Source organism: Paenibacillus sp. DRB1-1 (assembly GCF_052119485.1).
In the GTDB taxonomy this organism is placed as follows: Bacteria; Bacillota; Bacilli; order Paenibacillales; family Paenibacillaceae; genus Paenibacillus; species Paenibacillus polymyxa_B.
The window spans coordinates 115343-346028 of sequence record NZ_JBODQH010000002.1 but is presented as its reverse complement, the minus strand read 5'-3'; the positions used below and the strand labels follow the sequence as shown (position 1 = coordinate 346028).

153 protein-coding genes, 3 rRNA genes and 14 pseudogenes (2 of these 170 cut by a window edge) are annotated in these 230686 nt (G+C 42.6%); 116 read left to right on the top strand and 54 right to left on the bottom strand.

What is annotated here, in order from left to right:
• The 3 genes from ACQW03_RS25940 to ACQW03_RS25930 form a co-directional block, all read left to right on the top strand.
• On the top strand, window positions 1–10197 hold the 3' portion of the coding sequence (locus ACQW03_RS25940; RefSeq protein WP_441952770.1) for an amino acid adenylation domain-containing protein. Its footprint begins 1017 nt before the window's first position; the window shows 10197 of its 11214 coding nt (coding positions 1018–11214); its start codon lies off the left edge, out of view; the stop codon is at window positions 10195–10197.
• Between the two features lie 265 nt (window positions 10198–10462).
• Window positions 10463–12364, top strand: a complete 1902-nt coding sequence (locus ACQW03_RS25935) for a serine hydrolase domain-containing protein (protein WP_441952768.1) — start codon at window positions 10463–10465, stop codon at window positions 12362–12364.
• A gap of 99 nt (window positions 12365–12463) precedes the next feature.
• Complete coding sequence (locus ACQW03_RS25930) at window positions 12464–15499, top strand: endonuclease (RefSeq protein ID WP_441952766.1); 3036 nt, start codon at window positions 12464–12466, stop codon at window positions 15497–15499.
• A 311-nt stretch (window positions 15500–15810) separates the two neighbouring features.
• Here ACQW03_RS25930 and ACQW03_RS25925 read toward each other — a convergent pair whose 3' ends face one another.
• Window positions 15811–16158, bottom strand: coding sequence for a hypothetical protein (locus ACQW03_RS25925; RefSeq protein ID WP_023988452.1), 348 nt, complete (start codon window positions 16156–16158; stop codon window positions 15811–15813).
• A gap of 366 nt (window positions 16159–16524) precedes the next feature.
• On the opposite strand from ACQW03_RS25925, the gene greA reads away from it, so the two are divergent.
• A complete protein-coding gene (greA, locus tag ACQW03_RS25920; protein ID WP_013310174.1) occupies window positions 16525–17004 on the top strand; it encodes a transcription elongation factor GreA in 480 nt (159 codons plus the stop codon).
• Window positions 17005–17136: 132 nt separating this feature from the next.
• Here the strand turns inward: greA and ACQW03_RS25915 are convergent, their stop codons facing one another.
• Window positions 17137–17676, bottom strand: coding sequence for a transcription repressor NadR (locus ACQW03_RS25915; protein ID WP_028541390.1), 540 nt, complete (start codon window positions 17674–17676; stop codon window positions 17137–17139).
• Window positions 17673–18827: an IscS subfamily cysteine desulfurase gene (locus ACQW03_RS25910; RefSeq protein ID WP_441952763.1), complete on the bottom strand. Its 1155-nt coding sequence runs from the start codon at window positions 18825–18827 to the stop codon at window positions 17673–17675. Before ACQW03_RS25910 ends, ACQW03_RS25915 begins: the two co-directional genes overlap by 4 nt.
• A 166-nt stretch (window positions 18828–18993) precedes the next feature.
• Here ACQW03_RS25910 and nadA point away from each other — a divergent pair, with 166 nt between their 5' ends.
• Window positions 18994–20100, top strand: a complete 1107-nt coding sequence (nadA, locus tag ACQW03_RS25905; RefSeq protein ID WP_441952761.1) for a quinolinate synthase NadA — start codon at window positions 18994–18996, stop codon at window positions 20098–20100.
• 42 nt (window positions 20101–20142) lie between these two features.
• Here the strand turns inward: nadA and ACQW03_RS25900 are convergent, their stop codons facing one another.
• Window positions 20143–21498 (bottom strand): outer membrane protein assembly factor BamB family protein, encoded by a 1356-nt coding sequence (locus ACQW03_RS25900; RefSeq protein ID WP_441952759.1) that lies wholly within the window; start codon window positions 21496–21498, stop codon window positions 20143–20145.
• Window positions 21499–21728: 230 nt separating this feature from the next.
• On the opposite strand from ACQW03_RS25900, the gene ACQW03_RS25895 reads away from it, so the two are divergent.
• The 3 genes from ACQW03_RS25895 (at window position 21729) to ACQW03_RS25885 (ending at window position 24009) form a co-directional block, all read left to right on the top strand.
• The gene (locus tag ACQW03_RS25895) at window positions 21729–22049 is read left to right on the top strand and encodes a hypothetical protein (protein ID WP_013310179.1); all 321 of its coding nucleotides are present in this window, start codon (window positions 21729–21731) and stop codon (window positions 22047–22049) included.
• Window positions 22015–22848, top strand: a complete 834-nt coding sequence (gene yidC, locus ACQW03_RS25890; RefSeq protein ID WP_025721137.1) for a membrane protein insertase YidC — start codon at window positions 22015–22017, stop codon at window positions 22846–22848. The genes ACQW03_RS25895 and yidC overlap by 35 nt, the downstream gene beginning before the upstream one ends.
• Window positions 22849–23334: 486 nt before the next feature.
• Window positions 23335–24009 carry a phosphatase PAP2 family protein gene (locus ACQW03_RS25885; RefSeq protein WP_258297965.1) on the top strand — a complete coding sequence of 225 codons (675 nt, stop codon included), beginning with the start codon at window positions 23335–23337 and terminating at the stop codon, window positions 24007–24009.
• 41 nt (window positions 24010–24050) lie between these two features.
• Here the strand turns inward: ACQW03_RS25885 and ACQW03_RS25880 are convergent, their stop codons facing one another.
• Window positions 24051–24701, bottom strand: coding sequence for an undecaprenyl-diphosphatase (locus tag ACQW03_RS25880; protein ID WP_441952756.1), 651 nt, complete (start codon window positions 24699–24701; stop codon window positions 24051–24053).
• A 147-nt stretch (window positions 24702–24848) separates the two neighbouring features.
• On the opposite strand from ACQW03_RS25880, the gene ACQW03_RS25875 reads away from it, so the two are divergent.
• Window positions 24849–25562 (top strand): response regulator transcription factor, encoded by a 714-nt coding sequence (locus tag ACQW03_RS25875; RefSeq protein ID WP_441952754.1) that lies wholly within the window; start codon window positions 24849–24851, stop codon window positions 25560–25562.
• Window positions 25559–26935, top strand: a complete 1377-nt coding sequence (locus tag ACQW03_RS25870; RefSeq protein ID WP_441952752.1) for a sensor histidine kinase — start codon at window positions 25559–25561, stop codon at window positions 26933–26935. The genes ACQW03_RS25875 and ACQW03_RS25870 overlap by 4 nt, the downstream gene beginning before the upstream one ends.
• An 82-nt stretch (window positions 26936–27017) precedes the next feature.
• Here the strand turns inward: ACQW03_RS25870 and ACQW03_RS25865 are convergent, their stop codons facing one another.
• Entirely contained in the window at window positions 27018–27491 is a 474-nt protein-coding gene (locus ACQW03_RS25865; protein WP_220027803.1) for a C40 family peptidase, read from the bottom strand.
• Between the two features lie 353 nt (window positions 27492–27844).
• On the opposite strand from ACQW03_RS25865, the gene ACQW03_RS25860 reads away from it, so the two are divergent.
• Together ACQW03_RS25860 and ACQW03_RS25855 are read left to right on the top strand one after the other, a co-directional pair.
• Window positions 27845–28879: a glycosyltransferase family 4 protein gene (locus ACQW03_RS25860; protein ID WP_441952750.1), complete on the top strand. Its 1035-nt coding sequence runs from the start codon at window positions 27845–27847 to the stop codon at window positions 28877–28879.
• Between the two features lie 5 nt (window positions 28880–28884).
• Window positions 28885–29610, top strand: coding sequence for a succinylglutamate desuccinylase/aspartoacylase family protein (locus ACQW03_RS25855; RefSeq protein WP_441952747.1), 726 nt, complete (start codon window positions 28885–28887; stop codon window positions 29608–29610).
• 146 nt (window positions 29611–29756) lie between these two features.
• On the opposite strand, the gene ACQW03_RS25850 is transcribed toward ACQW03_RS25855, so the two are convergent.
• Window positions 29757–31100, bottom strand: coding sequence for a sugar phosphate nucleotidyltransferase (locus ACQW03_RS25850; RefSeq protein ID WP_441952745.1), 1344 nt, complete (start codon window positions 31098–31100; stop codon window positions 29757–29759).
• Window positions 31101–31161: 61 nt separating this feature from the next.
• Window positions 31162–31998, bottom strand: coding sequence for a DUF6492 family protein (locus tag ACQW03_RS25845; RefSeq protein ID WP_441952743.1), 837 nt, complete (start codon window positions 31996–31998; stop codon window positions 31162–31164).
• 207 nt (window positions 31999–32205) lie between these two features.
• Between ACQW03_RS25845 and ACQW03_RS25840 the strand changes: the two genes are divergently transcribed.
• Window positions 32206–33069 (top strand): YheC/YheD family protein, encoded by an 864-nt coding sequence (locus ACQW03_RS25840; RefSeq protein ID WP_441952741.1) that lies wholly within the window; start codon window positions 32206–32208, stop codon window positions 33067–33069.
• An 87-nt stretch (window positions 33070–33156) separates the two neighbouring features.
• Here ACQW03_RS25840 and ACQW03_RS25835 read toward each other — a convergent pair whose 3' ends face one another.
• The gene (locus ACQW03_RS25835) at window positions 33157–33639 is read right to left on the bottom strand and encodes a DinB family protein (RefSeq protein ID WP_441952739.1); all 483 of its coding nucleotides are present in this window, start codon (window positions 33637–33639) and stop codon (window positions 33157–33159) included.
• Window positions 33640–33777: 138 nt separating this feature from the next.
• Between ACQW03_RS25835 and ACQW03_RS25830 the strand changes: the two genes are divergently transcribed.
• Together ACQW03_RS25830 and ACQW03_RS25825 are read left to right on the top strand one after the other, a co-directional pair.
• Window positions 33778–34326, top strand: a complete 549-nt coding sequence (locus ACQW03_RS25830; protein WP_076294601.1) for a CGNR zinc finger domain-containing protein — start codon at window positions 33778–33780, stop codon at window positions 34324–34326.
• Between the two features lie 195 nt (window positions 34327–34521).
• Window positions 34522–35301 carry an ABC transporter ATP-binding protein gene (locus tag ACQW03_RS25825; protein ID WP_023988473.1) on the top strand — a complete coding sequence of 260 codons (780 nt, stop codon included), beginning with the start codon at window positions 34522–34524 and terminating at the stop codon, window positions 35299–35301.
• 17 nt (window positions 35302–35318) lie between these two features.
• Here ACQW03_RS25825 and ACQW03_RS25820 read toward each other — a convergent pair whose 3' ends face one another.
• Both ACQW03_RS25820 and trhO read right to left on the bottom strand, forming a co-directional pair.
• On the bottom strand, window positions 35319–36245 hold the full coding sequence (locus tag ACQW03_RS25820; protein ID WP_076294600.1) for an AEC family transporter: 927 nt from the start codon (window positions 36243–36245) through the stop codon (window positions 35319–35321).
• Window positions 36246–36454: 209 nt separating this feature from the next.
• Window positions 36455–37348: an oxygen-dependent tRNA uridine(34) hydroxylase TrhO gene (gene trhO / locus ACQW03_RS25815; protein WP_220031306.1), complete on the bottom strand. Its 894-nt coding sequence runs from the start codon at window positions 37346–37348 to the stop codon at window positions 36455–36457.
• Between the two features lie 210 nt (window positions 37349–37558).
• On the opposite strand from trhO, the gene ACQW03_RS25810 reads away from it, so the two are divergent.
• The 4 genes from ACQW03_RS25810 (at window position 37559) to ACQW03_RS25795 (ending at window position 43000) form a co-directional block, all read left to right on the top strand.
• A complete protein-coding gene (locus tag ACQW03_RS25810; protein ID WP_441952735.1) occupies window positions 37559–38848 on the top strand; it encodes a glycoside hydrolase family 27 protein in 1290 nt (429 codons plus the stop codon).
• Window positions 38849–39102: 254 nt separating this feature from the next.
• Window positions 39103–40146, top strand: a complete 1044-nt coding sequence (locus ACQW03_RS25805; RefSeq protein WP_220031465.1) for a carbohydrate kinase family protein — start codon at window positions 39103–39105, stop codon at window positions 40144–40146.
• A 97-nt stretch (window positions 40147–40243) separates the two neighbouring features.
• On the top strand, window positions 40244–40939 hold the full coding sequence (locus ACQW03_RS25800) for an adenylate kinase (RefSeq protein WP_441952733.1): 696 nt from the start codon (window positions 40244–40246) through the stop codon (window positions 40937–40939).
• Between the two features lie 321 nt (window positions 40940–41260).
• Complete coding sequence (locus tag ACQW03_RS25795) at window positions 41261–43000, top strand: proline--tRNA ligase (protein WP_441952732.1); 1740 nt, start codon at window positions 41261–41263, stop codon at window positions 42998–43000.
• On the opposite strand, the gene ACQW03_RS25790 is transcribed toward ACQW03_RS25795, so the two are convergent.
• Both ACQW03_RS25790 and ACQW03_RS25785 read right to left on the bottom strand, forming a co-directional pair.
• Entirely contained in the window at window positions 42997–43761 is a 765-nt protein-coding gene (locus ACQW03_RS25790) for a spermidine synthase (RefSeq protein WP_441952730.1), read from the bottom strand. The two genes, ACQW03_RS25795 and ACQW03_RS25790, sit on opposite strands and share 4 nt — an antisense overlap.
• A 27-nt stretch (window positions 43762–43788) precedes the next feature.
• Window positions 43789–44712 carry an alkaline phosphatase family protein gene (locus ACQW03_RS25785; RefSeq protein ID WP_441952789.1) on the bottom strand — a complete coding sequence of 308 codons (924 nt, stop codon included), beginning with the start codon at window positions 44710–44712 and terminating at the stop codon, window positions 43789–43791.
• A 201-nt stretch (window positions 44713–44913) separates the two neighbouring features.
• Here ACQW03_RS25785 and ACQW03_RS25780 point away from each other — a divergent pair, with 201 nt between their 5' ends.
• Both ACQW03_RS25780 and ACQW03_RS25775 read left to right on the top strand, forming a co-directional pair.
• On the top strand, window positions 44914–45582 hold the full coding sequence (locus tag ACQW03_RS25780; protein WP_013310211.1) for a response regulator transcription factor: 669 nt from the start codon (window positions 44914–44916) through the stop codon (window positions 45580–45582).
• Complete coding sequence (locus tag ACQW03_RS25775; RefSeq protein WP_441952727.1) at window positions 45582–47003, top strand: HAMP domain-containing sensor histidine kinase; 1422 nt, start codon at window positions 45582–45584, stop codon at window positions 47001–47003. The genes ACQW03_RS25780 and ACQW03_RS25775 overlap by 1 nt, the downstream gene beginning before the upstream one ends.
• 48 nt (window positions 47004–47051) lie before the next feature.
• Here ACQW03_RS25775 and ACQW03_RS25770 read toward each other — a convergent pair whose 3' ends face one another.
• Window positions 47052–47663, bottom strand: a complete 612-nt coding sequence (locus ACQW03_RS25770; protein WP_441952725.1) for an undecaprenyl-diphosphatase — start codon at window positions 47661–47663, stop codon at window positions 47052–47054.
• Window positions 47664–47880: 217 nt separating this feature from the next.
• On the opposite strand from ACQW03_RS25770, the gene ACQW03_RS25765 reads away from it, so the two are divergent.
• From ACQW03_RS25765 to ACQW03_RS25755, 3 genes and pseudogenes are all read left to right on the top strand, one after another.
• Entirely contained in the window at window positions 47881–48600 is a 720-nt protein-coding gene (locus ACQW03_RS25765) for a YebC/PmpR family DNA-binding transcriptional regulator (protein ID WP_441952723.1), read from the top strand.
• 155 nt (window positions 48601–48755) lie between these two features.
• A pseudogene (locus tag ACQW03_RS25760) lies at window positions 48756–50116 on the top strand (IS1182 family transposase).
• A 219-nt stretch (window positions 50117–50335) separates the two neighbouring features.
• Window positions 50336–50494: a hypothetical protein gene (locus ACQW03_RS25755; RefSeq protein ID WP_441952721.1), complete on the top strand. Its 159-nt coding sequence runs from the start codon at window positions 50336–50338 to the stop codon at window positions 50492–50494.
• 115 nt (window positions 50495–50609) lie between these two features.
• Here the strand turns inward: ACQW03_RS25755 and ACQW03_RS25750 are convergent, their stop codons facing one another.
• The 6 genes from ACQW03_RS25750 to ACQW03_RS25725 form a co-directional block, all read right to left on the bottom strand.
• Window positions 50610–51578, bottom strand: coding sequence for an NlpC/P60 family protein (locus tag ACQW03_RS25750; protein WP_441952719.1), 969 nt, complete (start codon window positions 51576–51578; stop codon window positions 50610–50612).
• A gap of 103 nt (window positions 51579–51681) precedes the next feature.
• A complete protein-coding gene (locus ACQW03_RS25745) occupies window positions 51682–52458 on the bottom strand; it encodes a COG4705 family protein (RefSeq protein WP_441952717.1) in 777 nt (258 codons plus the stop codon).
• Between the two features lie 228 nt (window positions 52459–52686).
• Window positions 52687–53442, bottom strand: a complete 756-nt coding sequence (locus tag ACQW03_RS25740; protein WP_441952715.1) for a COG4705 family protein — start codon at window positions 53440–53442, stop codon at window positions 52687–52689.
• 165 nt (window positions 53443–53607) lie between these two features.
• A complete protein-coding gene (locus tag ACQW03_RS25735; RefSeq protein WP_441952787.1) occupies window positions 53608–54801 on the bottom strand; it encodes an oxalate decarboxylase family bicupin in 1194 nt (397 codons plus the stop codon).
• An 88-nt stretch (window positions 54802–54889) separates the two neighbouring features.
• A complete protein-coding gene (gene ybaK / locus ACQW03_RS25730) occupies window positions 54890–55369 on the bottom strand; it encodes a Cys-tRNA(Pro) deacylase (protein WP_258297975.1) in 480 nt (159 codons plus the stop codon).
• A 17-nt stretch (window positions 55370–55386) separates the two neighbouring features.
• Window positions 55387–55752, bottom strand: a complete 366-nt coding sequence (locus tag ACQW03_RS25725) for a ribosomal protein L7/L12 (protein ID WP_441952712.1) — start codon at window positions 55750–55752, stop codon at window positions 55387–55389.
• A gap of 282 nt (window positions 55753–56034) precedes the next feature.
• Between ACQW03_RS25725 and ACQW03_RS25720 the strand changes: the two genes are divergently transcribed.
• The 11 genes from ACQW03_RS25720 to ACQW03_RS25670 all read left to right on the top strand — a co-directional run bounded on the left by ACQW03_RS25720 (window position 56035) and on the right by ACQW03_RS25670 (window position 67413).
• On the top strand, window positions 56035–56943 hold the full coding sequence (locus tag ACQW03_RS25720; protein WP_441952710.1) for an ROK family protein: 909 nt from the start codon (window positions 56035–56037) through the stop codon (window positions 56941–56943).
• 36 nt (window positions 56944–56979) lie between these two features.
• The gene (locus ACQW03_RS25715) at window positions 56980–57588 is read left to right on the top strand and encodes a DUF1349 domain-containing protein (protein WP_013310225.1); all 609 of its coding nucleotides are present in this window, start codon (window positions 56980–56982) and stop codon (window positions 57586–57588) included.
• 211 nt (window positions 57589–57799) lie between these two features.
• Window positions 57800–59215, top strand: a complete 1416-nt coding sequence (locus ACQW03_RS25710; protein ID WP_076294619.1) for a glycoside hydrolase family 1 protein — start codon at window positions 57800–57802, stop codon at window positions 59213–59215.
• A 283-nt stretch (window positions 59216–59498) separates the two neighbouring features.
• Window positions 59499–59879, top strand: coding sequence for a VOC family protein (locus ACQW03_RS25705; protein ID WP_076294588.1), 381 nt, complete (start codon window positions 59499–59501; stop codon window positions 59877–59879).
• A gap of 99 nt (window positions 59880–59978) precedes the next feature.
• Window positions 59979–60566, top strand: coding sequence for a sugar O-acetyltransferase (locus ACQW03_RS25700; protein ID WP_441952707.1), 588 nt, complete (start codon window positions 59979–59981; stop codon window positions 60564–60566).
• 154 nt (window positions 60567–60720) lie between these two features.
• Window positions 60721–61272, top strand: a complete 552-nt coding sequence (yfcE, locus tag ACQW03_RS25695; protein ID WP_441952705.1) for a phosphodiesterase — start codon at window positions 60721–60723, stop codon at window positions 61270–61272.
• A gap of 118 nt (window positions 61273–61390) precedes the next feature.
• Window positions 61391–62422, top strand: coding sequence for an agmatine deiminase family protein (locus tag ACQW03_RS25690; protein WP_441952703.1), 1032 nt, complete (start codon window positions 61391–61393; stop codon window positions 62420–62422).
• 29 nt (window positions 62423–62451) lie between these two features.
• Entirely contained in the window at window positions 62452–63327 is an 876-nt protein-coding gene (gene aguB / locus ACQW03_RS25685) for an N-carbamoylputrescine amidase (RefSeq protein ID WP_025721082.1), read from the top strand.
• A 135-nt stretch (window positions 63328–63462) separates the two neighbouring features.
• Complete coding sequence (locus ACQW03_RS25680; protein WP_441952701.1) at window positions 63463–63999, top strand: hypothetical protein; 537 nt, start codon at window positions 63463–63465, stop codon at window positions 63997–63999.
• 281 nt (window positions 64000–64280) lie between these two features.
• Complete coding sequence (locus ACQW03_RS25675) at window positions 64281–66302, top strand: NAD(P)/FAD-dependent oxidoreductase (RefSeq protein ID WP_025721079.1); 2022 nt, start codon at window positions 64281–64283, stop codon at window positions 66300–66302.
• A gap of 190 nt (window positions 66303–66492) precedes the next feature.
• Complete coding sequence (locus tag ACQW03_RS25670; protein WP_076294583.1) at window positions 66493–67413, top strand: aminoglycoside phosphotransferase family protein; 921 nt, start codon at window positions 66493–66495, stop codon at window positions 67411–67413.
• A 50-nt stretch (window positions 67414–67463) separates the two neighbouring features.
• On the opposite strand, the gene ACQW03_RS25665 is transcribed toward ACQW03_RS25670, so the two are convergent.
• Complete coding sequence (locus tag ACQW03_RS25665) at window positions 67464–67895, bottom strand: hypothetical protein (protein ID WP_104495716.1); 432 nt, start codon at window positions 67893–67895, stop codon at window positions 67464–67466.
• A gap of 179 nt (window positions 67896–68074) precedes the next feature.
• Between ACQW03_RS25665 and ACQW03_RS25660 the strand changes: the two genes are divergently transcribed.
• The 4 genes from ACQW03_RS25660 to ACQW03_RS25645 all read left to right on the top strand — a co-directional run bounded on the left by ACQW03_RS25660 (window position 68075) and on the right by ACQW03_RS25645 (window position 71704).
• On the top strand, window positions 68075–68524 hold the full coding sequence (locus tag ACQW03_RS25660; protein ID WP_025721071.1) for an Imm63 family immunity protein: 450 nt from the start codon (window positions 68075–68077) through the stop codon (window positions 68522–68524).
• A gap of 133 nt (window positions 68525–68657) precedes the next feature.
• Window positions 68658–69641 (top strand): ABC transporter substrate-binding protein, encoded by a 984-nt coding sequence (locus tag ACQW03_RS25655; protein ID WP_104495717.1) that lies wholly within the window; start codon window positions 68658–68660, stop codon window positions 69639–69641.
• A gap of 33 nt (window positions 69642–69674) precedes the next feature.
• Entirely contained in the window at window positions 69675–70700 is a 1026-nt protein-coding gene (locus ACQW03_RS25650; RefSeq protein ID WP_441952697.1) for a FecCD family ABC transporter permease, read from the top strand.
• Window positions 70697–71704 (top strand): FecCD family ABC transporter permease, encoded by a 1008-nt coding sequence (locus tag ACQW03_RS25645; protein WP_023988496.1) that lies wholly within the window; start codon window positions 70697–70699, stop codon window positions 71702–71704. Before ACQW03_RS25650 ends, ACQW03_RS25645 begins: the two co-directional genes overlap by 4 nt.
• Before the next feature lie 62 nt (window positions 71705–71766).
• On the opposite strand, the gene ACQW03_RS25640 is transcribed toward ACQW03_RS25645, so the two are convergent.
• The 3 genes from ACQW03_RS25640 to ACQW03_RS25630 all read right to left on the bottom strand — a co-directional run bounded on the left by ACQW03_RS25640 (window position 71767) and on the right by ACQW03_RS25630 (window position 74335).
• Window positions 71767–72201, bottom strand: coding sequence for a VOC family protein (locus ACQW03_RS25640; RefSeq protein WP_023988497.1), 435 nt, complete (start codon window positions 72199–72201; stop codon window positions 71767–71769).
• A gap of 177 nt (window positions 72202–72378) precedes the next feature.
• The gene (locus tag ACQW03_RS25635) at window positions 72379–73791 is read right to left on the bottom strand and encodes a hypothetical protein (RefSeq protein ID WP_076294579.1); all 1413 of its coding nucleotides are present in this window, start codon (window positions 73789–73791) and stop codon (window positions 72379–72381) included.
• Window positions 73792–73834: 43 nt separating this feature from the next.
• Window positions 73835–74335 (bottom strand): histidine phosphatase family protein, encoded by a 501-nt coding sequence (locus ACQW03_RS25630; protein WP_076294578.1) that lies wholly within the window; start codon window positions 74333–74335, stop codon window positions 73835–73837.
• A 219-nt stretch (window positions 74336–74554) separates the two neighbouring features.
• Between ACQW03_RS25630 and ACQW03_RS25625 the strand changes: the two genes are divergently transcribed.
• The gene (locus ACQW03_RS25625) at window positions 74555–74752 is read left to right on the top strand and encodes a DUF3934 family protein (protein ID WP_013310240.1); all 198 of its coding nucleotides are present in this window, start codon (window positions 74555–74557) and stop codon (window positions 74750–74752) included.
• Window positions 74753–74867: 115 nt separating this feature from the next.
• Entirely contained in the window at window positions 74868–75560 is a 693-nt protein-coding gene (locus tag ACQW03_RS25620; protein ID WP_076294577.1) for a pseudouridine synthase, read from the top strand.
• Between the two features lie 107 nt (window positions 75561–75667).
• Here the strand turns inward: ACQW03_RS25620 and ACQW03_RS25615 are convergent, their stop codons facing one another.
• Genes ACQW03_RS25615 through ACQW03_RS25600 form a run of 4 tightly spaced genes read right to left on the bottom strand, consistent with a single transcriptional unit; the run spans window position 75668 to window position 79667 of the window.
• Window positions 75668–76768 carry a GerAB/ArcD/ProY family transporter gene (locus ACQW03_RS25615; protein WP_441952693.1) on the bottom strand — a complete coding sequence of 367 codons (1101 nt, stop codon included), beginning with the start codon at window positions 76766–76768 and terminating at the stop codon, window positions 75668–75670.
• Between the two features lie 12 nt (window positions 76769–76780).
• Window positions 76781–77008 (bottom strand): hypothetical protein, encoded by a 228-nt coding sequence (locus ACQW03_RS25610; RefSeq protein WP_441952691.1) that lies wholly within the window; start codon window positions 77006–77008, stop codon window positions 76781–76783.
• Between the two features lie 5 nt (window positions 77009–77013).
• The gene (locus tag ACQW03_RS25605) at window positions 77014–78222 is read right to left on the bottom strand and encodes a Ger(x)C family spore germination protein (protein WP_441952689.1); all 1209 of its coding nucleotides are present in this window, start codon (window positions 78220–78222) and stop codon (window positions 77014–77016) included.
• 14 nt (window positions 78223–78236) lie between these two features.
• Entirely contained in the window at window positions 78237–79667 is a 1431-nt protein-coding gene (locus tag ACQW03_RS25600; RefSeq protein ID WP_441952687.1) for a spore germination protein, read from the bottom strand.
• Between the two features lie 307 nt (window positions 79668–79974).
• Between ACQW03_RS25600 and ACQW03_RS25595 the strand changes: the two genes are divergently transcribed.
• The 3 genes from ACQW03_RS25595 to panB are packed head-to-tail and all read left to right on the top strand — an operon-like array spanning window position 79975 to window position 82227.
• Entirely contained in the window at window positions 79975–80550 is a 576-nt protein-coding gene (locus ACQW03_RS25595) for a LysE family translocator (protein WP_441952685.1), read from the top strand.
• Window positions 80551–80574: 24 nt separating this feature from the next.
• Window positions 80575–81351 (top strand): helix-turn-helix domain-containing protein, encoded by a 777-nt coding sequence (locus ACQW03_RS25590; protein ID WP_441952683.1) that lies wholly within the window; start codon window positions 80575–80577, stop codon window positions 81349–81351.
• Window positions 81352–81366: 15 nt separating this feature from the next.
• Window positions 81367–82227, top strand: coding sequence for a 3-methyl-2-oxobutanoate hydroxymethyltransferase (gene panB, locus ACQW03_RS25585; RefSeq protein WP_441952681.1), 861 nt, complete (start codon window positions 81367–81369; stop codon window positions 82225–82227).
• Between the two features lie 235 nt (window positions 82228–82462).
• On the opposite strand, the gene ACQW03_RS25580 is transcribed toward panB, so the two are convergent.
• The gene (locus ACQW03_RS25580; protein ID WP_441952679.1) at window positions 82463–83248 is read right to left on the bottom strand and encodes a helix-turn-helix transcriptional regulator; all 786 of its coding nucleotides are present in this window, start codon (window positions 83246–83248) and stop codon (window positions 82463–82465) included.
• Window positions 83249–84142: 894 nt separating this feature from the next.
• On the opposite strand from ACQW03_RS25580, the gene ACQW03_RS25575 reads away from it, so the two are divergent.
• From ACQW03_RS25575 to ACQW03_RS25530, 10 genes and pseudogenes are all read left to right on the top strand, one after another.
• Entirely contained in the window at window positions 84143–102262 is an 18120-nt protein-coding gene (locus ACQW03_RS25575; protein ID WP_441952677.1) for a non-ribosomal peptide synthase/polyketide synthase, read from the top strand.
• A gap of 115 nt (window positions 102263–102377) precedes the next feature.
• Window positions 102378–106265: pseudogene (locus tag ACQW03_RS25570) on the top strand (amino acid adenylation domain-containing protein); the annotation flags it as partial.
• Window positions 106266–106331: 66 nt separating this feature from the next.
• Window positions 106332–110798, top strand: coding sequence for an amino acid adenylation domain-containing protein (locus tag ACQW03_RS25565; protein WP_441952785.1), 4467 nt, complete (start codon window positions 106332–106334; stop codon window positions 110796–110798).
• 45 nt (window positions 110799–110843) lie between these two features.
• A complete protein-coding gene (locus tag ACQW03_RS25560) occupies window positions 110844–119264 on the top strand; it encodes an amino acid adenylation domain-containing protein (protein WP_441952675.1) in 8421 nt (2806 codons plus the stop codon).
• A gap of 91 nt (window positions 119265–119355) precedes the next feature.
• Window positions 119356–128829: an amino acid adenylation domain-containing protein gene (locus ACQW03_RS25555; protein WP_441952673.1), complete on the top strand. Its 9474-nt coding sequence runs from the start codon at window positions 119356–119358 to the stop codon at window positions 128827–128829.
• 79 nt (window positions 128830–128908) lie between these two features.
• A complete protein-coding gene (locus ACQW03_RS25550) occupies window positions 128909–129643 on the top strand; it encodes a response regulator (protein WP_441952671.1) in 735 nt (244 codons plus the stop codon).
• Entirely contained in the window at window positions 129633–130700 is a 1068-nt protein-coding gene (locus tag ACQW03_RS25545; RefSeq protein WP_441952669.1) for a sensor histidine kinase, read from the top strand. The genes ACQW03_RS25550 and ACQW03_RS25545 overlap by 11 nt, the downstream gene beginning before the upstream one ends.
• Window positions 130701–130820: 120 nt before the next feature.
• Window positions 130821–131597, top strand: coding sequence for an ABC transporter ATP-binding protein (locus ACQW03_RS25540; RefSeq protein WP_322175206.1), 777 nt, complete (start codon window positions 130821–130823; stop codon window positions 131595–131597).
• Window positions 131572–134103, top strand: coding sequence for a serine hydrolase (locus ACQW03_RS25535; protein WP_441952666.1), 2532 nt, complete (start codon window positions 131572–131574; stop codon window positions 134101–134103). The genes ACQW03_RS25540 and ACQW03_RS25535 overlap by 26 nt, the downstream gene beginning before the upstream one ends.
• Window positions 134104–134990: 887 nt before the next feature.
• A pseudogene (locus ACQW03_RS25530) lies at window positions 134991–135834 on the top strand (alpha/beta fold hydrolase).
• A 220-nt stretch (window positions 135835–136054) separates the two neighbouring features.
• Here the strand turns inward: ACQW03_RS25530 and ACQW03_RS25525 are convergent.
• Complete coding sequence (locus tag ACQW03_RS25525; protein ID WP_441952664.1) at window positions 136055–136876, bottom strand: NAD(P)H-binding protein; 822 nt, start codon at window positions 136874–136876, stop codon at window positions 136055–136057.
• A 131-nt stretch (window positions 136877–137007) separates the two neighbouring features.
• Here ACQW03_RS25525 and ACQW03_RS25520 point away from each other — a divergent pair, with 131 nt between their 5' ends.
• The gene (locus tag ACQW03_RS25520) at window positions 137008–137832 is read left to right on the top strand and encodes a MerR family transcriptional regulator (RefSeq protein WP_441952662.1); all 825 of its coding nucleotides are present in this window, start codon (window positions 137008–137010) and stop codon (window positions 137830–137832) included.
• 251 nt (window positions 137833–138083) lie between these two features.
• On the opposite strand, the gene ACQW03_RS25515 is transcribed toward ACQW03_RS25520, so the two are convergent.
• Window positions 138084–138686 (bottom strand): TetR/AcrR family transcriptional regulator, encoded by a 603-nt coding sequence (locus ACQW03_RS25515; protein ID WP_441952660.1) that lies wholly within the window; start codon window positions 138684–138686, stop codon window positions 138084–138086.
• A gap of 187 nt (window positions 138687–138873) precedes the next feature.
• Between ACQW03_RS25515 and ACQW03_RS25510 the strand changes: the two genes are divergently transcribed.
• The 6 genes and pseudogenes from ACQW03_RS25510 (at window position 138874) to ACQW03_RS25485 (ending at window position 144222) form a co-directional block, all read left to right on the top strand.
• Complete coding sequence (locus ACQW03_RS25510) at window positions 138874–140079, top strand: MFS transporter (protein ID WP_441952658.1); 1206 nt, start codon at window positions 138874–138876, stop codon at window positions 140077–140079.
• Between the two features lie 383 nt (window positions 140080–140462).
• Window positions 140463–140735 carry a DUF6809 family protein gene (locus ACQW03_RS25505; protein ID WP_441952656.1) on the top strand — a complete coding sequence of 91 codons (273 nt, stop codon included), beginning with the start codon at window positions 140463–140465 and terminating at the stop codon, window positions 140733–140735.
• Between the two features lie 97 nt (window positions 140736–140832).
• Window positions 140833–141180 (top strand): annotated as a pseudogene (locus ACQW03_RS25500) (hypothetical protein); the annotation flags it as partial.
• A 207-nt stretch (window positions 141181–141387) separates the two neighbouring features.
• Window positions 141388–141810 (top strand): hypothetical protein, encoded by a 423-nt coding sequence (locus ACQW03_RS25495; RefSeq protein WP_441952654.1) that lies wholly within the window; start codon window positions 141388–141390, stop codon window positions 141808–141810.
• A 513-nt stretch (window positions 141811–142323) separates the two neighbouring features.
• Complete coding sequence (locus ACQW03_RS25490) at window positions 142324–142887, top strand: MarR family winged helix-turn-helix transcriptional regulator (RefSeq protein ID WP_441952652.1); 564 nt, start codon at window positions 142324–142326, stop codon at window positions 142885–142887.
• 60 nt (window positions 142888–142947) lie between these two features.
• Window positions 142948–144222, top strand: a complete 1275-nt coding sequence (locus ACQW03_RS25485; RefSeq protein WP_441952650.1) for an acyl-CoA thioester hydrolase/BAAT C-terminal domain-containing protein — start codon at window positions 142948–142950, stop codon at window positions 144220–144222.
• Window positions 144223–144527: 305 nt separating this feature from the next.
• On the opposite strand, the gene ACQW03_RS25480 is transcribed toward ACQW03_RS25485, so the two are convergent.
• Complete coding sequence (locus tag ACQW03_RS25480) at window positions 144528–145277, bottom strand: class I SAM-dependent methyltransferase (protein WP_076294561.1); 750 nt, start codon at window positions 145275–145277, stop codon at window positions 144528–144530.
• Between the two features lie 309 nt (window positions 145278–145586).
• On the opposite strand from ACQW03_RS25480, the gene ACQW03_RS25475 reads away from it, so the two are divergent.
• Complete coding sequence (locus tag ACQW03_RS25475; protein WP_441952647.1) at window positions 145587–145778, top strand: hypothetical protein; 192 nt, start codon at window positions 145587–145589, stop codon at window positions 145776–145778.
• A 128-nt stretch (window positions 145779–145906) separates the two neighbouring features.
• Here ACQW03_RS25475 and ACQW03_RS25470 read toward each other — a convergent pair whose 3' ends face one another.
• A complete protein-coding gene (locus tag ACQW03_RS25470; RefSeq protein WP_441952645.1) occupies window positions 145907–147019 on the bottom strand; it encodes an alpha/beta fold hydrolase in 1113 nt (370 codons plus the stop codon).
• Between the two features lie 146 nt (window positions 147020–147165).
• On the opposite strand from ACQW03_RS25470, the gene ACQW03_RS25465 reads away from it, so the two are divergent.
• Entirely contained in the window at window positions 147166–147741 is a 576-nt protein-coding gene (locus ACQW03_RS25465; RefSeq protein WP_025718951.1) for a TetR/AcrR family transcriptional regulator, read from the top strand.
• Between the two features lie 166 nt (window positions 147742–147907).
• Here the strand turns inward: ACQW03_RS25465 and ACQW03_RS25460 are convergent.
• Window positions 147908–148420 (bottom strand): annotated as a pseudogene (locus tag ACQW03_RS25460) (MBL fold metallo-hydrolase); the annotation flags it as partial.
• 424 nt (window positions 148421–148844) lie between these two features.
• Here ACQW03_RS25460 and ACQW03_RS25455 point away from each other — a divergent pair.
• A pseudogene (locus ACQW03_RS25455) lies at window positions 148845–150345 on the top strand (alpha/beta hydrolase family protein).
• A 345-nt stretch (window positions 150346–150690) separates the two neighbouring features.
• Here ACQW03_RS25455 and ACQW03_RS25450 read toward each other — a convergent pair.
• Window positions 150691–150795: pseudogene (locus tag ACQW03_RS25450) on the bottom strand (transposase domain-containing protein); the annotation flags it as partial.
• A gap of 378 nt (window positions 150796–151173) precedes the next feature.
• Between ACQW03_RS25450 and ACQW03_RS25445 the strand changes: the two are divergent.
• Window positions 151174–151953 (top strand): annotated as a pseudogene (locus ACQW03_RS25445) (glycoside hydrolase family 16 protein); the annotation flags it as partial.
• 53 nt (window positions 151954–152006) lie between these two features.
• Here the strand turns inward: ACQW03_RS25445 and ACQW03_RS25440 are convergent.
• From ACQW03_RS25440 to clpP, 3 genes and pseudogenes are all read right to left on the bottom strand, one after another.
• Window positions 152007–152702, bottom strand: coding sequence for an MBL fold metallo-hydrolase (locus tag ACQW03_RS25440; RefSeq protein WP_441952643.1), 696 nt, complete (start codon window positions 152700–152702; stop codon window positions 152007–152009).
• 48 nt (window positions 152703–152750) lie between these two features.
• Window positions 152751–152957, bottom strand: coding sequence for a hypothetical protein (locus tag ACQW03_RS25435; protein WP_076294779.1), 207 nt, complete (start codon window positions 152955–152957; stop codon window positions 152751–152753).
• Between the two features lie 59 nt (window positions 152958–153016).
• Window positions 153017–153600 (bottom strand): annotated as a pseudogene (clpP, locus tag ACQW03_RS25430) (ATP-dependent Clp endopeptidase proteolytic subunit ClpP).
• Between the two features lie 200 nt (window positions 153601–153800).
• On the opposite strand from clpP, the gene ACQW03_RS25425 reads away from it, so the two are divergent.
• Entirely contained in the window at window positions 153801–154526 is a 726-nt protein-coding gene (locus tag ACQW03_RS25425) for an RNA polymerase sigma factor (protein ID WP_441952640.1), read from the top strand.
• Between the two features lie 78 nt (window positions 154527–154604).
• The gene (locus ACQW03_RS25420) at window positions 154605–154844 is read left to right on the top strand and encodes a hypothetical protein (protein WP_441952638.1); all 240 of its coding nucleotides are present in this window, start codon (window positions 154605–154607) and stop codon (window positions 154842–154844) included.
• Between the two features lie 125 nt (window positions 154845–154969).
• Here ACQW03_RS25420 and ACQW03_RS25415 read toward each other — a convergent pair whose 3' ends face one another.
• Window positions 154970–155500, bottom strand: a complete 531-nt coding sequence (locus ACQW03_RS25415; RefSeq protein ID WP_441952636.1) for a DUF4303 domain-containing protein — start codon at window positions 155498–155500, stop codon at window positions 154970–154972.
• 298 nt (window positions 155501–155798) lie between these two features.
• On the opposite strand from ACQW03_RS25415, the pseudogene ACQW03_RS25410 reads away from it, so the two are divergent.
• A pseudogene (locus tag ACQW03_RS25410) lies at window positions 155799–156196 on the top strand (hypothetical protein).
• 232 nt (window positions 156197–156428) lie between these two features.
• Here ACQW03_RS25410 and map read toward each other — a convergent pair.
• Both map and ACQW03_RS25400 read right to left on the bottom strand, forming a co-directional pair.
• Window positions 156429–157175, bottom strand: a complete 747-nt coding sequence (gene map / locus ACQW03_RS25405) for a type I methionyl aminopeptidase (RefSeq protein WP_023988527.1) — start codon at window positions 157173–157175, stop codon at window positions 156429–156431.
• 26 nt (window positions 157176–157201) lie between these two features.
• Window positions 157202–157924 (bottom strand): TetR/AcrR family transcriptional regulator, encoded by a 723-nt coding sequence (locus ACQW03_RS25400; protein WP_441952634.1) that lies wholly within the window; start codon window positions 157922–157924, stop codon window positions 157202–157204.
• A gap of 400 nt (window positions 157925–158324) precedes the next feature.
• Between ACQW03_RS25400 and ACQW03_RS25395 the strand changes: the two genes are divergently transcribed.
• The gene (locus ACQW03_RS25395; protein WP_441952783.1) at window positions 158325–158597 is read left to right on the top strand and encodes a CD3324 family protein; all 273 of its coding nucleotides are present in this window, start codon (window positions 158325–158327) and stop codon (window positions 158595–158597) included.
• A 499-nt stretch (window positions 158598–159096) separates the two neighbouring features.
• Window positions 159097–159264 (top strand): annotated as a pseudogene (locus ACQW03_RS25390) (DUF255 domain-containing protein); the annotation flags it as partial.
• Between the two features lie 282 nt (window positions 159265–159546).
• Here the strand turns inward: ACQW03_RS25390 and ACQW03_RS25385 are convergent.
• Window positions 159547–159768 carry a helix-turn-helix domain-containing protein gene (locus tag ACQW03_RS25385; protein WP_441952632.1) on the bottom strand — a complete coding sequence of 74 codons (222 nt, stop codon included), beginning with the start codon at window positions 159766–159768 and terminating at the stop codon, window positions 159547–159549.
• A 112-nt stretch (window positions 159769–159880) separates the two neighbouring features.
• Here ACQW03_RS25385 and ACQW03_RS25380 point away from each other — a divergent pair, with 112 nt between their 5' ends.
• Window positions 159881–160177 carry a DUF6809 family protein gene (locus ACQW03_RS25380; RefSeq protein WP_441952630.1) on the top strand — a complete coding sequence of 99 codons (297 nt, stop codon included), beginning with the start codon at window positions 159881–159883 and terminating at the stop codon, window positions 160175–160177.
• Between the two features lie 409 nt (window positions 160178–160586).
• Here the strand turns inward: ACQW03_RS25380 and ACQW03_RS25375 are convergent, their stop codons facing one another.
• Window positions 160587–161141, bottom strand: coding sequence for a hypothetical protein (locus ACQW03_RS25375; RefSeq protein ID WP_441952628.1), 555 nt, complete (start codon window positions 161139–161141; stop codon window positions 160587–160589).
• Window positions 161142–161613: 472 nt separating this feature from the next.
• Between ACQW03_RS25375 and ACQW03_RS25370 the strand changes: the two genes are divergently transcribed.
• Window positions 161614–162873, top strand: a complete 1260-nt coding sequence (locus ACQW03_RS25370; protein WP_441952626.1) for a M24 family metallopeptidase — start codon at window positions 161614–161616, stop codon at window positions 162871–162873.
• Window positions 162874–162929: 56 nt separating this feature from the next.
• Here ACQW03_RS25370 and ACQW03_RS25365 read toward each other — a convergent pair whose 3' ends face one another.
• Window positions 162930–163604 (bottom strand): CerR family C-terminal domain-containing protein, encoded by a 675-nt coding sequence (locus ACQW03_RS25365; RefSeq protein WP_441952624.1) that lies wholly within the window; start codon window positions 163602–163604, stop codon window positions 162930–162932.
• Between the two features lie 220 nt (window positions 163605–163824).
• On the opposite strand from ACQW03_RS25365, the gene ACQW03_RS25360 reads away from it, so the two are divergent.
• From ACQW03_RS25360 to ACQW03_RS25345, 4 genes and pseudogenes are all read left to right on the top strand, one after another.
• Window positions 163825–164055 (top strand): hypothetical protein, encoded by a 231-nt coding sequence (locus ACQW03_RS25360; RefSeq protein WP_441952622.1) that lies wholly within the window; start codon window positions 163825–163827, stop codon window positions 164053–164055.
• Window positions 164030–164968, top strand: a pseudogene (locus ACQW03_RS25355) (thioredoxin domain-containing protein); the annotation flags it as partial. The gene ACQW03_RS25360 and the pseudogene ACQW03_RS25355, both read left to right, overlap by 26 nt.
• Window positions 164969–165368: 400 nt before the next feature.
• The gene (locus ACQW03_RS25350; RefSeq protein ID WP_441952620.1) at window positions 165369–167369 is read left to right on the top strand and encodes a methyl-accepting chemotaxis protein; all 2001 of its coding nucleotides are present in this window, start codon (window positions 165369–165371) and stop codon (window positions 167367–167369) included.
• A gap of 146 nt (window positions 167370–167515) precedes the next feature.
• Complete coding sequence (locus ACQW03_RS25345) at window positions 167516–170077, top strand: response regulator (protein ID WP_441952618.1); 2562 nt, start codon at window positions 167516–167518, stop codon at window positions 170075–170077.
• 5 nt (window positions 170078–170082) lie between these two features.
• Here the strand turns inward: ACQW03_RS25345 and ACQW03_RS25340 are convergent, their stop codons facing one another.
• Window positions 170083–170769: a response regulator transcription factor gene (locus ACQW03_RS25340; RefSeq protein WP_076294767.1), complete on the bottom strand. Its 687-nt coding sequence runs from the start codon at window positions 170767–170769 to the stop codon at window positions 170083–170085.
• A gap of 594 nt (window positions 170770–171363) precedes the next feature.
• Between ACQW03_RS25340 and ectB the strand changes: the two genes are divergently transcribed.
• Window positions 171364–172626, top strand: coding sequence for a diaminobutyrate--2-oxoglutarate transaminase (ectB, locus tag ACQW03_RS25335; protein ID WP_441952615.1), 1263 nt, complete (start codon window positions 171364–171366; stop codon window positions 172624–172626).
• An 88-nt stretch (window positions 172627–172714) separates the two neighbouring features.
• On the opposite strand, the gene ACQW03_RS25330 is transcribed toward ectB, so the two are convergent.
• From ACQW03_RS25330 to ACQW03_RS25320, 3 genes are all read right to left on the bottom strand, one after another.
• Window positions 172715–173233 carry an NAD(P)H-dependent oxidoreductase gene (locus ACQW03_RS25330; RefSeq protein ID WP_028541334.1) on the bottom strand — a complete coding sequence of 173 codons (519 nt, stop codon included), beginning with the start codon at window positions 173231–173233 and terminating at the stop codon, window positions 172715–172717.
• 170 nt (window positions 173234–173403) lie between these two features.
• Complete coding sequence (locus ACQW03_RS25325) at window positions 173404–174528, bottom strand: GGDEF domain-containing protein (RefSeq protein WP_441952613.1); 1125 nt, start codon at window positions 174526–174528, stop codon at window positions 173404–173406.
• 95 nt (window positions 174529–174623) lie between these two features.
• On the bottom strand, window positions 174624–177059 hold the full coding sequence (locus tag ACQW03_RS25320) for a GH36-type glycosyl hydrolase domain-containing protein (RefSeq protein WP_441952611.1): 2436 nt from the start codon (window positions 177057–177059) through the stop codon (window positions 174624–174626).
• Between the two features lie 224 nt (window positions 177060–177283).
• Between ACQW03_RS25320 and ACQW03_RS25315 the strand changes: the two genes are divergently transcribed.
• On the top strand, window positions 177284–178018 hold the full coding sequence (locus ACQW03_RS25315; RefSeq protein WP_441952609.1) for a thioesterase II family protein: 735 nt from the start codon (window positions 177284–177286) through the stop codon (window positions 178016–178018).
• A gap of 19 nt (window positions 178019–178037) precedes the next feature.
• Window positions 178038–178892 (top strand): sugar phosphate isomerase/epimerase family protein, encoded by an 855-nt coding sequence (locus ACQW03_RS25310; protein ID WP_220027861.1) that lies wholly within the window; start codon window positions 178038–178040, stop codon window positions 178890–178892.
• An 83-nt stretch (window positions 178893–178975) separates the two neighbouring features.
• On the opposite strand, the gene ACQW03_RS25305 is transcribed toward ACQW03_RS25310, so the two are convergent.
• Window positions 178976–179344 carry a DUF423 domain-containing protein gene (locus tag ACQW03_RS25305; RefSeq protein ID WP_076294761.1) on the bottom strand — a complete coding sequence of 123 codons (369 nt, stop codon included), beginning with the start codon at window positions 179342–179344 and terminating at the stop codon, window positions 178976–178978.
• Window positions 179345–179663: 319 nt separating this feature from the next.
• On the opposite strand from ACQW03_RS25305, the gene ACQW03_RS25300 reads away from it, so the two are divergent.
• From ACQW03_RS25300 to ACQW03_RS25225, 16 genes and pseudogenes are all read left to right on the top strand, one after another.
• Complete coding sequence (locus ACQW03_RS25300; protein ID WP_441952781.1) at window positions 179664–182612, top strand: glycoside hydrolase family 48 protein; 2949 nt, start codon at window positions 179664–179666, stop codon at window positions 182610–182612.
• A gap of 134 nt (window positions 182613–182746) precedes the next feature.
• Window positions 182747–183250, top strand: coding sequence for a ferritin (locus ACQW03_RS25295; RefSeq protein WP_013310291.1), 504 nt, complete (start codon window positions 182747–182749; stop codon window positions 183248–183250).
• Between the two features lie 287 nt (window positions 183251–183537).
• Window positions 183538–184086 carry a GNAT family N-acetyltransferase gene (locus ACQW03_RS25290; protein WP_076294759.1) on the top strand — a complete coding sequence of 183 codons (549 nt, stop codon included), beginning with the start codon at window positions 183538–183540 and terminating at the stop codon, window positions 184084–184086.
• A 57-nt stretch (window positions 184087–184143) separates the two neighbouring features.
• Entirely contained in the window at window positions 184144–185262 is a 1119-nt protein-coding gene (locus ACQW03_RS25285; protein ID WP_076294758.1) for an LLM class flavin-dependent oxidoreductase, read from the top strand.
• 216 nt (window positions 185263–185478) lie between these two features.
• Window positions 185479–187507: pseudogene (locus tag ACQW03_RS25280) on the top strand (S9 family peptidase).
• A 112-nt stretch (window positions 187508–187619) separates the two neighbouring features.
• Window positions 187620–188723, top strand: a complete 1104-nt coding sequence (locus ACQW03_RS25275; RefSeq protein ID WP_441952605.1) for a hypothetical protein — start codon at window positions 187620–187622, stop codon at window positions 188721–188723.
• A 177-nt stretch (window positions 188724–188900) separates the two neighbouring features.
• On the top strand, window positions 188901–190490 hold the full coding sequence (locus ACQW03_RS25270; protein ID WP_441952603.1) for an acyl-CoA synthetase: 1590 nt from the start codon (window positions 188901–188903) through the stop codon (window positions 190488–190490).
• A gap of 47 nt (window positions 190491–190537) precedes the next feature.
• Window positions 190538–191770 (top strand): aminopeptidase, encoded by a 1233-nt coding sequence (locus ACQW03_RS25265; RefSeq protein ID WP_441952601.1) that lies wholly within the window; start codon window positions 190538–190540, stop codon window positions 191768–191770.
• A gap of 228 nt (window positions 191771–191998) precedes the next feature.
• On the top strand, window positions 191999–192589 hold the full coding sequence (locus ACQW03_RS25260) for a TetR/AcrR family transcriptional regulator (RefSeq protein ID WP_023988547.1): 591 nt from the start codon (window positions 191999–192001) through the stop codon (window positions 192587–192589).
• A gap of 18 nt (window positions 192590–192607) precedes the next feature.
• Entirely contained in the window at window positions 192608–193234 is a 627-nt protein-coding gene (locus tag ACQW03_RS25255) for an HXXEE domain-containing protein (RefSeq protein WP_441952598.1), read from the top strand.
• 120 nt (window positions 193235–193354) lie between these two features.
• Window positions 193355–194026, top strand: coding sequence for a DUF4309 domain-containing protein (locus ACQW03_RS25250; protein ID WP_441952596.1), 672 nt, complete (start codon window positions 193355–193357; stop codon window positions 194024–194026).
• Between the two features lie 150 nt (window positions 194027–194176).
• Complete coding sequence (locus ACQW03_RS25245) at window positions 194177–194704, top strand: TetR/AcrR family transcriptional regulator (RefSeq protein WP_441952594.1); 528 nt, start codon at window positions 194177–194179, stop codon at window positions 194702–194704.
• A 213-nt stretch (window positions 194705–194917) separates the two neighbouring features.
• Window positions 194918–195508, top strand: coding sequence for a sulfurtransferase TusA family protein (locus ACQW03_RS25240; RefSeq protein ID WP_076294799.1), 591 nt, complete (start codon window positions 194918–194920; stop codon window positions 195506–195508).
• Complete coding sequence (locus ACQW03_RS25235) at window positions 195505–196020, top strand: DsrE/DsrF/DrsH-like family protein (RefSeq protein WP_441952591.1); 516 nt, start codon at window positions 195505–195507, stop codon at window positions 196018–196020. The genes ACQW03_RS25240 and ACQW03_RS25235 overlap by 4 nt, the downstream gene beginning before the upstream one ends.
• Before the next feature lie 76 nt (window positions 196021–196096).
• A complete protein-coding gene (locus ACQW03_RS25230) occupies window positions 196097–196363 on the top strand; it encodes a metal-sensitive transcriptional regulator (protein WP_013310304.1) in 267 nt (88 codons plus the stop codon).
• A gap of 200 nt (window positions 196364–196563) precedes the next feature.
• Window positions 196564–197259, top strand: a complete 696-nt coding sequence (locus ACQW03_RS25225; RefSeq protein WP_441952589.1) for a YetF domain-containing protein — start codon at window positions 196564–196566, stop codon at window positions 197257–197259.
• A 110-nt stretch (window positions 197260–197369) separates the two neighbouring features.
• Here ACQW03_RS25225 and ACQW03_RS25220 read toward each other — a convergent pair whose 3' ends face one another.
• From ACQW03_RS25220 to ACQW03_RS25210, 3 genes and pseudogenes are all read right to left on the bottom strand, one after another.
• Window positions 197370–198476, bottom strand: coding sequence for a GerAB/ArcD/ProY family transporter (locus tag ACQW03_RS25220; RefSeq protein ID WP_441952587.1), 1107 nt, complete (start codon window positions 198474–198476; stop codon window positions 197370–197372).
• 28 nt (window positions 198477–198504) lie between these two features.
• The gene (locus ACQW03_RS25215; RefSeq protein WP_441952585.1) at window positions 198505–199707 is read right to left on the bottom strand and encodes a Ger(x)C family spore germination protein; all 1203 of its coding nucleotides are present in this window, start codon (window positions 199705–199707) and stop codon (window positions 198505–198507) included.
• Between the two features lie 9 nt (window positions 199708–199716).
• A pseudogene (locus ACQW03_RS25210) lies at window positions 199717–200928 on the bottom strand (spore germination protein); the annotation flags it as partial.
• A gap of 160 nt (window positions 200929–201088) precedes the next feature.
• Between ACQW03_RS25210 and ACQW03_RS25205 the strand changes: the two are divergent.
• The 7 genes from ACQW03_RS25205 (at window position 201089) to ACQW03_RS25175 (ending at window position 210528) form a co-directional block, all read left to right on the top strand.
• Window positions 201089–202285: a trans-sulfuration enzyme family protein gene (locus ACQW03_RS25205; protein ID WP_441952583.1), complete on the top strand. Its 1197-nt coding sequence runs from the start codon at window positions 201089–201091 to the stop codon at window positions 202283–202285.
• Between the two features lie 416 nt (window positions 202286–202701).
• A 16S ribosomal RNA gene (locus ACQW03_RS25200) occupies window positions 202702–204257 on the top strand.
• Between the two features lie 400 nt (window positions 204258–204657).
• Window positions 204658–207587, top strand: a 23S ribosomal RNA gene (locus ACQW03_RS25195).
• Between the two features lie 151 nt (window positions 207588–207738).
• Window positions 207739–207855 (top strand): 5S ribosomal RNA (rrf, locus tag ACQW03_RS25190).
• The 16S, 23S and 5S rRNA genes sit together here, the layout of an rRNA operon.
• Before the next feature lie 277 nt (window positions 207856–208132).
• A complete protein-coding gene (locus tag ACQW03_RS25185; protein ID WP_441952581.1) occupies window positions 208133–208984 on the top strand; it encodes an alpha/beta fold hydrolase in 852 nt (283 codons plus the stop codon).
• Window positions 208985–209260: 276 nt separating this feature from the next.
• On the top strand, window positions 209261–209986 hold the full coding sequence (locus tag ACQW03_RS25180; protein WP_104494942.1) for a YjjG family noncanonical pyrimidine nucleotidase: 726 nt from the start codon (window positions 209261–209263) through the stop codon (window positions 209984–209986).
• Window positions 209983–210528: a GNAT family N-acetyltransferase gene (locus ACQW03_RS25175; protein WP_441952579.1), complete on the top strand. Its 546-nt coding sequence runs from the start codon at window positions 209983–209985 to the stop codon at window positions 210526–210528. The genes ACQW03_RS25180 and ACQW03_RS25175 overlap by 4 nt, the downstream gene beginning before the upstream one ends.
• Window positions 210529–210650: 122 nt before the next feature.
• Here the strand turns inward: ACQW03_RS25175 and ACQW03_RS25170 are convergent, their stop codons facing one another.
• Both ACQW03_RS25170 and ACQW03_RS25165 read right to left on the bottom strand, forming a co-directional pair.
• A complete protein-coding gene (locus tag ACQW03_RS25170) occupies window positions 210651–212927 on the bottom strand; it encodes an alpha-galactosidase (RefSeq protein WP_441952577.1) in 2277 nt (758 codons plus the stop codon).
• An 82-nt stretch (window positions 212928–213009) separates the two neighbouring features.
• Window positions 213010–213996 (bottom strand): LacI family DNA-binding transcriptional regulator, encoded by a 987-nt coding sequence (locus ACQW03_RS25165; RefSeq protein WP_220031354.1) that lies wholly within the window; start codon window positions 213994–213996, stop codon window positions 213010–213012.
• Window positions 213997–214173: 177 nt separating this feature from the next.
• On the opposite strand from ACQW03_RS25165, the gene ACQW03_RS25160 reads away from it, so the two are divergent.
• From ACQW03_RS25160 to ACQW03_RS25095, 14 genes are all read left to right on the top strand, one after another.
• Window positions 214174–215982 carry a cache domain-containing sensor histidine kinase gene (locus tag ACQW03_RS25160; protein ID WP_441952575.1) on the top strand — a complete coding sequence of 603 codons (1809 nt, stop codon included), beginning with the start codon at window positions 214174–214176 and terminating at the stop codon, window positions 215980–215982.
• Entirely contained in the window at window positions 215975–217081 is a 1107-nt protein-coding gene (locus ACQW03_RS25155) for a response regulator transcription factor (protein ID WP_076294689.1), read from the top strand. The genes ACQW03_RS25160 and ACQW03_RS25155 overlap by 8 nt, the downstream gene beginning before the upstream one ends.
• A 197-nt stretch (window positions 217082–217278) precedes the next feature.
• Entirely contained in the window at window positions 217279–218580 is a 1302-nt protein-coding gene (locus ACQW03_RS25150; protein ID WP_441952573.1) for an ABC transporter substrate-binding protein, read from the top strand.
• Between the two features lie 77 nt (window positions 218581–218657).
• On the top strand, window positions 218658–219536 hold the full coding sequence (locus tag ACQW03_RS25145) for a carbohydrate ABC transporter permease (protein ID WP_441952571.1): 879 nt from the start codon (window positions 218658–218660) through the stop codon (window positions 219534–219536).
• 28 nt (window positions 219537–219564) lie between these two features.
• Window positions 219565–220407, top strand: a complete 843-nt coding sequence (locus tag ACQW03_RS25140) for a carbohydrate ABC transporter permease (RefSeq protein ID WP_025723644.1) — start codon at window positions 219565–219567, stop codon at window positions 220405–220407.
• 489 nt (window positions 220408–220896) lie between these two features.
• The gene (locus ACQW03_RS25135) at window positions 220897–221598 is read left to right on the top strand and encodes a response regulator transcription factor (protein WP_220031356.1); all 702 of its coding nucleotides are present in this window, start codon (window positions 220897–220899) and stop codon (window positions 221596–221598) included.
• Window positions 221595–222581, top strand: a complete 987-nt coding sequence (locus ACQW03_RS25130) for a sensor histidine kinase (protein WP_220031357.1) — start codon at window positions 221595–221597, stop codon at window positions 222579–222581. Before ACQW03_RS25135 ends, ACQW03_RS25130 begins: the two co-directional genes overlap by 4 nt.
• A gap of 101 nt (window positions 222582–222682) precedes the next feature.
• Window positions 222683–223462 carry an ABC transporter ATP-binding protein gene (locus tag ACQW03_RS25125; RefSeq protein ID WP_441952567.1) on the top strand — a complete coding sequence of 260 codons (780 nt, stop codon included), beginning with the start codon at window positions 222683–222685 and terminating at the stop codon, window positions 223460–223462.
• Window positions 223428–225440, top strand: coding sequence for an ABC transporter permease (locus tag ACQW03_RS25120; protein WP_441952565.1), 2013 nt, complete (start codon window positions 223428–223430; stop codon window positions 225438–225440). The genes ACQW03_RS25125 and ACQW03_RS25120 overlap by 35 nt, the downstream gene beginning before the upstream one ends.
• A gap of 208 nt (window positions 225441–225648) precedes the next feature.
• The gene (locus tag ACQW03_RS25115) at window positions 225649–226752 is read left to right on the top strand and encodes a TolC family protein (RefSeq protein WP_441952563.1); all 1104 of its coding nucleotides are present in this window, start codon (window positions 225649–225651) and stop codon (window positions 226750–226752) included.
• Between the two features lie 35 nt (window positions 226753–226787).
• Window positions 226788–228254, top strand: coding sequence for an efflux RND transporter periplasmic adaptor subunit (locus ACQW03_RS25110; RefSeq protein WP_076294697.1), 1467 nt, complete (start codon window positions 226788–226790; stop codon window positions 228252–228254).
• Window positions 228254–228991 carry an ABC transporter ATP-binding protein gene (locus ACQW03_RS25105; protein ID WP_076294698.1) on the top strand — a complete coding sequence of 246 codons (738 nt, stop codon included), beginning with the start codon at window positions 228254–228256 and terminating at the stop codon, window positions 228989–228991. The genes ACQW03_RS25110 and ACQW03_RS25105 overlap by 1 nt, the downstream gene beginning before the upstream one ends.
• Complete coding sequence (locus ACQW03_RS25100) at window positions 228988–230202, top strand: ABC transporter permease (RefSeq protein ID WP_441952560.1); 1215 nt, start codon at window positions 228988–228990, stop codon at window positions 230200–230202. The genes ACQW03_RS25105 and ACQW03_RS25100 overlap by 4 nt, the downstream gene beginning before the upstream one ends.
• Before the next feature lie 67 nt (window positions 230203–230269).
• Window positions 230270–230686, top strand: partial view of a polysaccharide deacetylase family protein gene (locus tag ACQW03_RS25095; RefSeq protein WP_441952558.1) — the beginning only. Its footprint extends 525 nt past the window's final position; the window shows 417 of its 942 coding nt (coding positions 1–417); its start codon is at window positions 230270–230272; its stop codon lies off the right edge, out of view.

The window sequence follows — 230686 nt, the reverse complement described above, 5'->3', positions numbered from 1 at the left end:
TATGTACCCATTGATTCTGATTACCCGGATGAGCGTGTACGCTATTTGCTGAAGGATTCCGGTGCGGACATACTGCTCGTGCAGCGAATGGAACATCGGCCCACTGATTTTAAGGGAATGGTGCTTGACCTTAGCGATGCTGCAATTTATGGAACGGATGATGCTAATCGTTACGATCCAATTTTGCCGAATGATCACGGGACGAATACTGATCCGGGATACGTGGACTGCCTAGATCCTTTCTACTCCATTTCCGCCAGTCCCGAACTTGCTTCTACGACAACCATACAACCAGAAATCATGCAACCCAAAGCTACGCAATCAGAACAAGCAGAACAAATACAGCAGGCTTATGCAGCTGGAGAACAACCGAAGGCGAGCGCAGCTGGTCGCTTGGCCTATATTATGTACACCTCAGGGACTACAGGCCAGCCCAAAGGGGTTATGGTGGAGCACCGTAATGTCGTGCGTTTGGTGACAAACACAAATTATGCACGCTTGAATGCCGACACGCGCATTTTGCAGACTGGGTCTGTTGTCTTTGACGCGTCGACCTTCGAAATTTGGGGTGCGCTATTGAACGGTGGACAGCTGGTGCTGGTGAGTCAGGATATTATTTTGGACGCACCCAAGCTCAAGGAAGTTGTCCGCAATCACGGCATTACCACGATGTGGCTGACCGCACCACTCTTTAATCAGCTATCCCAGCAGGACTTGGAACTATTTGAGGGGATGCGGGAGCTGTTGGTTGGTGGTGATGTGCTGTCCGTACCGCATATTAACCGGGTATTGGAGGCCCATCCGAATCTACATATCATTAACGGCTATGGTCCGACGGAAAATACGACCTTTTCCACCACACATGCCATTACCGGCGTTCAATCGGCATCTGTGCCCATTGGCAGCCCAATCCATAACTCGACGGCATATGTCGTGGACGGTTCGATGCAGCTCCAGCCTGTTGGAGCGTGGGGAGAACTGATCGTCGGCGGTGACGGGGTGGCTCGCGGATACCGCAACCGCCCAGACCTGACGACCGAAAAGTTTATTGACAGCCCATTCCGTGGCGGCGAACGCTGCTATCGTACAGGGGACCTGGTGCGTTGGAATGCGGACGGGACGCTGGAATATAAGGGACGGATCGACGCGCAGGTAAAAATCCGGGGCTACCGGATCGAGCTGGGCGAGGTGGAAGCACAGCTGTTGAAGCTGGAGGCAGTCCGAGAAGCTGTTGTAATTGCACATGAAGATGAACAGGGGCAAAAGCTGCTCTGCGCATATGTGGTCACCCATGCGGAAGTAGCGACAAGTGAGCTGCGTAGCGCTTTGAGTCAGGAGCTGCCGGGCTACATGGTACCGTCGTATTTTGTGCAGCTGGAGCAGTTGCCACTGACGCCCAACGGCAAGGTGGATCGCCGAGCGTTGCCACAGCCAGAGGGAGGTGTAAGCTCAGGCGCAGAATATGTACCTCCTCAAAATCAATTACAAGCACAACTGGCTAGCATCTGGAAAGATGTGCTGGAGCTTGAGCGCATTGGGATTAAGGATAACTTTTTTGAGGCAGGAGGACATTCCCTGCGGGCGACACATGTCATATCACTCATCTATAAGGAATTGCATAAAAATGTGCAGCTAAAGGATCTGTTTCAGCATCCGACAATCGAACAGCTGGCGCAGGTTATTGAAGCACTGGAGCAAACCACTTATGAATCCATCCCTGTTACGGAGAATAAGCCATTTTATGCGGTCTCATCGGCTCAAAAACGGATGTATATCCTCAATCAGCTTGATGGCGCGGGAATTAGCTATAACATACCTGGTGCCCTGACTCTGACCGGTTCACTTGATCACAAGGCACTGGATAACGCGTTCCGTCAGCTTATTGAACGCCATGAAACATTGCGCACAAGTTTTGAGACCATGAACGGTGAACCTGTCCAGCGAGTACATGACGAGGTTCCTTTTCGCATGGAATTGACCTATGCTCACGGAGCTGCCCCAAAGGAAACGGATGAGCTGGTACGTAACTTTGTTCAGCCGTTCGATCTGGAGCAGGCTCCGTTATTCCGAGTTGGTTTGATTGAAACAGACCCAGAGCATCATATTTTGCTCATGGATATGCATCATATCATTTCGGACGGTACCTCTATAAATGTACTGATTCAGGACTTCATTCGTTTATATACAGGCGACACGCTGCCATCGCTGCGCATTCAGTATAAAGACTACGCCGCTTGGCAACAGAAGCAGCAGCAAAGTGAACACTACCGGGAACAAGAAAACTACTGGCTCAATACCTTCGCAGGAGAGCTACCTGTGCCAGATCTACCGACTGATTATCCACGCCCGGCGGTGAGAAGCTTTGAAGGAGATGTGCTGGAATTTACGCTTGACCAACGACAAAGCGAAGGCTTAAAAAGCATTGCGGTGCAGACGGAATCGACATTATATATGGTGTTGTTGGCTGCCTATTCGGCTTTGCTTAGCCACTATAGCGGGCAGGAGGATATTATTGTCGGTTCGCCAATTGCAGGGCGGCCCCATGCAGATCTTGGCAGTCTGATCGGGATGTTCGTGAATACACTGGCAATCCGTAATTATCCAGAAGGCGGGAAAACGTTCCGCAATTATGTGTTGGAGGTCAAGGAAAACGCGTTAAAGGCTTTTGAACATCAGGATTATCCGTTTGAAGAGCTGGTGGAGAAGCTGGGCGTGGATCGAGATTTAAGCCGTAATCCGTTATTTGATACCATGTTTGCACTGCAAAACCTAGAGCAAAAAGAGCAGCAGCTGGCAGGGCTGCAATTGGCATCCTATCCAAGTGAACAAACGACGGCCAAATTTGATTTGAGTCTGTTCGCAGTGGAGGATGGAGAACAAATTTCCTGTGCTCTTCAATACGGAACTCGGCTGTACAAACGGGAAACCATTGAACGACTGACTGAACATTTGCAGCAGCTTATCAATGCGGTTATAGAACAGCCGGATATCGTTCTTTCGGCTATTGAAATGGTTTCGGCCCAAGAAAAAGAGCTGCTTGTGCAGAGATTCAATGATACGGTAGCAGACTATCCGTATCCACGAGATCAAGCACTGCATGTGCTGTTCGAGGAACAGGTAGCGCAATCACCAGATCGGCTGGCCGTCACCTTTGCGGACACGAAGCTTACCTACCGCGAGCTGAATGAACGTGCCGACCGTCTGGCACACATACTCGCTTCCCATGGGATACGGCGCGGGTCCAAGCCAGAGACACAGCGAGTAGGGATTATGGCTGAACGCTCCATTGAAATGGTCGTCGGTATGCTGGCAATTTTGAAGGTCGGAGGGGCTTACGTTCCCATTGATCCCGATTATCCTGAGGAGCGTATCCGTTATTTACTGGAGGATTCCAGTGCGGGGCTGTTACTGTTACAGCGACGTGAACAGATGCCTTTTGAACCCGGCATTCCGGTCATCGATTTGAGTGATGAACAACGATGGAATAGCAAATCTGAAGGTGACGCTCATACGGATGGAACAATTGCGATGACAACAGGGGGATCTTCCTCAGATCTTGCGTATGTGATTTACACCTCTGGCACGACAGGCAAGCCGAAGGGCGTGATGATTGAGCACCGTAATGTCGTGCGACTAGTGAAGAACAAAAGCTATGCCATGCTTGATGAAAATACACGTATGCTGCAATTGGGCGCAGTTGTGTTCGATGCCTCCACTTTTGAAATCTGGGGAACGCTGCTGAACGGGGGACAACTGTATGTGGTAAGTCATGACACTATTCTGGATGCCTCCAAGCTCAAGCAGGCGATTGACAAGTATCGTGTTAACACGATGTTCATGACCACGGCTTTATTCAATCAGTATTCGCAGCAAGAAATCGGAGTGTTTGCGTCCTTGAAGGAGTTGCTCGTGGGTGGTGATGTGTTGTCTGTACCACACGTCAATCGTGTGATGAAGGAGTACCCGCAGCTTCGCCTGGCCAATATTTATGGGCCGACGGAGAACACCACCTTTTCCACCATCTATGATATTACAGAACCGCAAACCCAGGCTATTCCCATTGGACGTCCAATTGATCACTCGACCGCTTATGTGGTCAATCGTTCGTTGAAGCTGCAACCTATCGGAGCCTGGGGAGAGCTGATCGTCGGTGGCGACGGTGTTGGGCGAGGATATCTGAATCGGCCCGAGCTTACAGCGGAAAAATTTATTGAAAGTCCATTCCGGTCTGGAGAATATTGCTATCGTACAGGGGACTTAGTGCGTTGGCGTGCTGATGGTGTACTGGAGTACAAGGGAAGAATGGATGAACAGGTCAAAATTCGCGGCTACCGCATTGAACTGGGTGAAATTGAGACCCGTTTGTCCACGATTCCAGGTGTGAAGGAATCGGTTGTTACCGTGCGGCAGGACGATAACGGACAAAAACAGCTGTGTGCCTATTTTGCAACAGACAGTGAATTGAGCGCCAGCGACTTACGTAACATTTTGTCGCAGGATCTGCCTGGCTATATGGTGCCGTCCTACTTTGTGCAGCTCTCCAGACTGCCTTTGACGCTGAATGGCAAAGTAGACCGCAGGACACTGCCTGCACCTGAGCACAATCTCGATACAGGTATGGATTATGTGGCACCCGAGACGGATGTTCAACAAGCACTGGCTACGGCTTGGGGAGCCATTCTTGGTATCCCGAAAGTCGGAATACAGGATAACTTTTTCCATTTGGGTGGTGATTCCATCAAGGCCATCCAAGTATCGTCCCGCTTGTTTCAGGCTGGATACAAGCTGGAAATGAAGGACTTGTTCAAATACCCGACAATTGCGGGACTAAGCACATATATTCAGCCTGTTAACCGGATAGCCGAGCAGGGCGAGGTTACAGGAAATGTAGTGCTTACACCGATTCAGCGCTGGTTTTTTGAACAGCCAACGGGAGAACCACACTACTTTAACCAATCTGTCATGCTCTATCGTCAGGAAGGCTATGACGAACAGGCACTACGGCGGGCGCTCCATCAGATTACATCGCACCATGATGCATTGCGTATGGTTTTTAGTTTGTCGGAGAACGGATGTACAGCATGGAACCGCAGTGTAGAGGAAGGCGAACCGTACCATCTGGAGTGCTTTGACTATAATGACAGCGATGTAAACAAGCAAGATTTGGCGAAGATAATTGAAGCGAAATGCAATGAAATTCAATCTGGTATTTCCCTAAGCGAAGGTCCGTTGATGAGACTGGGGCTGTTCCGTTGCCCGAATGGAGATCATCTGCTGGTCGTGATTCATCATTTGGCGGTGGACGGGGTATCCTGGCGCATTTTATTCGAGGATTTGGCGACTGCCTATGATCAAGCCTCCAAGGGTGAACAGGTGATTCAGCTGCCTCATAAAACAGATTCGTTCCAAACGTGGGCCGAGCAGCTGCACGCTTATGCCAACAGTCCAGCTATGGAACGTGAGCGAGCGTATTGGGGGAAACTTGCACAAGCGGAACGGGCTCCTTTGCCGCAGGATTACGGGCATAACGAGCACGAAAAGCCATTGATTGGCGATAGTGAGTCGGTTACTGCTTTGTGGACACATGCAGAGACAGACCAGCTGCTCAAGCAGGCCAATCGTGCCTACCGTACAGAAATTAATGACCTGTTGTTGACGGCGGTAGGAATGGCATTGCAAGCATGGAGCGGACATGAGCGTTTCCTGATTAATCTGGAGGGACATGGACGTGAAGCCATTTTACCAGAGGTGGACATTACCCGAACGATAGGGTGGTTTACAAGCCAATATCCTGTTTTGCTCGATATGCCGGAAGAATTGGCACTTTCGCAACGGATTAAGCGTGTGAAGGAAGGACTGCGCGGTATCCCGCAAAAAGGGATTGGCTACGGTGTACTGAAATATTTAGCCGACCGTCAGACACAGGCACCGGAGGCATCTCCAGCCATATTTACGACAGATCCCGAAATCAGCTTTAACTATTTGGGACAGTTCGATCAGGATATGAAAGGGAACGACTTGCAATCATCCTCATATGAGGGTGGGATGCCGCTGAGCCCGACCATGGCTCGAACGTATACACTGGATTTTGGCGGCATCATTTCGGGAGGCCAACTGGGTCTGACAATTAGTTATAGCCGTACCAGCTATAGACCGGAGACGATCGAGCGATTGGCAAAATTACTGGAATCGAGCCTGCGTGAAATTTTGGCGCATTGCATCCATAAAGAACACCCGGAGCTTACCCCAAGTGACATTTCCTATAAAGGAATGAGTGTGGAGGGCTTGGACAGCCTCTTATCTGAAATGGGTGCTGCGGGTGAGATCGACAATGTATATGCACTGACCCCAATGCAGAAAGGGATGCTGTTTCACAGCCAGCTAGATAGTCAAGCAGCCGCGAATGACGCGTATTTTGAGCAGGTTTCTTATGATATGCGAGGTCAGATGGACATTCGGGCTTTTGCAGAAAGCCTGAATATTCTGGTTCGGCGACATGAGGCGCTGCGTACACATTTTTATTTTGGCAGGGATACGGAACCGTTGCAGGTGGTGTATCGAAATCGGGATTGCGGCTTTCAATATGAAGATTTACACCATCTAGATGAGGATGCAAAAGGTACCTGGGTGAAAAATTTCAAGCTACAAGATAAAGCACGGGGCTTTGATCTGCGTCGGGATGTCCTGCTGCGTGTAGCGATTTTACGTACCGGAGAAGACAGCTATCATTTTGTATGGAGCTTTCATCATATCGTCATGGACGGCTGGTGTCTGTCCCTTATAAATAAAGAAGTCTTTGAAAGCTATGCAGCACTTCAGGAGGGCAGAGTACCAGAGCTGGAACCGGCAGTGCCGTACAGCCGCTTTATTGAATGGCTGGAAGCACAGGATCGCAAGGCGGCAACCGACTACTGGAGCAGCTATTTATCCGGGTATGAGCAGCAAACAGCATTACCAGCTGTAAAATCCGGTCGCAAGAGTGAAGGCAACACGGCTAGTGATTGGGTGACGGTTTTGGAACGTGATTTGACCCTCCGGGTGGAGGAGACGGCTAAGCGATATCAAGTGACCATGAATACGTTATTACAAACCGCATGGGGGATTGTGCTGCAAAAATATAACAACCACAGTGATGTCGTATTTGGCAGTGTCGTCTCAGGTCGTCCATCAGATATTATCGGGGTAGAGGATATTATCGGCTTGTTCATTAATACCATTCCCGTTCGCATTCTTAGTGAGGCAGGGGAATCTTTTGCAGAAGTTATGAAGAAAACGCAGGAGCATGCGCTGGCTTCTCATGCATATGATACGTATCCACTGTTTGAGATCCAGGCATTGACCGACCAGAAACAGGATTTAATTAACCATATTATGGTGTTTGAAAATTATCCAGTAGATGAGCAGGTCGAGGAACTGGGAAGTGACGGGCAGGATACATTCCCGATTTCCAACGTGGTGGCTGCAGAGCAGACTAACTATGATCTGAGCTTAGTCGTTATGCCTGGAGAATGCATCAAGATTCGTTTTATGTATAACGCGTTAAGTTATGAACAAACAGGCATTGAGCGTCTGCATGGACATTTTGTGAACCTGTTGGAGCAAGTTTTGCTTAACCCGAATGTTTGCGTAGAAGAGCTGGAACTGGTTACAGCGGCGGAAAAACAACAAATTACAGGAGAGTTTAATGACACTGCCTCTGCATATCCAAGCAATCACACGATCCAAAAACTGTTTGAGGAGCAGGCAGAGCGCACGCCGGATCATATTGCCGTAGCTTTGGGTCATCAATCATTGACCTATCGGGAACTCAATGAGATGGCCAACCGTTTAGCGCATACGCTGCGTGATGCAGGAGTGAAATCCGATGAACCTGTGGGTATTTTGACGGAGCGCTCACTGGATATGATTACGGGAACACTCGCTATTTTGAAGGCTGGTGGCGCGTATGTGCCGGTAGACCCTCAATATCCGGAGGACCGTATCCGTTATATGCTGGAGGACTCGGGAGCTAAGCTGCTGCTGGCTCAGCAGGATTTACTAGATCGTTGCTATTTTGACGGACAGATTGTCAATCTGAATGAGGATACGTCCTACAGTGCAGATGCTTCCAATCTGGGTATAGATGGAGCGGGTAATCATGCTGCTTATGTCATTTATACCTCAGGTTCAACAGGTAAGCCTAAGGGTGTCGTTGTTGAGCATCAAAGTGTCGTGCGCCTTGTCCGCAATACGGATTATGTGCCATTTGATGAATCGACCCGAATGCTGCAGACTTGCGCGTTTGTATTTGATGTATCTACGTTTGAAATTTGGGGCGCGCTGCTGAACGGCGGTCAGCTTGTTCTTGTGCATAAGGATGATCTACTGGACGCGGCCAAGCTTAAAGAGACGATACGGGATCATCGCGTCACCATGATGTGGCTGACCACTCCGTTATTTAATCAGCTTTCACAGCAGGATAGTAAACTTTTCGGCGATGTGAAGTATTTGCTGGTTGGTGGTGATGTTTTGTCTGCACCCCATATTAACCGGGTCCTGCGCGATAATCCGGACATCAACATCATTAACGGCTATGGGCCAACGGAAAATACAACCTTTTCGACGACGTATCACATTACGGAAGAACAGCTGGATTCTGTGCCAATCGGACGCCCCATCCGTAATTCGACGGCGTATGTTGTGGATTCGTCATTTAACCTGCAACCGGTTGGAGCTTGGGGTGAGCTGGTTGTCGGCGGAGACGGAGTTGCACGTGGTTATCTGAACCGCTCTGAGCTTACGGCTGAGAGATTTCTTGCTAACCCGTGGGTGGACGGAGATCGTCTGTACTGTACGGGAGACCTTGTTCGTTGGCGTGAAGACGGCATACTGGAATACGCTGGACGGATTGATCAACAGGTTAAAATTCGCGGTTACCGGATTGAGCTGGGCGAGGTGGAGGCGCGGCTGGCAAGTGTACCGTCCGTGCGGGATAGCGTTGTTATCGCTTTGCGGGATGGATCGGGTCAGCAGCAATTATGTGCTTACTTCACTGCCGATGAACAGCTGACCATCCGTGAGATTCGAGCTGCGATGTCGGCCAGTCTGCCGAGTTATATGATTCCATCCGCATTTGTACAGCTGGATCGGTTTCCGCTGACGACAAACGGCAAAATCGACCGCAAAGCTTTACCTGTGCCGGACAAAGGGCTGCACACGGGTATAGAATATGTCGCACCGCGAACCGATGTGGAACAGTTGCTGGCAGCCATTTGGCAGGAAGTACTTGAAATTCCACAAGTGGGTATCCACGATGACTTTTTCACGTTGGGTGGACATTCCTTGAAAGTACTGGAGCTAATACGCAAAGTTCACCTTGCTACAGATATTGAGCTTCCCATCCGTAGTGTTCTGGACTTCCCGACTATAGAAGCGCAGGCGCTCACATTATTGAAAGCCGATCTGGAATACAAGGCCGATAGTCCAATCATTCGGTTGAATGAACACGGTCCGATCTCCATCTTCTGCTTTCCTCCTATGCTTGGATACGGGCTGTCGTTCGCGGAGCTTGCGAAACAACTGGATCAGGACGCAGTCGTGTATGGGTTGGAGTTCGTGGATGATGCTGCGGATGAGCAGGCAATGCTGGCACGTTACGTTGATTTGATCGTCAACACGCAAGCGCAAGGTCCGTATGTGCTGCTTGGTTATTCCATAGGTGGTAATCTGGCGCATAAGGTTGCTGACACACTGGAACGTCAAGGTCATACTGTATCCGATATTTTTATGCTCGATTCGGTCAAAAGGGCGGAAGCTCTGCCCTTCACAGTTGAAGAAACAGAGCATGAAATTCATGACATGCTAGAACAGGTTCCCGACTCCTACCGTGAGCTATTGAATGAAACGTACCAACGTAAAATGATCGCTTACGCGGTATATGGCAACCAGCTTGTGAATACAGAGAGCGTTCAGGCGAATATTCACGGCTTTGTCGCCGTTGGATCGGAAACGGTCAAGGGTACAGGAGATAATCGACTTTTATGGAAAGACGTTACACGAGGTAGCTATGAAGAGCATAGCTTGATTGGCAATCATTATGAACTGCTGGAACCCGGATTTATCGAGGAAAATGTAAAAAGTATCCGTGCCACCATACAAAAGATAACTCGGAACACGGACAAAGACATGACACAAGACTTGGCACATCATAAATCTTGAAAATCTACGGTCGATGATGTAACGAACTGAATCACTGATTTTTAATCTGTAACACATGAATCCTGATCGACAGGTAAGAAGCCTTATGCTTACGCGACTCGATCAGGATTCGCTTTATTATGTGCACTCCCGCGATGGGAAGTGCGATGATTCCATAGCGCCATGCTGATGGCCTCCATATGGAGTATAAATATCTGCTCGCTATGCAATCACCGCACGGTTCAAATCATTAAATCAACTTCATACGTAAGGATGGTACTTCAATATGAAGAATAAAGGCATTTGCTACCTATCCGCTTTTTTAGCAGCGTTATTTCTCTCGAACCTGCTCATTGCTTCGGCATGGGCAACAGACAGCATAACACCTGATTCATTGGAAAAAACAGTGGACAATATCATGAGTACAGAATTGGAAAAATTGCATATTCCGGGGGCTGCAGTCGTCGTGACTCAGGAAAACCAAATCCTTTTTAGTAAAGGTTATGGATATGCAGATCTGGAGCGGAAAGCGGCATTCGATCCAGCAAAGACCATTGTTCGTGTCGGCTCTCTAACCAAATCATTTAGTGCAAGCGCCACGATGCAGCTGGTTGAGCAAAACAAGCTTGATTTGAATGAAGACGTGAACAGCTATCTCCACAGCTATAAAGCTACGCAATACCAAAACCAGCCTTTCAATTTGCATCAGCTTTTGACACATACCTCGGGATTGGATGAAGCGCTGTACAACATTAACAGCTCGACTCGGGCAGGCGTTTTGCCCACAGAGCAGTATCTCAGCACGTATTTTCAAAATCAGCCTCCCATCCGCAAACCTGGAATTCAGTATGATTACAGCAATGTCGCCTACGGTCTGATCGGTAATATCGTGGAGCAAGTAAGCGGTCAGGGACTGAATGATTACCTCCGTACACATCTGTTTCAGCCGATGAATATGCCCAGCGCGACACTGGAATTGCCGTTAAATCATCCTGCACTGGCCCAGTCGTATCAGTTGAAGGATGGAACGTATTTGAAACAGCCTTTGTCGTATATCAATCTGCCGGGAGCAGGAGCGTTGAACGTCACACCCAACGAGTTTTCCCATTATCTGATCACTCATTTAAACCAAGGCAAGTATGAGGGCAAAGTGGTGCTCCAGCCACATACGGTAAAAGTGATGCATGCGCAGCAATTTGCTGTCGATGAACGCCTAGATGGCGTAGGCTACGGATTTTTCCGTGGTCATTTGGAGACGGGAGTACCTATGCTGTGGGCTACCGGGGAAATTGATGATTTTATTTCCGAAATGGTATTGATTCCGTCCCAAAAGATCGGTATTTTTGTGATCATTAATTCAGCTGACACGGACACCCTGCTTCATGGAAAAGTCATCAATGCGATAGCCCAAATGCTGCCCTCAGAGCCACAGGCCGTTTCGCAGTCACTAGCTCGCTCTTCCACACAAGTGAAACTTTCGCCAGAGATCGAGGGCGTATATCAGGTGGATTCTAATCCTGTTCATGGTTGGGGGAAATGGATTCGGATACTGGGAAGCATTACATACACCGTGCGAATTCAAAATGATCATACGTTAATTGTTAGAGGAAAACACCCAAATGAGAATGAAGCAACAGACAAAGTTTTTCAAGCAGCAGGTGATGGATTGTTTGTGGAAAAGGGGGGCCAGCTTAAAATTTTGCTGTATCAGGAAAACGGTACTTGGATGATGGTTGCCCCAGATAGTAAGACCATGAAGCAGACGACACTTTGGCACCGTACCTGGACTCTGCTTGTCAGCTACGCTGCCGCCTCCTTATTTTTTATCACAACCTTGCTGATTTGGATCGTAAGATATGTGATCAGAGATATCCGTAAAACGAATAATCACATTTCGTCCAACCTTGCATTCATTGCGTCACTAAATTCGATTTTTCTCGGAGTGCAGGTCATCTATGGTAACAATCAGATAGTGTATGGCTATTCCGCCTGGTATATCTGGGGAATTTGCACGTTACCGCTCATTTCAGCTCTCATTGCTGTATGGGTATTGATCGTGAATGGCGCAAAGATGATTACAGGGGAAAGGAGACCCCGGACTGCTGGGAAAATCCTATTTGCGGTACTCACATTGCTGCATACGGTGTATCTCTTTTATTGGAATTTACTTCCTATTCATTATTCCTAAAGATTTACAAAACAATGCATATTCGAACATAAATGAATGCTAAAATTTGTATCTGATGCCCCCCAGAGGGGCTTTAAACCAACAAACAGGAGGAAAAGAATGGGAATCTTTCGTCGTTTTACATCCCGTAGCTTCAAATACGCAACTGCTATGGTTTTCACTTTATCGTTGTACGCTGGTGTTGCGGGCAGCATACAACCGGTACGGGCAGAAGGTCCGGCGGACCCAGCTCCCTTCATTGCTGCGAAAGTGGTCAATGAGAACGCTGGTAAAAAAGTGCTGTTTGATAATACACATGGACAGACAGCTGGCGCAGCAGATTGGGTGATTGATGGTGGATTTTCAGACTTCGGCCAAGCCCTCGCGAGCAATGGCTATGATGTACACGAGCTACGCCAATCTACGCCTATTACTTACAATGATCTAAAGAATTATGATGTATTTGTTACGGCAGAGCCAAATATTCCTTTTAAGCAGAGCGAACAGGCTGCAATGGAGCAGTATGTAAAAGCAGGCAATAGTATTTTTTTCATTGGAGATCATTATAACGCGGACCGCAACAAGAATCGCTGGGACGGATCGGAGAGCATTAATGGCTACCGTCGTGGTGCATGGGAAGACCCTGCGAAGGGAATGAGTGCGGAAGAAAAAAGCTCAACAGCGATGCAGGGCGTAGTCAGCTCAGATTGGCTGGGCAGCCAGTTTGGTGTGCGCTTTCGCTACAATGCATTAGGCGATATCACGGCCAATCAGATTGTCGAGCCAGCGCAGGCGTTCGGCATTACAGCTGGAGTGAGTAATGTGGCAATGCATGCAGGATCAACACTCGCGATTATCGACCCAGCGAAAGCCAAGGGAATCGTATATCTTCCTAAAACCAATCAGGCTTGGGGCAACGCGGTAGATCAGGGCGTTTATAACGGAGGCGGCATTCCAGAAGGACCTTATGCAGCTGTATCGAAAGTAGGACTAGGCAAAGCTGCTTTCATTGGGGACTCGTCTCCTGTCGAAGATGCAACGCCAAAATATTTGCGCGAAGAGACAGGAACCAAGAAGACAACGTATGACGGCTTTAAGGAGCAGGATGACGCTGTGTTACTGGTCAATATCGTAGACTGGTTGTCCAACAAGGAGGAGTATACCAGCCTGACGGAAGTGAACAGCTTACAACTGGACCAGCCGACGGCGTTACTGCCTTTTGAAGAGCCGCAAGCTTCCACGGAACCACAAGCCGAGCCGTGGTCCGCTCCCGCAGCCGGCTACAAATGGTGGGATCAGCAAACATTCAAAGCAGGGTCCTATGGCGGACCTACAGCCAGCGCGCAACCAGTGTACAGCATCGTTCGTCAAGAGGAGCTGCCCAATGCACAGCCTTTTCAAATTCGAGTTACTGCCGACCAACTGGCTCCCAACAGCACGATTAGCGGATTCAGCACAGGTATTTACGTAGCGGGCGGCAATCAAGTAGCCCAGATTCAAAATCCGGATGGAAGCTGGCCAACCACATACGGCTATAGCGGAACATTTAGTCTGGAGTCCAACGGCAAAGGGCATGCCTATAAGGACTTGACGGTGCGGATCAAGCCGGGAACCAGTGGTTCAGCTAATCTTAGACTGAAGCAAAACGGCAGCAATCTGCTGACCCAATCCGTCGTGCTGGCTGATGTCCCGGCCCAGCCGTTGCCCGAGGAAGGCAATACGGTTCCAGCTCGTATCAGTGTCGCAGAAGCACGGAGCCTCCCGGCTGGCAAAGTCGTGACCTTAGAGGGCGTTGTGACGACAGAACCAGGTGCATTCGGTGGTCAAGCCTTTTACATGCAGGATGAAAGTGGTGGGATTTATGTATATCAGAACCAAAGTGGCTTTCACCGAGGTGATCGAGTAAAGCTTATAGCAAGCTTGGCACTGTATAATAGTGAGCTAGAGTTAACCGATCCAGTGGTAATTGAAAAAAAGGGAGAAGGACAACTTCCAGAAGCTGTACAAGTCACCGAGCTCAGTGATGGGAACCAAGGACAGTTGGTCGAGCTTCCAACGGCAATTATTCGTAATGTGATAGACGCGACTCCCGTAGGTTCGTTTGAATTTGATGCAGTATCTGGTGAAGTAAGTCACCATGTGCGCGTCGATGCACGTACAGGCGTAACACGGACATCTTTTCCATATCAAGAAGGACAGCAAGTGAAACTAAAGGGAATTTCGGCGATTTTCAAAGGGGATTATCAATTAAAACCGCGTGGACTGGATGATTTTTCAGCTCAGGCAGGCGCAGCTTTGCAGGAAGTAGAGCTTTCACTGGATCAAACGACCCTCAACATTGGGGATACGGCAGCGACACATCTCAAGGGTACGCTGACAGATGGCAGCGAAGCTGATTTAAGCCGCGCTTCTGTTCAGTATATCAGCAGTCATGAATCCGTTTCGCTGGATACGTATGGAGAACTTAAGGCCCTAAAAGAGGGGAGCGCGGAGATTACAGCCAGCGTCACCTTGAACGGTCAAACAGTGGTATCCAATCCTGTAACCGTTAGAGTCGAAAAGACTGCTGTAGGTGAAGTGCCGGGAAAACCTGTACTGTCGCATGATAACGGGCAGGATACTGGACTAAAGGATGGCAACTACAACATCACCATGAATCTGTGGTGGGGTACGAATGGTGATGAACTCAAGTTGTATGAAAACGACAAGCTGATTGGCACCCAATCGTTGCAAGCCGCTTCCCCTGGAGCACAGCATGCAGTCATTCCTGTTACAGGCAAGACCAATGGTACCTACACGTATACTGCAGAACTGATCAACGCTTCTGGTAAAACGACCAGCGACTCGTTAACTGTCGAAGTGACCGATGCTTCCCCTGGCATTCCAGTGCTGTCTGATGACAATTGGGATGGTGACGGTACCTACACCCTTACAATGAACATGTGGTGGGGCACGAATGCGACAAAATACAACTTATATGAAAATGGAGAACTGATCGACGCCCAGGATCTGCCAAGCAAAAGCCCGCAGGCCCAAAGCGCAATCACCAACATCCAAAATCAAAAGCCGGGTACATACGAGTATCGGGCCGAGCTAGTCAATGCTTCAGGAGAAGTTAGTAGTCAAACGATAAGCGTGGAAGTGAAGGAACGTTAAGCGAAAATGATGGATCGTTAAAAAGCAAGAGCATCTATTGACCTTCGGGAGTCTATAGATGCTCTATTTTATTTTTACGATATGTCTGCCACTATGGTATTCTGTCGAGCTGTATTATATATAAGAGAGAAGCATGAAAAAAGTACCCGCAGCGGGTACTATCATTTTAGGATTGTGTTGGTTTAGCAGACAGTCCCTCTATATCTGAGGAGCCATAGAAGAACAAGGCAACTAGTATCACAATAATGACAACCTCTGCAAAATATTCTCCATCAAACTCACTCACCACAAATATCTCCTTTCGCCACTTGTTAATTGTTTACTTTCTGTGAAAAGGCTTGTATCACCTGGTCCAGTGTCATATTTCCATTATCATTTAAAAATTTCACCATATTATCGACATTGGATGGAGTGGATGCTAATGTTTTGTATTTTCCTGTGAGGCCTAAAAACAATGTTGCTTGTCTGTATAAAGTCACGGAATCGACGTTTAGTTTTCCCGTTAGTAGGAGGGCTGCCACTAAGACCTCCACATTTTTCCCTTGAAGAGCAGAAAAGATAGCCGAATTACTGTTTAATCCATTTTTCTTTTGACCGTTGGGGGGGGATTTGGATTTACGATTCCCATTCCCATTGCCATTCTTTCCTAAGGAAGCCATCGAATCTTCCTCCCGCCATATACTGTTCTTGCCTGTCTTTATGAAAATTCGGAACAAGGACAGTGGCACTACACGTGCTCATCAATATACATTATGATCATACGATATGCGAATAAGAGAGCATTGGTTACTATAAGAATCACCCTGGTTGAAGGTAGCTGGCTACTATTATTCAGTAATTTATTTCGCATGTTGGTCCGATTTAGAGTAAACTACAATAAAGCAAGCCAAATGAGCAATTTGCATACATCCCAAGAGCGTTTCCAATCAGCAATGTTTAGAACGAAACGGTTTAGTTCGTTTATTGGATTTTTGAGCTTTGAATTGGAATTAAGCAAATGCTGAAATAGGAGTTGTAGAAAAAATATGTCGAATGAAGAAGTATTGTTAACTAAAGAGGGATTGGCCAAGCTGGAGGATGAGCTTAAGGAACTGAAGACCGTAAAACGTAAGGAGCTAGCCGAACGGCTTAAGTTGGCTATCAGCTACGGCGATTTGAAGGAAAATAGTGAGTATCACTCAGCCAAGGATGACCAAGCATTTATGGAAACCCGCATTCTCATATTGGAGAAGATGCTGACCAAAGCCCGGGTCGTGGACGAGAGTAATTTAGACCTTAGAACCGTTAGTATCGGATCGACTGTCATTCTGAATGACATCGAATTTTCGGAGAAGATGGAATACAAAATTGTAAGTCCTGCTGAGGCGGATGTTCTGGATAACAAAATTTCCTATGAGAGTCCTTTAGGCAAGGCACTTTTGGGGAAAGAAGTGGGCAGTATCATTCATGTGGATGCACCCATGGCTGTAATCAAATATGAGTTGCTTGAAATTAAGCTCACATAGTTCATTCCCGATTCCCTTAATGAGGGGGCCGGGATTTTTTTATTTCTCGCTACTTACATACCGTCCATGTGGAGCACAGTTGCACTCCACATACTGGACAGGATTTTCTTTACTCCGCTATAGCGCACTAAGTTAGTCCGTCATTAGGAAGCCTGCTTGCTCCAATGCAGCGCAGGCATCGTTAATTTTATCTTCATCCGAGGCATTCAAGGTATGCAGGTGGATGCCTCCCGTCAGCTGGGACAAATAAGTGGCCTGGGTGGAACTGATTTTACGGATAAAATCATCCACTTCCTTGCGAGTTCCAACCCGTATCGGAGCAGTCAGATCCCCGTATACCGGATGCTCAACAATAACATCCTGCACACTTACACCGTAGTCCACAATCAGCTTTAGTTCCTCTTCTGTCTGTTCAGGTCGATGTTTACACACAATAATTCGTGAGGCTAAGGGGGCTGTCTGACCCGCAGGCTCCATATAAATGTATCCTTGACTCGTTGCAAGGATAGGCTCTTGGCTTGCTTTTAACAGGGAAATATCCTGTACAATTACTTGTCTGGAAACGGATGATCTGCGTGCCAGTTCGCTCCCGGTCAGCGGTGATTCGCTCTTCAGCCACAACAGCAGCTGTTCGCGGCGATCCGTACCTGACCGCTTTAAAGATTCAGTCAACGGGATAAGCTCCTTTCTTGTCGATGCGTCAGGTCTGTCAAAATATCTACCAGTACATTCAATTCCTCGATGGTGGTTGCCCTTCCGAAAGAAATACGGATAAATTGTAATGCTTCACGGCCGGATGCTCCAAGCGCTTGTAAGGCAGGCGAAGGATCGTGGTGTCCGGCAGCACATGCGCTTCCGGTTGATATACAGACACCTCTGCGATTACATTCCAGCATAACATATTGTCCCTCGTAACCGTGAAAAAAACATCCTACTATATGATGAAGCACTGCTTTATTCTCGCTTTCCTGTACGACCCAACGTAACGGAATGGATCTTTCCTGAATTTTCGTAATAAAGTGTCTTCTCAGGTTAGCATATCGCTCCTGATGCGACTCCATCTGTTCGGTCATCATTTCTGCCGCCGCGACAAAGGCTGCAATCCCAGGAACATTAACCGTTCCAGGACGAAATCCGTTTTCATGTAGCGTATCAGGGTACACGGGACGCCACGGGGTTCCGGGTTTGAGATATGCAGCACCGACACCTTTGGGGCCATACACTTTATGGCTCGATACAGAGAGTGCATCTACTCCCATGGCTTCTACATCTACGAGAATATTCCCAAATGTCTGTACCGCATCACTGTGCAGCAAAATACCCCGTTCGCGTAGCAGGGGAGATAAGGCAGCAAGGTCCTGAACCAGTCCCGTTTCCGAATTGGCGTGTTGTACAGATACAAGTCCGGTGTTTTCTCTCAGGTGAGGTAAAAGAGCTTCGCGAGTCATTCTTCCTTCCCGATCCGGTTGCACAATAGTCAGTTCATAGCCCTGCCGTTCCAGCAAAGTAGCAAGGTTGTACATCGAGTGATGTTCCAAAGCGCTCATGATCCAATGCTTTTTATGCTGCGGCAACCCGTTCAGGATCGATTGCACAATCAACATATTGGATTCTGTTCCCCCGGTTGTAAAATAGATGCCTTCCTTTTGCCCGCCAATCATATTTGCTATTCGTTGCCTGCTGTAATCCAGCGTGTAGGCTGCTTGACCGCCCGCATCATGGAGGCTGCTGGCATTTCCGAACATTTCCTTATTTAATACGTTATACATATTTAAAGCTTCGTCACACATAGGTGTGGAAGCGGCATAGTCCAGATAAATCACAGCAATTCCTCCCTGCTTAAAAATAATTCCATTCAAAAACTCTTGAGATTATTGTAGGCATGTGTAAATATAAGTGTCAAGACACTTGTAAACATGTATGTACACAAAGCGGTTATCTGTTCGTGAGAGCGGGAACGATCAGCCGCATCGATATGGAGGGATTCTAATGTCTATGCTTGACGTTTTACAAGGAAATCGAGGGCTTATGCCAGAGCATTATAAGACACTGACGGTTGCTGACATGGAGCAGCGAGTGGCCGAGCTGAAACAAAAATGGGGACCCAAGCTGCTCATACCGGGCCATCACTATCAGAAGGACGAGGTTATTCAGTTTGCTGATATAACAGGAGATTCTCTACAGCTTGCTCAAATGGCTGCACAAAATCAGGAAGCGGAGTTTATTGTATTTTGTGGGGTTCATTTTATGGCGGAGACAGCGGATATGCTGACTACTGATCGACAAACCGTTGTACTGCCGGATATGCGCGCAGGCTGCTCAATGGCAGATATGGCGAACATGGAGCAGACAGAACGAGCGTGGAAACATTTACAGGAGTTGGTAGGAGATACGATCATTCCGTTAACGTATGTAAACTCCACAGCAGAGATCAAAGCCTTTGTAGGACGGCATGGCGGGGCTACCGTGACCTCTTCGAATGCCAAACAAGTGCTGGAATGGGCGCTGAAGCAAAAGGAACGTATTTTGTTTTTGCCGGATCAGCATTTGGGCCGCAATACAGCTTACGATCTTGGAATTCCGCTGGATGAAATGGCCGTGTGGAATCCCATGACCGATCAGCTGGAGACTGAACAGGACCCGGCAACCGTAAAAATTATTTTATGGAAAGGGCACTGTTCAGTACATGAAAAATTCACGGTAGATCATATTCACAACGTCCGTGAGCGTGATAAGAACATCCGGGTCATCGTTCACCCCGAATGCTCTTATGAAGTCGTGCAGCTCGCAGATTGCGCTGGCTCCACAAAATTTATCATCGACACAATTCGCGCGGCAGAGCCGGGGACCCAATGGGCCGTCGGCACAGAGATGAATCTCGTGCAACGAATCAAGCAGCAGTACCCTGAACAGCAGATTAAATCGCTCAATCCTGATATGTGTCCCTGCTTGACCATGAATCGGATCGATCTTCCGCATTTGCTATGGGCAATGGAGCAGATTGATCGGGGAGAGCCTGTGGGTGTGATTCGTGTGGATGCTCAGGTCAGACAGAATGCTGTACTGGCACTGAATCGTATGCTTGCTATCCGTTAAGCTTTTGCCTTTTCTGAGAGATTGCTGCTTGAATTTTTGGCCTTATTTTAAAGCAGCAGGGAGCTTAACAGCATGTATACGGTTTCCACTTTGAATAAATATCATTCCGCCGGATTTGAGCGTTGAACCGAAGGAGCGTGAGCCTGTGTTGACAGTAAACACGGGCTTCAAGGTCATCAGGTCATAGCCATGGAATACACCATCCGATTGCCCGACATAGACTCCTTTGCCAAATACGTCAGCTTGAACGGTCGGATTATCGCCGTCGTAATGAATGAATTGACCTGAGGACAGCTTCATAGCAGTCAGTCTGGATGTACTAAAATCTTGATAGAATATGCGACCTTCATGGATGGAAGATAAAGAAGAGAGTTGTTCATAGCTATCTTGCGACCACTTGCGAGCAGGTTTGCTGTCTGGTTTATAGTTCCAAAAGTCATAGGAAGCTAGTATCTTTCCCTGAAAGACATAAAGGTCTTTACCGTACAAAAAAGCAGAACCGTATATGCCTCCAGATTGGAAAGTGCCATCTTTATTTTCAGCCTCAGTCCATCGGTACTGACGATCTCCTTTGGATTCACCTGTTTTGAGGTCATACTGTGCTATCGTAACTTTTCGATTTACCGGGTCATCATCAATCATAAACGTATTGGCAACAGAGTAGACAATCCCGTCTTTAACGGCCAGTGGAAAAGAACTTCTGAAGCTGTCCCAAAGCTTTTTGCCGGTTTTAGCGTCATAGGCATTAATCTGTTCAAAGGTCAGGCTGCCCTGTACATTATAGTTGCGGATAAGCACACCGTCAGTTTCCATTATTTCGCCCAAACCACTGTATGAGTCCTTATCCTCACTGATTTTCCACTTCACCTTGCCACTGACAGCATCAATGGCAGCCGTTTGCACCGATTGCATAATATATATAGTTGAACCAATGCGCTGAATACCATATGCTTCAGTAAATCCAAGCGGAGTGGACCACACTTTCTTGCCAGCTTCTGTAACGGCATAGATAGAACCGCTTCGTGTCATTCCGTAGATGATACCTTTGTTGTACGTTAAAACAGGGGTAAGCTGATCACCATATTGCCACAATTTCCGACCCGAACTGGCCTCAAGGGCAACCAGTCTATGGTTCGAGTCAACCGCGAATACCTTACCGTTTTTCGCTATTGCTACCGCCTGATCCGGATATCGGTTTCTATCGATTGGGATAACGGGAAAAGACCAGGAAGGTTTGATCACAGGTGCCTGGATTGTGGTGCTATAAGCGGCGTTACTCATGGAGACTGCAGATTGCTCTGCACTTGCCTTTTCAGTGAATCCATCGATGATTAAGGGCAACCCAATGCTGGCTAACGCCAATCCTGTAAACAATGTGCTGTGTATCATTTTTCTCATACGCGCTGGCTCCTTTAATGGTTAATAGGGGGTAAGGTTTTACAGAAAGTCACCTTTGATTAGACTGTAAATAAATCCAAAAGTTTCATGTTGTGTTTTCGTTTCGATTGTTTAGCATACATACTTTAATTCAGTTGCTTGTGTTCTAACTTGTATCTCTAATTAAAGATTAGTCGCTTGTTCGGTTTTCGTGCTATAATTGTAACAACAAACCAAAGGAGGTGAATCTCTTGTTTGAGCTCCAGGACCTACTCCCTTATTTATTTACAATCGGCTTGCTGTGCACAGTGACTTATACATATCTCGCTCATTTGCACGGCAATGTACCCGAATGCTGGGTCGAAGGCGGGCCCGTAAGGTCTCATGCTTCTCCACAGATGCCGATGTCTGCCCGTGGACAGGACATGCCTGTCCGGCTGGCCCGACATATCCGGCGTAAGGAAGCGCCGGATGAAGATGCATCCGATTGTTCTCCCTCGTTGAACGATGGCACAGCCAATCAACGAGGAGGAACATATGAAACGATTCAAGGGATTCACCTTTTGGGGTAAAAAAGAACGGATATTTGGATTAATGGTAGCGTTGGCGGTGGTCATGCTGCTGTCTGGTTGTGGTGCGAATGCTGCGGAGATAAATGCACAGACACCCGGATTTTTTAATCATTACGTGGTGTTCCCGCTTTCTTGGCTTATTCAGCAATTGGCGCAATGGTTTGGTGGAAGCTTTGGGCTGGCGATTATGACTTTGACATTCATTGTCCGGCTGGCCTTACTGCCTCTTATGATGCGTCAAACGCGTGCCCAGCAGGGGATGAAGCGTAAGATGAGTGCCATGCAGCCCGACTTGGACCGAATTAAGAAGAAGTATGAAAACAAGAAAGATACCACCAGCCAGCAGAGTATGCAGCAGGAAATGATGTCGCTTTATAAAGAGCATCAATTCAATCCGCTTAATATCGGTTGTCTGCCTATTCTCATTCAGCTCCCGATCTTGAGCGGTATGTACACTGCAATCCGCTTAACCCCGGAGCTGGCGTCTCACTCCTTCCTATGGTTCCGGCTCGGACAGCCGGACTGGATTTTGGCAATCGTCGTCGCAGTTGTATACTTGGCACAGGCCAAGCTTTCTCAGCTTCAGATGACGCCTGACCAGCGCAAGCAATTTGCGATCATGGGCTATCTTTCACCGATTATGATGGCGGTCTTTTCCTTTAATGCCCCTTCTGCCATGCCATTATATTGGACAGTAAGCGGCACCTTTTTGCTGCTTCAGTCGCTGTGGTTCCGCAGACGCTATCCAATAGAGGAAGCAGAGAGTAAGGTTAAACTTGGAGAAGTCACACCAACCTAAATAGAAGATGATATTTGTTTAACTTGGGATTTGCGCTTGTAGTATGCCATGTGTAATCATAGGATGTCATTCGAGCCGTTTATAAGGCTTAGAATGGCGTCCTTTTTTGATGCTGCTCTTTCGCTACATTCCGCTTGTGATTTTGTAGTCAATATGAAATCCTTATATTATAAAATGATTCTTAAAGTTGGGAGAGGCTATATGAGAACTCCAACCACGTCCATAGAATGGTATGATCATCAAATAAAGGAGGACGGATGCTATTGCATGAGAAGCGTGCAAAAAGCCCCCGGCTATATACTTACAGGGATGCCTCATGGGCGCCTGATCCCGACCTTTTCTAAAAAATGGGTTTCAACATGTGGAGGATGCACCTAGTCTTCGAATGAAAGGATAACAGAAAAATGGGTAAAGTAATATATATACGAAAGCTAATGCTGGACTTTGTTTTATCACGCGATGAATGTTATGGAGGAACTATAGAAAATGAAGCAAACACCAACAAAGCTGCCCATTTCCTTAGCACTGCTCACATGTATAGTATGTGCGCTCGGTTTTGGCTTAATCGCATTATGGGTGAGCGACCATCAAATACGGTATTTTGACCAGAAAATTATTACGGCTATTGGACAGCTGGAGTCGCCCGCTATGACCCGTCTAATGAAATTTTTCACCATGATCGGCAGCGGGATTCCAGTTCTGATCATCATTTTAATTGCCATGTTCGTGCTCTATAGAGTATTGGGACACCGCAGAGAACTGCTTTTTTTGGCGGCTGGTGTGTTGGGATCGGTAATGCTGAATACGATACTGAAATTGCTTTTTCAGCGTGCGAGACCGGAGATTAACCGTATTATTGAAGAGAATGGATACAGCTTTCCGAGCGGACATTCCATGACAGCTTTCAGCATGTACGCTGCGCTGACATTTTTAGTGTGGAAGCATGTTCCTTCTAGGCTGGGGCGTATCCTTCTTATTGTGCTCAGCAGCCTGCTGATTGTAGCAATCGGAACCAGCCGCATTTATTTGGGCGTACATTATCCGAGCGACGTTGTGGGTGGCTATTTTATGAGTGGCTGCTGGATGGCGGCTTGTATTTGGTTTTATCAGCGGTACGAAGAACGACGAATGCTGCCACTTCGCTCCAAATCGACAGCATAACAGGTAGCATAAATAATGAAGCATATAAAAAAGCAGACGCTTTAGCGTCTGCTTTTCATTTGGACAGAGGAAGTGTGTTCAGTCATCTTAGTTCTGGCCTGTTTACCAGGCTTGAGTCCCAGCTTCTGCTCCCATTTTTCATAAAATATAATAGCCGCCTGCATGAAGATGCCAGGAAGCTTCCGGCTTCGAATGAATTGATGAACGCCGACGGCACAACCTGCACCAATAAGCGCAACTGCCAAAATATCCGAGGGATAATGCACTCCGGTCCACACGCGGGATACTGCGATGAGTACAGCCAAGATAACCCAGAGAACACGAAATTTTTGATGATGAAGCCATAAAATGGCAGCCAGAGCAAACGCTCCAAGTGCATGGTTACTCGGGAATGAAGCATTGGGATCATGATGAATAAGTTGAATGACTGAATGTCCGACAAAAGGCCGATCTCTGTAAAACAAATGTCCAAGGCCCCAACTAATTACAAAGCCGATACAAACCGTTATAACGGCTTCTAAAACCATCATCCGATGCGGCATTTTAAAAGTGAACCAGTAAATCAGCAAAGCCACTCCGAATAAATATGGTGCATATTGCGCCAAGAAACGCATGGTTTCATTCAAAAAGGCGAGGGAATTAGCCAGTTCATTGATCCAGTGAAATAAAGCATAGTCTACATTAATTAACATGAATAAATTACTCCTTAACATCAAAAAATTGAATAACAAAGTTATATTATAGAGCGACTACACGGATAAAAGCTTAAAATCAAATAAAAAATGAATGTCATTTCCATTACTCATTTGTTTTTTCTATAGAAAATAGGTGGTTTTGCGATGGAAAAGTCGGTGCTGGTCATTGATGATGAAGAGAAGATATCTAGATTGCTTCAGTTGGAGTTATCCCATGAAGGATATGCAGTTGAAATCGCACAGACGGGCAGAGAAGGATTGGAAAAAGCTCTAGCACGTACATGGGATATCATCATTTTGGATGTAATGCTGCCGGAGATGAACGGGGTCGAGGTACTGAAGCAGATTCGAAAAGTGGACAATCATACACCAGTAATTATGGTCACTGCACGTAACACGACTCCTGATAAGGTTTCAGGTCTGGATGAAGGTGCCAATGATTACATTACGAAGCCTTTTGAGATCGAGGAGTTATTAGCGCGGATGCGAGCCAGTATGAGGTATCAAATGGAGCCAACAGCTACCGCTTTACAAAAAGAGGATGAGCCGCCGTCTAGGCTCCAAGTAGATAGTTTGGTGTTGGAACGCAAAACTAGGTCAGTGATGCGGGAAGGAAACCGAATCGAACTGACGCCCAAAGAATTTGATCTGCTTCTCTATCTGATGGAACACAAAAATCAGGTATTGCAGAGGGATCAAATGATTCAGAACGTGTGGGGGTTTGATTTTGTCGGTGATACGAATGTCGTAGATGTGTATATCCGATATGTTCGCAAAAAAATTGATCATGGATACAAAAAGAAATTGATTAAAACCGTACGTGGTGTGGGGTACTGCATCAGGGAGGAAGAACATTGAAGCTGCGGACCAAAATCACCCTGCTCAGTTCTATTTTAGTGATGTCAATACTTCTGTTTGTGGATGTCACGGTTCATCTATTGTTCGTCAAAATCGCTACGAGAAATGAAAGAGAAGTGCTGCAAAATAAGTGGACTGAAATTATTGCCGAAACCGGACCTACCATGATTCTAAAGAATGCATGGAGTCCCAAACTGAAAGATGAGCTTTCCGGAGACACCACTCTGAGGGTGTTTGATCAGCAATCCCGACTTTTGTATGAAGTAAGTCGCCAGTCCCGCTTTAAGCTGGGCGATATACGTTTTAACACTTCTCAAAGCTCTCAACTGACAGATATACAGGGTCATAAAATTCTGGTAATCCATCTCCCTGTGCTTTCTCCGGAGGGCAATCAGAAGGGAACGCTGGAGATCGTGGAAAAATGGGAAGCACTCGAAACCAATCTCGATATTTTAAATACGATTCTCATCACATCGACTTTAGGGGCTATGTTGCTAAGTTTGGTAGGGAGTACAATTTTGGCGAATGCGATATTGCTGCCGATTTCCAGTAGTATTCAAACGATGCAGGAAATTGAAAGAAGCTTGAAATTCAAAAAAATCCCCGTTGGTGGTCACAATCAAGATGAATTGTCCCAAATGACCACTACTTTTAACCGAATGATGGAGAGATTAGAAGAAAGCTTTCAGAGTCAGCAGCAGTTTGTTTCAGATGCCTCACATGAGCTGAATACGACACTTATGATTATTGAGGGCTATGCCAACATGCTGCGGCGGTGGGGCACGCGTGACGAGGACATTCGTAAGGAATCCATTGAATCGATCTATGAAGAAACTCAGCGAATGCGTACGATGACACAGCAGTTGCTGACTCTTGCCTCCTCACAGCAGAAAGACCCTGAGCCGCATGAGCGGATCGAAATGATCGGTTGTTGTCAACAGGTAGTAGCGCATCTCAAGCCTGTACATGATCGTCAAATTTCTATTTTAACAGAAGAGAAAGAAATTTGGCTGGATGCCAACCTGACGAAAATGAAGCAGTTGATAGTAATCCTGCTGGATAATGCATTAAAATACAGCTCGGATGAGATCGAAATAGGGTTATCTACAGATGAAAAGGATGTCTATATCCAGGTTAAGGATTATGGGATCGGAATACCTGAGGGCGAGATCAAGCGGGTCTTTGAACGATTTTATCGGGTAGATAGCTCCAGACATCGTAAAACCGGAGGAACCGGGCTGGGGTTGCCAATTGCCAAGGCAATTACAGATGCCCATCAGGGTACGATACGCATGGAGAGCGTAGAAGGAGAAGGAACAGTAGTCAAAGTCACGCTGCCCCAAAGACAACAGGAAAGGCTGTCCCGCGAGTAGTAATATCTACTCGCGGAACAGCCCTTTTTATTGTTACTTGTAAGTTAAGCTTTCGGTGGATGGGAATCATCTAAAATTTATGCTAAAGAACACGACGTGCTGTTGTGTAATTGCGACTCCACCATCCCGAATTTAGATCTGTAACCGTTACGCCGCCTTTACCATACGTATGCAGAATTTTGCCGTTTCCCATGTAAATGGCTACATGATGAATTGGTGCATAGAAAAAGACCAAATCGCCTTTTTTCAGCTGACTACGTGGTACGAAAGTGCCAACGGTTGATTGCTGTCTGGACGAACGTGGAAGCTTGATACCATTTTGTCCAAATACATATTGAGTGAATGAAGAGCAGTCAAAAGAGCTTGTATTGCCAGCTGGGGCTCCATGCTCATAACGCACGCCCATAAACTGGGAGCCTGTAGAAATAATCTGATCAGCTTTACTTGCCGAAGCAGCATGAGTGGTGGCTGGTCCAACGACGAAGCTCCCTGCGCTCAATGCCAAAGTCATAGTAAAGCAAATACCCATCCACAATTTTTTAGAAGTATGTTTCATATATAAATTCCTCCGTTATTCGTATTGTGTTGATGTCCTGAAATGACAATAACACAAATAAAATATCCGGAATTTACCACTCATGGTTACAAACCTGTTACCTCAACGCTTTGTCCTCATTTATTAGAAAACGATGAGAATTTTCTCCTTAATTTTGGCTTGACAAATTGTATAGACTCCACTTATAGATAGGCTCGTATGACAAAAAGCGACTTGCAGACGATTGGCACAAGCAATCACGCAAAATATACATACCTATATACTACAATATATAACTTGTACGGGAGTATGCTCTGAATCCCGTTGACATTGTAGGGATCACACCGTATTTCCGGTCAGGAAGGGGAATTCGTATGGCTTCAAAGCAGAATAAAGCACTCAAAAAACGGCGTCTAACCATTGTTCAGGTCATTTCCAACTATCCAGATGCACAGCCGGTACCCTCCAACAAGGGCGGAACGGAAAAGGTCGTTCATGAATTAACTGAGGAATTGGTGAGACGAGGGCATTATGTATCTCTTTTTGCCGCCCTTGGGAGCAGGAGCAGTGCGCGGTTGATTTCCTATCCCAAGGGTTTGAAACATAGTCAGATTCCCCAATATGTACTCCGGCATATGCCTTCCGACACACATATCATTCATGACCATACCTTTCGTTCTGCTGTAGGGCGTAGGAAGCTGCCTTGTCCATCAGTATGCACCGTTCATCTTCCAGTGAAGAGACACGGTAAAAACCCGGTATATGTCAGTAAACGAGCACGTCAGCTGATGGGCAGGGGCAAAGGGTTTTATATCTATAACGGTATCAACACACATGAATACGAGTTCAGCAGTGAGAAGCGCGGCTACTTGCTGTTCATGGGCAGAATTATACGAAATAAAGGTGTATTGCAGGCCATTCAGGTTGCAGAACGAACAGGAAAAAAACTGCTTATTGCAGGTCCTATCAAAGCACCAGAATTTTTCCGTAAAGAAATTCAGAAACGAATTCAGCGCAATCCGAATATACGCTATGTGGGGGCAGTTGGAGGCGAACAGAAACAGAAATTGCTGAAACATGCAGAGTGTCTGTTGTTCCCGACACTGTGGGAAGAGCCATTTGGACTCGTTATGGTTGAGGCCATGGCTTGTGGAACACCGGTGCTGGCATTAAAAAACGGCTCCGTTCCCGAGGTGCTATCGGGCTTTCCACAGTTGATTTGCAAATCGGTTAGCCAAATGGCACGAAAAGCACAGCAAAAAAACTACCCGTCACCAGCGAAGCTGCGTTTGTATGTGACTCAAAGATTTACCAACAAACAGATGACCAGTAACTACTTAAGACTATACCGTGAAATCATCCGTCGGCGAGAACAAAAGAGAGGACAACGGCAGTCTATACGGAGGTGAAGGGGATGCAGGTCAAACGATATATGCTCGGAAAGGGCTCTTGGGCAACTCCTTATTATATAGCTACAGGGGGACAGAATGGTCCGTGTGTGATGGTGGTGGCGGGGATACATGGTAAAGAAATAGCAAGCATACGAGCTGCTGAGAAACTAGTAAAGCTTTTGAATCAGCAAAAACTGCGATTTAGCCAGGGTAAGCTTATAATTGTACCGATTGTAAATCAAGAGGCTTACCGCAAACGGATTAGAGGAATACCTGATCTTAATCGAACCTTTCCGCGCAAAAAAAATCAGCTGGCAACACAACCACTTTCCGCTGCTCTATTCAAATTAACACAAAAGCATCAACCTGAATGGTATCTCGACTTGCATGAGGCTAACGGATTGTCACAAAAGGATGCCAAGGTGCTTGGTCAAACGCTAATCACCAACAAGGCCAATCCGGTGGTTCCTACGGTTCGTCGGATTATTAAGCGAATGAATCGCTCCATCCAGCTGAGCGACCGACATTTCAATATTCGGCTGCATGAGCTTCCGGGTTCCTCCCGCACTGCAGCAGCCCGTATTTTAGGTGCACGTGCGGTTACGGTGGAAACGGGTTGGAGCCTGCCCAAAAAAGTACGCATACACTATCAGTTGGAGATCGTCCGGCATTTTTTAAAAGAAGCCGGAATAGTCAAGACCAACGAGGTATATTTATCTGCTAAGGTTAGAGCTGTTACCTTAAGATAATATAGCATTACAAAATAAAATCGCTTCTGGAGCAAGGATTTTTTCACCTTGCTCAGGAGCGATTTTTTATGTGCGACCTTCGTTTAGAATTCGTAGCGTGCTGATGTTATATCTGAGAATTTTGCAAAATCCTGATCTACGTGTTGTCAGGCCTCGGATTTATAGAAGGCGTTCACCAAGCTGTTCCCCAGACGTACCTCAATCAGCTCCAGTGGTGTATCCAGATCGGCACGGATTGTGTGATACGTATCAACCGGAATGCTAAATACAGAACCGCTTGCGGCAGCAAAACGTTCTCCGTTCAGCATGACCTCTCCCCGACCGGACACAATCGTCCATACTTTAAGTCCGCTGCCGTGAATACGGCCATTCAAGCGGTGATCTGGCAGTACCGTCAGCCGTATGGCCAGTATATCGTTCAGACTCCGATGATCAAATTCGTCCAGCACCCGGTAACTACCCCAAGAGGTTTCACCATGCATGGGGTGAAGTTGAAGTTTACCTAGCTGCTCCTTGATTACGTGGGCATGGCTCTTGGACGCAATGAGAATGCCGTCGGGACTCGCAGCAGCAATAATATCTTCCACGCCAATGACATGAATTGGATAGGGTAGCTCATTGACGATGTGCGTGCCATGAGTCTGCCCACTAATCTGTCCATGCCCGATCACTTGGCTGCTTAGCTGCTCTGTTAGAGCCTGCCAGTTGCCGATGTCATGCCATTCGCCATCGTAGGGCAGGACGATGGCATGTTCGGCACGCTCTGCAATCTCCTCGTCGAAACTGCGAACCGGGAGGCTATCATACATTGCGCATAATGCTTTATCGTTCAGCGGCAAAAAACTTCGCTCCATACAGGACAGCATATACCGTAATGTAAAAGCGTAAACACCACAGTTCCACAGCGCGCCCTGATGAATAAGCTGTTGTGCCCCGGAGAGATCCGGCTTTTCTGTAAAGCGAGCAACTTGCGCATAAGAAGTTTTCCCTTCCCGTATCATTTGCAGACCCGGAACGACATAGCCGTATTGGTCGGAAGGATGAGTAGGCCTTGTCCCAAGCATAGCCAAATCGGCTCCGCTCTCAAGCAATAAGCCGGAGAGCCCTGCTATGCTATGGAAGAAATCATCCCCTGCAAACATGTCCGCTGGAGCAATGCAGAGAACTTCATCCAGCCCCGTGCCTCTGGTGTGAAAATAAGCAGCCGCCAGTGCAGCAGCGGTGAAGGTTCCCCGTTTGGCAGGCTCGCCTAGAACGGGCAGACGACCTTCTGTATGGCGAAAGGCTAGATTTACCTGACTCCGATGAGCCAGAAGCAGGGCTGAGGAATCCAGCCCGGCTAAGGTGAGCTGACGGTACACCCGGCTGAGCATAGATTCCTTTCGCCCGTCAGGAGCGGACAACAACCGGAGAAACAGCTTCGACCGGATTTCGTTGGATAGTGGCCATAGCCGTTTTCCGGCACCACCGCATAACAATACGATGCGCACGGACGTTTCCTCCTTCAATGCAGATCCATTTGGACTGCATCATTTTGCAGGATTTTAAGAACTATTTTAGCGATGATTCAATCTTTGTTTTTGAAGTAAGCTGGTACACCTTGCGTTGATGAAAAGATAAGGAACGATAGCTCTTGGCCAAGACATCCAATTGTTTTTGCGACAGGGAAGCAGCCCGACTATGAAGCGCTTTATTCAATGACTTGCGCAAAATCATCCGAGAGGGTTGATTGCTGTATAAATAGTTGGCATACGTTTCATATTCGGAAAACCCAAACTGTTTTGTCCGGTCTATACTGTGGATAATTGCGTTGTACCAAGGTTTTCCATGCCGGGCCTCGATAACTTGCTTGAGCTGGGTAAGCCGCGCTTTTTCAAAAAGCATATAGTGAGTAACAAAGGACTTTGGTGAGGGCGCTTTAACGCCCATCAACTTGTGATGGGTACGAAAATACTCAGGCTGGCTCCAGCTGCGGTAGTAAAAAATCGTTTTTCCGTCTTTACGGAACGTATGTGGACGAATCAAAATCGTGTCCGCGTCAATGACGAGAAAAAAAGAGGCTTTACTGATTTTGTCGCCATTCATTTTGAGCAATTGTTGATACAGCCAGCCTGATCGGTCCCAGCGCGTTGTTCCGTAATGAATGTGTTTTTTGGTGATGGGCAGCACCGTTTTTTCGTCTATAAATGTACATTTCTTGTTTACGCACAGACGGCGAATCCCGGTGCTTTGCGGTGAGACGATATAAATAGTTCCAATTCGGTGCTGCACGTGACGGCGCAGACTATCAATCACCAGCGGTAGTGTGGCAATATCTTTTTCAATTGCGGGAATCAGAACGTCGATTGTAAGGGAACCCTCTCGTGGCCCATCCGATTGCGCTGACATGTTATTCACTCCCTATATGTGCAAATATACGCTCCCAGCGTCTCCAATATCGTATGCTTGGACAGGCGTTTTCGACCGGGCAAGGTCAAACGTCCATTTCTATGCAGGACAGGGCTGATGAAGCTTCGAATGGGGAGTTAGCGCATACGATAGATTGATCTTTTTTAACAGGAGCGTTTTACCTGAGAGTAGAGAGGAGCGGGGTAAGTGAATTCTTCACAAGCGCAGGCGTTGCGCAGCAAATGGCATAAAACCCAATTGTTGCTCCAGCATGGCAGCATCAAACCTTATGTACCAGAAACTCGCAAATATAACAAAGCAAATTTGAAGTCAATGCTGGAGAAATACGGTATGGTCTATGTAAAACCCGAGCGAGGTACCTTTGGTAAAGGTGTAATGAGAGTAGAGCAGGAGGCCGGCCAGCGTTTCGCCTATCAATATGAGGAAACGCGTCAAGAATTTAAACATTTGGATGCACTATATACCAGCCTATCGAAACATACGGGGAAGAAAAGTTATCTCATTCAAAAGGGGATCCATTTACTACGCCATCAAATGCGTTATTTTGATATTCGGGTCATGGTGCAGCGTAATGAAAAAGGGCTATGGGAGTCTACCGGAATTATTGGACGTCTTGGTCATCCCCGTAAAATCGTGACTAACTATCATAGTGGTGGTAAGCCGATGGCCTTGGAGCAGTTACTAAAATCCCATTTATCGCAAAGCAAACAGGCGGAACTGGTCAAGAAACTAAATGAACTTGGTCTTACCATCGCCAAACAACTACAAAAAACATATCCGAATTTCCGGCAAATTGGTGTGGATATTGGACTGGATCATCGCTTTATCCCGTGGATTATTGAGGTGAATACGAAGCCGGACCCATATATTTTTAACCAATTAACAGATAAGTCCATGTACCGTAAAGTGTTAAGCTATTGGCGACTGGCTAATGAAAAAAGGAAAGTCTCCGTCCCAAGCAAAGATACAAATAAAGACAAGAATAGAGATAAGAGTAAAGATAAAAATAAGAATGAAATTAAAGATTCAAAAAAAGAAAAAATATCTTGACCAGTAGATTGCTTCATTGCCAGCAGCTAATACAGAAAAAAGGATGAATATTTCATAATTCATCCTTTTTAATTAGGATATTTATTTTTAAACGCGCCAAGTACCCAGTTGTTTACGTATAAGTACGATTTGTCCACTATGATATGCATCGTGCAGCGTCCACCGCGATAATTCTGCACTGAGAGTTTCGGAACCGAAAGGCTTATCCAGATCAGCATCAGTCAAAGCAGTAATGGCGACAAGCAGTTGGTTTACAAGAGCTTCTGCTTCTTTCAGTGTCTTCTGCCATCCTACATGGTCCTCAGCATTCCCCACCGGACCGAATGTCTCATCGTTGCTTATTCCAGTTGAGCTTACAGGCCGGTCAGTTAAACGTCTCAAAATACGCTCATTGTAATAATTAATGTGACGAACCGTTTGCCAAATCGTGTTTCCTCCACCTGGTGGTGTCCAAGTGGCTTCCTGTGTATTCACACCGTGAAGTGCTGCGGCAAGAGGAACAATCCATTCTTCCTTATCCCATGAATTTTCTCTTTGCAATACCAGCATATTTACTCGATCTCGGCTCACCCAACCCAACTCCTTTTGTAGGGATGTAACTAGCTAAATGTAGAATAAATCGTTACAATTAATAATGTAGCATGACAAAATAAGATTTGCAACCAGTTAAAATGATTTTAGTGGTTACAGGCGGTAGGGGGAACTCTTTTGAATACACTTTGGACTGATTTTGTAAATAGCGAATGGCATGACTGGAGAGGTAGCGGGCGTTCAGAAGATCGGTTGTTGAAGCCGGAATGGCAAAATGACTTTCTCATACAGTGGCAATTTTCTGCTCCGGTCCCAGCCAGTGCAGAAGATATCGAAGAAATGCAAATTCTCCGGCGGGAATTGCGCAGTTTCGCTGAGCACCTGTCATCCGGCGGACAAATGACGTCTGATCTAGTGGATAAGATTAACCGGAAGATGATGGAAGGGGGGCCGGTTACTCGCTTATTAAAGCAACAGGATGAGCATTTCAAGATTGTGCTGGAACCCGTGGCAATTGGTTGGAAAAAAGTGCTGGCAGAGGTGGTAGCCGATTTTGCCCAGGCATTCGTCAATAGCGGCGGCTCCAGAATTCGTATTTGCGATAATAAAGATTGCCGATGGGTATTTTACGATGATACCCGAAATCGGTCAAAGCGGTTTTGCGACGATAAAATGTGTGGTAATTTGATGAAAGTACGCCGTTTTCGCGAACGTAAGAAAAAGTAGGTGAAGCGAGAGAATTTACATGTGCAGTACATGTTGAGCCCACTCCTATATGAACAATGGAGTGGGTTATTTAAAATTGAACAACCTGTTGCCCTGTGCTATGCTTACATGAAAGAGAAGCTAGACGTACTAACGATGATCTTTACTATGCGTATAAACATCTGATGATACGACGAATAGAAAGGATGTACAGCCATGAATTCTGTCATTGAACTTAACAATGTAAGCTGGAAGAGAGATAACCGCACCATACTGGACCAAATCAATTGGCAGGTAGCTGAGGGAGAGCACTGGGCTGTACTCGGCTTGAATGGGTCAGGTAAAACAACGATGCTCAATATGATTAACGGTTACATATGGCCAACCACAGGTAGTGTCGGTGTATTGGGCCATACCTTTGGAGATGTAGATCTGAGGGAACTGCGCAAATCTATCGGTTGGGTCAGTTCCTCTTTACAGGAAAGAATTAATGGGAGTCAGCGTACGCAGGATGTTGTCATTAGTGGCAAATTTGCCTCCATTGGACTTTATGATCAGACGACGGATACAGATTATGAACAGGCCGTTCAGCTTATGACCCAACTGGGGTGTGCTCATCTCGTGGATCGGTTGTATCAGGGATGCTCACAGGGAGAAAAGCAAAAAGTGCTTATCGCCCGCGCATTAATGGCCTCGCCCAAACTACTGATTTTGGACGAGGCGTGTAATGGTTTGGACTTTTTCTCCCGGGAAGCATTGCTGGATAGCGTTCGCCAGTTATCGGAGTCGCCGGCTTCGCCGAATTTACTGTATGTTACACATCATATCGAAGAAATTCTACCGATGTACACGCATACGATTTTAATCCGCCGGGGCACGGTATTTGCCAAAGGTAAAACGACTGATATTCTAAGCAGTGAAACGCTTAGTGCTTTTTTTGAAACGCCTGTGCAAGTAGAATGGAGACAGAATCGCGCATGGCTCTCTATGGTGTAGAGAGTCTTTTTTTCTCGCTAACCTGCTACCAACATAATCAGAATAGGCAAAATCAGGAATGAGGCAAGCGTGCTCCACAGGATGCAGGTGGAAACCAATTTTGGCGATGCATTAAATTTTTCTGCTAAAATGACAGCATTCACAGCAACCGGCATCGAGGCCAGAATGAAGAGAACGGAGAACAAAAGGCCTGAAATTCCGAGTATCAGCATAGCAAGACAAGCCGCAAGCGGGGAGATCAGTAGCCGAATTGTTAGTCCAGCGTAGCTGGCTTTTTTAATAGACGACTCCAGCTTTAATATTTTCACATAAGCCATCTGGGTACCAAGGATCGCCAGCACGACCGGAGAATAGGCAGCAGCAATCATCGAGACGCCTGACTGAATCCCTGAGGGAAGATGCCAGTCCAGCAACCGCAATCCCATGGCAAGTAGAGCTGCATAGATCGCAGGAAGTGAAAACACCGACTTAACAGCACTTTGAACAGAAAATTCAGAGCGAGCTGCAAAGTAAACGCCAATGGTATTGACCATAATCATCTGGATGACGACATACACGGAGGCTTTATCCAGACCGAGCTGTCCAAAGGCAAGTAAAATAAGGGGCAGACCATAATTTGCACTATTGGTCAGCGTGGAGATTAAGGTAAGTCCAGCCGTTTCCGGGGTGCTCAGTCTAAAGATTTTCCCCGCTAATTGTGCAATTCCCCACAACAGCAGTAGGTTCAATATTGAAAAAGCGGCAGTCTGCGCCACATCATGCCAGGAAAGCTGTGCTTTGAGTAGCGTGTCCAGAATCATTGCGGGGCTTAAAAAATATAAATACAAAGTCGAGAGCGGTTTCGTTTCCAGCTTCATGAATTTGCCGAGTAAAAATCCGACGATCACCGGAATGGACAGCGGAACGATAACGGATAATAGAGTTGAAAGTACGATTTGAATCATGAATTCCACCCATCCTTTCTGTAATGACATTTTCCATTATAAGACGCTACTTTCGAGCCCGTCCAAGATCAAAATACAATCAAGGTCATAGGTATATACTATGAAGCTTTCGACACTTATTGTGAAAACAACAAAAGGGATGCCCACAGCCATGAAGAACGGCTAATAGGGCATCCCCTTTATTATAATAAACCAATGATGCTGCTGATTTATGCAGTAGCCACGGTTTCCGCTTTGGTTCGGCAATCGTCAGAGCAATAGTGCTGATGCTGTTCTTCGCAATCCGGACATACGATATGCTGGAGATTGCACACCGGGCAGTTGATATAATGATCGTTCGGCGTTTCACAATGGAAGCACTTGCCGACAATGACGTCCTCATCCGTATGATTGATCGGAATCGAGATTCGTTCGTCAAACACGTAGCATTTACCGTCAAACAGACGTCCTTGTACTTCCGGGTCCTTGCTGTAAGTCACAATGCCGCCATCCAACTGGCCTACATCGTTAAATCCTTCTTTGATCAGAAGACCGGACAACTTTTCGCAACGGATACCTCCGGTGCAGTACGTCAGGATTTTCTTGTCTTTGAACTGAGTCATATTGTCGCGAATCCATTGTGGAAATTCACGGAACGATTCGACTTCGGGGCGAATAGCCCCACGGAAATGACCGATGTCATATTCATAGTCATTACGCCCGTCCAGAACAACTACATCTTCATCTTGAAGCTGTTCATAAAACTCCTTTGGTGACAGACGCTTACCGCTAATTTCATTAGGGTCCAGCTCATCTTCATGACGCAGCGTAACAAGCTCCTGACGATGGCGTACAAATATTTTCTTGAACGCATGACCGTCAGACTCATCTATTTTAATAACGATATCGTGGAATTTCGGATTGGCGCGCAAATCACGCATATATTGCTCCGTTTGCTCTACTGTACCAGACAGTGTTCCGTTGATTCCTTCCGCAGCAATCAAGATTCTTCCCTTGACGCCCAGCTCCTTGCAGTAAGCTAGATGCTCTGCCGTAAAGGTGGCAGGATCTTCAATGTTGACATATTTGTAAAACAACAAAATTCGATAAGCATGTTCACACACGTAAAATCACCCTCTGATTCAAGTCAAAGTTTTTTAACAAGCAATTTTAAATGTACCACATTCTTTAAGTTAGTCAACTTAAATGTATAAAAAGTGGAAATGGAAAAGATGACGAGCGACAAAAGTAAGGGTTTACATTATAATAGTAACGTAGTGATGAGGGGATTTTTAGTAGCAGGATGAGTTCTACTAGATGAAAGGATGAATGAAATGAAACATCATTTGACAGCGCATACACCACCTATGGGGTGGAATAGCTGGGATTGCTACGGTGCAGCAGTACGGGAAGAGGAAGTACGTGGAAATGCTCAATATATGGCGGAGCACCTGAAGGAATATGGTTGGGAATATGTCGTGGTGGATATTCAGTGGTATGAGTCAGGAGCAGTATCTTCACAGTATCGCCCGTTTGTCCCATTGGAAATGGATTCATTTTCACGTCTTATTCCAGCAGTGAATCGTTTTCCTTCGGCAGCAGATGGACGAGGCTTCCAAGCTCTTGCGGAATATGTACACGGACTGGGATTGAAATTTGGTATACATATTATGAGAGGCATCTCCCGTCAGGCGGTGCACCAGGATACCCCGATTTTGGGAACCACAGTTACGGCGAGACAAATTGCGCATCCCAACTCTATTTGTCCTTGGAACACAGATATGTATGGGGTAGATGCATCCAAGGAGGGCGCACAGGAGTACTATAATTCGTTGTTTGACCTGTATGCAGAATGGGGTGTAGATTTTGTCAAAGTAGATGACATTGCTGCATCACGTCTCTATGGTATTCATTTGGCGGAAATTGAATTGATTAGGCGAGCTATCGCCCAATGCGGACGTCCGATGGTGTTGAGTCTATCGCCTGGTCCGGCACCGCTGGAGCATGCATCCGATTTAATCGCAAACGCGAATATGTGGCGTATGACTGATGACTTCTGGGATGTATGGCCTTTACTGTATGGTATGTTTGAGCGCTGCGAAAAATGGGCGGAACATGTAGGTCCAGGTCACTGGCCGGATTGCGACATGCTACCACTGGGTCATCTGGGTATTCGTTCGGTAGATTCGGTAGATTCCGGCAGCCATGACCGATGGACACGCTTTACGAAGGATGAGCAGCTAACGATGATGACCTTGTGGAGCATTTTCCGATCTCCACTGATGTTCGGGGGGGAACTACGGGATAATGATGCATGGACCCTTTCCTTGCTAACTAATGAAGAAGTGTTAAATGCTCATCGCAACGGTTTGAATGCGCGGCAGGTGTATAGAAAGGATGAACATATCGTTTGGACTTCACATAACGAGGAAGGTCATGTATATGTAGCTTTGTTTAATGCTGGAGATGAAGCTTCAAAGGTGCGTGTATCCTTAAAAGACCTTGGTATTGAAGGGCAGCCAAATGCTAGAGATTTATGGAACCATGTAGATTTAGGTGTTTTAGCACAAGAACTGTCCGCAGATTTACCTCCTCACGGAGCAGCTCTATTTATTTTGAAATAAAGGATTTTGCAAAATCCTGAATAACATAATGTAAGGAAGAACTATGCGCAGTTCCAACCCAAGCACCTTATCGTAAAAGTGGAAGGCATCTTTACGATAGGGTGTTTTTTTGCATGTGTAACTTTAGGATATTTTAACGAACTCGACATTATTCTTGGGAATATGACATTTGGAACGTGTTAATTTTATATAGTGCCTATTTCTGTATAAATTTAAATCATTCTAACGAATAGACTCGAGAAAGGAGTCAAATGATGAAATTAAAAAAAATCCACAAAAATGAACGGGACGAGCCTTGGCCCTCTAGCAAACCAATACTATGTATCGGGGGGGCCAATCTGGATCGTAAAATCATGATTAAAGGTACATTTCAGCTTCATACTTCCAATCCGAGCAGTACAAGGCTGCAATCTTGCGGTGGGGTAGCACGAAATGTAGCCGAAAATTTAGGGAGGTTGAGCCAGCGGGTCAGCCTGCTAACTGCGGTTGGGGACGATGCGGAAGGTGAATTTATTATCGAACAGTCCAGCCGTTACATGCACGTGGTTCCTCTGCAAGTCAAAGGTGAACCGTCAACTGGGGTTTATACTGCCTTGCTGAACGAGCGTGGTGAACTGATTGTAGCGACAGCAGAAATGGAGATTTATGATCAGATTCGTCCTTCAGTAATTTTTGAAAATGCTCCTTTAATCGCCTCGTCCCGACTGGTTCTGCTGGACACTAATTTCTCTATGAACGTAATTGCGGCCACCATACATGTCTGCCATGAGCATCGGGTTCCGATTGTCGTTTCTTCGGTATCAGCCTCCAAGATGAGAAATCTTCCCCGAAATTTGCATGGGGTGGAATGGCTGGTATGTAAACCCGTGGAGGCTGAAGCCTATTTGGGGCTAGAACTTACAGATGATCAGCATATGTTGGATGCCACTCGAATTTTTCACAAACTTGGGGTTCAAAATGTCATTTTTATCTGCGGTGCTGATCGTGTTTTGTACGCCTCTCAGGATGGAACTCATGGACAAATTCCCATGCATCCCGTTCAAGAGGTCATTGATGTTACAGGCGCAGATGATGCTTTTATTGCCGGGATGATTTATGGAATTACCCAAGGTTATCCTATGGAGCAAGTGTGCCAATTTGGAATTAGCTGTGTAGACTTGACCCTGCAAACGGATCGGACGGTTTCAGAGACCCTTTCTATGAATAAACTCCATTCTAGGTTTCAGGAGTTGTATGGCACACATTCGCAAAATTTTGTGTTTTTCAAGGGCGTGTATTTTAAAAAGAAAGATACATAAGTAACCAAGAGAACTCTACCCAACAACAGCGTGTATTTGGAGCTTCACGTACGTAATGGCCTCAATTATTGAATTTGTAAAAGGAGCATGTTGTCTCATGGACAGTGTGAAATACGGAATTGTTTTTCTGCCACTTTGCCTCCTTTATTTGCTTTTAAAGGGAGGTTCTTTGGTAGTAGGTTTACTCTATCGACTGATCTATTCCATGTGGCCCTTAAAGGCAGGACAGGGGAACGAGTTTCTTGCTGTGCAGCATGCTAAACGTATTATCGTGATCGGCTCTCCGGGAAGCGGAAAGACTTTTTTGGCCAAACGTCTTTCCATGTGGACTCAATTGCCGTATATCTCTTTGGATGATTTGTATTGGGGGCCGGAGTGGAAGCGGAGCACAGACGAGCAATTTCTCAGACAGCTGGGTGAAGTGCTCCAAAGGGAAGAGTGGATCATCGAAGGGAATTTTCATGAACGTTATTTTACCGAGCGACTCCAGCGCGCCGATACGATCATTATGATGGATGTTAGTACGCTTGAAGCGATAACAGGTGTTATCACACGTTCGCTTAACCGTTTTTTATTTTCCAGGGAGCTACCCAAAGGAGTAAAGGAGGAAGCAGTTCGTATTTGGGATATTTCGCCTCGCTTTGTCCGCTTTGTTCTGGGTTTTCGCAGGCGTATTCGTCCTAAAATCTGGCCGCTCATTATGGAATATGGTAACCAACGAAATTTGATTATCTTGAAATCAAAATATCGTTCATGTCCCTGGACAGCTCAAGATAGACGATTATCTCCTTGACTAGAACTTACGTTTCGTGTAAAGTGGTGAAAATTGTAATATATAGGAATAGTGTAGACCAAGGATCAAAGGTTCAATACCCGCTGTACAGAGAAGAAACTCATGGGCTGAAAGGTTTCTTGCCGCGAATGAACGTTTCCCTGCCTTGCGAGCTGTAGCGGTTTGTAAGATAAACTGTTACCGGCTAGACGCCGTTATCTGATGAAGGACCGTTCCGTGTATGGTTACGGTCAAATTAAGGGTGGTACCACGACACATTCGTCCCTGACGGATGTGTCTTTTTGCGTACATTTTATCGTCCATACAAGGAGGTAGCTACACATGCGCCAAAGCCAATTATTACTGACAACCTTGCGTGAAGCACCCGCAGAGGCCGAAGTGATCAGTCATCAGCTTATGCTGCGGGGAGGATTTATCCGCCAACTGGCGGCTGGAATGTACACCTACATGCCATTGGGCAGACGGGTGCTCAGAAAAGTAGAGCAAATTGTACGGGATGAAATGGATCGTGCAGGGGCTGGAGAACTGCTGATGCCTGTATTGCAGCCAACGGAGCTGTGGCAAGAATCAGGGAGATACGATGTTTACGGTCCTGAGCTGATGCGTTTGCAAGATCGGCATGATCGGGAGTTTGCTTTGGGGCCTACACATGAAGAGGTCATTACGTCTTTAATACGAAATGAAGTGAATTCTTATCGCAAATTGCCTGTAACGCTGTATCAAATTCAAACCAAATTTCGGGATGAACGACGTCCTCGATTTGGCCTGCTTCGCAGCAGAGAATTCTTAATGAAAGATGCCTATTCGTTTGATGCACATTGGGAAGGACTAGATCATACCTATTGGACCATGTTCCAGGCATATCATCGTATTTTCACCCGCTGTGGCCTGAATTTTCGTGCTGTAGAAGCAGATGCGGGTGCCATTGGTGGCGAAGGTGAAACCCATGAATTTATGGCTCTAGCTGATATTGGAGAGGACACAATTGTAGCATGTACCTGCTGTGAATATGCAGCTAATCTTGAAAAAGCCGTGGCGCGGTTGATGGGGAAAATAGAAATAGCTCCAGTCTCAGATGAAAATGAACATGTCAGCCATCCTTCTTTCGCTACAGCTAAAATGGAAAAATTCCATACTCCAGATCTGCGCACAATAGATCAACTGGTTGAATCGCTTCACATAGAGCCTGAAGAAATCATCAAAACACTGATTTATATGGCTGACGATCAACCTATTGCTGTAGTTGTCAGGGGTGATCATGAGGTCAACGAAGTGAAAGTTAAACATATTTTAGGTAGTGAAAAATTCGAAATAGCAAGTGCAGACATCGTATCAAAGGCGACTGGAACCCCCTGGGGGTTCATAGGCCCATGCGGATTGAAGATCCCTATGTGGGTAGATTATGCCGTTGTCCAAATGTCCAGCGGTATCGCGGGCGCGAACGAGCTGGATTATCATTATCGACATGTGAATCCAAGGCGCGATATAGATCTTCGGCATGTAGCTGACTTGCGGAATGTCATAGAAGGGGATAGATGTCCTCGATGTGAAGAAGGGGAATTGAAACTTTATCGCGGGATTGAGATCGGACACGTATTTAAACTAGGCACCAAATATAGTGAGAAGCTGGGTGCGACTTTTCTGGATGCTTCCGGAACTGAGCAAGCGATGATTATGGGCTGCTATGGCATTGGCGTATCCCGGATCCTTTCTGCCATTGTAGAGCAAAATCACGATCAGAACGGAATGATATGGCCTTATGCGCTGGCCCCATTTCAAGTTCATATTATTCCGATTTCTGTGAAAGACAGGCTTCAGATGCAAATAGCCGAGAAATTATACAACCAGCTGCAGGATCGTGGTGTCGAGGTGCTGCTGGATGATCGGGAGGAACGGCCCGGGGTTAAATTCAAAGACTCCGATTTAGTAGGTATTCCCGTGCGCATCGTCGTTGGTAAAGATGCCGAACACGGGAAAGTAGAGTTAGTGGAACGAAAAAGCTGCAACAAAGAGACGATTCGTATCGAAGATGTAGAGAGACGAATATTGGAACTACACTAAGCATCTGTATCCCGTAGAATATGACCTTCTCCAAGTGTAATCTCATGAAAGTCCGCCATCTGACGTGCCTGAAACCGGATGGGCTTGTCCCGACCAATCATAATGATATTTTGAATGTCGGCAGCGCCTTCCGAGGGGAGCGAGAAAGTTGTGACATAGGCGAATTCTTCATGCAACGTTGTATGAATCGCATTGATCAGGTGGTCGTGTTCACTTTTGCCCATTAAATTCATGATCAGGGAGCCTTCGGAATCCAGCTTTTCTTTGGTCATCTTGAAAAATTCCCAGGATATTAAATGCAAGGGTGTACCCTGCTCCGTGAAGGCGTCCAAAATAATATAGTCATAAGCATCCGGCGCTTCCTTCTCCAGAATGCGTCGTCCATCGCCAACAGTCACATTATCCTGATCGTATCCAAAGAATGTTCGGCTGAACTCTACGACTTGTGCATCCAGCTCGGCAATCTTAAAGCGTTTATCTGTAAAATGACCCGCTATTGTGCCTATACCGTGCCCAATAACAAATACATCTTCAAATGACGGATCGTTCAGCTCCATGAGATGGATGATTGCTCTCGGATATTCGAACACAATGCGTTGCGGATGGTTCAAGTCCACTGCGCCTTGGACGGCGGTATTTGAAAACTGCATCACCCGAAATAATCCCTTTTCACCATATAGCTCGGTGGTATCGTATACTGTGATTTCATGATTATAGCTCAACTTTTTGTACAAGACATCCAAGTGAATGATCTCCTTCAAGTCATACTTCATCCTCATATTAGAATTTTATGAGCCTGATGTCCATATATTAAGCGGCGGGGCCGTTCTGCTCTTGCCGAGCAAATCCAATCCGTATAATTGTTCAATCATGCGCAGCATAGAAAAATGATTGCTTTTCTCATTATAGGGGCCATTTTTCAAACGAGCGCCTATGATTACAGTCGGAATTTTGTTTTTGCTGCTCATATCATCTTCATCCCATGTTAAAACCAAAAGGCTGTTATGCTGCGGTGCCCAACGAGCATAAGAGGATAAGTGGGCCTGCAGCCATTGATCTGCTTCTCGAATCGTGCCGTCGTGCATATCGTGGTTCAGATTGGGAATGACAAAAGAGACCGTCGGCAACTGATTGAAGTTTTGTGGAAAGCTGGTCATAGGCATATTGATTGAAGCAGGCAGATTGTTGAAATTCACCCACGGGTTATGTTTACGCGCATACAGGGTTTTCAAATCATATGGACCGGTAAATCCGGTTCGAGGCAGCCCCTCCGAATAACCCCCAAACGTATATCCATGCTGTATAAGTTGCAAAGCCAGATTGCTGGTGTTCATTTTATTTGGAGTCAAATCATTGTGGACGCCCTGATTAGAACCTGAAAATAGATCCAGGTAGTTCGGTTGACTTGGATGCTCAATTGCATAATGATTCATCAGATTGACACCTTTTTTCATCAAGTTGTTTATAAATGGGGCAGAGGGATTGCCTGAAATTTTTTTCGACGAATGATTTTCTTCTACCACAATGACGATATGGTCAATACGTTGCGGGGATTTAACAGCACCGGGCTGAGATGCTTTAACTTTTACAGAGGAGCCAGCCCAGGCTGTGGATTGAACGGCCTTAGCATCAAAGCGGACAGTAAACCAGCCGACGTGAGACAATATACAGAAAGCTGCCGATAGAGTGAGTGCGGTTATCAGTGTTTTCATTTTCAAGAATACAACCTTCTTTCATGCTGAATGGCTAACAGAGCCATGTTCATAGAATCATGATCCAGCTTACACAGGACACATTAAAATATCATGAGAAAAATAAATTGAAAAGATCATTATTTTTTAATGTACATAGAGTAAACTGATGTCTATATCTAGCGTTTAGAAAAAGACGCTCTGCGCCTGGAAAGGAAAGCTATGAAAAAGATACTCCTGATTGAGGATGAGAAAAACTTGGCTCGTTTCATTGAGCTTGAACTAAAGCATGAATCTTACGAGGTGACTGTCGAGTACGAGGGGCGGAAAGGGCTGGAGTCTGCGTTAAGCGAGGAATGGGACATCATTCTGCTGGATTTAATGCTGCCAGGCATCAATGGAATTGAAGTGTGCCGGCGGATTCGCAAAACAAAGCAAACCCCGATCATTATGCTAACTGCAAGGGACGGTGTGATGGATAAAGTGATGGGATTGGACAGTGGAGCTGATGATTATATCCCAAAGCCTTTTGCCATTGAGGAACTTCTGGCCCGGATGCGTTCTTTGCTCCGGCGCAGTGGATTCGTTGAAGATTCCAAGCAAATTACTTACAACGGGCTGGTGCTGGATAGCGAGGCGCGTATTTTGACAAAGGACCAACAGATTATTGAATTGACGAAGCGTGAATTTGATCTGCTGTCCATATTGATGCATAACATCGGACGCGTCATGACTAGGGAGAGACTGCTGGAGCTTATATGGGGCTATGATTCGGAGGTCGAAACGAATGTCGTCGACGTGTATATTCGTTACTTGCGTAGCAAAATCGACGAGCCTGGAGAAGCAAGCTTTATACAGACATTACGCGGATTAGGCTATGTGATTCGATAATGGCAGCGCTAAGATCCCTATTCTCTCGGCTACCCATCCGTTGGAAATTGGCGGTGTGGTCTTCGTTGCTGTTATGTATTTTGTTTGTTTTGTACAATGGTGTCCAATATTTTACGATTAACCAGTGGATGGTCAGTGAGGGAAAAGTGAGTATCCGCAAAAGCATGAACGAACTCCAAACCCTTCTGCAGGAAAAACACTTGTCTGCTCAGGAAATAGTGAACAGTCGACGTTTGTTTGAGAATTTGAATGATCGGCATCAAATGATCCGCATTTTGAATCAGCAGGGAGTTCCACTGCTCAGCGTCAGCAACGAGTTGCCTGAGGATTGGTTCCTGCCGCAAGCAGCACGTAGCACCCAGATTATGACTGCCTGGCATCTGGAGGATCAGGTCTTGATTATGCGAAGTCCGTTGAATTCAGATCACTTTACTGGAACCATTGAAATTATAAACAACATGGAAAATATAGAGAAGATTAGCGACAAAATAAAAGCTGTCATGATTGCAGGCGGTATAGGAGCGATTATATTAAGCGCCTTGGGAGGGGTTTTTCTTTCACGCCAATTGATGCGGCCAATTCAGTCCATGACGGATACGATGATCAGAATTCGCAAAAAAGGGTTACATGAGGAACGTGTGCAAGTTTCCGATAACAATGACGAGCTGTCGAATCTGGGGAAAGTATTTAATGAGTTGATCGATCAGTTGGAGCGTTCCTTCCTTCAACAAAAACAGTTTGTTGAGGATGCCTCTCATGAATTGCGCACCCCAATTTCCATTATTGAAGGTCATATCTCCTTATTGAACCGTTGGGGCAAGCACGATCCGGCCATATTGGACGAGTCGCTTCGTGTTTCTGTTCAGGAGCTTGAGCGATTGAAGGGTATTGTAAACGATCTTCTGGAGTTGACGCGAGCTGAATCCAAAAATCTGGAACAGGATGTGCCTGCGATAGATATCAGCCATACCATTCAATATACGCTCACCAATTTTAAAATGCTGCATCCTGATATGATATTCCGGGGGGAACTTACTCTCCTCGAACAGGTACAGGTTCATATCACGCCGCAGCATCTGGAACAGTTATTGCTGATCGTGCTGGATAACGCCGTTAAATATTCTGGCTCTTCAAAAGAAATCCTTGTAATCGGGACGCTGGAACGAAACGAGGTTTGTATTCATATTACCGATTACGGAATCGGAATTCCGACAGAGGACTTGCCTTATTTATTTAACCGATTTTATCGGGTGGATAAGGCGAGAAGCCGTGAACAGGGCGGAACAGGCCTGGGCCTTGCTATAGCCAAGCAGCTTGTCAAGCGATATAACGGTGACGTCAAAGTAAGCAGTATTGAACATATAGGGACAACCGTAACACTTTATTTTCCAAAGCCAGAGCTAGATATGTTGGATAAATGAAAGAAGCTCCGTAAACCATGGATATGGTTTACGGAGCTTCTTTCACACTCAAGCATCGTCAGATTGTGGTTTGGTCGGTTTACTCCAAATTTTATGTTCTGCTTTTTCGTACAGCTCCAGACATAAGTCTGTCAGCTGCTGAGGACGTTTGAAATGCAGAAGCAGATAGCGGGTACCAACCGCACATAAGGCACCGACCAGCGCACCAGCCGCAACATCCGACGGATAATGGACGCCTGTCCAAATACGGGAAAAACCGATAAGAAGAGCAGCGGCGAGCCAGAACGTTCTAAACCTCTTGCCGTATAGGCAGAACGTGACCGCCAGTGCAAAAGCTCCAATGGAGTGGTCGCTCGGGAAGGAGGCATTGGCCGGGTGCTTGATTAGCTGAATAACGGTGTGGGTGACGAATGGACGATCCCGGTACATGAGATGTCCGATGATAAAGCTGATCCCCATGCCCAGACATATGGATACGACCGCCGAGATGATCATTTTCCGATTATGCGTATTTCTTGAAAACCAATACAGCAATAAGGCAAGGACGAATACATATTGGGCATCTTCAGCGAAAAAACGCATAAGTCCATTCAAAGCAGAAAAGCTGTTCACTTGTTCATTGATGAGATGAAAAATTTGATAGTCCAAGTTGGATAACATACAGGGATACTCCTTTTCTAATGTGATTCGAAAGTAGTATGATTTTAACTCTTCAACATGGGAACATCTTTAGATGAAAATTAGAATTTCATGAGAAATCGTTTTCTTAATATGGCGAAATGGTTTGAACTTGTCCATATGTCCTTTAAAAGATATAATGTATAAGGATATCATAAAGTTCGTTGTGTATATTTATATAGGAAGAGAGCGGGATATTATGGGACGTAAGTGGAATAACATTAAAGAAAAGAAGGCATCGAAAGATGCTAATACGAGTCGCATATATGCTAAATTCGGCGTAGAAATCTATGTAGCAGCCAAGCAGGGCGAGCCTGATCCAGAATCCAATCGGCAGCTGAAAGTCGTACTGGAACGTGCAAAAACGTATAATGTACCGAAAGTGATCATTGACCGTGCTATTGAAAAAGCAAAAGGGGCCGGCGATGAAAACTACGTAGAGCTTCGTTATGAAGGCTTCGGACCCAACGGTTCCATGGTTATTGTAGATGCACTGACGAATAACGTAAATCGCACAGCATCGGATGTGCGTTCTGCTTTTACCAAAAATGGCGGCAGTCTGGGGGTAAGCGGATCAGTAGCTTACATGTTTGATTCAACAGCAGTTATTGGTTTGGTAGGCAAAACTGCTGATGAAGTGCTGGAGCTGCTGATGGAGGCAGATGTAGAGGTGCGTGACATCATCGAAGAAGATGAAGCCATTATCGTCTATGCAGAGCCTGACCAATTCCATGCTGTACAGGAAGCTTTCAAACAGGAAGGAGTGACTGAGTTTACTGTGGCTGAGCTCACCATGCTTGCCCAAAATGACATCTCACTACCAGAGGATGCACAGGTGCAATTTGATAAATTGATTGATGCATTAGAAGATCTGGAGGATGTTCAACAGGTTTACCACAACGTAGATTCTGAGGAATAGTTTTTGTTGGACAGATTATAAAAACATCGTATTTCGATACGGTCAGGCTGTCGAGAAAGTCTCGACAGCTTCTTTTATGTGAATTTTATTTAAGACGACACCGCGTTAATGTTGTATAATATAGGTAACTATTGTATAGAACGGACGGTGTTGATATGCTGCGATCTCATCGAGACAGACAACAATCCTTTGAATTGGTTTCCCTGGAAGAACTGGTGCCCCAAGATCATTTGCTTCGCAAAGTCGATACCTATATAGACTTCTCCTTTATTCATGAGAAGGTAAGCCCGCTGTATTGTGCGGACAACGGGCGTCCTGCCATTGATCCTACCGTATTGTTTAAAATGATCTTTCTCGGTTATTTCTAAGGCATTCGCTCAGAACGGCAACTCGAGCGAGAAATTCATACGAACCTAGCTTATCGTTGGTTTCTGGGGCTAGGCTTAACCGATAAAGTTCCGGACCATACGACGATTAGCTGGAATCGTCGCACTCGCTTTAAAGACACCACGATCTTTCAAGATATCTTCAATGAAATTGTGCTGCAGGCGATCTCTCACCGAATGGTGGGTGGGCGTGTTCTCGTCACCGATTCCACACACGTCAAAGCCAATGCTAACAGGCACCAGTACACCAAAGAACAAGTGTTGCACAATACCAAAGACTATATGGACGAGCTTAACGAAGCGGTGAAGGATGACCGGAAAAACCACGGAAAAAAGCCTTAAAATCCCGAGAGGAAGTGAACGAAGAAAAAGAAAGTAAAGTGAGCAAAACAGACCCGGACAGCGGCTATATGATCCGTGAAGGCAAGCCCGAAGGCTTCTTCTATCTGGACCACCGCACGGTGGATATGAAGTACAATCTGATTACGGATGTGCATGTGACGCCAGGAAATGTACATGATTCTGTCCCCTATTTGTCCCGTTTGGATCGCCAAAGAGAACGTTTCGGTTTTCAAGTAGAAGCTGTTGCACTAGATTCAGGTTATTTAACAACGCCGATTTGCCGAGGTTTGCAGAACCGAAAGATTTTTGCCGTGATTGCTCACCGAAGATTCCATCCCAGACAAGGACTGTTTCCGAAATGGAAGTTTGAATACGATGCCAAACGCAATGTGTGTAGATGCCCAGCCCAACAGGAACTGCCCTACCGAACGACGGACCGTAAGGGATACCGGCAGTATGCCTCTGACCTAGCTCAGTGCCAGCATTGCCCACTGCTAAGTCAGTGTACCCAGTCTCGAAACCACCGCAAAGTGGTGACTCGGCATGTCTGGGAAGACAGCAAAGAGTGGGTACGGAGCAACCGGCTGAGCCCATCCGGTAAAAAGTTGTACCGCAAACGAAAAGAGACGATTGAGCGAAGCTTCGCGGATGCCAAAGAGCTCCATGGGTTTCGCTATTGCCGTTTGCGCGGTCTTCCAAACGTCAGGGAACAAGCCCTTATGACGGCAGCCGTGCAGAACATGAAGAAGATGGCGATCCACCTAGATCGCCTGGAGAAGCAGGGGTAACCCTCCTGCTTCTCCAGAGACCAGAGCATTATGATGTAAAAAAGAAACCCACGTCTCAAAATGACGGGGTTTCTCGACAATCTGATCGTATTTCGATACGGTGTTTTTTTGTTAGACAGTTTTTCTCGACTGATCAGAGCCCTTATAGACGTGTAGCCCCATAATACAGCTCATGTCATTACAGGGACTCAGTCGTTGACATAGCAAGAGGTGGGTAGTATGGTCGGAAAAGCTATCGGGCGTGCGATCCAGCATATCTCATTGTCTGATGAAGAACTGAAAGCAGGGATGGTGCAGGCAGGAATGCCTGAAGACTATGCAGATATGTTGCCGAATTGGATCAAAAGATACTTGAAGACGGAAGTGAAGATCGAGTAACCGATACGGTGGAGCGTGTTACTGGACGCCTCCCGATCTCATTCGAGCAGTTTGTGCAAAACCACGCAGACATCTGGAGATACATGTACAGCGGATTTATAAAATTTATTACCGTTTATAAGACTTCTCTTGCAGTGACGTACCGGGTTAACCAATAAGGATCTTTCCAAAAGGTAACAGTAACACCCGGTGGAGACTTGTACGTATTAAGCATTTGGCCGTTTCCGATATCCAGGCCGACATGGCCAATACGGTTATCAGAGTAACGGTCTCTTCTAAAAAAGATGAGATCGCCGGACTCGATCTGGTTTTGATTAATGCTTCTGCCTGCTCCTGCCTGGGCACGGCTTGTTCTTGGAAGCGCTACACCGTTTCTTCCAAAAATATATTGTATATATGAAGAGCAATCGAATTTTTTACTTCTTGGATAGGGACCAGCACCGAACATATATGGTGTTCCCCTCAGTTGTCTACCCAAAGCAATGATGGCGGGTGCCAGTTCCTGATTCTGTTTGATCTTCACCTTTTTTTTACGTGATGCTTGGAAAGAGGGAGCTTTATTAAAGCGGATGGTAGGTATCCTTACTTTGGTTCCGGGCATAATGGGTTCTTTCAGATTCTTGTTGACGGATAAGAGCTGCTTGACTGTTGTATTCAACAATCTGGCGAGCAGCTTGAGGGTATCCCCTTTGGCTGTAATTAAAAAGCGCCCTGGCTGGCGTATAGTTACCTGTTTAGATTTCATGCTCAAATCAAGATCGACGTTGAATAAGCGGTTGATCGACGAGAAGCTTAGATAACGCTGTTTGTTTACGATAAGGAAAGGGTCAATTTCAAAGGAGACACCTTCCCTTCGAGCTATAGGACCTTGTTTTGGGATGGTAAGGAATTGGGAACCGTCTGTAACCGACAGATCTTTCCGATTTGACCTTAAAATATCATACTCCAGAATCTCCAGTACACTGCTAAAGAGAAGGTAGTTAATCTTATTTTGGTTTATCAAGCGTACACGGTTGAACACTCTTCTTTTTCGTACAAAATAATCTCTCTGAAACAAGACGAGTTTGATATCAAACTGCTTCACATGCCTAGCCCCTCTACAGAAATTTTCTACACTATATGTTGAGGCATGTAAATAAGTCCGTTCCAGTAATGAGGATACAAAAAGATAGGCTACATTGTGTTGATTATGATGGTTGGGTTTGACCTTTTTCAGATTTCGTTAAGTAAATCACCAAGGTTAAAATAATTACAAGAAAAATCATGCTGGTTCCAGCCGTACCTAGACCAAGTCCGCCATCGGTGTGAGATTGTGACAGATAATCCCCAAGTGAGGCACCGAGAGGCCGGGTCACGATGTATGCCATCCAGAATGACCACACAGCATTAAATTTAAACTGATAGCGGACAAACGCTAAAATACCAATCAGTGACGCGAACATAAGCGCTGACCTCCAATAACCTAAGTCAAGACCCTCTGATATGAGATCACCAGCTGCTGTACCCAAGGCAAAAGTAAAGAATATCGTTGCCCAGTAGAATATTTCCCGTTTGGTTGTGTAAATAGAATGAATGGATAATGTTTTCTCACTCCCATACCATAGCGTGAAAGTCACCAGAAGAGCTAGTGCAAAGACGGTTGTGGTTACTTGCAGCGAGATCCCAATATGATCCACAAGGTTATCTGAAACGAGCGTGCCCACTACGCTGATGAGAGTCACCACGAGCCAGTAGATTCCGGGTATATATTTGCGTGACCTAAACTGAAATAGAAGTGTGACAAGTAACAGAACAACCATGATCAAAGTTGTACGAGTCAACCCCCAGTGCAAATTAAAGTTAAGAAAGTCAGCGGCTGTTTCTCCCACGGTAGTCGTCATAATCTTAATGATCCAAAAGAAAATGGTGATCACCGGCACCTTGTTCAGCATTTGCAAACTAATGAATGAGTTCTCTTTTTTCATTTCTAATCCTCCTCATGAACTAAGGAACCTTATTAAATGCTTGTTCCTACTGAGCAGTGTACATAAAGAACATGAATCGATAGTGAGAACTACATGTGAAAAAACCTAGATAATTTAAATCTAGATTAGAGACTGATGAGGAATAGTGATACGAATTACTATATTGTGAACAGACAATGCTAAAAAAGATATAGGCTCGGCTAAAGTCGAGGGCCTATATCTTAATGATTAACTTGCGTTTAACTCCGGTGATTGTTTCATTTTAGAAGCATTTAGAGTAGTGTAGATAATTAAAGCTATAAGAATTGTAACCAGTACCAGCGAAGATCCCATCGTACCTAAATCCAATCCTCTCTTTGCGTGTGATTTGGTAAGAAGGTCTCCAAATGTCGCTCCAAAAGGACGTGTTAATACAAAAGCTAGCCAGAAGAGAAATACTCGTGAGACATTTGTAAAATAAGTTAATAATAGAATAATCCCCAGCAAGCTCCCTATTAAAACTGCTCCTCCTACAAATCCGAGGCCGGAACTATCCGCCAAAAAATCACCTAAAGCAGTACCTAAAGTGTTTGAGAACAAGATGGCAATCCAATAGATTACTTCAACTTTCCGTGTAGTAATATTATTGACGTTCAATGATCGCTCACTAAAATACCAAAATGAAAAAATGGCTAACAATATACATACTAAAATGAATGATCCCGTTGCATAACCCAACCCTAGGCTACGATCCATGTAGTCTGACATGGTCGTGCCAGCAGTGCTCGTTGTAAGAATTACAGTCCAATAAAGAAATGGATGGTACTTCTTAGAAGAAAGTTGAAAAATAAGACTAATTAAAAAAACACTAAACAAAATCATGGAACTAATGGCATAGCCTACATTAAGGGTTTGTGACAATAAGTCACCCGCAGTTTCACCCAGCGTAGTAGCGCAAATCTTCATAATCCAAAAAAAAGCCGTGATTTGTGCAATTTTTTGCATCTTTCATTTCTCACTCCCCGAATTATAACAGTAATTTTTTTGAAAAAAGCATTTGCTTCAATATACCCGGAGATAATTAAATTCACATTAGAAAGCCGTGAGAAATGAATGAGGATATGCTTTTTTTTCTGAGAGCACGAACAAGACGCACGCTCACCCAGTTCTTCAGAGATTACCCTTTGGGTAAAAAGAATAGCCTGGATACTTGACGACGGGCCATTTTACCTTTCGTAAATTAGAGATCACATCAGTACCTACATGTAAATTACTCTGAACCAGTTCTGTTGGCGTGAGAGCCATCCATTGATTCAAGGAAACATCCGCAAAACGGTCACTTTTAAACATTTCAAGAAACCATAGTGAGCTAGAGCCAGTATTTTGAATGTAATGACCATAAGCAAAAGGCACATATCCGACATCACCGGCTCTAAAATCAAATGTGCGGGCCGCGCCATTACCACCAAAGACAGTCATCCGTCCTTGCCCTGTCAGATAGTATTGCCATTCGTCATTATTGGGGTGCCAGTGCATTTCTCGCATGGCTCCGGGCTCAATCTCAACAAGGGCAGCTGCGATGGTTTTGGAAATCGGAAAATTGGAGGAGTCAACGATTCGTACGCTTCCGCCCGGCGTTTTGATTGGGGGCTGGGCTAGTAATTCATGCTTGAAGGATTGGGGCAATGTCCCGTAAGGAGAGGGAACCGCTTGGCTTTGAATTGAACCGGGAACGGAATCCTGATAGATGTATACTTGATCTTGAGGAATCGCTGCAAAATCAGCTTCTGGTACACCAAAATTTGCAGAAAGTACGTCTTTGGGAGTATGTGCGAACCAATCCGAGATGGATAGGGTGTTCAGATCGGAGAAACTGCCATCATCAAAAACCAGCAAAAATTCGCACCCATCCTCAAGCCCCTGTATAGAGTGCGGAATGCCAGGAGGAAAATACCAGAGATCCCCAGGACCCACATCAGCAATAAAATTACGTCCATTTTGGTCAACTGCCGTAATGCGAGCACTTCCCAACAGCATATATGACCATTCCGCCTGCTGATGCCAGTGAAGCTCACGTACACCACCCGGTGTCAAACTCATATTCACCCCTGCAAGGGTAGTAGCAATAGGTAATTCCCTTACCGTTACTTCTCTTGACCACCCACCATGATTAAGCTGCATATGAGCATCAGAAAAAGAAAATCTCATATTTGGAATGAGACCATTGTCCGTTACAGGGGGAACCAGCATATCGGGATTCTGTAGATCCCTCATCACATCACGTGGACCCTTGTCGATACCCCCAGCACCATCACTTCTGATGGGTTGGGGGATTCTTGCATTTTTCGGGCAATCATTATGCATCATTAGATCTTCCTCTCCAGGTTGAAGCTTGATGAAGCATGGGATAAGAGAAAATACGCATAAAGATTTTATGATCATGTGGTGAGTTTTATGCTGTATGCGTCAGATCTGTAAACTGTGCCTGAATGATTTGAGCTAAATCGTGTGGACTCAACTCCAGTTGGGTCCCAATTTTCCCACCGCTCACAACGATGGCTTCCAGTTCCAATGCAGGCTGGTCGATAAAAGTAGGGTAGAGCTTTTTCATTCCTATGGGGGAGCAGCCACCGCGAATATATCCCGTATACTTTTGCAAATCCTTAACTGGAAGCATTTCAATTTTTTTCTCTCCGGCGGATTTGGCTGCTTTTTTGAGATCAAGCTCTTTATGTACAGGAATTACAAAAACAAACAGATTTTGTTTGCTGTGTGCAACCAAAGTTTTGAAAACCATTTCCGGGGCTCTCTCGATTTTCTCAGCCACATTCATCCCGTCTATTTTTCCATCTTGATGATCATAACTCAAAATATTGTATTGTATATGTTGCCCGTCCAATATGCGCATGGCGTTTGTTTTGCTGGCACTCATCTTATTTCTTCCTTTCTTTAGAGTTTTTCCAAGTGATCGACATAATCCTTTGCATCCTTAAGGGAAAGATTCTTAGCGGTTCTCAGCTCTTTTATGGCTTGAATCTTTTTTCCTTCCCTAATTAGCAGGAGCAACCTTTCATTGATATCTTCTGAAGCTCCTGCATCTAGAATATGTGGAGGAGTGGCAGCGATGGTACCTGACAGCGATGTGCCTTGTATTCCTGAACGATTTTCAAGACGCTCCACGTCGGATTTCAAGTCATTAAGCCGAGATTGAAGGCTGTAGACCTTAATTAAAAGTATGACGGAGAGGAGCAACGCGATTATTGCTATATACTCAATAGCAGACAACAGAATCCCCCCAATTTCACTTAGTTTCATCGCAAAGATGCGCACTAAAAATTTGATTCTTATTTCTAGTATAGCATGATGATCGAAGAGAAGAGGAAGACGTGTACAAATTGACTTTTTGCAGGCAGAGCGTTATATTACAACTTATTATAAACCTTTTAATAAATACTGGAAAAGGAGTGTATTCAAATACAACCAGTCTCCAATAATACCATTCGGGTTAAACAAATTAATGTAGAGTTAGTTAAAAACACACTGAAATCCAAGGAATATGCAACCAAGTCATCCATAGCCAGTATCACAGGTCTTAGTGTGGCAACCTGCGGAAATATTCTGAATGAGCTTCTTCAAACCGGGGAAGTATTAGAGACGGAATTGGAAGAGTCGAATGGCGGACGTCCGGCTAGACGTTACAAATATAACGCTGACTATTCTTATATTATCTGTTTAAATGTGAAAACGGAAGGCGGTATACATTCTCTTACTTATGCTGTTGCCAATTTGCTTGGTGATATCATCATCGAGAATACTTCCAATGTGCCTCATATTGATTATGAGGTCATAGAAACCCAAATTGGAGAGCTGATTAATAACTATGGAAACGTCAAAGCCATTGGGATTGGTATCCCCGGGGTTGTTCATCAAGGGATTATCGATGTTTGTGATCTCGACCTGCTCATAGGAGTCCCTGTAGGTCCTCGGCTTCAAGATAAATACGGATTAGAAGTTACCATTGAAAATGATATGCATTTGACAGTTTACGGATTTTATAACATGCAGAATTATGATGAGGATAAAACCTTTGCTATTGTTACGTTTCCCAAAGACAATTTCCCCGGCGCGGGTTTTATTGTCGATGGACATTTGTTAAAAGGAAATACCAAATTTGCGGGGGAGGTTTCCTTCTTACCCTTTGATTTAACAAGAGAGGAACAGCTTAAACAGTTAAATAGCACAGAGGGATTTGTTCCTTTGGCGATCAAAACGATAACTTCCATTATTGCGATTATAGATCCTGTATCTATCGCTTTGACTGGAGAGTTATCCAAGTCGACTCTGTTGGACGATATTTATAACGGCTGTCTAAAAGATGTACCTAAAGAACATATGCCCGAGATTTTTGTGAAAAACGATACGCATGATGAATACATGCGTGGGTTGATTTCGGTGACCCTTGAAAGTCTGACGTACAATCTGCAATTGGTGGAGAAAAGGAAGTAGGGCATTGTTCAAATAAAGAATGAGAGGATGAGATTAATGACTCAAAAATCGATTGCATGGACTACAGGGACATGGACTAATCACCCTGTATCATCCATAGAAGAAGACCAGTTCCTTAAAGTTGAAACCAGAGAAGGAAGCGACTACTGGGAAAAAACTTTGTATGGATTTGAACGCAGTAGCGGACATTCCCTGCTTACAGACTGGGAAGAAGGCTCTGCCATCGAAGTCACGTTTCAATTAGGCTCATTTACGGAGCTCTACGATCAGGCCGGTATAATGCTGTATCAAGGACAGCAAAAGTGGATTAAAGCTGGGATCGAATTAAATGATGGAATTCCTCAACTGGCAGTCGTAGTCACAGATGGCTATTCCGATTGGTCATTAGCTCCTGTACCTGATTGGGTAGGGAAAAATGTGACGATTCGTGCTTCACAGCTACAGGATGCAGTTATCATTAGAGCCCGAACCGAAAATCAAAGCTGGCGCACCGTACGTGTAGCACGTTTTCCTTATGAAACGGGACAACAGGCGGGTCCTTTTGCCTGCGCGCCGACTCGAGCCGGCTTTCAGGTTATCTTTACACGCTGGGTAAGCACTGAACCCGATAGAGATATTCATGTAGATCCGCCATTTGAAGAATAGTCATTTTACTCAATAATAGAAGAGTTATAAATATGGGAGTAATTATTGGAGATAATACAATTATAAGCTTTGGAAGTTTTTAAAATAATACTTGACATGAAACGCGTTACAAACCTTAAGATCCAATTAGAAGTTATTTATAACACATTAGCATAGAGGTAACGTATTTCTATCCTAGTTAATGAAAAACATCAGCAAAGGCGGAGAAAATATGAGTACACAGTTTCCAAAAGATTTCCTGTGGGGCGGAGCAGTTGCTGCTAATCAGCTCGAAGGTGCTTATCAAGAAGATGGAAAAGGCTGGTCCATTCAGGATGTAACTCCTCGTGGTGGTTGGGGGCCCGTAACGGATGTACCAACAGAAGATAACATGAAATTGATCGGTATTGATTTTTATCATCATTATAAAGAAGATATCAAACTTTTTGCGGAAATGGGCTTCAAAGTGTTCCGTACTTCTATCGCATGGTCACGTATTTTCCCTAAAGGTGACGAACTGGAGCCTAACGAAAAAGGCTTGCAATTTTATGATGATTTGTTTGATGAACTTCACAAATATGGAATTGAGCCACTCGTTACATTATCTCACTATGAAACACCTTTACATTTGTCCAGAGAATACGATGGTTGGGTAAACCGTAAGCTTGTTGATTTTTATGAGCGCTATGCTACAACTGTATTTAATCGATACAAAGATAAAGTTAAATACTGGTTGACTTTCAATGAAATCAACTCCATTCTTGAAGCACCATTCATGAGTGGAGGAATTAGCACACCAAAAGATCAACTTAGTGAGCAAGATCTTTATCAAGCTATTCACCATGAGCTTGTAGCGAGTGCAAGAGCGGTAAAAATCGGTCATCAGATCAACCCTAATTTCAAAATTGGCTGTATGGTGCTGAGTATGCCTACTTATCCGCTGACACCTAATCCGGACGATGTGATTGCTGCGATGGAATTTGATCACAGAAACATGGCATTTGCCGATATTCATGCAAGAGGTCAATACCCAGGTTACATGAAACGTTTCTTTAAAGAAAACGGAATTTCTATTCACTTTGAACCAGGTGATGCCGAAGATTTGAAGCATACCGTTGATTTTATCTCGTTCAGCTATTATATGAGTACTTGTGAGACAGCTGACGAAGCTAAAAAAGTCAAAGGTGAAGGTAACATCCTTGGTGGTGTCATCAATCCGCATCTCGAGGCAAGTGAGTGGGGCTGGCAAATTGATCCGCAAGGTCTGCGTTATGTCTTGAATACGTTCTATGATCGCTTCCAAAAACCACTATTCATCGTTGAAAATGGCCTGGGCGCCGTTGATGAACTGATCACGAATGAAAAAGGCGAAAAAACGGTTGAAGATGACTACCGGATCAACTACCTGAATGATCATTTGGTTCAAGTTGGAGAAGCTATTGAGGACGGAGTAGAGGTTTTGGGCTATACGTCTTGGGGATGTATTGACCTTGTCAGCGCATCGACCGCTCAGCTTAAAAAACGTTATGGCTACATTTACGTAGACCGTCATGATGATGGCAGCGGTACACTTGAAAGATATCCGAAGAAATCGTTCCATTGGTACAAAGAAGTTATTGCTACGAACGGTGAAAGCTTGAAACGTTAATTTATAAAAACAAGTGATTAAGTTTTAATTATATAATGAAGGTTTGTTTTACGTAGCGACCGCTTCTACTCTTTTACGAGAAAGCGGTCGCTAATTTTTTAGAGGTATTAGTCATGATGATTCGTAAGTGATATTTATGAGTATTTGATAAATTGAGTGGACAAAAATGAATTACTGAGATATATTATGACTTATTAAAACGTTAATAATAACTATGCTAAAAATTGAGCCCAGCATAAATTAAATGTTTTTTCATGATGAAGGCTTCAGAAGGAGGGAAATAATGAAGATTGAGCATGTAGCGATCTGGGTGAAAGACATAGAGAAGATGAAGAGCTTTTACGAGCAATATTTTGATGGAAAATCTAACGATAAATATTATAACGCTACAAAGGGATTTGAGTCCTATTTTATCACCTTTGAGGATGGAGCAAGGTTAGAGGTTATGCGTAAAACGGGAGTGGATCATACCCCACAGATCAATATTACGGGCTGGGCTCATGTGGCATTTTCCGTAGGAAGTAAAGTACTCGTGAATGAAAAGACAGAGCAGCTCATGCATGCAGGATACGAAGTAGTAGGCTACCCAAGATTGACAGGTGACGGCTATTATGAAAGCGTAATTAAAGATCCAGAAGGTAATTTAATAGAAATATGCATGTAAATAGTTTCTCAGCTTTGAAGATTAAGCATGTGAAACCCTACAATGAAGCTCTAAAAGAAATATGAATTCAGTATCTAAATAAGCAAAGCGAGGATGGACATGACAGAAAAAGAAAAATCACAACTTGGACTCCTATACAATGCTAATTATGATGAAGAGTTAATTGAAGAACGTTTGCACGCTAAAGTTCTCTGCCACGAATATAATCAGCTCCATCCTAAAAATATCGAAGAACGAGAAACACTCATCAAAACTTTACTCGGGAAAACAACTGATAGATTCTTGATTGAGCAACCTTTCGTATGTGACTATGGCTATAACATTGAAATCGGTGAAGATTTCTATAGTAACCATAATCTAGTTATGCTTGATGGGGCAAAAATCGTTTTTGGTGATCATGTGTTCGTTGCTCCTAACTGCGGATTTTATACTGCGGGTCATGCTCTTGATGTAGAACAACGTAATGAGGGATTGGAGATTGCATTTCCAATTACAGTCGGCAATAATGTGTGGATCGGTGGTAATGTCAGCGTTCTGCCTGGTGTTACTATAGGCGATAACTCCATTATCGGTGCAGGAAGTGTCGTTACCAAAGATATCCCTTCTGGTGTGATTGCTGCTGGAAACCCTTGCACGGTAATCCGTAAAATCACCGAAGATGATAAGTACAAGTATAAAAGGAACTAACAATAAACTACAGCTCACTCGGAGCTGTAGTTTATTTTCTTAAAAGAGTATTATCAAACGAGAGAAAATTTTTGCACAGATTTGTTCAGGTAATAATGCAATAATGTACTTAAGTGGAATGTTTTTTAGCCTATTCAGAAAGGAAAGAACAATCATGAAATTGATGTTTATTTCAGATATTCACGGCTCGCTGCACTGGTTGCAATTGGCACTGGAAAAGTTCAGGGAGGAGAAAGCCGATCGTCTTGTCTTGCTCGGAGATTATATGTACCACGGACCACGTAATCCGTTACCAGAAGGGTATAATCCGGCAGAAGTGGCCGCTCTGCTGAATAAGTACAAGTCCCATATTGCGGTTTCTGTGCGCGGGAATTGCGATGCAGAGGTGGATCAGATGCTACTTGAGTTTCCTATGATGGGTGATTATGCTTTGTTGCACCATGAAGGACGGAGAATCTATGTCACGCACGGACATGGCTTTAGTATCGGAAATTTACCACCACTGGAAGCGGGAGATGTGTTCATCCAGGGACATACTCATATTCCGGTAGCGGATGTGGAAAATGGGGTCTTTATACTGAACCCCGGTTCGATCTCGCTGCCAAAAGAAAACTATCCATCCTCTTACGGTGTACTGGATGGAGCACATTTCACTGTGAAGGATTTTGATGGGAATACGGTGAAAGCAATCGCGTTTTCGAAGTAATTTTCTCAAATGTAAATGTAAATGATTAAAACTTTTCCGCTTCGATTGAGACAAAGATCATATTATTGTATGATAGGAGCGGAGTCTACATTATGAAAAAGAAAGAGAGCTTCAATACATGCAAATTAAGGATTCACATTATAAGATGCCGCCTGAATGGGCGCCACATGAACGCACGTATATTTCTTGGCCTGTAAAATCTTCAATGGTTTACCCGAATATGCATGCTGATGTATGCAAGGGCTATGCTGGAATTGTACGCGCCATGGCGGAATTTGAACCAGTTACTGTGGTCGTAAATCCGGATGATCTGGAGAGCGTTAAGGCGCTTGAACTTGGGGAACGTGTAGAACTGCTGCCGATTGAACACAGCGATGCGTGGCTGCGTGACAATGGCCCTACTTTTCTCACAGACGAGCGTGGTCAGCTGGCAGGTGTAAACTGGAAGTTTAACGCCTGGGGTGGTAAATACGCTCCATGGGACCTGGATGACCAGGTTGCGCCGCAAATTTTGGACAAACTTGGAGTTCCACGGTTTGATGCACCGCTTGTGATGGAAGGCGGCTCACTGCACGTAGATGGCGAAGGCACACTGATTACAACCGAAGAGTGTTTGCTCAATTCCAACCGAAATCCGGAATTAAGCAGAAAAGAAATTGAACGGTATGTATGTGAGTATACAGGTGTAGAGAAAATAATTTGGCTAAAACGTGGTCTTAGTGGCGACGAAACAGATGGCCATGTGGACAATATTGCTTGCTTTGCAGCTCCTGGCAAGGTCATTATGCAAGTATGTGATGATCCTGAGGATGAAAATTACGAAATCACGCAGGAAAATCTGCGTATTCTGGAGCAAGCAACGGATGCCCAAGGCCGTAAGCTGGAAGTGATTCGGATCGGTCAGCCGCCGCGTGTGGATTATGAAGACAGCCGATTGACACTGAGCTATATTAACTTCTACTTTGTGAATGGCGGTATCATTTTGCCAGTGTTTGGCGGCACTGCCGCTAAGAGCGATCTTGCAGCTGAGCAAGTGCTGGCAAATGTATTTCAAGATCGTACCATTCGTACTGTAGACGGTATGGCGGTCATCCGTGAAGGCGGTAACGTACACTGTACGACCCAGCAGATGCCTGCTGTAAAGCGTTGAACGATATAACATCTAAAAGGAGGACTAAAGTGAGAAAAGTAAAAGTGGCAGCGACTCAAATGAGCTGCTCTACCAATATCGAAGAAAATATAAGCAAAGCAGAGAAGCTAGTTCGTGAAGCGGCTGCGCAGGGCGCACAAATTATTTTGCTGCAGGAGTTGTTCGAGACTCCATATTTCTGTCAGAAGGAAAAGTCTGATTATTATTCATATGCAACTGAGCTGGAGCACAACAAGGCGGTTAACCATTTTAAAAAGATCGCCAAAGAATTACAGGTTGTGCTGCCAATCAGTTTTTATGAAAAGAAAAACTACGCACGCTACAATAGTCTTGCTGTAATTGATGCAGATGGTGAAGTGCTGGGTAAATACCGCAAAAGTCATATCCCAGACGGTCCTGGGTATGAGGAAAAATTTTATTTTAATCCGGGCGATACCGGTTTTAAAGTATGGAATACACGTTATGCTAAAATTGGGGTAGGCGTGTGCTGGGATCAATGGTATCCTGAGGCGGCCCGCTGTATGGCGCTTATGGGCGCAGAACTTTTGTTCTATCCGACAGCTATTGGCTCGGAACCGCAGGATTCTGCCATTGATTCCAAAGATCACTGGCAGACTTGCATGCTGGGTCATGCTGCTTCCAATCTGATCCCAGTCATTGCTTCCAATCGGATCGGAACTGAAACAGACGAAGACTCCAGTATTACATTCTACGGTTCATCCTTTATTGCCGGGCATCAAGGTAACAAGATCGCAGAAGCGGGTCGTACCGATGAGGAAGTGCTTACTGCTGAATTTGACCTGGATGAGCTGGAAGTAGGACGGATTGAATGGGGCATTTTCCGTGACCGTCGTCCTGAACTGTACAATATGATTGCCACCTATGATGGCGATCTAAAAGTATAATCTTTATACGGATAGACAAGTCTCCCTTGACGTCAAGCTGAGGTGTTTCCTTTCATTGGACTCACCCGGCTTTTCGGGCAGGGGATTTTTGGTTTCTGAATGGAATACTTTTAGTGATGGATAGGAGGAAGGAAAATGGCAATGAGGCGTAAGGCTATAGACCCATCGCTCGCACAGTTCACAACTTCGACAGAAGAAGACCAAGAGTGGGAATACTCGCGTGAAAGAGATATGGCTATTCTGGGATTGTGGGACGAATACACATTATCTGCTCAGCGTTTATGTGAACGAATGGCTATCGAAACCCACCAAATCAGACCTTCTGAGTATGATCCGTTCCCAACTCAGTTTGAATGGCTGAAACAGGAAGAAACAGACTTGATTATTGATGGAATATGGTCAGCTGATTTGCATGGTGATCATTGTCTGTTTATGAATATTGGGGAGCATCACCCAGAACGGCATACATCTATTGAGGCTTATATTTACGATACCCGGGTGATCGACGAAGGATTTTTTCTTAAATATCTGAACACCTCTCCTAAAGCCACAGCCTACGTACCTTTATTCAGAAAAAATGGATATGCCACAATGTGTGGGTTGCTGGACAGATATGTTAGGGAAGGGATTTTAGAGCGTGTACCCAACGGTTTCAAAAAAACGGATCGGTAGATGGTCCGGAATATAAGCATGATTTTTTCACACAAAAGGAACATTCCTCACAGGATTGTTCCTTTTGTGTGTCTACATCCAGTTAATCTATAGACTGAAACTATGATTCGATACATAAAATAGCATTAGAATTTATGGATTAGATGATATAAAATCAAGTCATAAGGAATGATCGTACTCAATAACATCTCGATATTCCCAAAAGTGAAAAAAATCACATATGAGAATGCTTTAACGGAAGCTTGAACATGAAATTTGTAAACTCGCAAGGAGGAAGAACAATGAACCACTATCCTGCTATCTTTGAACCTCTAACCATACGACGCATGACCTTGAAAAATCGGATTGTTATGCCCCCGATGGGAACTAACTTTGCTGCCATGGACGGAAGCTTTGTTCAGGATCATATTGACTATTACGTGCAACGGGCCAAAGGTGGTACCGGCTTGATAACAGTAGAAAATGTTTGTCTGGATTTCCCGATGGGTACAAACGGAACAACCCAGTTGCGTATGGATAACGATCAGTTTATTCCCGGACTGTTTAGATTAACAGAAGCCCTGCACTCTTATGGAGCCTGTGTTTCTGTACAAATTAACCATGCGGGTGCTTCGGCTTATGCGGGACGACTGAACGGAGTTCAGCCTGTATCTTCTTCGAATATTCCTTCTAAAAAGGGCGGAGCCATTCCAAGACCTCTGCAAAAAGAAGAAATTTACGCCATTGTGCGCAAATACGGAGAAGCAGCGGGAAGAGCGCAACGAGCAGGATTTGACTGTGTTGAAATTCATGCGGGACACTCCTACTTGCTGAGTCAGTTTCTTTCACCGATGTATAATAAACGCACGGATGAATTTGGCGGAAGCGCAGAAAACCGTACTCGTTTTGCCAGATTAGTCATTGATGAAATTCGTTCAGTGGTGGGCCCATTTTTCCCTATTTGCTTACGTTTTAGCGCGGAAGAGTTCACAGAAGGTGGGAACACACTGGAAGATACACTTGAGTTATTGGAGTACCTTAATGATGAGGTAGATATTCTGAACGTTTCTGCTGCTTTGAATGATTCCATCCAGTTCCAGATTGACGGGATGAACCTGCCGGATGGTTGGCGCTCATATATGGCTAAAGCGGTAAAAGAAAAATTCGGGAAGGTCACGATGACCTCAGGTAATATTCGGAGCCCACAGGCTGCGCAGGATATTTTGGAGAGAGGTGATGCTGATCTTCTGGCTATGGGTAGAGGGTTGATTGCAGAACCGAACTGGGTGCTTAAAGTGCAAAACGGCTACGAACATTTGCTTAGAAAATGTATCTCTTGCAACATTGGTTGTGCCGATCATCGTATCTCCAAAAGTAAACCGATTTGCTGTACGGTAAATCCGGATCTGTTCAAGGAAGCTGAATACCGGAAACAACGTGTTAAAAATAATGTTCAGGTTGTTGTTATTGGTGGGGGCACTGCTGGCATGGAAGCAGCATGTACGGCAGCCGAAGTAGGCTGCAAAGTAACCCTCTTTGAGGAGAAACCAGAGTTGGGCGGCTTGGCTCGTGATATTGCCCGCTTGCCGGACAAAACACGCATCAATGATTTCCCTGATTATCTGATTCAACGCACCAAGCAGTTAACCAATCTGAACATTGTTACTGGGACCCGAGCTGATTTAGCGATGATTAGTGCTCTGAATCCTGATATTATTGTCAATGCGACGGGGGCCACACCACTTCTTCCGCCAATTGCAGGTTTACATGAGCAACTGGGCAAACCGGGCACAAAAGTGTTCTCCATCTTTGATCTTTTGCACAACATGGAAAAATTCCAGGAGTTTGAAGGTAAACGCATTGCAGTAGTTGGTGGCGGAGCTGTGGGACTGGATGTCGTCGAATATTACGCAGAACGTGGAGCACAAGAGGTTTCCATCATTGAGATGATGCCGCTACTGGGTAAAGACCTGGATATGATTACTCGCATTTCCATGATGAAAATGGTAGAGGAGCGGGAAGTGAACGTCCATACGGAAACAGCTTTGACAGAAGTGTGTAGCGACCGCTTCAAAGTAAAGCATGGAGAACAGGAGTTTGAGATTCCTTTTGATCTTGGATTCGTATGCTTGGGTATGCGTTCATACAGTCCGCTGATGGACAGCTTGCTCGAATATGGTAAAGAACATCAAGTAGAAGTTATTAATATCGGGGATAGTAAACAAGCTCGTCGTATTATTGATGGCACACGTGAAGGTCGCAATATTCTGAAAACCATTCAACGGGTAGACGAATTTAAACATGAGTTTTCTTATTCTTACTGATTTGACAATACTAGTGATGGGTGTTCACGATGGCAACTCAGTGAATATTGAGGTTGAAGAGACGACTTGTCTTTTCAGCCTTTTTTATTTGAGTTTTTCCTGGAAGAAGATTGATTCCTCTGTCATTTCAAAGGTAAACTATGGAAAGCATATGTAGTAAGTAAGGCTATCTTAACGTGGGGGGATGAGCGTGAATCAACTCTTTAGTGAAATACCGGGTGCCAGCACGTGGAGCAGTGTGGAAGAGATTCATAAAGGCTGGTCCAGTGATAAAAAATATTATATTCAAACTACTGACAGTAGGGACTTGCTGCTAAGAATGGCGAATATGGTTCATTATGATAAAAAGAAACGCGAGTTTGAAGCTGTAACAAAGCTGAATCACGTGGAGAATCTGTTAATGTCCCGGCCGCTTGAATTTGGGATTTGTCATGATGGTCAATCTGTGTATTCTCTGTTCACCTGGATCGAAGGGAAAGATGCTGAAGAGATTATCCCCACGTTTACCGCAGCACAACAGTATCAACTCGGAGTTCAGGCAGGAGATGCACTAAAAAAAATGCATGAGATTCATGCGGAGCAAGATCGAGTCCCATGGGCTGAACATTATAATGCCAAAATCAACAGATATATTACAAACTATAAGTCATGTGGTATTCCCCTAAAGGGAGCAGATCAAGCCATAAGCTTTATTGAGAAAAACCGCCATCTATTAGAAAATCGTCCCCAGACTTTTCAGCATGGGGATTATCATGTGGGCAATATGGTGGTTACCCCATCTGGTGAACTGGGTATCATCGATTTTAATAGAATGGATTATGGTGATCCTTGGGAGGAATTCAATAGAATTACCTGGTGTGCAGCATTAAGTCCTTTATTCGCTTCGGGCCGTATCCACGGTTATTTTAATAACCATGTACCTGATTTATTTTTTAGATTAATGGCTCTGTATATTGCAAGCAATCAGCTTTCATCGATTCACTGGGCCATTCCATTTGGCAAAGAAGAGGTAGACGATATGGTGCAACGAGCTGAAGAGGTTTTGGAAGCGTATAATTACTTTCAAACCTATATACCGAAATGGTATGTGCCCAGTTACAGCGACTTGTAAAAGCGAATACCGCCGCTCCTGGGGAGTGACGGTCTTTTTTTAGCATTCTATTATTGTTTCTTAATCTTATACGTAAATTCCCAAACGGCTTGATGACCTGAATAACGTCCACGGTTTTCAGTAACCGTCACTCTTAACTTAACGGTAGAACCTTTGGCAGAAACCGAGGAGACCTTTACATTCTTGGTGGCTTCGCCTTCATCAGGAATTTTGTCTTGTTCCTCAGCGTACGCATACAGCTTTATGCTGCCACCCGATTTGACCTTCACCTTTACACTGTTACCTTCACTAATGGATTGACCTGCCACCTTGGCAGCAATGGCCCATTCGTTGCCTACGTGATCGTTGGATACCAAGGTTGCTTGTTGAAACATAACGATATACGTTGATGTTGCTGAAGCTGCGAGCGCGTACGTTCCGTTGAACATCAGGGATACCACTACCAATAGAATAGCCGATGCTTTCGTCCATACTCTATTCATTTGCCTGTCTCCTTCAGTTGGATATATTGAGGGAATTCCCTCTATTCTAATTATCGTTTGCATCAAACAGAATTGTTAATGGTTGGTAAAAAAAGAGTTTGACTTCTTATTGCATCACTTGTGATCTAACATGATTACGACTTGAATTTATTTAGTAGAGAAAGGGAAGGGAAAATCTGATGAAAAAAATATATAGCGAACAAGAACTCATAGATATGACTATTAAACTGCTTGAACAAACTTCAATATATGAAGAGCAGTATGAGCAATATGTAAGACGACCTTTCCGTACGGATTTTTATGATGATCTGAGCCCGTATGTGCAAGTGGGCAAGCGGGGTTATACGCTCCAGATGTATGAAAGAGGCATACAGATGCTGAACAAGCTTACGAAAGAGGAAGAGGATGTGATTTATTGGATCATCGAAGATACAATTCACATCATTGCTCATCTGAATCTGCTTCGCAAATATAAAGTGGATAACATAAATACTCATTTAAAATATACCAAGGAGATCACGAAGGAACTGACAACTGCAATGAACAAAGCATTTTATGAAATTGGAGGAATCTATCAGGAATGGCATGAAGCGAATCGAAGGGGAGCACTGGAGAACCCATTAAAGTAAAACAAAAAAAATAAAGAAACAGTTGACAATCACTAATATAAAATTTACACTTTTATATTAGTGATAATGATTATCAATATCACTAATTTTAAGGATGTTCTGCACTTACTATATTTCAAAGGAGTTTTACAACATGCATCGTATGATGAACAAGAAGTTTCACATGATTTTATGTGCATTATTCGTAGTGATTTTCGTTATTTCAGGTTGTGGGAATGCTGGCAGTTCCTCTGATTCATCTGCTAAACCCGCGTCGTCCACGAAGGAAGAGGTAAGTAGTGATTCTGATACGCGTACAGTCTCTACGGTAAAAGGAGATGTGAAGGTACCCGCTAATCCTCAACGGGTAGTAGTGAACTGGTATGTTGGCGATGTATTTACATTAGGAATTAAACCGGCCGCAGTAATGGGGTGGAAACAAGAAACGATGCCTTTTTACGATAAGTTTAACGACATCCCCAATATTGAAAAGTGGGAAACTGAGGAAATTATGAAGTATGATCCTGATCTCATCATTACATATGATACAAAGGACTATGATAAGCTCTCTAAAATTGCGCCTGTTCTTGTGATACCTGAGGATAAAATGACCTCCCTAGAACGTTTGAAATTTCTTGGTCAGGCCACAGGACATGAAGCAGAAGCAGACAAAGTGATTTCACTGTTTGAAAGCAAGCTGAGTCAGGCCAAAGAAAAACTAAATTCCGACATATTCAAGGACAAAACGTTTAGCATTTTCGAGGACTGGGGCAGTGGCTCTTACGGAATATATTATGAAACAGGCTCACGTGGAGGAACGTTGCTTTACAATTATCTGGGGCTTCACAAACCGGAAAAGCTCAACACATTGGTTAAAAATTCCGGAGAGAGTCGAGGTTCTTTATCCTACGAGGTAGCTGCTGAATACTTTGGAGATTATGTCCTTTGGTTTAAGCAGGAAGGCAAGGAATCCGAATATGCGAAGACAAAAATCTGGAGCAGTATTCCAGCCGTTAAAAACGGACATATCATCGAAATTCCAGCGAAATATGCAGGACTGTTCTATTATTCGGACGTTGCTAGTATGACGGGGCAACTAGATTATATTATTAGCAAATTGCTGGAACAGACTAAGTAACGATGCATAATTGACCAACTAAGGGTGTAATCGATGTCTACTCACAAAGAACCAAATAAAAAAGGAATATTTCATTTTATAGGCTACATGATCATGGGCGTGTTCCTACTCCTGGTGGTTACCGCAGCATCTATTACCTTTGGTGCTGCGGAAATGAGCCTGAAGCTGGCGTGGGGAGCTATATTTCAGTTTGATCCCAACATTACGGAACATCAGATTATTTACACCTTGCGTTTTCCACGCACCGTGGCAGATATCATAGTAGGGTGCAGCTTGGCTGTGTGTGGGGCAATTATGCAGGGAACCACTCGTAATCCACTAGCGGATTCGGGACTCATTGGCATAAGTTCAGGCTCGACATTTGCTATTGCGTTATGTATGGCCTTTTTGCCTGGTCGCACCTACGGAGAAACCATGCTGTATTCTTGCTTAGGTGCAGCAATCACTACAGGCATTACGTATTACATCGCATCTATAGGCAAGCGAGGAATGACGCCTCAGCGACTGGTGCTGGCAGGAATGTCCATCTCCATGCTTTTTGGTGCGTTTAGTACATTTATCGCTATTAAGTACGAGATTGGCCAAGCCCTTGATTACTGGTCTGCTGGTGGTACAGCCAGTGCCAAGTGGGGCGAATTAGCTTTCATAGCGCCACTGTTTGTAGTGGGTTTGATCTGTGCCATCGCTCTTTCTCCCTCGATTACGATTTTGAGCTTCGGGGAGGATGTGGCATCTGGCTTGGGTATTCGTGCGAATAGGATTAAGCTGTTTTCAACCTTAATTGTATTAATTTTAACAGGGTTATCGGTTATTGTAGTTGGCCCTGTTGGCTTCGTTGGTTTGATCGTGCCACACATTATGCGCCATCTGGTCGGAACGGATTATCGGTATATTATCCCGGCCTCAGCTTTGTATGGAGCAGTCTTTCTGTTGGCGGCGGATTTACTCGGACGACTGATCAATCGCCCTCACGAAACACCCCTTGGCATTATTTTTGCCTTGGTGGGCGTACCCTATTTTCTCTACCTTGTGCGCAAGCAGAGGAGGGAGTTTAGTTGAAACTGTCCCGTAATACCAGGGGGATCAGCATTATTTTACTGTTAGTAGTGCTGACGCTGCTAGTGGCTGTACTCAGTATGAATGTTGGGAAAATGAACCTTTCTCCACTCGAAGTTTTCAAGGTCATCATTGGCGAAGGAACGAGCAAACAGAACCTGATCGTGTTTGACTTTCGACTGCCACGTATTGTGCTTTCTATATTGGTAGGTATTGGCATGGGGATATCAGGCTGTATTATGCAAAGCTTGCTCAAAAACGACATGGCCAGCCCGGGGACACTCGGCATCAGCTCAGGTTCAGGGTTATTTGTACTTATGTATATTACGTTGTTCGCTAGTGAAGGATTGCTATCACCTATTCTTCTTCCAGGACTGGCTTTTGCAGGCGGCCTTACGGCAGCATTTTTGATTTTTATGTTTGCTTTCAGGCGGGGAAGAGACATCTCGCCTACAGGCTTAATTTTAACCGGTGTCGCTATGGGTAGTGGCTACAGTGCATTATCTCTGATGTTGACACTCCGGCTGGACAAGCAACAGTATGACTTTGCTCTGAGATGGCAGGCTGGAGACCTGTGGGGGGACGACTGGAGCTATATTATGGTGCTGCTCCCGTGGGTGCTTATCATTTGCTTTTACGTTTTTTACAGGTCGAACACACTCAATACGTTGAACTTGGGGAATCAGACAGCATCGGGGCTCGGCGTAGCAATTAAAAGGGAGTTTATCGGCTTGACGATTGCTGCCGTTGCGCTCGCTTCTGGTAGCGTGGCACTTGGCGGAAATTTCTTTTTTGTAGGTATGGTCAGTCCCCATCTAGCACGCAAGCTAGTAGGACCCAATCATAAGCTATTGTTACCTACGACGGCATTAGTTGGTGCACTCGTCATTTTGATTGCTGACACACTTACTCGGACGATTAGTTTTGGTGCGGATATTCCAACCGGAATTATTATCACCATACTGGTTACCCCTTATTTCCTTTACTTGCTGTCGAAAGCCAGTTAAATGCATAATGAAAAGACGCTAACCCATGTCCATGCAAAATATGGCTGGGTTAACGTCTATTTTTATTGTTCTTTGGGCGATTCTTCATTGTCATAACTCAATTGCCATTCAATTCCAAACTTATCTTTAAGGCTACCGTAGCATTTGCTCCAGAATGTTTCCTGAAGCTCCATGTTTACGGTCCCTCCTTCTTTTAACTTATGAAAGTACGATCGAATTTTCTCTTCGTCCTTATTGACGATGGCGAGGCTGATGTTGTTTCCGGCTACGAAAGGCATCCCAGGAAAAACGTCTGAAAACATGACATTACTACCATCAATTTGAAGCCGCGTGTGCATGACCAAATTTTTGGCTTCTTCTGGTAGAGGATAATCGGGATTGGGCGGTGCTTCACCGAACGTCATGATATGTGGTTTCTCAGTCCCAAATGCCTCTGCGTAAAACTCCGCTGCTTCACGACAATTCCCATTAAAGTTAAGATAAACATCAACAGACATGTATTTCACTCCTATTGGCTGATTTTTTTACTTGCAAATTCTCACCTATCATTATTAGCCAGTACAGAAGCAAAAATACTAAGTGTTCATAGACTTACCGACGTGTAGCCGTTAATAACCCGCAAAAAGACTGCTTGCCCTTAAGCAAACTATTTTGCGGGTTATTATATGGCTTGTTTAGAGGGAAATCAGGTTTGGAGTGACAGGGTGATAGAGCAGATGACGTGAAATATCGCCGGGATGCTGTACGAAAAGTGGTCCCCAAGCAGGATTGGTATCGTGCATCAGCTTTAAGAGGGACAGCATCCGATTAAATATAACCTGCAGATCCGCTTCGCGGGAAAGTCCCTCGGTAATAGCAGCAGCTACCACATGCGCGGCGTAGAAGCCAGAGCGGTGCTCGTCGGTAAGGGAACCTGTAGTTTGCAGCAAGGTACGTAAAATTGTGGCGACGCTCTCATCCTCGTTTCTCCAGTTTTGGATTTCATCCAGACTGTGATTTTCAAGGCCTGCAAGTTTAGTCTTCATAATGGCTTCAGCTACAATTCGTGCAGAACGTTTTGCTGTATTAGCGTCGATGGCTCTGCCGTTAAGCTTAATATTTGACAGATCCTTGTCGGTTTCCGATTCAATGACTTCTGCCCATGCTCCAGCTTGGTCGAATTCCAAAAGTGCAGTGGCGTAGGCACCCAAATATCCACGTAAAATATCTGCAGCATGTGGATCACGGGTAGGTCCTTCATTTCGAAGTTGAGCTCTTCCCGAAAAGGCGGCATTCATACCCCGGAAATAACCGATTAAGCCAATGGCAGCTGTTGGTCCCAGATTAAGGACACCCAATATATCCGACGCGGTTTCATCGATGCGGGAAGCCCAGTAGTCCGGTAGTCCTTGTCCGATGTTTTCGCTGTTTAATCTGTTTCTAACGACATTGGCCAACTCTTGAAGTAAGCCCAGATCAGCATGCAAAATGTCATGACCACATACTTCATGCGGGATACTGGACCAAGCCAGCAGTCCATTTGTTGCATGCGCAGGAGGAAGACTGACAATCGCTGCTTGCACTTTAAATACTGCTGTGGCATCAGCGGGCCATGTGTACGGGCCATTTTCTGGCTCTCCCCATTTAACAAGTGCTGGAATAATACTGAGATCCGGTTCTTTTATTCCTTCACGATCTTCTGCGCTAAGAAAACCGTCATAGAGGTCACTCACAATCTCCTGAAAAGCATCGATCGCAAGTGCATTGTAGCCTTCTCCGTTTTGCAAAATGCTCTGAGCGATATCCAGCATGAGTCCGGCTGCTCTAGTTCTGCTTGGGTCCTGAATCAAAATTTCAGTGAAGCCCTGTTGCCCAAGATTGTCCAATTCCTTAATAAACGGAATCGCGACCGTTTCCTGATATATTTTTGGCAGTTTGGCTTTTGCCGCATGGAGTCTTCCCATCAATTGGTGATAATCCGTAGGGGCTGCTGGCCCCTGAAGATTGGAGAGCACTGCCTTTTTCACATTTTCAATACAAACAGACATGTTGGATACGTCGGGTTTGGTAACAGCGGTGATGCGATTTCTTTCCAACATTCCTTGCATAATTAGATGACCTCCCAGTTTTTTTGAATTAAAATACAACAGTCTACTCTGTACTCCACAAATGCTTTGCCTGACATTTTCCATCACTAAACGTTAAAAGATAAAGATCCGGATTCGTGATTTCCTCCAGAATAAAATCTGGAGCATAATGATGCAGCATGAGTGTTATAATCAAGCGATGGGTGACTAACAGAAAGGTGTGTCGACCGCTCTGCAGCAATTCTTCCGTTAAGGCAGTGACCCGGGTGTTAACCATTTCTTCAGACTCTTCATCCGTAACTTCGGGCACCCCTCGTTCTCTAAGACGATCTTCAGGTGGATCAAGTTTGATGTTTAATCGTTCTTCAATGATTTCCGCTGTCTGCCAAGCTCGTTTATACGGACTGGTAATCAAACGGTCTACATGCAAGCCATCCATATGCAGCAGAAAATCCGCCAACTGCTCGGCTTGCTGGAAGCCCTCTGGAACTCTGAGCGGAGCATCCGGCTCATTACCAGTCCCAATACCGTGACGAACCACAAACAGCCTTACGTCATTATTCATCCTGCATCCTTCTTTTCTAGAGAAAATTTAGCCATTTAAGTGGGAGAAAAGAAAGCTTTTTTCGCGGCCTACAATAACATGTGTGAGCTTTCACATGATTATGTGCTCCTTTATTTGGCACAGTTTATGCTTCGATTTTTTAAAACAAATGGGCATTATGATCAAAGTAATGGTATGATAGCTTAGTTAAATCTGAACGACTAGTAATGGAGTGATCATATGGGTGGAAAAAGCAAGGGCGGCGGGACCGGCAGAGGTACAGGTAGTAAGGGTTGGACACGCTGGAACAAAACTGCGAAGCCAGTAAGGACAAAAAGCGCTTCTACAAGCGCACCGGGAAGCAAAGCGGCAGGTGGCACAAAAGGCGGCACTGCCAAACCAACAAGGAATAAAAGCGGCGGCAACAGTAGCAAATAAGCCGGGAAAGTATAAGTTGTCGTAAACGGCGAACATCTGATTAAGCAAGAACAATCAGGTGTTTTTTTAATTATTTTACTTATACTCGCATACTATAATCAGAAGCAGGTGAATCGTGAGAATTAACAAGTACATAAGTGAGACAGGATTTTGCTCACGTCGGGAAACCAACAGGCTGATTGCAGCAGGACGAATTACGATTAATGGCAATGTTTGTGAAGCAGGCGCGGAAGTAGAGCCACAGGATATCGTGCTGATTGATGGAGAAACTATTCCGCCTAATTCCAGTGAACCAGTATATTTGGCTCTGAATAAGCCTATAGGCATTGTTTGTACCGCAGCGGAGCAGGTGGCTGGTAATATTATTAGTTATGTCAATTATCCTTCACGTATTTTTGCCATTGGCAGGCTGGATAAAGCGTCAGAGGGACTCATTCTATTAACCAACGATGGAAGCATTGTCAATCAAATGATGCGTTCCGAGCATGGTCATGAGAAGGAATATATAGTGACTGTAGACAAACCTGTTACAAATGAGTTTACGCAGGCCATGTCTCGTGGCGTTGAAATATTGAACGTCATTACCAAACCGTGCAAAATTGATCGTACGAGCGAATACGAGTTCCGCATTATTTTGACACAGGGTCTGAACTTGCAAATTCGCAGAATGTGCAAGGCCTTGGGGTACAGGGTGCTAAAGTTGGAACGTATTCGAATTATGAATATTACCTTGGATCATCTGAAACGTGGGCAATGGAGACATCTGGAGAGGGAGGAACTGGAGTTACTTCTTGCTAAATTGCAATAATGATTACAACAAGAGCAAGTCCCCTAGCCGAATAGGCGTCATCTGTGTTCTTTCGACGTGGTGGAGAGGCTGGAATTGGACAGTATGTTCATACGGCCAACGCAACTTTAGTGATACTTTTTACGTAATTTCAACGAGCCGCCTACCTTACCTACCAGCCAGAGCACAATAGGAAACACGATACCGAAAATCATGGCGTAAAAAGGCCATACTGAAAAAAACTTGATTAAAAATTGCATATTTGGCCAAATAGAATGAACCATTGCCAATGCAATTAGAATCAGAGGAACTAAAAGAGAGTTAGCGCTTCGAAGACGAAAAGCATCTGCAAGCCCTTGCGCTGAAACATATAAAAGCAGTGCGAGTCGGAAAAAAATGGTGACAAACCAGAACACTGCAACAAGAATTTCAAACCGTTGAAGAAACTCCCCGTTACTGATTGTTCGGCTAATAAAATAAGTAGGAAACGTCAAATTAGATACAACACCTTCACTCATCACAGCGATTATTTGTAGAACCATGAAAAAATACATGCCGCCGCTAATCAAAGCACTTGTAATCACTGTCTTTCTCCACTTCTTTGGATCGGGGATGTACTGTGCAAAAAAAAGATACAGAATTGCTTCAAGGTAGGGAAAGGCAAACAAATTGAACGAAGCGAGAACGATAGGGTTCAAACCATACTCGAAAATAGGGAGCACATTATCTATGTTGGTATCAGGAAGAAGGGTAATCCTGACCAAAAGATACAGAACAAGTAGGAAAAAAAACAGGATCTCCGCACAACGGCCAATTACAGCAGGGCCTGATCGAACGGCGAAATAAATGACTATAAGCATGATAAAATATATCGCGTCGGAGGGAGTTTCCGGCATAATAGCTATCGTGATAAAGTCGCCCAGATTTCGAAGCGTCATGATGAACACAAGAAAAGGAAAGAAAAAAATGAAAACGAAGCTAATCGTCCCGCCCAAGGGACCGAAGAGGCAACGGAGATGCTCTACGAAAGATTTCCCTTGCATTTGCCTAGCGATGGAGACATATAAAGGTATCAATAACAGATGGAAACCTAAGGAGACTGGAATGGAGAGCCAGGCATCTTGTTTAGCGACAGCGGTAATTACCGCTGGGAGCACCAGATATGCGCTTCCTATTTGATACAATGCAAACCACAAAATAGTTTGTCTAACCGTCAAATTAGAATTCATTCCAATACCCCCTTAAGATAACATTTCTGTAAGTAGCCTACTAATCGGTTGAAATAGGATTTGAATGCCCGTCAGTGGAGTCGGCAGTTTAATGTTGGCGATCCGTAGGATAATCAATATAACGCCTATAATCAACAATATCGAGCTGAATACAACTTCACGCACATATTGTTTCTCCTTAAATTTTTTAAACTCATACAACGATGTTAAAATGGAAGTTACGAGAATCACATAAAGCATTGCATTCACTCCTGATTGTGTATTCCCATATCGATTGGACTGGTAATGTCTCCGAACCGGACTAAACGATAATTGAGCTGAATATCCACTTTAAGCGTTTGAAATTTTTGTGGCCAATTCTCTTTCCATTTATGCCATTCACGTGGGAACTTGCGGTGAAAAGCTTCTCCAAACCCGAATATATCGGAACCGATTTGTTGTGCGTACGAAATGCCTTCCTTCAAAGACTGTTCCAGATGCTCTTTAGCTGATTCTTGAAGATCTCTAAATGTCTTTTCATTCTTAAGGTTGGCATTGCACGAGACCGTTCCGATATTGGATTCTATATCCACAATAAGAGAAATGTGCGGCTCATGGCCTAATATTTCTGGATGCATCTTTACTTTGGAACGGATTACTTCAACAACAAATTTTCCTTTGGAATTCGGACAATCGATGGAAGCTACAGTGCTGGAAACACGGTTGGATATATAGGTAAAGGCTTTACTTTGTGAATCATCCATCCAATTGATAAGTCGATCGCCCTTGAAAACACCAATTCCAGTGAAAAAATATTTAACATGTTGGGGCGACTTTGTCACATTATCAATAGTTAGACCTTTTTCTAGGTTTGTCAGTCGAATACCGGTGAGAACTGGTTCAATGCCATCCTCTGTAAATTTCTGCAAAATGTCTTTCGCATTGACCGCAGAAGTTGGAGCCCATGCTTTTTCAGAAAGCCTTAATGCCTTATACATATCCATTGCAGGCAAGACCTCCGTTGGAGCTACAAAAGTAACGGCCTCCTTTGCCGAGTTTCCTCTGACAACGGCCAAATAGAAATCAGGTCGAACTTCATGATCACGTAACAGAAAGTCCAGAGGCTCCTTGATTCCTTTTTTTGCCGTTTTCTCATCAAAAATGACAAACTTTAAGTGAGACATATACATTTTTCGTGAGGATTCCGTTGTTAATTTTCGAATAGCTTCAAATATGGTATCGGCGCGTTTGGAAAAAACGATCGTTGGCGTCCGTTCCATGGGGGAATTCCGAGACATTTGCGATGGGTCAACCACTTGTAGACTGACTTCATATTGGTCATCAACTGCATCAATACCCATAGCCATCACGACAGAAATCGCGCTCAATTCCTTATTATTCCAGCAACCCGTAAGAAATACCATTAGCCAGGTGCACATTAACAGTAACAAAATGGTGGATCGGTACGGGTTCATGATGGTCTACTCCTTTAGTTTTTGCGATGTTTTTTTTTAGTTCTATATGGAAAACGCAATATGGCGTCCCTCTGCTCCGACGATTTGTAATTGGCAAAGGGGCTCAAATACGGTACACCGAATGAATGAAGCCCACTCAGATGCACAAAGAGCATGAGGATACCAACAGTCAATCCGTACACACCAAACATAGCGGCTATGCCTATAAAAGCGAAACGTAATATCCGGATTGGAATGGCAAAGGTGTACGAGGGAATGACAAAGCTCGAAATGGCAGTTATTGCAACAACAATTACCATAACAGCCGAAACGATGTTTGCTTCTACAGCTGCCTGGCCGATCACGATTGACCCGACAATAGAAACGGCTTGACCGACCGTCCGTGGCATACGAAGACCTGCCTCCCTCAGAATTTCAAAAACCACCTCCATGATCATCGCCTCAATAAATGCTGGAAACGGTACTCCTTCACGTTGCGCGGATAAGCTTAATAACAAAACTGTTGGAATCATATCCTGATGGAATGTCGTTAATGCGACATAAATGGCCGGAGCCAACATACAGATTGCCAGGCAGATGTACCTTAATATTCGAATGATACTACTGTAAACAAAGGATTGATAATAATCTTCTGCGGATTGAAGGAAATCTGCAAGCACTGCCGGTGCAAGGATGGCGAAGGGAGATCCATCCACAAATATCGCAATTTTCCCCTCCATAATTCCTGCAGCAATAGAGTCTGGGCGATCAGAATTATAAAAGAGCGGAAATATCGTGAGTTGTTTATCTTCATGGAGACATTCTTCTAAATATTCGCTTTCAAGCACACCTTCTACATGCATGTTCTTTAACTTGGATATCATGTCCTGCACCTTTTTTGGGTCAGCGACCCCATGTAAATACATGACAGATATATCGGTCTTGGTTTTTTCACCAATTTTTAAGGTAGTTAGACGTACTCTTGTATCCTTCACCCTTCGACGAACCATAGTCGTATTCGTGCGTAAAGTTTCTGTAAACGACTCTTGCGGACCTCTGACCACAGGCTGCGTCTTCGAGTCCGTAATGCTGCGTTCTTCCCATCCAGGCAAAGAAATGACCAATCCTTCATCCGTATCGTTCAGTAGTAAGAGAAGACCACCTGAGAGGATCTGTTCCAAGGCATCTTCAAAGTTTTGAGTAAAGCTTGCTTCACCAATGTCCAAAATTGCGTTTTTCAATAACGGTAAAGTGATCTCGTCAGAGGAAACACGATCATGCAACGGACGGATCACGTTGTCCTGTACCTTTTGCATGTCAGTCATTCCGTCCAAATAAAAAAGAGCGGCGTGTTTATGGCCAGTCGTGATCTCACGAACAATAAAATCCGAACTGTTCCCCATGAAGTCACAAATAAGATCGATATTCCGGCATAACTGTCTAGAAAACTGGGTATGTAACTTCATTTTCACCCTCCTCAGATATGTAGTATTAACAATAATTCAAATTAATACCACAATAAGCCATAATTGTGTTCGTTGTCGGTAAGTCATTGACATCTTCAACGGTGGAGGATTCGCGCTAAGTAATTTTTGAAGACAGATACGGCAACAAGGAACTGAAGATGCAACTATTGGATAAGGGAAATTTTGATATAGCAAACAGCGTAGCAGAAGGGTGACTACGAAGGGTACAATACCTGCAATAATATACTATATGCCATTTATCTTAAGCTGTATTATTTCATGAGAATACGTTAAAGGAGTTTTCCTCATGAATATTACATCTGTTTTAATTTACTGCTTTATTGCCACTTTTACACCAGGTCCTACCAATATCGTTATATTATCTACAGTCCATAATTTTGGGGCAAAAAAAGCAATGAAATATACGTATGGAGCAACTCTAGCTTTTGGTTTATTACTTGTTATTTCTGCTATATTGAATACGATGCTTATAACGATCATACCGAAAATTTTAATTGTTATGCAGATCATCGGAAGCTGTTATATGTTCTATCTCGCCTATCAAGTTTACAAAATGGATACATCCAATCCAACCGTAAACCAATCAGCTACCTTTATGTCAGGCTTCCTTATGCAGTTTCTAAATCCAAAGGTATTACTATTTACAATGACTGTAATTCCTAGTTTTATTATGCCCCACTATATCGCAATACCTGCGGTGACGATAAGTATTGTCGCTATAACGCTTATTGGATTTTTAGCATTTATAACATGGGTTCTTTTCGGTGCAATCTTCAAGGAGTTCTTACAGAAGCATAAAAAGACTGTTAATGTAATGATGGCCTTATTTTTAGCTTATGCGGCCATAATGATATGGATGTAGGTAAGCTTGTTAGGGGTGATTGAAATGGACAAATTTATCTATAAGAAATCAGCAGGTATTACTGCATTATCAGCAAGTCTTTCTGAATTTAAGTATAAGAAGCACTCTCACATGGAGTATGCAATAGGCGTAACATTGCGTGGAATTCAAGAGTATACCTTGGATGGCAGCTTACAGTTATCCTACCAAAACGGTGTGATGCTTTTTAATCCAGAACAGGCGCATGACGGAATGGCACATAATGAGGTGGGGCTTGATTATGTCATGCTATATATTGAGCCACAATTGCTTTTAGAGATTATTGAGCACAAGGATATCGTACGGTTTTCAACGCCAATTGTGTATGACTATAGTCTTGAACAAAAAATATTAAGTCTTTCTAATGCTATCTTAAGCGAAAAAGATGAGGCTTTGTGTAGCGAATTACTTTTATCCTTGACGGATAGCCTTTTTCAAACCAATCTTTCTACAGACAATAAGAAAGAGAACGTGTTAATTCGAATAGCGAAGGATATGATTCATACCAACTTAGAACATGTACTTAAACTTGACGAGATATGTAAAGAGCTTAATTTATCGAAATTTCAGTTTATCCGATTATTCAATGCTCATACTGGAATTTCACCATACCAATACTTTCTTAACTGCAAGATCGAACGTGCAAAGCAGTTAATAGAAAAAAATAGAGATATTTATTCAGCAGTAGCTGAATGTGGTTTTGTTGATTTAACCCATTTAAATAAACACTTTAAAAGTGTATATGGAACAACAGCATTTGAATATATGTCACATTTAAATTGAGGAGGAGGGGATACGTTGAAACAAACTACAGATTTGTTGAAAATGAAGCAAAACAATGAAAAGATTGTCATGTTAACAGCCTATGACTATCCTTCTGCAAAGCTTGCAGAACAAGGGGGCGTTGACGTCATATTGGTTGGTGATTCGCTTGGAATGGTTGTTCTGGGTTACGATTCAACAATTCCAGTTACAATCGAAGACATGATTCACCACACGAAAGCTGTTAAACGAGGAGCGAAGGATACATTTATCATTACGGATATGCCGTTTTTAACCTATCATTTGTCTGTTAGAGATACATTAATCAATGCTGGGGAATTAGTTCAAGATGCCGGTGCCCATGCGGTGAAGCTGGAAGGTGCCGATGAAGTCGTCGAACATATCGCCGCCCTGACAAGAGCAGGAATTCCTGTCTGCTCCCACCTGGGGCTGACTCCGCAAACTGTTGGAGTTTTAGGCGGATATAAGGTGCAGGGAAAAGATGCATTAGCCGCTAAAAAATTGCTGGAAGATGCTAAGAAATGTGAAGCAGCTGGAGCATTTGCTCTTCTTTTGGAATGTGTTCCAAGACAACTTGCAGGAGAAGTAAGCAAAGCCCTTTCGATTCCGGTGATTGGAATTGGTGCTGGATTGGATGTGGATGCCCAGGTTCTCGTATATCATGATATTTTAGGCTATGGTGTTGAACGGGTTCCTAAGTTTGTGAAACAATACCATTCGCTGAATCCGTTTATATTGGAGTCCATTCAAGCTTATACTGCTGATGTGAAGAATAAACGGTTTCCTGAAGAAAAACATACTTTTACAAAGGTAGTCGTCTTACAAAGTAAACGTTATAGCAAGGTTAAGCTGCATACAATGTTCGGATATACATAGTAACTGTACTTTAATAGTGAATACAACAAAATAGATGACAACGTAGTTACCATTATAAAAATATCTTTATTAAACTTTATGTTTGTCAATCCATTATTAACCGAACAAAATTTTCTGAATTAAGATGATTTTACGAAATATCAATAGACTTTAAAGCATTCAGACACTAATGGCTTGTTTAATATTTACTACAGTCAAAGAAATGTTAAACTTCTTCTTAACTGCACTTATAAGTTTAAGGATTATTGTCAATTAACTTCGATTTTTTTCTGAATAACAATGGTGTGATGCCAAAATGCCGTTTGAATAGATTGGTAAATTGTGAAGCTGAAATATAGCCTAACCGCTGGGCAACTTCACTAATGTACATATCAGTGTAACAAAGTAGTTTCTTTGCTTTTTCCATCTTCATAGTTTGTAGGTGCTTGATTGGAGATATATGAAATACTTTAGAGTACCTATTACTCAAATAAACAGGATTACATTGGATTAGATCGGCCAAGTTGTGTAAGGTAATATTTTCTTCACAGTGTGTTATTAAATACTGATTTATCTTTATTAGCCTCGGATCTATTTTGTTGTTGCTCAAGAGAAACATTTCTTCACTATCAGATTGTATATGCTTAAAACCTCTATCAAACAGACCATCTGCCAATTCCTCAATTTTTTCAATTAACGACTGATCATGAAATAATGGAGAGAAAAGATTCTTCAGTAAACCTGCTTCCAAAGGCTGTAATGGGGAAATAATAGGTACAAGACGACGAACTATTTCTGGTTCAACATGCAGCCTTATTGCTCGTATGCAAGCAACATTATGATTAGAATTACAAAGGGTTAAGTTTTGTCCGAGCGCACAATCATTAGGTCCTAAAATTGCATTTGAAATATCACAACCTACCTGGACAGAATCAAGCGCTTCCATATAAACAAATTCAACATCTAATGTAGACCAGATAACCGTTTTATTAGCCGGTATATACTCATTAGTGATGATGGAAGTAATTCGAATCAATGGCATTCGTTCCTTCCTATATATTATTGTTTTATAAACTTATTTACTTTTTTATTAATAACATATAAAGCTTTTACATTGCAATACAATTAACAGCATTTAATTGAATTTATTGAAAAATAATTCTTCTCACGCTTTTCCGTAAGTATGGCCTCGGTATATATGTTTGAAAATAATAAATCTATTGAAACTAGATAAGCCCAATGAATGAGTAATCTCCTCTTAAAAATCCTCTCTGCAATTTAGATGATCGAAAAATACTATGGATTATACATTGATCTGTTTTATCAACTTTTACAGATGTTTTCCTCTAAATTTACAGATTTAAACAAATCATATTGAAAATCGAAAAAACCAAGTATAAGATTTAGAGAAGTAGTAATTCAGCTTTCATATTGTAGAATTGGGTATGTAATATCGTGGGTTTAATGACTTTTCAAAATAATGTACAAGATAACACTTGGTATGAACGGACCTAAGGAGAAAAACTTAATTAGATTTATATTACCTTACAAATTGTTCGATATGAATCTGGGAAAATTAAAATACATAGATATACGAACCAAAATCAAATATTAATTTACTGGAAAGTGAAATAAATACATTACTTGTCTCTCGGTTATTACTAGGAACTTTTAATCTTCAGTAAAATATTACTAACTATCTAAGCTCCTTTTAGTCATATTTGTATTTTTTACTTTTTTAGTTTTTATTCCCTTAAAAATTAATAATATCTTTTAATGTATCTTGTGTAAAAAGTTGATGCTTCTCATTTTTTGTGGTATCTTGGTTGCAAGTTCCTATTTTGGTGTTCGTTATCATTTTTGGTAGATGAAATATTTTGCTTATTAGTTTTATTTCTATGTTAATGTAAATGATATCCAGTTTAATTACTTCATAATGAAAAAGGATGGATGCGTTATGAATAAAAACGGTCTTCAGATGTATCATTTAACTCAGGCACAGCAAAGGGTCGTTTATACTGAACTTCAATATCCAAATACTGCAGCATCAACGATATCTGGGACAATTAAGTTATCTAAGCATGTTGATCTAAAAATATTAGAAATAGCCATTCAAAATGTGCTTCAAGCAAATGATGCTTTTCATATCAGAATAACTGAAGTAGATGGGGTTATAAAACAATACGTAGCGCCTTACAAATATAAAAAAATTCAGTTCATCGATTTTGATGATGATAATTCAAATAATATAATATATGATGAATGGTTGGAAAAAAATAACAAAATACCTATAAATATGTATGACACCAATTTAACCCAAATCATACTATTTAAAAATAATGAGGAATATGGATATAATTTAAAAATTCATCATGCAATAGCGGATGGTATTTCTTTGGGAATAACTATCAATGAAATCACTAAACAGTATAATGACTTAATTAGTAAAAATACTTCAAACTATACAAAACAACATTCTTATATTGATTATATCGCTGATGAAGAAGAATATTTAAAATCTTTGCGTTTTGAAAAAGATAAAGCATATTGGATTGATAAATTCAAAGAGTTTCCTAGTTTTATGGAAATCAAGACACATAATCCAAAAATAACAAGTACTATAGCATCAAGAAAAAAAATTTTAGTTTATAATAAACAATACAAAGATATCCAAAAGTTTTGTACTCAACAAAGAATTAGTGTCTTTACATTTTTCTTAGGTGTCTTGTACCTCTATTTGAACAAGATTACTAATGAGAGTGATATTGTTATTGGTACAAATTATGCAAACCGTATTTCAAAAGAAGAGAAAGAAACTTTAGGAATGTTCGTTAGTACGGTTGCATTCAGAAATGAAATAAAGAAAGATCAGTGTTTTATAGAAATATTCCATAATATTTCAAAAGAACAAATGAAAATATTACGGCATCAAAAATATCCATATAATCGTCTTGTACAAGATTTCAGAGTACTACATGATGCCAATGACATCGGCAGATTATTTGGTATAGCTTTAGAATATCGTCCATTAAAATGGATGAAAATGGATGGACAGGTGGTTAAAGCAGAACATGACTTCTGTGGTCACGAAATAAATGATATTTTGTTAAGAATAGTAGAAATGATAGACGAAGAGGCATTGGAATTACATATCGATTATCGTGTTAATTTGTTTAATGAAAAAGAGATTGAGGCTCTTATTAAAAGTCTGTTAAAAATTAGTCAATACGCTATAACCTATCCTTATATGACAATTGAAGATTTATCACTAATTGAAGAACCAGAAAAAAAGCTGTTGCTTGAGGACTTCAATAATACAGCAACTGATTATCCGAAAGACACACCTGTATATCGGCTGTTTGAGGAGCAAGTGAAGCGAACGCCAACGCACCCAGCTGTCATGTTTAGGGCTCAGCAATGGACGTATCAAGAACTGAATGAACGGGCGAATCAATTGGCTCATACTCTACAGGCTCAAGGGGTCCAACCCGACCAGTTAGTCGGCATTATTGCACGTCACAGTATTGAGTTAGTGGTTGCTATTTTGGCCGTTCACAAAGCAGGAGGTGCCTATGTCCCTATCGATCCTGAATACCCAGCAGAACGGATTCGGTATATGCTGGATGACTCAGGAGCACAGTGGGTCTTAACCGAGGATGCCAGCTTACTTTCTGAAGCTTACCAGGGTCATGTTCTGCTCCTTCAAGAAGAGACTTCGTATCAGGAGCAAAAAGACAACCTGGCAGAAACCAGTGATTCTCACAATCTGGCCTATGTGATCTATACTTCTGGATCAACAGGCCGCCCTAAAGGGGTGTTGATTGAACACCAAGGATTAACTAACTATATCTGCTGGGCTAGTGATGTGTATGTTCAAGGTGAGAAGACAAACTTTGCTTTGTATTCATCGATTTCGTTTGATTTAACTGTCACCTCGATCTTTACGCCACTAGTAACAGGCAACACGATGGTGATTTACGATGGAGCCGATAAAGCCGCCTTGATTCCAAACATTATGAAAGATCGTCGAGTAGATTTGATCAAGCTGACGCCTGCTCACTTGCATATTGTCAATGAGCTAAACCTGGGAGCTCAGAGCGCTATTAGCAAAATGATTGTAGGTGGCGAAAGTCTGAGCAGTCAGCTGGCTCAGCAAATTACGAAGCAGTTCCAGGGTAAAGTAACTATTTACAATGAGTACGGACCCACAGAGACAGTGGTGGGCTGTGCGATCTATGAATATAACCCTGCAGAACAGGAACGAGAGGCCGTTCCGATTGGAACACCTGCGGCCAACACTGAAATCTATATTTTGGACGATCGGTTGAAGCTAGTTCCGATGGGAGCCGTTGGACAGATCTATATTGCGGGAGATGGAGTAGCACGGGGCTACTTGAATCGTCCAGAACTTACAGCAGATCGCTTTGTCGATCATCCGTTCCAGCCGGGAAGAAAGATGTATAAAGCTGGCGACCTAGCTCGGTGGTTGCCGGATAGCAATCTTGAATACCTGGGTCGAACGGATGACCAGGTGAAGATACGCGGATACCGCATTGAGCTTGGAGAAATCGAGCTGCGGATATTGAAAGTAGCTGCTGTACAAGAAGCGACGGTCATCGTACGCGAGAAAGATGGCTTGAAGCAGCTTTGTGCCTACTATGTAGCCAAAGAACAGCTGACGGTTCGTCAGCTACGTGAAGCACTGGCTCGTGAGTTACCAGAGTACATGATTCCTTCCTACTTTGTGCAGCTGGAGCGGATGCCACTGACTGCAAACGGGAAAATAGATCGGAAGAACTTACCGGCACCGGAAGAGCAGCTAGTGACCGGCACGATGTATGTGGCTCCTCGAACAGAAGCTGAACACGTACTGGCGGAGGTTTGGCAAAGTGTGCTGGGTATCAACCAAGTGGGCATGGAAGATAACTTCTTTGAGCTGGGTGGTGACTCCATCAAAGCGATTCAGGTTTCTTCCCGTCTCTTCCAAGCGGGCTATAAAGTGGAAATGAAACATCTGTTTGCTTATCCAACCGTAGCTGCGCTGAGTCCTTATATGGAGAAGGTGACTCGTCAAGCTGAACAAGGAGCCATTCAAGGTGAAGTTACGTTAACTCCGATTCAGCGTTGGTTTTTTGATCGTAAAGTATCAGAAGTGCGTCACTTTAACCAGGCGCTGACCTTTTATCGCGTTGAACGTTTTGAGGAACATTTTTTACGTCAAACTATGCATAAGCTAGTCGAACACCATGATGCTTTGCGGATGGTCTTCCTTCCAGCAGAACAGGCAGCTGGATACCAAGCTTGGAACCAGACGATCGAAGACAGTGCCCTGTATCACTTGGAGCATCATGATTTCCGTGAGTGTGCCGATCCTTCTGCAGCTGTTGAGACTGCTGCTACCCAGATTCAAAGCAGCATGTCACTAGAGAATGGCCCGCTCGTTCGACTCGGATGGTTCCAGTGTGCTGATGGAGATCACCTGCTTATTGCTATCCATCACTTGGTAGTCGATGGAGTCTCATGGCGCATTCTACTCGAAGACTTTGCCAGTGCCTACGAGCAAGCGGTTGCTGGAAAAGAGATCGAACTCCCCCAGAAGACAGACTCTTTTCAGCTGTGGGCCGATCAGCTCTCGACCTATGCGAAAAGCGAAGCTCTAAGCCAAGAGAAAGCTTACTGGGTAGAGGTCGAGTCACGCGAAACCGGACGGCTGCCAAAAGACCGGGAAGCCGCGGAGCATCTGCTGCAAGATAGTGAAGTGGTGAGTGTAGTATGGAGCGAGGCAGAAACCGAACAGCTGCTCAAGCAGACCCACCAGGCGTACCGGACCGAGATCAATGATCTCTTACTTACTGCGCTGGGCATGACGGTACATGAGTGGACCGGGATGGAAGCGATCCGAATCAATCTGGAAGGACATGGCCGTGAGCAGATACTGGAGGACGTGGATATTAGCCGAACCGTAGGCTGGTTTACCAGTCAGTTTCCGGTTGTCTTACCCATGGCTCCTGGGAACACCCTCGGTCGACGCATCAAACAGGTGAAAGAAGAACTCCGCCAGATTCCCAATAAGGGAATGGGCTATGGGTTGCTACGCTACCTGGGGGATCAGGAAGACGTATGGTGGAAAGAAAGCCCAGAGGTTAGCTTTAACTACCTCGGACAGTTTGATCGAGACTTAGAGAACAGCGGGCTTTCTTCCTCTAGCTACTCAAGTGGAGAGAGTGAAAGTCAGCGTCACGAACGGAGCTATGTACTTGATATCAATGGGATGATTGCCGATGGCTGTTTGACACTCGAGATCAGTTATAGCCGGAAGCAGTATGAACCAGAGACGATCGAGCAGCTGGGAGAGCGATTGAAGCAGCACCTAAGCACCTTGATTGCTCACTGTGTCAGTCAAGAGAGCAGGGAGCTGACGCCAAGCGATGTGACCTTACAAGGGATTGGGATTGAGGAGCTGGAGGCACTGGTTGAGCAAACCGCAGATCAGGGAGAGATTGAAGAGGTTTATCCGCTGACCCCGATGCAAAAAGGGATGCTGTTTCATAGCTTGCTGGATCCGGAATCGGGAGCTTATTTTGAGCAGGCGACCTTTGAGGTGGAAGGTGAGCTGCATCTGGAAGCCTTCCAAAGCAGTCTCAATCAACTGGTACAGCGGCATGCCATTTTCCGGACTAGCTTTGTAAGCACAGCCAAAGATGAGCTGGTACAAGTGGTCTTTAGCCAACGGCCGTGGAAGATCCATTTTGAAGATCTCCGGCATTTAGGAAGCGAAGAGCAACAGAGATGGATCAATGGCTACTCTCAACAAGAACAGAAGCAGGGCTTTCAGCTAGAAGAAGACATGCTTATGCGGATGGGGATATTCCAGCGAGAAGAGGAGCAGTTCTCCGTGGTTTGGAGTTTCCATCACATCCTAATGGACGGTTGGTGTCTGCCACTGGTAACCCAGGAGGTCTTCGAACGATATGATGCCATTCAGCAAGGAAAAACACTGACCTTCCAAGAAGTGACGCCATACAAAGAATATATCAACTGGTTAGAAAACCAAGATAAGCAGATGGCAAGTGCTTATTGGGAAGAGTATTTACATGGATACGAAGGCCAAACTGTTTTACCAATTCTTCCGGAAGAGACCGTGGTAGTGCAACACTCCAATCAATCTCAAACCACTAAAATGGTATACAGCCTAGGAAAAGAGCTGAGTACTCAGCTTAAAGAGCTGGCGAAAAAACATCAAGTTACTTTACATACAGTAATGCAAGCGGCCTGGGGAATTATGCTTCAAAAATATAATGGAAGCCAAGACGTTGTGTTCGGAAGTGTAGTGGCGGGACGACCTGAAGAAATTCCTTCGGTAGAAAGCATGATTGGATTATTTATAAATACGATCCCTGTACGAGTAAAAAATGAGAAGAGAACTGGCTTTAATGAAGTTATGAAAATGATACAAGAGCAAGCTTTGCAATCGCACGACTATGCAACGTATCCATTGTATGAAATCCAAGCAAAAACAGATCAAAAGCAAGATCTGATCTCACATATTATGATCTTTGAGAATTATCCAGTAATGAAGAGAGATACTGGAACAATTACTAAGATTCTTAATATAAACATGAGAGAAGAAACGAATTATGATTTTAATGTTATTGTTATGCCTGGAGAAGAGATAGAACTACAATTACATTACAACCAAAATAAGTTTGTTCTCAACCAGATTAGTCGAATTAAGTCTCACTTTTTACACGTTTTAAGCCAGATAATAGAAAATCCTTATTCTTTAACAAATGAAATACAATTAATAACAAGTGAGGAATTAATTTTTATTCAAGAAAACTTCAACAAAACTTTGAATAATTCTTTTACTTCACACACAATGCATGGATTATTTGAAAAGCAAGTAACAAAAACACCAAATAATATAGCTATAACATTTAATAACGAAAAAATAACTTATAAAGAGTTAAATGAGAAATCTAATCAATTAGCTCGTTTACTCAAACAAAAAAATGTTTCTTCTCAACAACTAATTGGTATCATGACAGAACGTTCTATAAACATGGTAGTTGGTATATTGGCTATTCTAAAAATCGGAGCAGTGTATGTGCCTATCGATCCAGAATATCCTGAGGATAGAATCAACTATATTATTAATGATTCAGGGATCAAAACATTATTAATTTCAAACGAGGATTCTACTTCATTAAACTTCATAGATCAGTTAATTTCTTTATCTGATAACAATATTAGTTTACAAGAAAAATCAAACATAGACTGTATTGTTGATGCTACTGATCTGGCATATATAATTTATACTTCTGGTACTACTGGTAACCCTAAAGGAGTTATGCTAGAGCATCGTAATATTTGTAACTTGAAATTATTCTTTGGAAGTAACACTTTAATCAATGAAAGTGATAGAATTTTGCAATTTGCAAGTATGTCATTTGATGCGTCTATATGGGAGATATTTAGTGCCTTTTTCTTTGGTGCTTCTGTTCATATTCCTACGAAGGAGATTATTCTAGATCAAGCTTTGATGACAGAATTCATGCAGATAAATAAAATTACTATGGCGACCTTCCCGCCAGCTTATGCCAACTATTTAGAACCTAAACATTTACCACATTTGAAAAAGTTGATAACAGCAGGTTCTTCTCCTACAAAAGATTTAATGAAAAAATGGATGAATCGCGTTCAATATATTAATGCATATGGACCTACAGAAGATGCGATTTGTACAACTGCATGGATAGCTTCAGAGAATAGTAACGTATCCAATCCTTTAGTAATTGGCTCAGCTTTACCGAATCATCAAGTGTATATTATGAACGAAGAAAGTCACATACTTCCTATGGGTATAGTGGGAGAGTTATGTATTGCAGGATATGGTTTGGCAAGGGGTTACCTTAATCGCCCTGATTTAACTAAAGAAAAATTCCAAGAAAATCAGCAAGTATTAGGGAAAAGAATTTATAAAACAGGGGATTTGGCAAGATATTTACCTGATGGCAATATCGAATATTTAGGAAGAATTGATCATCAAGTTAAAATTCGCGGATATAGAATTGAACTTGGAGAAATTGAGTCACAGCTACTCAATATTGATGCTATTGAAGAAGTTTGTTTAGTAGCTTGCAAAGACAATGAAGATACAGAGCTTTGTGCATATTTTGTTGCCAATCATAAGTTAGAAACAAAGACACTAAAGCAAATGTTGGCACGCACTTTACCAAGTTACATGATACCTGCATTCTGGGTTCAGTTGGAAATGATGCCTTTAACACCGAACGGAAAGGTAGATCGCAAAGCGCTTCCTTCACCTAAACAAAGCGTTATACATGATAAAAAATATATGGCCCCAAGAACAAATGAAGAAATGATCCTAAACAATGTCTGGATCGAAGTTCTGGGAATACAGAAAATTGGAATTGATGATAACTTCTTTGAGCTAGGAGGAGACTCCATTAAATCTATCCAGGTATCCTCTAGATTGTTACGCAAGGGATATCAGTTAGAAATAAAGCGTTTATTTGAGTCTCCTACAATAAGAGAGCTAGCCAATTTTATCAAGTCAACAGTAAGGAATATAGAGCAAGGTCAAATTCAAGGGAAAGTGGAAATTACAGCAATTCAACAATGGTTTTTTGAGCATCAAACCACTGAATCTAGCATCTTTAATCAGTCCTTTATGTTATATAACAAGGAAGAATTTAGCGAGTCAGCACTTCATAGTGTTTGGCATAAGCTAGTCGAACACCATGATGCTTTGCGGATGGTCTTCCTTCCAGCAGAACAGGCAGCTGGATACCAAGCTTGGAACCAGACGATCGAAGACAGTGCCCTGTATCACTTGGAGCATCATGATTTCCGTGAGTGTGCCGATCCTTCTGCAGCTGTTGAGACTGCTGCTACCCAGATTCAAAGCAGCATGTCACTAGAGAATGGCCCGCTCGTTCGACTCGGATGGTTCCAGTGTGCTGATGGAGATCACCTGCTTATTGCTATCCATCACTTGGTAGTCGATGGAGTCTCATGGCGCATTCTACTCGAAGACTTTGCCAGTGCCTACGAGCAAGCGGTTGCTGGAAAAGAGATCGAACTCCCCCAGAAGACAGACTCTTTTCAGCTGTGGGCCGATCAGCTCTCGACCTATGCGAAAAGCGAAGCTCTAAGCCAAGAGAAAGCTTACTGGGTAGAGGTCGAGTCACGCGAAACCGGACGGCTGCCAAAAGACCGGGAAGCCGCGGAGCATCTGCTGCAAGATAGTGAAGTGGTGAGTGTAGTATGGAGCGAGGCAGAAACCGAGCAGCTGCTCAAGCAGACCCACCAGGCGTACCGGACCGAGATCAATGATCTCTTACTTACTGCGCTGGGCATGACGGTACATGAGTGGACCGGGATGGAAGCGATCCGAATCAATCTGGAAGGACATGGCCGTGAGCAGATACTGGAGGACGTGGATATTAGCCGAACCGTAGGCTGGTTTACCAGTCAGTTTCCGGTTGTCTTGCCCATGGCTCCTGGGAACACCCTCGGTCGACGCATCAAACAGGTGAAAGAAGAACTCCGCCAGATTCCCAATAAGGGAATGGGCTATGGGTTGCTACGCTACCTGGGGAATCAGGAAGACGTATGGTGGAAAGAAAGTCCAGAGGTTAGCTTTAACTACCTAGGACAGTTTGATCAAGATTTGAAGAATAACAATTTAAATATATCTTACTATTCTAAAGGAGAAGAAATAAGCAAAGATCAGAGATCACCTTACCTGCTTATTATGAATAGCATCATTAATGATGGAAAACTTTCATTAATTATAAATTACAGCCGGAAGCAGTATGAACCAGAGACGATCGAGCAGCTGGGAGAGCGATTCCAGCAGCACCTAAGCACCTTGATTGCCCACTGTGTCAGTCAAGAGAACAGGGAGCTGACGCCAAGCGACGTGACCTTACAAGGGATTGGGATTGAGGAGCTGGAGGCACTGGTTGAGCAAACCGCAGATCAGGGAGAGATTGAAGAGGTTTATCCGCTGACCCCGATGCAAAAAGGGATGCTGTTTCATAGCTTGCTGGATCCGGAATCGGGAGCTTATTTTGAGCAAGCGACCTTTGAGGTGGAAGGCGAGCTGAATTTGGAAGCCTTCCAAAGCAGTCTCAATCAGCTGGTACAGCGGCATGAAATCTTTAGAACTAATTTTTATAGTAGATTATTATCATGTCCAGTACAGGTAGTTTTCTGTAATAAAAATGTTAGTATCGAATATACAAATTTAGAAAACCTTCTGTTCAATGAACAAGATAACTTTATCCATTCTTATGTAATGAAAGATAAAGAACAGAGTTTCCAGCTCGATTTTGACTCACTAATGAGGATGCACGTAATACAAAAAAGCCAAAAAGATTTTTATATTATCTGGAGTTTTCATCATATTTTGTTAGACGGATGGAGTTTGCCTTTACTGTTTGAAGAGTTATTCACTCTGTACTATGGAATTTTAAAAAATGATGCTGCTGTTAGTTTACCACAGCGACCTTCCTATAAAAATTATATCAAGTGGGTTCAGGAGCAAGAAAATGAACTAGGGTTTGATTACTGGGGAGCTTATTTAGAAGGGTATGAAGGTACAACTTTATTGCCTACTCTTAATGAAGAAATTAATTCCATGGAATACAAATCTAAGGAATTAAGTTGGCATTTGGGAGAAGACTTAGCACAGAAATTAAGAGAGCTTGCTTCACAGAATAACGTTACATTAAATGTAGTACTTCAAGTAATTTGGGGAGTATTATTACAAAAGTACAACAATACTGAAGATGTAGTATTTGGTAGTGTGGTTTCGGGGAGACCTACTTCAATTGCTAATATTGAACGAATGATTGGATTATTTATTAATACAATTCCAGTTAGAATAAAATCTAGCGAAAATGAAAATTTCATTAATCTAATCAGAAAAAATCAGAAGAATGCTATAAAAGCTAATTCTTTTGAGATAAGCCCATTATACGAGATTCAAGCTCGGACTGATCAGAAAGCAAATCTGGTGTCTCACATTATGATATTTGAAAATTATCCTTTGGGTGATTCATTACAATACATTGAAGATAAATCACCGGATAAATTATTGATTAAAAATCCTATAATCAGAGAACAAACGAATTACGATTTCAATATTATTGTAATTCCTGGAAATAATATTGAAATTCAACTACGTTACAATGCAAGTGTTTATAATGAACTTGTAATAAAAAATATGAAGAATCATTTTAATCATTTATTACAACAAATAATCAAAAAACCTGAAATATCAGTTGCCGATCTTCAACTCATTAGTTATGAAGAAAATCGCGTGATTGCAAAATATTTAAAAGAAAACCAAGCAGACTATCCAAGAAGCAAAACTATTCATGCCTTGTTTGAGGAACAAGTGATCTGTACTCCCAACCTCATTGCTGTGGTTTGTGAAGATCAAAGTCTAACTTATCTGGAGTTAAATCATCGAGCTAATCAGTTGGCACGTACGCTTCAGCAACAGAATGTTTCGTCCGATCGGCTGATAGGTCTCCTTGCAGATCGTTCCTTACATTCCGTCGTTGGTATGCTCGCCATCTTGAAAGCCGGAGGCGCCTATGTCCCTATTGATCCAGAATATCCAGCTGAACGTATTGCTTATATTTTGGAAGACTCCGGCATAGACTTATTGCTCGCCTCTCAAACCATGACAGTCCCAGAGTCTTTCACTGGAACAGTCATTAATTTAGATCTTCCAGGTGTTTATCAAGAAGATGTAACAAACTTGAATCTAGCCTCTTCACCTGCTGATCTTGCTTATGTCATTTATACATCAGGGACTACAGGTAAACCAAAGGGAACACTGATTGAACACAAAAATATTGTTCGCTTGTTCTTTAACAGTGAAAACTTGTTTGACTTCCATGAGCATGATACATGGACATTGTTTCATTCCTTCTGCTTTGATTTTTCAGTATGGGAGATGTATGGTGCCCTGCTTTACGGAGGAAAGTTAGTTATTGTTCCTTCGTTAACAGCTAAGAATCCACAACAGTTCTTACAATTGCTTCGTCACGAGGGTGTGACTATTTTAAATCAAACTCCAACATACTTTTATCAAGTAATTCAGCAAGAATTACTTGATAAGCAGCATAATCTGAAGTTGAGAAAAATTATTTTTGGTGGAGAAGCGCTTAGTCCATTGCTGTTAAAAGAATGGAAAGACATCTATCCAAAGACACAGCTTATCAACATGTATGGAATTACGGAAACGACCGTCCATGTGACATACAAGGAAATTACAGAAGTAGAAATGATGGAAGGGCGTAGCAATATCGGGAAACCTATTCCTACCTTGCAGGCGTATATCTTAAACGATCAGCTTCAACTTCAACCAGCCTTGGTTTCTGGAGAACTTTATATCGCTGGGGAGGGACTAGCACGTGGATATCTCCATCGTCCAGAGCTTACAGCAGAGCGATTCATCACTCACCCTTTTATTGAAGGAGAGCGGTTATATAAGACTGGGGACTTAGCGCGCATGTTACCTGATGGAAACTTGGAGTATTTAGGAAGAGCAGACCATCAAGTGAAAATCCGTGGATACCGAATTGAGCTAGGCGAAGTGGAGCTGCAGCTTTTGAAAGTGCCAGCAGTTCAGGAAGGGATTGTCATGGTTCATGAAGACACAGAAGGACAAAAGCAGCTATGTGCTTATTTTGTAGCAAGCCAGCAGTTGACCGTCCACCAACTTAGAGAAGCCTTGGCCAAAGAATTACCGACCTACATGATTCCTTCCTACTTTGTGCAGCTGGAGCGGATGCCACTAACCGCAAACGGGAAAGTGGATCGGAAGAGCCTGCCAGCACCGGAAGAGCAGCTAGTGACTGGCACGATGTATGTGGCCCCTCGAACAGAAGCTGAACACGTACTGGCGGAGGTTTGGCAAAGTGTGCTGGGTATCAACCAAGTGGGCATGGAAGATAACTTCTTTGAGCTGGGTGGTGACTCCATCAAAGCGATTCAGGTTTCTTCCCGTCTCTTCCAAGCGGGCTATAAAGTGGAAATGAAACATCTGTTTGCTTATCCAACCGTAGCTGCGCTGAGTCCTTATATGGAGAAGGTGACTCGTCAAGCTGAACAAGGAGCCATTCAAGGTGAAGTTACGTTAACTCCGATTCAGCGTTGGTTTTTTGATCGTAAAGTATCAGAAGTGCGTCACTTTAACCAGGCGCTGACCTTTTATCGCGTTGAACGTTTTGAGGAACATTTTTTACGTCAAACTATGCATAAGCTAGTCGAACACCATGATGCTTTGCGGATGGTCTTCCTTCCAGCAGAACAGGCAGCTGGATACCAAGCTTGGAACCAGACGATCGAAGACAGTGCCCTGTATCACTTGGAGCATCATGATTTCCGTGAGTGTGCCGATCCTTCTGCAGCTGTTGAGACTGCTGCTACCCAGATTCAAAGCAGCATGTCACTAGAGAATGGCCCGCTCGTTCGACTCGGATGGTTCCAGTGTGCTGATGGAGACCACCTGCTTATTGCTATCCATCACTTGGTAGTCGATGGAGTCTCATGGCGCATTCTACTCGAAGACTTTGCCAGTGCCTACGAGCAAGCGGTTGCTGGAAAAGAGATCGAACTCCCCCAGAAGACAGACTCTTTTCAGCTGTGGGCCGATCAGCTCTCGACCTATGCGAAAAGCGAAGCTCTAAGCCAAGAGAAAGCTTACTGGGTAGAGGTCGAGTCACGCGAAACCGGACGGCTGCCAAAAGACCGGGAAGCCGCGGAGCATCTGCTGCAAGATAGTGAAGTGGTGAGTGTAGTATGGAGCGAGGCAGAAACCGAACAGCTGCTCAAGCAGACCCACCAGGCGTACCGGACCGAGATCAATGATCTCTTACTTACTGCGCTGGGCATGACGGTACATGAGTGGACCGGGATGGAAGCGATCCGAATCAATCTGGAAGGACATGGCCGTGAGCAGATACTGGAGGACGTGGATATTAGCCGAACCGTAGGCTGGTTTACCAGTCAGTTTCCGGTTGTCTTACCCATGGCTCCTGGGAACACCCTCGGTCGACGCATCAAACAGGTGAAAGAAGAACTCCGCCAGATTCCCAATAAGGGAATGGGCTATGGGTTGCTACGCTACCTGGGGGATCAGGAAGACGTATGGTGGAAAGAAAGCCCAGAGGTTAGCTTTAACTACCTCGGACAGTTTGATCGAGACTTAGAGAACAGCGGGCTTTCTTCCTCTAGCTACTCAAGTGGAGAGAGTGAAAGTCAGCGTCACGAACGGAGCTATGTACTTGATATCAATGGGATGATTGCCGATGGCTGTTTGACACTCGGGATCAGTTATAGCCGGAAGCAGTATGAACCAGAGACGATCGAGCAGCTGGGAGAGCGATTGAAGCAGCACCTAAGCACCTTGATTGCTCACTGTGTCAGTCAAGAGAGCAGGGAGCTGACGCCAAGCGATGTGACCTTACAAGGAATTGGGATTGAGGAGCTGGAGGCACTGGTTGAGCAAACCGCAGATCAGGGAGAGATTGAAGAGGTTTATCCGCTGACCCCGATGCAAAAAGGGATGCTGTTTCATAGCTTGCTGGATCCAGAATCGGGAGCTTATTTTGAGCAGGCGACCTTTGAGGTGGAAGGTGAGCTGCATCTGGAAGCCTTCCAAAGCAGTCTCAATCAACTGGTACAGCGGCATGCCATTTTCCGGACTAGCTTTGTAAGCACAGCCAAAGATGAGCTGGTACAAGTGGTCTTTAGCCAACGGCCGTGGAAGATCCATTTTGAAGATCTCCGGCATTTAGGAAGCGAAGAGCAACAGGGATGGATCAATGGCTACTCTCAACAAGAACAGAAGCAGGGCTTTCAGCTAGAAGAAGACATGCTTATGCGGATGGGGATATTCCAGCGAGAAGAGGAGCAGTTCTCCGTGGTTTGGAGTTTCCATCACATCCTAATGGACGGTTGGTGTCTACCACTGGTAACCCAGGAGGTCTTCGAACGATATGATGCCATTCAGCAAGGAAAAACACTGACCTTCCAAGAAGTGACGCCATATAAAGAATATATCAACTGGTTAGAAAACCAAGATAAACAGATGGCAAGAGCTTATTGGGAAGAGTATTTACACGGATATGAAGGTCAAACTGTTTTGCCTACTTCTCAAAGAAAAAGTGATACTCACAAACCAAGAATTTCTGAAAAACTGTCATATACTTTGGGAGCAGAGCTGAGCCAGCTCATCAGGGATTTTGCGAAACAACACCATGTAACCGTCAATACATTTTTTCAAACTGTATGGGGAATATTATTACAACGTTATAGTAATAATGATGATGTAGTATTCGGCGGTGTCGTTTCAGGTAGACCATCACATATACATGGCATTGAAAGTATGATTGGATTATTTATTAATTTAATCCCTGTACGTGTGAATGGAAACGCAGACAGCCTATTTATAAATCTGCTTGCAAAAAATCAGAAAAGTTCGATTAATTCTAATGATTTCTCTACATTTCCATTGTATGAAATTCAAGCTAATACTACGCAAAAGCAAGATTTAATCACGCATATCATGATTTTTGAAAACTATCCATTAAATCAGCAAATGGAGAATGAAGCAGGCGATATAAATAAGGCACTTAGTCTTAAGAATGTAAGTGTTACTGAGCAAACTAATTATGATCTAAACGTTATTGTGGTTCCAGAAATAGATGAAGAAGTTACATTCTATTTTGAGTACAATTCTAATGTTTATAATCACATTATTTTGGAAAAAATATGGACTAACTTTGTGCATGTGATCAATCAAGTAACTTCTAATTCAAACCTATTAATTCAAGATATAGAGCTGTTAAGCGAAATGGAAAAGCAGTTCATACAGTCTGTCTCTAAAGGGCAATCAACTGATTATCCGAAAGACACACCTGTGTATCGGCTGTTTGAGGAGCAAGTGAAGCGGACGCCAACGCACCCAGCTGTCATGTTCGGGGCTCAGCAATGGACGTATCAAGAACTGAATGAACGGGCGAATCAATTGGCTCATACTCTACAGGCTCAAGGAGTGCAACCCGACCAGTTAGTCGGCATTATTGCACGTCACAGTATTGAGTTAGTGGTTGCTATTTTGGCCGTTCACAAAGCAGGAGGTGCCTATGTCCCTATCGATCCTGAGTACCCAGCAGAACGGATTCGGTATATGCTGGATGACTCAGGAGCACAGTGGGTCTTAACCGAGGATGCCAGCTTACTTTCTGAAGCTTACCAGGGTCATGTTCTGCTCCTTCAAGAAGAGACTTCGTATCAGGAGCAAAAAGACAACCTGGCAGAAACCAGTGATTCTCACAATCTGGCCTATGTGATCTATACTTCTGGATCAACAGGCCGCCCTAAAGGGGTGTTGATTGAACACCAAGGATTAACTAACTATATCTGCTGGGCTAGTGATGTGTATGTTCAAGGTGAGAAGACAAACTTTGCTTTGTATTCATCGATTTCGTTTGATTTAACTGTCACCTCGATCTTTACGCCACTAGTAACAGGCAACACGATGGTGATTTACGATGGAGCCGATAAAGCCGCCTTGATTCCAAACATTATGAAAGATCGTCGAGTAGATTTGATCAAGCTGACGCCTGCTCACTTGCATATTGTCAATGAGCTAAACCTGGGAGCTCAGAGCGCTATTAGCAAAATGATTGTAGGTGGCGAAAGTCTGAGCAGTCAGCTGGCTCAGCAAATTACGAAGCAGTTCCAGGGTAAAGTAACTATTTACAATGAGTACGGACCCACAGAGACAGTGGTGGGCTGTGCGATCTATGAATATAACCCTGCAGAACAGGAACGAGAGGCCGTTCCGATTGGAACACCTGCGGCCAACACTGAAATCTATATTTTGGACGATCGGTTGAAGCTAGTTCCGATGGGAGCCGTTGGACAGATCTATATTGCGGGAGATGGAGTAGCACGGGGCTACTTGAATCGTCCAGAACTTACAGCAGATCGCTTTGTCGATCATCCGTTCCAGCCGGGAAGAAAGATGTATAAAGCTGGCGACCTAGCTCGGTGGTTGCCGGATAGCAATCTTGAATACCTGGGTCGAACGGATGACCAGGTGAAGATACGCGGATACCGCATTGAGCTTGGAGAAATCGAGCTGCGGATATTGAAAGTAGCTGTTGTACAAGAAGCGACGGTCATCGTACGTGAGAAAGATGGCTTGAAGCAGCTTTGTGCCTACTATGTAGCCAAAGAACAGCTGACGGTTCGTCAACTACGTGAAGCACTGGCTTGTGAGTTACCAGAGTACATGATTCCTTCCTACTTTGTGCAGCTGGAGCGGATGCCACTGACTGCAAACGGGAAAGTGGATCGGAAGAACTTGCCGGCACCGGAAGAGCACCTAGTGACGGATACGGCATATGTCGCTCCTCGGACTGAAGTTGAGCAGCAAATAGCTCAGATCTGGCAAGACGTCTTGCATCTCAATCAAGTGAATGTTTTGGATAATTTCTTTGACATTGGAGGTCATTCTCTTCGAGCAACGACTTTAGCATCTAAACTTCGTAAAGCATTTAATATTGAACTTACGATTCGAGAGATCTTCCAATATCCAACGATTGAGCAGTTAGCAGAGCAAATGAGGAAGCGTCATCAAGCTGAATTTTCAATACCTGCAGTGAAATTGCAAGAGTACTATCCGTTATCTTCTGCACAGAAACGAATGTATGTGTTGAGTCAAACAAAAGGTGGAGAGCTCAGTTATAATATGCCAGGGGCTCTTTATATGGAAGGAAATCTTAATGTATTTCAGCTGGAACAAGCATTCTGTGCGCTGATTCAACGTCACGAATCTCTACGTACAAGCTTTGAGATTATCGAAGGTGAACCCGTTCAGCGAATACATGAGCAGGTCGACTTTAAAGTAGAGCAGTACCAAATGTCTGAAGTTGAAGCTGAACAAGCAATCCACCAGTTTGTACGTAGTTTTGCTTTACATGAAGCTCCGCTGCTAAGAGTAGGCGTTATTCATGTGGGATTGGAGCGATCTATTTTACTATTTGACATGCATCATATCATTTCTGATGGCGTCTCAATTAACATCATTATTGAGGAATTTATTCAGCTTTATAGAGGAGAAGAACTGATCCCGTTACAGCGGCAGTATAAAGATTATGCATGTTGGCAAAACGAGCAGCTGCACAGTGAAGCTATGAAAAAGCATGAAGCCTACTGGCTGAACTTATTGGACGGCGATCTACCGCAAGGAGAACTCCCTATAGATTATGAGCGGCCAAACACTCGAAGCTATGAAGGTGAAATCTTAGAGTTTCATGTAGATGAAAACCTGACAGAGAAGCTGCAGATAGTAGCCAATGAAACAGGGACAACGCTGTATATGATTCTATTGGCTGCTTATAGTGTACTACTAGCAAAATATAGTGGAGAAGAAGATGTGATTATTGGCACACCAATTGCGGGAAGAACAGCAACCGAAGTTGAGCCAATCGTAGGAATGTTTGTTAATACGCTTGCTTTACGTACCCAGCCAGCTGGAGATAAAACATTTGCTGAATACCTTCAAGAAGTTAAAGCAACACTGCTGCAAGCGTACGAGCACCAAGAATATCCGTTTGAAGAACTCATTCAAAAAGTTCAGGCCAAACGACAGAGCAACCGAAGTATGCTATTTGACACCATGCTAGTTTTGCAAAATACCGAAGAGGCAACTATGGAAATTCCAGGGTTAACTCTTCAACCCTACAAGCGAAACAAAGTGGAGGCGAAGTTTGATCTAACACTATATGTAACACCAGAACAAAATCAGCTAACCTGCAACTTTGAGTTTGCTACAAAATTGTTTGATCACACTACTATTTCAACGTTAATTGAAGACCTTAAAATATTACTTTTTTATATTTCAAGTTTATCGAGATACAGTTTGAAAAATATGGAACTCACTTCAAAAAGAGGATCAAAAAATAACTCAATAATGGAAGTGGAATTGGAGTTCTGAATTAATTAAATTAAACAGAAGTGCAGTTAATTAAAATTAACTGCACTTCTAAAATTTGTAATCAATACAAATCAGGGCTATTATTTCAAAAACAATTTACAGGAGGGGAAAAGCTTTGGAATTTACACAACAAGAGTTATTTTGGAACAGTGTATTTAGTAAGAGTGATCAGATAACCAAAATTCCGTATTATACAATTAGAAAACAACAATCAATTGATAATAAATCAGTTCAAATTATTAGTTCTAAATTTTCTAATACATTGTCAGACCGCATTATGAAAATCACTAAACAAACAGACATAGCCTTATTTTTAGTGTTATTAACTGGAGTAGATATTTTATTGTATCAGTATACAAATAATCAGACCATAATTCTTGGTGCTTCTTCTATGAATCATGATATGCCTGGAAAAGTTATATTACTGAAAAGCACTTTAGACGAAAAAACTCATTTTAAATCCTTGTTTAATCAAAATAAACTATTACTAAATGAAGTGATAAATAATCAAAATATTCCTTTTAGAAAACTGACTCACACTCTGGACATCGAGTATACTACAGACAACTCTCCTATTATTAATACTTTAATCTCTTTAAGAGAAATTCACTCATCCAGTATATTAAAAATCAAAAATCATATAGCTAATGATCTTCATTTCGACTTTAGTTTAGAGAATGATTCTATTAAGATTGATCTTCATTTTAATAATGATCTGTATGATGAAATCACCCTTCTGAAATTATTGGAGAATTTAGAACATATTTTATCAGTTGTTTTATCCAATCCTGAATTTAAGGTACATAATTTAGAAAATATAACGGAAAATCAGTGTTTTGAACTTTTAAATTCGAATAATACAGCAACTGATTATCCGAAAGACACACCTGTGTATCGGCTGTTTGAGGAGCAAGTGAAGCGGACGCCAACGCACCCAGCTGTCATGTTTGGGGCTCAGCAATGGACGTATCAAGAACTGAATGAACGGGCAAATCAATTGGCTCATACTTTACAGGCTGAAGGGGTGCAACCCGACCAGTTAGTCGGCATTATTGCACGTCACAGTATTGAGTTAGTGGTTGCTATTTTGGCCGTTCACAAAGCAGGAGGTGCCTATGTCCCTATCGATCCTGAATACCCAGCAGAACGGATTCGGTATATGCTGGATGACTCAGGAGCACAGTGGGTCTTAACCGAGGATGCCAGCTTACTTTCTGAAGCTTACCAGGGTCATGTTCTGCTCCTTCAAGAAGAGACTTCGTATCAGGAGCACAAAGACAACCTGACAGAAACCAGTGATTCTCACAATCTGGCCTATGTGATCTATACTTCTGGATCAACAGGCCGCCCTAAAGGGGTGTTGATTGAACACCAAGGATTAACTAACTATATCTGCTGGGCTAGTGATGTGTATGTTCAAGGTGAGAAGACAAACTTTGCTTTGTATTCATCGATTTCGTTTGATTTAACTGTCACCTCGATCTTTACGCCACTAGTAACAGGCAACACGATGGTGATTTACGATGGAGCCGATAAAGCCGCCTTGATTCCAAACATTATGAAAGATCGTCGAGTAGATTTGATCAAGCTGACGCCTGCTCACTTGCATATTGTCAATGAGCTAAACCTGGGAGCTCAGAGCGCTATTAGCAAAATGATTGTAGGTGGCGAAAGTCTGAGCAGTCAGCTGGCTCAGCAAATTACGAAGCAGTTCCAGGGTAAAGTAACTATTTACAATGAGTACGGACCCACAGAGACAGTGGTGGGCTGTGCGATCTATGAATATAACCCTGCAGAACAGGAACGAGAGGCCGTTCCGATTGGAACACCTGCGGCCAACACTGAAATCTATATTTTGGACGATCGGTTGAAGCTAGTTCCGATGGGAGCCGTTGGACAGATCTATATTGCGGGAGATGGAGTAGCACGGGGCTACTTGAATCGTCCAGAACTTACAGCAGATCGCTTTGTCGATCATCCGTTCCAGCCGGGAAGAAAGATGTATAAAGCTGGCGACCTAGCTCGGTGGTTGCCGGATAGCAATCTTGAATACCTGGGTCGAACGGATGACCAGGTGAAGATACGCGGATACCGCATTGAGCTTGGAGAAATCGAGCTGCGGATATTGAAAGTAGCTGCTGTACAAGAAGCGACGGTCATCGTACGCGAGAAAGATGGCTTAAAGCAGCTTTGTGCCTACTATGTAGCCAAAGAACAGCTGACGGTTCGTCAGCTACGTGAAGCACTGGCTTGTGAGTTACCAGAGTACATGATTCCTTCCTACTTTGTGCAGATGGAGCGGATGCCACTGACTGCAAACGGGAAAGTGGATCGGAAGAACTTACCGGCACCGGAAGAGCAGCTAGTGACTGGCACGATGTATGTGGCCCCTCGAACAGAAGCTGAACACGTACTGGCGGAGGTTTGGCAAAGTGTGCTGGGTATCAACCAAGTGGGCATGGAAGATAACTTCTTTGAGCTGGGTGGTGACTCCATCAAAGCGATTCAGGTTTCTTCCCGTCTCTTCCAAGCGGGCTATAAAGTGGAAATGAAACATCTGTTTGCTTATCCAACCGTAGCTGCGCTGAGTCCTTATATGGAGAAGGTGACTCGTCAAGCTGAACAAGGAGCCATTCAAGGTGAAGTTACGTTAACTCCGATTCAGCGTTGGTTTTTTGATCGTAAAGTATCAGAAGTGCGTCACTTTAACCAGGCGCTGACCTTTTATCGCGTTGAACGTTTTGAGGAACATTTTTTACGTCAAACTATGCATAAGCTAGTCGAACACCATGATGCTTTGCGGATGGTCTTCCTTCCAGCAGAACAGGCAGCTGGATACCAAGCTTGGAACCAGACGATCGAAGACAGTGCCCTGTATCACTTGGAGCATCATGATTTCCGTGAGTGTGCCGATCCTTCTGCAGCTGTTGAGACTGCTGCTACCCAGATTCAAAGCAGCATGTCACTAGAGAATGGCCCGCTCGTTCGACTCGGATGGTTCCAGTGTGCTGATGGAGATCACCTGCTTATTGCTATCCATCACTTGGTAGTCGATGGAGTCTCATGGCGCATTCTACTCGAAGACTTTGCCAGTGCCTACGAGCAAGCGGTTGCTGGAAAAGAGATCGAACTCCCCCAGAAGACAGACTCTTTTCAGCTGTGGGCCGATCAGCTCTCGACCTATGCGAAAAGCGAAGCTCTAAGCCAAGAGAAAGCTTACTGGGTAGAGGTCGAGTCACGCGAAACCGGACGGCTGCCAAAAGACCGGGAAGCCGCGGAGCATCTGCTGCAAGATAGTGAAGTGGTGAGTGTAGTATGGAGCGAGGCAGAAACCGAACAGCTGCTCAAGCAGACCCACCAGGCGTACCGGACCGAGATCAATGATCTCTTACTTACTGCGCTGGGCATGACGGTACATGAGTGGACCGGGATGGAAGCGATCCGAATCAATCTGGAAGGACATGGCCGTGAGCAGATACTGGAGGACGTGGATATTAGCCGAACCGTAGGCTGGTTTACCAGTCAGTTTCCGGTTGTCTTACCCATGGCTCCTGGGAACACCCTCGGTCGACGCATCAAACAGGTGAAAGAAGAACTCCGCCAGATTCCCAATAAGGGAATGGGCTATGGGTTGCTACGCTACCTGGGGGATCAGGAAGACGTATGGTGGAAAGAAAGCCCAGAGGTTAGCTTTAACTACCTCGGACAGTTTGATCGAGACTTAGAGAACAGCGGGCTTTCTTCCTCTAGCTACTCAAGTGGAGAGAGTGAAAGTCAGCGTCACGAACGGAGCTATGTACTTGATATCAATGGGATGATTGCCGATGGCTGTTTGACACTCGAGATCAGTTATAGCCGGAAGCAGTATGAACCAGAGACGATCGAGCAGCTGGGAGAGCGATTGAAGCAGCACCTAAGCACCTTGATTGCCCACTGTGTCAGTCAAGAGAGCAGGGAGCTGACGCCAAGCGATGTGACCTTACAAGGAATTGGGATTGAGGAGCTGGAGGCACTGGTTGAGCAAACCGCAGATCAGGGAGAGATTGAAGAGGTTTATCCGCTGACCCCGATGCAAAAAGGGATGCTGTTTCATAGCTTGCTGGATCCAGAATCGGGAGCTTATTTTGAGCAGGCGACCTTTGAGGTGGAAGGTGAGCTGCATCTGGAAGCCTTCCAAAGCAGTCTCAATCAACTGGTACAGCGGCATGCCATTTTCCGGACTAGCTTTGTAAGCACAGCCAAAGATGAGCTGGTACAAGTGGTCTTTAGCCAACGGCCGTGGAAGATCCATTTTGAAGATCTCCGGCATTTAGGAAGCGAAGAGCAACAGGGATGGATCAATGGCTACTCTCAACAAGAACAGAAGCAGGGCTTTCAGCTAGAAGAAGACATGCTTATGCGGATGGGGATATTCCAGCGAGAAGAGGAGCAGTTCTCCGTGGTTTGGAGTTTCCATCACATCCTAATGGACGGTTGGTGTCTGCCACTGGTAACCCAGGAGGTCTTCGAACGATATGATGCCATTCAGCAAGGAAAAACACTGACCTTCCAAGAAGTGACGCCATACAAAGAATATATCAGCTGGTTAGAAAACCAAGATAAGCAGATGGCAAGTGCTTATTGGGAAGAGTATTTACATGGATACGAAGGCCAAACTGTTTTACCAATTCTTCCGGAAGAGACCGTGGTAGCGCAACACTCCAATCAATCTCAAACCACTAAAATGGTATACAGCCTAGGAAAAGAGCTGAGTACTCAGCTTAAAGAGCTGGCGAAAAAACATCAAGTTACCTTAAATACAGTAATGCAAGCGGCCTGGGGAATTATGCTTCAAAAATATAATGGAAGCCAAGACGTTGTGTTCGGAAGTGTAGTGGCGGGACGACCTGAAGAAATTCCTTCGGTAGAAAGCATGATTGGATTATTTAGTAATACAATCCCTGTACGAGTAAAAAATGAGAAGACAACTGGCTTTAATGAAGTCATGAAAATGATACAAGAGCAAGCTTTGCAATCGCACGACTATGCAACGTATCCATTGTATGAAATCCAAGCAAAAACAGATCAAAAGCAAGATCTGATTTCGCATATTATGATCTTTGAGAATTATCCAATAAGTGAAAGTTCTATAAATAGTATTAGTATTTCAAATATCAAAATGCTAGAAGAAACTAATTATAAACTAAATATCATAGTTGTACCAGAAAATGAAATAGAAATACAACTTCAATTTGACTTAAATCACTATACTACTAAAAGCATTAATGAAATCAAAAAACACTGGATAAAATTATTAAAAGATATTGTTACCAATTCATATGAACCGGTGGAACGCTATTCTTTAATTTCCGAAGAAGAGCTAAGCCAATTCTTAGAAACAATAAATAGAAACCAAATTGACTATTCTAGCCAAACTCTCCAGCAGCTATTTGAAGAAAAAGTAGTGAGTATTCCAGAAAAAACTGCGGTTGTCTTTAGAAATCAAAAATTGAGCTATACAGAACTAAATGAGAAAGCTAACCAGCTAGCAAGAACTCTCATGTTAAAGGGAGTAGAGCGTGGAGATTTTGTTGGATTAATGGTGGAACGTTCTTTAGAAACAATGATAGGTATTTTAGCGATATTAAAAACTGGAGCAGCTTATGTACCAATTGATCCAGAATATCCTACTGAAAGAATTTCCTACATTATAAAAATGTCATATTCAAAAGTATTGCTAACTCAGTTACATCTTAAAGAAAAAGTATATTTTGAAGGAGAATATCTTTTTTTAGACGATCTTTCTAATTATTACGGTAATAGTAGCAATATTTCACTAGATACTTCACCTAATGATTTAGCATATATTATTTTCACTTCCGGTTCGACTGGAAACCCTAAAGGAGTAGCGATTGAACACCACTCTGTAAGTAATTTTCTAGAGGAGTTAGACAGACGAGATCCAAACTCTAAAAATAATAGGCTTCTTCAAAAAACATCTATTTCTTTTGATGCCTCTATTTGGGAACTCTTTTGGTGGATGAAGAAAGAAGGTTCCTTATATATGTTAGAGAGTGGAAAAGAGAAAGATCCAAGTTATTTAGTGAGGGCAGTTCAAGACTATAAGATTACACACTTAGAGTTTGTACCTTCTATGTTAAATGCTTTCTTGAGCTATCTAGAAGATAACCCGGAAATACAACTACCTTCTTTACAATACATTTCTGTAGGTGGAGAAGCGTTAAGTACTCCATTAGTAGAAAGATTCCATAGAAATTTGGGACAAAGTTATGAAGCTGTTCTTTATAACACTTATGGACCAACAGAAACAACGGTTGAAGTAATCAGCTATATGTGCTCACCGAATGATGATATCAGGAAAAATATTCCAATAGGTAAACCTAACTTAAATACAGAAGTTTATATTTTAAATGGAAATCAAGAAATGCAGCCAGTAGGAGTACCAGGAGAATTACTTATTGGAGGACCAGGATTATCACGTGGTTATTTGAATAATCCTGAAATAACGCAAGAAAGATTTATAAATAATCCCTTTAAAAATATTTATCCTAATCTGAGTGAAAGGATTTATAAGACTGGCGACTTAGCTCGATGGTTGCCAGATGGTAATCTTGAATATCTTGGCCGGACGGATGATCAGGTGAAAATACGCGGATACCGCATTGAGTTAGGAGAAATCGAGCTGAGGATATTGAAAGTCGCTGATGTGCAAGAAGCGACAGTCGTCGTTCGCGAGAAAGATGGTTTGAAGCAGCTTTGTGCTTACTATGTAGCCAAAAAACAGCTGACGGTTCGTCAGCTACGTGAAGCGCTAGCTAGTGAGCTGCCCGAGTATATGATTCCTTCGTACTTTGTGCAGTTGAAGCAGATGCCACTGACTGCAAACGGGAAGGTAGATCGGAAGAGCCTGCCAGCACCTGAAGAGCAGCTCGTGACAGGAACAGCCTATGTGGCACCTCGGACTGAAGTTGAACAACGATTAGCCCAAATTTGGCAAGACGTACTGCATCTCAATCAAATGAACGTTTTGGATAACTTCTTTGACATTGGAGGTCATTCTCTTCGAGCAACGACTTTAGCATCTAAAATTCGTAAGGCATTCAATATTGAACTTACAATTCGAGAGATCTTCCAATATCCAACGATTGAGCAGTTAGCAGAGCAACTGCAAACACGTCATCAAGCTGAATTCTCAATACCAGTCACGAGATTGCAGGAATACTATCCATTATCTTCTGCGCAGAAACGAATGTATGTGCTGAGTCAAACGAAGGGGGGAGAGCTCAGTTACAATATGCCGGGGGCTCTTTATATGGAAGGAAATATTGATGTATCTCAGCTGGAACAAGCATTTTGTACACTGATTCAACGTCATGAATCTTTACGTACAAGCTTTGAGATGTTCGAAGGTAAACCCGTTCAACGAATACATGAGCAGGTCAACTTTAAAGTCGAACAGTACCAAATGTCTGAAGTTGAGGTTGAACAAGCAATCAACCAGTTTGTACGCAGTTTTGTTTTACAGGAAGCTCCCCTGCTAAGAGTAAGCGTTATTCATGTGGGATTAGAACGATCTATTTTACTATTCGATATGCATCATATCATTTCTGATGGTGTTTCGATCAATATCATTATTCAGGAATTTATTCAGCTTTATAAAGGAGAAGAACTGGTTCCGTTACAGCGGCAATACAAAGACTATGCATGTTGGCAAAATGAGCAGCTGCATAGTGAAGCTATGAAAAAGCATGAAGCCTACTGGTTACGCTTATTAGATGGCGATCTACCGCAAGGAGAACTCCCTATAGATTATGAGCGACCAAATGCTAGAAGCTATGAGGGTGAAATCTTAGAGTTTCATGTAGATGAAAACCTGACAGAAAAGCTACAGTTAGTAGCCAATGAATCAGGGACAACACTGTATATGATTCTACTGGCTGCTTATAGTGTGCTGCTAGCCAAATATAGTGGAGAAGAAGATGTAATTATCGGTACACCAATTGCGGGAAGAACAGCAGCCGAAGTTGAGCCGATCGTAGGAATGTTTGTTAATACGCTTGCTTTACGTACCCAGCCAACCGGGGATAAAACATTTGCTGGCTATCTCCAAGAAGTTAAAGCAACACTGCTGCAAGCGTACGAGCATCAGGAATATCCATTTGAAGAACTTATTCAAAAAGTTCAGGCCAAACGACAAAGCAACCGGAGTATGCTATTTGACACAATGTTAGTTTTACAAAATACCGAAGAGGCAATGATCGAGATTCCAGGATTAACTCTTCAGCCCTACAAGCGAAATAAAATAGAGGCAAAGTTCGATCTAACGCTATATGTAACGCCAGAGCAAAACCAGCTTACCTGCAACTTTGAGTTTGCTACGAAATTGTTTAGAAATACAAGTGTTAAAAAGTTATCAAATGACTATATTTATATATTGTCTGAATTATCAAATAATATCCATAATAACTTACTAAACATTGAGCTTAAAGAAATTGTTAAAGAGGAATCATTGGGATTAATTGAGATAAACATCTAATTTCTTTGTAATGTAAAAGATAATTTTCTGAAATGAGGTAGAATAATGAGTTTATTTCATAACGAAGAACTTTATTGGGACAATAAGTTCAATGAAAATGAACAATTTTCCCAACTCCCGATAAATAAAGTTAGAATTAAAGATTCAACTGTTGAAGAAGATAACTCTCTTATTTTTATGCTACCGTCCCATGTTTCTAGTCAATTGTTAAAGCTTTCCCAAAATTCAGAAATGGCAATTTTATTACTTTTACTTACAGGTGTTAATTCTCTTTTCTACAAATATATAAATGAAGAAAGTATAGTTTTAGGGGTGCCCATTTTAGATACCCATAGAGAGGTATTTACCTTTGCAGGTGAAATTCTACCATTGAAAGTCGAAACATCAAGTGAAGCTACTTTTAGATCACTATTGAAAGAAGTAAATAGTTCTTTCAATGAATCTATAAAGAACCAAAACCTGCCTTTCCTTAAAATGATAAAAAACTTGCAAATCACTTATTCTAATGACCAACTACCTATTGTTGATACAGTTGTAGCTTTTAAAGGTCTACACAGTATCAATTTTAAACAACATATAAAAACCAATACTCTATTTTATTTCTTTAAAGAAAATGAGAATATTGGGGTCGAATTAATTTTCAGTACTCAAAAGTATACTAAAGATTTTTTAAGTAGAATGTTAGAACACTTAGCAAAAATATTAGCAGATACATTGGAAACACCTACAAAACTAGTTGGCGAAATTGAACTGTTAACTGAAGGTGATAAAAAAGATTTACTATCAATTCTAAACACTAACCAAGCAGACTATCCAAGAAGCAAAACTATTCATGCCTTGTTTGAGGAACAAGTGATCTGTACTCCCAACCTCATTGCTGTGGTTTGTGAAGATCAAAGTCTAACTTATCTGGAGTTAAATCATCGAGCTAATCAGTTGGCACGTACGCTTCAGCAACAGAATATTTCGTCCGATCGGCTGATAGGTCTCCTTGCAGATCGTTCCTTACATTCCGTCGTTGGTATGCTCGCCATCTTGAAAGCCGGAGGCGCCTATGTCCCTATTGATCCAGAATATCCAGCTGAACGTATTGCTTATATTTTGGAAGACTCCGGCATAGACTTATTGCTCGCCTCTCAAACCATGACAGTCCCAGAGTCTTTCACTGGAACAGTCATTAATTTAGATCTTCCAGGTGTTTATCAAGAAGATGTAACAAACTTGAATCTAGCCTCTTCACCTGCTGATCTTGCTTATGTCATTTATACATCAGGGACTACAGGTAAACCAAAGGGAACACTGATTGAACACAAAAATATTGTTCGCTTGTTCTTTAACAGTGAAAACTTGTTTGACTTCCATGAGCATGATACATGGACATTGTTTCATTCCTTCTGCTTTGATTTTTCAGTATGGGAGATGTATGGTGCCCTGCTTTACGGAGGAAAGTTAGTTATTGTTCCTTCGTTAACAGCTAAGAATCCACAACAGTTCTTACAATTGCTTCGTCACGAGGGTGTGACTATTTTAAATCAAACTCCAACATACTTTTATCAAGTAATTCAGCAAGAATTACTTGATAAGCAGCATAACCTGAAGTTGAGAAAAATTATTTTTGGTGGAGAAGCGCTTAGTCCATTGCTGTTAAAAGAATGGAAAGACATCTATCCAAAGACACAGCTTATCAACATGTATGGAATTACGGAAACGACCGTCCATGTGACATACAAGGAAATTACAGAAGTAGAAATGATGGAAGGGCGTAGCAATATCGGGAAACCTATTCCTACCTTGCAGGCGTATATCTTAAACGATCAGCTTCAACTTCAACCAGCCTTGGTTTCTGGAGAACTTTATATCGCTGGGGAGGGACTAGCACGTGGATATCTCCATCGTCCAGAGCTTACAGCAGAGCGATTCATCACTCACCCTTTTATTGAAGGAGAGCGGTTATATAAGACTGGGGACTTAGCGCGCATGTTACCTGATGGAAACTTGGAGTATTTAGGAAGAGCAGACCATCAAGTGAAAATCCGTGGATACCGAATTGAGCTAGGCGAAGTGGAGCTGCAGCTTTTGAAAGTGCCAGCAGTTCAGGAAGGGATTGTCATGGTTCATGAAGACACAGAAGGACAAAAGCAGCTATGTGCTTATTTTGTAGCAAGCCAGCAGTTGACCGTCCACCAACTTAGAGAAGCCTTGGCCAAAGAATTACCGACCTACATGATTCCTTCCTACTTTGTGCAGCTGGAGCGGATGCCACTAACCGCAAACGGGAAAGTGGATCGGAAGAGCCTGCCAGCACCGGAAGAGCAGCTAGTGACTGGCACGATGTATGTGGCCCCTCGAACAGAAGCTGAACACGTACTGGCGGAGGTTTGGCAAAGTGTGCTGGGTATCAACCAAGTGGGCATGGAAGATAACTTCTTTGAGCTGGGTGGTGACTCCATCAAAGCGATTCAGGTTTCTTCCCGTCTCTTCCAAGCGGGCTATAAAATAGAAATGAAGCATTTGTTTGCTTATCCAACGATAGCTGCCTTGAGTCCTTATATGGAGAAGGTGACTCGTCAAGCTGAACAAGGAGCCATTCAGGGTGAAGTGACTTTAACTCCGATTCAGCGTTGGTTTTTTGAGTATAACTTTGAAGCCACTAGTCATTATAACCAAAGTGTCATGATCCATCATAAAGATCGCTTAGAGGAAAAGCCATTAAGCGAAGCCTTAACTAAACTAGTCGAACATCATGATACTTTGCGGATGGTCTTCCTTCCAGTAGAACAGGTAGCAGGCTATCAAGCCTGGAACCAGGCCATCGAAGACAGTGCCTTGTATCACTTGGAGCATCATGATTTTCGCGAGTGGGCTGATCCTTCAGCAGTCATTGAGGCAACGGCTACTCAGATTCAAAGCAGCATGTCGCTCGAGAATGGACCACTGGTTCGACTCGGATGGTTCCAGTGTGCAGATGGCGATCATCTGCTGATTGCCATCCATCACTTGGTGGTCGATGGCATCTCCTGGCGCATCCTACTCGAAGACTTTGCCAGTGCCTACGAGCAAGCGGTAGCTGGAAAAGAGATCGAGCTGCCACAGAAAACCGATTCGTTCCAGCTGTGGGCCGATCAGCTCTCGACCTATGCGAAAAGCGAAGCTCTAAGCCAAGAGAAAGCCTACTGGGTAGAGGTTGAGTCACGCGAAACCGGACGGTTGCCAAAAGACCGGGAAGCCGCGGAGCATCTGCTGCAAGATAGTGAAGTTTTGACTGTGGTGTGGAGCCAAGCAGAAACGGAGCAGTTACTCAAACAGACCCACCAGGCTTACCGGACCGAGATCAATGATCTTTTACTGACTGCGCTAGGTATGACGGTACAGGAGTGGACCGGGATGGAAGCGATCCGAATCAATCTAGAGGGGCATGGACGAGAGCAGATACTGGAGGACGTGGATATTAGCCGAACCGTAGGCTGGTTTACCAGTCAGTTTCCAGTTGTCTTGCCCATGACTCCTGGGGACACCCTCGGTCGGCGCATTAAACGGGTGAAAGAAGAGCTCCGACAGATTCCCAATAAGGGTATTGGTTATGGACTGCTCCGCTACCTGGGGAATCCGAAAGACACCTGGTGGAAAGAGAGTCCAGAGATTAGCTTTAACTACCTCGGACAGTTTGACCAAGACTTAGAGAATAGCGGGCTTTCTTCCTCTTGTTATTCAAGTGGAGAGAGTGAAAGTCAGCGTCACGAACGGAGCTATGTACTTGATATCAATGGGATGATCGCCGATGGTTATTTGACGCTCGGGATCAGTTATAGCCGGAAGCAGTATGAACCAGAGACGATCGAGCAACTGGGAGAACGATTCCAGCAGCACCTAAGCGCCTTGATTGCTCACTGTGTAAGCCAAGAGAACAGTGAGTTAACGCCAAGCGATGTGACCTTACAAGGAATTGGGATTGAGGAGCTAGAGGCACTGGTTGAGCAAACAGCCAATCAGGGAGAGATTGAGGATGTCTATCCACTGACACCCATGCAAAAAGGGATGCTGTTTCATAGTTTGCTGGATCCGGAATCAGGAGCTTATTTTGAGCAGGCGACCTTTGAGGTGGAAGGCGAGCTACATTTGGAGGCATTCCAAAGCAGTTTAAATCAGCTGGTCCAGCGGCATGCCATTTTCCGGACTAATTTTATTAACTGTTGGAATGAAGATTATATACAGGTAGTTTTCAAACAAAGAAAAGTAAGCTTAAACTATATAGATTTTCGTAACTGCTCTAAAAACGAAATTTCAGACTTGGTTACAAAAAACATTATTAAGGATAAAAACAGAAAATTTAATCTACAAAAAGATGATCTTATAAGAATGACTATTATACAGGTGGGAGAAAAAAATTACCAATTTATTTGGAGTTTTCATCATATCCTAATGGACGGCTGGTGTGTGCCTATTGTTGTGAGCGAGATATTCAATCAGTATTTTGCACATATTGAAGGTAGAATAGCTCAAGTCTCTAAAAATTCTTCATACAGAGATTATATCGAATGGCTAAATAGTAAGAGTCAAGAGGAAGCATTAACTTATTGGAAAGAATATTTAAAAGATTACGAAGGACAAGCTACTTTGCCTTCTTTAAAAATGAGAGAAATTAAAGGTGAAAAGCCTTCTCTTAATAATAAAACATTCAATTTAGGAAAAGAACTAACTACTAAATTGAAACAATTGTCTTACAAATACCAAGTTACCGTTAATGTAATAATGCAAGCAGCTTGGGGGATTCTACTTCAGAAATATAATGCTAATCAAGACGTTGTCTTTGGGAGTGTAGTTTCTGGACGTCCAGAAGAACTGCGAGGAATTGAAAATATGGTAGGACTATTCATTAACACTATTCCTACTAGAATAGCTTGCCAAAAAAATGATCTGTTTTCCGAAATAGTGAAAGTTCAACAGCAAGCTGCCATTAAATCACATGATTATGATTATTATCCTCTGTATGAAATACAAACTCATACTGAACAAAAACAACATTTAATCTCTAACTTGATGGTTTTTGAAAATTATCCTATAGATAATTTTGTAGAGACCAATGCTACAACAAGCTCAGATTTACTGAAAGTTAAAAATCAGTCGATGAGTGAACAGACAAGTTATGATTTTAATATTATTATAATACCTGGAGAAAATATACAAATACATTTTTTGTATAACAATGATATTTATCAACCAAGTGATACTAATAGATTTAAATGTCATCTATTAAACTTATTAGAAGAAATTTCGATAAATCCAGACATTAAAGTAAGCCAGTTAAGTTTACTGAATGAGGAAGAAAATGAATCAATAAAAGGTTTTGTTAATCCCTATGGAAGTTATAATTTTGACCAGACTATTCATAATCTTTTTGAAATTGAGGCTAACTTAGCAAAAGATAATACAGCTATTGTATATAAAGATAAGCATGTAACTTATGGAGAGTTAAATTCGAAATCAAATCAACTAGCAAGAGTGCTTATAGAAAAAGGGGTAGAAATTAATGATTTAGTGGCATTTATAAGTGATCGTTCAGACGAAATGCTAGTTATATTGCTAGCTATATTAAAAGCAGGTGCAGCCTTTTTACCAGTGGATCCATCACTTCCTACAGAAAGAATTTCATACATTCTAAAAGACAGCTGCACTAAATTTTTGATCTGCTTAAAAGATGACTGCTTACTCGATGAGTTTAAAGAAGACATCATTTTTATCAACTATCTAGATGCTCAATCAAAAATAAATAGTAATCTTAGTCTTAAAAATGAAGTTACTGATCTAATGTATATGATTTACACTTCAGGCACTACAGGTTACCCCAAAGGTGTATTGCTTGAACATAAAACTTTAGTCAACCTAATAACTCATCAAATGAAATATACAAACTTATTATTTAATAAAACCTTGCAATTTGCAGCTTTAAGTTTTGATGTTTGTTACCAAGAAATTTTTTCAACATTATTATCTGGAGGGATTTTGTATATCGTCGATGAAGAAACAAAGCAGGATATCTATAAATTAAGTGAATTCATTCAAGAGAATAAAATTCAAACAATATTTTTTCCGACTGCTTTTTTTAAATTAATCGGTACAGATAAAAATTATATGGAATCAATAGGCAAGTCAGTAGATTATATTATAACTGCCGGAGAGCAGTTGATTATATCACCTATCACATTCCAGCTAATTAATGCTAACAATATAAAACTATATAATCACTATGGTCCTTCTGAGTCTCATGTTATAAGCATGTTGGAAATTGATCCTGAGAACTTCATTGAAATACCATCTATCGGTAAACCGATATCTAATAACCAAATTTATATACTAGATAAAAATAAATTAGAACTACCTATCGGTGTAACAGGAGAGCTATATTTATCTGGTATGAACTTAGCTAGGGGTTATCATAACAGAGCTGATTTAAATCAAACCAGCTTTTTGAATCATTTGTATGATAACAATAAGAAGATGTACAAAACAGGTGATTTAGGACGCTGGCTTCCTGATGGTAATATTGAATACTTAGGAAGAAGCGATACTCAAGTGAAAATTAGAGGATACAGAATAGAAATTAGTGAAATAGAAGCACAGTTGCTAAAATTTCATTCTATCTCTGAAGCCGTAGTAATGACAAAAGATTTAAATCAACAGAAAGAGCTATGTGCTTATTTTATAGCTGATCATCAAGTCAATATAAGTGATCTTAGGGACACACTAAGCAACCAATTACCGGAATATATGATTCCAAGCTATTTTGTACAACTCCAAGGTATGCCAGTAACACACAATGGAAAAATTGACCGAAGAAAGCTTCCAGAAATACAAGGATTAATAAGCGAACAACAACAAATTATAACGCCAAAAACTGAATTAGAAGAACAACTATTATCAATTTGGCAGACAATACTAAATAAAAATATTAGCCTTACTGATAATTTCTTTGAGATGGGTGGACATTCTCTAAAGGCTACAGAATTGCTATTAAAACTTCGAAAAGATGTCCAAGTTGAGATAACTTTAAAAGACATTTTTAAATATCCTACTGTTGCACAGCTTACAAAATTTATAGAAAAAATAGAAAATAAGCATAATGAAACTATTCCCAAAGTAGGGCTTAGTGAATCTTATCCGCTATCTTCTGCTCAAAAAAGGATGTATGTCCTTAGTCAGTTAGAGGGTGCTGAGTTAACTTATAATATGCCGGGAATCTTTCAACTTACAGGAGATGTTAACTATGAACTTCTACAGAATGCTTTTAACCAACTCATATACCGTCATGATTCTTTAAGAACAGGGTTTGACGTAATTAATGGTGAACCCAAGCAATTTATATATACACAAGTCAAATTTGAGATAGAAAATCATAATAAAGCGCAGCACTTAAATGAACAGATACAAAAATTAATCAAACCATTCGATTTAAAGAAGGCTCCCTTATTAAGGGTACATTTGATTCATTTAGATGATAACAAATGCATTTTATTCATAGATATGCATCATATTATCTCAGATGGTGTGTCTATGGATATTTTGATGAACGAGTTACTTAAATTCTATAACGGTGAAAAAGTAGACGAATTAGAAATTCAATATAAAGATTATGCTTGTTGGCAACAAAGTCAAATTATAAATGAAGAACTCCAGAAACAGAGAGAATATTGGTTAAGCGTTTATGAACAGCCTCTAACTAATACCGATTTACCGATCGATTATCAAAGACAAGCAAGTCAAGGATACGAAGGGAAGACATCCGAAATTACAATTGACTATGACACTATTGGTAAATTAAAAAAACTAGAGATTGCAACTCGCTCTACAGCTTTTATGGTATATCTGGCTGCTTATACTGTTCTTTTAGCTAAATATTCTGGTGAAGAGGACGTTATTGTCGGTACCCCTATTGCTGGAAGAACTCAGCCTGAACTGCAATCTGTTATCGGAATGTTCGTTAATACTCTAGCTTTAAGAAATTATCCTAAACAGGAAAAAAGTTTCTTAGAATATTTAAGCGATGTAAAAGAAAATATTCTTAAAGCCTATGCGAACCAGAACTTCCCGTTCGAAGAACTGGTACAAGAATTGAAAATTTCAAGAAAAGAAGAGCGGAATCCTCTTTTTGATTCAATGTTTAGTTTGCAGAATAATATTGATTCAAAAATTGAACTAGAAAACCTAAAAATTGAACCTATGGAAGTAGACATACCGCAGCTTGCTAAATTCGACTTGACTTTGTATATCAATATACAGCCTAAAACAGTTCATGTATCTTTCGAATACAGAACAAGTCTGTTCAAAGAAACAATGATCAAAAATGTCCAAGAAGATTATTTGAAAATATTGAGGGAGGTTTCAACAAATCCAAGTGTAAGACTACAGGACATACATTTAGATGAGAATGCTGTTAATGACACATTTGACAACATAAAACTAATTTTTTGACTTTCTATTTCTGCTAGGGAGAGGAGGTAATTCTTCTTCCTAGTATGACTACCAAGCAACCTACTATTCTATTGAGGTGATAAAATTGTCTTTGTTTAATAAACAAGAGCTGTTCTGGAAAAGTCTATTTGAAAATGGAGATCAGTTAACAAAAGTACCTTCGTTTAAATTTGCAAATGGAGGACCTCCAAAGGAAGAAAATACTAATAGTTTTGTATTGTTTCCTTTAAGAGCAGTTTCAAAGAGAATTAGTACAATGACCAAAGGTAACAATACTGCTACATACTTGGTTTTGCTTAGTGGAGTACAAGCATTTTTATACAAATATACTGACCATACTACTTCAATTGTAGGAGTACCAATTTTAAATAGTATGGTGCTAAGTGAATCAAACGACTTTTTATTATTAAAGAATAAAGTTATGGGGAGCAGTAATTTCAAAACGTTATCTTCTACTACTATGAACGCATTAAAACTGAGTATGGAAAATCAGAAAATACCATTTCGAAAAATGGTTGAAAATATTGATATCCATTATAATTCTAAAAAACTTCCTAATATTAACATTATAGTATCACTTGATGAGTTACATGGTATGAGATTTATTGAGAATTTAACTTACGATCTTTGGTTTCAGTTTAGTGTGAAGAATAATGACTGCTCATTAACATTGAATTTTAACAAAGAATTGTACGATTATAAATTTATACAATCAATGACCACCTATTTTGAACATTTCTTATCAAATATTATTTTCCAATCAGATATGGCTTTTGATGATGTTGACCTACTTAGCAAAAATGAAAAGCAACGAATGTTGAATAAATTTGATGGTACAAAAGAGCCCATTCCAGGAATAAATATTCACGGAATTTTTGAGAAACAGGTTAGAAAAACCCCTAATAATATTGCAGTTGTATTTAAAGATTACACTCTTACTTATTCAGAATTGAATCAAGAGGCCAATAAATTAGCCAGGTTTCTAGGTGAGCAGGGAGTAAAGAAAGAAGATTTAGTGGGTATAATGACAGGACGATCTGTTGAAATGGTAATTGGAATTTTAGCAGTATTAAAAGTTGGCGCTGCTTTTATTCCTATTGATCCAGAATATCCTGAGGAAAGAATACAATACATGTTAGAAGACTCCCAAACACAAGTCTTGCTAACACAAACAGGGATAAATAAAAAGTTGAATTATTCAGGAAAGACATATTATTTAGACAAAAATGAATACTTTAATATTGCGGAAGAGAATCTAAATAACGATGTACAAGGGAATAACTTAGCCTATGTTATTTATACTTCTGGAACAACCGGAAAACCTAAAGGAGTATTGGTTGAGCATAGAGGGCTATGTAATTTAGAACCTTACTTTTCCTCTACACTGAATATTGTTTCCTCAGATCGAGTAGTACAGTTTGCAAGTCTATCATTTGATGCTTCGATCTGGGAAATGATAATGTCTCTCTTTTTTGGAGCCTCACTATATATACCTACTAAAGAGATCATTCATGATTATCAATTATTCCAAGATTACATTAATACTAATAAGATCTCAGCTGCCCTTTTACCACCTGCATACGTAACTTACTTAGAACCTGATGATGTTCCTACACTCAAAAAGTTAATTACTGGAGGGTCAGCATCGTCATTACAGATAGTGGATAAGTGGAGAAAAAAATGCTTGTATTTAAATGCTTATGGGCCTACAGAGGATTCTATTGTATCAACAGTGTGGGATTCTTCAAAAGACCAACTCAATCACAATTGTGTGCCAATAGGAACTCCTATATTCAATCATCAAGCATATATTCTAAATAAAAATGGTCAATTGCAACCTATTGGTATAATGGGTGAACTTCATGTTAGTGGTGTGGGAGTAGCACGAGGATATCTGAACAGACCAAAATTGACTGCAGAGAAGTTTATTGAAAATCAATTTCATGAAGAATTAACAATATATAAAACTGGGGATTTAGCTCGTTATTTACCAGATGGAAATATTGAATACATGGGACGCTCTGATGACCAAGTGAAGATACGAGGACACAGAATAGAATTGAGTGAAGTCGAAGCTCATTTAATGAGTGTACAGTTTATTAAAGAAGCTGTAGTGATTGCTACAGAAGACAATGATAATAAGCAATTATGTGCTTATTATGTAAGCAGAGAGGAAGTAACCCTTCAACAATTAAAACTAGAATTATCTAAAATTATTCCTGCTTATATGATGCCATCATACTTTGTGAAATTAGAAAAAATGCCTCTGACTACTAATGGCAAGATAGATCGTAAGTCTTTACCTTCGCCCCAAGAACGGAATACTGACCGAACTGAATATATAGCACCACGAGATCATCTGGAAAAAGTATTGGTGTCTATCTGGCAGACTGTGTTAGGAGTTTCCAAAGTAGGAATTGAAGATAATTTTTTTGATTTAGGTGGAGATTCTATTAAATCAATACAAGTATCTTCTCGCTTGTTCCAAGCAGGGTATAAGGTCGAAATGAAACATCTTTTTAAGTATCCGACGATCGCAACTCTTTCTCCTCATTTGATAAAAATCACGAGGGTTCTTAGCCAAGAACAAGTAAAAGGAGAAATAAAACTAACTCCTATACAACATTGGTTTTTTAAGCATAAAAATATAGACTCTAATTTCTTTAATCAATCGTTTATGCTTAAAAACACGGAACGTCTTAATGAAAAGGCCTTACATCAATCAATAAAGAAACTAGTCGAACACCATGATGCTTTGCGGATGGTCTTCCTTCCAGCAGAACAGGCAGCTGGATACCAAGCTTGGAACCAGACGATCGAAGACAGTGCCCTGTATCACTTGGAGCATCATGATTTCCGTGAGTGTGCCGATCCTTTTGCAGCTGTTGAGACTGCTGCTACCCAGATTCAAAGCAGCATGTCACTAGAGAATGGCCCGCTCGTTCGACTCGGATGGTTCCAGTGTGCTGATGGAGATCACCTGCTTATTGCTATCCATCACTTGGTAGTCGATGGAGTCTCATGGCGCATTCTACTCGAAGACTTTGCCAGTGCCTACGAGCAAGCGGTTGCTGGAAAAGAGATCGAACTCCCCCAGAAGACAGACTCTTTTCAGCTGTGGGCCGATCAGCTCTCGACCTATGCGAAAAGCGGAGCTCTAAGCCAAGAGAAAGCTTACTGGGTAGAGGTCGAGTCACGCGAAACCGGACGGCTGCCAAAAGACCGGGAAGCCGCGGAGCATCTGCTGCAAGATAGTGAAGTGGTGAGTGTAGTATGGAGCGAGGCAGAAACCGAACAGCTGCTCAAGCAGACCCACCAGGCGTACCGGACCGAGATCAATGATCTCTTACTTACTGCGCTGGGCATGACGGTACATGAGTGGACCGGGATGGAAGCGATCCGAATCAATCTGGAAGGACATGGCCGTGAGCAGATACTGGAGGACGTGGATATTAGCCGAACCGTAGGCTGGTTTACCAGTCAGTTTCCGGTTGTCTTACCCATGGCTCCTGGGAACACCCTCGGTCGACGCATCAAACAGGTGAAAGAAGAACTCCGCCAGATTCCCAATAAGGGAATGGGCTATGGGTTGCTACGCTACCTGGGGAATCAGGAAGACGTATGGTGGAAAGAAAGCCCAGAGGTTAGCTTTAACTACCTAGGACAGTTTGATCAAGACTTAGAGAACAGCGGGCTTTCTTCCTCTAGCTACTCAAGTGGAGAGAGTGAAAGTCAGCGTCACGAACGGAGCTATGTACTTGATATCAATGGGATGATTGCCGATGGCTGTTTGACACTCGGGATCAGTTATAGCCGGAAGCAGTATGAACCAGAGACGATCGAGCAGCTGGGAGAGCGATTGAAGCAGCACCTAAGCACCTTGATTGCCCACTGTGTCAGTCAAGAGAACAGGGAGCTGACGCCAAGCGATGTGACCTTACAAGGGATTGGGATTGAGGAGCTGGAGGCACTGGTTGAGCAAACCGCAGATCAGGGAGAGATTGAAGAGGTTTATCCGCTGACCCCGATGCAAAAAGGGATGCTGTTTCATAGCTTGCTGGATCCGGAATCGGGAGCTTATTTTGAGCAGGCAACTTTAACAATTGAAGGGAATATTAACGCGCCTAAATTTGCGGAAAGTATACGCTTACTATCAAAGCGTCATGCAATATTAAGAACCAATTTTTATAACGGGTGGAGAAATACACCTTTGCAAATAGTGTACAAAGATAAGGGAATCGAATTTAGTTATAAAACCCTGGATAAATTAATTGTAAATGAACAGGACCAGAACTCAGCACTGCAATATTATATTGAGGAAGATAATCGAAGAGGCTTTGATTTGTATAATGATCCTTTGATGAGAATATCAATTTTGCAAGTAGACAAAGAAAAGTACCATATGATTTGGAGCTTTCATCATATATTAATGGATGGCTGGTGTGCACCGCTTTTATTTAATGAATTATTCACAAATTATTATTCTCTTTGTCAGAATAAAGAAATAATAGATACTCCAATAACTCCATATAGCCAATACATTGAATGGCTTGATAAACAAGATCAAAACAAAGCAGCCGAGTATTGGAATAAATACCTTGAGGGGTACGATGAGAACACCTCAATTTCTAATGATTTATCTAAAGAAAATGAGGGGGAGCAGTATGACATTGATGAAGTGATTTGCGAACTTGGTACTGAACTTACAAACAAATTAAAGTTTGTGGCCAATCAAGAACAAGTTACTGTAAATACAATTATCCAATCAGCTTGGGGAATACTACTACAAAGATATAATAATACCCGTGATGTATTATTCGGTACCGTTGTATCAGGAAGACCAACTGATATATATGGTATAGAGCAAATGATAGGATTATTTATAAATACTATACCTGTGCGCATCCAAAGTAATAAAGAATATAGCTTTGAATCACTTATTAAAAAAATACAGCAACAAGCTGTTGAATCAAATAATTATGATACGTATCCATTATATGAAATTCAAAGAGAAACAGAACAAAAGCAAGAGTTGATTAATCATATAATGGTATTTGAAAACTACCCAATGGATACAAAACCAGAAGAAAATATTTCTAATGAATATTTATTAAAGGTTGAAAATGCTGACGTAAAAGAGCAAACGAACTATAATTTCAATCTTATCGTTGCCCCTGGTAATTCATACAAAATAAGGCTTAATTATAATAAAAATGCTTATAATCGTACGTATATTGAGAAAATTAAAGAACATCTATACCAAATTCTATACCAAACCATAGAGAATCCAAATATTTTATTAGATGAAATTGAAATAGTAAATAAAAATGAAAAAGTTCAACTCTTAGAATTTTGTCAAGATAAAAATTTTGAATTTATGCATGATATGAATATTATTCAATTATTTGAAAATCAAGTTAGACAGACTCCTGACAAAACTGCGCTTTTATATGGAGAAGAATCACTAACTTATCTTGAATTAAATCAACATGCAAATAAAATAGCACATATGTTAAAAAGAAAGAATATTGGATCAGATGAAGTAGTTGGTTTAATGGTAGATCGTTCTTTGGATATGATCATAGGAGTTCTAGGAATATTAAAAGTGGGTGCGGCATACTTGCCAATTGACCCTGATTTTCCAAATGAACGTATTGAATTTATGCTAAACGATTCTAAATCAAAATTACTATTATTCCATTCTCACTTAAAAAAAGAATTTCCACATCATATCGAACAATTATGCTGGGATAATAGAATTTGTGAAATTGCACAAAATGATAATGATGCTAATTTAAACTTAGAAATTACCGCAAATCAATTAGCTTATATAATTTATACTTCTGGAACTACAGGGCAACCTAAAGGCATCTTAACATCACATAAAAATGTTATTCGAGTGGTTAAAGATACTAATTATATTGCAATTAATTCTTCTGACAATATTCTTCAATTATCAAATTATGCTTTTGATGGTTCAATTTTTGATATTTTTGGTGCTTTGCTGAATGGTGCTCAATTAGTCATGATTACAAAAGAGACTTTATTAGATATTAGAAAATTAGCTGATTGTCTGGTTGAAAAGAAAGTTAATGTTTTATTTATCACAACTGCTCTATTTAATGTCTTGATTGATTATAGTCTTGATTCTTTAATTAATATTCGAAAGGTGTTATTTGGAGGAGAGAGAGCTTCGCATCTGCATGTTAAAAAAGCCTTAAAATATTTAAGTGCTGATAAGATTATTCATGTCTATGGACCAACAGAAAGCACTGTGTTTGCTACTTATTATGAAGTCAATGAATTAGATGAAGATGTTACCAATATTCCTATTGGAAAGCCTCTAGGTTATACGAAAGCATATATTTTAAATGATTCCTGTCAGTTACAACCTATTGGTATAGCAGGTGAGTTATGTATAGGGGGATCAGGTTTAGCTAAAGGATACTTGAACCGTCTAGATCTTACTGAAGATAAATTTATAACGGATCCTTTTAATGATGGAGAAAAAATTTATAAGACAGGTGACTTAGCTAGGTGGCTTCCTGATGGTAATATAGAGTATTTTGGACGGATTGATCACCAGGTTAAGATTCGTGGTTACAGAATAGAGATAGGAGAAATTGAGGCTCAATTATTGAAAATGGACAGTATACATGAAGTAATTGTGATAGTCAAAGAGGAGCAACCAGGCTTAAAGAAATTATATGCTTATTGGGTCGGTGATTCTACATTAGAAACAAACAGTATTAGGAACCACTTAACAAAGAGTTTACCGGAATATATGATTCCATCTTATTTCATTAGGCTTGAGCACCTCCCACTTACATTGAATGGTAAAGTAAACACGAAATTATTACCTTCTCTATCTCTAAGTGAGAGTAGAGAAAATGATTTTGTTGCTCCTCAAACAAAAAATGAAAAATTACTGGCTGAAATTTGGTGTAATGTATTAGGTTTAGATTCGGTTAGTACAAGCGATAACTTTTTTGAAATTGGCGGAGATTCAATAAAAACTATACAAATAACTGCCAAACTAGCTCAATTGGGTTATGAACTAGAAATGAAGCATTGGTTTAAGCATCAAACTTTAAGGCAATTAAGCAAAAATATCAAACAAAATGCTGTTATGGTTGAACAGAGAGAAGTTTATGGAGAAGTTCCGTTAACTCCAATACAGCGATGGTTTATTAGCCGAAATTATGATGAACCACATTATTTTAATCAATCTATGATGTTGTTTAGTCAGGAACTATATAAAGAAGACACGATTTGTACAACCATGAACCATATTCTAGCTCATCATGATTATTTAAGAACAGTTTTAAAACAATCAAACGAGAGTATTAAAGCATGGAATCGTAAAATTAGTTCGGAAAATTTGTATAGCTTAACAGTTTACGATTTAGATGATTGTATTGACTTGCCAGGTACCATTGAAAGATTAGCAAATCAGACGCAAGGGGCTCTTAACTTGAACCATGGTCCACTAATCAATGTTGCTATCTTTAAGACCTCATCTGGAGATCATTTACTAATTAGCGTCCATCATTTTATTATCGATATGGTATCATGGAGAATACTACTAGAGGATTTCTCAACTGTGTATAAACAAGTGAGAAATCATAAAGAGATAAAATTGCCAAATAAGACTAGCTCTTTTCAGGACTGGGCATCTAGTCTCTTACAATATGCTCAAAGCGAAAAGTTAATTGAAGAAAAAAAATATTGGAATAAGATTTTTGAAAGGAATTATAATCAGCTTCCTAAAGACTTTAAAGAAAACAAAGGTACCGTGACAACTAGTGAAACGGTAACTGTAAGTTTATCAAGCAAAGACACCAAAGCTTTACTAAAAAATTCTCATCAGACGTATAATACAGAAATAAATGATCTATTATTAGTAGCACTGGGGATGTCTGTAAAAAAATGGGCGAATATCAATGATATAATAATAAATCTAGAAGGTCACGGTCGTGAGCAACTATTCAATCATTTAAATATCACTCGCACAGTAGGGTGGTTTACTACGCAGTATCCTGTAGTTTTAAATATGGAAGAAAGCTCAAACTTAGAAAAGACAATTCAGCAGACACGAGATATGCTGAGAGAAATACCAAATAAAGGGATCGGTTATGGTATACTGAAATATCTTTCTTCTGCTACAGAAGATTTTAAAAATCATTATATCCCAGAGATTAGTTTTAACTATTTAGGACAGTTTGATCAAGATCTTCAAAACAACACTAATTATTTATCAGACTACTCTAAGGGATCGGATGTAAGTTTAAAACAATCAAGAACTAATAGTTTAGACATCTACGGAATGGCAATTAATGGAAAATTGTCGTTGACTATTAATTATAGTAATCTTCAATATAGAAAGAAGACAATCATGTCTTTGGTAAAACTATTAGAGGATAATCTTAAACAGGTTATTCATCATTGTTCTACGAAAAATACTGAAGCTCTTATGTCTTATTCAAATACAACTCCTGTCCTTAATAATATAGAAGAGTTCTCAAACAAATTATTCGATGAAAACTATATTCTAGATGTACCTGGTATTTCAATGGTAGTAGTTAAAGATGGGAAAGTTGTATTTAGCAAAGGATATGGATACTCTGATGTTATAAGTCAAACGCCTATGAATTCTACATCTTCATTAATGAGAGTTGGCTCAATCACAAAATTGATGACATCAAGTATCACTCTTCAATTAGAAAAAGAAGGCAAGCTAAGCCTAAGCCAAGATATTAGCAACTATCTAGAAGATTTATCTATACCAAGAACTATTAATTCATCGTTAACCATAGAACATTTGCTTAATTATAGTTCAGGCTTTGATATTCAGAATAAAGGGATGAATCAACTGTTTGATATTAATGGAACACTTTCATTAAAAGAGTTTATAGAATTAAACAGGCCTTCTGTAATAAAAGAGCCGGGAAAATCATATCAATACGAAAGCTTTGGTTTCTTACTCTTAGGCTATTTAATTGAAAAAATTGAAGGTATATCTTTTGGCGATTATATTAGTGAACGGTTACTAAAACCTCTAGAAATGAACTCTAGTAACTTGGTGAGTAATCTCTTAATAGAAAAGAGACTAGCATCAGGTTATGATTTAGAAAATAAGTATGTTGGAATGTATAGCTATAGCTCTCTTGATTCCAGTTCAGGAGGAATGATATCTACCGGAAGCGATTTAGCTAAATTCATGATGATGTTACTCCAAAATGGAATGTATAAAGGAAAGCAAATACTAAGTGAAACAGTAACGAAGAAAATGTTGGCATTGAAGGAAGAGAATAAATTAGGGAGAAGCTATGGGCAATATGGATTTGAACTTAATTTTCATCCATCATACATGGACTTACCTATTTTTTCGAAAAGTGGTAATATCCATGGATATAGTTCATTTACGTGGCTAATGCCAAAAGAGAATCTTGGTGTACTTGTCCTGAGCAATAAAAGCATAATGAATAAAATAGAGATTTTTGAGCAGTTTATGGATACCTATTACCCGCATTATAAAAATACTCCTTCTGTAAGTTTAATTTAAATTATTGTATTACTTTTGTATTCAGGACCGCTTCTGAGCGGTCCTTTGTACTTGTTTGGTATAAACTGGAGGTAAGATTATGAACCGTATATTTATTGTCGAGGATGAATCCAAGATTGGTGCATTATTAAAAAAAAACGTAGAAAAGTACGGTTTTTTGGCTAACACGGTAATTGATTTCCAAAATATTTCTACAGAGGTTAAGGATTACAATCCTGAACTGATTTTATTAGACATAAACCTTCCTTATTATGATGGATACTATTGGTGCAGACAAATTAGAAAATTTTCAAAAGTACCTATAATTTTTGTTTCTGCTCGTTCAGGAGAAATGGATCAAGTTATGGCTATAGAAAATGGTGGGGATGACTATTTAACCAAACCTATCCATCTAGATCTTTTAATTGCAAAAATTAAAAGTAATCTTAGAAGAGCTTATGGCGAGTACTCTTCTAATAATGAAAGCAATATACTCAACACAGAGCTACAAGATGAACTAGTAATAGGCAATTTAAAATTGTATCCAACACTTAATGAACTTTCTTGGAAAGACAAGAAAATTGAATTAACCAAAAATGAAAAGTTGTTGGCTTTAAGCCTCATTAGAAATTATGGACAGGTGGTTTCTAGAGAAAAGTTATTAACCGATTTATGGGACGATATAAATTTTATTGATGATAATACTTTAACCGTTAATGTCACAAGATTAAGAAAGAAAATGGATGAATTAGAACTATATGGTATTATTGAAACTGTTCGAAACCAGGGATATAAGTTTCGCTTAGTCGAGGAGGGACCAAACAATGGAAGGTAATCGAATCGTTATGTTTATACGAGATTATCTATCTTTTATTCTTTTGTATAGTATGATGTTAATGGTAGCCATAATATTTTTAATTCTGCAAAACACGATTGATTATAAGAATGGAGACATAGTTTATTTTCTCATTATTGAAATGACAATCTTAATTACTGGTCTAATAGCAGATTATGCTAAGCATATAAAGTACTCAAACCAACTTATCTCTACTATAAAACATATGGATGAATTGCACGACATAGCACTTATTGATTCACCTGTTACCACAGAACAGAAATTAGTAGTAACCTTGCTAAAGAAACAAAATAGTACTTATCTCAATAAAACTGAAAAATCTTGTAGACAACAAGAATTTCGTAACCATTTTACTTTGCAATGGGTTCATCATATGAAAACTCCTATTTCTATAATCGATTTACATTTACAAGAAGTCTCGCAAGAAAACAATACTATAGACTCAGAAACACTCGAAAGTATAAAAGAGGAACTATATAAAGTTGAAAGTGGTTTAAAAATGATGTTAGATACTGCACGTCTTGATAAATTTGAGATAGATCTTCAAATTAGTCGTCTTCCTTTGCATGAGTTAATTCGTAATATTATAAACGAACACAAAGAATTATGTATTCGTTATGCTATTTCTCCACATATTGAAGGAGAAGCATGGATAGAAACAGACAAGAAGTGGTTTAACGTAGTAATCAATCAGTTCATTAGTAACTCTATAAAATATAGTAAAAATAAATCAGGCGCAAAAAGTGTATTATTTAAAATTGGAACACAACCTGACGGAACAGTTACAATATGTGTAAAAGATGAAGGGATCGGTATATTGGAGAGTGATATTCCAAGAATATTTGATCCTTTTTTCACAGGAGAAAACGGAAGAATTACCGGAGAATCTACCGGAATGGGACTATATCTAGTAAAACAAATATGTGATCGTTTAGGCTATAAAGTTTCCGTTAGTTCAGAGAAAAATATAGGTACTTCTTTTATAATTCACCTTAACAATCAAAACATTTATCAAACTATAATGTCTGATTACTAAAATATTACATTACAATAATGTAAGTTCCATTTCTCGAATTGAAAGGAAAATCGATAGGTTGTAATACTAATTTGAATTAAAGTATATCTATAACAAATAAATAATAGAGAGGATTAAATAATGACGATACTAAAAACTGAAGCATTAGGAAAAGTTTATAACTCTAAAGGCAATTTGATTTATAAAGCCTTAGAGTCTATCAGCCTAGAAGTTAAAAAGGGGGAGTTTATTGGTATTATGGGCCCTTCAGGAAGCGGAAAAACTACCCTTCTTAATATGTTAGCAGCTATTGACCGTCCGACTTCAGGTCATGTGGAGATAAATAATATAAATCTTAGTAAGCTGAATGAAAGAAAGCTAGCCTTGTTTAGAAGAAGAGAACTAGGGTTTATATTTCAAGATTTTAATTTACTAGACACACTGTCAGTGGAAGAAAATATAATACTGCCTTTAGTTTTAGATGGGATTAAACCCAAAGAGATTCAAAAAAAGTTGATACCACTAGCTAGTTGGCTTAACATCTCAAAATTGCTAACTAAGCGTACATTTGAAATATCCGGTGGGCAGAAACAAAGGGTCGCTATTGCTAGAGCTATGATCCATCAGCCCTCCCTCATTTTAGCTGACGAATTAACAGGGAATTTAGACTCTAAAGCTGCCAAGGATGTTATGGATTCTTTAAAAAAAATTAATGAAGATCTTAATGCTACAATATTAATGGTTACGCACGACCCTTTCTCTGCAAGTTATTGTAAAAGAATTATTTTTATAAAAGATGGCAAGTTCTTCTCTGAAATACGTCAAGGATCCAACAGACAAGTCTTCTTTCAACAAATCTTAGATTCATTAAGTGTGCTTGGAGGTAACTTTGATGACATTCCGATCGCTCGCATTTAGTAATATTAAAGGGAATTGGCGTGCCTACAGCGCTTTTTTTCTAAGTAGTTCGTTTTCAGTTATGATATTTTATATGTATGCAGCTTTTCTTTATCATCCAGATGTTGTAAATGGATATATAGTAGGAGCAGAAAAATTAAGGCAAGGACTTTTATTATGCGAATATATAATAATTGTTTTTTCTTTTTTATTTATTCTTTATTCAAATACTGCATTCTTAAAAACGAGAACGAAAGAATTTGGATTATTTACTTTATTAGGAACTACAAGAAGGCAGATACGAAAACTTATTATTTATGAAAATTTGAGCATAGCTATATTAGCTATTGTTACTGGTACTTTTTCAGGAATTCTGTTTAGTCGGTTTTTCTTTATGATTTTAGCAGTGTTACTTAATATGGAGGATTGGATATCCTTTTCTGTCCCTTTTAAGTCTCTGGCCTTTACAAGTATTACTTTCTTTATTTTATTTACATTAATATCGATTATTAATGTAATCCGTATAAGTAAAACAGAAGTAATTGATTTGATCAAATCTTCAAAAAAGTCACAAGATGGTGTTTATTATTCTAAATGGATGGCTTTACTAGCAGCTATATGTTTAGTGACAGCCTATTATACATCGTTGATTATTAATGGAACAAATTTTGTCTGGGCTGCCTCTATTATCTTAATTGCGGTCATGATAGGAACTTACTTTTCGTTTACACAGCTTAGTATATTTTTACTCAATCAGGTTCGTAAAAGAAAAAATATATATTATAAAAAAATCAATCTAATTACGATTTCTCAACTTTCATATAACATTAAAGGAAACGCAAGAATGCTTTTTATTGTTTCAATCCTTAACGCTGTTACTTTGACAGCATCAGGAACTTTATTTATGTTTATTCAAACAATACAGTATGAAGAATTTAGGCAAATGTTATCACTTACTATGTTTATAGGAATTTTTATAAGTTTACTCTTTTTCCTAGCTTCAGGGAGTATTATTTATTTTAAATTATTCACTGAACTACAAGAAGATCAGGTGCAATACAAAGCACTTATGCGGATAGGTTTAGTAGAAAAAGAACTTGAAAAAACGATTTTTAGTCAAGTAAGTACTCTATTTTTTATTCCTTCTATTGTAGGAATAATACATGCTTTATTTGCTTTAAAGGCACTTGATAATCTTCTAATGACGTCAAATTGGGGCTACTCTTTTATAATTATTGGAGTATTTCTCTTACTGCAGTTTGTTTATTTTCTAGTTGCTTATAGCAATTATTTAAAAAGTATAAAAAGTGAAATTAATAAGAATAAATATCTAGATTTATCTCCAAAAAAAGAAAGAAGCATTTATAGAAGGGGGATCTATTTTTTTTTCGGTTTATTAATATTTACACTTTTATTAACACTACCTGTAATAAACGGGAAGTCTTTCTATGCTGTTTTTCAGACCATGAATGATGGTAGTACTGATAACAAGATACAAAGAATATTAGAAGATTCCATCTCTTCTAATGTGCCTGGAGCGATGCTAGGAGTCTTAAATCAAGGACAAACAACTTTTTTTGCTGCTGGGAAATCAAATATCAAAACTGAGAGTATAATGGAGCCTGACAATAAGTTTCGTATTGGAAGTGTCACTAAAATTTTCACAGCAACAGCCATACTACAACTTGTAGGAGAAAAGAAAATCGACTTAAATGATTCAATTGAAAAATGGTTACCTGGTTTAATTCGCGGTAACGAATACGATGGTAAACAAATAACAATACGCCAACTATTAAACCACACGAGTGGGTTAGCAGATTACGCTAATATAAAATTTTTAAACAATATATCCTCTAAACCATTACAAAATTATCAAGACTATGAACTGGTTAATATAGCCTTAAGTATGAAGCCTACTTTTGAACCAGGGAAGAAGTATAATTACTCGAACACTGATTATGTCTTATTAGGAATGATTATAAATAAAGTTACTGGAAAGCCTTATTCTAAAATAGTTGAAGAAAAGATCCTACAACCATTAAATTTAAAAAACACTTTTTTCCCGGGAAGTTCAACAAAGGTACCTAAAGAGCATTTTGCAAGAGGATATATTCAATGGAATAGTAATACCTCTTTACAGGATATAACTAATATAAATGTCTCGTTTGCAAATGCCTCTGGAGAAATGATTTCTACTACAGAAGATCTTAATATTTTTCTATGTGCATTAATGAGCGGAAAACTACTTAATCAAACTGAACTAGAAGAAATGAAAACTATTATAAATGATGGTAATTCAACAAAAGGATATGGATTAGGCCTGCAAAAAACAACCTTGCCTAATGGTGAGGATGTATGGGGACATGTTGGAGGAATAGCCGGTTACTATACTATTGCTTATGTTTCTGACGATGGAAGTAAGGCAGCAACTTTAAGCGTAAATGCTTATTCTTTTAATTCTTCAAATTTTCCATATAAAGGAGGCGAATTTATTAATCAAATTTTTATAGAAGTATTTAAAAAGTAAGCAGCTAGGCTATGAAAATTTATTTGGATATGCTTAGAAATAAAATTAAATATTTTTTGTCTAGAGCTTGTTTTCAAACTCTGTATGATGCGCTCAGTAGTAGTTTGAAAATACACTCTAGCAGGTGCGGATTACTTTAATAGTAATCCGCTTTTTATTTAATTTATCATATTTCTAAATAAAAGTAATTAATTATTTAGAAATATAATTAAGGATAATACAAAATTATGAAGAATCATTGAAGAAAGTATAACGGATTGCCAAGCTAAGTGTGACAACTATTTTATAGAAGATTTCGTGAGCGGATCCCAGCCCAGATACTTGTCCGGTCGGTGATTGATGAAGGTGAGAGCATAGACTAGTTCCTCTTCAGACACCATAGCAAAATCATGCTGTCTGGGAAAGAACTCACTTAAAAGTCCATTGCTGTTTCGCTTAATTCACACTGCCCAGACGAATACGAATCGACAAATATACCTGCAGATCATGGAAATGTTCTAAACCGACGTAGCAGGCAAGTTTTTTCCATGGTCTGCTGGAGCCGTCCGAAAGGTAAAAGAAAAGTATGGACTCGCCAAAATCCCAAAAGCACTTCACAGTCATATAATTGATGCCAAGTTTAACATTAGCTTTTTAACACCTGAGGGAGATACAGTCACTCAAGTGGCACATCGAGCTTGGCTGCTAGTTATTGTAGATGTCGCAACAAGAGCCAATATCGGTCATCATATTAGACGCTGAAGGAAGAGGAACTGAAAGTACTTTATGGAGGTAAGTGATGAAGATAATTCGCATTTATTTCTAAATTATTTTTCGATTATACTGTAAACACGCCCTAATATTCTGTATTTTTTTGTTTTATATATCATTGAGGGGAGGAATTCTACATGAACGAACAACTCATAAAAAGCGATGGATTAGTAATTTGTACTGACAGTTTCGGAAAGCGAGTTAACCCGGCAATATTACTGATTATGGGGGCTCAATCCTCACTGATCTGGTGGGAGGAAGAGTTCTGCCAGCGTTTAGCTGAGACAGATCGTTTTGTCATTCGCTATGATAACCGAGATGTTGGACGTTCTACAACCTATGAACCTGGGCAACCAGACTATACTTTCGAAGACATGGCTGATGATGCTATTCGAGTATTGGATGCTTATAAGATTGAGCAAGCGCATATCGTAGGGATGTCCATGGGCGGCATGCTGACTCAAATGATAGCTCTGCGACATCCAGGCAGAGTTCTAACCATTACCCTTTTAGCAACGTCCAATTTTGCTCCCGATCTTCCACCGATGGAGGAAAAGGTTATGGACTATTTCTCGAATATGGGAGCAATAGATTGGACGAACGAACAATCAGTGGTCGATTTTGTGATAGGTAGATCAAGAATTCTAGTAGGTTCAAAACACGCTTTCGATGAGAATAAAGTTTATAAAATTAGCAAAAGAAGAATGGAAAAGAAGCAACAATATAGCCAGTATGAGCAATCACGCAATGCTGTCAGGTGGAGAATCCTATCTTGCTAGGACAGGGGAAATAACCGTCCCTGCTCTGGTGATTCACGGTACTGAAGATCCGATTATCCCTTATGAACACGGAATAAATCTTGCTAACGAAATTCCAGGTGCAGTTTTACTGACATTGGAAGGTGCCGGGCATGAGCTTCACTATGACGACTGGGATTTAATAATCGATTCTATCTCAAATCACACTTCGATACCCAATTAAGTCAACTGATGTGTAGGATAGTTGAATAAAACAGTGGCAGTCTAAGACTTTATTTTTCGCCCATGGCTGCCGCTGTTTCTATTACTTGGCTCAGTATAATGTAGTGTTGTGCTTAGGGAAATGGGCTATCTTGCAGGAAACATGACCTATCGTTTTTTTCTTCGCTTTTCCCCGTTCAACTAACGTTTTCCGTTAGGTAATTAGCAAAACACATAAGGGGTTATACAAAATAATGCTTGTTTTCAATAACCCATTGAGTAAATGTTCTGGTTGGCTTGCCTGTAACTTGTTCTACTGTCGGTAGAACGGTATAGGCTCCTTTAGGAGGGTTTTTCCCCATCTCTATAATAAAGTATTCAATAAATTCATTGTCATAGCCTTTGCTTTTCCAATCTTGTTTTACTTGTTCTTCTGTAATTTCAACAAGATCAATGTATTTATCTATAACTACAGAAATTTGTTTAACCATACTTCTTGGAGACAATGCTTCTGGTCCTGTCAAATCATATGTCCGCTTATCATGGCCTTCTTCTGTTAGTGCCTTTACTGCGACATCAGCGATATCAGCTTCATGAATTCTAGCGCTTAAACTATCGGGGAAAGCCGTACGAATAAGTCCTTCTTTTTGGATTGATTCTGTCCAACCACTGTAAAGTGCATTTTTCATAAATTCCACTGGCTTTAATAAAGTCCATTCCATTCCGCTATTTTTAATAACGTCCTCAATTGGATTCCCTTCAAAATCTATCAGGGCTACAATTCTTGCAACATTGACTTGTTTTGCCATCTGAATAATTCTTTTGTTTTTTATAAATTTTTCGTCCGTTTGTTCACTCTGAGTGATCAGAAACAAGCTATCTATAGTATCGAGATGTGCTTTTATAGTTTCGGGAATATCAAGATCACCTAGAACTACTTGTGCTCCTTTAGGCAAGTTGCTTTCCTTCCTTGATAATGCCTTTACTTCTATATCTTTTGCAAGTAGTTGCTCAACAATATGACTTCCCACACTTCCTGTTGCTCCTGTAACTAGAACTTTCATTCCTTATATCCTCCCAAGATTACTTATTTAGGTATTACTTTCGATTAGATAATCCTCATGGTCTACTGCTATTTGAAGGTTACTTGGTTATAATAAAGTGTGGTGTAACACCATAGTCAAGGAGGGATTTCATGGAGAATAATGTTCAAACTCATTTAACGTCAGGACAATTTGCAAAAGTGATGGGTATTAGCAAGGATACTTTATTTCACTATGATCGACTTGGAATTCTTTCTCCTGAATTTAAAGCTGAAAATGGGTATAGATATTATTCAATTAATCAAATTGATGTTTTTAAAGTGATTTCAATACTTAAAGAATTAGAAATGCCATTAAAAGAGATAAAAGAGTATTTAAATAAAAGGTCACCTCAGGAGCTCATTGTCCTACTTGGGAAAGAAGAGGCAATGCTGAATTCAAAAATTAAACAACTGCAAAAAATGAAAAGTATAATATCAGAGAAGAAACGAATTACCCAAGCAGCAACTGAGATCATTTCAACTGATATTATTATTGAGGAAAAAAAGGAGGAGTTTTTGGTAGTAACAGAGGCTGATCCTTACACAAATGATAAAAGCATTTACGATTCTATGATAAAACACGAAAAGTACTTGAACATTTATAGTCTTGATGCTTCCCATACAGTAGGCTGGATGAGAGATACTAAAAGAGTCTTAGCAAATGAAACATTCAATTATGATTATCTTTTTACTAGAGTTAGTAAAAAATCAAATTATTCAAATTTCAAGCGAGAAAAAGGAACATATTTAATCGCGTACCATACTGAGGGATACTCAAGTGTATGTGACACTTATGATCGAATAATAAATTATGCTAAAGATAAGTGCATAGGATTACAGGGATTTTTTTATGAGGATGTTTTGTTAGATGATCTTTCAGTTAGAGGTTATGAAGAGTATTTAATTAAGATCTCTGTTCAAATCTTAAAGATGTAGAATAGCAAACAAAGAGAACCCATTTCTCTACTTACTGTATATAATACTCACGGCAAATCAAACTTTCCTGCTGGTTAAACATCCATGCATCCCAATAAAACATTTTCCAGTACAGACGGAATTCTGCATAAAAATAGATACAGGTTTGTTAGTCGTTGTCGAAGAGGTGGGTAGAGAGGCAATCTCCTTTTTTAGAGAGATTGCCTTTTTCTATTTATATGTCCTTATTTTCATGAAGACTGGGGCAAGTCTCAGGCACAAGTATCCCAAAGCTCCATCAATTTAGTTATGGCTGCATCAATGTTGTCTAGGGACACACCATCTCTGGCTTCCGTAGATATACCTTCCAGGAAGGTAACGAATAGTGTGGTTAACATGCTAACATTTGTGGATTCTTGAAGTTCTCCGTTCTTGGTAGCTCGCTCAATACGAGCATGGAACTTGTTCCTAGTCACTGCTCTTTGCCTGATCAATAGTTCTCGAATATGAGTGTTTTCCGGCGAACAAGTATTTGCAGAGAATATGACTAAACAACCCAAGGGATGGGTCCGCTCAGTCTGCATGATTGATGAACGTCTTAAGGCTAATTCAATAGCTGTACGCGATGAAAGTGAATAGTCTGTAAGGCATGTCGATACTTGTCCGAATGTTGCCAAATACCGGTCCAGCGCTTCTTTGAATAGTGCGTCTTTTGATTCAAAAGCTGCATAAAAGCTGGCTGAGGAGATGCCGCCCATCGCCTTTTTGAGTTGAGCCAAAGAGGTTGATTCAAATCCATGCTCCCAAAACAACATCATAGCTTGGGAGATCGCTTCGTCGCGACAGAATTTACGTGGTCTTCCGGTTCTAACCATGGAGTAGCCTCCTTTTACCTTGTACTTATATACTAATCGATCCAAAAGTGATTGACAAGAGCGGGGGGTCTCTTTAAAATATGGAATGATCGATCCATAAATAAATGTAAGGAGGTCAAATCACTGGCACATTTGCTTGGTCTTCCGCTTGAACTTGTTTTGAAATCGATATTAAGGAGCTGCGCTAATGTCCAGCAATAATTCTTCTACTACTGCAAAGATCGCGTCTTCCGCTTCCTCTAGGTCCTTTCCCTGGCTTGGCCTGCTCGCTTTGGCTATGACAGGATTCATTTGTATTATGACAGAAACGATTCCGGCTGGTTTGCTTCCGCAAATAAGTAAGGGACTTCATATTTCAGAGGCAATGGCCGGTCAACTGGTCACCGTGTATGCTATCGGTTCCTTAGTGGCTGCCATCCCTGTAGCTATAGTTACCCGCCAATGGCGGAGGCGTCCGCTGTTACTTCTGGCTATCTGCGGATTCCTGGTTTTTAACAGTGTCACCGCAATTTCTTCCAGCTACATACTGACGCTGGCTGCCCGTCTACTGGCAGGAGTTTCGGCTGGAGTTCTATGGGGGATGATCGGCGGTTATGCTCTCCGCATGGTCTCTGCTACATTGAAGGGGAGGGGGATGGCGGTTGCCATGGTTGGAACGCCCATCGCCTTGGCTATTGGTGTCCCTGCGGGAACGTTTCTCGGGAACCTGATGGGTTGGCGTTCTGTTTTTGGAATCATGTCGCTACTGACTGTTATACTGATCGCGTGGGTGCTTTGGAAGGTGCCGGACTATCCGGGACGGTCCTCCGATAAACAAACCTCGATCTATGTAGTCTTCCTTACACCGGGTATTCGGCCCATACTTATGGTTGTTCTGACCTGGATGACAGCCCATAATATTCTCTATACTTATATTTCTCCATTTCTTGCTTCTAATGGGATGGGTGATAGAGTGGGTCAGGCGCTGGCTTTCTTTGGCATTGCTGCTCTCGTAGGTATATGGATAACTGGCGTATTCATCGACCGTTGGCTGCGTAAGCTTGTCCTTATTAGTCTTATTTCCTTCGTCTTTATTTCTATTGCCATGACCTTTAGCAACTCCAATGTCCTTATGATCTATATCATTGTTACGGTATGGGGTTTAACTTTCGGCGGTGCAGCAACGCTGTTGCAAACGGCGCTTGCTCAGGCTGCAGGGGAGAGCAAAGTGGATATGGTCATGCCGATTAACACGACCGTATGGAATCTGGCTATCGCTGGCGGCGGGATGGCTGGGGGTATTTTACTTGAAACTTTTGGTGCGGGATCATTTTCATGGGCATTATTCATACTCTTATTCCTTGCGCTTCTCGTGGCTTGGGGTGGCAAAAAGTATTCGTTCCCTCCACAGTAATCTGATAATTAGTGAGGCTTTTTTTAAAAAATTCGATTGCTATGACTTCTAACTTTAATGAGTAGAAGATATGAAGTCCTGCTTATTTTCCAAGAAGGGCTGACTTCGTCCAGCACTTACTCGTAGGCAACCAGACCGAATCCGGCCACCCATACAGTATTATCCTCGATGTGGACGTGATTCTTTTTCACTACGTTCATAATCGGTGTAAATCCTCTGGTCACACATTTCAGATATTCGGCATTAGTCCTCAATTACCTTAGTGAAATATTCGCTAAAAATCAGTATTGATTTTTTACTGATATATCCTTGTTTTTGAGGAACAAAATGCACTCTGTGTTCGAACTCAAAACTCTATCTATATCATGAAGGAGAAGATGAATATGAGTATCTTAGAGGATTTATATTACGGAAAATGGTACCCAAGTGAACGAACCAAACCTGAAAACCCTGAGCTTGAACTAGTCCATCAGAAAATATCCGCTTCTATGAAAGCACTAAAAGCAAGATTGTCGAAACAAGATTACGAATTAATTGAAGAACTATCCGATTTAAATGATGTTTTGATTTCTATATTATCCGCCTCAGATTATATTACTGGATACAAAGCTGGTGCTTTGACTATGGTTGAAATATTTGATAGAAAAATCATCTAAACTAAGGTGTATCCTATTGCTTTAAAGTAAGAGAGTAGATAAAAGGTTTTACATTGTGATTAAGAGGCAGCACTGTTTAATAACATATAAGTCTGTGGAGCTTGGTCAGGATTTTGTAGCAGCTAATTCAGAACGATATGAGAAAAAATTTGATTCAGTCTGGAGCTTCCCAGATTATATGTCGTACGGCATTCCGAAGGGAATGTATCAAGGGTACATGGAACGGGCAGCTAAACAAAACGATTCATGGAATGACATGCTCAATTTCGGTACATTTGGAGTATCGGGCATGATTCAGGGAACATTTAATCCCACAAATGCATGGTCAAAAGAACATATGGCAAATTTGATTGGTACAGCTGGTTTGATGATAGGTTCTACGACAACTAAAGCGCTGATTAAGCCCAAGAATATGTTGGAGGGATCTGTTAAGTATGAAGGTGCTAAAAGTACAAATATTTTAAAAGAAAGCGAACAGCACCCTGCTATTGTAAGAGGGCTCAATACAGATATTGATGATATATTCATTACCTAGATGATTCAAAACAAGGATTTACAGGAATGAGTTACCATTTTCGAACAATAAATCGTGTTAAGATGGAATTAAATGCATATATAAGAGAAATAAAAATTGCAGAAGATATGGGACGTAATGATATTGCAAATATGCTGTTTGAAATTATATTCAAGAAAGAAGATTACTGACCAGTCACTTGAAATAAAAATAATTCAGGAGGAACAAAATGAATATAGTAAAAAAATAGAAGAAGGACAATGTTCAATACAAGAGTTAGAAAATTTGCTAGAAGAAAACAACCCCATAGTTTTATATCATGCATTGACACATATCGGAAAAGAAGGCCTCCGTACAAAGGGAATTATAAAAAAGTTAAGTGAATTGTCTTCAAAAAGGGAACCTCAAGATAAGCTGATAGGTCATTATAAAGTAGGAGACTTAGCAATAGCTACTATGATAAAACTTGGAGAAAAAGAAGATGAGATAACTGGGTTTAAGATATTAGATAAATTTGAAAAAAAGATGGTTTTTCGTTTATTTGAAGAAATCAAATGGTAATGCCTCCTGTTCGTCTGAATGAATGCACTTAATTCAAAACTTATTTCACCTCGAACCATGAGGAGAAATAAGTTTTTTTCATATCTAATGGAGATGAACCAAATGAATAGGATACTTATTCAAGCTGTAGAGCGTTTGTATTCAATTCATTTTGAAAGTTTAGTCAAGTTCAAAATTCGCTGAAAACGTCGCTCTAGGAGAAACTACTTAGCTGCTGAGTGTGTAGCGGAAAAGCCTAACCAAAAAAGGGTAACGGATATTACGCAATATCGAGTGGGCGAACGCTGGTGGTATCTTTCTGCGATAAGGTCTTGCCAAAGCTTCTGCAAGGTAAAAGACGTGACCGGGCTGATCGTTCATAACGACTAGGGATTCCAGATACAAAATAACAATTGTTTATTAAATGTATTAAATCCCCAAATAGTATCATTGTCATCATGTTGACGATAATTCAAAATGCTGTTATTGTAATTATAGTCAGTATGGTGACAATAAAAAGAAAAGGATATATTTATGGAATATTCTAAAGCGCTTAGAGAGTTATATATAATGCAACAAACTTACGCTACTTTTTTTTCCGTTACTAATAAGTTGCAAATACAAGGCGACAACTATTTTGAGAAATTAACATCACGACAGTACATGATCATGCTGGCAATAGCTCATTTGCCAGAGGATGAAACAACACTTGTTAATATCGCAAGAAAGTTAGAAACAAGCAAACAAAGTGCACAAAAGCTTATAGTCAATTTAGAGAATAAAGGATACCTAATTACGATACCAAGCAAACGGGACAAACGTGCCATTAACGTGGAAATCACGGAATTAGGGAAAAGAGTCATGCTGGAATGTGGTGAGAAAGCAATATGCCTAATGGCAGATATTTTTAATGAATTCACAACTGAAGAATTAGAAGTGTTATGGAGTTTATTGAAAAGAATATATGGTACTCACAACGACGAGTACGTTGGTTTTGAGGAAGACGTAAATTATAAATTTGAAGACCTGGAAGGGTTTCAAGGAGCACAAATTCGAGCTTTAGATAGTTTTATTTTGCGGAGAAAACATTTTAAATGATGGAATTGAAAATAGGCAATATTTCCATTCAAGTTCTATATTTTCTTTGGAGGCTACGAGATGAAATTACAAGTACAACCAAGAGTTGCACTTATTGATGAAAAAATCGATTTTTGTGTCACAGGGTTACCAGCAGAGGGCAAAATGAAAATAACTGCATCCATGCATTTTCCATGGGCAGTAAGTGAAAAGTATCAATCATTTGCTTGGTTTACTGCGGATTCAAACGGTAGTGTTGATTTATCAAAACACAAACCTGATTCTGGAACTTATGATTATATAGATAGTATGGGGCTTATTACTTCTTTACAAAAGATCAATAGTGAGGGAGGGAATATCGCTCATAATATTTCAATAGATGATAGTGTATTTATTGATATAGTATGTGAAAATGGACAAGATCGAGAATGTATAAGACTAGAGCGTATGTTCAAGTTACCGGAAGTGAAAAGACAACAGATCACCGATGAATTTATGGGAGAGTTATTTTATTCTGAAAACTCAAATAATAAAACGATTGTAGTATTGGGTGGATCTGATGGTGAACGAAGTGGTCTTTCGCTTTTGTCAGGACCATTGGCATCTAGAGGTTTTAATGTTTTAACCGTTGGATATTTCAATGAAAAGGGATTGCCTAAAAAACTAGAGGAAATTCCCCTTGAATATTTTGAAAAGGTGTTCTCTTGGCTTAAAAAGAATCCATTAACACGTGCTAATGAAATATATGTACACGGTACATCTAAAGGCGGAGAATTGGCGTTACTTTTGGCATCGCGATATAATTTCATTTCTAAAGTTGTGGCTTCTGCACCCCATGCATATTGTTTTCAAGCGTTGGATGGTTTGATGAGTGGTAAAAATGTTTCATCATGGTCATATGAAGGGAGATCATTACCATTTATACCAGTTGATAATGATATTTTTTACGACCATCAGCGTCATTGCTTAGAAAAGAATATACCTTTTGGTTTTACTACTACATATAAAAAAAGTGTGGAAAGGGCAAGAAATAAAGAGGAGGCTCGAATAAAAATAGAGAATGCAAATGCAAATTTATTGCTAATTTCAGGTCATGAAGATAATATTTGGAATACTCACGAGGCATGTGTAGAAATAATGAGTATTTTGAAAAAAAACAATTATAAATACAAATACAATCTTTTAGACTATAAGGATTTAGGTCACTCATTACCAATACCGTTTATTATACCTTTAAGCGAAACATTGAACTTAAAAATGGGTGGAGGCGTTTTTACTTGTGGTGGTACTTTAAAAGGAAATTCTTTTGGTCAATCAGATTCTTGGCAGAAAACAATAGAATTTTTCATGAATTAGGGCGTGTCTTCAAGCTCAGGCAAGCTAAACCATAATGGATGCCAAGGCCAAAAAAGACTTGAATGTACACGCCAATTTATCATAGTGAGTCGTCAGATGACGATAAATTCTTTACTTTATTAAAGAAGCAGTCCACCAAATCACGTTCTTCGTAAACATCCCAATCTATTTTAGAATGACTCAGCGATTTTTCTTTCCGGGAATCACTGGAATAGCTTGTTATTCCTTCAAAAACATGCGAATGGCATGGATATCATATGCGCGGTCGACAAACACTTGGGATGAACATTCCGGGATTATTCGTTTTAGGCTCCATGTTTTTTTCGACAAACACTAATGATGGAAGGAGATGAAGGAGTGAACGGTGTTTTATCCCAGTCCGAATATTGATTTTCGATATAAAAGCCGCGGCTCGTTAATAAACGCTGAAGCGTGTCATTATCAGTAAAGCGACATGCAATTCGAGAAGTTGTTTTCTCCGATCCCCAATCTCGGAACGTGACCCAGTGCATGATCTGGTTACTTGAATCATACGACTGTGTTCCAGATACCTTGACTTTTATTCCATCCTTATCGATAAAATTTCCCCAGATGCTTTCCTCTTGGTTGGATAAATCGGTTCCCAAGGGGTTTCGTGTTTCAAAAACAAACATCCCATTTGACTCTAGGTGCTTGTAGACGGTTTCGAGTAAGGCTCGTTGATCCTCATCGCTCAAAAATGCCTGGAATGCATTTCCTGTCAAATAAATCATGGAAAAACGCTTTTCGGAATCGAATGTACGAGCATCAGCTTCAATAAAATCCACAGGCAAACCTTGAGCTTTAACCCGCGCATATTCAAGCATCGATGAAGAAATATCAACACCTGTTATATGTATCCCCGATTTTGATATATGAATGGTTGTCAATCCTGTACCACATGCAAGTTCCAGAACCTCGCCTGGGTTCAATCTAGCCATATCAAGATAAAAATTATATTTATTAGTCTCTCCGCCAAATTCAAGATCATAATTAATCGGGTCTCGATACTCTTCAAGATTATCGTGATTTATCAATATGAATCATCCCTCCACTACAATACAGATTTCTTTAAATCATCCTTCATTATACCATCCATTTCTCGGCTTTTCGATATATGGAAACCATGTTGATGTTTTATAAAAAAAGGACTGACGCGCCAGCACTTTTAAAACAAAAAAAGCCGCTAATTTAGCGGATCTGATGAGGCAATATCTTTTTACTGGACGAGAGCGTGTCTTTAAACCTAATTTAACATCTCTTGAAAATTACACTACTAAGGGATACCATAACCCGCTTAAAAAATGCTGATTTACGTATACGTGATGTTAAGGGAGAACTTTATATTGAAGAACGATAAAGGGGTAACGTTTAAAATGGGAAAAATAATGGATGTTAGTTTAACTTTTGAGTCAAAAGATGAAGGTACAATTATAGTAGGGACAAACAAAGGGTTAGATCATTTAACCTACTTAGAAATAAAAAAAATCATAGGTGATAAAATTCTTATTAAAAATGCAGATCAAAATGAGACGTAAAAAAGGCGGTTTCCCCTTTGGGGGAAACCATTCGTTATACATAATTCTTTTAAATATTTACTAAATATCCGTATTAACAATACTCTTGATTTTTTATGTGAAATACTTTTAGTATTCATTCAACTTTGTTATAGGAATTTCTTCATTTCATTAAAGGCTAATTCCCTGTGACCTGCTTGGCAGTGTTGCTCACCACCTGTTTCTTTAGTAAATACTTTGGTTGTAATGGACGCAGCATTGATTAATTCTTGTTGGATTTGTGCGAGTCGGCTAATAGGTACGTATTGATCATCTTCTCCAGCTAGTAAAAGAACATCTTGATTAATGAATGCCCCAATGCCTTGCATTGTGTGCTTTTCGAAATTTTTAATGAGATCAAAAGGCGTTGCTTCACCGGTGTTTTCCATCCCTTTGGTAATCTTCCAATGCAAATCAATATTGTGAGTCATCATCTGTTCGAATAATGAATTCACTTGATCTACTTCATTACGATCGACTAGCTGCATTATACTCTGATACGTTTCTTCTGGCATGCCCATTTTTAAGGCGTCTAAACCACAATAGAAAATGTTAAAAGCAACTACTTTATCGATTCTCTTTTCGAAGGCTGCCGCACGCATAGCTAAATACCCTCCCCAAGAAGCACCTACGAGACTTACACGATCTAATTTGAAATAATCAATCACCGTTGATATGGGCTTTTCCCAGTTATGAATGAATTTTAGACCGTTTTTTAATGCAGTTCCTTGGCCTGGACCATCAAATACAATAATATTGTAATGAATTCCCTTCATGAATTTCATCATTTTAAGCATCTCTTCCATGTAAGAATCATAGCCACCAAAGACAAGTAATGTTTTCGTAGCTCCAGGCGCCAACAATTTTACAGCAGGAAGATAGGAATCTTCATAGGGAATCTTGTAGGATTCATAATCAAAATCATGAAAGCCTTTATAGAATGTTTCTCTATATTTTTGATACATTTTTTCTTTATTGGGGTCTGTAGTTGCAAGATAAAATTCTGCAGCTTGATAGTAGACTGAGGCTAAGTCATAGTCCTTGCTGTCTTCGCGTTTCTTTGCAAAATTGAGCCAAGCTTCATACCAGCTATGAGTGTCTTTTAATTTCGGAATCATTTTTTCCAAGTCAGCTTGTGCTCGATCATCTTCTTGATAATAATCATTGATAAAACGATTAATTTGAAGATTGAATTGTTCATTATTGACATATGATTTAAACATATATTTTCCTCCTTCAATTTGGGTATGTGCTTACTATAGAGTATAGTTACTACATAAAAAATAATCAGTATCGCATAATCTGTAAGATATCTTACATGTTATATATGAAGTGTTCGAAAACTTACACATAAGGAGCAAGTGGTTAAATGAATGAAGATATCAGAATTTATAAAACAAAAATAGCTATTGAGCGAGCTTTAATAGAATTACTCCAACAACATGATTTTAAAGATATTACGATCAAAAAAATTTGTGATCAATCTCTTATCGGACGTTCTACTTTTTATAGTCATTATTTAGATAAGTACGACTTGCTAGAAAAAATAGTTAAACAGTATGCTTCTGATTTTAAAGTTGAAATTGAGCAGCGTTTTGATCCCATCGAAGATGGTAAGGTGGCAAATGCCATAGAACTTGTAACCGATAAAATGATTAAAAATAAGCTCGAAATTTCAACATTGTTAGCCGTTCATGAAGTAACAGCAGATCTACGTAAGGAATTTGAACAAATTTTGTTTAGGACTTGCTTAGATTATTTAAAGCAACAGAATTCTTCAACTTCGATTGCATTGGAGTATTTAGCGGAACTATATGCTGCTAACTCAATGATGTCTATTCAGTGGGTTTTGAAAAATGGCAAAGATGCTAATATCATTCTTCTTTTAGATCAAATGCAAGAATATATTTTTAATCAGTTAAAGTCTGATCTATATACAAGTTAGCACGCGTGGATTATGGGTTGCAGGAATAAACAATGAAGATCTATTTTGTGAAATGCAAAATAACACTTTGTTAATTTGTGATTGAACTTTAACAAAGTGTTATTTTAAATAATCCTCTCGCTCACAACATCGTTTCACCAAAAGGTAGCTTGCTGGAACTTTAACTTTATAATCCTTGGGTAAGTCCTAATATCTGATCATTAACATGTACATTACTTAATCCCCCGTGATAACAAACTACGGATGCAATGTCGAGATCCAAATACTTTTTTAATGAGAGACGAGCTGCATTTATATTTGGTGTGGTCGGGACATGAATTCCCGCGAGAATCCCGTTTACACTGTACATCGAATCCCCGGCAATAAGAGTCTTACTTTGCCTTAAATAAAGGCTGATATGACCAGGGGTATGCCCAGGTGTATGGATGACGCGAATCCTGCCGCATAACGGCAGTTCCTGACCATCTATTAAGGTAGCGTCCACTTTCCCCTTCGGGGGATTCACAAGGTGACCATCTTTTAAAAGAGGGATCTCTCCCTGAATATACGGCTTATCCAGTTCGTGTGCATAGACTTTAAGATGACTGCCACACTCTTGCAAAATCTCAGGAAGACTTCCTATATGATCCACATCTTGATGCGTCAAAATCACAGCTTTTAGTTGGTCAAACGACACGCCTTAGCTGAGGCATTTCTACTCCCTGTGAAATTTCCATAATATCGGGCTTCACGAACACGAATTTTTGTCACATTGCCATGAAATGCATCACGTACATATTCCGTATATTGTGTTTGAGTCGCATAAATTGGTTTCGAGCCACCAACAAGTAAATGCGACGTTGCATCATAGGTGTACGTTGTTGGTACACCCAACACGTCAACAACGCTTGTGATACTACCATAGTCGTTATAAGTCTGTGATGTATTAACCACATACTTATGGGTATTTCCTGTTTCATCCTTGGTTTTACGAGTCCTCCAATACCGCAAGATCGAATTACAAAACTGTTAGGTTGATGTAAGGCAAATCGATAGCTTAGGCCAGCCTGGCAGGATAAGATTGGAACAAACGAAAATAGAAATTTTTTAAAAGGAGAATCGAGATGAGGCTGTTTGAACTGTTGCTTTTATTGTCAAACATCGGCTTGTTTGCATTAACCGTACTATTAAAAAAAGGACGGCGTAGAATTCCAGTATTCGTTGCAAGCGGGATTGCCACACTTTTACTGGTCATTCATTGGACGGTGGAAGGATACAGAGTTCAGCTATTTTTCCCATATTGCATAACGATCATTTTTTTAGCCATTTCAGGTTATAGCTATTTTAAAAAAAACGGCCAAAAAAAATCCCACGATTCATGTTGGGTTCAGCTTATACCGCTATAGCAATAATGCTGGTCGTAACAGCGGGTCTCATGTATGCTTTTCCTGTATTTAAACTACCTGAACCGACAGGCGAATTTAAGGTAGGAACGCAAACTTTTCATTTCGTGGATACAAATAGGGAAGAGATTTTCGACGAAGCCAGAGAGGGTAAGAGAGAATTGATGGTTCAGGTCTGGTATCCGGCTCAAGCTAGCACCGGCAAGTACGCTCCCTTTATTCCTAATACCCAGATTTTACGTTACATGGCCGCGGACTATGGCCTTCCCGGGTTTACGTTTCAACACCTCAAGTACGTATCCAGTCATGCTTATTCGGGGGCCGAAGTCTCTTCGGCACAGACTTCATACCCGCTGATCCTTGCGAATCCCGGCAACGGCTCTTCTAGGTTCCTCCACACGTCGCAAGCCGAAAATCTCGCGAGTCATGGATATATCGTGGCAGTGATCGACCACACCTACAATACATTTGCAACCGAGTTTCCGGACGGGCAAATCACGACCAGCACAACCAACGACTTATTCTCGCCCGCCCATGATTATCAGACGAGTAGAGGAAATCGCGACAAGTTGGGACAAGTTTTAACCGGCGATGTGGCGTTTGCGCTGGACCAATTCGAGCTCATCCAATCGGGGCAGATTCCAAGTCATCTAAAAGGGAGGATTGATCTCGGTCATGTCGGGGTGTTCGGTCATTCCATCGGCGGAGCGACGGCCTATGACGCTTCTTACGATCCGCGAATCGCGGTTGGAATAGACCTTGATGGAGGGCTTTATCGACTGCGTGACAGAGAGGGTCTGCGAAAGCCGTTTTTGTTCATCAACTCGGAAAGCTATTTCGAAAAATTAAAAATGGTGATGGATAACCGGGTCTACACGGATGCAGAGCTTAACCGTATGGGCTCAACAAGAGAGTGGGAGGATCAAGTAACGGAAGATAAAAAGTTGGAGCTTGAACGGATGCGCGAAACGGTCGACGAAGGGGGACAGGTCCTCTATATCGAAAATACGGAGCATTTGAATTTGCCGACGTACAGTTCATTTCTCCGATTTTCAAAATGTTGGGCATTACAGGAAAGATTGCGCCCGAAAGAGCGAACTCCGTTATCAATGCCTATATGCTGGATTTCTTCGATAGGTATCTGAAAAATCAAGGCGGAATCTTAATGAAAGGACCGGATAGCCGCTTTCCGGAGGTGAAGTTCGTAACCTCGCTATTATAAATTACGGAACAGGCTCCCGATTTTGATATGCTCCCCTTCAAGTAGACAGGTTTAATAAATAAACCGCTACTTGAAGGGGAGTTTTCCTTTGTCTAAGAAGAACGAATACAATGCGATTGAGAAACTAGCCATCATGTAGGAGTTAAAAGCAGGACAGAGCAGCCGTGTGGAAGTAGCAAAAAACATAACACAGCGTTACCACCTTAGTGAAGTGGCGACATCGCTATGAGTTGTACGGAATTGAGGGGTAAGGTTTCCTCCGGATAAGAAGATTTGTGGATGCTCGCCGCCACGTCTCTTCTGGTAATCGTAGATGACCGCCAGCGCTACACCGCGTCCGGTGCGATACAGCGGGAGTTCTAATTGATTCGGATGCGTCTGCTCGCTGGAAGCACCGAAACGCTTCTTTTTCGCTAAGCGGAACTGCTCTTCGTACCCTTTAAGCTTCGACAGAACAATGATTTGCGGAGCACCAAGCTTTCATCGTGAGGCCACTTGCCCGATAGGCTGCGATACGTGCTACTACGTTTGTTTTAATGGCAGGCAGTTAAATTTCTTATTGATTTATAAAGACTGGCTTTATCTATATGGGAAAGTAATTTTTAAGAAGAAACCTTGAATATAGGTTGAATATGGATTTTGTTTCCATTATACTCCTGCTTGAGCGGTATATTTTTTCAATCGTCTATCTACGATTCTAATTTATGAGCTGTCCAAGAAGAAAAATATAAAGAGAGGTGATCCCCGTTTCAATGGTCAATACCGCTTGAAGGGTTATTTTCCTGAAGTGTCTAAGAACTTGGATTATTATTATTGAGGAGGGAACTAATGCTAAGAAAAGGATTATGTGCGGTAGCGCTGCTCAGTCTCCTAACCGTTCTGCTTCCAGCAATGCATACAAGCGCAGCACCGAACTCGAATCTTGTGTGGAGCGACGAATTTAATGGAACCTCGTTAAACCGGTCCAATTGGACCCCTGAAATCGGTACCGGAAGCGGCGGATGGGGAAACAATGAACTGCAGTACTATACCAACCGTACGCAGAATTTGCAGGTTACCGGAGGCAATCTGGTGATTACGGCACAAAAAGAAGCTTACGGCGGAATGAATTACACCTCAGCCCGGATCAAAACTCAAGACTTGAAAAAATTTACTTATGGGAAAGTGGAAGCGCGCATCAAGTTACCGTCCGGTCAAGGGATATGGCCGGCTTTCTGGATGTTAGGCAGCAACATCAGCTCGGTAGGTTGGCCGAAATGCGGAGAAATCGACATTATGGAACGTGTAAACAACAATCCTTCTGTGAACGGTACTGTGCATTGGGATGCGGGAGGCCACGCTGACTTTGGGCGGGTATCGGGCAATCTGGATTTTTCCCAATACCATGTGTACAGCATCGAGTGGGACTCCAAGTATATCCGCTGGTTTGTCGACGGACAGCAGTTCAATGAATTTTATATAGAGAACGGAACCGGGAACACCGAAGAATTTCAGCAGCCGTTCTTTATTCTCCTGAACCTAGCGATCGGCGGAAACTGGCCTGGTGCTCCCAATAACTCGACGCAGTTCCCGTCCCAAATGCTAGTCGATTACGTGCGTGTCTATCAATAAAGTGTGGGTATTAGATACAATTCATATGAACATTATAAAAGCAACCCCGGTCATTTACGGGGTTGCTTCAAATTGCTATAAATTAACTCGCCACTAAGTCCTAATATCTGATCATTCACATGTACATTACTTAATCCCCCGTGATAACAAACTACGGATGCAATGTCGAGATCCAAATACTTTTTCAATGAGAGACGAGCTGCATTTATATTTGGTGTGGTCGGGACATGAATTCCCGCGAGAATCCCGTTTACACTGTACATCGAATCCCCGGCAATAAGAGTCTTACTTTGCCTTAAATAAAGGCTGATATGACCAGGTGTATGCCCAGGTGTATGGACGACGCGAATCCTGCCGCAAAACGGCAGTTCCTGACCATCTATTAATGTATCGTCCACTTTCCCCTTCGGGGGATTCACAAGGTGACCATCTTTTAAAAGAGGGATCTCCCCCTGAATATACGGCTTATCCAGTTCGTGTGCATAGACTTTAATATAACTGCCACACTCCTGCAAAATCTCAGGAAGACTTCCTATATGATCCACATCTTGATGCGTCAAAATCACAGCTTTTAGTTGGTCAAACGACACGCCTACCTTTTCCATAGCCACGCCTAAATCTTCCATTTGCCCGGGAAATCCAGTATCTATTAATACAGCCATTTCTCGATCCCACAAAAGAATGGGGTGAATTATATTCCCATGAAAATCTAGCTGAAGCATTTCTACTCCCTGTGAAATTTCCATAATATCGGGCCTCCGTACAATGTAATTGCCACCCATGCTAAAATAGGTTCATGGGGCGAATCCAACTCTGTGGCGTTGCCGTTCCTTAATGTCAATGGATACGGTGCGAATGGATGTAATAGGAATAACAAGCGTCTGATATTGCGTAAGGTATTTAACGAACTTGTCGTCAATCTGATCCAATATCCCGTCGCATACATTTGTCCCATCTATAAAATGAATAGTTACTTCCTTGCCTTGTAAGCTTGCTAACATGATATCACCTCGTATTATTTCTTGAAGTTTCTTGCAGATCATTAGGTTTTGAGCATACTCTACAAAGAAGTTATCACTTGATCAATAACACCATATTCCAGTGCCTCCTGAGCGGACATGTAAAAATCCCGGTCCATATCTTTTTCGACTTTTTCAAAAGATTGCCCGGTCCGTTCAGCTGTGATACGGGTCGCCTTTTCACGAGTCCATAAAATTCGTTTTGCGCTGATCGCAATATCGCTAGCCTGACCTTGTGCGCCACCGTGCGGCTGATGGATCATGATTTCACTGTTCGGCAACGCCGAACGTTTCCCTTTGGCGCCCGCCAGCAAAGGATAGCGCCAAACGAAGCAGCAAATCCCGTACATATCGTGTGCACATCGGGTTTGATGTACTGCATCGTATCATAAATGGCAAATCCTGCGGAAGTAGAGCCACCCGGGCTGTTGATATACATGTAAATTTCTTTTTCCGGATTTTCTGCCGCCAGGAACAATAATTGAGCAATAATACTGTTAGCCAAATGATCATCGATGGCTGCCCCGACAAATACAATACGATCCTTTAATAGTCTTGAATAAATATCGTACGATCTTTCACCTTGAGCGGTTTGCTCGACAACATAAGGCACATAAACACTCATTTTTTATACCCCCAATGTCCTGTTTCCAGTTGATTTCTCCTTGTAAACGAACCGAGGCCGTAAAAAGATACGGAGGTTTCAATGGGAAAACGATTTGCGTAAATGGTGTAACTTTTACAACCACTTGTTCGTTTACATTGGAGGTAGCAAATGGCTTTGCTCTAGGAAAGGGCAGAATAAGACCGTGGAGGAGAGGACCTATGCGCATAGATGATTCTATACAAATGACAGATAATATAATAAACATCGAGAACTTGGAGGAATTACAGGCGGTCCTGAAACGTTACTGTCTGTCGCTTACGAAATCAAATTGGGATGCGGAAGAACTGGCTCAGGACACTTGGACAAAAGCATTAGGTAAGTTAAATAGCTTCGAGCATACAAATCCCGAAGCGCTTTTGTTACGGATTGCTAAGAACACCTGGATTGATGACATACGGAGAAAAGCAGTCTACACTCGGATATTGAATAGGGAACAAGCGAAAGTAACTGTACCCGATCATGGATCTTTTGAAATCGAGATAGCGTTGCAGTCCTTAATGAAACATTTACCTCCGCTTCAGAGAACTGTTTTTTTGCTGCGAGATGTGTTTGGATATTCGATTCGTGAGACATCCGACATGCTTGAAACAACGGAGGGAGCGGTAAAAGTTGCACTCCACCGGGCACGAAAATCGCTTGGAGCAGTCAGGGAGGATCTCCTCAAAGGAGAGTTATCCTTACCGGAAAGTGAAAACTCGAAGACTTTTCTAAGGGCGTTGACGGCAGCATATCAGATGGGAGATATTGCAGCAATGGTTATGCTCTCCCATCAGGATGAAATGGAGCCGGACGTGGTGATCGGAATCGTCAATCATAAGCTGAACCGGAGTCTCGCTTCAGTAAAACATACGCATTCGCACACCATGAGTATGATAGCGGCGTAGTTTGTTTTTCTTACCATCGTAGTATCATAGGATATAACACTCAATTTTTCTGAATCGGGTGAAAGTAGGGTACTGATCATGAATTCTAACAAAATAAATTTGGAGCAGTGGAATCGCGAAGAACATTTTGATCAGGAAAACAACGTACCATTGGCTGTTTTAAGCGAGGATAAAGTAATGATAAAGCAAGAATTGAAAATCGAGGGCATCCCGGCAATTTTGTGGGGTGGTGAATCAGATAAGATATTTATAGCTATCCATAATGTGATGACATGGTTCACACCAAAGAGCAACTGCAGTTTTATAAGCAGTGGTTGAAAGAACATTTATTCGCAAATAAGCAAATGGGAAGCAAGGAGTTTATCTCACTGCTTCCCATTATAATTGGTGAAAAGAAGACAGTGGAGGAGAAGACAGTACGTGAGTTGCTTCAAACTGCACTTCTATTGATAACGATGCAAGAAGTCATCAACTAATTTGGCATTTGTCATCTGAATTACGGACTGATTTTCCAGTTCCTCGGCCATATCATCATCCGTCATGGACACGAAAAAAATAATATCTTCTTTGGATTGACCGAATTGATTAAAAAGTACATCGTTTGTTTCCTTAACTACCTTGGACATAATTTTTATCATTTCATCTTTATGGTCAAACACATTGTCGATTGCATACAGAAATTTGCTAATATGATTGAGATGTGTTGCATCGCCATATTGATATTCGCTTAATCCCCATCTATAATAAATTTCATCTTCCTTGCTGTTGCACAGGCCTTGAGCTTTCATGTTTATGATATGTTTAGCAAGTGATTCTTCTGTATTAACAGCAAGAAACAATGTGACAAAATCGCTGTCTGTCCCCAAAGCACAACTGTAAACCTTCTCATTCTTCACTTCTTCCAGTATGCTTTTAAGATCATCCAAAAATCCTGCCCTAAATCTTTCCTCAAATTCATTCAGAAAATTGTTCATCTGGTTCATATACTCCTTTATGAGTTTTATGCTTGATTATATATTACATTATTAGTACGACTCGTGTAGCCTGCCGTTATTCTCTTTCTATTCTTGTAGCGACAGTCCAAGGATCGTCATAGTTTACGAATGTCACTGGCAGAAAAAATGTTTTAGAAATCCTTTCATTTGCTTAAAAAAAGTTGTTATAATTGTTAGATCAGTGTGTAGAGATATTGGTACTAGTTTTAATGACCAAAAATATATGTCGCATGATACGTCTACCATCTGAAATATTTTTATTTCGGAGGGAAACAATATGTATAAGGAAGAGAGACTGCCTCAAAACGCAAAAGAAGGTATATTATTTTTATTGATTATTTCAATTATTTCAGTAAACACGATCGCCCCAATTATTATGGGATTGGAACGCGGCTTTAGTAAAGGAAATTATTTAGAATCGCTAAAGATTATTCCGTTTATGTGGATTATCGTTGTTTTGTTAGTAAGATTAGTTGTGGGACCGTTAGTGGGTAAAGTGATACCCAAATTCGTAGGAAAAACAGATGGATTTAATGCTAGAGTTTTATTGAACCTTTCCAGAACTTCTTTCATAGTTGGTTTAGAAATTTTGGTGTAGCATTTTGGATTGAGCTATTGATTGCTCAGCCAATAGCAAGATTTGCAATGAAAAAAATACAAGCAAGACAGGGCTAGCCAAGAGAGAGTGTAAATCCGCAACACGATACCAAAGTCATAATAAAAAACTGCATAATAACGTGGTTTTTCGTAAATCGGTCAAGTTACAAACCATGTAAAAAAAGCGCTGGTCCCAGGCTGGAACCAGCGCTTTTTCGCGTTTCGGATTACGAACTTTCGTCAGGCCAAGCAGGCCGGGTTGGCGGCTTATTTCCTAAAATGACGCATTGCCGTCCGTTCGCCTCTATGCTTACTGGGCCGTTAAAATCAGTGGTCCGTCCGACGTAACTGCGATCGTATGCTCATATTGCGCTGACAACTTGCCGTCGGCCGTTCTCGCCGTCCACTGATCGTCGTCGATCGTGATACGGAACGTACCTTGGTTGATCATCGGTTCAATCGTAAACACCATGCCTTCCTTTAACCGAATGCCTTTGCCGGCTACGCCGATATGCTCGTAGCTTGGCTCCTCGTGCAGGCTTCGCCCGATCCCATGCGCCAGCAGATCGCGTACGACCGAAAACCCGTTTGATTCCGCATGCTGTTGAATTGCCGACGTTATGTCCCCGAGCCGGCCCCCCGGGAGTGCCCGGGCGATCCCCAGATCCAAGCATTCCTTTGTCACCTTCATTAATTTTTGCGCTTCCGGCCGGATATTGCCCACCGCATAGCACCAGCACGAATCGCCGAACCATCCGCCGTATTCCACGACGATGTCGAGCTTCAGCAAGTCGCCGTCCATAAGCGCCTGGTTCGAAGGAATGCCGTGGGCCACCACATCGTTGACCGAAATGCAGGTTTCGGCGGGGAAACCGTTGTACCCTTTCGTAAACTGCTTGCCGCCCAGTTTGGTGATGTGTCTGGCAACAAAGTCATTGATTTCCCGGGTGGTGATCCCAGGCTCGATCAGTTTGGCCACCTCGCGGTAGCAGTCCGCAACGATTTGGCTCGCCGGCTTCATCTCTTCGATTTCCCTAGGTGATTTTAAAATGATCATCTTTGTCTATTCGCTCCTTATCAATTCTATAATTTTAAAAACCGGACGATATCCATGGCCTCCTCGTGCAGCTTTCCGCGGCGAAGCGAAAGCGAGGCGCAGCCGACCAAGGCGGCCAGCAGCATTTCCGCGCGCTGTAGCCGATACGGCGGCTCCGCCGCGTTTCCGCCGGAAGCGGCAGTCCCGTCCGCCGCACGACCGGTTTCCAGCAGCGCGCCAAGCGGCGCGAGCACCTCCCGGCGAAAGGCGGCCGAGAGCGGGGCCGAGCGCGCTTCAGGCAGCGAGGCAAAGCCCTCACCGGCCAGCTTATGCAGCAGGTACAGGGCGTGGTCCTCCGCCCAAAGCTGTAGCAGCCGAATGCCGGCGGCGGCGACGGGGCCAAGCTCTGCGGCAACGGCCGTTTCACGGCTTCCGCTTTGAGAATCCGCGGCAGCCGAGTTCCCGGTGTCCGCCACAGCAGCCAAGCCGAAATGCCCGCCCGCTGGCGCCTCCCCCGAAGCCGAAGTGCGCGGGGCCTCCAGCCATCCCCCGGCCCGCTCCAACGCGTCCCATAGCAGATCGTGGAGCAAATTGCCCTTATTGCTGTAATAATGGTATACCGTGCCATAGCCGAGTCCCGCTTGCACAGCCACATCGCGGATTTCCAGTAAAGGCCCTTTATTCAAAAATACATCGGCAGCGGCTTTCCGGATTTGCGCCAGACGCCGCAACCGGATCTCTTCGTTTTGTTCCTTCGTGCGTGGAGACATCTTGTCCGTTCACCTCTTTTGTTTTTGACCTACTCTTATGTCAATATAAAACATTGGCTTGCGAATAACAAGAGTCGGGCAAACAAAAGTCCCGGCAACACCTCATAAACGAATGAAGATCAGTTATATATCAGCTCAATTTTAATGGTTTGATTGTACTGATATCATTTAGCTGGTCCCAAGGGAACAGAAGTTATGCTATACTTGCGAGGTAAAAGGGGGTGCCTACTGGTGGAGAATCTATTGGGATTGTCTGTGACTTCTTACACTCATGCAAAGCCAATTATTAGGAAAGCGTTACTTTGTATGGGGCGAAACAATTTTTAACGCTGAACAAGCTTTTTTAATATTTTTGGCTTTGTACCTTATTTTAAAGAATCAAAATAAGGGGCGAGCAAAATTGAGATATACGAATGCTACAAAAGTTTTACCTCAAAAACTAATTATGGAAATTCAAAAATATGTTCAAGGAGAGACTCTGTATATTCCTAAGCCAAAAACGGAATATGTGGATTGGGGCAGTTTGAGTGGCGGGAGAAGGTTGCTTGAACAGCGAAATGCCGCAATCAGAAATGCTTTTCAAAATAGCAACAGTATCGAGCAATTAGCTAAGGAGTTTTTCCTCTCTACCGAAACCATTAAGAAAATTGTTTATTCACATAAAAATACCTAGTTTGTAAAGTGGCGTGGTACTCTACCCGTGTCAATGAATTTAATTTTGGCCTCATAACATGGTGAGCTTAGGGCGTGACCTGATGATTGCTGTGAACGACCAATCCGTCACGTCTTTTTTATTTGGTTTGATGTGTGTTCGCATTACCTCCCACATCCAGATTCCGAAATACGTTCTTGGTATTTCATTTTCTCTCTTGAACTTTTTACATACCGTTCTTGATCCCAAAATTGCAGTAAATAAAGCACTGATGGAGAATATCCATCAGTACTTTTTCATACCTACTTATGATCTGAATAAACAATTTATCGACGGTTGAGAGTCATCAGTTTAGCGGCGGCCAGCCTTAGTGTGTCAATGTCGCCAAGGTGTTTGCGTTAAAACTCAAGTTGATCGTGCTGGATGAGCTGGTCTTTTTTCATCCCTTCCGACTTTTACCATTCATTTAGGGTAAAATAGTACCAAGCATAAAATCCAACTACGGAAGTGGTGATGTCCCATGACAACGAGCAGCAAACCGAATAGACTAGCCAAGGAAAAATCACCTTATTTGCTACAGCATGCTCACAATCCGGTAAATTGGTTCCCTTGGTCAGATAAGGCTTTTGAAATTGCTAAGCGTAATAACAAGCCTATTTTCCTATCTGTCGGCTATTCCACTTGCCATTGATGAGATGTTCGTGAGAATCAATTTTTCATAGAAGATTATGTTGATGTTTTGGAGGTTTTTTTCGTTTGAAATTATGGGATTAGTGATCGTATTTTTAAATTTAATAGTATAATAATATGCTTTAAAAAGGCTGTTTAAACACGTGACAGAAGTGGTATCATAGAGGAATTAAATCCAATAAGGTCAGCCCATTGCTACCGCTTATTCCAGGCTAAGTTTTAACCTAAACGTGAACAAGCTCCTGTGATTATCACACGAGCTTGTTTGTGCTGCGGTTTATTATTTTTTGCTGGGATAGCGCTTATGGTTATCTGTCTGACCTAAAATATAGTCGATGCTTACTTTATGGAAATTAGCTAGCGTAATTAAAACGGCGCTCGGAACATCCAAATTTCCATTCTCGTAGCGGGAGTAGGTGGCTTGTGTAATATGTAAAAGCTCAGCCATTTGTTGTTGTGTAAGATCTTTGTCTTCGCGTAAGTCGCGGATTCTTGTGTACAATGCTCATTACAAAAGCCAAGTTTACTTTATGCGAAAAATGCATATTGTTTTTTTGCGATTTTCGCACAAAATTTATACGTGATAGGAGTATTAGTCTGCGAAAGGAGGCCTGATGGTAATCATTTTGGAGGATTTTTATTATGGAATATTGCGCCCGAATGAGTTGATTAAGCCAAGTGATCCGGAATTGCAGAAGATTAATCAGAAAATCACTGATTTTTTGGAACTGTTCAAAGAGAGGTTATCCGAAGAAGAGTTTGATCAAGTCGAAAAGCTATACGATTTACAGAGTGACTCAAGCTCTTTGCATTCAGCATTATCTTTTATCCAAGGTTATAAAATAGGAGCATTAATGATGATTGATGTATTTAATGATAGTAGGTTTGAGAGGATGATTATTCAGCCGTAAAATTGATATATTTATAGACAAAACAATACAGTGAAACAAGCCAGTGAGTAGTGAATCCTCTTCTCTTTGGCTTTTTTTTGCTTGTGGTCTCGTTTAAGTAGGATGCTTTATAGGTGAGAACTTGTAGAGGAAGTTTAGGGGGCCTAGCATATCGAATAACTAGTTCTGACATTATAAAGTAAGTTACTTATATTTTTCAAAAATTATTATAGAGGCTGTTCAAAAAGTATCAATTTAGTTTGAACGCTACAAATTGACTAAGTAATATGAGCTCCAAAATTGGAAAGGGAAGGGTTCTGAGATGTGAGAGGAACCTTGGTTGGCGGAGATCACTTTGCCGAAACCTGATTTTGGACAGACGTATCCCTTGTGTCGTAATTTTCTTTTTTTCAGGGGGAGTTCAACTTTCTTACCTCGCCAACGGCAACGAGATTTGCTCCACTTGAATCTCTTGCAGCTTTTTGAGGGTCGTCACATGATTTGGAGGCAGGATTGTGGCTCGCAAGTGCTGAATCATCCGCTCAATTAATCGAAACGCATTCCGCAAGATAAACCACTTCTCGACGCGCTTTGTTGTACGAACCGTTACTTTTTTATACTTCATAACGGAAGTTAGTTGATTCGATTCTTGTACAAACGCCAGTTCCACTTGCTTACGGAAATTCAGCATGTGCTCTTGTAGCATACTGCCCCGTGAAACAGGTCCGTAGAAAAACGGATTTTCCTTGAAGGAATAGCCAAACTGCTCCTCACAAAGGCCTTGTAGCGGACAGGCGGCGCATTTCTCATCGTCTCCGCGAAAACAAGCGGTATATGTTTCTTTATCGAATCCGTCGAAAACAAGGGCATGTCCTTGCTCACATTCCGGTTTTCCTTCATGGGAACAGAGTTCATGAAATATCGTGTTTTCTGATTTCCGTAACGACTGCCACATCATGCTTAAGGCGCGCTTTTTTCTGATCATCGGCATCGAAATAATCCAAATCGGCCACCAGATAATCGACCTTGGGCGTCGGGATCGGAATACGTCTTCTCGCAAACGCACTTTCTATGATCCGGCAAGAGCAGTGCTTGTATTTGTATCCGTTGACGTTAGCCCAAATCGGCCTAGAATCAATGCTCGCTAGCATCGGGAGCAAAAAGTCTTTCAACTTCAACACCTGGGCAATGAGGTCGAACAGAATGGCATAAAACAATTCGGCACTGATCTTGGCTTGAAAGTTACTCAGGCAAGCTGTGAACCGCTACCTTTTTAAATCAATTAATTCAATTCAATTGAATTAATCAAATGAATGAATTATACTTGCAATGTAACAGGTTCATTCATGACATCTATTGGAGGGGAGCCATTCGCATGTATACGGTTGGATGATGACAAAAGGCAACGATCAGCAATGAACTCTGGAAAGAAATAAACGTTAGGAGGAGAAAGAGGTATGAACAATCAAGATACTAGAATCCCTACCTACTCACTTGCGGAAAGAGATCGTAGATGGAACATTGCAAATCAGCTAATGGAAGAAGAGCATGTGGATGTATTGATTGTGTATGGAGATCGAGAAGGTGCGTTCCCTGCTGTATTTAACCCGGACACCTACTTTACGAATGAGCGTCCAGGTTCTATTGTCATTTTCCCTAAGAATGAAGAGCCGATCTCTGTTGTCTTTTTAGCCACTGCTGTGGAAGATCATATTCAAGCTGGATATACGAATACGCAAGGCTGGATACGCCCGGAAAATATGTATGTCGGAAAAATGGGTGCGCACATTGTCAAGATTATGGAAGAGAGAGGACTTACAAATAAAGCATTTGGTGTGATTGGCTTAGAGCCTTATCCTCCCTATTACTTTGATGGAGCCATGCCCTATAATACTTGGCAAACGATCCTAAAGGGATTACCGAATGGGACCTTTAAGCCTGTGGGACACAAATTTTTCGCACTGTCTTCTGTGAAAAGTCAGGAGGAGATCGAGGTATTAAAATGGTCAGCGAACGTTGGGGAAAAAATGTGCCAGGCGATGCTTGAGGCAACGAAGCCAGGCGTGAGAGAAAATGAGATCTATGCGGCAGCGATGAATGCTTGTGCGACCCATGTCGGGTTCACGACAACGATATTAATGGGATCAGGACCAGAGTTCGTAGGATGGGGATTGCCCGCATGGACATATCGACCAGAGGAGCCGCGGGTGATCCAAGAAGGAGATATTATTTTGGCCGAGGTATTTTCATCATTCGGAATGCTAGAGACGCAGCATCAGCCTTCAATCGCTGTAGGTGCTGTGCATCCGGATTTCGAGCGGGCGGCAGCGGCAGCGAGACAATCGTATGAGAACGGAGTAAAAGAGCTGCGGCATGGGGCTACCTTCGGAGATGTGGTCAAAGCGATGAATGAGCCGATGCGTGAAGCAGGAGGCTGGCACGTTCATCCGCTTATTCATTCCATAAGTCCATTTGGTCTTATTGGGGTTGGTGATGAGATTGCACGGTTGCCTGAGGCGAGAGAGTACGGGAAAGTACTGCCGATCCCATCCATAGGGTTAGAGACCGAACTCAAGACAGGAATGGTGTTTGCATTTGAGCCGAATTGTGCGATTGGTAAGAAGGTCATTAATCTTGGCGGAACGGTGATCGTGGGTGAAGCTGGGGGGATTGAACTAAATAAAAATTCTACTCAGCTGATGAGGGCAACTTGGTAAAATAGCAAAAGGGTACGTATAGAAGAGTGTTTATGTCTTCGTTACGTACCCTCTTTTTAATGAGAATAGCCGCTGCATGTACGAATCGACATTTCGCCAAGCTCCTTGGCGATCAAAGCAACGTGTACTTCATCCAAGTCTTGAATCCCTTGGCGTCTGAAATAGGTTTCCTTCGCTACAGAGAACGCAACCGATTGTCCAACAATTGCATGTGCGATTAATATCGTTTTTGGATCTTTTGCGTCTAGATCCATTAATTTACTCACCAAGACGGCAATCATCTGATGTAGTGGCTGGAAGAATTGTTCATACAAAATGTCATAAGCCTCTGTAGGCTGCAGCTGCTCTCTTGCGATAAATACACTTCTTGCATTGGTTTCATGATTGCCAATCATCGTCTTGGAAAATTGCGTCATGACTTTTTTAAGAGCTTCTGCGGCTTCTTCTTTTGACCGTTTCTCAATCTCTTCAGTCTCAATTAGAGCCTGCTTCAAAAAAACATCTTGAACGGCTGCTGTCAAGCGACGGGCAACCGCTAAGTACAATCCTTTTTTTCCACCGAAATAATACGGAATCGCTGATTGGTTCACACCAGCTTCATCTGCAAGGGTCCGCGTACGTACGCCTTCATAGCCATTTAATCCAAAGATCCGCAGCCCTGCTTCTAATAAACGAGTTTGGGTGGAGTCTTCATTTCCTTTATTCATATCGCTGCTTAGGTTTGTATTCAATGTCCATTCCTCCATACTGTTGAGTATAATTAATTCAAATGAATTAATCAAACTAACCAAAAATCACCCAATAGATCTAATTACCCACTTTACTTAAGGACATACATATTCAGACAAACTGGTGGAGATATAAGAAGCACATGATACCGCATGGTTGAATTCAAGTAATACTTTTTTGATAGGTTCAATAGATGAAAACACAGATAAGGAGATATTATGAATGACTTATGTACGATCAGACCGTTATAATCGATACTTTTATCTTGCTCCAGCAGATGATACGTATGAGTTTCAATCCTTATTAATGGATACAAATACTGCTATTAATTTAGAAAAGTTTTATTATAATCCCCAAAAAATGAACGATATTGATACACAAGCTACTACAGAATTTTTATTAAATAATATCAAAAGTGATCCTGTATCTGGAAGCCTATGGGATCAAGCATGACTTGACTGAGCAGGAACTGGAGCAGCGGGTTAGTGAGCTACGCACCAAGCTGTTTGCTGCCAGAGAGCAGCGGGTTCATCCCCACAAAGATGACAAGATTTTGACCTCGTGGAACGGGTTGATGATTGCTGCTCTGGCGAAGGCAGGACAAGCTTTTGGAGACATGAGATATACAGAGCAAGCTCGGAAGGCTGAGACGTTTTTGTGGAACCATTTGAGACAGGAGAACGGACGGCTGTTGGCACGTTATCGGGACGGAGAAGCAGCTTATCCCGGTTATGTAGATGATTATGCTTTTTATGTGTGGGGCTTGATCGAGTTATACCAGGCGACCTTCGATATAGAGTATCTGCAACGGGCGTTGACGCTCAATCAAAATATGATCGACTTGTTCTGGGATGAGGAACGGGATGGATTATTCTTTTATGGGGCAGATAGTGAGCAGCTAATTGCCAAACCTAAAGAAATTGATGACGGTGCGATTCCGTCGGGAAATAGCATCGCGGCCTATAATTTTGTGAGGCTTGCGCGGCTAACGGGTGAATCTCGATTAGAGAACTATGCAGCGAAGCAGTTTAAGGCTTTTGGGGGTATGGTTGCTCATTACCCGTCAGGCCACTCCGCGTTGCTCAGCGCGTTGTTGTATGCGACGGGAACGACGAAGGAGATTGTGATTGTAGGTCATAGGGACGATCCGCAGACCGTACAGTTCATTCAGGCGGTTCGAGCTGGGTTCAGGCCGAATACGGTCGTTATTTTGAAGGATGAAGGACAGTCGGAGATTGCAGAGACGGTTTCTTATATCCGTGATTACGATCTTGTGGAAGGCAAACCAGCCGTATATGTGTGTGAGCATTTTACCTGTCAGGCACCTGTTACCAGGCTTGAAGATCTGAAGGTGTTGTTGGATTGAGCTGAATAAAGCGATCGAATCTAATCCCCTTGTAGGCAGTAAGCATATGGTGATTTTGGAAAATGACCCTATGTTTGCTACCTTCAAGAGGATTATTTTCATGTTAAGAGGTAGGTACAGTGAAATGAAACTAATATTTTCTTAACATGTGTTACGCATTTTTTTTAATATTTTTTAGGTATATTATATCAAAGAACCGGTTCCGACCAGCCTTGCTGTTTTCGAAAATAAGTACATATACCTATTTAACTAGCGTGTTTATATCTTTTATGTCCAAGCGTTTTAGCAGCAGATGTGAAAAATGTGAAAGAGAGTCTGTCGGGTGATTGTCATCATCGGCAAGACGAAGAGGTTCACCATTGGTTAGGAAATCCAGGTTAGGAAATGGAGATGTTTATTAATGAAGAAGTTATCGGGAAAAAAGTGGCTAGTCGCAAGGATGCTCAGCAAAAATTTTAAAACGAAGCTAATGGTCGCCTTTATTTCATTTCTGATTTTACCGTCCATGATCGTGGGGGCTTTGTCGTTTGTGAGCGCCAGTCAGCAGATTCGAAACCAGATTGAAGAAAGTGCCGAGCAGGCTATCATTCGCACTAATTTTATTATTGACAGTACTATTGAGCCCAAGGTACATGACGCAGAATATTTTGCAGAAATGCTAAAAGGCAATCGGGTAGAGACGGAGGAACAAGCGGCCAAACTGGAAGAGTTTTTCAAGCAATATGCTGCACTTCATCCTGAAGCAGAATCCATCTATTATGGTACGAAGGAAGGTAAATTTACAACCTATCCACAGAAGCAATTACCGGATAATTATGATCCACGAGTCAGACCTTGGTACGATGAAGCGATAAAGGAGCAAGCAAAGACAGCAATTAGTTCTCCCTATCTTTCGGCAAGCTCGAAGCAAATGACGGTTACGGTATCCAGGGCAACGTCAGATGGATCGGGTGTTATTGGCATTGACCTGAAAATTAGTGGTATCAAAGAGACGTTGAACAATATTAAAGTAGGTCATGAGGGTTATGCAATATTGCTGGACAGCAACCATACCTACATTGTACATCCGACGAAGGAAGCAGGCACCAAAATTACAGATACTGAATCACGCATGTTTCAGAGCGATACTGGTGAATACGAGTATGAGTATGAGGGCCAGCCCAAATATATGAACTATGCGACTAACAAGCTGACTGGCTGGAAGATAGGCGGAACGCTGTATTTGTCTGAAGTCGATGAAGCAGCAGGACCGATTTTGATCAGCACTTTACTAACCATCGTCGGTTGTCTTGTGATTGGTATTATCATTGTTTATTTCCTGATTCGTTCCATCATCAAACCGATTTTAAAGTTAAAAGAACAAGCGGTAAATGTGAGCGCCGGAGATCTGACACAGGACATTCAAGTAAAGAGCGAGGACGAGATCGGAGAATTAGGAGTGGCTTTTCAAAATATGCAGAATAACTTGCGATCTGTCATTCAGAACGTAGGGAACAGTGCAGATCATGTCGCAATTTCTTCGAATGAACTCACAATAAGCGCGGAACAAACCAGTGCTGCAAGTGAGCAGGTATCCCAGGCTGTGCAAGAAATTGCCAGTGGTGCAGAGAAGCAGACTACAGGGCTGGAAAATAATTCGGTGGCCCTGGATGAAATTGCACAAGGGATCACCCAAATTGCTGAACGATCGATTTCGGTAGCTGATTTGGCCAAACGATCTGCCTTGCAAGCCGAGGAAGGACGAAAGTCTGTTGAGCAGACAGGTGAGCAAATGAATTCCATTCATCAATCAGTAGAGCGTTCCAACCAGATGATTCAAACCTTGCAAGCCCGCTCTCATGAAATCGGTGAAATTACGAAGGTTATCGGCGATATCTCCAATCAGACAAACCTGCTGGCATTGAATGCAGCTATTGAGGCAGCCAGAGCGGGCGATCATGGAAAAGGCTTTGCCGTCGTTGCTGATGAGGTGCGTAAGCTGGCAGAGCAGTCTCAGACATCCGCCACACAGATTGCCACCTTGATTGCCGAAATTCAGCATGAAACCGAAACAACAGTGAAGACGATGGACAGGGTCACGACTGAGGTGCAGGATGGACTACAGATTTCCAAAGCAACCATTGTCAAGCTGGGTTATGCGATGGAAGGCATTCGAGAGACAACACCTCAGGTAGAGGAGGTCGCTGCGATTGCAGAGCAAATATCAGCCAGTGTACAAGAAATCGCAGCGACAGCCAACGAGCTGGCGACGATTGCAACCGGTAATGCCGCCACATCTGAGGAAGTTGCTGCCTCCTCACAAGAGCAACTGGCTTCCATGGAGGAAATATCAGCTTCTGCACAGTTGCTTTCGACGATGGCTGCTGATTTGAAGATGATGATCAGTCGTTTCAAATATTAAAACGAGCTTGAACCTTATGGAATCTATAGTACAATGAATGCTCGGGACAGTTCTTTAAGCCTTATGGCATAAGGAATCTGTCCTGAGTTTTTTTTATATTTTTGATAGGTCGTACAAAAAATGGAAGATTATAAGGGGGCGAACACTTGGTTCGAGATTTAATGCTATGTGCTATCGTGATATTATTGTTAGTTTTGGTTTTTCAGCGTCAACTTGTTCGTCAGGCGATCACAGGTGTATTTTATGGAGGAGCGGGAATTTTGTTCTTATGTTTTGGCATAAGCGATAAAACACCGTTGACCTGCGTGCTAGAGTTAGGGATGGGTCTAATGTTCATGACTCTGTTTGTGCACACTTTAATCACCGCTAAGTATACATATGGACAACGTTTGTTAAACAAAGACCGTGATCTGCTGAATTTATTTCGGGTTCAACCTGGCTTTACATTCAGACTGGAGAAACGTGGTGATGAATTTTATTATATGCTGCTTGAAGGTGAATTGCTGGAGCGCGTGGGTCTGAATATGCAAGTCAACTACAATAAAAGGGAGCATGTGAAGCGTCTTGGGGACATTTTGGAGCTTTCCTCTGAAACGATGGAGCAGCTTTGCCAATACTACAAACAGGCCTGGTTCGGTGATCGGACCGTATTTGAATTGGATTTTTGGGAATATTCGGCTCTTATTACCTTACATCCGGTTATGGAGGACGGGATTACTAGGCATGTTATCGGTCACGTGTTGGACATTACGGAGTATAAAGCCTCAGAGCAGAAAAGAATGGAGATGGACGAGGCTAACCGTGCGAAAAGCATTTTTTTGGCTCATATGAGTCACGAAATCCGCACCCCGCTGAATGGAATCATCGGTCTGTCAAAGCTGTTAAATAAGACTGAACTGACTGCCGTTCAAAGAGATTATCTCCACAAGCTTCTCGCTTCCTCTCGTACCCTTTCATCCATGCTCAGTAACGTATTGGACTTTTCCAAAATGGAAGCCGGCAGTCTGGAACTGGAAAAGGTAGAATTCGAGCCGGAAAAAATGCTTCGTCATCTCGCAGATACCGTTGGAACTTTACTTGAAGATAAGGAAATAGAGGTCGTATTTATAACGGACCCGGCGTTACCGAAAAGCTTTAAGGGAGACCCGCTTCGAATGGAGCAGGTGCTTTCAAATCTTCTGACCAACGCCATCAAGTTTACGGATCAGGGACATGTATTGTTACAGGTAAAAATGCTAAGTCAGCAGGAAGGGCGAGTAGGCGTTTCTTTTATGGTAGAAGATACGGGCATAGGAATTTCCGAGACGTGTATGGACAAGCTATTCGTCCCTTTTATCCAGGCGAGTACATCAACCAGCCGCAGATATGGTGGCTCTGGGCTGGGTTTGGCCATTAGCAGGCATTTGGCTGAAGCTATGGGCGGGAAAGTAGAGGTGAAAAGCCGATTAGGAGAGTACAGTCAATTTTACTTTAATGTCGAGCTGGAAACTAGGGAATTGAATGCAGGAAGCACACGAATAGAAAAACAAATCAAAGGCAAAGCCTTAATTGTTGCGCAGCATGAACTGGTGAGATACAGCTTGAACGAACTACTGCAAGACTTGGGATTAAAAACATTCACTATTTCATCCTTCCAAGAAAGTGTGGATGCTTTTCAAAAGGGTGAGCATTTTGATTATGTTATCATTGATATGGGGATGGAAGGTTTGAGAGAACTGGACTCCCGGAGGCAGTGGCTTCAAATGCTGGATAGGCAGATAACTCAGATCATTGGACTTACAACCGTGTTTCAGATGGAAAAAATAGCTGCAGGGGACATGGATCATAGTGTGGATGCCTTTTTGTCCAAGCCCGTTACCCGGAACGCTCTGCTGGAAGTTCTCTGCTGGAAGAAGGAACAGTCAGTGCCTGCAGATGGTAATACTCTGGAGACTCATGCGACGATGAGTTCCCGCAATGAGATAGGGGATACAACACAAAAGTATCAAATTCTCATAGCAGAGGATAACGAAATTAACCAGGTGGTGATTACCGAGTTTTTAGCAGAGCGTAACTTTGAGGTAACGATGGTCACGAACGGAAGAGAACTAATAGCGTTACTGGAACTTCGTTACTGGGATATGGTGCTGCTTGATTTGCATATGCCAGAGATGGATGGTTTTGAGACGGCGAGACATATTCGGAGAAACAAAGCTTTTAACAGGCTTCCCATTATCGCTTTTACCGCTGATGCTGTGCAGCATGAACAGGAAGTTTGTCTTCGTGCCGGTATTAATGCCGTGTTGCTCAAGCCTGTCCATGAACTGACCGCTGCTAGAGTGTTAACTAGCTGGATTAATTTAGCGTGGCTGCAAGATTTACATGGTATTCACGCTGAGCAATCGATAGCAGGTATGGATGGCAAGGTGTATATTTTTCAATTTGCCCTTTACAAATGGATACAAGAATACCAGTATCTCGATAAAAGAGTTGTGAGAAAAATGGACAATGGACAGTTATCTTCTGCTCTTCGATTAATCCACTCGCTTAAGGGAGGAACGGGGAACCTGTGCGCGCCTGAGTTGCTGGCAAAGGTTATAGAGCTGGAAAAGGCATTGAAGCGCAGCAATGAAACCTCAACAGGAGAACTGTATCCAGACTGGAAAGAGCATCTGAGCACGGTTCAGAAGGATATTAACCAAATCAAGTCATCACTTCCTTGGAGCTGACCGTGTTATTGCATAAATTTGTAGCCGATTCCCCAGATGGTCTTAATCAATTGCGGTTTCTTAGGGTCTTTTTCGATTTTTCTGCGTAAATGGTTAATATGTACGTCCACGGCCCTCTCGTTAATAAAGGAGTCTGTGCCACGGAGAGCCTGAATTAAAGCATACCTGCTGAATACAATTCCCCGGTTCAAATAAAAAAGCTTCATAAGCTCAAATTCTGAATATGTTGTCTCCACATTCTGTCCGTTAACGGTAATCATTCTTCTCGCTAGATCCAAAGTAATGCCCGTTTCAGGTTCAGGTGCTCTGCCTCTTCCTTGTAAGCGCGTGATTTCAATACGACGAAAAAGAGCCTCTATCCGTGCTTTTAGCTCTTGCATACTAAAAGGCTTGCAAATATAATCATCTGCTCCGAACGTAAGTGTACGAATGCGCTCTGATATGTTGTTTTCTGTAGAAATCACGATGATGGGGACGTCCGTATGCTTGCGTATCAGTGGGCAGGGATTCACGCCATCCAAATCTGGAAGCAGCAGATCCAGCAAAATAATATCGGGCTGTACGATCTTAAGCCTGGCAATACCCTCAGACGCTTGTTCCACTCGAGTAACGTTGTAGTCTTCTCCTGTTAAATACAAGGAAAGGGTATCTCCCAGCATATTGTCATCTTCAATAATCAAAACATTAGACATGATCATATTTCCTTATCTTTCTATCAAATTCGAGCCAAATAGTTAGGATAACTGCAATGTTTACAACAAGTTTTTGGCAGGTCCTGTTGCTAGAGTAAACTCCTTTGGACAGTCTGTCAAAAGATCAGGTTTGTTGTGGCAATCCTGTGGACAATTAGTCCAGATGTATATCTATTTGATATGGAAATGTACTATTTTTGAGATTTATTTCTATAATACGACATTTTTCGTTTTATTTTAACAATATACTACAAGCCATTGATGATAAATTACAATAATTTAACAAAACACCTCAGAAACATGCATTGACTTAAATGAAAATTATGGTATTTTATTACATAGGAGTTGACATCCTCTGATAGGCCTCTTAGAAAAACCCACTATTTAATCTTCTACTAACCTACTCTCAATGTGCTATCTTTGTATTTAATTTTCGTACTTTAATTGTTCTTGCGATCGTACTTATGATTCTTTGGTGTGGATATCCCATTGTGAATTCAGACTGTCTTCTCATTTAGATTACATATTTACTTTTTTTTTTGCTTTCCATGCTTGTATTTTTCTAAAATCAGGTCAGCGGGAGGACGAGAGATCATGAACACATTCGAAGTGCTGGAGTCCAATGTAAGATCCTATTGCAGAAGTTTTCCAGTTGTTTTCAACAAAGCTAAAAACGATGTACTGTACACGGAGGCAGGCAAGGGTTACATTGACTTTTTTGCCGGGGCAGGGGCTTTGAACTATGGGCATAATAATGATTTTATGAAAAACCGGATTTTGGATTATTTAACTTCCGATCGGATTATGCATGGTCTGGATATGTACACGACGGCCAAGCAAGAGTTTATGGAGTCTTTTTCAGAGCGTATTCTCCAGCCCAAGGGCTTGAATTATAAACTGCAATTTTGCGGACCGACCGGAACCAATGCAGTGGAAGCAGCTCTGAAACTTGCACGCAAGGTGAAAAATAGAAATGGTATTTTCGCTTTTATGGGCGCGTTCCACGGAATGTCGCTGGGTAGTTTATCTATTACCAGCAACAACTCCATGCGAGAGAGCGCAGGGGTTCCCCTGAACAATGTTACCTTTATACCTTATAACAGTACATTTAACGGAATGGATACCATTTTGTATATGGAGCAGCTTTTAACAGACACCCATTCGGGTGTGGAAAAGCCTGCCGCGATCATTTTGGAAACGGTACAGGCTGAAGGCGGTATTCATATTGCAGATACCGAATGGCTGCGTGATTTGCGACAGCTGTGCGATGATCATGATATTTTGCTCATTGTTGACGATATTCAAGTCGGTTGCGGCCGGGTTGGTTCGTTCTTCTCATTCGAGCGGGCAGGAATCGTTCCGGATATGGTTGTTTTATCCAAATCGATCAGTGGATACGGATTGCCAATGTCTCTGTTGCTACTCAAGCCAGAATTGGATATATGGAGTCCAGGTGAGCATAACGGCACCTTCCGTGGAAATCAGCTTGCTTTCGTCGGGGCAAAGGCTGCGCTGGAGTTCAGAGATATGGTAGAGCTGGAAGCACAAGTGAAGGAAAAAGAGGCTTTTGTTCAGCAGTTCTTGCGTGAACATATCCAATCGATAGATCCTCTTATTGAAATTCGCGGCATGGGACTGATCTGGGGGATTGATGTATCCCATCTGGGAGAAGCGTTCGCCAAGGAGGTAGCAACTCTCTGCTTTAGTAGAGGACTTATTATTGAACGTGCTGGGCGTAACGATACGGTAATTAAAATCATGCCAGCGTTAACGATAAGCTTGGAGAACTTGCGTAAGGGCTGCGACATTATTAAAGAAAGTATGGCACAGGTAACCAGCACGTTGGTTACGATGTAAATCGATCAGTAAAGCCCCTTGGCTGGAGCTGCCGTCTGCTGTAAAGCAGGTATGGCAGGCGCCGTCCAAGGGGCTTTCTAGTAAAAAATTAAGAAATAACCGTTTGTGCGTATTTTTGTGCGGATTGCTCTAGTTGCTCATCGGTCAAAACTGCAGCACCATATTGTACGAAATAAGGGAGCAATTTGACACCAATCATATGGCCTGTAGCTTCCAGAGGTCTCAACAGCTCTTCGATCGTATACCTGTTCCGTCCGTCATGTTGGTAATTTTCCTCAACGCTGGCAGCAGACAAGGCGATCAACAACTCTTTGCCCTGTAGCTTGCCACCTTCGCTTCCATAAGCCCAGCCGTAGGTTAGAACCTTATCCAGCCATTTTTTCAGTAGGGAAGGAGTGCTGTACCAGTAAAAAGGGAATTGCAGAACGATACGGTCATGCTGCTCTAGCAGTTCCTGCTCCTGGGCGACATTGATTTGCTCATCAGGATATACTTCATACAGGTTGTGAACGGTCACGCCGGATTGTTTCTTGAGTTCTTGCACCCATCTTTTGTTAATGCGAGATTCCGCAAGATCAGGGTGAACGACAATAACGAGGGTTGACATTTAAAAAACCATCTCCTTCGAACTTATTTATTGTAAGTAAATAACCAATACATATGTAACTATTTTAGTTTCAACTTATGGAAATGTCAACTCTATTAAATTTTAAGCTCTATATTCAAAAGACTCCGGCAAGCGCATGCCGGAGTCTCATCAAATGAAGTGTTTTTACATTAAGCGATATGATTAAGAGCAACAATTTTGTTTTTCCCGGAGCGCTTAGCTTGATACAGATAGTCATCTGCTTGCTGAAAAAATACATCTTTATCTTTGTTCATTTCCTCTGTATAGCTTTTCAGTCCAATGCTTACGGTTACAGAAACGAGTTGCAATTTCTCCTGAAAGGTCATTTTCTCCACTTCACGACGGATGTTTTCGACGATCTGATAAGCTTCTTCGAAAGTATGCTCGAACATCAAAATAGCAAATTCCTCACCGCCATAGCGAGCCGCAATGTCATTTGCGGTAATCTGTTCTGTAATGATTTGCGAGATGCCTTCCAAAATTTTATCTCCGAACTGGTGTCCGTAAGTATCATTGATCTTCTTGAAATTATCAATATCCACTAACGCCAGATGGATGATCGCGCCTTGTTCGGCATATTCGAGTGCTTTTTCATAAAAGTTTTGAAAGGACAAATGATTGTACAGCTTCGTCAAGCCATCGGTCATTGACATTTTGCTGATAATCGCATTACTGATCATTAATTCCTGCTGGGCACGTTGTGTTTTATACAAATCCACTAACAAATCGCGGCCGCTGGCCTGAATAATGAGAGCAATAAAGGTGGACATAATCAAAAAGGTTGGAATCGCCACGATATCAAAGCCTGACAAATAGGTACGAAATGATGCATCCACTGCCAGCAACAGAAAAAAGACGACTACTTGTAATACAAAGGAAAGCCATATTAAGCGACGATTGAAGAACAGGATAGAAGAGAAAATAGGCAACAAGCACAACGCTGTAATAATCCGGATATCATAGTTTAGGCGAATAATCATCCAGCAAATGACGGTACTTGCCATAAACAGGATCGCAAAAGAATACCTGTTAAATTTAAAATGAGCCAACTCTGCCAGTAAGTTGGAACCACTCATGATTAGCGTGGGAACAATAAGGGTTCCGACGTAAAATTCATAAGGCGAAGCGGAGTAATCAAGAAATAAGTAGCTGCCCAGCTGGACGATAAAATGTACAGCTATAATCATCCAATACAGTAATAACATTTTGCGTACCCAGCGGGCTTGCTTTGTTTTGTAATCCATGGTTTGAGTAAGCCGTTTTGTCTTGTTCATGATGTCACCACACTTAATGTATCTTTAGCCATTCTCGTATTATAAGATACTATGTGATGAAGTTGAAGCTAATTTTTTTGAAGGCCATGAACTTGTTAGCCTAGCAACACTTTTACTTGGTGGATAGCCCCGTCCCCTGCAACCGGCAGAATATTATTCGTAAGGACGGTGCCATCTAAGGTAACAGTAACTACACCCTTGGAGACATGCTGTGGATTCGTGATATGAATCACGTAGGTATCACCGCGGAAGACGCGGGTGACTGTGAATTCGTCCCAGGCTGTAGGAATGCACGGATCAATACGCAGACCATCCCATTCGGGCTGAATACCGAGAATGGATTGAGTAATAGCTATAAAGTTCCATGCCGCTGTACCCGTCAGCCAGGAATTTTTGGCTTCGCCTGCACGAACAGCATCCTTGCCCGCAATCATTTGAGCGTACACATACGGCTCAGTGCGGTGAATGTCGCTAATGTCCTCTAGATAGGCGGGGGCAATTTTGCTATATAGCTCGAAAGCGCGATCCCCACGTCCTATTACGGCTTCCGCCATCATAATCCAAGGGTTATTGTGACAGAAAATACCGGCATTTTCCTTATACCCGGGAGGGTAAGATGAGATTTCGCCCAGATTGATGTAGTAGCGAGAATAGGGTGGAATTTGCAGTACAATGCCGTAGGGAGTTTCTAACCGATCACGTGTAGAATCGAGAGCTTTTTGAGCTAGACCTTCTTCAACGCCAATTCCTGCCATGACACAGAAGCCTTGAGGTTCAATGAAAATTTGGCCTTCCTCACAATCCTTGCTCCCTATTTTGTCTCCATAATGGTCATAAGCACGTAAGAACCATTCCCCGTCAAAACCATGCTCCAATGTGGCTGTTCGCATACGATCCACATATGCTTGTGCTGTTGCCGCCTCCTCATCCAATCCTCTGCGCTTGCATAGCTCTATAAAATCCGGTCCCGTATATACGAATAGTCCGGCAATGAACACGGATTCGGCTGTTCGACCCTCCAAATTCTGAGTTGTCTGATAGGACTCATCTGGTGTAGCAGAAAAACAGTTGAGATTCAGACAGTCGTTCCAGTCAGCCCGGCCAATGAGTGGAAGACCATGCGGACCGAGATTGCCCACAACGTGGTAAAAAGAACGCTTCAAATGTTCAAACAGCGTAGCCGTACGCTCTACATCTCCGTCAAAGGGCACTTGTTCGTCCAGTATGCCAAAGTCTCCCGTTTCTTTGATATACGCTGCGGTACCGACAATAAGCCACAACGGATCGTCGTTAAAGCCACCGCCAACCTCGTGATTTCCTTTTTTGGTTAACGGTTGGTACTGATGATAAGCTCCGCCGTTTTCAAATTGAGTAGAGGCGATGTCGATAATCCGTTCCCGTGCCCGCTCCGGTATTTGGTGGACGAAGCCGAGCAAGTCCTGATTCGAATCCCGGAAGCCCATACCACGCCCGATACCAGATTCAAAATACGATGCGGAACGCGACATATTGAACGTAACCATACACTGATAAGGGTTCCATATGTTTACCATTCGGTTCAGCTTGTCGTCGTGGCTTTGAAGGGTATACTTGGACAGCAGATTGTTCCAATAGGTTCGCAGCTCACTCAAGGCTCGTTCTACATCGGCTTCATCCGCAAACTGCGCAATCATGGCATGTGCCTGTTTTTTGTTAATAACGCCGGGAGACTCCCATTTTTCTTCCTCGGGATTTTCTACATAACCGAGTATAAAGTTACAGCTTGTTTCTTCGCCTGGCTCCAGCGTTATCTCAATGCAATGTGATCCGACAGGGGACCATCCGCTGGCAATAGAGTTTGAGGCTTGCCCAGCGGCGACCGTTTGAGGCTGATCTAATCCGTTGTAGAGCCCCAGAAAAGCTTCACGGTCTGTATCATAACCCGCTAGCGGACGATTAGCAGAGAAAAAAGCATAGTGATTGCGACGTTCACGGTATTCCGTTTTGTGATAAATGACAGAATCTTGTATTTCAACCTCACCCGTATTCAAGTTGCGCTGGTAGTTGGTCATATCGTCATAGGCGTTCCACAGACAAAATTCCACGAACGAGAAGAGTTTGATCTTTTTGGTTTGTAACGATGTGTTCTGAAGCTTAACCTGATGGACCTCACCGTCAAAGGATAGGGGCACAAAAGCCAGCTGCGTGGCCCGAATACCGCTGCGTTCCCCCATAATTGAGGTATAGCCAAGTCCATGGCGGCATTCATACTGCTCCAGCTCCCGTTTGACTGGCATCCAACCTGGAGTCCAATAATCCCCATCATCATAAATATAAAAATAACGACCACCGTTATCGACAGGAATATTGTTGTACCGGTAACGTGTTAAGCGACGTAAGCGAGCATCCCGGTAAAATGCATAGCCGCCACTTGTATTGGAGATCAGTCCAAAAAATCGTTCATTACCTAAATAATTAATCCAGGGATAAGGGGTTTGAGGGGTGTGGATGACATATTCTTGATTGACATCATCGAAAAAACCGTACTTCATGGCGCAGAACTCCTTTCGATTTGAAAAAATAAAAGACCCAACACATGATTATATTCAAACATAGAGCCGTTCTTTCTTTAGAAAGACATTTCCTGCCTTATATAAAATGTGCTTGATTTTCTCAACCTTTCTTCTGGAATTTGCAAAATATTTGAAATGGGTAAATATACCTTTTTATGCTAAAATGAAAAAGTTAGAACTTAGCAAGGCAGGAGGTTGCAAGAATGGCACCTATCACATTATTTTTCATCCCGTATGCAGGCGGATCGGCGTCGGTCAGCTTCAAATGGAAAAAGTTGCTGCTTCCGCAGATTAAGCTTGTTCCACTGGAATTAGCGGGCAGAGGTATTCGTTCTGGGGAACCGCTAAAGGAAAGCATTGAGGAGATGAGCGAGGATCTGTTGCACAAGATCAGCGAAGAGATAGCCCCCGGTGATCCTTATGCCATATACGGCCACAGTATGGGGACGATGATCTCATTCGAGCTGTACTACAAGCTGGTGGACGGTGGATATGGCAAGCCTGCTCATCTGTTCGTTTCGGGTGGACGGGCACCGCATGTCCCAAGAAATTCCCCGTGGTTACACGATCTGCCCGCAGATCAGTTCAGGACGCATTTGCAGCGGTACGGTCAGCTTTCGGAAGCGATTTTTGACAATCGGGAATTATACGACTATTTTATGCCGGTGTTAAGAGCGGATTTCAAAGCTGTCGAGTTGTATAAGTACATGGCTAAAGCCGCACCTTTACATTGTCCTATCTCCGCTTTGACGGGAATGACCGATAACACGGTGACCTTACAAGATGCGGAGGCATGGGCATACCATACGGATCAGCAATTTCGTATGTTTACCTTTGAGGGAGGACACTTTTTTATTCATGATGAAGTGGAACGGATTACGAACATCATCAATGAGACCTTGGAGCAGAGTACAGTAACAAGTAGCGTACAACAATAAAAATAAGAGGTGATTTTTAGTGACAGTAGGTGTATTGGCACATTTGTTTGGCAAGTTGCCTTATCGCGAATTGGCTGCAAAGGTAGGCGCAGCGGGCTTTACTCATGTTCAGCTGGCTCCGTGGAGAGCGATCAGTGATGTGGATTTTAATAAACCGGGTAAGTTCAATCCGGGATTGGCACTGTCTATCGCAGAAGAATTTCGTAAGCATGGTGTATCCATATCGGTGCTTGGGTGCTATTTGCATTTTTTTATACAGGATGAGGAATTGCTGCGTGAAAATGTAGAGCGCTTTAAAGAGCTGATCCGATATGCGGGGCTGTTAGGAGCACCAATGGTAGCAGCCGAAGTCGGACGTAATGAGGATGGTACCGCCTATACGGAACGTGACTGGAGAGTTGTAAGGGAAGTAGTGCGTGAATTAGCAGATGAAGCGGAGAAATGGGGCGTATTCGTAGGATTGGAAGCTGCAAACGATCACTTGGTCGGAACTGCCGTAGAGTTGGCTGCCTTTCTGGAGGAAGTGCCTTCTTCACACATCGGTGTTGTGATTGATCCGGGTAATCTGCTAAAAACGGAAAATCTGGCGCAGCAGGATGAGATCATTCGCGAAGCTTTCCAACTGCTGGGCCCCCGGATTATCGCAGCGCATGCCAAAGACCGGCGTTTGTCATCGTCAGGTGAAATTGAGACGGTGCCGCCGGGTTTTGGAGACATGAACTATGGCCTCTACATGGAATTGCTGGAGCAGTACAAGCCGGGGGTTCATATTATTATGGAAGCTGCTCAGGAGCATGAGATGGCAGAATCCAGACGTTATATCGAAGGTCATCGGATAGCCGCTCAGAAAGCGCAACAAGTGCAGACGAAATAATGTATTCTTTCATAATACTCAGGAATGCTACGTTAATAATTCCAGAGACTTGGAAGCGCCTCCTTTTCCAAGTCTCTGTTCCTTTATCCTTGCACAACCGCCACGATCACAATGACCCAGCTTGCCAAAAAAGCCAACCCGCCAATGGGGGTGATTGCCCCAAGCTTTTTCACACCGGATATACTAAGGGCATACAGACTGCCGGAGAACAGGAGAATACCCACTAGCATAACCCAGCCTGCGGTAACGATGAGAGAAGAATGGATAAGGTTGTCAGCAAGAACTCCAAGCAGCAGCAAACCCAGTCCGTGAGCGATTTGATATTGAATTCCTGTTTGGAATATGCTCATCATGTCTACGGAAAGTCTCTTTTTCAATGCGTGTGCGCCGAACGCTCCTAAAGCTACGGCTAAAAACATCACGATACAACCAAGCAATAGCAAAATTTTCATGTTTTAACGCCTCCCTGTGAAATAGTACCGATTCCAATCGATTTCGTCAATTTTCCTTGTGAATCTCTAAACTTATAGAATTTTTCGACTCTCATTTGGCGCCTAGTGTGGTATATTTTTTCCAGGGCCAATGCGAAGCATTTGGAGCAATAGACAGCGTGTCCTCCACCTTTTTTATGGGAAAGTGAGGTGATGATGCTGTCTTTTTGTGCTGTCGTTTTTCGGAATAAAATTATCTTGTGTAAAGCCAAAATTGATAATGGAGAGGATGAATGCAAAAGTGATCAGCAGAAAATCAGTGATCAGGAAATCTGTCTCTATGGTCATGTCAGCCATTTTGGTACTTCCGTTAACCTTGGGCTTATTTCAGGCAGGACCCGACCGTGCATCAGCCGCAACACCGGAATCGACACGCTTTCTACAATTGTATAAACAACTGAAGGATCCGGCTAGCGGATACTTTTCAAAAGAAGGCATCCCTTATCATTCCGTTGAAACGCTTATGAGCGAGGCTCCGGATTACGGACACTTAACGACTTCAGAAGCGTACAGCTACTGGATGTGGCTGGAAGTGCTGTATGGTCATTATACCGGGGATTGGGGGCATTTGGAATCCGCATGGGACAACATGGAGAAATATATCATTCCTGTTAATGAAGGCGACGGTAAGGAAGAGCAACCGACAATGAGTAACTATAACCCGAACAGCCCCGCCACTTATGCCGCAGAATATTCGCAGCCGGATCAGTACCCAAGCCGCCTAAGTGGTCAGTATGGTGCTGGCAAGGATCCACTGGACTCTGAGCTGAAGGCAACCTATGGCAACAACCAGACTTATCTGATGCACTGGTTGTTGGACGTGGATAATTGGTACGGTTTCGGAAATCTTCTGAATCCGTCGCATACAGCAGCCTATGTAAACACCTTCCAGCGCGGGGAACAGGAATCGGTCTGGGAGGCTGTACCACATCCATCGCAAGACAATCAAAAGTTTGGCAAGTCTAATGAAGGCTTTATGAGCTTGTTCACCAAGGAAAATAATGCCCCGGCACAGCAATGGCGTTACACGAATGCCACCGATGCAGATGCACGGGCAGTTCAAGCGATGTACTGGGCTAAGGAATTGGGATATGACAACTCCGTATATTTGGATAAAGCCAAAAAGATGGGAGACTTTTTGCGTTACGGCATGTACGATAAATACTTCCAGAAAACCGGAAGCGCTTCCAATGGAAGTCCAATTGCTGGTACGGGCAAGGATGCCAGTCTTTATCTGATGGCATGGTATACATCCTGGGGCGGCGGACTTGGCCAAAGCGGCAACTGGGCTTGGCGTATTGGTGCCAGCCATGCACATCAGGGCTACCAAAATGTCGTCGCAGCATATGCGTTGTCCAATCAAGATGGTGGATTAATACCGAATTCACCAACGGCGGGACAGGATTGGGCGACCTCGCTGAAGCGCCAACTGGAGTTTTATACTTGGCTGCAATCCGATGAGGGGGCCATTGCAGGCGGAGCAACGAATAGCTGGGATGGTGCCTACAAGGCTTATCCATCTGGCACAAGTACCTTTTATGGCATGGCTTATACAGGGGCTCCTGTATATAACGATCCACCGTCGAACAACTGGTTCGGGATGCAGGCTTGGCCTGTCGAGCGAGTTGCCGAGCTGTACTACATTTTAGCCAAGAAAGGGGACACTTCGTCCGAGCAGTTTAAAATGGCTAAACAAGTGACGGAAAACTGGATAGCGTGGTCCAAGAGCTATGTATTTGCCAACGAACGGCCTGTGACTGATGCGCAGGGATACTATTTGGACGCTCAAGGTAAGCGTATTCTGGGTGGCAAGAATCCGAAAGTGGCTACTACAGCGGCTAAAGGTGAGTTCTGGCTGCCGAGCAATCTGGAATGGAGCGGAAAGCCTGAAACCTGGAGCGGATTTGCTAATCATAAAGGGAATACCAATCTCCATGTGGTAACAAAGAGTCCGGGGCAGGATGCCGGAGTGCTGGGCAGCTATGTTAAAGCACTTACTTTCTTTGCTGCTGGAACGAAAGCTGAAAAAGGAGACTATTCCGAATTAGGCAAGGAAGCTAAGGATCTGTCTAAAGCTTTGCTTGATGCTGCATGGGGTTATAACGACGGTATAGGCATTACAACGAAGGAAGCACGCGAGGATTATTATCGTTATTTTACCAAAGAAGTGTATATCCCAAGCGGCTGGAGTGGTAAGACTGGGCAAGGCAACACGATCCCTGGCACCGACACTACACCGTCTGATCCGTCTAAAGGTGGTAATGGTACGTATTCCAGCTACAGCGATATCCGCCCTAATATCACCAAAGATCCGCAATGGTCCTATCTTAAGGATAAATACACGACTTCATGGAACAAGCAGACCAAAAAATGGGATAAAGGAGCTCCAGAATTTACGTATCACCGTTTCTGGTCCCAAGTTGATATGGCAACGGCTTATGCCGAGTATGACCGTCTCATTAACGGTAGTGGACCAACCGAGCCTACAGCTCCCAAAGCTCCGGCAAATGTGAAGGCAAACGCAGGGGATGCTCAGGTTACACTGACCTGGAGCAAAGCGACGGGTGCCGATAGCTATACAGTCAAGCGCTCGACAACCAGTGGTGGCCCTTATACCACAGTAGCAACGGTAACAGACAGCACTTACAAGGATACAGGAGTGGTGAATGAAACCACTTATTATTATGTGGCAAGTGCAACAAATTCTTTAGGAACCAGCCCGGATTCTGCCGAGGTCAGTGCCAAGCCTACGTCAGCACCCATTCCAGCAACGGGAGATGTGATTGCCCAATACCGCGTGGGCGACACCAACCCGGGAGATAATCAGATTCGGCCACTGTTCCGTATTGTAAACAAGGGTAAAGAGGCCGTTGATCTGAAAAATGTCAAGCTGCGATACTACTACACTGTAGATGGCGACAAGTCACAGGAATTCCATTGTGACTATGCACAGTTGGGCAGTAGTAACGTTCAGGGACGTCTTGTGAAACTGGATAAGGCCGTTACAGGCGCAGATTATTATCTGGAAATCTCCTTTGGAGCTGGTGCGGGAAGTCTGGCAGCAGGGGAAAACACAGGGGACATTCAGATTCGCATGAACAAGACGGACTGGAGCAACTATAACGAAAGTGATGATTTTTCCTACGATTCAACCAAGACATCTTATACGGATTGGGACAAAGCACCTTTGTATATAAATGACAAACGTGTCTGGGGTCTGGAGCCTTGATTGTAAACTAATTGTAGAGATTACGGGCGGAACGTGAGAATGTTGAATTCACTTCCGTCCGTTTTTTTGTGATCGGATTCGTGGTACACTATGATCGTTACATTATTACATACATGACCGAGGTGACCTGAGACATGAATGACAATTTGGCACAGGCTCTGAATGAGCAAATGAACTTTGAATTTTACTCCGCTCACGTATATCTGGCGATGGCTGCTTATTGCTCCAGTGAAAGTCTGGATGGGTTTGCAAACTTCTTCCTGGTACAAGCTGAGGAGGAAAGGTTTCATGCCATGAAACTGTATAAATACATTAATGACCGTAGAGGACGCGCCACATTGGCTGCATTGCCGGAGCCAAAAAACAGCTACGATTCCATGCTGGACGTATTTGAACATGGCTACAAGCATGAGCAGCAAAACACGCAAAAATTTTATCATCTGGCTGACTTGGCCCTCGATGGACGTGAGCATGCAACGATCCATTTCCTGAAATGGTTTATTGATGAGCAAGTCGAAGAGGAAGCTCTGTTCGACAGTGTTATCCAGAAGCTTAAGCGCATTGAAAGAGACAGCAATGCCTTTTATATGCTGGACAGCGAGTTTGCCAAACGCAGCTTTACTGCCCCTGCGGAGTAACACAGTATACATGTTGTGTTTGAATGCCGGAGATTTGGCCAGCATTTTATTCGTCTAGAAAGTAAAAAAGCCCGATTTTCGGGCTTTTTTGCGTTGAATTTAATTAACGAATTCCCATCTTTCTAGGGGCTATTGTTATTTTAAATGGAGTTATAGAAAAAATTAATTTGTCGCTGGATACTGAGCATGCTACAGTTATGTTAACTTTTATATCTGATTAAATAGATGGGATTAGTTATGTGGTGGTTCACTCGTTTTATAAAAACACTATAAGGAGGCGGGTTAGTATGAGTGAAATCTATCGTCTGGCACTTCAAGAGGACGCAGAAAGATTGCAGTATGTGACGTATGAGGCGTATGAAACAATTCGGCAGTTGGAGCTTCGATGGCCTGCCGCTCAGGCAGACGTGGCTCTCATTCAAGAAAACATTAAAAATAATGATTGCTATGTGCTGGAAGTAGACGGTGTCATTCAGGCTACCGTTAGCCATCTCAAAAATAGAGCCCTTAATTTTATAACCGATCTACCGTTTGTGATGTGGTTTGCTGTAGACCCGGCTGCCCAGGGCAAAGGATATGGGAAAAAACTGCTGAATTGGGTAGAGCAAACGATTATTCGTGACAAGGTCGGTGCTCCTGCTGTGACACTGGCGACTGCGGAAAAGCATCCCTATTTGCTATCCATGTATGAGCGTTGGGGATATGAACGTTTCCATGCTTTTGACCATGGAACAGGGGACGGGACGATGCATTTACTGCGTAAAGTGGTGAATCCTGAATTATTCTCCACCTACATTCGTGAAAAAAATGAAGCCAAGACAGCTAACCGAAATTAGACACGGTCATAGGGAACGGAAGAAGCCGATTCGTTCGCAGAAGGGGGGCAGGAGCGAATGAAGTTTGTGTTGTTCAGCCTAATGGCTAATCTGCCTAATGCGATTACCGGAGAAGCCTGGAGTTCGCAGCAAAAATTCCAAAATGTAATTAAGCAGGCTGTGCTCGCAGAGGAGCTTGGTTTTGATGCGTATGGTGTGGGGGAGCGGCATGGTACGCCTTTTTTGTCGTCTTCACCTTCACTCGTTCTGACCGCTATAGCAGCGAGAACTGAACGGATTCGTCTGCTGACGATGGTAACGGTGCTTAGTATACTTGACCCGGTGCGCGTAGCTGAGGATTATGCGACACTGGATCATTTATCGGGTGGAAGATTAGAACTGATTATCGGAAAAGGCAATGATCCACGGCATTACCCGTTGTTTGGAATTACGGAGGAAGAGCAGTGGGAGTCGCTAGCAGAACGCTATCGTCTGCTCAAACGGCTATGGAGCGAGGAAGAGGTTACGTGGGAGGGCAACTATCGGCCCCCGCTGTATCAGGTCACGACACAGCCACGCCCGTATCAACAGCACATTCCAATATGGCATGGAAGTGCCTCCAGTACATTATCGACGGAGCTGGCTGCACAATATGGAGAGCCGTTATTTTCCTCAAATTCTTTCCATCCTCAGGCCAAGTATAAAGCCTTAATTGATCATTACCGTGAACGGCTGACTTATTACGGTCATGACCCGGCTCAGGCTGTAATTGGTGCCGGAGCCGGGAGCTTGTATCTGGCGGATACAGACGAGGAAGCGATCAGACGCTATCGCCCGTATTATGATGCTTACCACTCGACGGCGGCGGCTCAGCATAATCAATCCCCGTTTAGAAGTTTGGAGGACAATATCCGCAACGGTCCAGTTCTGATTGGTTCTGCGGACAGCGTACTCGAAAAAATACGAAACTATTATACTGCGTTCGGCCATCAAGTACTTAGCATAAGCGTGGATGGGCTGGGAGAGCAGGAGCAGCTTGAACAGCTGCATCGGTTTGCCGAGGATATCATTCCTGTGCTGCGGCGAGAGATTCCCAGCACTATTTGGCAGCAGGCACCGAACCTACACAAAGAAAATGGATCACTAGCTGCTATTCCTAATGGGGCTCCTTCCATTTCTCCTATTTTTCAGTTGTGATTGATGAATAATACTACCCTCTCTCATGAAAGCAACCGAAGTAGTGGTGTTTTCGGGTCCATTGCGACTGAGAGAGGGGCTTTTTAGTTTTAGACAAATTGACAGAGATAAATAAAAAGAGTAACGTAATTGTGTATTTATTAAAATCCTATAAAATTAATAGGATTAATTAAAATTTAAAGATGTGGAATCTGATGATATAAAGGAGGAATTTTTTTGAGCGACTCGCAATCTAGCACGACCAAGCGCTGTATAACAGCCGAGGATTTATATCGACTTCACTGGGTTAGCGATCCAGCTATTCATCCTATTAGTGGTGAAATCGCTTACGTAGAACAGTATATTAATAAAGAGCGGACAGATTATAACTCAGGAATTTGGCTATTATCGTCCGAAGTCGCTGTCCCGATACCCTTTACATACGGACCAAAAGATGAAACGCCTGTCTGGTCACCAGACGGATCACAACTAGCTTTTCTCCGTACAACAGGCGGCAAGCGCCAGGTATGGATTATTCCAGAACGCGGGGGGGGAGGCACGACAGCTTACACACGTAGAGAATAACGTTCGTTCATTAGCCTGGTCTCCTGATGGGACCTGTATATCGTTTGCAGCTAAAACGGCCGAGAACCCGTCAAGCCCTACATCCAGTGGAGGAACTCAGGAAGCACAACTTAAGGGACGAGTTGTTAATCGAACGAAAGCTAAATCCGACGGATATGGACTGTGGGATGATACTCGTGATCACTTGTATGTAGCTGATGTGACTTCGGGGCACACAGTTCAACTGACTTCCGGCGCTTATGATGTGGCGGAGCCTGTGTGGTCACCGGATGGTCAACATATTTTATTCGTCGCCAGAATAGCAGAGCATTCGAAAGAGGATACGGATTTACGTAAGCAGAATGATTTGTTTACGATAGCTCCTGCAACTTCAAATGGTGATGCAGCAGCACCGCTTAAGCTGACCCATTCTGAACTGCACATCGAGAGTGCAGCTTATTCTCCCGACGGTTCAACGATTGCCTTTTACGGTCATGATCGACATGCCAAAGGCGCTACTCAGACCCGACTGTACACGGTTCCTTCCAGTGGGGGGACGGCAGTATGCGTTAGTGAGACGCTTGACGCTCACCTCGGTAATGCGGGTATGAGCGACATGCGTTCACATCTTCATGTAGGACCACCACGCTTCAGTGCGAACGGTCAATTCCTGTATACGCTGGTCACCCTTGAAGGAAATGTACACGTATATCAGTTTGCGCTTGATGGAACTTTTAAAATTTTAACCCAAGGAGAACGGGAAATTTACCAATTCGAGCTTACTTCGGATGAGCGGCATATCATTGCGGCTTCCACAGATGTTTCTTTACCAGGCGATTTGTTCCGGATTACGATCCATTCAGGAACTGAGGAACGGCTGACACGAGTGAATGACTCTCTGCTTGATGAGATTGAGATCAGTGTGCCTGAGAGCTTCTGGACTGAGGTTGAGGATGGACGACGAGTGCAGGGATGGGTGATGAAGCCTGCTGGGTTTAAGGAGGGGGTATCCTATCCTGCTATTTTGGAGATTCACGGCGGTCCTCATGCCATGTATTCCAATTCTTTTTTTCATGAATTTCAGTTGCTGGCCGCTCAGGGGTATACAGTCATCTACACGAATCCGGGAGGAAGCCGAGGGTACGGACAGTCTTTTACCAATGTTGTCCTTGGAGATTACGGCGGACGCGATTACACTGATCTGCTGAGCGCAGTGGACGAGGCTATACGTCAGTTTCCATTCATTCATCCGGAAAGGCTAGGTGTAACAGGGGGCAGCTATGGTGGCTTTATGACAAACTGGATTGTCGGCCATACCGATCGTTTCCGCGCAGCTGTAACCCAGCGCTCCATTTCTAACTGGCTGTCAATGTATGGGGTGAGTGACATAGGGTACTCGTTTACTGAAGATGAAGTCGGCGGGAATCCGTGGGAGGATTGTGAGCTCTTGTGGAAGCAATCTCCGCTGGCTTATGTGCAGCAAATCAACACACCGCTGCTCATATTGCACGGGGAGCAGGATCTGCGATGTCCTATAGAGCAGGGAGAGCAGCTGTTTACAGCATTACGTCGCTTGGGGAAACCTACGCAATTTGTCCGTTTTCCAGCTTCAAGTCACGAGCTTTCACGAAAAGGGCACCCGCAGCTTCGCGTGGAACGACTGCAACGTATTACCAATTGGTTTGCTCAACACGAATTATAAGTAAATCGATTTCTTGTATTAATGTAAAAATGTCAGGTCCTAATCATAGGACTTGGCATTTTTAGTATGCCTTGCTACAATTCTTTCAACCTCATACAAAAGGAGATATATAATGGCCGAGCCCTTAAAAAATATGTACACGGAGAATTTTCTTCAACAATTCGGTGAAAAAGTACAGTCTGCGTACAGGCCGTTCGATACCATCGGATTCATCCATCAAGTGATGGATAAAAAATGGGATGAGCTGGAGCTAAAAGAACGAATACGGCGTATTTCGTTAACATTAGGGGCATTTTTGCCCAGTAAATATGAAGAAGCTCTGGATATTCTTTTTGCTATAGACGAGCATTGCAGTGGTTTTCCATACTTGTTTTTCCCCGATTTTGTGGAGGTGTATGGGCAGGGAGAAGAGCATTGGGACCTGTCCATGAAGGCACTGGAGCGATTCACCTCTAAGTCCTCTGCGGAGTTCGCCGTGAGACCCTTCCTCCTGCGTGAACCGGAACGGATGATGCGGCAGATGACGATCTGGGCGGGACACCAAAGTGAGCATGTTCGCCGTCTTGCCAGCGAAGGCTGTCGTCCACGGCTGCCCTGGGGACAGGCGTTGCCTGTGTTTAAACGCGATCCTGCTCCAGTATTGGCCGTATTGGAATTACTGAAGGCCGATCCATCACTATATGTACGCAAAAGTGTAGCCAACAACCTGAACGATATTGCCAAGGATCATCCTGATGTGGTCATTGCTACGGCTCAACGGTGGAAAGGAACACACCCTGACACCGACTGGATTGTGCGTCATGGCTGTCGGACCCTGATTCGCAAATCCATCCCCGAAGTGATGGCAATGTTCGGCTATGCGGATGAAACAGACGGGGCGCCGTTAGTCACGGGAGCCTCTTTCACCACAGACCCTGCCGTGCTAAAGCTCGGCGATAGCTGTGAGTTGAGCTACGCGCTTCAGCTTCGTGAAGGTGACCCGGTACGAGTCCGCATCGAGTACGGCATCGACTTTGTGAAGGCGAGAGGACAAACCTCACGTAAACTGTTTTTGCTATCTGACAAAACGGTCCCTGGAGGAATCCATCTTACAAGTACACGGATACACCGTTTAGCAGACCTAACAACTCGTCGCCATTATGCGGGAGCGCACCGGATTGCACTGCTCGTAAACGGTCAGGAAGTGGCTTCTACAGTGGTAGAACTCCAGTTGTAGATCACGATAGCGGTGAAGAAAAAGAGCCTGAAATCAGGCTCTTTCTTTTTGTCGTACGCTTTACAAAATTTATTTTTTTCCAAAAAAATGATTCTGGTATTAGAACCTGGTACTAAGACGTGTTATACTACAGTAAGAAAGTGGATCTCATCTTATGTATAAAGGGGAAGGTATAATTTGACAGATCAACAACAATGGCTTGCGCCTGAATATTACAATATGACTTCGGAAATGGAACACCATGATGCTGGTAAAACCGCACTCAAGTGGCTGAGTGAGACAGGAGAATACGAAGAAATCACCTACGGAGAGCTGCTGAAAAAAGCTAACCGACTGGCTGGAGGACTCGCAAATCTGGGATTTAACAAAGGTGACAGAGTTCTGGTCGTAGTACCACGGCGTATTATTGCGTATGTAATTTATCTGGCCTGCTTGAAGCTGGGGCTCGTTGTCATTCCATCTTCAGAAATGCTACGTGCCAAGGATATTGCATATCGTCTTCGCCATTCAGAAGCGCGCGCAGTCATTGCCTGGACCGGAGTAACAAGCGAAGTGGACAAAATAAATGATGATTTGCCTGCTCTGGATTATCGCATCGTGGTCTCCGGGGACGACACGGCAGATGTATCTGGCTGGCTCTTGCTGAATGAGCTGATGGATGGACAGGAAGATACTTTTGAAGCTGTGAGGACGCACCGTGACGACATGGCTATACTGGCCTATACTTCGGGCACCACGGGAAATCCTAAAGGTGTTGTACATAGTCATGGCTGGGGATATGCTCATCTGCGGATAACATCACCATGGTTGGACATTCAAGCTTCAGATATAGTATGGGCTACTGCTGCGCCGGGATGGCAAAAGTGGATTTGGAGTCCGTTTTTATCCGTACTGGGAAATGGAGCGACCGGATTCGTATATAATGGTCCGTTTCGTCCAGGTCGGTATTTGCAGTTTATGCAGCAGTATGGAATCCAAGTGTTATGCTGTACGCCGACAGAATATCGGATTATGGCGAAAACGGATGGTTTGGATCAATATGATCTATCCCAATTGCGCAGCGCAGTTTCAGCAGGAGAGCCTCTCAATCAGGAGGTCATTAACAAGTTTCAGGAGCAGTTCAACATTACGATTCGTGACGGCTACGGTCAAACAGAGAGCACATTAATTATTGGTAATTTAAAGGATGCACCTCTGCGCACAGGCTCGATGGGCAAATCCATTGCACCGGGACTCGTTGAGGTCGTAGACGAGGATGGCATTCCGCTGGCTCCGGGGCAAGTGGGCGATATTGCGGTACGTGCCGATCTGCCGGCATTATTCCATACGTATTACCATGATCCAGAACGCAAATTAGCTAGTGTCCACGGAGATTATTTTGTTACGGGAGACCGGGCTCGCAAAGACGAGGATGGATATTTCTGGTTCGAAGGACGTGGTGATGATATCATTATCAGTTCTGGCTATACTATTGGTCCTTTTGAAGTAGAGGAAGCGCTTATGAAGCATGACTCCGTACAGGAATGTGCTGCGGTAGCCAGCCCTGACGAAATCCGTGGACATGTTGTAAAAGCCTTCATCGTACTCAAAGCTGGGGTAGAAGGATCACCAGCGTTAGTGAAGGAACTGCAACATCATGTGAAAACGTGGACGGCACCTTATAAATATCCACGAAAAATAGAGTTTATTCAAGAGCTTCCTAAAACCAGCTCGGGTAAAATACGAAGAGTGGAGCTACGTGAACTGGAGAAGCAGTCCGTACTGTAGTGATGAAATTATTCAATATAATCCAAACGGAACAGGAGCGTGGAAAAATGAGTACATTCGAATCATTGTTGGAGCAATACGCAGAACTGGTCGTAAGAGTAGGGGTTAACATTCAGCCTGGACAGGTGTTTTTGGTAACTGCACCACTGGAAACTGTTGATTTTACACGCCTGATTGTCAGCAAAGCCTATGAAGCAGGCGCTAAATATGTACAGGTAGAGTTTGAGGATGATTCCATTACACGTAGTCGTTTTGAACATGGTGACGAAGCCAGTTTTGATTACTACCCTGCTTGGAAGGCAGAAATGATGGAGAAATTTGCCGAAGAGGGTGGAGCTACACTAATGATTAAAGTGCCGAACCCGGATTTATATCAAGGCATTGATCCGCAACACGTTTCTCGTGCGACCAAGGCGGCGGCTACGGCGAGAGAAGGCTATGCTCACTATACCCGGAATGCTAAGATTAGCTGGTGCCTGATTAAAGCACCCACGAAGGCATGGGCCGATAAAGTATTTGCCGATGTGGCAGAAGAGGACCGAATTCGTGTCATGTGGGATACGATTTTCGAAATGAACCGTGTAGATGGCTCCGATCCAGTTCAAAACTGGCAGGGGCATTTAAACAATCTCGAACAGCTACAAAACAAGCTGAATCACAAAAACTATAAAAGTCTCCACTATCGTGCATCAGGAACGGATTTGAAAATTGAATTGGCCGAAAGACACATTTGGCGCGGCGGCGGCGGTGAAAACGCACAAGGAATTTATACCGTGGCGAATATGCCGACAGAAGAAGTGTTCACGATGCCTAAGCGTACAGGTGTAAATGGTCATGTCACAAGTACCATGCCACTCAATTTAAATGGACAACTGGTGGATCGCATAACGTTTACCTTTAAGGACGGTAAAGTCACTGAATATACAGCAGAATCCGGCGAGCAGCATTTGACTCATTTGCTCGCTACGGATGAAGGGGCCAGCTATTTGGGAGAAGTTGCACTGGTGCCGCACGATTCACCGATTTCCAATCTCAATCGCATTTTTTACAATACAGGTATCGACGAAAATGCCTCCTGCCACTTGGCTCTAGGCAGTGCGTATCCATTTAATATGGAAAATGGCACACAAATGAACCGGGAGGAGCTGCTCCAGAACGGTGCCAATGTCAGCCTGACTCATGTGGACTTCATGATCGGCTCAGCTGAGCTGGATATTGACGGCGAACTGCAAGACGGAAGCAAAGAAGCCGTGTTCCGCAAAGGAAATTGGGCTATTTAGGTCTTTTCTCAATCTCCATTCAATCGACCCGCAAACGATCTTATTCGTTTTGCGGGTTTTTCTATACCTAAATCTCAAATCGCTCCTTGTTTTGTGAAATATAAAGTGCTAAACTGAGTTCAAACAATAATTTAAACAACGTTTTAATTATTGTTTGAAAAGTTGCTTATATAAAGTTGTCCATTTCATTCATCCGTTATGATTGGACGAAACAGGAGGAGGAAGAACATGAATCACCCAGACAAAAAACAACAAACCAAAGAAAAAATCTTAGACGCTACGCTGGAATTTATTCAAAAGGAAGGTTTTGAGGCGGTTACAATCAGAAAAATTGCCGACCTGTCTGCTACTAATATTTCTTTAGTTAATTATTATTTTGGCTCCAAGGAAAATCTGCTCAGTGAAGCTATTGAAGTGATCTTAAATGGCTTTCAGCACACCTTTTCTATTTTGGACAATACAGCGATGCCCCCCCAAGATAGACTGAAACAATTTTTACTTAACTATCTACAGGTCATTCGTCAATATCCAGAGCTTCTTTCGCGAATCATTGCCATGGGCAGCACGCCCTTTACATCTCAACAGGAATACGGAAGGTTTTTAAACATCATGGGATTTCCAAAGGTTCAGAGCACGATTAAGGAGCTGACAGGTGAGCAACAGCCGGAACGCTTGTTAGCGATGATGCTGCAAATATTTGGAGCTATTTTTCTGCCTGCACTGATGAGTCCGATTCTTGAATCAGGGGCAGTTGTGGAAATACCTTCAATAGAGGAACAATTAAATCTGCTGTTCGAAAGATATTTTGATCAAAAATAAATCATAGGGGTGACTAATATGGATTTTTTAAGAAAATATTGGCAAGATGCAGGGGCTATAATCGGTGTGGTTGTATGTATTGTTTTACTTATGAATCCAGCTATCCTTTTGGATATAACAGCCATGTTATGGTTAAGTTTTGTAGCTATATTGTTTCATCAATTTGAGGAGTACCGCTGGCCTGGATATTTTGCTGGTTTATTTAACAACGTTATGTTTAAAAGTGACACACCGGATCATTACCCCTTAAACACTCAATCAGCGATGATTATCAATGTGGCAATTGCCTATGTGTTTTATCTGCTCCCCGTATGGTTCCCGCAAGTAGTCTGGCTTGGACTCGCACCAGTTTTTATGGGATTCTTTCAGGTCGTCTGGCACGGCATCGTTGTCAATATTAAAGCAAAAACCTTATATAATCCTGGTTTGATTACGGCACTTTTCCTGCATGTTCCAGTTGGAATCTGGTATATTCATGAAATAGTAAAACAAGACATCCCAACCGCAATAGACTGGATTGCAGGTACGATCTACTTTGTTTTTGCTGTATACATCTTCATCATTAAAGGGAATATATGGTTGAAGAAGAGTGACTCTCCTTATTCCTTTTCTAAACAACAGCTGGGAGCTTACGGTCGTAAATAGGGTATGTTAGAAAATCATCAATGTCCTTGTTTACAAGTTGGAAACAAGTAGAGGTATTCCGGAAACGAGGTTCGGTTACACTTGGTTTGTACCCAAGAACAAGGAAAGAGTGATCTTATAATGAAGCATACACATCAATCTCATGATCGTAAAAAGTTGGCTTGCAAGCTAATCACCACTAGTGCTTTCTTGGCTATAGGTTTTGCTGTGATGACAGGATGCAGCAATAGCGGGGAAGCAAAATCAACTGCTCCTACTAAAGCAGAAACAGTCGCAACGCCTGCTAGTTCTACAAATCAAAACACGGATCTCAATACTAATGGGCAAGGCACCAGTAGTACAGCTTCATCTCACAGTAAACACAGCTCCGCAGCCGCTATATTCAGCGCAGCCAAGCAGGGAACCTTACCGAATTTGCCTAAAGGTCTTGGCTTGGGAACTAGCAGCGATCTGTTATTTGAGCTGTGGGGGAAATCCGAGTCAGGTTCTACAGGTCCTATGAGAAGCTACGCTAAGTATCATACAGACATCATGCTGGATGGAAGCGATAAAGTTACAGAAATTACATCTTCCGATCCAGACTATAAGAAGTTGCTTATCAAACAAGTTGTTGACGAATTGGGCCAACCTACGGAAACCGTTGACACCTCTAGAGACATACCTGACACAGCAGAAGCTAATTATACGATCAATAACACATCAGGACTTAGTTATTATTTAGTATTTTCCTATCAAACCAAAACGCAAAAGGTCAATTATATCCGGTTATATTTTAACTCTAAGACGCCATAATTGGATGTATATAAGAGAGTCGTTTCCGTCAGAATTGCGGAGGCGACTTTGTTCAAACTCATTGCATTTTTAGGTTATGTCGTTTATACTGATTTGTAATTGATTAATCAATAATCAGAAAACTGTGCTAAATAAAAGGATGAAAAAAACATGGCTAAAGCTACGTCAACATCTATAAATCGCCAAAAGGAAATCATATCTGCTGCCATTGAAGTGTTTGCAGAGATGGGCTACTACCGAGCTACAACAGCCAAAGTTGCGGAACGGGCCAATATTTCTCAGCCCTATGTCTTTCGTTTTTTCGCTACCAAGGAAGCGTTGCTTGTTGAAGCCCTGAAGGTTTCATTTGCACGTATCATAGACTCTTTTCACAGAGTTATTCATTCGGCCTCATCTGAACAGATCGAGCAAGAGCTAATTGCAGCCTATTCGCAAATTATGATGGAATACCGCAATGAAACACTTTTGCAAATGCAGGCGCAGACGATCCGCGAGGATGAGGTTGTAAGCGTGATGCAGCAAGGATTCCGTGAAATTCATACGACGGTTTATGATGCTTTCCGATGGGCAGGCATTGAACAAGCAATGGAAAGAACGATGCTTTTTCTCGCCAGAGGTATGCTGTGTAATATTTCGATGTCGCTGGATCTGCCAGAACTGATGAAAAAAGACGATTAATTTTGGTTTATGCATTAGAGTCGCGTTTTTGCGCGGCTTTTTTTGCTTTTAATTTTATTTTGTTCAAGACATGGTTTCGTTTGCTTCTGAGAAAAAACGGCCAAATAAGTTGACAAAAGAAGCGAGTCTCGTTATTCTAATACCCATAGGGGTATATGTATAAAGAAATTTAACTAAGGTAAGCCCCCTCAAAAAACAGGTGGAGGTTATAGAATGTCATCAACTAACAATATCCAAGCAGATCATATTCTTGATTGCAAAGGGCTAGCTTGTCCTATGCCTATAGTAAAGACAAAAAAGGCTATGAATGAGCTCGTTCCCGGAAAGATTATGGAGGTTCAGGCGACTGACAAAGGTTCATTAGCCGATTTTCAGAGCTGGGCCAAAAACACCGGACATCAATATTTGGGCACTCTCCAAGAAGGAGATGTAATGCGACATTATTTACGCAAAGCAAATCCGGCTGAAGTGAAGAAGGAGCAAATAATTTCTTCTACGATAAGCCATGAAGAGCTACAAGCAAAATGTTCTGGAAAAGAGAACTTCATTTTGCTTGATGTTCGTGAACCCGCTGAATTTGCGCTTAAACATATCCCTGGATCTAAGCACATCCCTCTGGGCGAATTGGAGAACAGACTTTCTGAGCTGAACTTGGAAGAAGAGATCGCAGTGATTTGCCAAGCTGGAGCACGCAGTGAAATGGCTTGTCAGTTATTAGTTTCCAAAGGCGCTAAAAAAGTCAAATCTGTGCTTTCAGGCATATCCGAATGGGCTGGAGAGACTAAGGGAAGCGAATCCATATGAGTACGACAGCAGGAATTTATACAAATAATCAAGAACATGCTCAGTCCAAAACAACGATTGTATTATTCAGCGGGGAGCTGGATAGGGCGATTGCTGCATTCATTATTGCAAATGGAGCGGCAGCATATGATCATGAAGTAACTATTTTCTTTACTTTTTGGGGGCTAAATACGTTACGCAAGGATGAAATCGTGAGCACCAATAAGGGAATGCTCGAAAAAGCCTTTGGCTGGATCATGCCTCGTGGACCCAAAAAGCTTGCACTATCCAAAATGAATTTTGCCGGACTCGGTCCACAGATGATCAAGCATGTCATGAAAAAGCACAATGCGCTTTCCTTGCCGCAGCTTATAGAGTTGGCACGAGAGCAGGGGATCAAGCTCGTCGCCTGTACCATGACCATGGATTTGTTAGGACTGCAGCAAGAAGAGCTAATCGACGGTTTAGAATATGCTGGAGTAGCCGCCTACTTGGGGGATGCTTCGCAGGGGAAGGTGAATCTATTTATTTAGGGTATCCTATTTATTTTTTTGGTTTATAATATACCTATACGTGTATATGGTAAGTCAAAAAAGGAGTGCATTGCTTATGGATTACAATTACAGTGATGAACTGAAAACGCGCCTGAGGAGGATTGAGGGACAGGTGCGTGGGGTACTTCGTTTAATGGATGAAGGAAAATCGTGCAAAGACGTCGTTAGCCAGTTATCTGCCGTACGTAACGCATCAGATAAAGCGATTGCCCAAATTGTAGCAGAGAATCTACAACGATGTATATTGGAAGAGCAAGAGGCTGGAGGAGACACGGATAAGCTGGTTAAAGAAGCGATTCAGCTTCTTGTGAAAAGTAGATAGTCATGTCTCCAGAGTTCAAGCTAGCGGGCAATGATGTCATATGTACAATATATATAATAGCCGTAATTAAAGAGCTCGCTGCCTCTAGTTGGTAGCGGGCTTTTTTATTGGACAATTTTAGGAATAACCCTTTGTTTATGCTGAGGTAGACAGGTGTAAATAACACATAAGGAAAACAACTTCTTCCGGGAGGCCTATTTATGGAGGTATTTGTTACGATTGGTGTCAAATTGATCATCAGCTTTTTTGGCTTGTGGATCATTACTTTTATTACAGGTCGGAAAACACTCAGTCAGTTAACACCACTCGATTTTCTTACATCATTGGTGTTAAGCGAAATTGTGGGAAATACGTTATATGACGATAAGGTGACCATTGGGCAGCTTTTGTTTGCTTTGGCGCTATGGTGCGCGCTGGCCTACTTTTTTGAAAAGGCGACGACCCGTTTTGTGAAATTTGGATATATGGCAGAAGGCCGAACAGTGCTACTCGTGGATAAGGGTCAGGTCAATCAAGAGATGCTTGAAAAATATGATATAGAATTTACCCAGCTGCTCTCCATGCTACGCCAGCAAAATATTTTTTCTCTTCGTGAGGTCTGGTACGCCACGTTAGAAACGAATGGTTCATTGTCAGTCATGCGCAAACCCGAATACGAACCACCCGCCGCTCAGGATATGGGAATAGATGCACAGCCTGATCTTTTTTCTGTTACAGTCATTGATAAAGGAAAGCTTCTGAACGAATCTATGCGTGGGAAGTCAATCGATATTGAAGAGATTAAAGTAAAGGTGCGAGAGCAGGGATATAATAGTATCGACGAAATCACCTACGCAGAGTTTAGCGAGGATGGAACACTTCACATCGTGCCGATGAAAGAGAAAAAGCAACAATAAAAAAGGTAGAATATTTGAATGATAGGCTTACTACAAATCTACGCTTCTTACCGTGTATGGTGTAGCTGCTGAGAAGAGGCAGAACTTTGGGGTATTGAACTATCATTTTCTCATGAAGAGGACTGTTTATTTGTCTTTTTTCTTCTTTTAATAAAAATAACTGTAAACAGTAACAAAGGGAGTACAATCTGAAAAATAGGGAACCAAGTATTAATTACAAATTTTTGACCGATTACCATGTGATGGGTATAGGTAGGAGACACAAAAGAAAGCCCGTAAATAAGTGCTGCAAGGGGAAGAATCCATTTTTTAAATCCGACTCCGGTTATTTTTTCAAGTCCTATCACGGCGCCATTAAAAAATAAAGACATTTTGATGATCAAGCCAAGAAAGAGAAGCAAAGTGAAAAGGGCATCCATTCGTTCGAACACATCCGCCAATTCAATCAACTGAACGGATTCCAAAAGAGGAAGTGTGCTTTCTGCGGCGATCTTAGGGCCGAGAACAAAAATATCCAATTGATTAATAAATGTCAGAGCTAGTGCGGTAACTATATAGGCAAAGAAAACGGGTTTTGTGAGATTCCGGCCTTTATGTGCAAGCGGATAAAATACAAGAAATAATACGGTCTGTCCGAATGGAAAGGAGATAAGCTCAGGAATAGCGGCTTTAAAAATGGGTTTCCATCCTTCCTCTAGAGCAGGAAGGGAATTTTCCAAGTGAAAGAGACCGGTTGCCGGAATTAATATACTAATTATAGCGTATCCAAGTATAAAAAAAGGGAAAAGGAATAAGCAAAATAAAAACAATGTTTTGTAGCCGTAACGAACTGTATTGGATACAATCATGATTGTGATCAAGATGATGATCCACAAGGGGGTTTGGCGTAGCAAAGTCATTACTGTCACCTCGCCTAAATCGCGTAAGTTCCGAGAAGCTTCATACATAAAATACATCACAAAAAGTAGGTTGATGATTGTACCCATATATTTTCCTATGTAACGGCGACACAACATGAACAAATCTAATTCGGGGTCCTGATGGTGGATAGCAAGATGGAGCTTTAGCAGAAGTAGTCCTGCTAAAGCGCCGATCAACATGACTAACCAAGCATCTTGCTTTGCTTCAGCCCCCATTAAAAACAACGTTGTACTTCCAACTTCAAATAAAGACATACAAATGATCAACTCGGATATTCGTATTGTATTTTGACGCATTGCTTCAATTCATCTCTCCCTATTTGTATCATTTCAACAGTTCGTTAGAAGATTTTTCAAATAATCCTGGGCGTGCAAGCATCATTTTTACATTTATTTGTAAATCCATGTTTTCTAACTCCCTAGGCCAGGTCTCCTTTATTTTTTTCCAGTCTTTTGGGTACTTGCGATGAATTTTATTTCCAATACCAATGAGGTCGATATTCTTTTGCTTTAAGGCTCTCCATCCTTCATTGATTTGCAACTTGATCGTTTCTGCTGCTTGCTCCTGCAATTGATCTATACTTTGCATATTTTTCATTTCTCTTTGCGAAGAGGCTGACAAAAGATCCCCGGTAGCTTTAACGTCTACTTTTAGGGAATAATGATTTAAATCCTTTATCGGCGTAATCTTAACTTTGGCTTTCCGGATGAGGAACGCGGCCGTAGCATTCCCATCGACATAGCTTATAGTGGTATTTTTAATCTGGTTGTTTAACCATGAAACCCCTATACTTTCCTTTTCATTTAGGAAGCCGACTCTCTTGTCTTTCTGGAAAATGCTTAGGCCTGATAACTTAAGTTTACCTTTGGCGGATGTCTCCTTGAAAACATCAACAGAATCTAGTTTCTCCGGTTCGGAACCCTCAAGAGATATTTCTGGAACTCCTGCTGCACCACTATCGGAACTAATTTTCGAAATAAACTCAAACATAGATACTGCAGGATAAATTGATCCCAATTTGCTGTTTTTCTCTATAATATTTTCTAAAGCTTGACCGGGAATCTTCTCTGGTGGTACAAGCTTTTTTAAAAAATCACGAGCTTCTCCGTTGGCAATGAATATTTTTACAGTTTCTCGTGAATCAAGGTTACGGAGGTAAATATCAATAATCTCTTCAAGCCCTTGTTCTGCTGCTTTTTTTCCAATAACGATTATATTATTTTGGGCAAAATACAGTTTGCGTGGGTATTCCAGGCTACTCTTCGTAACGGTCTCTCTCAATGTTTTTCCATGTGTAGTGAAGGTATGTACAGCACTTTGCGATGCCCCCGTGGAAGAACCACCTGAGCCAGTCGTCATGGCTGATGGAATGATGATTTGATAAGTATTGATCCAGTCGCCCTTATGTCCATCAATTCCAGTTGCTGTTGTGATGCCTAATTCGTTCAATTCTGTACGATCTACGCACCCTGTAAGTAATAACCCTGCAATAAACAGAACATAACTAACTCTTAATTGCCGCACCATTGATCTCTCCTATTTTTGGGTATCAGACTTGTCATTATTTTTGATTTCATCTGAACTGGCAGGGTATTGATGGGTTGCCTGTCTGGTCTTGTTGGAACCTGATTTTTCACTAGGTCTGGTTTTCATAGCCCACCATGGAACTCTAATGACTAGATCCTTCATATTAGATTTATAGAAGGGGCTGTAGGGCATGAAATAATGAACTCCGAATGATTTGAGTGATACAAGATGAACTATAAGGGGGATAAGCCCAATCAGAATACCGAATAAGCCTAGAGCCGCCGTCAGTAACATAAGAGCAAAACGTAGCAACCTGACTGCTGAGGCCATACTGAAATACGGGATAACAAAGTTCGATATAGCTGTGAAGGCAACAACGATAACCATTGCACCTGAGACCAGTCCGGCTTGCACCGCTGCTTGTCCAATAACCAGAGCTCCTACGATTGAAACGGCTGGTCCGATGACCCTGGGCATTCGTACACCAGCTTCACGAATCACTTCAAACATCAATTCCATTATTAATGCCTCCAATAATGCAGGAAAAGGAGTTCCTTCCCGTTGAGCCATCAGCGTAATTAACAGCGTGGTGGGGATCATTTCCTGTTGAAAAGTCGTCAGGGCTATAAATAGAGAAGGAAGCAACAATGAGACTAGAAAAGACACCATACGAAGAGCCCTTAAAAAAGTTGAAATATCATATCTCTGGTAGTAATCTTCAGCCGTCTGAAAGAAATTAAAGAAGGTTACAGGTGCAATCAGCGCGAATGGCGTCCCATCAACCAGAATTGCTATTTGGCCATCTAAAAGGCTTCCGGCGACTGTATCCGGACGCTCCGAGTTAAGCATTGTGGGAAAGGGAGTAATCGGTTCATCCTGAATGAATTCTTCTATGTATCCACTTTCAAGTATGCTGTCCGTATCAATGGATTGAAGCCGTTTGGTAATTTCCCGTACTATTTCTAGATTAGCGACATTTTCAATGTAGGCTAACATGACTTTGGTTTGTGTATATCGACCAATAATGTGACTTTCAAATTTAAGGTCAGGTGTGCGCAATTTTCTTCTAATCAGTGTGATGTTGGTTGAGATATCCTCCGTAAAACCTTCTTTAGGACCCCGAACTACGGTCTGAGTACTGGGTTCCTGAATAGCTCGTCTTACTCCGCCGGCGATGGAAACTGCCAGGGCATATATACTTCCAACGATAGCAATCTTTGCCTTGCAACCCCAAAATATACTCTATTTTTATAAATTGGATACTTAATGAAAGGCATTTGGAAGCCTCATAATTCTCGAATTTCGCAAATCAACCAGCACAGGGTGCAGAGGAGTTCAGCATATAGAATATTTGGGCCCCGGATTGGGGAGACTACCTCTTATGGGTTTGAAATTTTTTCAGAAGGTGGTGATCAGTTTGAGTTTCTCGGATGATCAGCTTATCTGTCTCCGGTTTGAGGACGAAATAGGGTATTTTGCTAAGGCTGCTGCTCCTCCAATTTATGAGACTGCTCCATTTTTCTTTGATACTTACGAAGATTATGCTGAAGCGGCTAATAATGAAAAGGAGCATTATGTCTATTCGAGGGGAACCAATCCTACCGTTCAGATTGCAGAGCAAATGATTGCTGCGCTGGAAGGTGGGGCGGATTGCAAGTGCTTTGCTTCCGGAATGGCTGCTATCAGTGCCGCTCTAATGTGTAGCTTATCCGCAGGGGACCATCTGATTCTGGTCGGACACATATATGAGACCTCCGTCAGCCTAGCCCAATATTTAAAGAGGTTCCGAATAGACTATATAATCGTACATTCGACTTCTACGGAAGCAGTCGCTGATGCCATCGAACCGCAGACCCGTGCTATTCTTATGGAGTCTCCTACCTCATTCACATTCGATATGGTAAATATTCAGGAGGTAACTTCGCTTTCCAAAGCAAAGGGTATACGTACAATCATAGATAATTCATGGGCTACACCCCTTTTTCAAAAACCATTGGAATGGGGCGTAGATATCGTTGTTCACTCCGCATCCAAGTACTTGGGTGGTCATAATGATTTAATTGCTGGGGCAGTGATCGCTTCTAAAGAGATAATAAACCGTATGTATGTTGAAGAGTATGAGTTGATTGGCGGCTCGTTGGGCCCTTTTGAAGTCTGGTTACTCATTCGGGGTCTAAGAACACTCCCGCTCCGTATGGAAGCCCATCAAAGGAATGCTCTGTTGGTTGCGCGTTTTCTATCAGATCATCCGGCCATTTCCAAAGTGAATCATCCCGGACTTCCTTCTCATCCACAACATGAGCTGGCATGTAGACAGCTCAAAGGATATGCCGGATTATTCAGTTTTGAACTAAAGGATTCGACTTATGAGGATATATGTAGAGTGATCAATAAACTGCGACTGATCCGGATCGGTGCATCTTGGGGGGCTATGGAAAGCCAGGTGATCTCACCAAACTACGGCTTCAATAAGCAGAGTCTAAAAAAACAATACATGCCTGAATCGCTTATCCGCCTGGCTGTAGGGCATGAGCCTGCTGAACTTTTGATACAGGATTTAGCTAAAGCTTTAAGCTAAGCGAACATTTCAGTATTTTATCTAAAAAAGCGAAAGTAGCGGCTCCTCCAATACATAAAGAGCTTCTGCTTTTCTGATTTATGACGTTTATATCTGATAACCTTTGCACTTTAAGTAGGAGATAAAGGAGTTACGGTTGTTCCATGTAATTCTCCGTGTGTTGGAGAGTTTTAATAAAAACTACACCGTGTAGAAATACAAACTAGCGAACTGGGAAATATTACAACTTGCCTGATAGGCATACACGTGATAAATTATATATTCAGCCAGTTTAAACGGCTGTTGATTTGATCTTTGAAAACTGAACAACGAGTGAGTAAAACGATTTTGTTCGCAAAATCAAACAAGAGATATTTTATCTCGTCAGTTTCAAAATGAGCTTATCGCTCTTTCTATAAACCAACTTCGGTTGGTCTTTAATGGAGAGTTTGATCCTGGCTCAGGACGAACGCTGGCGGCGTGCCTAATACATGCAAGTCGAGCGGGGTTAATTAGAAGCTTGCTTCTAATTAACCTAGCGGCGGACGGGTGAGTAACACGTAGGCAACCTGCCCACAAGACAGGGATAACTACCGGAAACGGTAGCTAATACCCGATACATCCTTTTCCTGCATGGGAGAAGGAGGAAAGACGGAGCAATCTGTTACTTGTGGATGGGCCTGCGGCGCATTAGCTAGTTGGTGGGGTAAAGGCCTACCAAGGCGACGATGCGTAGCCGACCTGAGAGGGTGATCGGCCACACTGGGACTGAGACACGGCCCAGACTCCTACGGGAGGCAGCAGTAGGGAATCTTCCGCAATGGGCGAAAGCCTGACGGAGCAACGCCGCGTGAGTGATGAAGGTTTTCGGATCGTAAAGCTCTGTTGCCAGGGAAGAACGTCTTGTAGAGTAACTGCTACAAGAGTGACGGTACCTGAGAAGAAAGCCCCGGCTAACTACGTGCCAGCAGCCGCGGTAATACGTAGGGGGCAAGCGTTGTCCGGAATTATTGGGCGTAAAGCGCGCGCAGGCGGCTCTTTAAGTCTGGTGTTTAATCCCGAGGCTCAACTTCGGGTCGCACTGGAAACTGGGGAGCTTGAGTGCAGAAGAGGAGAGTGGAATTCCACGTGTAGCGGTGAAATGCGTAGATATGTGGAGGAACACCAGTGGCGAAGGCGACTCTCTGGGCTGTAACTGACGCTGAGGCGCGAAAGCGTGGGGAGCAAACAGGATTAGATACCCTGGTAGTCCACGCCGTAAACGATGAATGCTAGGTGTTAGGGGTTTCGATACCCTTGGTGCCGAAGTTAACACATTAAGCATTCCGCCTGGGGAGTACGGTCGCAAGACTGAAACTCAAAGGAATTGACGGGGACCCGCACAAGCAGTGGAGTATGTGGTTTAATTCGAAGCAACGCGAAGAACCTTACCAGGTCTTGACATCCCTCTGACCGGTCTAGAGATAGACCTTTCCTTCGGGACAGAGGAGACAGGTGGTGCATGGTTGTCGTCAGCTCGTGTCGTGAGATGTTGGGTTAAGTCCCGCAACGAGCGCAACCCTTATGCTTAGTTGCCAGCAGGTCAAGCTGGGCACTCTAAGCAGACTGCCGGTGACAAACCGGAGGAAGGTGGGGATGACGTCAAATCATCATGCCCCTTATGACCTGGGCTACACACGTACTACAATGGCCGGTACAACGGGAAGCGAAATCGCGAGGTGGAGCCAATCCTAGAAAAGCCGGTCTTAGTTCGGATTGTAGGCTGCAACTCGCCTACATGAAGTCGGAATTGCTAGTAATCGCGGATCAGCATGCCGCGGTGAATACGTTCCCGGGTCTTGTACACACCGCCCGTCACACCACGAGAGTTTACAACACCCGAAGTCGGTGGGGTAACCCGCAAGGGAGCCAGCCGCCGAAGGTGGGGTAGATGATTGGGGTGAAGTCGTAACAAGGTAGCCGTATCGGAAGGTGCGGCTGGATCACCTCCTTTCTATGGAGAATCGTTTCCTGCGATGGAAACATTCAAATAAGCAGGTACATGTACCTGCGACCGGATATTCAATTCGGTTCATCACGTTCGTGTGAATGAAATGAATATCCTTAACTTACTCACTCGTTGCTCAGTTTTGAGAGCTCAAACTCTCACTTAGGATTTCCTCAATACTTGTATTCAAGTATTGAGGAATTTGATATGATGTTTTTCCGGGGTTAAAGCCGGAGAGAATATTGCACCTTGAAAACTGGATACCGAAACGAAATTGCGTTTTAGAATATTCCTTTAAGCTGATCTTGTGTAAACAAGTGAAATAAAGGTAGCTGCCTTGAATTTCATTCACACGTAAGTGTTGAACCGAAATTCAAAGCAAATCGTATTTACGATGTAAATACTAGGTTAAGCTACAAAGAGCACACGGAGGATGCCTAGGCGCCAGGAGCCGACGAAGGACGTGGCGAACAACGATAAAGCCTCGGGGAGCTGTAAGCAAGCTTTGATCCGGGGATGTCCGAATGGGGAAACCCGGCTGTCTTCATCGACAGTCACTTTCTGCTGAATACATAGGCAGAATAGAGGCAGACCAGGGGAACTGAAACATCTAAGTACCCTGAGGAAGAGAAAACAATAGTGATTCCGTCAGTAGCGGCGAGCGAACGCGGATTAGCCCAAACCAAGGAGCTTGCTCCTTGGGGTTGTGGGACGTCTCACATGGAGTTACAAAGGAATCGGTTAGATGAAGAGGTCTGGAAAGGCCCGCCAGAGAAGGTAAAAGCCCTGTAATTCAAAACTTGTTCTCTCCGAGACGGATCCCGAGTAGTGCGGGGCACGTGAAACCCCGTATGAATCCGGCAGGACCATCTGCCAAGGCTAAATACTCCCTGGCGACCGATAGTGAAGCAGTACCGTGAGGGAAAGGTGAAAAGCACCCCGGAAGGGGAGTGAAATAGATCCTGAAACCGTGTGCTTACAAGAAGTCAGAGCCCGATCTATGGGTGATGGCGTGCCTTTTGTAGAATGAACCGGCGAGTTACGTTCCCGTGCAAGGTTAAGGTGAAGAGCTGAAGCCGCAGCGAAAGCGAGTCTGAATAGGGCGACTTGAGTACGTGGACGTAGACCCGAAACCGGGTGATCTACCCCTGTCCAGGGTGAAGGTGCGGTAACACGCACTGGAGGCCCGAACCCACGCATGTTGAAAAATGCGGGGATGAGGTGGGGGTAGCGGAGAAATTCCAATCGAACCCGGAGATAGCTGGTTCTCCCCGAAATAGCTTTAGGGCTAGCCTCGGAAAGAAGAATCGTGGAGGTAGAGCACTGATTGGGTGCGGGGCCCGCAAGGGTTACCAAGCTCAGTCAAACTCCGAATGCCATAGATTTAGTTCCGGGAGTCAGACAGTGAGTGCTAAGATCCATTGTCGAAAGGGAAACAGCCCAGACCATCAGCTAAGGTCCCCAAGTGTGTGTTAAGTGGGAAAGGATGTGGAGTTGCACAGACAACCAGGATGTTGGCTTAGAAGCAGCCACCATTGAAAGAGTGCGTAATAGCTCACTGGTCGAGTGACTCTGCGCCGAAAATGTAACGGGGCTAAACACACCACCGAAGCTATGGCTTGATGCTTATGCATCAGGGGTAGGGGAGCGTTGAATGCGGGTTGAAGGTGTACCGTAAGGAGCGCTGGACTGCATTCAAGTGAGAATGCCGGTATGAGTAACGAAAAGATCTGTGAGAATCAGATCCGCCGAAAGCCTAAGGGTTCCTGAGGAAGGTTCGTCCGCTCAGGGTAAGTCGGGACCTAAGGCGAGGCCGATAGGCGTAGTCGAAGGACAACAGGTCGAAATTCCTGTACCACCGTAATCCGTTATGAGCGATGGGGTGACGCAGTAGGGTAGTGACGCGGACTGATGGATGTCCGTCTAAGCAGTGAGGCTGGTGTGTAGGCAAATCCGCACATCGTAAGGCTGGGCTGTGATGGGGAGCGAAAATTGTAGTAGCGAAGGTCATGATCTCAGACTGCCAAGAAAAGCCTCTAGCCAGGAGAAGGTGCCCGTACCGCAAACCGACACAGGTAGGCGAGAAGAGAATTCTAAGGCGCGCGGAAGAACTCTCGTTAAGGAACTCGGCAAAATGACCCCGTAACTTCGGGAGAAGGGGTGCCTCGGTAGGGTGAATAGCCCGAGGGGGCCGCAGTGAAAAGGCCCAAGCGACTGTTTAGCAAAAACACAGGTCTGTGCGAAGCCGCAAGGCGAAGTATACGGGCTGACGCCTGCCCGGTGCTGGAAGGTTAAGGGGAGTGGTAAGCCCTTCGGGGCGAAGCTATGAACCGAAGCCCCAGTAAACGGCGGCCGTAACTATAACGGTCCTAAGGTAGCGAAATTCCTTGTCAGGTAAATTCTGACCCGCACGAATGGCGTAACGACTTGGGCGCTGTCTCAACGAGAGATCCGGTGAAATTTTAATACCTGTGAAGATGCAGGTTACCCGCGACAAGACGGAAAGACCCCATGGAGCTTTACTGCAGCTTGATATTGAATTTGGGTACGATCTGTACAGGATAGGTGGGAGCCGTAGAACTTTGAGCGCCAGCTTGAAGGGAGGCATCCTTGGGATACCACCCTGATCGTATCTAGGTTCTAACTTGGTACCGTGATCCGGTGCGAGGACAGTGTCAGGTGGGCAGTTTGACTGGGGCGGTCGCCTCCTAAAGAGTAACGGAGGCGCCCCAAGGTTCCCTCAGAATGGTTGGAAATCATTCGAAGAGTGCAAAGGCAGAAGGGAGCTTGACTGCGAGACCTACAAGTCGAGCAGGGACGAAAGTCGGGCTTAGTGATCCGGTGGTACCGCATGGAAGGGCCATCGCTCAACGGATAAAAGCTACCCTGGGGATAACAGGCTTATCTCCCCCAAGAGTCCACATCGACGGGGAGGTTTGGCACCTCGATGTCGGCTCATCGCATCCTGGGGCTGAAGTAGGTCCCAAGGGTTGGGCTGTTCGCCCATTAAAGCGGTACGCGAGCTGGGTTCAGAACGTCGTGAGACAGTTCGGTCCCTATCTGTCGTGGGCGTAGGAAATTTGAGAGGAGCTGTCCTTAGTACGAGAGGACCGGGATGGACGTACCGCTGGTGTACCAGTTGTTCCGCCAGGAGCACCGCTGGGTAGCTATGTACGGAAGGGATAAGCGCTGAAAGCATCTAAGCGTGAAGCCCCCCTCAAGATGAGATTTCCCAATTAGTAAGACCCCTTGAAGACGACGAGGTAGATAGGTTGGGGGTGGAAGTGCAGTAATGCATGGAGCTGACCAATACTAATCGGTCGAGGGCTTATCCTAAAATAAAACGCAAATGAGTTTCGGATCCAGTTTTCAGGGTGTAACCTTGTAAGTATGTACAAGTGACATACAACAAGCGCATGGCTATTCATTCACACGATAAGTGATGAATCGAATAACCGTACGGTAGAATTTACGATGTAAATTCATGTTTGGTGGCGATAGCGGAGGGGTTCCACACGTACCCATCCCGAACACGACCGTTAAGCCCTCCAGCGCCGATGGTACTTGGACCGCAGGGTCCTGGGAGAGTAGGACGTCGCCAAGCAAATAAAAGTATGACCTCTACATAAAAAACCGCGATAATCGCGGTTTTTTTGTTTCCAAAAAGATGTGCTTGTCAAAATTCCAGTATGGATCCCATAAGTAAAGACAAGTAAGACAAAAATAACCCAGTTTTGTTTTTGAAAAAACCATGTTAAACTTTTCTCATAAAAATAAATGTACTTTCTGAGGTGAGTTGAAGTGTTGGAACGTTCTATGGAGAATACAAGGGAATCACACAAAGGAAAGGGAGTGATTTAAAACAGAAAAGGAGATTATAAATGAGCACTTATCAAACAGTTATTAGTGATGGATTTGAGCTGAAATATGCTATAACAGGTAACGGAAGGCCGATATTGGTGATCGGCAGTAGTGTATATTATCCTCGCTTATTTTCAGACCATTTATATAAAAAGTTTCAGTTTATTTTCCTGGATCATAGAGGGTTTGCAAAACCGACTCGAGCTTTAAAACCAGAAGACTATACTTTGGATAAAGTTATTAATGATATAGAAACAGCAAGACAATGTCTTCATCTAAATGAATTTATCATATTAGGACATTCCGGGCATGCCTTTATGGCTTTGGAATATGTTAAACAATACCCGGACTATGTTCAAAAAGTGGTGCTTTTAAATTCAGCACCTACGAACAGCCAGGAAAGACAGCGGCAGAGCGCTTCATTCTTTTATGAAACGGCCAGTCCAGAAAGAAAGGAACGTTTTGAAAAGGACATCGTTTTATTAGAGGAAGATATCAAAAGAGACCCTGATAGAAGATTTGTTCACTTGTGTATACGTATGGGAGCTCAAAGCTTTTATGATTATGCCTATGATGCGGCTTACACGTGGAATGATGTGTACACGAACATGCCTATCATTGATTATTTATGGGGAGAAGCTTTCGGTAACATGAATTTGATACAATCCCTGGCGGATATCCATAAACCCGTATTTATTGGTTTGGGAAGGTATGATTATTTGGTTGCACCTGTTTCATTATGGGATAGGGTCGATGACACCTACGAGAACGTGAAAAAAGTGATTTTTGAATATAGTGGGCATAACCCGATGTTTGAAGAACCTCATTGTTTTGATCAAACATTAGCCAAATGGATTAATGATGATCACTAGGATTTTTGCTAAAACATCTCTTAGATACTCAGTAGCCCGTAAAATGAGCGTGATTCTCATTTTTACGGGCATTTTTATTGAGTGTTATTTACCTTTTGCACCGATGAAAAATACTATGACTTTTTTATTAGTGACGTGACGGCTTAACTAGGTTCTGTATAATAACCGAAAGGTAATAATGTATTGTTAGTTTTTTTGTTATACTTCCAACAGAAACAAATCTAAGGCTTATGGAATTCAATAACAATTTAGTGAAGAAATGATATGGAGGTTGTTATGAAATACGAAATTATTTTATTTGATGTCGATGATACGTTGTTTGATTTTAAAAAGGCAGAAAGTCATGCGCTACATAATACATTTACCCAATTTGGATTGCCACAAGGGGCCACTGAGTATAAAGCTAGTTATGATGAAATCAACAGTGCGTTGTGGCGAGAGGCAGAGGAAGGACACATTACCTCAGCGCAACTGCGTGTGGAACGGTTTAAGCGATTATTTACTATTCATGATCTAGATTTCAATCCAGATGCCTTTAGTGCAGCATATTTACGTTATTTGGGCGAAGGTGCTTTTTTGATGGACGGAGCGGTTGAATTATGTGATATGCTGTCTGATTGTCGTTTGGCGATCATTACGAATGGAATCAAAGAGGTGCAAACCTCCAGAATTCAGCTTTCACCGCTGCGTGATGTATTTGAGCAGGTAATTATTTCGGAGGAAGTGGGTTGCCAAAAGCCACAAGCTGGTATTTTCGATTACGCATTTACTAAGCTAGCTATTTCAGATAAAAGTAAGGTTCTCATGGTTGGTGATTCTTTGACCTCGGATATTCAAGGAGGGAACCAATACGGAATCGATACCTGCTGGTTCAACCCCGCTGGGAAAACAAATGTGTCTGGCATTCAACCCACTTATGAAATAAAAAGCCTGATGGAGTTATCGAATCGTGTGCTTTCAAAGCGTCTCGTACTGAAACGTACATCGGCTGAAATTAGATGAATAATGTCGAAATCAGAAGGCCGGAAATTAAGGACATCGAAAAGATAAATGAATTGTTTAGAATTGTGATTATAGACACGTTTGCTAAAGAAGGCATTGGTTATATGTTGGAAGACATAGAGGAGGAAATTGAGACTAAGAGGGTATATTTGGAATGTGACTTTGAGAGTCACGGTGAACAACGATATTTATTAATCGCTGTAGATGGGAATCAAATAATGGGTTCTATTGAATATGGACCGGTAAGTGAACTAATAAGTAAATCTACCAATGCTAGATTTAAAAATTTGTGCGAGGTAGGAACTGTATTTGTTCACCCTGACTACCAGAAGATTGGGGTAGGGAATTTATTGTTGAAATCAATGTATCTGACACTGAAAAATAGAGGAGTAGAAGAATTTTGTTTAGATAGTGGATATCGTATTGCGCAGAAAATATGGAAAAAGAAATTTGGAACTCCTGATTATTTATTAAAAGATTATTGGGGAGCAGGCTCTGATCATATGATATGGAGAATCAAAGTCAAGGATGCTATTAAATGATCAATTGCTTGGCAATCTCTTGTGTGTCTTTAATCTACAAGGACCAAAGTTATAAAACAAGGCAGGCCGGAAAATCGGCCTGCCTTGTTTTAATTTTTTTATCGTCACTGGCTGGTCCATGATTAGCAGGAGACAGCTTTAAGGCGGAAGGTAGAGCTGGCGAAATCTCCAGTGAGATCGGAGACAACAAGCCCAATTCTCATGAGGCGGTCACCTCCGAAAATTTCTCCATTAAATGCTACGCGGAAGGGGGAACCGCCATCTTCCACTAAGGTATTACCCGTATGGACTGCAGTGTTGCCCGTCGCTCCGTGTTCGATTATATACTTTTTATCTGGGTCAAGTCCTTTTAGAGTTAGTCGCCGGATGGGCCCATTTGGTTCAGCTAGTACACGGAAGTAAGCGACAAAAGCTTCGGACTGGTCCTCGCTAACGAACATCCAGGCCGTGTCGCCTCGGCCCTCAAATGGACTAAGGAGTCGATACATATCTCCTTGCTGTACAAGGGAACGAATTTCCTTATACTGGGCGATTTGTTTGGCAGCGAGCTCCTTTTCTTCATTTGTAAAGGCAGTTAGGTCAAGTTCGTAGCCAAAATTCCCGCTCATTGCCACGTCGCCGCGTATAGCGAGGGAGGTGATTCTCCCCACCTGGTGATTCGGTACATTCGATACGTGTGCGCCCATGGTACTGGCCGGATACACGATGCTTGTGCCGTACTGGATAGCCAATCTTTCAATGGCATCAGTATCATCACTGGTCCATGTCTGCGGCATATAGTAGAGCATTCCTGGATCGAATCGTCCACCGCCTCCGGAACAGCTTTCGAACAAGATGTCCGGGAACTGGGAAGTCAGACGTTCCAGCAGATCGTAAAGTCCGAGCATATAACGGTGCGCAGTTTCCTTTTGTCGCTCGCTAGGAGCTGTAGCCGAAGCAATCTCCGTCATATTACGGTTCATGTCCCACTTGACATAAGTAATCGGAGCGATCGAGAATACGGAGCTAAGCGTCTCGTACAAGTAGTCGCATACTTCCTTGCGGGAGAGATCGAGCACCAGTTGGGATCGGCCTTCCGTCCGCCGCCGACCTTCCGCATGCAGGCACCAATCGGGATGGTTGCGGTACAGTTCACTATCAGGTGATACCATTTCCGGCTCAACCCACAAGCCAAACTGTAATCCTTGTTCATTAACCCGTTTGGCCAGGTCGGCAAGCCCGCCAGGCAACTTGCGACGGTCTTCAAACCAGTCCCCAAGCGAATTGTCGTCGTTGTCGCGCTTACCAAACCAACCGTCATCTAGAACAAAGAGCTCAATTCCAAGGGGGCCTGCTTCCTTGGCAATCGCTTCGATTTTATCGGCGTCGAAGTCGAAATACGTGGCTTCCCAATTGTTCACGAGAATAGGACGCTCTTTGTCACGGTAAGTCCCCCGGCAAAGACGTGTGCGATAGAGTCGGTGATAGGTGCGTGACATGCCCCCAAGACCTTCTTCGGAAAAGACCAATACGGCTTCAGGGGTCTGGAATGACTGACCCGGCTCAAGCCGCCAGGAGAAGTCAAAAGGATTGATTCCGATACTTACACGAGTCTGATTGAACTGCTCTACTTCTGCCTGTGCGACGAAGTTGCTGCTGTAGATTAGACTGAAACCGTACACATCCCCACGATCTTCAGTCGCATCAGGACGAAGCAGTGCCAGAAATGGATTCATTTGGTGACTGCTGGAACCCCTTCGGCTCTCGAGCCGAAGGGAGCCGGGTCCGAGATCGCGGCGTTGGATATGTCTTTCCCGAACCCAGGCTCCAGGTAAGTAAAGAGCTTGGTAGTTGGAATCGGCGAAGTCGACAGAGGCGCTCATGGCGTGTTCAATATTTATGGTAGCGCTTCCCTTTTGTTCAAAAAGAGTAGACCTAGCAATGGCACTGTGGTTCGCAAATACAGTATAGAGCAGTGTAGTCTTAAGCCCCGTGTATTGATCTTCAAGGATCAAAAAGAGGGTTGTGGCTTCATCATCCGATTCGGTATAGACGGAAGGAAGTCCCTCGAGCTTTGGTTTACCCGGTTCAATACGGTAACCACTATATTTCAGCTCCGTAGTCCGAGTTCCATCCACAAGTGCAACCTGGTAAGCTGGTTGACGAAAGTCGCTTGTTCCATACTGGGGGTATTCCTGAGGAAGCGTGTCCAAAGAAATTGTACGGCTGGAAGAAACGGGAGTGGGAGAGAAGGAGCAACGCTCCCTAAGCTCCAATATACTTGCGAGACTTTGGTCATGATGAAGTTGAGCTCCCCAATAGACATGTGCGGGATATCCTTCTACAAGCTGGATAATATAGCTGCATTCCTTGGACTGCAAATGAAACAAACCAAGCGCTTCGTTAACATGAATGTTCATGATATTCACTCCTTAGGGGTTTATCATTATTGTTTTACGTAAGGATACTGATCAATGACAATAAGACTCTCAAGTACTGATGTTAGCCTTTTTTGCATGAGCTCTCCCGAATGACAAGCTTAGTCCCGATCACGCTGTACGCAGGTGGTTCACGCCCCTCAAACCGTTCAGAGAGCAGTTGCACGGCAGCCTTTCCCATCTGTTCAGGATAGGCACGGACAGTAGTTAGTGGAGGCTGCACGAAGGCTGCCATCTCAATGTCGTCGAAGCCGACAACAGCCATATCCTCTGGTACCTTGACTCCATGTCCATGAAGAGCGCGGAGGGCACCAATGGCGAGCGGATCGCTTGCAGCGAAGCAGGCCGTCGGTCGTTCCTGTTGGGTTAGAAGTTCGTTCATCATGAGATAACCATCCGCGGTACTCCAGGCACCTATACGGACGAATTGAGGATTGTACAACCCCTGTTCCCGCATGAATCGTTCAAAATAATGCGCTCTTCGCTCACCGTCGCTCTTACCGCCGATAAATCCGATTTGTCGGTGACCAAGCTCAAGTAGATGTCCGAGTGCCTGATCAACAGCTTGCCGGAAATGAAGACGTACAGAATCATACTCTAGCTGTTCATGGTACTGGTCGACAAGGACAATGGTGTTCTTGTCAGGATGAAGTTTGAATACCTCTTCAGGATCAACGCCGCCCACAACAATCAGACCGTCAGCCTTCTGGAGGGTGTCAATGGATGAGCGGCCTCGCAAGGTCTGGCCCAACGTCAATCCAAGCTCTTCACAGTGCAGTTCGATCCCACGGCGGATCGAGGCGTAATACGGATCGTCTCTTTCCTCCTCAATAGAACACCACAGCAGGAGGGAGACCGTTTTCCCGGCACGTTCCGTATTCTGCTTTAATTGCCTCAGCCGGGTAGGCTTATACTCGAGTTGCTCGGCAACCAAAAAAATTCTGCTTTTGGTGTCGGGGCTTACGGACAGTGACAGATCGTTATTTAAAACCCTTGAAACGGTTGCGGCAGACACACCCGCTTCGCGGGCAATGTCTTTAATGGTTGCCAAAAGAGCTCACACCTTTTTAGTTAATAATTTTACTAAAAATCGACTTTATCCTAACATATCTTTAAAGCACTTTCAAGATGGACAGTTGAATTTTTTTAACATTATTTTTGATCTACTACTGTAGAGATTGTTTGTGTTAACATGATGAATATTCTCTTGATGACGGAGGGGTCCTAGTTGAATATTCTGTCACTAGCTCGTAAATGGTTTGGTCGACTTCGCTTTAAAAGCAAGGTTATAACGGTATTTCTTCCGCTAATTATTGTTTCTCTGCTTACTCTAGGACTGTTGTCCAATCAGCTTTTCAGCCGTTCTTTGATAGACCGAACCACCAGCAACGTGGTCGATGAGTCTCAGCTTATCTTGTCTCGGACCGATTACATATTCAGCAGTGTGGAAACGGCGGCCAATATTATGGTGACGAATATTAACCGGATGTATGATTCATACGGTGCCAAACCTGGTACTGCGATGGAGCCTATTCAGTTTGGAAACTTGATGCAGAGCCGCCTATCCATTGATTTGTCAATCTTTCGTGAGGTGGATGCCGCTGTATTCATTGATAATGAAGGGACAATTTTCGCCTCTTATACCGAAAGTGGGGATGATCGCAAAATCTATAGCATGCTTAAGCGGGTAAGGGAATCCGAAAGTTATGGACAGGCACTCTGGTTTGATATGGAGAAGAGGGATTTCCTAACACCAGATCCAAACTCTCCGGTTTTGACGTTGGGGAAGACGGTCATTAATATAGACACGGGCGAACCCTATGGAACCCTTTTTCTGTTAGTGAAGGAAGAAGGTTTGTCCGATTACTTCCGTTCCAGCGATCCGGATGCACCCAAATCTTATTATTTTTTAGATAACGGAATGCGCGTGGCGGTGGCAGAAGACAATGAGATGCTGATGAATCCGGTGAATCCACAGCTAGGTGAGGCCATCCAACGTTGTGCGCCTAATGCATCCCAAGGAACGTGCTCATTCGAGGATGAGGGCAATCTGGTAACGGTCACTGATTATACCCGGATGGATTGGAAGTTGGTCAATATCGTATCTCTTAGCCTACTTACGGCTGATGTCCAGCAAAATGTTAGATTGTCGCTCTTAATCGGCGTATTGTGCCTTATTTTTTCCTGGCTGGGCGCTAGCTTTTTATCCAAAATGGTCGTTAGCCCTCTCGAACAACTGACTAGGGCCATGCGAAAAGTAGTAACTGGTGACTTGCAAGCGGTTACGACAGTCCGCACAGAGGATGAGATCGGTACGATTGCTGAAGCGTTTAACTTTATGGTAAGACGAGTTCGGGAGCTGCTGGATGAGGTAAGGCAGGAACAGAACCGTAAGCGTGAATATGAGCTCGCACTGATAAGCGCCCAAATTAAACCGCATTTTCTGTACAACACTTTGGATACCATTTATGCACTCAATGAGTTAGATCGTAATGATGAGGCTAGAGATACTACAAAAGCGCTGGCAGATTTTTATCGAATGGTGCTGAACAAGGGACGGGAATTAATTACTTTAGAAAAGGAAGCTCAGATTACTGATGATTATCTGACGATTTTGCAAATCCGTTATCCCGATGTGTTTCGCTATGAAGTGGATATCCCTCCCGAGCTTGCAGGTACACCTATCCCGAAGCTCTCGCTTCAGCCGCTTGTCGAGAATTCGATTTACCATGGTCTTAAGAAGAAAGGAACAAAAGGTTTTATCCGTATTTTTGCCTTTAAACAGGGCGATATGGTGATCGTTCGGGTGGAGGACAACGGTGTGGGGATGGATGAATTCCAAGTTCAGACTATTATGTCCAGACATTTACCGAAAGAAGGAATACGATCAATCGGTACCTACAGTGTTCAGCAACGACTGAGTCTATATTTTGGCGAGGAGTATGGGATATCCGTTCAAAGTATTCTCGCGGAGGGAACAACTGTTGACCTGTCGCTGCCGATGCTGCCAAAGGGGAGTGAACACAAAGATGTATAAAGTGATGATTGTCGATGATGAGCCGCTGTTCCGAGACTTTCTGCGTATAAAAATAGATTGGGAAAGTCATGGCTTTAGGGTTTGCTGCGAAGCAAGGAACGGACAGGAAGCACTTCAAGAAGCCGAGCGGCATCAGCCGCATCTCGCCCTCGTAGATATCAATATGCCCTTCATTGATGGGATTGAATTAGCCGAGAGGTTGAAAGTCAAGTTCGAACGCATCGTTATTGTATTCATATCCGGACATAACGAATTTGAATACCTACAGAAGGCGGTTCGAACCGGAGTGCAGGATTATTTGTTGAAGCCGTTCAATGCGGAAGAAATGCTATCGATGTTGGAACGTATTAAGCCGAAACTACCGGTGTTTCTGCAGGAGAGCGAAAGTACCGAGTGGGGTAAGCATGGTAGCGAAGCGTTGCACGGCAGAGCAAGTATGCCTGATTTAGGCCATCTGCGTGATGCAGTCGTGCTAGACCTTCGATTGAAAGACAGTGAAACGTTAGAGGAAGTCCGTAAGGCAATCCAGCAGCTTAGTAAATATAAGTGGGGGGATGAATACGCGGACGCGATGCTTATGGGAATCGTATCTCTAGCACTTTCCTTTGCAAGTGAACGCGGCATTCCTTATGATCGGCTATGGGATGAAGGTTTGAACAAGTCTCCTTACGACCGGCTCCGGGAGTTAGATTCCTGGGAGGCTGCTGAAGGATGGATGCTCGCTTTGTACCGCAGGCTGATCCAATTGATGGAGAATATGCACTCTACGAAGGCTTCCAATCTTTTTGCTGCGGCGATCACCTATATCGAGGAGCATTATGCAGACACAGAGTTGTCTGCTGAGCAGGTTTCGTGCGGGGTTTTCGTCGATCCCAGCTATCTGCGGCGCGTCTTCCGCAAGGAGTCCGGCTTCTCCATAGTGGATCATATTACACACATTCGGATGAAGAAGGCTAAGGAGCTCTTACTGAACAGAAATCGGAAGTTGGCGGAAATCGCTGAAAGTGTTGGATACAGTGACCCCAATTATTTCAGCAAATGCTTCAAGAAACGCTTTGGCATGACACCGACTGAATATGAGCAACTCCAAAAAAGGTAGCTCTTGTCCTGCGAGGCAGAACAACATCGATTCAAGCCTGGCGGTTTTCCTATATGGAGAACCGCTGCTCTATTTGTCCCGTTTTTTACTGATTATGCCCGTTTTATTCCTTAATCAAGAAAAGAAGCGGGAGTATACTGTAGTCATGCAAATGAAAGCGCAAACATAAAACACATTGCATAAGGGGGATTAAACAAATGAAAAAAACTTACAGAAGTTGGGGTGCAGCTTTGCTAGTGCTCACCATCTCTATTGGATTGGTCGCTTGTGGTGGAGATAAATCAGCTTCCTCTCAGGGCGGGACGGGAGACACAACGATCAAATTGAAGGTATATGCGCAGCATTTTGACGCCGATACCACCAAGCCGTTCGATTATGCGGTGGAAGAACTCAAAAAGGACATGCCAAACGTTGAGATTGAACTGGATCCTGCCGTTCAGGACGGATACCAGAAGCTGAAGACTTATGCGGCGACAGGAAACATGCCGGACATTTATTTCACGGATTGGCCAACTCTGCAAACTTTAGCAAAATCGAAAAATGTCGAGGTGCTGGACAACTATGAGACAACGACTAATTTCAAGGAGAATCTTAATCCGGGTGTTGAGTCTCGTTTAGTAGCTCCAGATAATCATGTGTATGCTTATCCGGATACAGGCATTGAATTCCAGCTTATCTATTACAACAAGTCGATTTTTGAGAAGGCGGGGATCGAAACGCCGATTAGGACGATTGATCAAATGGGCGAAGCAGCTAAAAAGTTGAAAGCTGCAGGTTATGTGCCCATGTCGATCTTTGCCAAGGAAAAGTGGATTACGACTGCTTTTTATAATGGGCTGGTCACAAGAGAGCAGCCACAAGGATTCGGAGCACTTGATCAGAAAGGTGTAAAAGCATTGCCAGAAGCGTTTGTAACGGCAGCACAGCAGATGAAGCAATTGCAGCAAGCCGGATTGTTCGACGCAAATGCCACGAACACCAATTATGATCAGGCATCGTCCCTGTTCTATCAGGGAAAGGCTGCCATGTTTGTGAACGGACAATGGGAAATTTACAGTTCACAGGAAAAGCTGGGCGACCAGGTCGACTGGATGTACTGGCCAGCAAAGGATGAAGCAACCTACGAGAAGTCCAAATATTTTATCGACGGTGCAGGTTCGCCACAGGGTTACGCAGTATCCTCGAGTAGCGAAAATAAGGAAACTGCCGTAAAAGTAGCAGCATTCCTTGCGACAAAGTCAGCCGAGTACAAATATACCCAACTCGGAAGTCCAATCATTTCGCCGAAAGTCGATAAGCAAATTGCCCCCAATGTTCCAGCAATGATGCAGCGAGTCGCCAAAGAGTTGCTGCCAAACGCCAAGGAATATGCTCAGCTTCTGAGTAATACCAAAATTCAGAACACAATCAATGACAATACTCAGAATCTGATGGTGGATAACTTTTTGGTAGAGGGTTTTGTGAACAATCTGAACAGTTCATTGGAGAAAGAAAACTGATAATCCAGGGACAAGCAACCTCTGGCGACATAAGTCGCTGGGGGAGTCGTCCCGAAAATAAGGGGTGGAAGCAACACATGAATAAATATTTGGGGAACAAATCGGCGCTGGCACTGTTTCTGCTCCCTGCTTTGATCCTGTACAGTGTGATCCTGATTTATCCCGTTCTGCAGACCGTTCTTCGTAGCTTTTATGATTGGGATGGCCTTAGTACACCGATCTTTTCGGGATTGAGTAATTACCGGGAGCTCTTTTCTGATCCTTTACTTTCCACTTCGCTTAAGAACGGATTGATATTTGCAATTGTACTGGTGGTCTTTCAGATTGGACTGGGAACGCTATTGGCGCTGATCTGTGCAGACCCGCGTACACGCGGGCGGAAAATACTGAAAACGGCTTATTTTATTCCGGTTGTTCTGTCGGTAACTGTGGTGTGCCAGCTGTGGATCGCCATTTACGACCCGAGCAACGGACTGATCAACCGGCTGTTCGATCTTTTGAATATCCCGTATCAGCAAAATTGGCTGAGCTCCCCGACAGCATCAATTATTGCCATCGCCTTCGTTAATGCCTGGCAATTTATGGGGTATCAATTCGCGCTGCTATATGCAGGGGTTAAGTCAGTACCTGAGGACTACTTTGAAGCCGCCACGATTGACGGTTGCAGCAAATGGAGAGCGCATCTGCATGTTACACTTCCTCTGATGAGGGAAACGTACAAATTCTGCTTCATTATCGCGATTACCTCTGGGATAGGCGCCTTTGTGCAGATGCTGATTATGACCAACGGGGGACCTGGGACTACAAATTATACAATGACATTCATGATTTACCGCTATGCTTTTATGGAGAGCAACTATGGCTATGCGTGTGCTGTATCTGTGCTGCTTGTACTGATCTCGCTGCTGGCAACTGTAGTTATCAATAAGCTGTTTGATCGCGGACAAACCGCCTAATGAGGTGCGTATTGAAAAGGAGAACGAAATGAGTAAAACCGCTGTGAGCAAGTTCAGACAAGCTGTCCTGCAGATACCGCTGTGGTTGTATGTGATTGTTTCGATTTATCCGTTGTTCTGGATGGTTTCCTACTCGTTGAAGAACAATGATGAGATCTTTGTTACCAACCCATTCGGACTACCAACGCATTTTCGTTACGAAAATTACATCAATGCCTGGACGCAATTTAATATCCCTCGTTACTTTCTGAACAGTCTGGTCGTGTCAACGATTTCGACTCTGTTCATCCTTTTACTGGCACTGATGTTTGCCTTTGCAGTGGCTCGCATGAGGTGGAGGTTTCGGTCTGCTGTACGAACTTATATGATCATAGGAATGTTTATGCCGCTACAGGTTATTATGATACCGCTGGCGATTCTGGTTCGCGATTTTCATCTTACGAATACGTATGGAGCTCTTATTCTTCCCTATATCGCAATTGGCCTTCCTTTCTCGTCAATGATTTTCTATGGGTTCCTGGCAGGGATTCCCAAGGAGATTGAAGAGGCGGCATGTATGGATGGAGCTAATATTTATAGACTGTTCCTGAAAATCATTATGCCGCTTGCAATGCCTGCAATTGCGACTGTAGCCATTTTTCAGTTCTTGAACAACTGGAATGAGTTCACTTTGGCCTATATTCTGATTTCTGATGAGAATATGAAGACCTTGCCGCTAGGCTTGCTTTTCTTCCAGGGCTCCTACAGCACGGATTGGGGGGCCATGGGAGCTGTTATGACTATCGCTTCCCTACCGATGGTACTAGTCTATCTGTTCTTGAGTGAACAAGTGGAGCGGGCAATGACGGTGGGTTCCGCTGTAAAAGGATAGAAAGGATAAACTGCCCGGGCTTGAGAATCAGAAAAAAGATTCTCTAGCCGGGCATTTTTGTTATGTACATACGCTAGTTTAAGCTGACGATGGTTTGTGGCTAATCAGAAACCTTACAACAAAATAAAGGTTTTTGTAAGTTTCAACTGTTGTTCATTATGTAGAAGCTGTTATGCTGGTAAACAGCTAGGCAAGGAAAGAAGTGAGCAGATTTTGAAAGATCCAAAGCAAAGTTTCAATGAAACATTAAAAATTCCCAAAAAAACCATTATAACAGTCACCGTTATCGTTATTATAATTATATTGTTAATCACTCTGGTGCTCGGTACCATGCATATTATTCGGGATTCAATATACACCACCATGAAAACCTCCTAAATCTACAACCAAGGGGGTTAGATTGTTGTTATTGCTTGAACGATCAAATAAAGGCATTATATAGAGAAATCAGTTGTTAAAAATTCAAGCACTAAGAAGGTAGAAAACACGATGCAAAAGATATTAATAGTAGAGGATGATCCTCAAATCAGTTCCTTGCTCCAATCCTATCTTGAGAAATATGGTTATCAAGGGATTAACGTTTCAAATTTTGATCAAGTTCTGGCTATCTTTCAAGAGGTAAAGCCTGATTTGGTACTACTTGATGTGAATCTACCTCGCTTTGATGGATTTTATTGGTGCAGGCAAATACGGACTCAGTCTACATGCCCCATCCTTTTTGTGTCTGCACGCGATGATAAAATGGATCAGGTCATTGCTTTGCAAAACGGAGCAGATGATTACATTACGAAACCATTTTATCCCGAAGTACTATTAGCCAAAGTAGAAAGCAATCTGCGACGTGCCTATGGCTCTTATGCTGTTGCCCCAAAATCACGTTCCTTAAAAGTGGCAGATTTGACGCTATATCCCGATATTATGGAACTTATATTCCATGACAAGCAGGTAGAAATTAGCCAGAAGGAAGCAGCACTGCTAGAGCTATTGATGACGTATCCTAAGCAGGTTGTGGGTAGAGTTCATCTCTTAGAGGCTTTATGGGATGACCACCAATATGTGGGCGAAAACACACTGAATGTTTATGTCACTCGGGTCCGAAAAAAGCTGAGTGAGCTGGGACTGGAGGATATCATAGAGACGGTTAGAGGGGCTGGCTATCGGCTTCACTTGAGTGAGGAGGAAGAACGGTGAAGCTTTTTTGGCGCGACCATTTTTCGCTGGTGATTTTTAATATCACCCAACTTTTTCTTGTGTTAAGTATCTATTGGATGGATGGTTACCGCAACTGGTCGACGGCCCTGTATTCCGTCTTTTTTGGGGCCTCCATTTTGCTGGTTTATTTGCTCTTCCGGTATGTCATGTACTCTGGTTTATATCGCATATTATCCACTGCAAACATTAGAGATTTAGATGAGCTTATTCAGATGAAGGTACTTAATCCGTTAGCCTCTTCTTTGCAACATTTGCTTTTACAATATTACCGATTGTATCAGTCCCGAATTCATCAGTTAGAGCATCAGCAGCGCGATCATATTACGTTTATCAATCAGTGGGTTCACCAGATGAAAACTCCTCTTTCTGTTATTCATTTAATCCTTAAAGGAAAAATAGATCCCGAATCGGATCAGATTCACGATGAGATTGATCGAATGGGAAAAGGACTAGACATGATTTTATATATGTCACGGTTGGAATCTTTTGAACCTGACTTTCATGTGGAGCCTGTTGTATTACGAAAACTGGTTAGTGATGTGATTTATGATAACAAAAGGTTATTGATTCGCAACGAAATTTATCCTTCCAATGAAGTGGACGAGCGGTTGAGTGTGATTACCGATGCCAAGTGGCTAAGATTCATAATTAACCAATTGGTGACCAATGCGGTGAAATACTCTTCAGGTCATGCCCGCAGTCTGAAACTAATGTCTGACGTAAGAGAGCATGTCATTGTGTTGGAAGTACAGGATGAGGGGATTGGTATCCCTAAAAAAGACGTAGAACGGGTATTTGAGGCTTATTATACAGGTGAAAATGGGCGGAAGTATCGTGAATCAACCGGGATGGGACTCTATTTAGTGTCTGAAATCTGCAAAAGACTGAATCATGACATTCAACTGAAATCGACGGTTGGTGAAGGGACGACGGTTCAAATCCTGTTTTCAATTCACAAATGAGAAACCTTACAACACATTTAAGGTTTTTGTAATGTTAATCGATCGCTTCACTTGTCTGGATGGATTATGATCATAACATAGGAAAAGGAAAGGAATGAATTATGGAGATTGTACGAATGGATCAAGTCACCAAAATATACTATGGCAAGGTTCCCTACCGAGCCCTTAACAACATCCATTTAACGATCAAACAAGGTGAGTTTGTTGGTATTATGGGGCCGTCTGGTAGTGGGAAGACCACATTATTAAACATGATTTCGACCATTGATATGCCGACTTCTGGCGAGGTTTGCATTAAAGGTGAAAATCTAAATCAGCTCAAGAAGGATAAGCTGGCTTTATTTCGTCGCAAAGAGCTGGGACTTGTATTTCAGGACTATAATTTGCTGGAAACCCTCACTTTGGGAGAGAACATACTGTTTCCTCTGATGCTGAATAAAAAAGGATTAAAGGAAATGGAGCACAAACTGGAAGATGTAGCTAAGAAACTGGATATTTTTGATATTTTGGATAAACGGCCTTATGAGGTGTCAGGGGGACAAAAGCAACGGGCAGCCATTGGTAGGGCTATGATTCACTCTCCTTCACTCCTGCTCGCAGATGAACCCACTGGAAATCTCGATTCCAAGTCTTCACGTGTTGTGATGGAAATGCTGGGACTTATACACCGTGTAGATTATTCCACAATCGTGCTGGTAACACACGGTGCAATGGAAGCCAGTTATTGTGATCGGGTAATTTTTATAAAAGATGGTGAGTTATATAATGAAATCCACCGTAGTCATAGTCAGCAAATATTTTTTCAGGAAATCATAGATATGCTCTCCTTTTTGGGGGGAATTAGACATGCACATGAGCTTTCGTCAGTTAGCATGGAATAATCTCAAACGCAATGTACGTGCTTATGTACCTTATTATTTAAGCAGCTCATTGATGATTTCGATTTTTTTCGTATATGCGATATTTATTTTTCACCCGGATGTCTCAAGTGCAATCACAGCAGCTAATGTAAAAAAAGGATTACAAGTTGCTGATCTGTTGATTTTTGTATTTTCCTTTTTTTTCGTATTATACACAAACCATATCTTTGTTGCTGCACGTAAGAAAGAATTGGGTATACTGACCATTTTAGGGACACATCACAGACAAATTTATTTTTTGGTGGCATATGAAAATCTAATTATAGGCTTTTTATCCTTGGTTACCGGGATTATCGGAGGATTTATTTCAGCGAAATTCTTTCTGCTTTTGGGCTCCAATGTCATAGGAATGTATTTAACGTTTTATTTTCCTTGGAAAGCACTGGCTTTCACAGGAATTGGCTTTATGTTTTTGTTTATATTAATCTCACTTGTGTCTGTTTTCTTCATACGCCATTTTAAATTACAGCAGCTTTTTAGCAAGGTTCCACAGCTCAAAAAGGAATTAAAAGCTTCATGGAGTCTGTCCTTTCTTGCAATAGCGTTAATAGGAGCGGCTGTATATTTAATGAAGCTTGATTTTCCACCATACATTTATCTGGCACCGTATCGTTTAGGAACTCTTTCTTTTTATATATTGCACTATTCGGTTGGAGACACATTTAAATACACAATTGTAATGGGGTTTATTGGTACTTACTTATTTTATACTCAATTATGTGTACTATTCATTCAATTGCTTAGAGCTAACAGGAAATGGTCTTGGAGCGGAACACGTTTGTTATGGTTATCTGAGATCACATACAAAATTAGGAATAATGCCGGGCTGTTTTCATTGATTACCTTAATTTCTATCATTTCCTGTGTAGGAGCAGCGTCAACTTTTGACTCCATGCAGCAGCAAAAAAGATTTCTAAGGGAGCAATCTTATTCATTCGCATTTACTTCTGATGTTGTAAGTTTTATCGAGCTTGAAAAAGAGATTGACCAAAATCTTTATACGGCTGGGGTGGATTATTCGAAAAGTGAAATACTGATCTTTCCCTTTCGTGAACAGCTCGCACCTGTGATGAAACAATCCAACTATGAAGCTCTTACTTCCAGGTTTAAGGAACTAAAACAGACAGCTGCACTTCGGGATCATCAAGGCATTTTCATTTTTGATTCTAATGGAATGTCTTTAGAAGAACAGAAAACCTTTTTTGAAAAAAGGCTAACTTACAATCAAGGAAAAGCTCAGACTATGAATATTCAGATTACGGATACTCAGAAGATAGACCATAGCACAAAGTTTGTTGAAAACATCATCTCTGAACTAGGAAGGTTACTTGTTGTTTCAGATGGAACTTACGACCATTTAGTTGAACAACGGTACTTCAATGTTCCATTAGCATACAAATCTGTTTATTATTTTGTGCCAAAATGGAAGAATGGTCAACTTTCATTAGAAACTTCTGAAACTCAACAGGAGATATGGTTGTATTCCGTGTTGGCCAACAAGGTGAATAAAGGGGTGCTTAACTCTAGAGCGGTGGATTATTTGACATCGGAGATGGATCTGAATATTAGTGAATTTATCGGCGGATTTATCGCCATTATTATGTTGGCAAGTACGGTAAGCCTGCTGTATTTCAGATTATATGTAGATCTTCAGCGGGATGAAGAAATATACCGAGCTTTATCGAAAATCGGCCTAAACTCAAGGGAAATGAGACGATCTGCCTCCAGACAAATTGCATTCCTATTTCTTTTGCCATTAGTCGTATCATCTACAGGAATAGTGCTTTGTTTAGTGATGTCAGAACCGTCTGGAATATATGGAGTACCCGTTCATTTTACGCTGATTCAGATTATGTTGTGCTTCTGGGCAATCCAATTCTTTTCTTTCCTTATTGTACGTTTCCTGTACCTTCGTCAATTGGATTTAAAGATGCTGTAAAGAGCGATAAGCCGTGTGTGAAATAATAGCAGGAGGGCAGGATGTTACCTCCCTTCTGGAATCTGCACGGATTATAGACGATGCAGTTCTCAATTCACAATATCCATGATGTGGAGTCATACAAAGAGATTGTAATGTAGAGAAAGGATTTAAATTCACATAACAACGTATTTATTAGACTAACGAAACTTAGAAAGAGGGGGATTCTATGAAAAAACGTATGTTCATGTTATTGTTGTTGGCCTTATCGGCCAGTTCTTTTTCGGAGTCCTTTGTCCATGCAGAGCAGCAGCAGGTTTCCAATGCAAGTGTGAAAATAACACTGAGTCAGGCGCAACAATGGGCACGATCTAATAGCTTTAGCTTGAAGGAGGCACAGCAAACGATAGATCGTAACCGGATTAACCTAAAAAATGCAGGTAAGAATCTGGATTTCATTCCAGCAGGTACAGGCAACGGTGAAGAGGACGCGGCTAGTAGTTCAGCCTGGAAGGGGTATGCCTCATCGACGGTTTCTTATCTGGAATCCAAGAAGCAAATCGAGCTTGCTCAAGATCAGGCAGACTACACAACAATGAAAAACTATTATGATGTACTTCTGGCTGAAAACAAGGTAAAGAGCAGTGAGGATGCACTTTCACTTGCGTTATTGGAAGAAAAAGCTGCAGTGGCGAAAGCCAAGCGCGGGAAAATTTCTCCAGGTGATCAAAGTACCATTATCCAGACTAGACTAGAAGCACAAAAAAATGTAGAGATAGCAAAAGCTGCGCTGCTAAAAGCGATGGATTCACTAAATACGCAAATAGGGAAACCTCAAGGTACGGTGTATGAACTGGTGGATCGACCTGTTTATCGGAAGATGGATAACACGAATTTAGATACGCTTGTGACGCGTGCCATTTCGGCGAGTCCTTCGGTATGGAGGCAGGAGGAGGCTGTCAAGCTGGCCAAGATGGAAATTAAATATTACACGTGGAACTCGGGAACTGACGATTATGAAATTAAACAGATTGATGTAGACTCCGCGGAAGGCGGATTGGAAAATACCAAGGATCAATTAGCCGAAACACTGAAGAATATGTACTTTAACTTACAACAGAGTTATGAACAATACGAACAAATGCAAAGTAATCTACAGAACGCTAATAAAGTATTAGATATATCACGTAAAAAAAAGGAACGAGGATTTGCTACAGGTACGGAGGTAGCCACTAATCAGTTAAAAGTGAAGCAAATTGAACGGAATAAGGATGAATTAATTGTTCAAATGACAATGCTGCAACATGCTTTAAACAAACCATGGAGCGTATAGGTTTTAGAAAAAATACATTTTAAGGGGATATAACATTGTCGGAAACAGAAAAGAAAGATGCATTGCAAGTGTTAAGAAGAAAAAAAAGGTTGAAAGGGATCATAGGTATTCTTGTCTTGATTATTATAGCGGGAATTGGAAGTTTTATTTATATGAAAAAGGGGCAGGAAAAGCCTGTGGAGAGTCCTGCGAACCAGATCGTACAGGTACAGAAAACAAACATGACCGAGTCGCTTAAAGTGACTGGGACCGTTCAGGCATCTAAGGAAGTGAATATTAATTTTACAAATGTTGAGGGTGCCAAGCTCATTGCTGTCAATGTCAAAGCAGGAGATAGTGTCAAGGCGGGTCAAGTGCTAGCTCGTTTGGATGATTCCGATTCCAGGTTACAAATTAAAAATGCTGAATCCAATGTAGCGATTGCCCGAGCCAAGCTGGAGGAAACCAAGCGTGGACCGAAGACCAGTGATATTGAGCTCCAGAAGGCAAATGTCTTAAAGGCACAGATGGCGATAAAAACAGCCAAGGACGGGATGGAATTAGAGGAAGCCACTGCACAAAAAGAGGCAGCCAAGGTGACTTTGGATAAAGCACAAAAGGATTATGATGACCAGGCTTATCTGGTTCAGAATGATGCGGCAGCAGAAAGTGACCTCGCGACGGCCAAGCAAAACTTAGATAAGGCAAAATTGGATATAAGTAATGCTGAGCTGCAATATAAAAAGGTACAGGTCAAACAAAATCAGGCCATTGAGGACGCGGAAATGGGCTACAAAACAGCTTTAATACAATTAAAGGCAGCACAGTCCCCGCCTGATGTTTCTAACATTCAATCTGCTCAGGCCTCTTTACAACAGGCTGAAACGGAGTTGGAGCAGAAAAAAAGTGTCCTGAACAAATTACAGGTTACAGCCCCGTGGGATGGAATTGTGTTGAAGATCAACGGCGATGTGGGTACCAGTCCTACAGCACCTTTCATTGTTATGAACAACTCCAATACAGGCGTTATGAAGGTTAGTGCCAAGGTTAACGAAAGTGATATTGCTAAAATGAGAACTGGGCTCCGGGCTACGATGCACACGAATTCTTTCCCGGACAAACAATTCAATGGCGAAGTCCTCTTTGTTTCTCCAGAGCCGATTACCGAATCCAATGTGACTACATACAAAATCGAATTGTCTTTGGAAAGTCAAAAGATAAGACTTCAACCGGGGATGAACATGGATGTGTCACTCCTTTTGGCTGAACGTAAAGGTGCGTTGTCTGTTCCATTGTTTGCATTGAGATCCGAAGGTGGAGTGGACGGAGTATATGTAGCAAAGAATCCGAATAATCCTGCAGATTATGAATTCAGACCAGTGAAGCTGGGTGTTTATACAGCGGATCAGGCCGAAATCAAGTCCGGTGTCAAGGAAGGCGAGACCATTGTTATTCCACCTCAGGGTGATGGTGGTTCGAATGGCAGTCAAGAGGGTCAGGACCCTGATGGAGGTCAGGCATAATGAATGATGCTCGTTTGAATAAAAGCGTTATTGAAATTAAAGAACTAAAAAAAATATATGAAGTAGGCGGTCAGGAGATTCAGGCTCTACGTGGTGTTGATTTATCTATTAACGAAGGTGAGTTTGTTGCCATAATGGGCCCCTCTGGTTCGGGTAAGTCCACTATGATGAATGTCATTGGGTGCCTCGATCATCCTGATACCGGGAAGTACTATCTGGATGGGTATTCCATATTGGATGCTCGTGAGAACGAGCTTTCCGAGATTCGAAATCAGAAATTGGGTTTTGTATTTCAGAAATTCTATCTACTTTCCCGAACTACAGCATTAGCAAATGTAGAGCTACCTATGATGTATGCAGGAATACCTGCCAAGGAACGCCGGGAACGAGCTGTGGAGGCGCTTCGAAGTGTAGGGCTTGCAGAACGGATGTACAACAAGCCTAATGAGCTTTCTGGCGGTCAGCAGCAACGTGTCTCCATTGCGCGTGCGTTGGTGAATAATCCTGTTATTCTGCTGGCGGATGAGCCTACGGGAGCGCTGGATACGAAGACGAGCGTCGAGATTATGGAGCTGTTCCAAGGCTTGAATGAGCAGGGGAAAACCATCGTCTTGGTAACTCATGAGCTGGAAATCGCTGAATATGCCAAGCGACTGATCAGCTTTCGGGATGGGGATATTGAGCGGGATGAAAGTATTACCAACAGGAGAATTTCATCAAGGATGGCAAGCCTATGAATTTAATGGAAACGATCCGTGTATCAATTAATAGTTTAACGACCAATAAGCTGCGCTCCTTTTTAACGATTCTCGGTATTATTATCGGGGTGGCAGCGGTTATTGCCATTATGGCGATCGGAAACGGCTCTACAGCCCGCATAAAAGCAGAAATTAATAAATTAGGGAATAACGTATTGATGGTTGCTCCAGCTATGACAATGGTCGATGGTGAAATAGATTTGGACAACACGCCATCGTTTACTTGGGCTGATGTCGAGGCGTTGGAACAAAAGAATTCTATAGATGCATTGATGCCGAATATATCGAGCAATTCTAAAGCTGCGTGGGGGCGATATAACTATAACGCTACTATTGTAGGGACTTCCACTTCATTCTATAAGGTCAAAAAGTTTTCCTTTGCCGAGGGCAGAACATTTACCAACGATGAGATGGATAAACGTATGAATGTCGCTATTCTTGAAAGCCAAGCAGTTCAACGTCTTTTTGGTGGAGATACCCAAAATATATTGGGACGAACGTTTCAAATTAAACAGATTCCTTTCAAGGTGATCGGAGTATTGAATACTCAGCCAGTTACGAATTTAAGCTATAGTACTAATGAACAAATTTACATCCCTGCTACAACTATGATAAACCGTCTGGGTGAGAAAAACATTACGGGATTGGACGTGTCTGCCAAGTCACCAGCTTTGATGAATCAGGCTCGTCTAGATATATTGGAAAGCTTGCGTGTGACGCATCAGCTAAAACCCTCGGAACCGGATCAATTTCAAATTATGAGTCAGTCAGAGGCAGCAGGTGCAGCTTCCGGTGTAGATAATATCATGACCAGCTTGCTGGGTGGTGTAGCCGCGATATCGCTTGTGGTAGGGGGAATCGGAATTATGAATATTATGATGGTTTCGGTTATAGAGCGTACAAGAGAAATCGGTATTCGGAAAGCCATTGGCGCCAAGCCAAGAGATATTATGATTCAATTCCTATCTGAAGCGGTCATCTTTGGTCTGTTAGGAGGTACAATCGGGGTTGTAACAGGCATAGGAGCGTCCAAAATAATCGAAGCAACGGCACATATGGCCATTGAATTTACGATCTCGCCTATTATATATTCGTTTCTTAGCTCTGCGGGCACAGGCATCCTATTTGGAGTATACCCGGCTTATAAAGCAGCAAGTTTAAAGCCTATAGATGCATTGAGATACGAATAATTGTATTGGCACATGGTCGCAAAATGAACACGTAAACAGCTTCTAGATTTTTGGAGGAACATATACTATGGAAAAAAGCTATACGTATAATAGAACCAGAGCTCATCGGATGAAGAGAAATAGAAGAAGACTACTGTTTATTATTATCATTTGTATTGTTCTAATTATTTTAAAACTCTTTGATATCTTTAGTAGTAAACAACAGCCGGTAAAAACGATTGAATTTGCAGAAAAAATAAACTCAGTATCAACCGACAAATTAAATAACGAATCCAAAGGGAGTGAATCACCTCTAAAAAATGTTTCGGGTGTTGAAGATGCAGCATTTGTTGAAAAGTACTTGAATCAGCAAATGCAAGGGCATCGGCCTGAGGGGATAGACGGTAAAAAAGTAGTCTATTTATCTTTTGATGATGGACCATCGGTCACCGTAACGCCTAAAATATTGGATGTTCTTAAAGAAGAAAATGTGAAAGCAACGTTT

Excerpts from the sequence above, each read along its gene's own strand:
- ACQW03_RS25935 (WP_441952768.1), top strand. The coding sequence starts at position 10,463 with ATGAAGAATAAAGGCATTTGCTACCTATCCGCTTTTTTAGCAGCGTTA.
- ACQW03_RS25930 (WP_441952766.1), top strand. The coding sequence starts at position 12,464 with ATGGGAATCTTTCGTCGTTTTACATCCCGTAGCTTCAAATACGCAACT.
- ACQW03_RS25925 (WP_023988452.1), bottom strand. The coding sequence starts at position 16,158 with ATGGCTTCCTTAGGAAAGAATGGCAATGGGAATGGGAATCGTAAATCC.
- greA (WP_013310174.1), top strand. The coding sequence starts at position 16,525 with ATGTCGAATGAAGAAGTATTGTTAACTAAAGAGGGATTGGCCAAGCTG.
- nadA (WP_441952761.1), top strand. The coding sequence starts at position 18,994 with ATGTCTATGCTTGACGTTTTACAAGGAAATCGAGGGCTTATGCCAGAG.
- ACQW03_RS25900 (WP_441952759.1), bottom strand. The coding sequence starts at position 21,498 with ATGAGAAAAATGATACACAGCACATTGTTTACAGGATTGGCGTTAGCC.
- yidC (WP_025721137.1), top strand. The coding sequence starts at position 22,015 with ATGAAACGATTCAAGGGATTCACCTTTTGGGGTAAAAAAGAACGGATA.
- ACQW03_RS25885 (WP_258297965.1), top strand. The coding sequence starts at position 23,335 with ATGAAGCAAACACCAACAAAGCTGCCCATTTCCTTAGCACTGCTCACA.
- ACQW03_RS25880 (WP_441952756.1), bottom strand. The coding sequence starts at position 24,701 with ATGTTAATTAATGTAGACTATGCTTTATTTCACTGGATCAATGAACTG.
- ACQW03_RS25875 (WP_441952754.1), top strand. The coding sequence starts at position 24,849 with ATGGAAAAGTCGGTGCTGGTCATTGATGATGAAGAGAAGATATCTAGA.
- ACQW03_RS25865 (WP_220027803.1), bottom strand. The coding sequence starts at position 27,491 with ATGAAACATACTTCTAAAAAATTGTGGATGGGTATTTGCTTTACTATG.
- ACQW03_RS25860 (WP_441952750.1), top strand. The coding sequence starts at position 27,845 with ATGGCTTCAAAGCAGAATAAAGCACTCAAAAAACGGCGTCTAACCATT.
- ACQW03_RS25855 (WP_441952747.1), top strand. The coding sequence starts at position 28,885 with ATGCAGGTCAAACGATATATGCTCGGAAAGGGCTCTTGGGCAACTCCT.
- ACQW03_RS25845 (WP_441952743.1), bottom strand. The coding sequence starts at position 31,998 with ATGTCAGCGCAATCGGATGGGCCACGAGAGGGTTCCCTTACAATCGAC.
- ACQW03_RS25825 (WP_023988473.1), top strand. The coding sequence starts at position 34,522 with ATGAATTCTGTCATTGAACTTAACAATGTAAGCTGGAAGAGAGATAAC.
- ACQW03_RS25820 (WP_076294600.1), bottom strand. The coding sequence starts at position 36,245 with ATGATTCAAATCGTACTTTCAACTCTATTATCCGTTATCGTTCCGCTG.
- ACQW03_RS25810 (WP_441952735.1), top strand. The coding sequence starts at position 37,559 with ATGAAACATCATTTGACAGCGCATACACCACCTATGGGGTGGAATAGC.
- ACQW03_RS25805 (WP_220031465.1), top strand. The coding sequence starts at position 39,103 with ATGAAATTAAAAAAAATCCACAAAAATGAACGGGACGAGCCTTGGCCC.
- ACQW03_RS25800 (WP_441952733.1), top strand. The coding sequence starts at position 40,244 with ATGGACAGTGTGAAATACGGAATTGTTTTTCTGCCACTTTGCCTCCTT.
- ACQW03_RS25795 (WP_441952732.1), top strand. The coding sequence starts at position 41,261 with ATGCGCCAAAGCCAATTATTACTGACAACCTTGCGTGAAGCACCCGCA.
- ACQW03_RS25785 (WP_441952789.1), bottom strand. The coding sequence starts at position 44,712 with ATGAAAACACTGATAACCGCACTCACTCTATCGGCAGCTTTCTGTATA.
- ACQW03_RS25780 (WP_013310211.1), top strand. The coding sequence starts at position 44,914 with ATGAAAAAGATACTCCTGATTGAGGATGAGAAAAACTTGGCTCGTTTC.
- ACQW03_RS25775 (WP_441952727.1), top strand. The coding sequence starts at position 45,582 with ATGGCAGCGCTAAGATCCCTATTCTCTCGGCTACCCATCCGTTGGAAA.
- ACQW03_RS25770 (WP_441952725.1), bottom strand. The coding sequence starts at position 47,663 with ATGTTATCCAACTTGGACTATCAAATTTTTCATCTCATCAATGAACAA.
- ACQW03_RS25765 (WP_441952723.1), top strand. The coding sequence starts at position 47,881 with ATGGGACGTAAGTGGAATAACATTAAAGAAAAGAAGGCATCGAAAGAT.
- ACQW03_RS25755 (WP_441952721.1), top strand. The coding sequence starts at position 50,336 with ATGGTCGGAAAAGCTATCGGGCGTGCGATCCAGCATATCTCATTGTCT.
- ACQW03_RS25745 (WP_441952717.1), bottom strand. The coding sequence starts at position 52,458 with ATGAAAAAAGAGAACTCATTCATTAGTTTGCAAATGCTGAACAAGGTG.
- ACQW03_RS25740 (WP_441952715.1), bottom strand. The coding sequence starts at position 53,442 with ATGCAAAAAATTGCACAAATCACGGCTTTTTTTTGGATTATGAAGATT.
- ACQW03_RS25735 (WP_441952787.1), bottom strand. The coding sequence starts at position 54,801 with ATGCATAATGATTGCCCGAAAAATGCAAGAATCCCCCAACCCATCAGA.
- ybaK (WP_258297975.1), bottom strand. The coding sequence starts at position 55,369 with ATGAGTGCCAGCAAAACAAACGCCATGCGCATATTGGACGGGCAACAT.
- ACQW03_RS25725 (WP_441952712.1), bottom strand. The coding sequence starts at position 55,752 with ATGAAACTAAGTGAAATTGGGGGGATTCTGTTGTCTGCTATTGAGTAT.
- ACQW03_RS25715 (WP_013310225.1), top strand. The coding sequence starts at position 56,980 with ATGACTCAAAAATCGATTGCATGGACTACAGGGACATGGACTAATCAC.
- ACQW03_RS25710 (WP_076294619.1), top strand. The coding sequence starts at position 57,800 with ATGAGTACACAGTTTCCAAAAGATTTCCTGTGGGGCGGAGCAGTTGCT.
- ACQW03_RS25705 (WP_076294588.1), top strand. The coding sequence starts at position 59,499 with ATGAAGATTGAGCATGTAGCGATCTGGGTGAAAGACATAGAGAAGATG.
- ACQW03_RS25700 (WP_441952707.1), top strand. The coding sequence starts at position 59,979 with ATGACAGAAAAAGAAAAATCACAACTTGGACTCCTATACAATGCTAAT.
- yfcE (WP_441952705.1), top strand. The coding sequence starts at position 60,721 with ATGAAATTGATGTTTATTTCAGATATTCACGGCTCGCTGCACTGGTTG.
- ACQW03_RS25690 (WP_441952703.1), top strand. The coding sequence starts at position 61,391 with ATGCAAATTAAGGATTCACATTATAAGATGCCGCCTGAATGGGCGCCA.
- ACQW03_RS25680 (WP_441952701.1), top strand. The coding sequence starts at position 63,463 with ATGGCAATGAGGCGTAAGGCTATAGACCCATCGCTCGCACAGTTCACA.
- ACQW03_RS25675 (WP_025721079.1), top strand. The coding sequence starts at position 64,281 with ATGAACCACTATCCTGCTATCTTTGAACCTCTAACCATACGACGCATG.
- ACQW03_RS25665 (WP_104495716.1), bottom strand. The coding sequence starts at position 67,895 with ATGAATAGAGTATGGACGAAAGCATCGGCTATTCTATTGGTAGTGGTA.
- ACQW03_RS25660 (WP_025721071.1), top strand. The coding sequence starts at position 68,075 with ATGAAAAAAATATATAGCGAACAAGAACTCATAGATATGACTATTAAA.
- ACQW03_RS25655 (WP_104495717.1), top strand. The coding sequence starts at position 68,658 with ATGCATCGTATGATGAACAAGAAGTTTCACATGATTTTATGTGCATTA.
- ACQW03_RS25650 (WP_441952697.1), top strand. The coding sequence starts at position 69,675 with ATGTCTACTCACAAAGAACCAAATAAAAAAGGAATATTTCATTTTATA.
- ACQW03_RS25640 (WP_023988497.1), bottom strand. The coding sequence starts at position 72,201 with ATGTCTGTTGATGTTTATCTTAACTTTAATGGGAATTGTCGTGAAGCA.
- ACQW03_RS25635 (WP_076294579.1), bottom strand. The coding sequence starts at position 73,791 with ATGCAAGGAATGTTGGAAAGAAATCGCATCACCGCTGTTACCAAACCC.
- ACQW03_RS25630 (WP_076294578.1), bottom strand. The coding sequence starts at position 74,335 with ATGAATAATGACGTAAGGCTGTTTGTGGTTCGTCACGGTATTGGGACT.
- ACQW03_RS25625 (WP_013310240.1), top strand. The coding sequence starts at position 74,555 with ATGGGTGGAAAAAGCAAGGGCGGCGGGACCGGCAGAGGTACAGGTAGT.
- ACQW03_RS25615 (WP_441952693.1), bottom strand. The coding sequence starts at position 76,768 with ATGAATTCTAATTTGACGGTTAGACAAACTATTTTGTGGTTTGCATTG.
- ACQW03_RS25610 (WP_441952691.1), bottom strand. The coding sequence starts at position 77,008 with ATGCTTTATGTGATTCTCGTAACTTCCATTTTAACATCGTTGTATGAG.
- ACQW03_RS25605 (WP_441952689.1), bottom strand. The coding sequence starts at position 78,222 with ATGAACCCGTACCGATCCACCATTTTGTTACTGTTAATGTGCACCTGG.
- ACQW03_RS25600 (WP_441952687.1), bottom strand. The coding sequence starts at position 79,667 with ATGAAGTTACATACCCAGTTTTCTAGACAGTTATGCCGGAATATCGAT.
- ACQW03_RS25595 (WP_441952685.1), top strand. The coding sequence starts at position 79,975 with ATGAATATTACATCTGTTTTAATTTACTGCTTTATTGCCACTTTTACA.
- ACQW03_RS25590 (WP_441952683.1), top strand. The coding sequence starts at position 80,575 with ATGGACAAATTTATCTATAAGAAATCAGCAGGTATTACTGCATTATCA.
- ACQW03_RS25580 (WP_441952679.1), bottom strand. The coding sequence starts at position 83,248 with ATGCCATTGATTCGAATTACTTCCATCATCACTAATGAGTATATACCG.
- ACQW03_RS25575 (WP_441952677.1), top strand. The coding sequence starts at position 84,143 with ATGAAAAAGGATGGATGCGTTATGAATAAAAACGGTCTTCAGATGTAT.
- ACQW03_RS25565 (WP_441952785.1), top strand. The coding sequence starts at position 106,332 with ATGCAAAAAGGGATGCTGTTTCATAGCTTGCTGGATCCAGAATCGGGA.
- ACQW03_RS25560 (WP_441952675.1), top strand. The coding sequence starts at position 110,844 with ATGAGTTTATTTCATAACGAAGAACTTTATTGGGACAATAAGTTCAAT.
- ACQW03_RS25550 (WP_441952671.1), top strand. The coding sequence starts at position 128,909 with ATGAACCGTATATTTATTGTCGAGGATGAATCCAAGATTGGTGCATTA.
- ACQW03_RS25545 (WP_441952669.1), top strand. The coding sequence starts at position 129,633 with ATGGAAGGTAATCGAATCGTTATGTTTATACGAGATTATCTATCTTTT.
- ACQW03_RS25540 (WP_322175206.1), top strand. The coding sequence starts at position 130,821 with ATGACGATACTAAAAACTGAAGCATTAGGAAAAGTTTATAACTCTAAA.
- ACQW03_RS25535 (WP_441952666.1), top strand. The coding sequence starts at position 131,572 with ATGACATTCCGATCGCTCGCATTTAGTAATATTAAAGGGAATTGGCGT.
- ACQW03_RS25525 (WP_441952664.1), bottom strand. The coding sequence starts at position 136,876 with ATGAAAGTTCTAGTTACAGGAGCAACAGGAAGTGTGGGAAGTCATATT.
- ACQW03_RS25520 (WP_441952662.1), top strand. The coding sequence starts at position 137,008 with ATGGAGAATAATGTTCAAACTCATTTAACGTCAGGACAATTTGCAAAA.
- ACQW03_RS25515 (WP_441952660.1), bottom strand. The coding sequence starts at position 138,686 with ATGGTTAGAACCGGAAGACCACGTAAATTCTGTCGCGACGAAGCGATC.
- ACQW03_RS25510 (WP_441952658.1), top strand. The coding sequence starts at position 138,874 with ATGTCCAGCAATAATTCTTCTACTACTGCAAAGATCGCGTCTTCCGCT.
- ACQW03_RS25505 (WP_441952656.1), top strand. The coding sequence starts at position 140,463 with ATGAGTATCTTAGAGGATTTATATTACGGAAAATGGTACCCAAGTGAA.
- ACQW03_RS25495 (WP_441952654.1), top strand. The coding sequence starts at position 141,388 with ATGATATTGCAAATATGCTGTTTGAAATTATATTCAAGAAAGAAGATT.
- ACQW03_RS25490 (WP_441952652.1), top strand. The coding sequence starts at position 142,324 with ATGGAATATTCTAAAGCGCTTAGAGAGTTATATATAATGCAACAAACT.
- ACQW03_RS25485 (WP_441952650.1), top strand. The coding sequence starts at position 142,948 with ATGAAATTACAAGTACAACCAAGAGTTGCACTTATTGATGAAAAAATC.
- ACQW03_RS25470 (WP_441952645.1), bottom strand. The coding sequence starts at position 147,019 with ATGTTTAAATCATATGTCAATAATGAACAATTCAATCTTCAAATTAAT.
- ACQW03_RS25465 (WP_025718951.1), top strand. The coding sequence starts at position 147,166 with ATGAATGAAGATATCAGAATTTATAAAACAAAAATAGCTATTGAGCGA.
- ACQW03_RS25440 (WP_441952643.1), bottom strand. The coding sequence starts at position 152,702 with ATGGAAATTTCACAGGGAGTAGAAATGCTTCAGCTAGATTTTCATGGG.
- ACQW03_RS25435 (WP_076294779.1), bottom strand. The coding sequence starts at position 152,957 with ATGTTAGCAAGCTTACAAGGCAAGGAAGTAACTATTCATTTTATAGAT.
- ACQW03_RS25425 (WP_441952640.1), top strand. The coding sequence starts at position 153,801 with ATGCGCATAGATGATTCTATACAAATGACAGATAATATAATAAACATC.
- ACQW03_RS25420 (WP_441952638.1), top strand. The coding sequence starts at position 154,605 with ATGAATTCTAACAAAATAAATTTGGAGCAGTGGAATCGCGAAGAACAT.
- ACQW03_RS25415 (WP_441952636.1), bottom strand. The coding sequence starts at position 155,500 with ATGAACAATTTTCTGAATGAATTTGAGGAAAGATTTAGGGCAGGATTT.
- map (WP_023988527.1), bottom strand. The coding sequence starts at position 157,175 with ATGATCATTTTAAAATCACCTAGGGAAATCGAAGAGATGAAGCCGGCG.
- ACQW03_RS25400 (WP_441952634.1), bottom strand. The coding sequence starts at position 157,924 with ATGTCTCCACGCACGAAGGAACAAAACGAAGAGATCCGGTTGCGGCGT.
- ACQW03_RS25380 (WP_441952630.1), top strand. The coding sequence starts at position 159,881 with ATGGTAATCATTTTGGAGGATTTTTATTATGGAATATTGCGCCCGAAT.
- ACQW03_RS25375 (WP_441952628.1), bottom strand. The coding sequence starts at position 161,141 with ATGATCAGAAAAAAGCGCGCCTTAAGCATGATGTGGCAGTCGTTACGG.
- ACQW03_RS25370 (WP_441952626.1), top strand. The coding sequence starts at position 161,614 with ATGAACAATCAAGATACTAGAATCCCTACCTACTCACTTGCGGAAAGA.
- ACQW03_RS25360 (WP_441952622.1), top strand. The coding sequence starts at position 163,825 with ATGACTTATGTACGATCAGACCGTTATAATCGATACTTTTATCTTGCT.
- ACQW03_RS25350 (WP_441952620.1), top strand. The coding sequence starts at position 165,369 with ATGAAGAAGTTATCGGGAAAAAAGTGGCTAGTCGCAAGGATGCTCAGC.
- ACQW03_RS25340 (WP_076294767.1), bottom strand. The coding sequence starts at position 170,769 with ATGTCTAATGTTTTGATTATTGAAGATGACAATATGCTGGGAGATACC.
- ectB (WP_441952615.1), top strand. The coding sequence starts at position 171,364 with ATGAACACATTCGAAGTGCTGGAGTCCAATGTAAGATCCTATTGCAGA.
- ACQW03_RS25330 (WP_028541334.1), bottom strand. The coding sequence starts at position 173,233 with ATGTCAACCCTCGTTATTGTCGTTCACCCTGATCTTGCGGAATCTCGC.
- ACQW03_RS25325 (WP_441952613.1), bottom strand. The coding sequence starts at position 174,528 with ATGAACAAGACAAAACGGCTTACTCAAACCATGGATTACAAAACAAAG.
- ACQW03_RS25320 (WP_441952611.1), bottom strand. The coding sequence starts at position 177,059 with ATGAAGTACGGTTTTTTCGATGATGTCAATCAAGAATATGTCATCCAC.
- ACQW03_RS25315 (WP_441952609.1), top strand. The coding sequence starts at position 177,284 with ATGGCACCTATCACATTATTTTTCATCCCGTATGCAGGCGGATCGGCG.
- ACQW03_RS25305 (WP_076294761.1), bottom strand. The coding sequence starts at position 179,344 with ATGAAAATTTTGCTATTGCTTGGTTGTATCGTGATGTTTTTAGCCGTA.
- ACQW03_RS25300 (WP_441952781.1), top strand. The coding sequence starts at position 179,664 with ATGGTCATGTCAGCCATTTTGGTACTTCCGTTAACCTTGGGCTTATTT.
- ACQW03_RS25295 (WP_013310291.1), top strand. The coding sequence starts at position 182,747 with ATGAATGACAATTTGGCACAGGCTCTGAATGAGCAAATGAACTTTGAA.
- ACQW03_RS25290 (WP_076294759.1), top strand. The coding sequence starts at position 183,538 with ATGAGTGAAATCTATCGTCTGGCACTTCAAGAGGACGCAGAAAGATTG.
- ACQW03_RS25285 (WP_076294758.1), top strand. The coding sequence starts at position 184,144 with ATGAAGTTTGTGTTGTTCAGCCTAATGGCTAATCTGCCTAATGCGATT.
- ACQW03_RS25275 (WP_441952605.1), top strand. The coding sequence starts at position 187,620 with ATGGCCGAGCCCTTAAAAAATATGTACACGGAGAATTTTCTTCAACAA.
- ACQW03_RS25265 (WP_441952601.1), top strand. The coding sequence starts at position 190,538 with ATGAGTACATTCGAATCATTGTTGGAGCAATACGCAGAACTGGTCGTA.
- ACQW03_RS25260 (WP_023988547.1), top strand. The coding sequence starts at position 191,999 with ATGAATCACCCAGACAAAAAACAACAAACCAAAGAAAAAATCTTAGAC.
- ACQW03_RS25255 (WP_441952598.1), top strand. The coding sequence starts at position 192,608 with ATGGATTTTTTAAGAAAATATTGGCAAGATGCAGGGGCTATAATCGGT.
- ACQW03_RS25250 (WP_441952596.1), top strand. The coding sequence starts at position 193,355 with ATGAAGCATACACATCAATCTCATGATCGTAAAAAGTTGGCTTGCAAG.
- ACQW03_RS25245 (WP_441952594.1), top strand. The coding sequence starts at position 194,177 with ATGGCTAAAGCTACGTCAACATCTATAAATCGCCAAAAGGAAATCATA.
- ACQW03_RS25240 (WP_076294799.1), top strand. The coding sequence starts at position 194,918 with ATGTCATCAACTAACAATATCCAAGCAGATCATATTCTTGATTGCAAA.
- ACQW03_RS25235 (WP_441952591.1), top strand. The coding sequence starts at position 195,505 with ATGAGTACGACAGCAGGAATTTATACAAATAATCAAGAACATGCTCAG.
- ACQW03_RS25230 (WP_013310304.1), top strand. The coding sequence starts at position 196,097 with ATGGATTACAATTACAGTGATGAACTGAAAACGCGCCTGAGGAGGATT.
- ACQW03_RS25225 (WP_441952589.1), top strand. The coding sequence starts at position 196,564 with ATGGAGGTATTTGTTACGATTGGTGTCAAATTGATCATCAGCTTTTTT.
- ACQW03_RS25220 (WP_441952587.1), bottom strand. The coding sequence starts at position 198,476 with ATGCGTCAAAATACAATACGAATATCCGAGTTGATCATTTGTATGTCT.
- ACQW03_RS25215 (WP_441952585.1), bottom strand. The coding sequence starts at position 199,707 with ATGGTGCGGCAATTAAGAGTTAGTTATGTTCTGTTTATTGCAGGGTTA.
- ACQW03_RS25205 (WP_441952583.1), top strand. The coding sequence starts at position 201,089 with ATGGGTTTGAAATTTTTTCAGAAGGTGGTGATCAGTTTGAGTTTCTCG.
- ACQW03_RS25185 (WP_441952581.1), top strand. The coding sequence starts at position 208,133 with ATGAGCACTTATCAAACAGTTATTAGTGATGGATTTGAGCTGAAATAT.
- ACQW03_RS25180 (WP_104494942.1), top strand. The coding sequence starts at position 209,261 with ATGAAATACGAAATTATTTTATTTGATGTCGATGATACGTTGTTTGAT.
- ACQW03_RS25175 (WP_441952579.1), top strand. The coding sequence starts at position 209,983 with ATGAATAATGTCGAAATCAGAAGGCCGGAAATTAAGGACATCGAAAAG.
- ACQW03_RS25170 (WP_441952577.1), bottom strand. The coding sequence starts at position 212,927 with ATGAACATTCATGTTAACGAAGCGCTTGGTTTGTTTCATTTGCAGTCC.
- ACQW03_RS25155 (WP_076294689.1), top strand. The coding sequence starts at position 215,975 with ATGTATAAAGTGATGATTGTCGATGATGAGCCGCTGTTCCGAGACTTT.
- ACQW03_RS25150 (WP_441952573.1), top strand. The coding sequence starts at position 217,279 with ATGAAAAAAACTTACAGAAGTTGGGGTGCAGCTTTGCTAGTGCTCACC.
- ACQW03_RS25145 (WP_441952571.1), top strand. The coding sequence starts at position 218,658 with ATGAATAAATATTTGGGGAACAAATCGGCGCTGGCACTGTTTCTGCTC.
- ACQW03_RS25140 (WP_025723644.1), top strand. The coding sequence starts at position 219,565 with ATGAGTAAAACCGCTGTGAGCAAGTTCAGACAAGCTGTCCTGCAGATA.
- ACQW03_RS25135 (WP_220031356.1), top strand. The coding sequence starts at position 220,897 with ATGCAAAAGATATTAATAGTAGAGGATGATCCTCAAATCAGTTCCTTG.
- ACQW03_RS25125 (WP_441952567.1), top strand. The coding sequence starts at position 222,683 with ATGGAGATTGTACGAATGGATCAAGTCACCAAAATATACTATGGCAAG.
- ACQW03_RS25120 (WP_441952565.1), top strand. The coding sequence starts at position 223,428 with ATGCACATGAGCTTTCGTCAGTTAGCATGGAATAATCTCAAACGCAAT.
- ACQW03_RS25115 (WP_441952563.1), top strand. The coding sequence starts at position 225,649 with ATGAAAAAACGTATGTTCATGTTATTGTTGTTGGCCTTATCGGCCAGT.
- ACQW03_RS25105 (WP_076294698.1), top strand. The coding sequence starts at position 228,254 with ATGAATGATGCTCGTTTGAATAAAAGCGTTATTGAAATTAAAGAACTA.
- ACQW03_RS25100 (WP_441952560.1), top strand. The coding sequence starts at position 228,988 with ATGAATTTAATGGAAACGATCCGTGTATCAATTAATAGTTTAACGACC.